At 36.0% G+C, this 214,533-nt stretch carries 201 protein-coding genes, 8 pseudogenes, 8 riboswitches and 2 other annotated features (1 of these 219 running past the window's edge); of the genes and pseudogenes, 58 read left to right on the top strand and 151 right to left on the bottom strand.

Features of this window, described 5'->3' with window-relative positions; genetic code table 11:
- Positions 1 to 131 precede the first annotated feature (131 nt).
- Positions 132 to 536, bottom strand: a complete 405-nt coding sequence (locus tag LZ480_RS09455; RefSeq protein ID WP_241369155.1) for a hypothetical protein — start codon at positions 534 to 536, stop codon at positions 132 to 134.
- A 162-nt stretch (positions 537 to 698) separates the two neighbouring features.
- Between LZ480_RS09455 and LZ480_RS09450 the strand changes: the two are divergent.
- Both LZ480_RS09450 and LZ480_RS09445 read left to right on the top strand, forming a co-directional pair.
- Positions 699 to 911: pseudogene (locus tag LZ480_RS09450) on the top strand (tyrosine-type recombinase/integrase); the annotation flags it as partial.
- Positions 912 to 1,152: 241 nt separating this feature from the next.
- Positions 1,153 to 1,476: a hypothetical protein gene (locus LZ480_RS09445; protein ID WP_241369154.1), complete on the top strand. Its 324-nt coding sequence runs from the start codon at positions 1,153 to 1,155 to the stop codon at positions 1,474 to 1,476.
- A 109-nt stretch (positions 1,477 to 1,585) separates the two neighbouring features.
- Here the strand turns inward: LZ480_RS09445 and LZ480_RS09440 are convergent.
- A pseudogene (locus LZ480_RS09440) lies at positions 1,586 to 2,083 on the bottom strand (cation diffusion facilitator family transporter); the annotation flags it as partial.
- Between the two features lie 16 nt (positions 2,084 to 2,099).
- Here LZ480_RS09440 and LZ480_RS09435 point away from each other — a divergent pair.
- Positions 2,100 to 2,219: a YjcZ family sporulation protein gene (locus tag LZ480_RS09435; protein ID WP_241369153.1), complete on the top strand. Its 120-nt coding sequence runs from the start codon at positions 2,100 to 2,102 to the stop codon at positions 2,217 to 2,219.
- A gap of 630 nt (positions 2,220 to 2,849) precedes the next feature.
- Here the strand turns inward: LZ480_RS09435 and LZ480_RS09430 are convergent.
- Positions 2,850 to 3,941, bottom strand: a complete 1,092-nt coding sequence (locus LZ480_RS09430; RefSeq protein ID WP_332844030.1) for a CotH kinase family protein — start codon at positions 3,939 to 3,941, stop codon at positions 2,850 to 2,852.
- 179 nt (positions 3,942 to 4,120) lie between these two features.
- Between LZ480_RS09430 and LZ480_RS20070 the strand changes: the two genes are divergently transcribed.
- The gene (locus LZ480_RS20070) at positions 4,121 to 4,483 is read left to right on the top strand and encodes a CotG/ExsB N-terminal domain-containing protein (protein WP_408641605.1); all 363 of its coding nucleotides are present in this window, start codon (positions 4,121 to 4,123) and stop codon (positions 4,481 to 4,483) included.
- A 730-nt stretch (positions 4,484 to 5,213) separates the two neighbouring features.
- Here the strand turns inward: LZ480_RS20070 and LZ480_RS09425 are convergent.
- The 7 genes and pseudogenes from LZ480_RS09425 to LZ480_RS09395 form a co-directional block, all read right to left on the bottom strand.
- Entirely contained in the window at positions 5,214 to 5,675 is a 462-nt protein-coding gene (locus LZ480_RS09425) for a putative iron-sulfur cluster-binding metallochaperone (protein WP_241369152.1), read from the bottom strand.
- Between the two features lie 13 nt (positions 5,676 to 5,688).
- Positions 5,689 to 6,090 (bottom strand): Hg(II)-responsive transcriptional regulator, encoded by a 402-nt coding sequence (gene merR / locus LZ480_RS09420; RefSeq protein ID WP_241369151.1) that lies wholly within the window; start codon positions 6,088 to 6,090, stop codon positions 5,689 to 5,691.
- A gap of 149 nt (positions 6,091 to 6,239) precedes the next feature.
- A complete protein-coding gene (locus tag LZ480_RS09415; RefSeq protein ID WP_241369150.1) occupies positions 6,240 to 7,001 on the bottom strand; it encodes a DUF4184 family protein in 762 nt (253 codons plus the stop codon).
- Positions 7,002 to 7,195: 194 nt separating this feature from the next.
- A complete protein-coding gene (locus LZ480_RS09410; protein ID WP_241369149.1) occupies positions 7,196 to 7,633 on the bottom strand; it encodes a DUF4279 domain-containing protein in 438 nt (145 codons plus the stop codon).
- Positions 7,634 to 7,808: 175 nt separating this feature from the next.
- Complete coding sequence (locus tag LZ480_RS09405; protein ID WP_332844029.1) at positions 7,809 to 8,270, bottom strand: DUF2691 family protein; 462 nt, start codon at positions 8,268 to 8,270, stop codon at positions 7,809 to 7,811.
- A gap of 120 nt (positions 8,271 to 8,390) precedes the next feature.
- On the bottom strand, positions 8,391 to 9,266 hold the full coding sequence (locus LZ480_RS09400; RefSeq protein ID WP_241369147.1) for a phosphotransferase family protein: 876 nt from the start codon (positions 9,264 to 9,266) through the stop codon (positions 8,391 to 8,393).
- Positions 9,267 to 9,585: 319 nt separating this feature from the next.
- A pseudogene (locus LZ480_RS09395) lies at positions 9,586 to 9,879 on the bottom strand (IS110 family transposase); the annotation flags it as partial.
- Between LZ480_RS09395 and LZ480_RS09390 the strand changes: the two are divergent.
- Positions 9,849 to 11,077, top strand: a pseudogene (locus LZ480_RS09390) (IS110 family RNA-guided transposase). The pseudogenes LZ480_RS09395 and LZ480_RS09390 sit on opposite strands and share 31 nt — an antisense overlap.
- Before the next feature lie 234 nt (positions 11,078 to 11,311).
- Here the strand turns inward: LZ480_RS09390 and LZ480_RS09385 are convergent.
- From LZ480_RS09385 to LZ480_RS09360, 6 genes are all read right to left on the bottom strand, one after another.
- Positions 11,312 to 12,352, bottom strand: coding sequence for a serine hydrolase domain-containing protein (locus tag LZ480_RS09385; RefSeq protein WP_241369146.1), 1,041 nt, complete (start codon positions 12,350 to 12,352; stop codon positions 11,312 to 11,314).
- Positions 12,353 to 12,730: 378 nt separating this feature from the next.
- The gene (locus LZ480_RS09380) at positions 12,731 to 14,038 is read right to left on the bottom strand and encodes a sensor histidine kinase (protein ID WP_241369145.1); all 1,308 of its coding nucleotides are present in this window, start codon (positions 14,036 to 14,038) and stop codon (positions 12,731 to 12,733) included.
- 460 nt (positions 14,039 to 14,498) lie between these two features.
- On the bottom strand, positions 14,499 to 15,086 hold the full coding sequence (locus tag LZ480_RS09375; RefSeq protein WP_241369144.1) for a DUF3841 domain-containing protein: 588 nt from the start codon (positions 15,084 to 15,086) through the stop codon (positions 14,499 to 14,501).
- A 144-nt stretch (positions 15,087 to 15,230) separates the two neighbouring features.
- The gene (locus LZ480_RS09370) at positions 15,231 to 15,788 is read right to left on the bottom strand and encodes a cupin domain-containing protein (protein ID WP_241369143.1); all 558 of its coding nucleotides are present in this window, start codon (positions 15,786 to 15,788) and stop codon (positions 15,231 to 15,233) included.
- Positions 15,789 to 16,211: 423 nt separating this feature from the next.
- Positions 16,212 to 17,153 carry an oxygen-dependent tRNA uridine(34) hydroxylase TrhO gene (gene trhO / locus LZ480_RS09365; RefSeq protein WP_241369142.1) on the bottom strand — a complete coding sequence of 314 codons (942 nt, stop codon included), beginning with the start codon at positions 17,151 to 17,153 and terminating at the stop codon, positions 16,212 to 16,214.
- Positions 17,154 to 17,399: 246 nt separating this feature from the next.
- Positions 17,400 to 17,903 (bottom strand): DinB family protein, encoded by a 504-nt coding sequence (locus LZ480_RS09360; RefSeq protein ID WP_241369141.1) that lies wholly within the window; start codon positions 17,901 to 17,903, stop codon positions 17,400 to 17,402.
- A 187-nt stretch (positions 17,904 to 18,090) separates the two neighbouring features.
- Between LZ480_RS09360 and LZ480_RS09355 the strand changes: the two genes are divergently transcribed.
- From LZ480_RS09355 to LZ480_RS09345, 4 genes are all read left to right on the top strand, one after another.
- The gene (locus LZ480_RS09355; protein WP_241369140.1) at positions 18,091 to 19,035 is read left to right on the top strand and encodes a helix-turn-helix transcriptional regulator; all 945 of its coding nucleotides are present in this window, start codon (positions 18,091 to 18,093) and stop codon (positions 19,033 to 19,035) included.
- A 367-nt stretch (positions 19,036 to 19,402) separates the two neighbouring features.
- Positions 19,403 to 19,537 carry a DUF5839 family protein gene (locus LZ480_RS19990; protein ID WP_332844028.1) on the top strand — a complete coding sequence of 45 codons (135 nt, stop codon included), beginning with the start codon at positions 19,403 to 19,405 and terminating at the stop codon, positions 19,535 to 19,537.
- 170 nt (positions 19,538 to 19,707) lie between these two features.
- On the top strand, positions 19,708 to 20,616 hold the full coding sequence (locus tag LZ480_RS09350; protein WP_241369139.1) for a copper amine oxidase N-terminal domain-containing protein: 909 nt from the start codon (positions 19,708 to 19,710) through the stop codon (positions 20,614 to 20,616).
- A gap of 246 nt (positions 20,617 to 20,862) precedes the next feature.
- Positions 20,863 to 21,279 (top strand): DUF3888 domain-containing protein, encoded by a 417-nt coding sequence (locus tag LZ480_RS09345; protein ID WP_241369175.1) that lies wholly within the window; start codon positions 20,863 to 20,865, stop codon positions 21,277 to 21,279.
- A gap of 54 nt (positions 21,280 to 21,333) precedes the next feature.
- Here LZ480_RS09345 and LZ480_RS09340 read toward each other — a convergent pair whose 3' ends face one another.
- The 13 genes and pseudogenes from LZ480_RS09340 to LZ480_RS09280 form a co-directional block, all read right to left on the bottom strand.
- A complete protein-coding gene (locus LZ480_RS09340) occupies positions 21,334 to 21,903 on the bottom strand; it encodes a hypothetical protein (RefSeq protein WP_241369138.1) in 570 nt (189 codons plus the stop codon).
- Positions 21,904 to 22,230: 327 nt separating this feature from the next.
- Positions 22,231 to 23,967 carry an ABC transporter ATP-binding protein gene (locus LZ480_RS09335; protein ID WP_241369137.1) on the bottom strand — a complete coding sequence of 579 codons (1,737 nt, stop codon included), beginning with the start codon at positions 23,965 to 23,967 and terminating at the stop codon, positions 22,231 to 22,233.
- Positions 23,964 to 25,727, bottom strand: coding sequence for an ABC transporter ATP-binding protein (locus LZ480_RS09330; protein ID WP_241369136.1), 1,764 nt, complete (start codon positions 25,725 to 25,727; stop codon positions 23,964 to 23,966). Before LZ480_RS09330 ends, LZ480_RS09335 begins: the two co-directional genes overlap by 4 nt.
- Positions 25,728 to 25,841: 114 nt before the next feature.
- Positions 25,842 to 26,291 carry a hypothetical protein gene (locus LZ480_RS09325; RefSeq protein WP_241369135.1) on the bottom strand — a complete coding sequence of 150 codons (450 nt, stop codon included), beginning with the start codon at positions 26,289 to 26,291 and terminating at the stop codon, positions 25,842 to 25,844.
- Positions 26,292 to 26,758: 467 nt separating this feature from the next.
- On the bottom strand, positions 26,759 to 27,199 hold the full coding sequence (locus LZ480_RS09320) for an NUDIX hydrolase (RefSeq protein ID WP_241369134.1): 441 nt from the start codon (positions 27,197 to 27,199) through the stop codon (positions 26,759 to 26,761).
- Positions 27,200 to 27,416: 217 nt separating this feature from the next.
- Entirely contained in the window at positions 27,417 to 28,172 is a 756-nt protein-coding gene (locus LZ480_RS09315; RefSeq protein ID WP_241369133.1) for a class I SAM-dependent methyltransferase, read from the bottom strand.
- Positions 28,173 to 28,635: 463 nt separating this feature from the next.
- Positions 28,636 to 29,268: a type 1 glutamine amidotransferase family protein gene (locus tag LZ480_RS09310; RefSeq protein WP_241369132.1), complete on the bottom strand. Its 633-nt coding sequence runs from the start codon at positions 29,266 to 29,268 to the stop codon at positions 28,636 to 28,638.
- A 75-nt stretch (positions 29,269 to 29,343) separates the two neighbouring features.
- Complete coding sequence (locus LZ480_RS09305; protein ID WP_241369131.1) at positions 29,344 to 30,306, bottom strand: helix-turn-helix transcriptional regulator; 963 nt, start codon at positions 30,304 to 30,306, stop codon at positions 29,344 to 29,346.
- A gap of 63 nt (positions 30,307 to 30,369) precedes the next feature.
- Positions 30,370 to 30,674 (bottom strand): annotated as a pseudogene (locus LZ480_RS09300) (helix-turn-helix domain-containing protein); the annotation flags it as partial.
- A gap of 41 nt (positions 30,675 to 30,715) precedes the next feature.
- Positions 30,716 to 31,129, bottom strand: a complete 414-nt coding sequence (locus LZ480_RS09295; RefSeq protein ID WP_241369130.1) for a GNAT family N-acetyltransferase — start codon at positions 31,127 to 31,129, stop codon at positions 30,716 to 30,718.
- A gap of 22 nt (positions 31,130 to 31,151) precedes the next feature.
- Positions 31,152 to 32,189, bottom strand: a complete 1,038-nt coding sequence (locus tag LZ480_RS09290) for a serine hydrolase domain-containing protein (protein WP_241369129.1) — start codon at positions 32,187 to 32,189, stop codon at positions 31,152 to 31,154.
- Between the two features lie 402 nt (positions 32,190 to 32,591).
- Positions 32,592 to 33,137 (bottom strand): GNAT family N-acetyltransferase, encoded by a 546-nt coding sequence (locus tag LZ480_RS09285; RefSeq protein ID WP_241369128.1) that lies wholly within the window; start codon positions 33,135 to 33,137, stop codon positions 32,592 to 32,594.
- Between the two features lie 335 nt (positions 33,138 to 33,472).
- Positions 33,473 to 33,820, bottom strand: a complete 348-nt coding sequence (locus LZ480_RS09280) for a VOC family protein (protein ID WP_241369174.1) — start codon at positions 33,818 to 33,820, stop codon at positions 33,473 to 33,475.
- 346 nt (positions 33,821 to 34,166) lie between these two features.
- Here LZ480_RS09280 and LZ480_RS09275 point away from each other — a divergent pair, with 346 nt between their 5' ends.
- A complete protein-coding gene (locus LZ480_RS09275; RefSeq protein WP_332844034.1) occupies positions 34,167 to 34,358 on the top strand; it encodes an IS66 family transposase in 192 nt (63 codons plus the stop codon).
- Positions 34,359 to 34,835: 477 nt separating this feature from the next.
- Here LZ480_RS09275 and LZ480_RS09270 read toward each other — a convergent pair whose 3' ends face one another.
- From LZ480_RS09270 to LZ480_RS09260, 3 genes are all read right to left on the bottom strand, one after another.
- Positions 34,836 to 37,067 (bottom strand): S-layer homology domain-containing protein, encoded by a 2,232-nt coding sequence (locus LZ480_RS09270; protein ID WP_241369127.1) that lies wholly within the window; start codon positions 37,065 to 37,067, stop codon positions 34,836 to 34,838.
- A 264-nt stretch (positions 37,068 to 37,331) separates the two neighbouring features.
- Entirely contained in the window at positions 37,332 to 37,916 is a 585-nt protein-coding gene (locus LZ480_RS09265) for a helix-turn-helix domain-containing protein (protein WP_241369126.1), read from the bottom strand.
- A 152-nt stretch (positions 37,917 to 38,068) separates the two neighbouring features.
- Positions 38,069 to 41,155 carry an efflux RND transporter permease subunit gene (locus tag LZ480_RS09260; protein WP_241369125.1) on the bottom strand — a complete coding sequence of 1,029 codons (3,087 nt, stop codon included), beginning with the start codon at positions 41,153 to 41,155 and terminating at the stop codon, positions 38,069 to 38,071.
- A 93-nt stretch (positions 41,156 to 41,248) separates the two neighbouring features.
- Between LZ480_RS09260 and LZ480_RS09255 the strand changes: the two genes are divergently transcribed.
- A complete protein-coding gene (locus LZ480_RS09255; RefSeq protein ID WP_241369124.1) occupies positions 41,249 to 42,079 on the top strand; it encodes a TetR/AcrR family transcriptional regulator in 831 nt (276 codons plus the stop codon).
- 60 nt (positions 42,080 to 42,139) lie between these two features.
- Here the strand turns inward: LZ480_RS09255 and LZ480_RS09250 are convergent, their stop codons facing one another.
- Both LZ480_RS09250 and LZ480_RS09245 read right to left on the bottom strand, forming a co-directional pair.
- Positions 42,140 to 42,874, bottom strand: coding sequence for an alpha/beta fold hydrolase (locus tag LZ480_RS09250; RefSeq protein ID WP_241369123.1), 735 nt, complete (start codon positions 42,872 to 42,874; stop codon positions 42,140 to 42,142).
- A gap of 106 nt (positions 42,875 to 42,980) precedes the next feature.
- Complete coding sequence (locus tag LZ480_RS09245; protein ID WP_241369122.1) at positions 42,981 to 43,853, bottom strand: DMT family transporter; 873 nt, start codon at positions 43,851 to 43,853, stop codon at positions 42,981 to 42,983.
- A gap of 382 nt (positions 43,854 to 44,235) precedes the next feature.
- Here LZ480_RS09245 and LZ480_RS09240 point away from each other — a divergent pair, with 382 nt between their 5' ends.
- Positions 44,236 to 44,598 (top strand): nucleotide excision repair endonuclease, encoded by a 363-nt coding sequence (locus LZ480_RS09240; protein WP_255731371.1) that lies wholly within the window; start codon positions 44,236 to 44,238, stop codon positions 44,596 to 44,598.
- A 50-nt stretch (positions 44,599 to 44,648) separates the two neighbouring features.
- Here the strand turns inward: LZ480_RS09240 and LZ480_RS09235 are convergent, their stop codons facing one another.
- From LZ480_RS09235 to LZ480_RS09200, 8 genes are all read right to left on the bottom strand, one after another.
- On the bottom strand, positions 44,649 to 45,257 hold the full coding sequence (locus tag LZ480_RS09235; RefSeq protein ID WP_241369120.1) for a transcriptional regulator: 609 nt from the start codon (positions 45,255 to 45,257) through the stop codon (positions 44,649 to 44,651).
- Positions 45,258 to 45,332: 75 nt separating this feature from the next.
- Positions 45,333 to 45,893, bottom strand: a complete 561-nt coding sequence (locus LZ480_RS09230) for a 5' nucleotidase, NT5C type (RefSeq protein WP_241369119.1) — start codon at positions 45,891 to 45,893, stop codon at positions 45,333 to 45,335.
- 9 nt (positions 45,894 to 45,902) lie between these two features.
- Positions 45,903 to 46,979, bottom strand: coding sequence for an FAD-dependent monooxygenase (locus tag LZ480_RS09225; protein ID WP_241369118.1), 1,077 nt, complete (start codon positions 46,977 to 46,979; stop codon positions 45,903 to 45,905).
- On the bottom strand, positions 46,972 to 48,084 hold the full coding sequence (gene ribD / locus LZ480_RS09220; protein WP_241369172.1) for a bifunctional diaminohydroxyphosphoribosylaminopyrimidine deaminase/5-amino-6-(5-phosphoribosylamino)uracil reductase RibD: 1,113 nt from the start codon (positions 48,082 to 48,084) through the stop codon (positions 46,972 to 46,974). Before ribD ends, LZ480_RS09225 begins: the two co-directional genes overlap by 8 nt.
- Positions 48,085 to 48,099: 15 nt before the next feature.
- A complete protein-coding gene (locus tag LZ480_RS09215) occupies positions 48,100 to 48,834 on the bottom strand; it encodes a GTP cyclohydrolase II (protein WP_241369117.1) in 735 nt (244 codons plus the stop codon).
- Positions 48,835 to 48,955: 121 nt separating this feature from the next.
- Positions 48,956 to 50,401 carry a sodium/pantothenate symporter gene (gene panF / locus LZ480_RS09210; RefSeq protein ID WP_241369171.1) on the bottom strand — a complete coding sequence of 482 codons (1,446 nt, stop codon included), beginning with the start codon at positions 50,399 to 50,401 and terminating at the stop codon, positions 48,956 to 48,958.
- A complete protein-coding gene (locus tag LZ480_RS09205) occupies positions 50,401 to 50,664 on the bottom strand; it encodes a YhdT family protein (protein WP_241369116.1) in 264 nt (87 codons plus the stop codon). The genes panF and LZ480_RS09205 overlap by 1 nt, the downstream gene beginning before the upstream one ends.
- 331 nt (positions 50,665 to 50,995) lie before the next feature.
- Positions 50,996 to 51,979 (bottom strand): diaminopimelate dehydrogenase, encoded by a 984-nt coding sequence (locus LZ480_RS09200; protein WP_241369115.1) that lies wholly within the window; start codon positions 51,977 to 51,979, stop codon positions 50,996 to 50,998.
- A 255-nt stretch (positions 51,980 to 52,234) separates the two neighbouring features.
- On the opposite strand from LZ480_RS09200, the gene LZ480_RS09195 reads away from it, so the two are divergent.
- Both LZ480_RS09195 and LZ480_RS09190 read left to right on the top strand, forming a co-directional pair.
- On the top strand, positions 52,235 to 52,696 hold the full coding sequence (locus tag LZ480_RS09195; protein WP_241369114.1) for a hypothetical protein: 462 nt from the start codon (positions 52,235 to 52,237) through the stop codon (positions 52,694 to 52,696).
- Positions 52,684 to 52,977, top strand: a complete 294-nt coding sequence (locus LZ480_RS09190; RefSeq protein WP_241369113.1) for a YxcD family protein — start codon at positions 52,684 to 52,686, stop codon at positions 52,975 to 52,977. The genes LZ480_RS09195 and LZ480_RS09190 overlap by 13 nt, the downstream gene beginning before the upstream one ends.
- Positions 52,978 to 53,256: 279 nt before the next feature.
- Here the strand turns inward: LZ480_RS09190 and LZ480_RS09185 are convergent, their stop codons facing one another.
- The 11 genes from LZ480_RS09185 to LZ480_RS09135 form a co-directional block, all read right to left on the bottom strand.
- Positions 53,257 to 53,745 carry a hypothetical protein gene (locus LZ480_RS09185; RefSeq protein WP_241369112.1) on the bottom strand — a complete coding sequence of 163 codons (489 nt, stop codon included), beginning with the start codon at positions 53,743 to 53,745 and terminating at the stop codon, positions 53,257 to 53,259.
- A 321-nt stretch (positions 53,746 to 54,066) separates the two neighbouring features.
- Complete coding sequence (locus LZ480_RS09180; protein WP_241369111.1) at positions 54,067 to 55,314, bottom strand: DUF4153 domain-containing protein; 1,248 nt, start codon at positions 55,312 to 55,314, stop codon at positions 54,067 to 54,069.
- 48 nt (positions 55,315 to 55,362) lie between these two features.
- Positions 55,363 to 55,575: a helix-turn-helix domain-containing protein gene (locus LZ480_RS09175; protein WP_241369110.1), complete on the bottom strand. Its 213-nt coding sequence runs from the start codon at positions 55,573 to 55,575 to the stop codon at positions 55,363 to 55,365.
- A gap of 11 nt (positions 55,576 to 55,586) precedes the next feature.
- Positions 55,587 to 56,078, bottom strand: a complete 492-nt coding sequence (locus tag LZ480_RS09170) for a DUF2975 domain-containing protein (RefSeq protein ID WP_241369109.1) — start codon at positions 56,076 to 56,078, stop codon at positions 55,587 to 55,589.
- Positions 56,079 to 56,261: 183 nt separating this feature from the next.
- Entirely contained in the window at positions 56,262 to 57,413 is a 1,152-nt protein-coding gene (locus LZ480_RS09165) for a sensor histidine kinase (protein WP_241369108.1), read from the bottom strand.
- Entirely contained in the window at positions 57,413 to 58,096 is a 684-nt protein-coding gene (locus LZ480_RS09160; protein ID WP_241369107.1) for a response regulator transcription factor, read from the bottom strand. Before LZ480_RS09160 ends, LZ480_RS09165 begins: the two co-directional genes overlap by 1 nt.
- Positions 58,097 to 58,344: 248 nt before the next feature.
- Positions 58,345 to 60,474, bottom strand: coding sequence for a 5'-nucleotidase C-terminal domain-containing protein (locus tag LZ480_RS09155; RefSeq protein WP_241369106.1), 2,130 nt, complete (start codon positions 60,472 to 60,474; stop codon positions 58,345 to 58,347).
- A 185-nt stretch (positions 60,475 to 60,659) separates the two neighbouring features.
- Entirely contained in the window at positions 60,660 to 63,353 is a 2,694-nt protein-coding gene (acnA, locus tag LZ480_RS09150) for an aconitate hydratase AcnA (protein ID WP_241369105.1), read from the bottom strand.
- A gap of 283 nt (positions 63,354 to 63,636) precedes the next feature.
- Positions 63,637 to 64,473 (bottom strand): DUF2785 domain-containing protein, encoded by an 837-nt coding sequence (locus LZ480_RS09145; protein WP_241369104.1) that lies wholly within the window; start codon positions 64,471 to 64,473, stop codon positions 63,637 to 63,639.
- Between the two features lie 76 nt (positions 64,474 to 64,549).
- Positions 64,550 to 66,043 carry a vWA domain-containing protein gene (locus LZ480_RS09140; RefSeq protein WP_241369103.1) on the bottom strand — a complete coding sequence of 498 codons (1,494 nt, stop codon included), beginning with the start codon at positions 66,041 to 66,043 and terminating at the stop codon, positions 64,550 to 64,552.
- Between the two features lie 49 nt (positions 66,044 to 66,092).
- Complete coding sequence (locus LZ480_RS09135; protein WP_241369102.1) at positions 66,093 to 67,211, bottom strand: AAA family ATPase; 1,119 nt, start codon at positions 67,209 to 67,211, stop codon at positions 66,093 to 66,095.
- Between the two features lie 763 nt (positions 67,212 to 67,974).
- Here LZ480_RS09135 and LZ480_RS09130 point away from each other — a divergent pair.
- Both LZ480_RS09130 and yfkAB read left to right on the top strand, forming a co-directional pair.
- Positions 67,975 to 69,909, top strand: coding sequence for a right-handed parallel beta-helix repeat-containing protein (locus LZ480_RS09130; RefSeq protein ID WP_241369101.1), 1,935 nt, complete (start codon positions 67,975 to 67,977; stop codon positions 69,907 to 69,909).
- A 209-nt stretch (positions 69,910 to 70,118) separates the two neighbouring features.
- Entirely contained in the window at positions 70,119 to 71,249 is a 1,131-nt protein-coding gene (gene yfkAB / locus LZ480_RS09125) for a radical SAM/CxCxxxxC motif protein YfkAB (protein WP_305037319.1), read from the top strand.
- A gap of 222 nt (positions 71,250 to 71,471) precedes the next feature.
- On the opposite strand, the gene LZ480_RS09120 is transcribed toward yfkAB, so the two are convergent.
- Positions 71,472 to 73,301, bottom strand: a complete 1,830-nt coding sequence (locus LZ480_RS09120) for a dynamin family protein (RefSeq protein WP_241369099.1) — start codon at positions 73,299 to 73,301, stop codon at positions 71,472 to 71,474.
- A gap of 240 nt (positions 73,302 to 73,541) precedes the next feature.
- Between LZ480_RS09120 and LZ480_RS09115 the strand changes: the two genes are divergently transcribed.
- Entirely contained in the window at positions 73,542 to 74,975 is a 1,434-nt protein-coding gene (locus LZ480_RS09115) for a SulP family inorganic anion transporter (protein ID WP_241369098.1), read from the top strand.
- A 12-nt stretch (positions 74,976 to 74,987) separates the two neighbouring features.
- On the top strand, positions 74,988 to 75,407 hold the full coding sequence (locus LZ480_RS09110) for a universal stress protein (protein ID WP_241369097.1): 420 nt from the start codon (positions 74,988 to 74,990) through the stop codon (positions 75,405 to 75,407).
- Between the two features lie 223 nt (positions 75,408 to 75,630).
- Here LZ480_RS09110 and LZ480_RS09105 read toward each other — a convergent pair whose 3' ends face one another.
- Positions 75,631 to 76,188 carry a DNA-3-methyladenine glycosylase I gene (locus LZ480_RS09105; protein ID WP_241369096.1) on the bottom strand — a complete coding sequence of 186 codons (558 nt, stop codon included), beginning with the start codon at positions 76,186 to 76,188 and terminating at the stop codon, positions 75,631 to 75,633.
- 105 nt (positions 76,189 to 76,293) lie between these two features.
- On the opposite strand from LZ480_RS09105, the gene LZ480_RS09100 reads away from it, so the two are divergent.
- The 6 genes from LZ480_RS09100 to LZ480_RS09075 all read left to right on the top strand — a co-directional run bounded on the left by LZ480_RS09100 (position 76,294) and on the right by LZ480_RS09075 (position 80,328).
- Positions 76,294 to 76,854 (top strand): TetR/AcrR family transcriptional regulator, encoded by a 561-nt coding sequence (locus LZ480_RS09100; RefSeq protein WP_241369095.1) that lies wholly within the window; start codon positions 76,294 to 76,296, stop codon positions 76,852 to 76,854.
- Between the two features lie 11 nt (positions 76,855 to 76,865).
- Complete coding sequence (locus LZ480_RS09095) at positions 76,866 to 77,201, top strand: DMT family transporter (protein ID WP_241369094.1); 336 nt, start codon at positions 76,866 to 76,868, stop codon at positions 77,199 to 77,201.
- Positions 77,201 to 77,515 (top strand): DMT family transporter, encoded by a 315-nt coding sequence (locus LZ480_RS09090; protein WP_241369093.1) that lies wholly within the window; start codon positions 77,201 to 77,203, stop codon positions 77,513 to 77,515. Before LZ480_RS09095 ends, LZ480_RS09090 begins: the two co-directional genes overlap by 1 nt.
- A gap of 78 nt (positions 77,516 to 77,593) precedes the next feature.
- Entirely contained in the window at positions 77,594 to 78,553 is a 960-nt protein-coding gene (locus LZ480_RS09085) for a TDT family transporter (protein WP_241369170.1), read from the top strand.
- A 154-nt stretch (positions 78,554 to 78,707) separates the two neighbouring features.
- Positions 78,708 to 79,280 carry a YdcF family protein gene (locus tag LZ480_RS09080; RefSeq protein ID WP_241369092.1) on the top strand — a complete coding sequence of 191 codons (573 nt, stop codon included), beginning with the start codon at positions 78,708 to 78,710 and terminating at the stop codon, positions 79,278 to 79,280.
- Between the two features lie 52 nt (positions 79,281 to 79,332).
- Complete coding sequence (locus LZ480_RS09075) at positions 79,333 to 80,328, top strand: LLM class flavin-dependent oxidoreductase (RefSeq protein ID WP_241369169.1); 996 nt, start codon at positions 79,333 to 79,335, stop codon at positions 80,326 to 80,328.
- A gap of 41 nt (positions 80,329 to 80,369) precedes the next feature.
- Here LZ480_RS09075 and LZ480_RS09070 read toward each other — a convergent pair whose 3' ends face one another.
- Complete coding sequence (locus LZ480_RS09070; RefSeq protein WP_241369091.1) at positions 80,370 to 81,959, bottom strand: 2-isopropylmalate synthase; 1,590 nt, start codon at positions 81,957 to 81,959, stop codon at positions 80,370 to 80,372.
- Between the two features lie 172 nt (positions 81,960 to 82,131).
- Positions 82,132 to 82,344, bottom strand: a binding site (T-box leader).
- 62 nt (positions 82,345 to 82,406) lie between these two features.
- On the bottom strand, positions 82,407 to 83,387 hold the full coding sequence (guaC, locus tag LZ480_RS09065; protein WP_305037322.1) for a GMP reductase: 981 nt from the start codon (positions 83,385 to 83,387) through the stop codon (positions 82,407 to 82,409).
- A 475-nt stretch (positions 83,388 to 83,862) separates the two neighbouring features.
- Between guaC and LZ480_RS09060 the strand changes: the two genes are divergently transcribed.
- Entirely contained in the window at positions 83,863 to 84,663 is an 801-nt protein-coding gene (locus tag LZ480_RS09060) for an SAM-dependent methyltransferase (protein ID WP_241369089.1), read from the top strand.
- 74 nt (positions 84,664 to 84,737) lie between these two features.
- Here the strand turns inward: LZ480_RS09060 and LZ480_RS09055 are convergent, their stop codons facing one another.
- From LZ480_RS09055 to LZ480_RS09040, 4 genes are all read right to left on the bottom strand, one after another.
- Positions 84,738 to 85,448 carry an SIR2 family NAD-dependent protein deacylase gene (locus tag LZ480_RS09055; RefSeq protein ID WP_241369088.1) on the bottom strand — a complete coding sequence of 237 codons (711 nt, stop codon included), beginning with the start codon at positions 85,446 to 85,448 and terminating at the stop codon, positions 84,738 to 84,740.
- Between the two features lie 887 nt (positions 85,449 to 86,335).
- On the bottom strand, positions 86,336 to 86,632 hold the full coding sequence (locus LZ480_RS09050) for a cytosine deaminase (protein WP_241369087.1): 297 nt from the start codon (positions 86,630 to 86,632) through the stop codon (positions 86,336 to 86,338).
- Between the two features lie 198 nt (positions 86,633 to 86,830).
- Positions 86,831 to 87,778, bottom strand: coding sequence for an alpha/beta hydrolase (locus LZ480_RS09045; protein WP_241369086.1), 948 nt, complete (start codon positions 87,776 to 87,778; stop codon positions 86,831 to 86,833).
- A gap of 143 nt (positions 87,779 to 87,921) precedes the next feature.
- The gene (locus LZ480_RS09040; protein WP_241369085.1) at positions 87,922 to 89,076 is read right to left on the bottom strand and encodes a toxic anion resistance protein; all 1,155 of its coding nucleotides are present in this window, start codon (positions 89,074 to 89,076) and stop codon (positions 87,922 to 87,924) included.
- A gap of 282 nt (positions 89,077 to 89,358) precedes the next feature.
- Between LZ480_RS09040 and LZ480_RS09035 the strand changes: the two genes are divergently transcribed.
- Positions 89,359 to 89,511 carry a hypothetical protein gene (locus LZ480_RS09035; RefSeq protein ID WP_241369084.1) on the top strand — a complete coding sequence of 51 codons (153 nt, stop codon included), beginning with the start codon at positions 89,359 to 89,361 and terminating at the stop codon, positions 89,509 to 89,511.
- Positions 89,512 to 90,587: 1,076 nt separating this feature from the next.
- Here the strand turns inward: LZ480_RS09035 and LZ480_RS09030 are convergent.
- Positions 90,588 to 90,836 carry a hypothetical protein gene (locus LZ480_RS09030; protein ID WP_241369083.1) on the bottom strand — a complete coding sequence of 83 codons (249 nt, stop codon included), beginning with the start codon at positions 90,834 to 90,836 and terminating at the stop codon, positions 90,588 to 90,590.
- Between the two features lie 20 nt (positions 90,837 to 90,856).
- Positions 90,857 to 90,922, bottom strand: a pseudogene (locus tag LZ480_RS20065) (CotG/ExsB N-terminal domain-containing protein); the annotation flags it as partial.
- A gap of 234 nt (positions 90,923 to 91,156) precedes the next feature.
- Here LZ480_RS20065 and LZ480_RS09025 point away from each other — a divergent pair.
- A complete protein-coding gene (locus tag LZ480_RS09025; protein ID WP_241369082.1) occupies positions 91,157 to 92,248 on the top strand; it encodes a CotH kinase family protein in 1,092 nt (363 codons plus the stop codon).
- A 526-nt stretch (positions 92,249 to 92,774) separates the two neighbouring features.
- Here the strand turns inward: LZ480_RS09025 and LZ480_RS09020 are convergent.
- The 13 genes from LZ480_RS09020 to LZ480_RS08960 all read right to left on the bottom strand — a co-directional run bounded on the left by LZ480_RS09020 (position 92,775) and on the right by LZ480_RS08960 (position 108,392).
- Entirely contained in the window at positions 92,775 to 93,743 is a 969-nt protein-coding gene (locus tag LZ480_RS09020) for an ABC transporter ATP-binding protein (protein ID WP_241369081.1), read from the bottom strand.
- Positions 93,744 to 94,045: 302 nt separating this feature from the next.
- Entirely contained in the window at positions 94,046 to 95,698 is a 1,653-nt protein-coding gene (locus LZ480_RS09015; RefSeq protein WP_241369080.1) for a peptide ABC transporter substrate-binding protein, read from the bottom strand.
- A 78-nt stretch (positions 95,699 to 95,776) separates the two neighbouring features.
- Positions 95,777 to 96,820: an ABC transporter ATP-binding protein gene (locus tag LZ480_RS09010; RefSeq protein ID WP_408641609.1), complete on the bottom strand. Its 1,044-nt coding sequence runs from the start codon at positions 96,818 to 96,820 to the stop codon at positions 95,777 to 95,779.
- Positions 96,821 to 96,829: 9 nt separating this feature from the next.
- Positions 96,830 to 97,759, bottom strand: a complete 930-nt coding sequence (locus LZ480_RS09005; RefSeq protein ID WP_241369078.1) for an ABC transporter permease — start codon at positions 97,757 to 97,759, stop codon at positions 96,830 to 96,832.
- Positions 97,759 to 98,694: an ABC transporter permease gene (locus tag LZ480_RS09000; RefSeq protein ID WP_241369077.1), complete on the bottom strand. Its 936-nt coding sequence runs from the start codon at positions 98,692 to 98,694 to the stop codon at positions 97,759 to 97,761. Before LZ480_RS09000 ends, LZ480_RS09005 begins: the two co-directional genes overlap by 1 nt.
- 478 nt (positions 98,695 to 99,172) lie before the next feature.
- A complete protein-coding gene (argH, locus tag LZ480_RS08995) occupies positions 99,173 to 100,546 on the bottom strand; it encodes an argininosuccinate lyase (RefSeq protein WP_241369076.1) in 1,374 nt (457 codons plus the stop codon).
- An 82-nt stretch (positions 100,547 to 100,628) separates the two neighbouring features.
- Positions 100,629 to 101,846: an argininosuccinate synthase gene (locus tag LZ480_RS08990; RefSeq protein ID WP_241369075.1), complete on the bottom strand. Its 1,218-nt coding sequence runs from the start codon at positions 101,844 to 101,846 to the stop codon at positions 100,629 to 100,631.
- 230 nt (positions 101,847 to 102,076) lie between these two features.
- Entirely contained in the window at positions 102,077 to 102,739 is a 663-nt protein-coding gene (locus LZ480_RS08985; RefSeq protein ID WP_332844033.1) for an ABC transporter ATP-binding protein, read from the bottom strand.
- Position 102,740: 1 nt separating this feature from the next.
- Positions 102,741 to 103,859 (bottom strand): ABC transporter permease, encoded by a 1,119-nt coding sequence (locus LZ480_RS08980; RefSeq protein WP_241369073.1) that lies wholly within the window; start codon positions 103,857 to 103,859, stop codon positions 102,741 to 102,743.
- Entirely contained in the window at positions 103,856 to 105,070 is a 1,215-nt protein-coding gene (locus LZ480_RS08975; protein ID WP_241369072.1) for an ABC transporter permease, read from the bottom strand. The genes LZ480_RS08980 and LZ480_RS08975 overlap by 4 nt, the downstream gene beginning before the upstream one ends.
- Before the next feature lie 18 nt (positions 105,071 to 105,088).
- Positions 105,089 to 106,594 (bottom strand): DUF6583 family protein, encoded by a 1,506-nt coding sequence (locus LZ480_RS08970; RefSeq protein WP_241369071.1) that lies wholly within the window; start codon positions 106,592 to 106,594, stop codon positions 105,089 to 105,091.
- Between the two features lie 394 nt (positions 106,595 to 106,988).
- Positions 106,989 to 107,735 (bottom strand): SDR family NAD(P)-dependent oxidoreductase, encoded by a 747-nt coding sequence (locus LZ480_RS08965; protein ID WP_241369070.1) that lies wholly within the window; start codon positions 107,733 to 107,735, stop codon positions 106,989 to 106,991.
- Positions 107,736 to 107,948: 213 nt separating this feature from the next.
- The gene (locus LZ480_RS08960) at positions 107,949 to 108,392 is read right to left on the bottom strand and encodes an RrF2 family transcriptional regulator (RefSeq protein WP_241369069.1); all 444 of its coding nucleotides are present in this window, start codon (positions 108,390 to 108,392) and stop codon (positions 107,949 to 107,951) included.
- 199 nt (positions 108,393 to 108,591) lie between these two features.
- Between LZ480_RS08960 and hmpA the strand changes: the two genes are divergently transcribed.
- Positions 108,592 to 109,764: an NO-inducible flavohemoprotein gene (hmpA, locus tag LZ480_RS08955; RefSeq protein WP_332844027.1), complete on the top strand. Its 1,173-nt coding sequence runs from the start codon at positions 108,592 to 108,594 to the stop codon at positions 109,762 to 109,764.
- A 159-nt stretch (positions 109,765 to 109,923) separates the two neighbouring features.
- Here hmpA and LZ480_RS08950 read toward each other — a convergent pair whose 3' ends face one another.
- Positions 109,924 to 110,865, bottom strand: a complete 942-nt coding sequence (locus LZ480_RS08950) for an MBL fold metallo-hydrolase (RefSeq protein ID WP_241369067.1) — start codon at positions 110,863 to 110,865, stop codon at positions 109,924 to 109,926.
- 137 nt (positions 110,866 to 111,002) lie between these two features.
- Positions 111,003 to 111,216 (top strand) — a binding site (T-box leader).
- A gap of 51 nt (positions 111,217 to 111,267) precedes the next feature.
- Between LZ480_RS08950 and proC the strand changes: the two genes are divergently transcribed.
- The gene (gene proC / locus LZ480_RS08945) at positions 111,268 to 112,074 is read left to right on the top strand and encodes a pyrroline-5-carboxylate reductase (protein WP_241369066.1); all 807 of its coding nucleotides are present in this window, start codon (positions 111,268 to 111,270) and stop codon (positions 112,072 to 112,074) included.
- Positions 112,075 to 112,283: 209 nt separating this feature from the next.
- On the opposite strand, the gene LZ480_RS08940 is transcribed toward proC, so the two are convergent.
- The 7 genes from LZ480_RS08940 to LZ480_RS08910 all read right to left on the bottom strand — a co-directional run bounded on the left by LZ480_RS08940 (position 112,284) and on the right by LZ480_RS08910 (position 117,354).
- Positions 112,284 to 112,514, bottom strand: a complete 231-nt coding sequence (locus LZ480_RS08940) for an acyl-phosphate glycerol 3-phosphate acyltransferase (protein ID WP_241369065.1) — start codon at positions 112,512 to 112,514, stop codon at positions 112,284 to 112,286.
- Between the two features lie 110 nt (positions 112,515 to 112,624).
- A complete protein-coding gene (rnz, locus tag LZ480_RS08935; protein WP_241369064.1) occupies positions 112,625 to 113,563 on the bottom strand; it encodes a ribonuclease Z in 939 nt (312 codons plus the stop codon).
- A gap of 121 nt (positions 113,564 to 113,684) precedes the next feature.
- The gene (locus LZ480_RS08930; protein ID WP_241369063.1) at positions 113,685 to 114,287 is read right to left on the bottom strand and encodes an alpha/beta hydrolase; all 603 of its coding nucleotides are present in this window, start codon (positions 114,285 to 114,287) and stop codon (positions 113,685 to 113,687) included.
- A gap of 49 nt (positions 114,288 to 114,336) precedes the next feature.
- Positions 114,337 to 115,320 carry a ring-cleaving dioxygenase gene (locus LZ480_RS08925; RefSeq protein ID WP_408641604.1) on the bottom strand — a complete coding sequence of 328 codons (984 nt, stop codon included), beginning with the start codon at positions 115,318 to 115,320 and terminating at the stop codon, positions 114,337 to 114,339.
- A 49-nt stretch (positions 115,321 to 115,369) separates the two neighbouring features.
- Complete coding sequence (locus LZ480_RS08920) at positions 115,370 to 115,804, bottom strand: MarR family winged helix-turn-helix transcriptional regulator (protein WP_241369061.1); 435 nt, start codon at positions 115,802 to 115,804, stop codon at positions 115,370 to 115,372.
- Positions 115,805 to 115,970: 166 nt separating this feature from the next.
- The gene (locus LZ480_RS08915; RefSeq protein ID WP_241369060.1) at positions 115,971 to 116,903 is read right to left on the bottom strand and encodes an RNA methyltransferase; all 933 of its coding nucleotides are present in this window, start codon (positions 116,901 to 116,903) and stop codon (positions 115,971 to 115,973) included.
- Position 116,904: 1 nt separating this feature from the next.
- Positions 116,905 to 117,354 carry a protoporphyrinogen oxidase gene (locus LZ480_RS08910; RefSeq protein ID WP_241369059.1) on the bottom strand — a complete coding sequence of 150 codons (450 nt, stop codon included), beginning with the start codon at positions 117,352 to 117,354 and terminating at the stop codon, positions 116,905 to 116,907.
- Positions 117,355 to 117,597: 243 nt separating this feature from the next.
- Here LZ480_RS08910 and LZ480_RS08905 point away from each other — a divergent pair, with 243 nt between their 5' ends.
- Positions 117,598 to 119,340, top strand: coding sequence for a protoglobin domain-containing protein (locus LZ480_RS08905; protein ID WP_241369058.1), 1,743 nt, complete (start codon positions 117,598 to 117,600; stop codon positions 119,338 to 119,340).
- A gap of 42 nt (positions 119,341 to 119,382) precedes the next feature.
- Here LZ480_RS08905 and LZ480_RS08900 read toward each other — a convergent pair whose 3' ends face one another.
- The 8 genes from LZ480_RS08900 to LZ480_RS08865 all read right to left on the bottom strand — a co-directional run bounded on the left by LZ480_RS08900 (position 119,383) and on the right by LZ480_RS08865 (position 128,454).
- Entirely contained in the window at positions 119,383 to 120,846 is a 1,464-nt protein-coding gene (locus tag LZ480_RS08900; protein WP_241369057.1) for an MFS transporter, read from the bottom strand.
- Positions 120,847 to 120,982: 136 nt separating this feature from the next.
- On the bottom strand, positions 120,983 to 122,218 hold the full coding sequence (locus tag LZ480_RS08895) for a DNA polymerase IV (RefSeq protein WP_241369056.1): 1,236 nt from the start codon (positions 122,216 to 122,218) through the stop codon (positions 120,983 to 120,985).
- Positions 122,219 to 122,383: 165 nt separating this feature from the next.
- Positions 122,384 to 124,054: an FAD-binding protein gene (locus tag LZ480_RS08890; RefSeq protein ID WP_241369055.1), complete on the bottom strand. Its 1,671-nt coding sequence runs from the start codon at positions 124,052 to 124,054 to the stop codon at positions 122,384 to 122,386.
- Positions 124,055 to 124,280: 226 nt separating this feature from the next.
- Positions 124,281 to 125,201 carry a hypothetical protein gene (locus tag LZ480_RS08885; protein WP_241369054.1) on the bottom strand — a complete coding sequence of 307 codons (921 nt, stop codon included), beginning with the start codon at positions 125,199 to 125,201 and terminating at the stop codon, positions 124,281 to 124,283.
- Positions 125,194 to 125,694, bottom strand: coding sequence for an RNA polymerase sigma factor (locus tag LZ480_RS08880; RefSeq protein WP_241369053.1), 501 nt, complete (start codon positions 125,692 to 125,694; stop codon positions 125,194 to 125,196). The genes LZ480_RS08885 and LZ480_RS08880 overlap by 8 nt, the downstream gene beginning before the upstream one ends.
- 166 nt (positions 125,695 to 125,860) lie before the next feature.
- The gene (locus LZ480_RS08875) at positions 125,861 to 126,799 is read right to left on the bottom strand and encodes an ABC transporter permease (RefSeq protein WP_241369052.1); all 939 of its coding nucleotides are present in this window, start codon (positions 126,797 to 126,799) and stop codon (positions 125,861 to 125,863) included.
- Positions 126,786 to 127,691 carry an ABC transporter ATP-binding protein gene (locus LZ480_RS08870; protein WP_241369051.1) on the bottom strand — a complete coding sequence of 302 codons (906 nt, stop codon included), beginning with the start codon at positions 127,689 to 127,691 and terminating at the stop codon, positions 126,786 to 126,788. The genes LZ480_RS08875 and LZ480_RS08870 overlap by 14 nt, the downstream gene beginning before the upstream one ends.
- A 211-nt stretch (positions 127,692 to 127,902) precedes the next feature.
- Positions 127,903 to 128,454: a GNAT family N-acetyltransferase gene (locus LZ480_RS08865; protein WP_241369050.1), complete on the bottom strand. Its 552-nt coding sequence runs from the start codon at positions 128,452 to 128,454 to the stop codon at positions 127,903 to 127,905.
- Positions 128,455 to 128,665: 211 nt separating this feature from the next.
- Between LZ480_RS08865 and LZ480_RS08860 the strand changes: the two genes are divergently transcribed.
- From LZ480_RS08860 to LZ480_RS08850, 3 genes are read left to right on the top strand one after another with little or no spacing between them, the layout of a single operon-like run.
- Positions 128,666 to 129,937 carry a helix-turn-helix domain-containing protein gene (locus LZ480_RS08860; RefSeq protein WP_241369049.1) on the top strand — a complete coding sequence of 424 codons (1,272 nt, stop codon included), beginning with the start codon at positions 128,666 to 128,668 and terminating at the stop codon, positions 129,935 to 129,937.
- Positions 129,938 to 129,946: 9 nt separating this feature from the next.
- On the top strand, positions 129,947 to 131,143 hold the full coding sequence (locus LZ480_RS08855) for an MFS transporter (RefSeq protein ID WP_241369048.1): 1,197 nt from the start codon (positions 129,947 to 129,949) through the stop codon (positions 131,141 to 131,143).
- 5 nt (positions 131,144 to 131,148) lie between these two features.
- Positions 131,149 to 131,322 (top strand): hypothetical protein, encoded by a 174-nt coding sequence (locus LZ480_RS08850; protein ID WP_241369047.1) that lies wholly within the window; start codon positions 131,149 to 131,151, stop codon positions 131,320 to 131,322.
- Between the two features lie 536 nt (positions 131,323 to 131,858).
- Here the strand turns inward: LZ480_RS08850 and LZ480_RS08845 are convergent.
- The 3 genes from LZ480_RS08845 to LZ480_RS08835 form a co-directional block, all read right to left on the bottom strand.
- A complete protein-coding gene (locus LZ480_RS08845; protein WP_241369046.1) occupies positions 131,859 to 133,196 on the bottom strand; it encodes an amino acid permease in 1,338 nt (445 codons plus the stop codon).
- Positions 133,197 to 133,345: 149 nt separating this feature from the next.
- A riboswitch (glycine riboswitch) is annotated at positions 133,346 to 133,422 on the bottom strand.
- 290 nt (positions 133,423 to 133,712) lie between these two features.
- Positions 133,713 to 134,240: a dehydrogenase gene (locus tag LZ480_RS08840; RefSeq protein ID WP_241369045.1), complete on the bottom strand. Its 528-nt coding sequence runs from the start codon at positions 134,238 to 134,240 to the stop codon at positions 133,713 to 133,715.
- A gap of 268 nt (positions 134,241 to 134,508) precedes the next feature.
- Entirely contained in the window at positions 134,509 to 135,264 is a 756-nt protein-coding gene (locus LZ480_RS08835) for a GNAT family N-acetyltransferase (protein ID WP_241369044.1), read from the bottom strand.
- A gap of 369 nt (positions 135,265 to 135,633) precedes the next feature.
- Between LZ480_RS08835 and aspA the strand changes: the two genes are divergently transcribed.
- Complete coding sequence (aspA, locus tag LZ480_RS08830; protein ID WP_241369043.1) at positions 135,634 to 137,049, top strand: aspartate ammonia-lyase; 1,416 nt, start codon at positions 135,634 to 135,636, stop codon at positions 137,047 to 137,049.
- A 49-nt stretch (positions 137,050 to 137,098) separates the two neighbouring features.
- Here the strand turns inward: aspA and LZ480_RS08825 are convergent, their stop codons facing one another.
- The 3 genes from LZ480_RS08825 to LZ480_RS08820 all read right to left on the bottom strand — a co-directional run bounded on the left by LZ480_RS08825 (position 137,099) and on the right by LZ480_RS08820 (position 138,539).
- Positions 137,099 to 137,401: a DNA primase gene (locus tag LZ480_RS08825; RefSeq protein WP_241369042.1), complete on the bottom strand. Its 303-nt coding sequence runs from the start codon at positions 137,399 to 137,401 to the stop codon at positions 137,099 to 137,101.
- Positions 137,398 to 137,523, bottom strand: coding sequence for a hypothetical protein (locus LZ480_RS19880; RefSeq protein ID WP_255731355.1), 126 nt, complete (start codon positions 137,521 to 137,523; stop codon positions 137,398 to 137,400). The genes LZ480_RS08825 and LZ480_RS19880 overlap by 4 nt, the downstream gene beginning before the upstream one ends.
- Positions 137,524 to 137,873: 350 nt before the next feature.
- Positions 137,874 to 138,539, bottom strand: a complete 666-nt coding sequence (locus tag LZ480_RS08820) for a reverse transcriptase-like protein (protein WP_241369041.1) — start codon at positions 138,537 to 138,539, stop codon at positions 137,874 to 137,876.
- A gap of 251 nt (positions 138,540 to 138,790) precedes the next feature.
- Between LZ480_RS08820 and pgeF the strand changes: the two genes are divergently transcribed.
- A complete protein-coding gene (pgeF, locus tag LZ480_RS08815) occupies positions 138,791 to 139,549 on the top strand; it encodes a peptidoglycan editing factor PgeF (protein ID WP_241369040.1) in 759 nt (252 codons plus the stop codon).
- A gap of 58 nt (positions 139,550 to 139,607) precedes the next feature.
- Here the strand turns inward: pgeF and LZ480_RS08810 are convergent, their stop codons facing one another.
- The 3 genes from LZ480_RS08810 to LZ480_RS08800 form a co-directional block, all read right to left on the bottom strand.
- Positions 139,608 to 142,007, bottom strand: a complete 2,400-nt coding sequence (locus LZ480_RS08810; protein ID WP_241369039.1) for a heavy metal translocating P-type ATPase — start codon at positions 142,005 to 142,007, stop codon at positions 139,608 to 139,610.
- Positions 142,008 to 142,140: 133 nt separating this feature from the next.
- Positions 142,141 to 142,347, bottom strand: coding sequence for a copper chaperone CopZ (gene copZ / locus LZ480_RS08805; RefSeq protein ID WP_241369038.1), 207 nt, complete (start codon positions 142,345 to 142,347; stop codon positions 142,141 to 142,143).
- A gap of 13 nt (positions 142,348 to 142,360) precedes the next feature.
- The gene (locus LZ480_RS08800) at positions 142,361 to 142,684 is read right to left on the bottom strand and encodes a metal-sensing transcriptional repressor (RefSeq protein ID WP_241369037.1); all 324 of its coding nucleotides are present in this window, start codon (positions 142,682 to 142,684) and stop codon (positions 142,361 to 142,363) included.
- 57 nt (positions 142,685 to 142,741) lie between these two features.
- Here LZ480_RS08800 and LZ480_RS08795 point away from each other — a divergent pair, with 57 nt between their 5' ends.
- Positions 142,742 to 143,110, top strand: a complete 369-nt coding sequence (locus LZ480_RS08795) for a methyl-accepting chemotaxis protein (RefSeq protein ID WP_241369036.1) — start codon at positions 142,742 to 142,744, stop codon at positions 143,108 to 143,110.
- 55 nt (positions 143,111 to 143,165) lie between these two features.
- Here LZ480_RS08795 and LZ480_RS08790 read toward each other — a convergent pair whose 3' ends face one another.
- Both LZ480_RS08790 and LZ480_RS08785 read right to left on the bottom strand, forming a co-directional pair.
- Positions 143,166 to 143,951: a class I SAM-dependent methyltransferase gene (locus tag LZ480_RS08790; protein WP_241369035.1), complete on the bottom strand. Its 786-nt coding sequence runs from the start codon at positions 143,949 to 143,951 to the stop codon at positions 143,166 to 143,168.
- Complete coding sequence (locus LZ480_RS08785) at positions 143,939 to 144,373, bottom strand: BrxA/BrxB family bacilliredoxin (protein ID WP_241369034.1); 435 nt, start codon at positions 144,371 to 144,373, stop codon at positions 143,939 to 143,941. Before LZ480_RS08785 ends, LZ480_RS08790 begins: the two co-directional genes overlap by 13 nt.
- 435 nt (positions 144,374 to 144,808) lie before the next feature.
- Here LZ480_RS08785 and LZ480_RS08780 point away from each other — a divergent pair, with 435 nt between their 5' ends.
- Complete coding sequence (locus LZ480_RS08780) at positions 144,809 to 145,849, top strand: DUF418 domain-containing protein (protein WP_241369033.1); 1,041 nt, start codon at positions 144,809 to 144,811, stop codon at positions 145,847 to 145,849.
- 171 nt (positions 145,850 to 146,020) lie between these two features.
- Here the strand turns inward: LZ480_RS08780 and LZ480_RS08775 are convergent, their stop codons facing one another.
- Positions 146,021 to 147,847, bottom strand: coding sequence for a DNA ligase D (locus tag LZ480_RS08775; RefSeq protein ID WP_241369032.1), 1,827 nt, complete (start codon positions 147,845 to 147,847; stop codon positions 146,021 to 146,023).
- A gap of 111 nt (positions 147,848 to 147,958) precedes the next feature.
- Between LZ480_RS08775 and ku the strand changes: the two genes are divergently transcribed.
- Positions 147,959 to 148,777 (top strand): non-homologous end joining protein Ku, encoded by an 819-nt coding sequence (ku, locus tag LZ480_RS08770; RefSeq protein WP_241369031.1) that lies wholly within the window; start codon positions 147,959 to 147,961, stop codon positions 148,775 to 148,777.
- Positions 148,778 to 149,001: 224 nt separating this feature from the next.
- The gene (locus LZ480_RS08765) at positions 149,002 to 149,145 is read left to right on the top strand and encodes a YjcZ family sporulation protein (RefSeq protein WP_241369030.1); all 144 of its coding nucleotides are present in this window, start codon (positions 149,002 to 149,004) and stop codon (positions 149,143 to 149,145) included.
- Positions 149,146 to 149,311: 166 nt separating this feature from the next.
- Here the strand turns inward: LZ480_RS08765 and LZ480_RS08760 are convergent, their stop codons facing one another.
- Entirely contained in the window at positions 149,312 to 149,950 is a 639-nt protein-coding gene (locus LZ480_RS08760; RefSeq protein ID WP_241369029.1) for an IucA/IucC family C-terminal-domain containing protein, read from the bottom strand.
- Positions 149,951 to 150,200: 250 nt separating this feature from the next.
- Here LZ480_RS08760 and LZ480_RS08755 point away from each other — a divergent pair, with 250 nt between their 5' ends.
- Complete coding sequence (locus tag LZ480_RS08755; protein ID WP_241369028.1) at positions 150,201 to 151,046, top strand: DegV family protein; 846 nt, start codon at positions 150,201 to 150,203, stop codon at positions 151,044 to 151,046.
- A gap of 84 nt (positions 151,047 to 151,130) precedes the next feature.
- On the opposite strand, the gene LZ480_RS08750 is transcribed toward LZ480_RS08755, so the two are convergent.
- The 7 genes from LZ480_RS08750 to LZ480_RS08720 all read right to left on the bottom strand — a co-directional run bounded on the left by LZ480_RS08750 (position 151,131) and on the right by LZ480_RS08720 (position 161,505).
- The gene (locus tag LZ480_RS08750) at positions 151,131 to 153,056 is read right to left on the bottom strand and encodes an elongation factor G (RefSeq protein ID WP_241369027.1); all 1,926 of its coding nucleotides are present in this window, start codon (positions 153,054 to 153,056) and stop codon (positions 151,131 to 151,133) included.
- Positions 153,057 to 153,202: 146 nt separating this feature from the next.
- Positions 153,203 to 153,829, bottom strand: a complete 627-nt coding sequence (locus tag LZ480_RS08745; RefSeq protein ID WP_241369026.1) for an ABC-2 transporter permease — start codon at positions 153,827 to 153,829, stop codon at positions 153,203 to 153,205.
- Entirely contained in the window at positions 153,826 to 154,686 is an 861-nt protein-coding gene (locus tag LZ480_RS08740) for an ABC transporter ATP-binding protein (RefSeq protein ID WP_241369025.1), read from the bottom strand. Before LZ480_RS08740 ends, LZ480_RS08745 begins: the two co-directional genes overlap by 4 nt.
- The gene (locus tag LZ480_RS08735; protein ID WP_241369024.1) at positions 154,686 to 155,063 is read right to left on the bottom strand and encodes a GntR family transcriptional regulator; all 378 of its coding nucleotides are present in this window, start codon (positions 155,061 to 155,063) and stop codon (positions 154,686 to 154,688) included. Before LZ480_RS08735 ends, LZ480_RS08740 begins: the two co-directional genes overlap by 1 nt.
- A gap of 115 nt (positions 155,064 to 155,178) precedes the next feature.
- A complete protein-coding gene (locus tag LZ480_RS08730) occupies positions 155,179 to 156,084 on the bottom strand; it encodes a cation diffusion facilitator family transporter (RefSeq protein ID WP_241369023.1) in 906 nt (301 codons plus the stop codon).
- 353 nt (positions 156,085 to 156,437) lie between these two features.
- Complete coding sequence (locus tag LZ480_RS08725; RefSeq protein ID WP_241369022.1) at positions 156,438 to 160,640, bottom strand: hypothetical protein; 4,203 nt, start codon at positions 160,638 to 160,640, stop codon at positions 156,438 to 156,440.
- Between the two features lie 154 nt (positions 160,641 to 160,794).
- Positions 160,795 to 161,505 (bottom strand): metallophosphoesterase family protein, encoded by a 711-nt coding sequence (locus LZ480_RS08720; RefSeq protein WP_241369021.1) that lies wholly within the window; start codon positions 161,503 to 161,505, stop codon positions 160,795 to 160,797.
- Positions 161,506 to 161,675: 170 nt separating this feature from the next.
- Here LZ480_RS08720 and LZ480_RS08715 point away from each other — a divergent pair, with 170 nt between their 5' ends.
- From LZ480_RS08715 to LZ480_RS08705, 3 genes are all read left to right on the top strand, one after another.
- Entirely contained in the window at positions 161,676 to 162,239 is a 564-nt protein-coding gene (locus LZ480_RS08715) for a DUF6434 domain-containing protein (RefSeq protein ID WP_241369020.1), read from the top strand.
- A 417-nt stretch (positions 162,240 to 162,656) separates the two neighbouring features.
- Positions 162,657 to 163,202 carry a PadR family transcriptional regulator gene (locus LZ480_RS08710; RefSeq protein ID WP_332844026.1) on the top strand — a complete coding sequence of 182 codons (546 nt, stop codon included), beginning with the start codon at positions 162,657 to 162,659 and terminating at the stop codon, positions 163,200 to 163,202.
- A gap of 78 nt (positions 163,203 to 163,280) precedes the next feature.
- The gene (locus tag LZ480_RS08705; RefSeq protein WP_241369018.1) at positions 163,281 to 164,030 is read left to right on the top strand and encodes a transporter; all 750 of its coding nucleotides are present in this window, start codon (positions 163,281 to 163,283) and stop codon (positions 164,028 to 164,030) included.
- Positions 164,031 to 164,328: 298 nt separating this feature from the next.
- Here LZ480_RS08705 and LZ480_RS08700 read toward each other — a convergent pair whose 3' ends face one another.
- Positions 164,329 to 165,603, bottom strand: coding sequence for a histidine--tRNA ligase (locus tag LZ480_RS08700; protein WP_305037316.1), 1,275 nt, complete (start codon positions 165,601 to 165,603; stop codon positions 164,329 to 164,331).
- Between the two features lie 331 nt (positions 165,604 to 165,934).
- On the opposite strand from LZ480_RS08700, the gene LZ480_RS08695 reads away from it, so the two are divergent.
- Positions 165,935 to 166,333 carry a cobalamin biosynthesis protein CobN gene (locus LZ480_RS08695; protein ID WP_241369017.1) on the top strand — a complete coding sequence of 133 codons (399 nt, stop codon included), beginning with the start codon at positions 165,935 to 165,937 and terminating at the stop codon, positions 166,331 to 166,333.
- A 37-nt stretch (positions 166,334 to 166,370) separates the two neighbouring features.
- Here LZ480_RS08695 and LZ480_RS08690 read toward each other — a convergent pair whose 3' ends face one another.
- Positions 166,371 to 167,123: a class I SAM-dependent methyltransferase gene (locus LZ480_RS08690; RefSeq protein ID WP_241369016.1), complete on the bottom strand. Its 753-nt coding sequence runs from the start codon at positions 167,121 to 167,123 to the stop codon at positions 166,371 to 166,373.
- 30 nt (positions 167,124 to 167,153) lie between these two features.
- Entirely contained in the window at positions 167,154 to 168,041 is an 888-nt protein-coding gene (locus LZ480_RS08685; RefSeq protein ID WP_241369015.1) for an alpha/beta hydrolase, read from the bottom strand.
- 938 nt (positions 168,042 to 168,979) lie between these two features.
- Positions 168,980 to 169,159, top strand: a riboswitch (cobalamin riboswitch).
- Between the two features lie 136 nt (positions 169,160 to 169,295).
- Here LZ480_RS08685 and LZ480_RS08680 point away from each other — a divergent pair.
- The 4 genes from LZ480_RS08680 to nrdF are packed head-to-tail and all read left to right on the top strand — an operon-like array spanning position 169,296 to position 172,925.
- Entirely contained in the window at positions 169,296 to 169,520 is a 225-nt protein-coding gene (locus tag LZ480_RS08680; protein WP_241369014.1) for a glutaredoxin family protein, read from the top strand.
- Positions 169,517 to 169,882, top strand: coding sequence for a class Ib ribonucleoside-diphosphate reductase assembly flavoprotein NrdI (gene nrdI, locus LZ480_RS08675; RefSeq protein ID WP_241369013.1), 366 nt, complete (start codon positions 169,517 to 169,519; stop codon positions 169,880 to 169,882). The genes LZ480_RS08680 and nrdI overlap by 4 nt, the downstream gene beginning before the upstream one ends.
- Positions 169,882 to 171,975, top strand: a complete 2,094-nt coding sequence (gene nrdE / locus LZ480_RS08670) for a class 1b ribonucleoside-diphosphate reductase subunit alpha (protein WP_241369012.1) — start codon at positions 169,882 to 169,884, stop codon at positions 171,973 to 171,975. Before nrdI ends, nrdE begins: the two co-directional genes overlap by 1 nt.
- Positions 171,963 to 172,925: a class 1b ribonucleoside-diphosphate reductase subunit beta gene (gene nrdF / locus LZ480_RS08665; protein ID WP_241369011.1), complete on the top strand. Its 963-nt coding sequence runs from the start codon at positions 171,963 to 171,965 to the stop codon at positions 172,923 to 172,925. The genes nrdE and nrdF overlap by 13 nt, the downstream gene beginning before the upstream one ends.
- A gap of 42 nt (positions 172,926 to 172,967) precedes the next feature.
- On the opposite strand, the gene LZ480_RS08660 is transcribed toward nrdF, so the two are convergent.
- The 5 genes from LZ480_RS08660 to cobI are packed head-to-tail and all read right to left on the bottom strand — an operon-like array spanning position 172,968 to position 177,138.
- Positions 172,968 to 174,164 carry a CbiX/SirB N-terminal domain-containing protein gene (locus LZ480_RS08660; RefSeq protein WP_241369010.1) on the bottom strand — a complete coding sequence of 399 codons (1,197 nt, stop codon included), beginning with the start codon at positions 174,162 to 174,164 and terminating at the stop codon, positions 172,968 to 172,970.
- Complete coding sequence (locus tag LZ480_RS08655; RefSeq protein WP_241369009.1) at positions 174,115 to 175,002, bottom strand: class I SAM-dependent methyltransferase; 888 nt, start codon at positions 175,000 to 175,002, stop codon at positions 174,115 to 174,117. Before LZ480_RS08655 ends, LZ480_RS08660 begins: the two co-directional genes overlap by 50 nt.
- An 18-nt stretch (positions 175,003 to 175,020) precedes the next feature.
- The gene (gene cobA / locus LZ480_RS08650; protein WP_241369008.1) at positions 175,021 to 175,785 is read right to left on the bottom strand and encodes a uroporphyrinogen-III C-methyltransferase; all 765 of its coding nucleotides are present in this window, start codon (positions 175,783 to 175,785) and stop codon (positions 175,021 to 175,023) included.
- A complete protein-coding gene (locus LZ480_RS08645; RefSeq protein ID WP_241369007.1) occupies positions 175,782 to 176,408 on the bottom strand; it encodes a precorrin-2 dehydrogenase/sirohydrochlorin ferrochelatase family protein in 627 nt (208 codons plus the stop codon). The genes cobA and LZ480_RS08645 overlap by 4 nt, the downstream gene beginning before the upstream one ends.
- A gap of 25 nt (positions 176,409 to 176,433) precedes the next feature.
- Positions 176,434 to 177,138: a precorrin-2 C(20)-methyltransferase gene (gene cobI / locus LZ480_RS08640; protein ID WP_241369006.1), complete on the bottom strand. Its 705-nt coding sequence runs from the start codon at positions 177,136 to 177,138 to the stop codon at positions 176,434 to 176,436.
- A gap of 142 nt (positions 177,139 to 177,280) precedes the next feature.
- Positions 177,281 to 177,464, bottom strand: a riboswitch (cobalamin riboswitch).
- Positions 177,465 to 177,682: 218 nt separating this feature from the next.
- A riboswitch (cobalamin riboswitch) is annotated at positions 177,683 to 177,858 on the top strand.
- 123 nt (positions 177,859 to 177,981) lie between these two features.
- Here cobI and LZ480_RS08635 point away from each other — a divergent pair.
- The 7 genes and pseudogenes from LZ480_RS08635 (at position 177,982) to LZ480_RS08605 (ending at position 182,573) form a co-directional block, all read left to right on the top strand.
- Positions 177,982 to 178,725 carry an energy-coupling factor ABC transporter permease gene (locus tag LZ480_RS08635; RefSeq protein WP_241369005.1) on the top strand — a complete coding sequence of 248 codons (744 nt, stop codon included), beginning with the start codon at positions 177,982 to 177,984 and terminating at the stop codon, positions 178,723 to 178,725.
- Between the two features lies 1 nt (position 178,726).
- A complete protein-coding gene (locus tag LZ480_RS08630; protein WP_241369004.1) occupies positions 178,727 to 179,014 on the top strand; it encodes an energy-coupling factor ABC transporter substrate-binding protein in 288 nt (95 codons plus the stop codon).
- Entirely contained in the window at positions 179,001 to 179,777 is a 777-nt protein-coding gene (gene cbiQ, locus LZ480_RS08625) for a cobalt ECF transporter T component CbiQ (protein ID WP_241369003.1), read from the top strand. Before LZ480_RS08630 ends, cbiQ begins: the two co-directional genes overlap by 14 nt.
- Before the next feature lie 13 nt (positions 179,778 to 179,790).
- Positions 179,791 to 180,642, top strand: coding sequence for an energy-coupling factor ABC transporter ATP-binding protein (locus tag LZ480_RS08620; protein ID WP_241369002.1), 852 nt, complete (start codon positions 179,791 to 179,793; stop codon positions 180,640 to 180,642).
- A gap of 14 nt (positions 180,643 to 180,656) precedes the next feature.
- Complete coding sequence (locus tag LZ480_RS19875) at positions 180,657 to 180,788, top strand: hypothetical protein (protein ID WP_255731349.1); 132 nt, start codon at positions 180,657 to 180,659, stop codon at positions 180,786 to 180,788.
- A gap of 343 nt (positions 180,789 to 181,131) precedes the next feature.
- Positions 181,132 to 181,598 (top strand): annotated as a pseudogene (locus tag LZ480_RS08615) (pyruvate carboxylase); the annotation flags it as partial.
- A gap of 164 nt (positions 181,599 to 181,762) precedes the next feature.
- Positions 181,763 to 181,943, top strand: a riboswitch (cobalamin riboswitch).
- 441 nt (positions 181,944 to 182,384) lie between these two features.
- Positions 182,385 to 182,573 carry a hypothetical protein gene (locus tag LZ480_RS08605; protein WP_241369001.1) on the top strand — a complete coding sequence of 63 codons (189 nt, stop codon included), beginning with the start codon at positions 182,385 to 182,387 and terminating at the stop codon, positions 182,571 to 182,573.
- A 278-nt stretch (positions 182,574 to 182,851) separates the two neighbouring features.
- Here the strand turns inward: LZ480_RS08605 and LZ480_RS08600 are convergent, their stop codons facing one another.
- From LZ480_RS08600 to ribE, 25 genes and pseudogenes are all read right to left on the bottom strand, one after another.
- Positions 182,852 to 183,388 carry a histidine phosphatase family protein gene (locus LZ480_RS08600; RefSeq protein WP_241369000.1) on the bottom strand — a complete coding sequence of 179 codons (537 nt, stop codon included), beginning with the start codon at positions 183,386 to 183,388 and terminating at the stop codon, positions 182,852 to 182,854.
- Entirely contained in the window at positions 183,357 to 184,439 is a 1,083-nt protein-coding gene (locus LZ480_RS08595) for a pyridoxal phosphate-dependent aminotransferase (protein WP_241368999.1), read from the bottom strand. Before LZ480_RS08595 ends, LZ480_RS08600 begins: the two co-directional genes overlap by 32 nt.
- Positions 184,414 to 185,367, bottom strand: coding sequence for an adenosylcobinamide-phosphate synthase CbiB (gene cbiB / locus LZ480_RS08590; RefSeq protein ID WP_241368998.1), 954 nt, complete (start codon positions 185,365 to 185,367; stop codon positions 184,414 to 184,416). Before cbiB ends, LZ480_RS08595 begins: the two co-directional genes overlap by 26 nt.
- Before the next feature lie 68 nt (positions 185,368 to 185,435).
- Positions 185,436 to 186,896 carry a cobyric acid synthase gene (locus tag LZ480_RS08585; RefSeq protein WP_241368997.1) on the bottom strand — a complete coding sequence of 487 codons (1,461 nt, stop codon included), beginning with the start codon at positions 186,894 to 186,896 and terminating at the stop codon, positions 185,436 to 185,438.
- An 11-nt stretch (positions 186,897 to 186,907) separates the two neighbouring features.
- Positions 186,908 to 187,447, bottom strand: coding sequence for a cob(I)yrinic acid a,c-diamide adenosyltransferase (locus tag LZ480_RS08580; RefSeq protein WP_241368996.1), 540 nt, complete (start codon positions 187,445 to 187,447; stop codon positions 186,908 to 186,910).
- Between the two features lie 11 nt (positions 187,448 to 187,458).
- Positions 187,459 to 188,013, bottom strand: a complete 555-nt coding sequence (locus LZ480_RS08575; RefSeq protein ID WP_241368995.1) for a nitroreductase family protein — start codon at positions 188,011 to 188,013, stop codon at positions 187,459 to 187,461.
- Entirely contained in the window at positions 188,014 to 189,384 is a 1,371-nt protein-coding gene (locus tag LZ480_RS08570; protein ID WP_241368994.1) for a cobyrinate a,c-diamide synthase, read from the bottom strand.
- Between the two features lie 2 nt (positions 189,385 to 189,386).
- Entirely contained in the window at positions 189,387 to 190,517 is a 1,131-nt protein-coding gene (locus LZ480_RS08565) for a cobalt-precorrin 5A hydrolase (protein ID WP_241368993.1), read from the bottom strand.
- Positions 190,510 to 191,292: a precorrin-4 C(11)-methyltransferase gene (gene cobM / locus LZ480_RS08560; protein ID WP_241368992.1), complete on the bottom strand. Its 783-nt coding sequence runs from the start codon at positions 191,290 to 191,292 to the stop codon at positions 190,510 to 190,512. The genes LZ480_RS08565 and cobM overlap by 8 nt, the downstream gene beginning before the upstream one ends.
- Entirely contained in the window at positions 191,289 to 192,500 is a 1,212-nt protein-coding gene (cbiE, locus tag LZ480_RS08555; RefSeq protein ID WP_241369166.1) for a precorrin-6y C5,15-methyltransferase (decarboxylating) subunit CbiE, read from the bottom strand. The genes cobM and cbiE overlap by 4 nt, the downstream gene beginning before the upstream one ends.
- Positions 192,475 to 193,569 (bottom strand): cobalt-precorrin-5B (C(1))-methyltransferase, encoded by a 1,095-nt coding sequence (locus LZ480_RS08550; protein ID WP_241368991.1) that lies wholly within the window; start codon positions 193,567 to 193,569, stop codon positions 192,475 to 192,477. The genes cbiE and LZ480_RS08550 overlap by 26 nt, the downstream gene beginning before the upstream one ends.
- 16 nt (positions 193,570 to 193,585) lie before the next feature.
- Positions 193,586 to 194,260 carry a precorrin-8X methylmutase gene (locus LZ480_RS08545; protein ID WP_241368990.1) on the bottom strand — a complete coding sequence of 225 codons (675 nt, stop codon included), beginning with the start codon at positions 194,258 to 194,260 and terminating at the stop codon, positions 193,586 to 193,588.
- A complete protein-coding gene (gene cobK / locus LZ480_RS08540) occupies positions 194,241 to 195,020 on the bottom strand; it encodes a precorrin-6A reductase (protein ID WP_241368989.1) in 780 nt (259 codons plus the stop codon). Before cobK ends, LZ480_RS08545 begins: the two co-directional genes overlap by 20 nt.
- Before the next feature lie 8 nt (positions 195,021 to 195,028).
- Positions 195,029 to 196,669, bottom strand: coding sequence for a precorrin-3B C(17)-methyltransferase (cobJ, locus tag LZ480_RS08535; protein ID WP_241368988.1), 1,641 nt, complete (start codon positions 196,667 to 196,669; stop codon positions 195,029 to 195,031).
- 144 nt (positions 196,670 to 196,813) lie between these two features.
- A riboswitch (cobalamin riboswitch) is annotated at positions 196,814 to 196,999 on the bottom strand.
- 154 nt (positions 197,000 to 197,153) lie between these two features.
- On the bottom strand, positions 197,154 to 197,756 hold the full coding sequence (locus LZ480_RS08530) for a hypothetical protein (RefSeq protein ID WP_241368987.1): 603 nt from the start codon (positions 197,754 to 197,756) through the stop codon (positions 197,154 to 197,156).
- A gap of 226 nt (positions 197,757 to 197,982) precedes the next feature.
- Positions 197,983 to 199,698, bottom strand: coding sequence for an FTR1 family iron permease (locus LZ480_RS08525; protein ID WP_241368986.1), 1,716 nt, complete (start codon positions 199,696 to 199,698; stop codon positions 197,983 to 197,985).
- Positions 199,673 to 200,932, bottom strand: a complete 1,260-nt coding sequence (gene efeB, locus LZ480_RS08520) for an iron uptake transporter deferrochelatase/peroxidase subunit (RefSeq protein WP_241368985.1) — start codon at positions 200,930 to 200,932, stop codon at positions 199,673 to 199,675. Before efeB ends, LZ480_RS08525 begins: the two co-directional genes overlap by 26 nt.
- Positions 200,933 to 200,938: 6 nt before the next feature.
- Positions 200,939 to 201,814 (bottom strand): iron uptake system protein EfeO, encoded by an 876-nt coding sequence (gene efeO, locus LZ480_RS08515; protein WP_241368984.1) that lies wholly within the window; start codon positions 201,812 to 201,814, stop codon positions 200,939 to 200,941.
- 272 nt (positions 201,815 to 202,086) lie between these two features.
- The gene (locus LZ480_RS08510; protein ID WP_241368983.1) at positions 202,087 to 202,842 is read right to left on the bottom strand and encodes an ABC transporter permease; all 756 of its coding nucleotides are present in this window, start codon (positions 202,840 to 202,842) and stop codon (positions 202,087 to 202,089) included.
- 220 nt (positions 202,843 to 203,062) lie between these two features.
- Entirely contained in the window at positions 203,063 to 203,497 is a 435-nt protein-coding gene (locus tag LZ480_RS08505) for a GNAT family N-acetyltransferase (protein ID WP_241368982.1), read from the bottom strand.
- 103 nt (positions 203,498 to 203,600) lie between these two features.
- Positions 203,601 to 203,915, bottom strand: coding sequence for an ArsR/SmtB family transcription factor (locus LZ480_RS08500; RefSeq protein WP_241368981.1), 315 nt, complete (start codon positions 203,913 to 203,915; stop codon positions 203,601 to 203,603).
- A 12-nt stretch (positions 203,916 to 203,927) separates the two neighbouring features.
- Entirely contained in the window at positions 203,928 to 204,875 is a 948-nt protein-coding gene (locus tag LZ480_RS08495) for a cation diffusion facilitator family transporter (protein ID WP_241368980.1), read from the bottom strand.
- 127 nt (positions 204,876 to 205,002) lie between these two features.
- Positions 205,003 to 205,470, bottom strand: coding sequence for a 6,7-dimethyl-8-ribityllumazine synthase (ribH, locus tag LZ480_RS08490; RefSeq protein WP_241368979.1), 468 nt, complete (start codon positions 205,468 to 205,470; stop codon positions 205,003 to 205,005).
- A gap of 35 nt (positions 205,471 to 205,505) precedes the next feature.
- A pseudogene (gene ribB / locus LZ480_RS08485) lies at positions 205,506 to 206,090 on the bottom strand (3,4-dihydroxy-2-butanone-4-phosphate synthase); the annotation flags it as partial.
- Between the two features lie 12 nt (positions 206,091 to 206,102).
- Positions 206,103 to 206,735, bottom strand: coding sequence for a riboflavin synthase (gene ribE, locus LZ480_RS08480; RefSeq protein WP_241368978.1), 633 nt, complete (start codon positions 206,733 to 206,735; stop codon positions 206,103 to 206,105).
- Between the two features lie 130 nt (positions 206,736 to 206,865).
- A riboswitch (FMN riboswitch) is annotated at positions 206,866 to 207,000 on the bottom strand.
- A 165-nt stretch (positions 207,001 to 207,165) separates the two neighbouring features.
- A riboswitch (FMN riboswitch) is annotated at positions 207,166 to 207,300 on the bottom strand.
- A gap of 156 nt (positions 207,301 to 207,456) precedes the next feature.
- On the opposite strand from ribE, the gene LZ480_RS08475 reads away from it, so the two are divergent.
- The gene (locus LZ480_RS08475; protein WP_241368977.1) at positions 207,457 to 207,987 is read left to right on the top strand and encodes an NUDIX hydrolase; all 531 of its coding nucleotides are present in this window, start codon (positions 207,457 to 207,459) and stop codon (positions 207,985 to 207,987) included.
- A 30-nt stretch (positions 207,988 to 208,017) separates the two neighbouring features.
- On the opposite strand, the gene LZ480_RS08470 is transcribed toward LZ480_RS08475, so the two are convergent.
- Genes LZ480_RS08470 through LZ480_RS08460 form a run of 3 tightly spaced genes read right to left on the bottom strand, consistent with a single transcriptional unit; the run spans position 208,018 to position 209,710 of the window.
- Positions 208,018 to 208,542: a DUF402 domain-containing protein gene (locus LZ480_RS08470; protein ID WP_241368976.1), complete on the bottom strand. Its 525-nt coding sequence runs from the start codon at positions 208,540 to 208,542 to the stop codon at positions 208,018 to 208,020.
- Positions 208,539 to 209,093 carry a GNAT family N-acetyltransferase gene (locus tag LZ480_RS08465; RefSeq protein ID WP_241368975.1) on the bottom strand — a complete coding sequence of 185 codons (555 nt, stop codon included), beginning with the start codon at positions 209,091 to 209,093 and terminating at the stop codon, positions 208,539 to 208,541. The genes LZ480_RS08470 and LZ480_RS08465 overlap by 4 nt, the downstream gene beginning before the upstream one ends.
- Positions 209,094 to 209,128: 35 nt before the next feature.
- Complete coding sequence (locus tag LZ480_RS08460; RefSeq protein WP_241368974.1) at positions 209,129 to 209,710, bottom strand: O-methyltransferase; 582 nt, start codon at positions 209,708 to 209,710, stop codon at positions 209,129 to 209,131.
- 382 nt (positions 209,711 to 210,092) lie between these two features.
- On the opposite strand from LZ480_RS08460, the gene LZ480_RS08455 reads away from it, so the two are divergent.
- Positions 210,093 to 210,944, top strand: a complete 852-nt coding sequence (locus LZ480_RS08455; RefSeq protein WP_241368973.1) for a pentapeptide repeat-containing protein — start codon at positions 210,093 to 210,095, stop codon at positions 210,942 to 210,944.
- A gap of 224 nt (positions 210,945 to 211,168) precedes the next feature.
- Here the strand turns inward: LZ480_RS08455 and LZ480_RS08450 are convergent, their stop codons facing one another.
- The gene (locus LZ480_RS08450; RefSeq protein ID WP_241368972.1) at positions 211,169 to 211,891 is read right to left on the bottom strand and encodes a nucleotidyltransferase domain-containing protein; all 723 of its coding nucleotides are present in this window, start codon (positions 211,889 to 211,891) and stop codon (positions 211,169 to 211,171) included.
- A gap of 553 nt (positions 211,892 to 212,444) precedes the next feature.
- Between LZ480_RS08450 and LZ480_RS08445 the strand changes: the two genes are divergently transcribed.
- A complete protein-coding gene (locus tag LZ480_RS08445; RefSeq protein ID WP_241368971.1) occupies positions 212,445 to 212,996 on the top strand; it encodes a nucleotidyltransferase family protein in 552 nt (183 codons plus the stop codon).
- Positions 212,997 to 213,550: 554 nt separating this feature from the next.
- Here the strand turns inward: LZ480_RS08445 and LZ480_RS08440 are convergent.
- Both LZ480_RS08440 and LZ480_RS08435 read right to left on the bottom strand, forming a co-directional pair.
- Complete coding sequence (locus LZ480_RS08440; RefSeq protein WP_241368970.1) at positions 213,551 to 214,126, bottom strand: TerD family protein; 576 nt, start codon at positions 214,124 to 214,126, stop codon at positions 213,551 to 213,553.
- Between the two features lie 17 nt (positions 214,127 to 214,143).
- Positions 214,144 to 214,533, bottom strand: partial view of a TerD family protein gene (locus LZ480_RS08435; RefSeq protein WP_241368969.1) — the 3' portion only. Its footprint extends 228 nt past the window's final position; only the last 390 of its 618 coding nucleotides appear in the window; its start codon lies beyond the right edge, outside the window; its stop codon occupies positions 214,144 to 214,146.

The raw sequence follows: 214,533 nt of genomic DNA, 5'->3' as shown, positions 1-214,533 counted from the left end.
ATTTAAGTCCCCGTTATTCAATGATAGGTGTTTTTATTTGTCTCATGTTATTAGGTCAGTGCCCAACTCAATGATCTTCAAGTAAAGCACCCCGTTAGTTGAACAAGAAAAGAGTGCAAATGAAATAAACATTACCAATCTGGTCCATCATCTATGTCTCCCACTTTAAGTTCAAATGCATAAGAATCTAAATTGTTCTTTTCAACTAAATCAAAGAATATTGATTTTACTACTTTTTGTTCAGATTCAGTTGCTTCTTTATTTTCCAAGACATATTTCAGCTGTATATCATCAATGGAATTAGCAATAATTAGTGTTTGAAATGTATATCCCTTCATTAATAATTCATCATTTACTTGTTTTATTATTCCGTTATTCCCAAAGAGAAAATTTTCTAGCTCCATTGATCTTTTTTCATTTTCTGCTTGTATTTCTGGGCTAATTGTAGGTCGTTCTTCAGATAATTCTTCTTTAGACGAGACGTGATTGATAAATAGAAAGAAGGTTACAACAAATAAAATTACAGTGGTCCCCATTACTGTGATTCTACCTTTTTTCAGTTTGTACACTTCCTTTTTATTTAAGTGTATGACTGTAAAAAGGTTCTAAAACATTTGATTTAATATTCAACTAACCTGCTCCATTAGTTCAATAAAGAAAAAAGTGCTGCATATGCATAGTGAAAACATTCCATAGAAAAACAAATAACTTCGCGCTCTTTCAGACATACACATACTTCATTACTAATTGAGGCCAATGTACGCATCAAGGAGATACAATAATGGCTCGGACACTCCGATATTAATACGACAATGGACATATACGCACACATGACAAAGAACATAAAAAAAGAGACTTCCTATAAGTTTAGTAACCTATTGAAAGACCTCTCTATAAATCTCATTGACTAATATCGGCCATTTTCATTGCCCTTAAGTAAATTAGATTTAACAATACATTTTAGTTTCAAAACAACAGATATGGTAATGAATACTTATTTCTAGATGCATAATTGGTGAGTAGCTATATAAGTGGGGATTTGCGGAACAATCCTAAATAGTTCCATATATAGATTTCAAATATAGGTCTTAGTCTAAGCCACTCCATTAATTAAACATAGCCTACACTATAACCTAAGAATGGAGGTAAAAAGTGTTTAATCCGATGCGTTTTAATATAGAACAGCAAAGGTTACCCGGTTTTAGACCCCAATTTTTCCCTCGTTTTGAAAACGAAAGGTTTCCTCGTTTTGGAAACCCAATGTTTCCTCGTTTTGGAAACCCAATGTTTCCCGGTTTCGGAAACCAAATGTTTCCCGGATTTGGAAACCCAATGTTCCCCGGTTTCGGAAACCAAATGTTTCCCGGATTTGGAAACCCAATGTTCCCCGGTTTCGGAAACCAAATGTTTCCCGGATTTGGAAACCCAATGTTCCCCGGTTTCGGAAACCCAATGTTTCCCGGTTTTCCTAGATAAATTGGAACAGGAGGATTCCGAGACGGTTCACGCCGTTCAAGGAATCCTTTTTTTTGTATCTGTTAAAAGTGGATGAAAACTTATGTTATAGTTTCATTATATATATTAATTAATTTGGCTCTACATGAACATGAACATCATAGACACCATAATCTTTCATCATGACTTTTTCACCATGGGTAGCAATATCATGAGCTTCTTTAATACCTAACGTAGAATTAACAAGGATTACAACATCTATTACTTCATTACTACTGTAGTTTCTCCCTCTAATTTCTTTAATCCCCTTAATTCCATCTACTTTTGTGATTACATTCCGATAAAGTTCAATTTTATCTACATCAAATCCATCTGAAAGCTCATGAGAAGCTTCTTTAAAAATATCCCAAGCTGTTTTACAAATTAATAAACCTACAATAATCGCAGTTATAGTATCTAGCCAAGGCATATTTAGTTGAGATCCAAATATACCTATTGCTGTTCCTATACTTACCCAAGCATCCGAAATATTATCTTTTGCAGCCGCCATGACTGCTTTACTATTTATTTGATTCGCCAATTTTTTATTATAACGATAAACAAAATACATAACTATTGCAGGGTATAGAAAGAAGGGGTTTTTTATGGAATATGGCGGAGAATTTCGCGAAGAACGTCGCGAACGAAACCCATTCGCTTTAATCGTAGTACTGTTCATTCTTCTAATTATTGTCGGTGCTAGTTTCATGCATGGATCGTATTAACAAAAACATCTGTTACTAGCTATGATTGTCAATGAATGATAATAGCTAGGCACCTCCATTCTTATTTCTTGGTTTAGGGTCACTATTCGCCGAGTGACCCTATTTTTATTTCTTTACTCATACACATATTTAGTTCACACCTCACTTACTTCACTTTTTTCAGATTTCCATTCAATATAGTGATAAAATTTAAAATTCCGCTTTGGTATATCTGCTTAAAATAATCTTCTATTCCTACTTGTTCAACTAAACTGCTTCGTTAGTTTAATAAGAAAAAAGAGATGCATATGCAACTCAATGATCTTCAAGTAAAGCCCCCCGTTAGTTGAATAAGAACAGAGACGCTTATTAAACAATCGCGCCCGATTGTTGCACATTATGGGTGGATTGAGAAGTATTAATTGAGTACTTTAATTCCTCAAAATACTGATGTAATTCTTGCTTAGTTTTCTTTGATACTAAATCTTCTTTTGTTAAAAATTGAACAATTACATCTGCGACTAAGTTCTCTAAGTTTAATAATTCTATTAACCTTATTTTTGAACTACCGTGGTGTATAATTCTCGAACCCCTTCAAAAGGCAACCCCCTTACCTCATGGAAAGAGGGTTTTGTAAGATGATGCAACAACTTAATCTAATGAATCTAATTTCCTTTTTATATATTTAGCCCGTGCTTCAATAAAATCCAATATATACTCTGGTTCCTTATCAAATAAATGGATATCGTCTTTTTTATAAGGATCTTTTTCAATATAAGGCCTTATTAAATCATGCATACCTTGTATTTTCGGTTTCAAATAGTCTACATTAAATTGGTTGTTTAAAATAACTATTAGCAAATTTTTGTATTGATGTCGAAATGTTTTTACGTCGAGAATTCTTGCGGTAAGCGTATTAAATCCTTCGATTCTTAAATAGTCCTCCTCCATCACTTTCCCGTTTACATCCCTTCCCCATGTTGCATCGTAATCCCACGGGATGATTTCGAATAGCCTAGTTTCGCTATTCTGGTACAATGCATAATTATGAACAAAACCATCAAAATTTTGGGTGAAAACAACGCCTGCTAACCAAATAAGATATTGATCAACGTTGAGATATTTTACAATTTCATTCTCAAATTCATCTTTTGGAATAGTATTAATTTCAATAATCATTTTTTGCAAATGAAATTCATCTTGTTCCGTCCCATATTTTAGTTCATAGCCAACATTAAGTGATTTCTTTACTTCTTTATCAAGGTCACTCATCAATGAAAAGTTAGCATCGCCATCAACCGCATAGAATATTGGTCCTTGCGGTAGTTGTCGATTCTTTAGGAAATGCTCATCCACTGATTCTAATTCCAAATATACCCCCTCATTTTTCCCATTCAATTTCATATTTATAAATTGGGATTTTGGCGATAAGCATCCTATTTCATTGAAAAAATCTAGCGATAGTTTATTTCTTAAGAGAGAAGGATCTTTATATTCTGCGTTGATATGAATTTCTTTGGTATTTCTATAAGTACTGGGTTTATTAAACGAAATGTGATACGACTTCTTTCGAAAACCTCGGATATGTGAGCCACGGTAGGCGATATCAATATCATACTTTCTTTTATTAATCGTTAGCTTGGCAGGGATAGGATCATCACACCATATATCTTTCCGAAGTTCACTTAAATCTAAAGGATGAATAAAAAGCTGATATTCAGGTATTATTCTATCTTTATCCACGCGAAATCTTTCCTTTCATTTTTAAATTATTCGTATAAAACAATATGCGATTGACTCAAACATCTTTAATTCAACTTCATAAATTACTATAAGGGAAAAAAGTGCAGAGGCATGGGTTTATTTCTTTTTGAGAATGGAATCTACCTTTTTTCTCTAAAAAAGATGAAGGAGGGTTGAATATGTCATTTATACAAAATGCAGCAGAAAGGGCCAACAACTTAGGGTTAGGTCACTTTATGCACCAAGATCCTATTAGTAACGAACGTCGCACGAGCAGGGTACGTCGTACTTCGCGAAAACAACGGCGCACGAGCAGGGTACATTGTACTTCGCGAAATCACCGACGCACGAGCAGCGTACGTCGTACTTCGCGAAAACATCGACGCACGAGCAGGATACGTCGTACTTCGCGAAATCACCGACGCACGAGCAGCGTACGTCGTACTTCGCGAAAACATCGACGCACGAGCAGGATACGTCGTACTTCGCGAAATCACCGACGCAAGAGAAGTAACTCCTTTTGGAATAACTTATTATTTTAAAACTTCAGGCGATTTTTAACTATCCGAAGAGTGTGTTATTTCATTCATATTATGTAAAGTTAACTAGTTCTTACTAGTTAACTTTTTTTGTGTTATTCCTATCGAAGTTTAAGGTTGGAAGATCATTGGTAAATATCGGCAAATAGATAAATGTTGGAAGTTAGAAGGAATAGAGAAGTCCCCTAGTCGCTTACTTTACATATCGCCTTGAGAAAAGAGGGATTACTTTTTTACTTAATTCTAATAAACTGTTATTCCACAATCTGGCCCTTTACTTGAAGATAGAGCGCAATTTGAATTCTGGAATTGCGCCCGATTGTTGAAGTTCGTTATTGAACTAAACCACACTTTCTTCTTTGGCTACATCAATACCCACTACTGGGTTCATTTTTTCTCCTCCTCTAACGTATTCACCAGTAACCCCTATTCCTCCAAGTAGTATTATAGCTTCGCTTGTTATACGAGATCTTAGTCCCAACCAGCCTCAAACATATTTCTACAAGTAGGGGGTGAACAGTTTAGTCGACGGGATCAATGTCCCACGCCCCCGTACGTTCTACCCTGGCTACTGCTAGAATAAATCTAAATAAAAAAAGTTCAACCAGAAAGTTCTGGCTGAACTATATAATACGAAAGCACCCGTTAGCCATCCATGAAGCGCAAAAATCACCACTTCACCACAAAGAATAAAAGATTATTATGTTCTTTCATGGGGAGTTAAAGATTCAAATTAACTTTTAATACTTTTTATATACTTTGTAACATTACCCAAACAGCAACTCCCTTGTGGATTGTTTACCTCACAACCACATCGGTTTTCCTTTATATTTTCTCGAATATGTTCAATTGGATTAGGGAAAAGTTCTTGTTTTACATAATTCTCAAGTTTCTCTTTTGTCCAGTCAAAGCAATAGCAAATAGGTGTCGTTACGTAGTCATCTTTTTGATGTAAAGCAACCTTTGTATCAGATGTAAAATACTTCTTATTATCAGTATCAAAATAAACTACATCACACTCTTTGCTTGAACAGAAATAGTGATTTACATTTGCATTTAAAGTTTCTAATGCGGTCGGTTTAAGTAATGACTTTAGTGTAATCAACTTTACGTTTTTTGCTTTATTATTACAAGTTGGACAAATACCATCATTTTCTATTTTTACTTTATTAACCTTACTACTACAACAATCCATCGTTTTCCCACCTTTAATTACGATTCATTAATGTTTCAATAATAGGACATTCATGTAGGGATTTTTCATCAGGACAACATTCTTTTAATTTTATTAGCATGTTTTCAATTCGTTTTAAATCTCTAATTTTGTCTTGTACATCATCAATTTTTTGACTTACAAAGTCATACATATCCCTACATCTTTCATTATCTTTATCAACAACTCCAAGTAATTTATTAATTTCTGCTAAAGAAAATCCTAAGTCTTGCATTCGTTTGATAAAATTTATGCGATTAACAGTATCATCTGAATAAACCCTATATCCTGAATCTGTTCGGGATGGTTCAGAAAGTAAACCTTTCTTTTCGTAGTATCTAATTGTTTCTTTATTTACATTACACTTTTCAGCAAGTTCACTAATTCTATATCTCAAATGAATCCCTCCATATAAATTATAAACCCTGTACTAAGGTACAGGGTAAAGGGTATTTTAAAATTATTTTTATTGAACTAAACTGCCACATTAGTTCCAGAAGAAAAAGCTACCCCTAAAGGCAGCCACTTGTTTTGCTAAAGCACCCATTACTTTAATAAAAGATCTCCTGTCTTTTCTCTATTAAAGTGATTAAAATATAATGAAACAACTAACAAACTAATCAAAGCTGAATCTATTATTCGAACAACAATAATGCCATAAAATTCAATCGAAACTCTATCAATGAAATACCATAAACAAAACAAAAGTGCAGTTAACAATGCTATTTTACCCCAATACTTGAATTTTTGTTTGGGTCTTGTAGTCTCATTACTATTATATCTATTCCTTGCTGTTCGAAAGTACATATATACTATGATCACAGTAATACCAACTATTGTGCTACCGTGCTGAAGAAACTTAAAGATTGGGATATTAAAATCAAAAATATGAACAGTATAAGAAAGGATTGATAAATTTGTCACCATAAATCCTCCAAAATGAGTGAACGAATCCCAGACTATATGAGTTAGCATTCCAAATAATGCAGAATACAAAAATACAAATATTTTAAACAAACTAGGTGAACTTGTTTTTTGATTATATGTATCTTGCAATACAGATGGCAAATGACTAAATAAGGTCCTATGTATACATGTTTGATAAATAAAATAAACGACTACTAAGATAGGAAGATTAAAAGCTATAAATCCAAAGAATGTATGACCAATCTCACCATATGGCTTTCCTCGTAGGAAATACTCAAAATCAGGTGACATGCTACCTAATACCAATGCAAGGAAATTAACATATTCACTATTTCTTGAAAAAGGTAAAACTGCTGCTGGATGAGCAAAAGTCAACGGCATTTTATTTCACTCCTAGAATTTGAGTTCAAAAAACATCTTTTCACATTTTTATTATAGCATAGCCTTACTTCACTACCCTACCCCGTTAGTTGAATAAGAAAAAAGAGCTGCTTAAGCAGCTCAACGGATTTTCACTAAAGCACTCGTTACTTTAAGTACAATACTTCACAAACTAATTACACACTTCATCAAAATCATTCCTCGTCATCCCAGTCCGTTTCGTTATCAATATAAATGTCGATTATAGCACCGATACTATGTGCAAAAGCGATTATGCTTGGATCTAAACGCCTTCCCGGTGTTTGAGCGTTATAAAAATTATAATGGACGAAAAAAATACAAGTCAGTTGATATTTTTCCTTGTATTCATTAATTAATTTGATATGTGGTCTTAACGGAGCAATCAGAGATTCAAATTCACTATCCATATTTATTTCATAATGTAACTTCATTTCTCCAGATTCCAAGCTCCATACTGTTTCAAATCGCTTACTTTGTCTTGTCCCACGAATATAATTATCTCCAATTTTATAGGCTTCTGTTGGATTGATTCCAATTTCAGTTGTAAATGCCTCAATTGGCCATACATCAGCTACTATACTGAATCTTATAAACACACAGTCCCTTTTCAAATATTTCACCTCCTTGTCAACATAAAAAACAAAGACCCTTGTTCAACTAAACTGCTTCGTTAGTTGAACAAGAAAAAAGAGCTGCATTGAAAATCAATGATCTTCCGCTAAAGCCCCCGTTAGTTGAAGTACAATATTTCCGAATATTTACATAATTGAAAAGTGCGATTGGATTTTAAAAAGCTATCAACGTTTTATTTCTATCATTTTCATCTGTAATATACTCTATATTTTCATAACCAGCACTCACTCCCTTAGAAAACAATTGCTGAATTATGTTTTGGTCTTTTGAATAAATCGTTACATATGATGAATCGATTAATAAGAGTACGAATTGACATTCACTTTTAACAAATTCTTGATAAGTCGAAATTTCTTTTACATCTAACTTATTTGGAAATGCCTTTAAATCGACGAATATAAGATAATACTCTTCATTTGAAATTATCTCGTGTAAGGTTTCCCCATTTACTGTACACAGAGATGGAAATAGTGGTTCCCCATTTTCTTTTATATAAGATTCACCACCCCCAATCCGCCAAGTCAATCCATTAATTTCTATATCATTTAAAATTTCAAACAAATATTTCCCATAACCATTTGGAATTTCAAAAGTTATGCCTCTAATTCTAATCACCCCATGAAAAAGTTTTTTTCCTTCTTCAACTAAATTGCTCCGTTAGTTCAATAAGAAAAAAGAGCTGCATATGCAACTCAATGAACTTCAAGTAAAGCCCCCGTTAGTTGAACAAGCAATCTATCTATAATCTTTTATTCCATCTTCAAAAGCCTGTCTATCTTCATTCTCAATCCCGTGCAATGCTTCTTGTAAAGCAAATGTACTTTTATAAAATTTAACTCGTTCAGATATTTCATTACCGTTAGGATATAGGTTAATACAAATATCAAAAAAATCTTCACCATAGCTAGAGAGTATTCCAGCAAAGTCATACGCCGGATCTCCTAAACCCGAACCACCAAAGTCTATTATCCCTGAAATCATACTTTTTTCTGGATTCCACAAAATATTAGCTGCTCCAAAATCTCCGTGTATAAGTGTTATATCTATATTTGAGAATGCCTTCCCTTTTAGGGACTTTTCAAAAAATTGCGATATTTCCTTTTGGGCGTCTTTTCTGATAAAATGAAATAATTTATTTTGAATTTTATCATACAGATTATACATCTCTTCACGAGGGTCACGAACCTTTAGTTTCAAATCTCGACTTGCTTTTTCTCCTGAAATAGAATGGAGTTCTACAAGAAAAGAGACAAGTTGTTTTGCCAACCCTTTAACCAACTCAACACTCTTAACACCTGTTAAACTTTCCTTCCACAAAGGAACACCATCTATTAGTTTATAGCCGGTGAAGACCTTACCTGGTTCTAATTCTTCAAAAGACTGATAAATTGGATTCGGAATAGGAGTGGAGACTATCCCTTTAATGTATTTCAAAATTTCCGTCTCTCTTCTTAATTGAATTATCCCATTTCTATATTTTGGAAATCTAAAGACCAAAGATTTGTTTACAATTAACACATCATTATTCTGTCCAATTTCATTAAGGTAAAAGTCTTCAATGGAAAGATCAGAATAAAAAGATTGAATGTTTTCAATAAAGTTGTTATTCATTTAGTAATACCCCTTTTGTTCTCTTTCTATGGAAAGTGTTAAAATTGACAAACATTCCTATAAAAAATAGTTTTTATAATTTCGACAAAACTTCTTTTATTCCCTTTTTATAAAACCTAATTGAACTAAACTCCCTCTATAAACATTGAGATTTCAACGGTTTCCATCACTTCGTGATTTAAGAAAAATATTTTTCTTCCCTCCGATAAACAGAGTCTTGAATTTATAGATTATATTACCAATTAAAGCGTACGCTTCGCTAAAACTAATGGAAATCATTAGCTTTTTTATCCATTATTTTGATTTACAATGGATCTCTGTCTTCCGCGGTTTTCCCTTGAATGTCCTGTGGCATTGGTGTTCTTTCTAATGCAGTAAGTGCCATTTTTCCGAAAGAAGGAAAGACTTGAGTGAATTCAGGAAAATATCGATCGAGCCAACGAATGATTCGATTTTTAATACTTGCTAGATCTTCCATTAACTTTAATCTAAGAGTAGAACCAATCCGTAGTTCAGCTTCTACTTCTTTTAATATTCGTGGATAGCTAAAGCGTCCATCTTTCAATAACCGTGCGATGACTAATGGATGTGGCAAAAGGTGAAAGTCAGGTACAAGCATTTTTGGATAAAAAGCAACCGTACAAAAAAAGCTTTAAAGTAGCACATACACTCGAAGGGCTGACAATTCTTTTAGAGTTTATTCGAGAAATAGAAGAGGTTTCTGGAGAAAGACCCCCTATTGTTTTGGAATCTACAGGCCACTATCATACACCAGTTGTCCAGTATTTCGAAGACAGAGGATATTTATTAATCATGGTAAATCCACTCATTTCTTATCGAGCAAAGAGTTCAAGTTTACGTAAAGTAAAAACTGATATCATTGATGCTCGTCATCTCTGCGAGATGTTTTATAAACAGGACCTAGAGCCTTATAAACAACGAGGAATCCAGCTCTTAAATTTACGCAACCTTACAAGACAACATGAAAATATTACAGGCATGTATGTACAAACTAAACTACAATTCCAATCCGTTTTAGATCAAGTATTTCCTGAATACTGTGGGGTTTTTGGTGATTTGTATTCTGACGTTTCCTTACTTTTATTACGAGCATTTCCTACTTCAGAAGAAGTATTGGCAAACAGTGAAGAAACAATCGCGAAAAAAATAAAAGAGTTATGTAAAAGTCGCTCTCAACAATGGGCAAACAGTCAATCAGAAAAATTGAAGGCTGCCGCAGTTCGCAACCCATTCCAGAAAACCTTATACAATAGTCTTACCTTAAGCATAGATATGTATATTAAAATGCTTCTTGAATACAAAAAACATCTATCCAATCTTGAAGAAGAGATAGATGCTTTAGCGAAAAGTATTGAAGAATATAAGATTCTCCAATCCATCCCCGGTATCGGCGAAAAAATCGCGGCAACGATTATTTCTGAGATTGGGGAAATTGATCGGTTTAATCACCCTAAAAAACTAGTTGCATTTGCAGGAATTGATCCGAGTGTTTTTGAATCTGGTACATTCAAAGGCACTTTGAATCGGATTACAAAAAGAGGCTCTAGTAGACTACGACACGCCTTATATATGGCCGTTAAATGTGCTATTAATGTGCTATTCGTGATTGTCGCAAGAAGAAAACGACAGATGAACTCATTCCTCGAAATAAGAGGTTACGAGAATTTTATGATAAGAAACGTGAAGAAGGAAAGCCCTTTAAGGTAGCTGTGATAGCATGTGCAAATAAACTTTTACATTGGATTTATGCACTATTAAAAAGCAACTCAGATTTCCGAGATTTAGCCTAGTTAAAAAAATAAACCAAAGAGCCTAAACCTTTCCAAACAAAGAAATTTGAAAGGTTATTTGGCATGCACAAATTTAGTATAACATGAATTATTTTTAGTTTTCATTAATAAATATTGACAAACTATTGGCTGGTTTAGTTGAAGAAGAAAAGAATCACTTATTCAACAATCGCGCCCGATTGTGGAATAACATATGCATTTGAGTAGCTCTGCAACACCTTTCAAACATTTATGTTATTGTATTGTTGATTTTATAGAACATTTATAAACAGTATCTCCAAAAGATTGAATGTCGCTTAGATAATCGTATCCTTCAGATGAACCATAACGGTTGAGCATTCTTACTGCTACTACGTTTTCCTCTGGAATGACGAGCAGAGCTACATTGGTGTAGCCGAGTAATTGATAGGAACCTTTTGGGACTGTATCGCCTATCTGGTTAAAACTATGGTTTGTGTCTTTTACAAACCATAAAAATCCGTTCTTCTGAATAGGAAGTGTTGGGTTAGGAGTTTGAATGGATGTAGCCATTTGAATGATTTCTCTAGGAATAATCTGTTTTCCTTCCCATTTCCCTTCTGTTAAATGAATGTAACCCAATAAAGCAAGCTCTTTTGCAGACACATACATATTCATTCCAGAACCATCTACTACATCCGTCTCAGTCCAAAAAGGGTTATCTGCATCTCGAATAACGTCTGCAATTTTTGAATGAGGCTTACTCATCCTAATCCATTCTGTCGATTGAAAGCCTAGTGGTTCAATAACTTGCGATTTAATAATTTCAGCAACAGACAGTCCCGTTGTTTTTTGGATAATCATTGTCAACAGATCAATACTTGGACCTCTATATGCCCATGATTCACCAGGTTTATATTCACTTACTAGTTTATTAACATCAATAATTTTTAGCCCATGTGTGTGAGTTAATAAGTGACGAATGGTTACCTCTTCATACGCGGACAGATGTGAATCTTCTACAAACTGTTTAACTGGATCATCAATAGAAAAGTAGCCATTGTATATAGCGTAAGCCGCAGCAAAACCGATATAAGCCTTTCTTACAGAGGCAATGTGGAATTGAGTGTCTACTTGAACATCTCGAGCGTGCTTTGCATTAGACTGTTTACCAAAATACGACTCTGTTACGATTTTGTCGTTACGGATAATAAAAATGGCACCACCACTAGCACCTAACTTTTCAGCACTTTCCATTACATGAGTACGTACATCTTCAAATAAGTTTGTGTAATCATTCTCGTTCTTTAATATCAATTTTTTCACCCTCCTTAGAAAATAAAAAATGCCCCCAATATGATTGGAGGCACTGTGCAACATTACTGTTTTTAACCATTAAGGACACCAACACAAGTTATCTCACTTATGTCACCTGTATAACTATTATAATTGTATTTTAATTTAATAATTTTAGCAATAATCAGTTTTTTATCGAAAGCAGCTGAATATACAATTAGCCGGAAAAATTTTTCAACTAGCTGGCTATTCGTCGTGCGTACCGTAACAGTGCGCTATTTTTATATTTCGGGCTTATGGACGACTTGCTCTAGACACCACTTAAAAAACTTATACTTTCTTTTCCACTAAGAAAGGCTATGGCACGTCATTTCAATTTGTACCACAACCTTTTACTATTTACTTAGTAGGGATTTTTACAATCGCTATTGTCTCTTTTTCGTTTATTGTATCAAGTGTAATCGTTCCATTGTATTTATTAATTGTTTCTTTAACAATAAACAAACCTTGTCCTCTAACTCTTCCTTTCTCTACTTTTTTCGTTGAGTAGCCTTGTTTAAAAATTTGATTTATGTCAGGTAGCTTTCGCCCAGCGTTCGTAATCGAGAACGTATAATATAACTCGTCTGCTTTACAGCTAACTGTAATATTACGTTGTTCCTCTGGCAACTCCATTGTCGCTTCTATCGCATTATCAATTATGTTCGATAATATATTGATTAAATCAATCGTTTTTATGTTATCAAATGGATTATCATCAACGGTTATCTGTATATCAATTTGTTGATTTTGACATGTTAATTTTTTTGTTTGCAGTAATATCGCTAATCCCGGGTGATCAAGATTCAATTTAATGGATTCAATTGCCTGTATGTCTTTAGACAAAGAATCGACATACTTTGTCGCTTGATCTACTTCACCTAAATGCAGAAATCCATGTAAAACTTGGATATGATTAATATAATCGTGCCTTAATGATGAGACAGAAGCAATTAACGTTTTAATTTCCTTTTGATATGTATACTCAGTAGTTCCAACTTCTTTTTGATACCACTTTTGTAAAAGGAAGAAAGAAATAATAACAATAATAACAAAAAGTCCACTGAGTACTAATAGAACAATATTACTATTAATAACTGTTTCTTTAATCCCGTCAAGTGTATCCGTACTAATATCAATGCTAAGGTAGCTAATGATTTCCCCTTCTCCATTCATAATAGGAGTCCCAACCGTTATATAATGATGACCATATTTCGTATCTTCTAGTATCTCTGTTACAAATTGCTTTCCTTCCTCATACGCTAATTTCACTTGGGCTTCCGGTACTGTACAAGCTTCACCTATTAGAAAATCATTTGGATTATCCTTGTTTTCAGGATAACCTACAATTAAAACTTTCGATGTAGTAGGATTGTCTATTTCCATAGTATAGACGTATAATACACCTAGTTTTTCTCGGGCATCATTCAAATAATGTCGTATTGTCCAATAATCTTCATCACGATTCCGTTCTTTTAAAAATCGCTCATACGTTTCCAGATCAATCGCCTTTGCAATGGATTTGGCAGCTTCAAGATTTTGGTTAGCAATCGCCTCTTCCACTGTATCTTCAATCTTTGTATAGGAAGTATACATACTTATTCCAATAAAGAATGTGACTAATACGATAGATAACACTATAATTAGCTTTAATTTAAAACTTTTCATATCAAAACAATACTTCCTTCCTATAAAATAAATATTTTGCCGCAAATTAAACAATTAAATTATTTTCCCAAAAATGAAATAGCCCATCCCACCGACTGATGAAATAAGAGCTATTTCATTTAATTTCTTTATTCTTTGTACCAATGAAAAACACTTTAATACCATTTATTCGATATAAAGGAACAAAAAACAGTATAAATGTTCTAAATCCTTTTGTCCAAAAAAACTTTTACATTACCAAATAATGTAATTATTTATTTTTTCCGCAAAGTTAATCAAATTTTTTTAGAATACTGCTAATTAATCTATTTAATTTGACAATAGATAAAGTCAAGGAAAAATCCCCTGGCTTTCACTTATTTATATCCTCAAACATGGTTGGTAACCTTTCATAAATAAAAATCTACAACAATAGCGCCCGATTGTTGATTCTAATTACCTCACCAATATAAAAAAAATGTTATTTAGCTATAAATCGTTCTAGTTTGACAATCTGATCCATTGTAATTTTTGGAGTAACACCTTGCATCCACTCATCATCAAAATTGCCTGCCCATTCTTTAGGACGGCTCGCAAGCCAATCCATATCAAATAACCTCTCCCATGTTTCTTTTATCTCATGTAATAAGTATCCACGTTTATCAAACTCATTAAATTCCATTTCATCAAAGGTAATTGGACCTTTGTTTAATATAGAATGCCACTCTTCAAACGGAGACCAAAGAATGTTCTCTTTCGGGATATCTAATTTTAAAATGACTCCTTTTGTTCCCTTTTTAAAAAGTCCCTGTTCATTGCGATTAACCCGTCGTTCCCATACCCATATTGGCGGTACCTCGCTTTTATAATTAGGAAGCCGCTTTTCCATTTGATCCATCATCCACTTATAGGCTTCTGGGCACATAGCGTATTTAAAATTCCCTGTTAAGTATCCCTGTTCTCGCATTAATTTGTAGGTTGTTAGTTTTTGTACAGTATAAACAATCATAACTTTCTCCCTCGTATGTAGTATTTTTAAATTTAATATACGCAACTCAATAATCTTCAAGTATAGCCCCCGTTATTTCAAATTGTAGCTTTAGAATAAAGTTTGATTAAAAGTATGCTATAAACTCCGATTTTAAAATAAAAGAAACCCAGGAGTTTTCAAAATTCTTGGGTTTGGTTTTTGCGTGAGGGGATAATTTCAAATCTACTGTATAGGTAATTTGAATGTTACATACAAATTACTGTCATAATTCCCCATTCCATGCTGAGTATATTCAATCTTTTGACTTACAAGATCAATTATAAGAGTTTTAGAAAAATCATTTGGAGGCACTGAAGAAAAAATCACTCTATTTGAAGCGAGGTTTTCTGCTTTTGTTAACTTTTCAATCTTTCTAATTTTTTCATTATCTTGGGTTGGCAGTTCACTTTGATTATACAATGATAAATTATTTTCGGGTGTGGCAAAAACTAAAATATGTAAAGGTTTATCGTTGAAATTATGATAACCATGCACATAGTTTGTCCATCCAAAGACAATGTCACTTTTTTTAGCTACTATCTGCTCTTTAAATGAAACATCATAAGTCAGTTCTCCTTCTAAAATTAATGCATGATCTTCTCCATAAGGATGAAAATGTGCTTCAATTCCATTGTCATCATTATTTATTTGAAAATACAGAACACGATGATTTTTACAAGGACTTTCCCAAATCTTTTTAAATTTAGTTTCCGATTTCATTAATTCTTTTAAATCTAACATATATAATCACCTCATTTATAATATTTTAAATTGGTTATTCCTACTTTAAATCATACTAACGGATGAATTATCAATCTTTTTCTAAAATCATTTTCGCCTTTGAAAATTGGTAAAACATATTATTTTTTCTAATCCCTTATTGAACTAATCTGCACCGTTAGTTTAAGTGAAAACCTTCACAATTTACAATTTTCTTTACATTTGATGTTTCACAATCTGGCCATTTCCCCTCTTCACCCTATGATTTAGTCATTTACTTTTCCCTTACAAAAGAAAAAACACCCTATGTAAGCGAGCAGACTAGTCCAATTTTGAAATGGATAGTTTGAACACTTACATAGAGTGGTTTAAGTACCTCTATATAGTTGGTTGAGGTTATAAAAGATATTTAATGTCGTTTTTTATGTTTAGAGCTTTTCATGCTTATGCTTGTAACGCCTTAATTGTTTGAGCTACTTGCTCTTCTGTTAAATTGTGACGCACGATGTAGCGATTGCGTGCATGCTTTGTACATTCGATTGTACAGCCCCCTAAATGCTTTGCTTCATTTTCTTCAGATGCTATGATTTGCTTGTTACATTCAGGGTTTGCACAGTTAATGTAACGTTCACAAGGTTCACCGTCATAGTGATCACGACCGATAATCACACGCTCTACTTGATTGATTGGCACCGTTAAACGCTCATCAAATACGTACATTTGACCGTCCCATAATTGGCCTTTCGCAACAGGGTCTTTTCCGTACGTTGCAACACCGCCATGTAATTGACCGACATCGCCAAAGCCTTCACGTTTCATCCATCCTGAAAACTTCTCACAACGAATCCCACCCGTGCAATATGTTAAAACATTTTTCCCTTCAAATAGCTCGCGGTTTTCACGTACCCATTCCGGTGTATCACGGAAGTTTTCTACATCTGGTCGAATCGCGCCACGAAAATGGCCGACATCGTATTCATACGTGTTACGCACATCTAATACTATTGTATTCTCATCTTGCATTTCAGCAAGGAATTGTTCTGGTGACAGGTAGCGACCTGTTAATTCATGCGGATTTACGTCTTCTTCTAAGCCTAAGTTTACTAACTCAGGACGTGGGCGTACGTGCATTTTTTTGAATGCATGGTCATCTGCCGCATCAATTTTGAAGACAATGCCTTCAAATAATGAGTCTGCTTGCATGTTTGCCATGTATTGCTCTGTTTGCTCAATCGTACCTGAAACAGTACCGTTAATGCCCTCATTAGCTACTAAAATACGACCTTTTAAACCGATTTCTTTACACATTGCTAAGTGCATTGCTGAAAACGCAGCTGGATCTTCAATCTTCGTGTAATGGTAATATAATAAAACTTGATAATTCATTGTTTCCACCTATCATTTCATATATTTGCAGGATATACCTGATAGTTTATCTTACGACCTATTAACCATAAAGGATAATCGTTTAATATGCTATCGGTAATAAGGCTGAAATGAGTATAAATATTGTTTTTAAAGAAATGGTGAAGTGGTTAGCGGACCTAATTTTTATTAAGAAGTGTTATTTCACAATCTGGCCCGATTGCTGAAGAAACCTTATTAGTGAAAAGCTCCATTAGCACAATATTATTAAAGTGGTGGATTTTCCACCCCAAAATGAATCCAATCTTCTTTTGGCGGACCATAAACCCCAAAAGGTTTTATTCCTGCTTGACGCATAAGAATAGTAACTTGTCCACGATGATGAACAATGTGCTTAATTAGTCCCATTAAAATTCGAGCATTCGATTCTTCCCTTCCAAATGCATTTTGCACTTGTTTCAGAGAATCATCTGTCCATTGTTGTTCAATAACTTCGGCTGCATAAGAACTTATTTTCTTAAAGGTTTCAGCGATTTCCTTTGCCGATGTAGGGACGCTCTCACCATTTTCAAAACTATCTATCTTCAACCCGAAATCTGCTAAATATTCTGGGATATTAGTCGTTAAATGCCACGCAATCCTTCCCAAAGTACGACCTTCTGGATAAACTTTTTGATTTAATGAATTATCCGTTAAACCATCCAACACTTTTTGAGTTAGCATTGCTTCCGAATTCCATTCTTTAATAAAATCTAAAATTGTTACATTCATATTTAATTCCTCCATAATCCATTCAATTGATAATTCTAAGACAGCTGCAATAACATTTTTCCAGTTACTCCCGTAGTATTTGCTAGAAATTTCTAATTATAATCATATCCTCCTTATTCTTTATCTATTTGTGATTATATATTATAATGGTGACAACTTATGTCACTGTTATTTTTTGGAGGTATGCATGTCTAAGGCAAAAAGATTAAATGAAATGATAATGATGGTTAATCGAAAGAAAAGATTTACCGTTAGGGAATTAGCTCATGAATTTGGGGTTTCAAAAAGAACCATTTTGAGAGATTTGCAAGAATTAAGTGAGATGGGTGTCCCATTATATTCTGAAGCAGGCCCTCATGGTGGTTATCAAGTCCTAAATGAAAGAATTCTCCCTCCAATTGCTTTTAGTGAAGATGAAGCTATCTCTATTTTTTTTGCGATTCATGCTTTAAGACACTACATTTCCCTTCCTTTCGATACTGAGTATGAATCTATTAAAAAGAAATTTTATTTAAATCTTTCTGGAGATATAAGAGATGCGATTGATAAAATGAAAAATCGAATTGATTTTGTATCTGTTTCCCAACAAGAAAACATCCCGTTTTTAAAGCGATTATTGGAGGCATCAATGGAACAGGAAGTACTTATAATAAAATATGAAAAAAATGGGGAAATAACTAATAGAAGTATTCAGCCAATTGGTATTTATGCAAATGGAGGAAAGTGGTATTGTCCATCTTATAGTTTTTTAAATAAGGATTATCGAGTCTTTAGATGTGATCGTATTAAATCCGTAGAACGTGATGAAAATAGTCGCCCTATAGATTTATCAAATATTTATTTAAAAAATCGTTTTAACCTTATTAATACTAAAGAATATACATACCAATTAAATGTGGAACTAACTAACAAGGGAGTGGAAATGTATAAATCGGAAAAATGGGCAAATATAGAGTTGTCTAAAAGAGATGATGGTACTGGAATTTTGAAAGGTAATATCTCAAAAAGTGATATTTACTTTTTTTGTAATTATATTATTACTTTTGGTGAAGAAGCTTTTATTAAAAGTCCATCTGAATTAATTGAATGTATGAAGGAAAAGTTAAATAATATTTTAAATCAGTATACCTGACTAAAATTTATATTATTACACTCAAATGGAACTTACATTTAAGACTAATATTAATCAAATTGTAGGTTCTGATTTTATTTAACTGAAATGTTTTTGCCTGTCCCAAAATACTTATTAAATCAGGATTATTTTACTTAATTGAATTTAACTCGGTTTATTTAGCCAGATAAATTCGACAAGGTGGGGTCGCAAGTTCGAGACTTGTCGAGACCATTATTTTTGAAAGCTCACAAAATGCTCACGAGATTTTTTCCAGTGCTTTTTCAAAAATATCCGCTAAATCGTTATCTTCATTTGGAACGAGATGAGCATACGTTTCTAACGTGATTTTCGCATTAGCGTGACCTAAACGTTCCTGCCCCGTTAGTTGAATAAAAATCCTAAATATCTACGTGAATTAAACATTCAACCAGGTGATATTGTTACTGTTGGAAAAGTAAAGTCACCTTTTTTAGTAGCAGAATTTTTCCGTGAAGAATTAAAAGACACAGGAAAACGATAAAAAAAATCGTAGCAATTTTTGGTAAAGCACCAGTAAAAAAATTAAGTAAAAATAGATGGTGAGTAGTGTAGGTTTTCTGGTGGGTTTTACTATATATTTCCTGTATTTGATGAAACTTTTACCAATTTAAAGCTACTACTACTGTGAACCACATATTAAGGAGAGATTTTATGAACATGAAAAAATATGCACCTGCAGCAGCAATGACAGCTTTATTATTTGGAAGTGTAGTAGTACCAGTCGCTTCGGCAAATGAAAATCCTACAAAAACAGAACAAAACGTTCCTCAAATTCAAATCGATCCTGTTCACATTTTCAACAATACGCACGGAACAGTTGAGAATATCAAAAATGGTGAAAATATTAAATTTTACACTGTAAAAGATGGTGATCAAACGAACATTTTAGAGATATCAAAAGATACACTAGTGTTCGGTAATACAGGTAAGAAAGCAGAACTTAAAAAGGGGGATAAAATAGTAGCTTATACATTTGCAAACAAGCCGCAAACATTAATTTATCCACCAAAATTCAATCCTGACGTTGTCATTGTCGAAACAGAGGAAGCTGGATTAGTTGAAGTTGATTACTTCTATGAAAACTTAACAAATACTTATGATATTTTAAAATTAAACATAAGTGAAAAAACTGAGCTTCTAAACGCCAAGGGGGAGAAAGTTACAGCTAAAGATTTAGCAGAGAAGCACTTAGTTGTTTTTTATACAACCTCAACAGAAAGTGTCCCTGCTCAAACAACACCTTCAAAGGTGATCATTCTTGATGATACTGAAAATACCATTGCAGCAGAAATTGAAGCCATAATCGCGGCTGATTTTTATGAGGTAGATAGAACAAAGATGGTTCCGTTACGCTTGATTGCTGAAAAACTAGGATATAAAGTTGAGCCGATAAGTAAAGGTGCCATTCTATCAAAAGGAAATTTAACTTACACTATTACACGCGGAGAAAAAATATTTGGTTTTAACAAAGCATTACGTCCACTTCCTGTAGCACCTGTATTGTTAGAAGCAAATAAAACATATGTCCCAGTTGAATTTGTTGAAGAATACTTAAAATAAGATGGGAAGGGGCTATCCCAAAAGTGATATTTCCCCATGAAATATGCATAACACAAAGTGCCGAAACGTTGATTTATAAGTGTTTCGGCACTTTTGATGTAAAAGGGAATTATTATAAGCCCCCTTTTCATCACTATACCAAGTGTATAATGTAAGCCCTCGTTAGTTGAAAAAGCACATACTTTATTCTGATAAGGTAACAATACAATTAATTAGATGAAGTCCTAAAGAGGTGTATTGAAAAAAATGAAAAGGATGTTAATCGTTTTTATACTATCCCTTGTTCTTATTACTCCTATTCAAACAACAATCGTTTCATCAGTTGGACCAACTCAGGACTCTGAAGAGCTTAGATTACAGGATATGCTAATGTTAATGCTTACCCCTTATATCGAAAAAGATTTGACTAACTATTATTATCCGAAGATTTTTAAGGATGTTTCACCACATGTAACTCCGTGGAAAATTGAATTGATTGAAACTAAAAGAAATCATTTCCGAGGCTTTGATTTGCAAATTACTTTTGAAATTGAACCAACTGATGGCGGTCATAATATTTCATTAGGGAAGGATCGAATGACTTATGAAATATCTTCTAGACCTGAGGTTAAATTGATAAATCACACGCACCTAAAGACGTATAAATATCCTCCAGAATTATAAATAGGCTTCACGTTAGTGAAACAAGAAATCCATACTTCTATCATTGTTCATTTCCTATTGTCGTATAAATAAGCTGTTTTCTTCAATAATTTCTTTGCATTTATTAAAACCGGTTATCGTCTTAGAATAAATAGGGAACGACAAATCATAATTCCCTATTATTACTGAATCCAGAGAAGGAAAGAAAAAATCTGCGAAGTATAGTTCAGTTACTGAGAGTTTCGTTAAAAAGACAAGGGCTTCCACATCTCCTATTTTATAAATACCCTTACTGTGGGAAAACAATTTTCGAAAGAGATTCGCCTCCGACCGATTTAAGCAACTTAATTTATATTTGAATGCTTCTTTACTCAATCCTTTTTTATAAATGTGTACATACACTTCACTCTCTTTTAGATGAAAAAGTTGCGTAAAAGTATCCAAGAAATTTGCACCATACTTTAAATTATGATTTTCTCCCAATAACTCAGATGCCTCTTCTTCAGTAAGAATACGATTGAATACGTCCATAATACCGATATGATTGTATAACTCACTTGGCTTTTCAAGAAGGTAAGTGTTAAATCTTTTATATTTTGAATGTAGGATATTGATTTCTTCGTTTGTAGCCAATGTTAATTTCATAATTTACCTCGATTGTTTGCTTGTACTAACATTATTTTATCATCTTGTTTAACTAAACTGCACCGTTAATTCCATAAAGAAAAAAGAGCCGCGTAAGCAACTCAATGAACTTCAAAGAAGCACCCGTTAGTTGGATAAGGATGTTTATTAATTGATTTTTCAATTAAAAAAGACGCGTTTCTGTATAAACGCGTCCGATTGTTAAAGATCATATTTCATTTAAAGCCCATGTTAGTTGAAGTTTAGCAACGATTAAAAATGCAGATTATACCCTAGACTTTCAAAAAAAGACCTAGCTCACGTAAAATTCTAAGGCCTATAATTTTTTTATTGATATATTAAAGAATTATTATCTTTCATTTCATTCATCACTAATTCATAATATAATGATTTATTATTTAATAACTCTGAATGACAACCTTGTTCTACAATTTCCCCCTTATCGATAACAAATATAATGTCTGAATCTTTAATAGTAGAGAGTCGATGAGCAATAATAATTGTAGTTTTATTATCTCTAATTATTGCAAGATTTTTATGAATGATTTTTTCTGTATTTACATCTAATGCCGATGTAGACTCGTCTAAAATTAATACCTCTGGATCTCTAATTAAGGCACGAACTAATGCTAACCTTTGTTTTTCACCGCCTGAAATAGTTATTCCACGCTCCCCTAGTGAACTATCATACTTATCCGGCAATTTCTGGATAAAATTATCAATACACATTGCTTTGGCTAAATTTATTATTTGATTATCAGTAATTCGATTATACCCCAGTAATAAGTTATCTCTTATAGTACCTGGAAATATGTATGGATCTTGAAAAACAATACTAACTTTCGATTTCCATGTATCATTAGAAATATCATTAATATTGATATTATTTGCCATTATACTTCCCTCTTCAACCTCATATAAGCTTTCAAGTAAACTTCCAATAGTTGATTTCCCACTACCACTAAGTCCAACAAAAGCTATTTTCTTACCGATTGGTATATCTATAGAAAAATTTTTTAATATGAATTTTCCCCCTAAATTATAACGAAAAGAGATATTATTAGTTGTTAATGACTCAATTGAGGAAATTGTTTTAGTATTATCTGTTCGCTTTGGTTTTGTACTAAACCAATTGCTAATATTTTCAACTGAAGCCATCTTACCTGAAAATGAAAATACTAAATTGTATACTTTTACAAACGAGTGGAGCAGTTCTAATGTCAGTTGGTAGATCACAACTAATAATCCAATTGACATTCCCCCCTTAAATACAAGGTATCCCCCATAACCAATTACAATTAGCTGTGCAATGGAAGTTATAGATTCTAATGAAAACACCATTTTTATCTTTAACTTCCCTTCCATCATTATACATTTAAAATATTGAATAAAACGGTTTTGATATCTTGCTTTTTCCCAATCCCCACGATTATTTGCGATCACATCACGAGTAGATGTTATGCATTCTTCCAATACAATTAGTAGTGAAGATTTTTTATTTTGAATATCTTTCGAAACTTTTTTTTGCTCATTGGATAACTTTTTTCCAGTTTTAATATAGAAAAGAGATAAAATAAGAATAGAAAAGAAAAGGATAGGAGAAGCCTTTAAAAATAAAACACATATAATAATGGTACTTACTAAGTGCTTTATAATATCCGTAATATCTTCACCTATTAATCTTGCTACAATTGGTATTTCATTTGTAAAAAAATGTACATATCGAGCATTTCTTTCTTTCTGAATTATATTTATTGGCGTACTATATAAAGTTGATAAGCCTTGCTCAACTAATTGATATTTAATACGACCATGAATTTTACTTTGAATATATGGATTAACAACAAATAACACTATGAATATTAAATAGCATAATGCAATTAATAGAACATATTTTAAAATTTCACCAAAATTTGATCCCATAATTATTTGATCAATAATATATTGTTGCAAGGTGATTGAATAAACAAAGCTTATGGATTCAATGATTAATAAAATAATAGAAGTGAAATAGAAGAACTTTTGATTTTTAATATAATTCCAAATCCAATGCATATTCTTCATACGAGCCCAGCTTCTTTCGTTTGTATAATAAATTTCTTATAAAGCCCATTCTTTGCTAGTAACTGCTCATGTGGACCAGATTCTGCAATTATGCCATTATCAAGTACGTATATTCGATCATAATCTCGAATAGTACTTAATCTGTGAGCAATGGTTATTACGGTCTTATCTATTAGAAAACGATCTAAAGATTTTTGTATATGTTTTTCAGTTATATTATCTAAAGCAGAGGTTGGTTCATCCATAATTACTATAGATGGATTCATTAGAAACAGTCTTGCCAAGCCCACTCGTTGTTTGAGTCCACCTGATAATGTATCCCCTTTTTCATCAACTTTCGTATTATATTGATCCGGTAATTCCATAATATAGTCATGTAAATAAGCTGCCTTTGATGCCTCAATTAACTCTTCTTCTGTTGCGCTTGGATTTCCAAATAAAATATTCTCTTTTATAGTAGATCCAAAAATATAAACATCTTGAAAGACAATTCCAATTGATCGTCTAATCGTCTCCAAACTCAGTGAGTTAATAAGATTGCTATCTATGGAAATTTCCCCATTATTACTGTCATAAAAACGTATCATTAACTTTGCAATTGTAGATTTTCCACATCCTGACTCTCCAACAAATGCTATTTTTTCCCCAGACTTAATATTAAAACTTAAATTTTTTAATATAGGATTATTAGGAGTATAACTAAAGGATACATTTTCGAAATTAATATTTCCTTCTACCTTATTTAAATGTATAGCACCTTCCTTTTCAGTAATTGTTGGTTCAAAGTGGGCAAATTCATAAAGTTTACTCGCTTGAAACATGAGCATCTTTTGTTCCGTTAAAAGAGTAATTACTGATGTTAATTTATGCATCGTAGCTAAATATAGTAGTAAAAATGAAACAAACTCACCTGCTGTTATAGTTTCTTCACTTATTAAAAAACATCCAAATATTATAAGAATAATCGCTCCAAAATAATAAGTAAAACGTCGAATCGATCCTCTTAAATATGCATACCAATACCGCTTCGAATATAAATTTGTGTTGTTCTTTACCTCTTTTAATGTTTTATTTAAATCCCATTCAAAGCTATTAAACACATTCAGTTCTTTGAGTAAAGAGACACTTTCATAATACTTTTGTCCTAAATTCACTTGACTATCTGCTAGTTTTTGTCCAATATTAGAAGCCTTCTTTTCAATCCTTGGGCCAAATAAATAGTACAGAGATATACAAGGTATTATTGAAATACTTAAATAAAGACTAATATCTAACATGAGATAAATAGAGATAGTAACAAATAAAACATGTTGTATCATTTCAGGGAAATATCTTCTATATAGCTCTTGTAAAGCTGCAACTTCAGTGTTTACTAACGCAAGTATTGTCCCTGTAGAGTTTTTCTCAAGATAACTGGCACCAAGAACTCGTAATTTTGTTACAATACTCCACTGCAAATCTCTCACACTATTTTCTTGGATGTAACGTTGCAAATATTCTTTTGAAGCTGTAGCGATTAATTTTAGTAGTAATACTAAAAAAATTGCACATAGGCAATAAACAAATAAATTTATATTCTTATTTTTTAAAACATCGTCAATAAAATATCCAAACATTTTGGGAATTATTAGTTCACTTACAGAGATTACTACTCCGCAAATGATTAATAGGAAAACCTTCATTAAATATGGCTTTAAAAAGGAAACAACCCAAATATAAACCTTAAACAAACTTACTTCTATTGAACTTTTATTTATCATTCTATCCCTCTTTTTAATCTAATTTAAATCAATACTCTGCAGTTCATCTTTGATTTGGGAACGTTTATTAAGTTTATTTTATAAATCCTTGTTGCACTAACGCACTCTGTCAGTTTAATCAACCAAAATTCTTTCAGAATGAACTTGTATATCCTCATCATTTAAATTGGTGATATTAATTTTATAAGTACCTGGACTAATGGAACCGTATAGATTGCCGTCAGATTTATTTTTCCCCTTTGAACCTTCCAAAATATTATAAATTCCCGTATCTATAAACGAACCTTTATAATCCAATTTTAAAAGACGATATTCAATTTTTGCTTTTAACCGTTTTGATTCTGAAGTTGTACTTTGTTTAATTTTATCCAATTTCAGCTCATCGACATATTCAGTTATTACAAATTCCTCTGTACTTGCAGAAGTTTCAATATTATTTAAATCCCAAGTTATATTATTGTCTTTGGTTTCATTCTCAGCAGCTATTGAATTTGTTAATCCCATAGATAGTAAAAAAAGAACTAGTATTAACATATAACTAATTATCCCTATATTTTTTCTCATATTTTCGTCTCCTTTCAAGATAGAAATTTAAAATGCATTTTTAGCATTTGGAAATTCATGTATGTTAATTAATTATTACATAATCACATTTACCATTTCTATACAAAAAAACAAAAAGACCCCAAATCGTCCTTTGGTAACATTTCATTGAGATTCTATTTATATGTTCGATCCATTCAGAACAAGTGAATCGAACAGTCCTGTTTAAATATAATTTTTCGCACAGTCTCAAAGCGTTATTCTCTTTAAAAAACAGCGACAAACACTGTTAAATTAGTGTTTGTCGCTGTTGGAAATGTTCCCTAGCTTACATTTGGGAACGTTATTGAGTAATTAGTAAGTACTAATATTTATATTAATACAGTTCATTCTATAGATTATTTTCTAAGTTTCATAAAGATACTGTTATGACTAATTATTATAGCAGGCCATTAAATTAAAGAAATAACTGTTTCAGATTAATCACTTTAAATGTAGCCAACCTTTTCAAGTAACTTTAAAGTTGTATAATTTAGATTAGGAAGTTTGTCTAAAGAGAAATATTTTAATGCGTTGCTTTCTTCATTTTTCTTAATAGTACCAGTTACACTTGTAGTTTTATAAATCGCAGTTGCATTGTAAATTTCATCCCCATGAGGGAACTTATAATATAATTCTTTTCCAGATGCTAATCCAACTAATATCAATTCTTGAGCGATTAATCCTGTTTCTTCAAATAATTCTTTTTGAGCGGTTTCTTCAAAACTATCTCCAATTTCCATTCCGCCACCAGGAAGCCCCCAATCATTTGTATCTGAACGTAATTGTAATAATATTTCATTCTTTTCATTCAAAACAATAATTGCAGACCCTGGTGCAATTATTGGTCTTGTACCAATGTGTTGTCGTAAAGATTTAATATAATTCATTATGTTCCTTCTTTCTTAAAAAATTTACTAAAGTTTAGCATAAGTTATTTTGGTCACATTTCTTAACTTAGCGTTGTAAATCCCCAAAATTTTGAAGGTACCCCTTGTTGCACTAAACTGCCCCGTTAATTCAATAAGAAAAAATGAGGTACATATGCACCTCAATGATCTTCAAGTAAAGCCCTGTTAGTTGAATAAATATATAGGGATAATTTTTTTAATGCTTTTTGGATGCTTTTATTATAAAAGTTGCAGGTACTAATTCTGCTTTTTGAGTTGAGTACCATCTTGAAGGATTATCCGAAGATTCGTCTTCAGGTAGCATAACATCGTCTATGACTTTTTCAATTGTGAAACCAGATTCGATTAAAGTATTAATATATGTACTTAATTTTCTATGATATATTACAACATTATTATGCCACGCTTCGTTGTATTCGGGACCTTCTACATTGTAAGATTTATTGAAGGTAAACGATGACTGTTCATATTTCAAACGGTCGTGAATAGGGTGTTCCCAACTAAAGATAAAAATCCCACCTGGCTTTAAATAGTTATGGATATTTAACAATGTACGTTGTAAATCAACAGTCCACCCTAATGCATAAATAGAATAAGCAATATCGAAGTAATTGCTTGGTAATCCTGGATTTTCCTCCATTGGAGACTCAAATAATGATACTTTGACTTGTTGATTACGCAGCAATTTATTAGCTGTTTCTACTTGTTTTGTTGAAAGGTCTAATCCCCACAGTTCATTTGCTCCATGGTTACCCATATATTGTAACGAGTGCCCACTACCACACCCAATATCTAATACCTTTTGATTTGAAATATTACCAAATAATTTAAGTTGTTCTTCGCTCAAAGAAAAGGGACCATATTCTGGAAGAGCAGTTCTTCCAAAAAAACGTTCTGCTGATTTCTCCCAGCTTTCCTTATTGATGTTCAAAAAATCGGTATTTACGTCCATTAATTCCACTTCCTTTATATACTTTTAACTATTAATTCTACGAAATAGAATATAACTCCTTCTTGAAGTAAACTGCCTCGTTAGTTGAATAAGAAAAAAGAGCTGCATTTGCAACTCAATGATCTTCAAGTAAAGCCCCCGTTAGTTCAAAATGTAGCTTTAGAATAAAGTTTGATTAAACGTATGCTATAAACATCGATTTTAAAAAAGAAAAGAAACCCACGAGTTTTCAAAATTCGTGGGTTTGATTTTTGAGTGAGGGAATAATTCCACATCTATTGTATAGGTAATTTGAACGTTATAAATAACCTGTTTTATACTGAATATATTCTATCTTATGACTTTCAAGATCAATTAGGGGTAGCGTCAGGAAAATGCGGATTTACAACGATAAGGGTATTCCAAATTAAAAAGCCCAACTTCTCTGCAAATCAAAATAGAGAAATTGAGCTTTTTATTTATTTCATTTATTTATTGAATTCATTAACTGGAAGAAGTATTCAGGTTTATGAGTCTTATTTAGATTATACCATGAATGTAATGCATCTGGTGTAAATACATCTATTTTTTTCAGTACCTCCATTGCAAATTCCAGAGGAGCTATTCCTGATGCAGTAACTAAATTCGCATCAGATACCGCAGATCCCAACTCATAGAACTTTTCTCCTTTATAGTTAGGACATACCATTTTAGTATATTCTAAGTTATTACTTGTATGCTTTCTAGTATCCAAGTATCCCATATTCGCGAGGGCATCAGTTGCACCACAAATTGCAGCAACAATAGTGCCAAGCTTTAAAGCTTGGCCAATTCTCTCCAAGATAGGTTGATGAATTTCTTCACTCCAAGTAGTCCCTCCTGGTAAAATTAAAAGATCTTTACTCTCAAGAATACATTCATCAAGGGAAATATCTGGTTTTATGCTCAGTCCTCCCATAGTAGTAATCATTTCTTTATTAGCTCCTACTGTAATTACTTTTAAAGGTGCTAAATCTTTTTTGAAATATCTTCCTGAGTTTAGTTCAGCAATTAAATATCCATATTCCCAGTCTGACATTGTATTAAAAACATAAAGATAAACTTTTTTTGTTTGCATCCAATAACACTCCAATCACAATTGATATAGACTATTATAAAATAACTTCCCTGACAGTTAACGTCAGGGAAGTTATCATACTTGATGAAATTTTATTAGTTCCGACAGAACTTCAATAAGTCTTTTCTTAAGACTTATTGGCTCAATAACTTTAATAGATTTATTGTACGGTAAAAGTAAATAAGGTACATATGTATGTATCATATCTTTTTCAAGAAGAAAAACTGCTTGATTTGAAGTCCGTTCTTGTAAATAATGTCCTAAAAACCAATGTTGGCAAATATCAGCCAATACACTTTTATCCCCATTAATAACCAAAGAAATAATCCCTTCCTTATCTTCTATAGTTGGAAGAAGATTTTTTATAAAAAAGTCACGTGCTGAAAAATTTTCTGGCCGGTTAAACTTATTTTCGGTTAGCGTTAGACTTTCAATTCGGTCTACTCTAAAACTACGGATATCATTCCTAAGATGACAAAATCCAATCACATACCACTTGTTATTCCAATAGATAATTCTGTACGGATCGACCAATCTATAATTTAATTGCTTTTCGCCACTTTTATGGTAAAGAATTTTTACTGAGTACCTGTCAGCTACGGCCTGCTCCAACTCCTTCAAAAAAGGTTCCATAGAGAGTGAACTTAATCGGCTTATTACTTCAAGACTAGTTAAATGTTGGTTTATCTTTGTTTCCTGCTCTTGATTTGAATATTTGCTTAGCTTTGAAATAGCCCTATTTAGTGCTTCGCCACCATAATATCCAGCTTCTTCTGCAAAAACAGCAGCATGATAAAGTGAAGTTTGCTCCTCAAAATCAAAAAAAAGAGGAGCCTCAATAAAAGTATTCAATAAAGTGTATCCACCGTTATGTCCTGGTTCTGAAATTATAGGTACGCCACTTGTTGAAATTGTATCAATATAACGATACACAGTCCTTATATTCATCTCTAACTTTTCTGAAATTTGTTTTGCAGTAATTTTTTCACCTGAACGAAGCATCCATAGAATTGCTAACATATTGTCAATTTTAGGCATATAATTCCACCTCTTTATAAAATTTATTTTCTATTATATATTTCCGATTTTTGGTATAACTCATCAACTGTTCCTTTCCGATAGCTTTCTATATAATGAGGCCCTAGACACATTTGTAATTTCACAAATTTGATTTACAGTCATATCTCCCTCTTTATAAAGCTTTACTGCATATTTAATCCTGCGTGGTTTTTATGATATTTCTTTAAACGGCCTTTAAACTTACCTTCTTTCTTAGCTAGATCAATCCCTTCACGTTGGCGCATACGGATAAGATCTCGTTCTAATTGGTTAACACCAGCCATTACCGTAATTAAAAATTGGCTGTATGGATTATCTTCTGATAAATCCAGCCATGTATCCTTGAGATAATGACTATATTACTTATTAGGTAAAAGGAAAAACGTGTTCAGTCATTAAAAATCCATACATTAAATTCCTCATTTTGTTCTTGTAAATACCATCCTGATTTATCATAATAATCATTAAAATCGGAATCAGTCGGACATAATGAAATGATAGGTAAATCATTTATCGTTTTTAACATCTTTTTTAATAACCCTTGACCGCGATAAATTTCACTAATCGCAAATTGGTATAAAGATATTCTGTTTTGAGTTTTTTTTCGGTAAAACCGAAAAGCCCCTACCACTTGCCCTTCTACTGTTGCCACTATCATTTGATTTCTTCTTATGGCTGCTTTAACTCCAAAAGGACAAAAAAACTCTTCAGAATAGACCGCACTGTTATTGCGTTCTAAATTTTCGTTGAAGAACGATACAACTTCAGATATATGAGTTGGATTTGCCAAGGCTATCTGCATATTTCTCCTCCCTTAACACTTTTTAAGATAAAAGTGATTTGTATATTTCTCCTATAATACCTTCCATTTGATGAACACCTAATTCTGCATTCGTCATTATGACTGCACCTTTTTCTAAATACGGATACGCCACCATCATACATTGAAAACCCACTCCCCAACCAAGTGATGTAATTTCTAGTTCTTTTTCTGAGCCTTCAAGAAACAAACCTAATCCAGTCCAACTTTTACCTCTTTGTGAGGTTATCATTTCTTTTGCTAAACTTTCCGAAATACCAACCTTGCTTTCACCTTTTACAGCATTCATTAACTCAAGAACTAATTCAGCTAAATTCAAAGAAGTTGTCCATAATCCAGAAGCCGCTGGATAAGGATATATAGGAAATTTTCCATCTACTAATTCACCGTTTTTGTTGTGACCACCAGAAAAATTTTGTCTATCTACTTCCAACATTGTTGTATTGAAATAGCTATTTGCCATTCCTAATGGTTCAAATATTTCCTCATTCATAACTTGATGAAATGGTTTTTTCGTAACATCTTCTATAAGTTGTTGAATAATACAAAAACCTGCATCCGAATAATGGAATTCACTTTCTGGTTCACACTTGACGTCAATAGGAGTTTTACAATAAAGGGTTTTCCCCTCTAATAATTCAACCATCGAAGTAACACCCATTTTCGAGATCAGTTCAGGAAAACTACCTTCAGGGTCTTTAATTCCAGATTGATGACTTAGTAAATTCCTCAATGTCACTTTTTTATTTTTAGTAAAATCATTTTCTGGTACTTTCCACGATTTAAGATTTCCATTCACATCATCATCTAAATCAAGAAGTCCATCCTCTACTAGCTTCATTACAAGTATTCCTGTTAAGAACTTACTAATTGAACACGCACTAAAAATAGAATCTTCATTTGCCTTTCTATTGCTTTCCACTTCTAATAAACCGTGATTATCTGTTCCACTAATTTCACCGCCCTCAATCAATGTAATACTTAAACCTTGCACATTGTAATGTTTCATTCGTTCTTGAATGTTAATGTTTTTTAATTTCACAATTATCCCCCTTGTTAGTATTATCAAATAAACTATAACACGAATGTATGTTCTTTTATGTCTATTTGTAAAATAAATATTTCTTCAACTAAAATGCAAACTTATATAAAAAACCGGTAGACAATTTTTAATTTCTAGGTAAAAACAAACCTCGTATCTTGAGCATATTTTTGCTCAAAATTCGAGGTTTTACCTGTTTATCACTACTATTTTCAAATTAAAGATTGATTATTCCGGAAAGCGAATCTTAAACTAACCTACCCGTTAGTTTAAGTGTAACATTTCACAATGGATCACCGAAGCCTAATTGATGTTTTAGACATAAAAATAGACCATCGAAATGATGGTCTTGTTTAACTAAGCTCCCGTTAGTTGAAGTAGGGTGTTTAACATTTGAATAGCTTATTTCCATTCAATTGCCAAGACCCCGTAAATAACGTGGTCTACATAATGGTCATATAACCACTCTGCTTGTCTTATTTCCCCTTCCTTTTTGAAACCGAACCTTTCAGGAAGCGCTCTACTTTTTTTATTTTCAACTGCGATTCTAACTTCAATTCGATTTAGTTTAAGGTCATTAAATCCGTAATCAATTACTGCTTTGAATGCTTTAGACATTATACCTTTCCCTTGAAATTTTTCACCCAACCAATATCCCACAACACCTAATTTGTTAGCCTTATTTATTTCATTAAATCCGATTGTGCCAGCAATTTCCCCATTATATATAATTGCAAATGATTGTGGATATCCCCCATTTTCAACAAGCTCATTACATCTTGATTGAATATTTTGTGCAGTATCTTCTATACTCTTTGTATAATCGAGCCAACCAAGCCACTCTTTTAAATAAGCCTTTGAATTAATCGTTAAATCATAGAACTCTTCTGAATCATCTTTATTAAATAATCTCAAAGAAACTTCATTATCAACCTTATGTACTAACATAATCCACACACCTCTTTCGATTTTCCTATAGTTATTAACTATAGATATCTTAACATTAACAACAATCAGATTATTATTCCAGTAATTTCTAATTGAACTAACCTGCCTCTTTAGTTCAATAATAAAAAAAGAGCTGCATATGCAACTCAAAGATCTTCAAGTAAAGCCCCCGTTAGTTTAAGTACATTCTTTCACAATGCCTTATCCGTTAAGTAAACTACTTCAGCACAATAATTGAAGAACGTACTTTATATTATACAAAAAATTTTGTTCCAAAATCGCAATGTTCTTCAAGTATTGCCATCGTTAGCTTAATAACAAATGTTCACATCCCGTTATTTCTCCCACAGCTCGATCAGTCGACCTTCAGGATCTTTAATCCAAATAAACGTTCCAAATTCACTAATCTCTTTTTCCTTTTCAAGTGGTACACCAATTTGTTCAAGATGCTTAATAGTCTCGTTTAGATCATGTACTTGGAAATTTAACATCACTTGTTGTTCTGTTGGAAAATAGCTGTCATCCTCGGTAAAGAAAGAAAAGATAGTCTCATTTCCTAATTGGGGTTTAATCACAGTCCCATTCCAAATTTCTAAATCAATCTTCAACACTTCACCGTACCATTTTTTTACAACATCAATATTCTTAGTTCTCCAAAATATTCCTCCGAAACCTTTTATCATCGTATCTAACTCCTGTCTGTCTTTAATTTTTTTATTTTTCGATTTAATGTTATGTCCTTTCTTCAACTATACTGCCCGTTAGTTTAAGTGTAACATTTCATAATGGATCACCGAAGCCTTTTTGATGTCTTAGACGTAAAAATAGACCATCGAAATGATGATCTTGTTTAACTAAAGCCCCCAATAGTTGAAGAACAAAAAATTAAAAGAATTCAAATAATCCATTTACAAAATAATCATATACGTTTTCATCAATAATCTTTTCCCCGTAACCTACAAAAAAAATTTCTTAATCTATTTCAATTTCAAAAGCATTGGGTTTTGAGCGTATAGCCAATGATACGTCATACTTTGGGTCTCCATAAGCTCCGAATACACATTAAATCGTGTACTTGAGTTAAAAACTTTTCTGTTCGATGGTCGGATTGATATTGATAATAATCCAGCTGAAAATGCAACTCGTCATAGTGTGAACGGCTTAAAAAACTGGCTTTTCTCTGCTAGTGAAGCTGGTGCTAAAGCAAATGCGATCGGTTAAGTTTTGCTGTTACTGAAACATCAAAAGCTAATGGTAACGACTTCTATCAATACCTAGTGACTTTATTGACAGAGCTGCCGAATTTACCGATCCATCATCAATCCAAGATTCCAAATAATTACATGACTTAGTCGAAAAATATCCAAGCCACATGTGCAAAATAGTCATCTATCCGAAATAAATTTCAGATAGATGGCTATTCGTCTTACTTACCTAAAAGGTGCGTTATTTTTTATATTTGGGGCTTACTATTCGCCACTCGTTTGAAAAGCTTCAATACGAGACTGCCATAAAAGGCGAAGTTCTGATTGTTTCGTAAAAAAACCGCAACTAAATTACTGTCATGATTGTCTCATGTCAGTTGATTTAGTAGAAGGTGTGTTGTATTTGTCACTTACAAATGTAATAATCCCCTTGCCATTTGGATAGCATGGGAATTATTACATTTATTGGGCGCTTTGCTCGCCCATGCACTTATTAATAGTTGTCAATCTGATATTCGTTCATCTTATGGGCTAAACGAATTGTCACTTGTGCTAATTGTGCATACGTTACTTCACTTTTTGGCTTCAGCTGATTATTTTCCGCTTCAAGTAATCCCATTGCATACGCTAATGCAACATAGCCACGTAGTTCCTTATCTACTTGTGCAGCATCACTGTAATTTAACTCATATATATCACTAAGTTGTGCTGGTTTATTTAGCTTCAGTGAACCAATTACCCATTTTGCTAGTTCTTGATTTGAAAGGGATGCAGCCGCATTAAACGTTTTAGTAGACGCGTCAAGCATGCCCATTTTCAATGCACGTGTTACAAATGGATATAAAGCATGATCTGGCGCAATATCCGTAAACGATTGATTCGTCGTTTCAAACTCATTATATCTAGAGTTATAATACATATATGTTACAGATTTCAGTAAAACTTTTAGCGCTTCCTCTTTTGTAACGGGCGCATCTGGATTGAATGTTTTATCTATCTCTAAAATACCTGCATGAATTAAATAATTTAATTCTTCCGCAGCTGTTGGATGCTCGATTGTCGGCTTATCTGAACTAGCCATACCATAAGCATCTAACCATTCCCCTGTTTTTGCATCAATGACAGCATTTGAGCCTTCTTTGAAGACCGGTTGATAGGCTAAGCTATAATGCTGCTCATTTTCCACTTTTGGATGGTTTACATATTGTAACTTCAGCTTTAACTGATTTTTCAACAATTTTGTTGCATCTTGTTGTGTCAAAATATCTGTCGCTGCTGGCCACTCGATATCATCATACGCGTTCACATACAAACTTAATAAATCCCCTGTTTTTGCATCGACACTTACTGAGATTTGGTCTCCTACTACCGTTAAACCATTTACAATACGTGGGAACGTAAGATAATAACTGTCATTATAATTCTCATAAAAGCCCTCATCTACTGGTAATGCATACTGATTTGCATAAGAAGGTACCCATTCTTTTACATATGCAATCGCCTTTTCTAATGCCTGTTGTCGTGTTAATTCTCCTTTTGTATTACTGTCATCCTCTTGTACTTCGATGCTATTTTTAATATCACTATAATTAATAATTTCCCCTGTTACTTTATCAATTGTTAATACAGTGCCTGTCCCACCATTTCTATATTGATACATATATTGAATATTATATACTGCCTTACCAGTCTCGGTTGTTGTCTCTTCAATGGACTCAATCGATAATTTAACACCTTTTTGATCTGTTGCAAGCAACTTCTGCGCCATCGCTTTTGCCTGCTCGGATGTTAAGTTCGGCTGTTTTGCCGCTAATGCTCCCGTCACAATCGGTGTAATCGCTTGATTTGATAACGTTGAGGATAGCCCTTCCGTTGTTAGCCATTCACCCGTTAGAGCATGTACACCTGATGTCACCTGGCTATTCGGTTGATAAACAAGCTTTACTGTGTAATCCCCTGTTGAATAATCCGTTTCAATCTGGTATGACAACTGCGCTTTTAATGCATCTCGTAAACGGCCGGCAATGACTGATTCACTTTGTTTCTTGGACGGATCATCATACGTAAAATTACCTGTGCCATTTTGTGTTGTTTTATAATAAGATGTTACTGTCCCATCCCCTAATACACCTATACTAATAGATTGGTCTGAAATCGTTACACCAGACTTTTTCTTCATATACGTAAACGAGTATTGAACGGGTTGCGTTAAAATAGATGATGAATAATAATTATATTCATTTGGTACAAGCTCATAATCTCCACCTTTGTCGAACCTTTCCATATACTTGTCCGCTACTTTTTGCGCTTCATCTTTTGAATATTTTGCTGGGAACAATACATCCTTTGAAGTTATTGGTTGATAATGAAATTGTTCTAACTCTAACGTTTCTCCAACGAATATAAAGCTTCCATATACATATTGATTATCAATGTTCTTTGAGAAATTAAGTTCATAACGCTCCGTAGTGTCTTTAGGACGTGAGAAGCCTGACCCCATACGAAAATCTTTTTCGGTTACATTTTGAAACTCACTTGGAAATAGCTCTCGAAAACGCTTCATTAAATCATTTTTTGTTACCGTTGTATTCGTTTGTGCGACTTGAATTGGCAATGTCTCCATACGCTCATTTCCAAACGTTGAAGCACTTGCCATTGGTGCTAATAAGCCAACAGATAGCGCGGTTGCAGATAATAATACACTCGCCTTTTTAAAAGTTACCATTCTTTCATCCTCCTACCTCTTTTTCGTAAAACATTTGTTTACACTTCCATTATACATAATTTAGGAATAAAAAGTTTAGCATTTGCTATAATTACCCATAAATTCAAAACGTTCACGCAAGTTTGCAAGAACGTAGACGACTAATTTTCCATTATTAAAAACAATTCAAGTACAATAAAAAGCAGCATCCAATTTTTTTGGACACTGCTTTTTCTAAATCAATAATACCTTGGCGTAATTGTGTTTGGATACCCGCTGAAAAAGTTAAATATACTGATAAAGCAACCCATCTCGCGTATCAAACCACAATAATATCCCGTGTTTTTTCTTCGGAATATTGACCTGCAATGCCCATTCAGGGAATTGTTTGTACAGCTGAATATGATCGCCCGTTGCAAATGCCACAAATGAAACATAATGTTCTTTTGTCATCGGGTGTTCGACAGTAATCGACCATTGCATATCAATTTCTTCCACCGATAATTTTTGTTCATCCGTCGCTTTAACAGCCTCTAGCGCTTCTAATTTTCGCCCACAGCAAGCGACTTCAAAATTTCCTGTTGAAAGTCCGATATTCATACAGCTTGGACAAACATAATAAGTAGATTTTTTCATATTTCCTCCTACAAAGTCATTCGATTGTATTTCACCATCTAGTAGTGTTTCGATATTTACTTCGAGGATGGTTGATAAATGGGCTAGTAATGTAATATCTGGGCAACCTTGACCACGTTCCCATTTCGAAATTGTTCGGTCGGATAAATATAACGCATCTGCTAATTCCTTTTGCGTCAATCCTTTTTGCTTTCGCAATGTCATAATAAGTTGCCCAATCTTTTCCTTATTCATCAACATCCCTCCATATACTTACTTTATATCTAAATCACTTGTGCTACAACAAACGCTCCGTAGAGTTTCACCACTTATTCGCTTCCATTCTTAATTTTAGTGCTAAAAAAGCCTGTACGGAAGCTTTCTCCATACAGGCTTCAAATATTTTATTAATTCTCTTCCATATCTTTACGATTTTTCTTCATCAGTTTTGAAAGAACTTCATAAACGATAGGAACAACGACTAATGTTAATAATGTAGATGATAATAAACCACCGATTACCGTAATTGCTAAGTCTTTTGAAATCAGACCGCCACCGCCGCCACCAAATGCCATTGGTAACATCGCACCAATTGTCGCAATTGCTGTCATTAAGATTGGACGTAAACGTGTTGCTCCAGCTTCTAAAATGGCTTCACGCATGTTCATACCATCACGTTCCATATGGATAATGCGGTCTACTAATACGATGGCGTTTGTTACAACGATACCAATTAACATCAGTAAGCCCATCATTACAGACACCGAAATCGTTTGATCCGTTGCCCATAATCCTACCCAAGAACCAATTACCGCGAATGGTAATGAGAATAGAATTGCAAACGGCGCTAAACCTTCACCGAATGTTACAACTAAGATGAAGTATACAATCGCAATTGCAGCGAGCATTGCTACACCTAATTGAGTGAATGTTTCAGCCATATCTGCTGCAACACCACCGACCCCAGTTGTTACACCCTTAGGTAAGTCTAAGTCTTCAATTTTTTCATCTGCACTAGATGTAGCTTTTGAAATATCTTTGTCTGTTATTGTTGCAGACACCGTTGCAAAGTATTCACCTTTTTGACGAGAAAGTGAATTTAATGTTGTACCTTCTTCAACTTCTACTAAGTCACCAATTGTCATTGTTTGACCTGTCATCGTTTGAATTGGTGTTTTTAGTAACTCATCGATGTTCGCCGAAGCTGATTTAGCTTCACGCTGAACGATTACATCAATATCATTACCATCCGATTCAACTGTAGTTAATACTTCTTTTGAATTATTTGTTTGTAATGCCATTAAAATTTGAGCTGTTGTTAGACCATATTGTAATACGTTCTCTTGCTCTACTTTTAACACATGCTCTACATATGGATTTGACGCGTTCGATTTAATATCTTCTAAACCTTCGATATCGACTAATACGCCTTCAACTTGTTTCACCGCATCATTTAGCTTATCTAAATCTTCACTATACAATGTGTAGCTTACTTCGTTTGAAGACATACCCATTGCGAAGTTTTGCGTTTTCCATTCGCCAGTTTGACCAATGTTAAAAATATACTCTTCTACTTCTTTTTTCGCAGCAGGGAAATCCTCCATGTCTGGATCAAAGATTAAGTACATTAATCCACCACCAGCTGCGCCACCTGTCATCATAGCCGATGCATCTGTTGTTGTTTCCGTGTTTACAGATAATTGTAAAATATCAACATCATCACGTTTCATTAATTCTTTTTCAACAACTTCAATATTCGCTAACGTATCGTCGATTAACTCACCAGTTGCTGGTGTGTAAGTTAAATACATGACCTTCTCTTCTTGAGATCCCATGAAGCTGAAGCCGATTAATGGCGTTAACGCTAAAGAACCAACTAACATGACAATCGCAATGATTGAAGTAATCCATTTATGATTTAAACATTTTTCTAGGAAGTTACGATATGTTGTAGCTAGTTTTCCAACTTCTTTGTGCTGACTTTCTGATTTTTCACCGTAGATTTTTTTACGGAATAATGTATGAGAAAGTGCTGGTACAATTGTGATCGCTACGATTAATGAAGCGATTAATGCAAATGACATTGTTAATGCGAATGGAATAAATAATTCGCCCACCATACCACCAACAAACATTAACGGTGCGAATACGGCAATTGTTACTAATGTTGAAGATAAAATTGGCTTGAACATTTCAATCGTTGCTTCACGAATTAATGCACGGCCTTTTAATTTTTCATCTTTTAAATGCATACGACGGTAAATGTTTTCAACCACTACGATTGAGTCATCGATGACACGACCTATCGCTACCGTAATCGCACCTAGCGTCATAATATTTAATGTAATATCCATCCAATGCAGTAACAGTAATGCCATGAATACTGATACTGGAATAGAAATAATAGAAATAATAGTAGATTTGAAGTCACGTAGGAATAATAGGATAATTAATACCGCGATTAATCCACCGAATACCGCTTTTTCAATCATCGTAAATACTGAATCTTCTATTGGCTTTCCTTGGTCTAACGAAATATCAATTTTTAATCCTGAAATTAAATCTTGCTCTTCCTCGATTAACTTTTTCACAGCGTTTACAACTGTTACCGTGTTGGCATCTTGACCTTTAACCACTTGAATTGAAATTGCATCTTTACCATTTGTACGAGACACCGACTGAACTTTACCTACTTTTTCAATCGTTGCGATATCCCCAAGTTTTACAAATGGTACTGGGTTTGTTTCAGATGGCGTCACAGGGATTAACATTTCTTTTAAGTCTTCCTCTGTTTTAAACTTACCATCTATCGCTACCGCTTGCTCACCATCTTCAAATTCATATAAACCTAATGAAACCGCTAAATCACTTGCTTGAATCATTTGCTTCACTGAATCTTCAGTCAAGCCCAATGCTTTCATTTTTTCTTCATCATATGTGAACGCAACTTGTTCAATATGTTGACCTGTTACAGTCGCAGAAGCAACACCATCAATTTTGTTTAACTTCGGTAAAATTATGTCCTCTACTGTTGAAGTTAACTCTGTGATGTCTTCCTCTGAACTACTAACAGATAACGCAATGACTGGCATCATATTCATACTGATTGCCATAATTGAAGGTTCTTGTGCGCTTTCAGGAATCGTAACATTATCTAATGCCGATTCTAGTTGGCGTTTCTTTTCATCCATATCCACGCCATATTCATATTCCACTTGAATTTGTGAAACATTTGAACTTGATGTAGAATACACCGCTTTTACATCTTCTAAACTTTCAACTGCCTTTTCATAAGGAATTGAAAGCTCATTCATAACCTGTTCTGGTGTCGCACCAGGATACACACCCATTACAATTAAGTACGGAATTGAAATATCTGGAATTGACTCCATTTTCATTCGAGAAGCCGAATAAATACCAGAGAAAACAATGATGATTGTTAACAACCATACTGCTAGCTTATTTTTTAATACGAAATTAACTAAGCCCTTCACGGTTTCACCTTACCTTTCTTGACTATATGTAACCACCATTCTATAATAATGACTAGCCGGTCACATGTCAAACGAAAGGGGCGGTAAATTATTATGACAAGAAAGCAACTAATACTTGATGCAGCTATTACCCTATTTTCAGAAAAAGGAATCGAGGCGACATCAGTACAACAAATAACAGAGCATTGCGGTATTTCAAAAGGGGCCTTTTATTTATCTTTCAAATCGAAAGAAGAACTCGTTTATTCAATTATTGAACATTTTTTGAACAATATTATCAAAGGAGTTGACCAAGCAGTCAATTCTGAAATAGACCCGTCCCAAAAGCTACATTTATATTTTAAGCAAACGTTTAAAATACTCTCACAATATACAGGATTTGCACAAATTCTCATGAAAGAAAAAATCAAAACTATTAGTGAAGAATTAATCGAACGTATTCAGTATTTCGTAAATTTATCAAATGAAAACTTGGCAAAATTGCTTATAGAAATTTACGGTGAAGAAATTCGAGAAAAACTTTATGATCTTATAGTTGTAATTAATGGAATGGTTCAAGCTTATTTACAAATTGTTTTTGATGGAAAATTAGTAATGAATCAGGTTGATTTTTCAAAACTTGCTGACACATTAGTAGAAAAAACAACAATCATTGCAACCCAAAGCCAATTAATTTTTTTACAACAAAGTGATTTTACAAGCAATAATGAAATTCCTTTGTCTATAAATCAGCTAACCGAAGAACTCCAACGGCTACAGGAAGTGACAGTAAATCAACTTGAGCAAGAATCTGTCACACTATTAATAGAGGAATTACAAGCTTCAAACCCAAGGGTAGCTATAATTTATGGCTTAATACACAATCTTCAAAATAATAACCAATTCAATTGGATAACGCTGATGATTCGCAAATATTTCTCATAAACTTTACCTAGTCAAATTAAAAAACCGGAATGCCGATTTATTATAGGCATTCCGGTTTTTTTATTGTTTTAAAAACTTTGTCACTTCACGTATCACTGTTTGCGCATCCTCAAGCATGCCCAAGTGTCCTGTATTCGTATACACCTTTGTTACATTTGGATTCGAGGTTTCAATAGGTGTAACAGCTTTGTCTTGCTCACCTTCAATCACCAGAATCGGTGTTGTTGTTGCATCGACTAAATCTTGTTGATTCGAACGAGATTTCATTGCGCCTAAAGCTGCAACCAGTCCCTCCACTTTCGCTTCATGAGCTACTTCTTTCGCATATAAAATGTCTTCTGTTTTTGCATCAGGAGCCAAAAAATTATGAATAATGCCTTCAACAAATGCACCAACACCATTTTGCAAAATTTCGTGTTGTTGTTTTGTACGCTTTTCAAGCGCTTCTGGAGTATCCGGTGCGTCCGATGAATATAATAAGACGACTTTTTCAATATTCGTAAATTGTTTTTCTAATACAGCCAATGTGATATACCCACCCATGGAATGCCCAATCCAATAGGCATTTTCAACTTGTTCATGATTTAATACATCTAAAACATCTTCGGCATAACGATACATCGTATAATCTCCTTCTGGAGCGTCACTTTTTCCGTGCCCAGGTAAGTCGATGGCAATAACATCAAATTGTTTTGTTAATGGTTCAAATATTTTGTCAAAAATTGAAATACCACCTAAAAAACCATGAATTAATACAACTACTTTTCCTGAGCCTTCGCGTTTGTAATGTAACATTTATTTATACCTCCCCACATGTAGTCAACTTATCTTTTACCTAAAACACCTAACAATAAACAAAAAACTGTACTATAAATTTTACAAATCATAATACAGCATGGATTTAACTAAATATTTTCTTTCGTTTGAATGATGGCTTCACTTCAGCAAATAAAATCGCGAAGAAAATTAAAATACAGCCAAAAATCATACGTCCAGTTAATAATTCATTTAATAATAATACAGAAAACATCGTGCCAAATAATGCTTCTGTCGATAAAATAATGGCCGATTTTGTGGGATTTGCATACTGCATACCTAAGTTTTGACACACATAAGCAACACCTGTACAAAATACCGCTAAATAAACAATAATTCCAATTCCTTCTGTTGTATAAGTTGTAGGGTAATCCTGTAAAACAATTACACCAATTACACTACAAACCGTAGCAGAATAAAATTGTACAATCGTCAACGCAAGCGCGTCTTCTGATTTAACGAATACATTTGTATAAAAAATATCAAATGCAAACGCAATTGCACATAAAATCGATAAGAAGTCTCCGATATTAATTGTTAGAGAATCTTGTAATGATAAGAAACCAATTCCGACAATCGCAACACCTGCAGCGATAAATTCAAATCGATCAATTCGACGTTTATAAATTATGTAAGCAATTATTGGTACAATGATAACATTAATAGCCGTTAAGAACGCATTTTTTGAAGCTGTAGTATATTCTAGCCCCCATGTTTGAAGCGTAAATGCTAAAAATAAAATAGCGCCTAATAGGCTACCCTTCCATAGCACCGTTTTATTGATTAATTTAAGCTTCTTATAAAAAACTAAACTTAGAATTACCGAGGCTAAAAAGAAACGCCCAGCCATTAGTTGGAATACTGACCAATGCTCCAGTCCCTTAGCCATCCCAACAAAGCCACTACCCCACATAATTGCTGTAATGAGCATCAACAGCTCACCTTTATATTTTTGCATTTTCATTCCTTCTCTCTTTCATTCACAATAAATTTACAATAATCAAAATTCACAAAAAAAGAAAGTAGAAATGTAAAAATACAGCACACTTTGCGATAAGTTCTCGTAATTCGTTTGACTTTGCATTTTGAATTTGGCATTTTATTTACTGTAAAGTGTGTTGAATAATGTTTTTTGTAGGATTTGAGCGAAGTAATTTATTATATTATTCATTAATAGTGTCGGATAATATGTCTAATAGATTGAAAAAAGTACCCGCCCTTTTTCCAATTATGAACTAAAATTAGTATTTCTCACTATAATCATAGCTATTTTAATGAGAATCATGTAAAATGAACCTTTACCATAATGTAGGGACGTGAATGTATTGATTAAAATTGAAATGCCAAAACCAGATTTAGTAATTCGCCAACGAGAGCAAGTAATTAAGCCAGGCGAAGTTGAAATTAAACCATATTTCGGATTTATTGATTTCCACAAAATTACACGCGATAATGGCGGCCTTTTCTTCTTCTATAACGAGAAAAACGAGTTATTATTCGTAGGGAAAGCGCGTAAAATCCGTCAACGTATTAAAAAACACTTTGAAGACAATGTATCGCCAGTGAAAAATCACCGTAATGAGATTCACAAAATTGAAGTGTATGAAATTGAAGATGCAGTAGAACGTGAAATTTACGAAACTTACGCAATCAATGAATTCAAATCAAAATTAAACGTCGACAAAGTATTTTTCGAACGTTAATTGACGATAAAAGCATGGATACCGGACTTCCCGTAACCATGCTTTTTTTGCTATTGATTAAGTTTAAAATCAAGCATTTCATTAATTTTACGGATATCTGTTAAAATACCACCCTTTTGAGCAGCAATGCCTACGTACCACTTATCAATCAAGTCTTGCATACCTTCTTCAATTGTATCGCCTTGAGCAACTAAATGTACCATTAGATCTACAGCTTTCGTACGATCCTCATAGAATTTCGCACGAGCTGGGAAGTCTTTACCAACATTTTGCTTGAAAATGTGACCCAATTTAATGATACCAAAGTTCATCATTTGTTCACCGTAAAGCGTCGAACCAACAATTGCTAAACGTTCGTTAAAATCAGGTTCATCTTTAATGTAATCTTGCATTAATAAGGACACCTCACCCGCGAAGCTTTTTAATTTGTCGCGTTGGCCGTCCATTAAACTTTTTGTTTCTTCAAAGATTTTAACCATCATTTCCGAATGTTCAAACATACCTTTTACTTTTTTCAGTTTTTCATCTGTCGCATTGTTAATTTTCACTTGAATTGTTTCATATACATAAAGTCGTTGTAGGTATGATGCCAATAATATAATTCCGTTATATTGAATGCTCGCTTCGTATTTTTGCGGATCACCGATGTTAATGTTCATGTTTTTCCTCCAGCAGTTGATTCTATATAATTAACAATACCATATAATTCGGCTGTTGAAAGAAAAAAATTCAAACTATTTTAATAATGCGTGAAATTCATGCCAATTTGTTAAACGGATATAATCAACTTCTTGATTGTATGACTGATTTTTTACGATAATTTTCGTAGTTGTATTCGCCAATGTGTTTAACACAGCTGGCTTATCATCGACGTAGACATCCAATTCTAAACTTTTAATAATATCTATTTTTTCGTGATCTTGCATCCCACAATAAAATCGTTCATCTGCTACAGGAAATCCTTGCGCTTTCACCCATTCACGTGTTTGCTGACAATATTCTTTCGGACGTGACGTAACGTAGTAAATTTCATGTCCTGCATCTGCTAAAGCGTTTAACACTTCTTTCGCATCTTGATAACTTGGACAATCCGTAAAATAGATTTCCTGCATGGAATCTTTCCACATTTGACTTCCTTCTTCACTTGTCATACCAAATGCCCCATGAATTTCGACGGTAGGAATTTGATCGAAAACATCCTCATCAACAGCCATCTTTAATTTTTTATTATATAAATGAAATGCATATCGACGTAAATCAATCAGTGTATCATCAATGTCAAAACCAAATTTCATAGCTCTCACCTAACTTAAAACAACAAAAGCCTCACTAAACTTTTGTTCCTTTTCTATTTGTGTTGCTTGTATTCTTTCAATCTCATGCTTACGCTTTGTTGCACAGCTCACAAAATCAAACTGTTCATTTTGCAGCAACACTTCAGCTAAAAGATGCGCATCCATTAGCGCACTATTTAAACCATAGGCTCCTGTTGGCGTCATTGTATGCACTGCGTCACCAATTAACACGACGCCATTTTTCCCCCACTGCTCTGCCATACTACTAAATACGTCAAGGGGCACGAAATCTTGCCATGATTGGATATGTTCTTTTACGGATGCCGCTAATTGCGGAAATGCCGAACAAAGCTTTTCTATAAACGGCGTGAACGGTTCCTTACGCAATGTTGAGAAACTTCCCTTTTCGATATTCCAACCAATTTGTACAAATCCTTCTGCCTGTGTAAATAACGAAATTTGCATTCCATTTACAAGTGCCATTTTTATCGAAGGGCTCCAATTTGCAGGTGCTGGAATTCGTGCCCACAATAAATCATAGCCATGGCTACGAACAGTCGTATCTATATTTGCTAACTTTCGAATGCTCGAATAACGTCCATCTGCACCGATAATCAGTTGTGATTCGATTAATAATTCTTTACCATTTTGTACGGCACGCACCGCAGTATATTGCCCTTGCTCATTTTGAATAAGTTCTTTTACTGTTGTATTAAGTACATAATCAAATAAGGGGTAATGTTTTGCTTGTTCTAAAATGGCTTGTAGCAAATGAGCTTGGGGCACATGAATACCTAAATGACCAACTTTTTCATCCGGCAATATTGTTTTAATACATTCACCTTGATGCCAATATTCTAACGTCTCCATTTTAAGTAGCCCAAGCTGTTCGATACGTTCATAAATGCCATGCTGCTTTAATACGCTCTCGCCCTCTTCATTAAGATGCTCGCCACGAAAAGTTTTCGCAAAATTATTTGTTCGTTCTACTAATAGTACCGAGACGTTTTGCTTTGCGAGTAAATTTGCTAGTAAGGCACCGCCTGGCCCACCTCCAACAATACATACATCTACCTTTTTATGCATTTTCGTTCACCTGTTTTGGATATGCAATAATGCGTAAATCAGGACCAATTTGTGTCACTTCTTCAAATTGTAATTGTGCTGCTAAATCAATTGAATCGACATCCTCACCAGTAAACGGTGGAATCGAACGCGCACCACCTAAAACTTTTGGCGCTACATATACGATATATTGATCAATCAAGCCACTACGTAAAAATGAAGCATTGACCGCGCCACCACCTTCTACTAGTAAATGCGTAATGCCGAATGAATATAACGCTTTTAATACCGCGTCCAAATCTAGCCCATTTTCCGTTTTAGAAACTTGCAGGATCACTACGCCTTGTTTTTCAAGTGCAACCTTTTTTTCATTTGATGCATCAAATGACGTTACAATAACCGTTCGTGCTTCTGTTGTCATAGCAATTTGTGCTTCTAACGGCGTTTGCAAAGCACTGTCTAGTACAACACGAACAGGATTGCGACCATTCCGATTCTTTAGACGTGTCGTTAATTGTGGATTGTCTTTTAACACCGTATTAACCCCTACTAAAATGCCGTCTACTTCGTGGCGTAATTCATGCACATCGGCACGAGCTGCTTCTGACGTAATCCACTGAGAATGTCCGTTATGTGCCGCAATTTTACCGTCTAACGTCATCGCAAATTTAGATACAACAAACGGACGCTCCGTTACCATATTGTGTATGAAACGTTCGTTTACTTTTCTTGCTTGCTGTTCTAATAAGCCTACTTCCACTTCAATGCCCGCATCTCGTAATAACTGAATACCACGTCCTGCTACTGACGGGTTTGGGTCTTGCATAGCAACTATAACACGCGCAACTTTAGATTCTTTTACTAGATTTGCACAAGGGGGTGTTTTACCAAAATGTGAGCACGGTTCAAGTGTTACATAAAGCGTTGCCCCTTCTGCCTGCTCGCCCGCCATTTTAAAAGCATGAACTTCAGCATGAGGCTCACCAGCTTTACGGTGTAGCCCTGTTCCGATAATAACCCCATCTTTTACAAGCACCGCGCCAACGAGTGGATTCGGATTGGTATTTCCTTTTGCGCTTGCTGCTAAATCAAGCGCTAATTGCATATAATCACGATCTGTTTTCATCATTATAGTAACTCCTTACACCATTAACTTTTCAACTTTACCTAAATGGCCAGATTTTTCAACTTTCGTTTGTAAATAATGAGCATTCGTTTCCGTTAAGCCACCCCAAAGTGGAATATGTCCATTTGCTGAAAGACCATGCGCTTGCAAGGCTGCAAGTTTTTTCGGGTTGTTAGTAATTAGAGTTACAGGTTTAGAACGTAAGCTTTCTAAAATTTTCAATGCATCCTCGTATGAGCGTGTATCATCTTCAAAGCCTAATGCATGATTGGCTTGTACAGTATCGAAGTTATCTTCTTGCAATAGATACGCTAATGATTTTGAAAATAAACCAATGCCTCGCCCTTCATGATCTGCTAAATAGAAAATTGCGCCACAACCATGACTGGCAATCATTTTCATCGATTCATGTAATTGATAGCCGCAGTCACAGCGCTGCGAACCAAAAATATCACCCGTATGACAAATACTGTGCATACGAATTAAAGCATTATCACTATTTTCAAAATCTCCATATACTAACACTGATGACTGTTGACCAAATGCTAGATTCATTGATGATAGTTCATCAATCAATTGTTCCTTTGTTTTATCGTTATTAACAGTTAACCATGAATACCAATTGAACGTTGCTTCAAAATCACCTTGTTTAATAGGAAGCTTTACAGGGCCAACTAACGCTAGATTGTGTGAATCGTTTTGCACGACAAAGTGAATTTTATCCTTTAAAATATCAATAGTATTTTTCATTTAATCACCATTATCCTATAATAAGTTACTTTATGTAACCTAGTTTAATATAATAAGTACCAAACGTCAAATAAAGGGACTGCAAATTTTCCACTTTGCAGTCCCTTTATCATATCTTCAACTAAAAATGATAATCCTCAATTTTTTTCACCTTATTTGCAATTAAGCTAACGACAACGAAGGCAATGAGTGAAGCCAATATTGGAATCGTTACTGAGTGCATGCCAAATAAGTTCGTTTGGAATTCCGAAATATAAATATATAAACCTATACCAACAATCATTGAACTAATTGCACCGTATTTGTTCGCTTTTTTCCAGTATAATCCGAAGACAACACTCCATAAAAATGCTGATTCTAAACCACCAAACGCGAATAAATTGAGCATAATTAGTAGTTCCGGTGGATTCACTGCAAATAATACAACCGTAATACCAATAATTGTTGTTACCCAAAAGCTACGTGTTTTAATTTGCTTGTCCGTTGCTTTTGGATTGATATAATTTAAATAAATATCTTTTACAACAGTTGAACTTACTAAAATCAGTAATGCATTAACCGTTGACATAATAGCCGCCATTGGAGCAGCTAACACAACTCCTGCTAACACCGGTGGTAATACTTCAAGTGTTAATAGCGGCATTACTTTATCGCCAATTTCAATACCTGGCATTACCGGACGGGCAAATACACCAATTAAATGCATACCGAACATAATGGTACCAATCCCGATAGTACCAATTATAATTGCACGGTGTAAGCTTTTTGAATCTTTATAGCTCATCGCACGAACGGCAATTTGCGGTAAACCAATCACCCCTAGACCGATTAAAATCCAAAATGTAGATACATATAATGGCGTTAAGCTTTGATCTGCTCCAAAAGGCGAAACTAAATTTGGATTTTCTGTTACTAAACTTTGCATAATATTATCTACACCGCCACCAGCAATTACTGTGGCAACGAGTAAGATAACCGTACCAATAATCATAATTGACCCTTGCAGTGCGTCCGTTAATGCAACTGCACGGAATCCACCAATAACAACATAAATTAATACGGATGCCGCAAAAATAAGAAGTGCTGTCGTATAGGAAAGGCCAGTTAATGACTCAATTAATCGAGCACCACCAACCCATTGCGCCATCATCGACGCAAATAAGAAAATAATAATACTAATTGCTGACAAAATGATAATCGTATGGCTGTCATAGCGCTTCTTTAAAAAGTCGATTAACGTAATCGCCTCAATGCGACGCGCAACAATCGCAAACTTTTTCCCAAGTACCATTAATACAAAATAACCTGCTGGAAGTTGTGCCATCGCAAGTAACACCCAGCCAAGCCCTGTGTTATAGGCAACCCCCGGGCCACCGATGAAGCTTGATGCACTACCATATGTCGCCATCATCGTCATCGCTAAGAGGAAGCCACCCATTTCACGTCCACCTAAAAAGTATTCTTGTAAAAACGAATTCGAATTAACAACCTGACGATTTGCCCAGATACCAATCCCAAAAATGATTACTAAAAATACAAATAGTGGCACAATTACTGCCCAATGAATCATCGCTTTTCTTCCTCCTCATCTAATGGAATGTCTTTGAAGAAAAGCTTCATTGCTAGCCAAATGCAAATGATCATAAAAATAGTTCCTGCTATACAGCTATAGAAAAACCATGCCGGGAATCCGAATACATATTTATATTCAGTCGGGTCACCCGAACCTAGTCCATAAGCAAATCCATACCAAATCGCAAAGTTCATTATCACTAATACAACACCAATAAGTGCTTCTTTATGAGCGATTTTAAAACGCTTATCTTGCATACTAACCGTCCCTTCTTCTTACTTAATATCAATATAATTAAATATCTTTTTCTATCATACGTGCCCATGTTAAGAAAGAAAAGACTTTCTAGATATTTTTGATCAAAAAAGGGAGTGTCCGAGAAGTATTTCTGGGACATTCCCTTTGCGCCGAGGATGGAGGCTAGCACGAAGCTAGTCATGAATGCGTTGTCACAGGATGTGACGCTTTTAGCATTCGATCTTTCCTTCTGACCACCGCAGAAGCACCGCCTCAAGCGGATTATTATTACACGAGGTATGCACTGTCCAAAAAGTTATAACTTTTTGGACAGCCCGTAACTTTTATATCTTATAGCAATTCTTTTCGTAAATCCGCTGCTGACTTTGCTGATAGTAAGCCAAACGGAATATCAAATACCGTCTTCGCTCCTTTGTCCCCTTTTTGTGCTAAATTATGCGCTGCACGTGCATACGCAACTAACACACTTGAAGTAAACATTGGATTAGACTCTAATTTTAATGAGAATTCTAAAATTTGCTTATCATTTTCGCCTGACTCGCCTGAACGAATGACAAAGCCACCATGCGGCATGCCTTGGTGATTCGTTACAAATTCATCTTCTGTAATGAAGTTGACAGTTGTATCATAATCAGCAAAATAGTTAGGCATGTCTTTGATTTCTTTTTCGATTGCTGCTGCGTTTGCGCCTTGTTCTATCACAACATAGCATTCACGAGCATGCTTTTCACGCGTTGAAAGTTCTGGATTATCACCGTTACGTACACGGTCAACTGCCGCTTTAATCGGTAAAGTATACTGCACAGCTTTTTTCACGCCTTCTATACGACGAACTGCATCTGAGTGACCTTGGCTTAAACCATCTCCCCAGAATGTATATGTATTGCCTACAGGAAGAACCGCTTCACCTAATAAACGATTTAATGAAAATAATCCTGGATCCCAGCCAACTGAAATAATTGACACCGTATTTGCTTTTTGTGCGACCTCATCTACTGCATCAAAGAACGCAGGGATCTTGGCATGCGTATCAAAGCTATCAATTGTATTAAACCACTGTGCAAAATGTGGTACTTGCTCTGGTAAATCCGTTGCCGAACCACCACATAAAATCATAACATCAATTTGTTCTTTATAGTTTAGTGCATCATCCACTAAATAAACCGGTACATTTGCTGTTTTAATTGTTACTGAAGCTGGATTACGACGTGTAAAGACAGCAACCAATTCCATGTCATCATTTTGACTAATTGCCGCTTCCACTCCACGACCTAAATTACCGTAGCCAACAATCCCAATACGAATTTTACTCATTTTTCGTTCCTCCAAGAATTCAATTTCCGCTTTTCTTTATTACAAAATGATGTAAATTCTGAATTGCGTTTAAATTTACTAATCATCATACAATTTCGTAAAGCCTTTCTCAACATATTTTTGTGATTTTACAAGCATTTGTCATGAAAGAAGCAATGCTAGCACGAAAGGAATAGCAGAGTTTTTATTTTCTATTGGTGTCCCTATTTGCTATACTAAAAGAGTATAAGACATAAAGATTATTGGAGGAAAAACATGAAGAAATTTTCAGCAGTATTGTTAGCATTTACACTTGTATTCTCAAGTGTTGGATCTACTCTTCTATTCGCTGACGATGCACAAACAGTTGAAGCGAAATCGTACAAATCAGGAAAGAAAGGCTTCAACAGTAATAACAACAATACTAACATCCAAAAAAATAACGATGGTGCAACAAGCCCAACAACAGCAAAACAAAATAACAACACAACAAAGCAAAAAGATACAAAAGCGGCTTCTTCAAACAAAGGTGGCTTAATGAAAGGCTTAATGCTTGGTGGTTTAGCTGGTCTTTTATTCGGTAGCCTATTTAGCGGTATGGGTATGCTTGGTAGTATTTTAGGCTTACTTGTTAACGTAGCTGCAATAGCTGCGATCATCTTCTTCTTAGTGAAAATTTACCAGCTTATTAAACGTAAAAAAGATCAAAAAGAGGTAACGGATACGTGGAAAAACTAAGGTTACTAGAACAAGATTTAATCAATGCGATTTGCTTATTCCATGCAAAATTTAAAAACGTAGCTCCGGAGGAAATCGAAGTAGAGTTGATGTATGATGATGTTGCGGGCTATTCAGCAGAAGCATTTTACAACGGACAATTAGATGTTTATAATACGGTAAATTTCATTACTGCGTTACGTCTTTATATCGACGAACAACTAGGGCGTGATTCAATGGCCGCGCGTATCGTATTAGATATCGATGATGAAGAAGGTATGATTGCAAACGTTGAATTTTAACTTCGATTAGCTTATTATTTCTGAGAAAACTCAAAAAATCTATACCATTTCAAATTTGATTATTATAAAATCGAACAAATAAGCCCGAGCATATTTTTAATTATGCTCGGGCTGTTTTACACTATCTTTAATCCTAATTTCTTTGTCAACAATTAATTTGCAACCCATTTCGAACTTATAAAGTTCTTATTACGAACGACAAATCTAGACAATCAGTTATTTCCACTTGAAATCTCGTTAATGCTTACGTTGTAAACAATGCTCTTTTTCAAAGCTGCACTATTTTGTTGACATTGACTCCGTTGTTTCCGCAGCTTTTGTCACTTTTCCTTCTTTTTCAAGTTGTTCGATTAGTTTTTCTACCGTCATGCCTTTTTCTTTCGCCATTTCTTCTAAGTTGATTGGTTCACTTGATTGAACCATTTCTGTTGATCCATTTGTCGTAGCTGATTCAATTTCCTCTTCAGTTTTCGTAGCTTCTGTTGACGGAATCACTTTCATCATCTTACCTTCTTTTTCAAGCTGTTCAAATAATTCTTCTACTGTAATGCCTTTTTCTTTTGCCATCTGTGCGTAGTCCGTGTATTCGCCTTTTTTAATTGCTTCATCTTTACTCATTGTTACAGTTGAACTTGTAACTGCTTGCTCTGTACCTGTTACTTTCGTTTTTGCTGCGCCCCACATATCTGAGTTGCTCGCTGCATAAGCTGATCCAGCAACCACGCTTAACCCTAGAATCACCGATGTAATTGTTAATTTTTTCTTCACAATAAATTCCTCCTAAAATGTTTTACCTTCACCCAATGCAATTAAGTAGCCTCTCCATTGGATGTCTCCATTGTATAACAAGCCATGTTAAATCCATGTTAAGGTAATTTTGGAGGCCAATTTCTTTAAGCAAGTTGGATCATTTGCTATATGCAAATTACAAAATGGATATTATCAGAAAAATACAGCTACAACATTTTTTAGTTTAGGAATGAAATTAAGCCAAAATTATGCAACTATGTATTAAAAGGTGCATAATTTCGGCTCTAAAGGTTTCGTTAGTTATAGAAGGTAGCTTATTGAAACATTAACAAAGCCTTTCTAATTAAAGATTATAGGAAAAGTAAATATTACGATAGCTGCCCATAGTCCATAGATCGGCAAATATTTCGTAACTGCATCTTGGATAGTTGAAGGTCCCGATTTGTTTTGTAGAAAACGTAAATAGGAGAGCATAATCCAAATTAGATTTGTCCAGATTAGTATGTTTACTCCTAAAACAGCAAGTCTATTAGGTGTAATCCCATAAGAAGAAAGTCTGAACACGATGGCTGACAATGCCACACTATCAATGATAAGTGCAAGAACAATTAATGCAAAATTTATATAATCTGAAATGTTCTTTTTCTCATCAGAGTCTTTCTCGGTAATGGAAAATATGGTAACGGCCAATACACCCAAGAGTATTCCATTAAAGGCTAAAAGAAAGTCGCGGTCCAAGAATGGATTTTTTCCAACCCAAATAACTGTAATAATATAGACCAACAGCGTGAGCAAGACAAGAGGACTAAAAATTTTAGCTAAATATGGTGTAATATTTCTAGCAAGTTTAAGATTCATTGATACTAGGTATGCGGCCACAATAGAAAGAGCGGCAGCACCAAATAGAACGATATTACTAAAATAGAACTCTTCTATATTCAAGTCAACAAAGCTAAATAACTGCAGCGTTAATGCAGCAAGGACCATTCCGCTAACAGCCATGCTGGCGTAGAGAATACAATATTCCAAATTAAATTTAATATAAGCTAATCTTGTACTACTATTTGTATATTCATTACCTGTAAATGCAAGCCCTAACAATACCCAAAAGAATACGGGAAGATGTAAGTATGCAAGGAAAGTACTGTCTTTATAATTTAATGGCAGCAAATTAATATAAAACCCGGTAATTAGTAATAACGCTGCAATGAAAAAAATAACACTTTTTTTCGGAGTATTTTTATGTACAAAATAAGCAGCAATAAAAGGAATTATTCCGAAAAACATGTTAATTGGAGCAATTGTTTCCTGTTCGACAAAATGGAAAATGATCCTAGTGCACATTCCGGCCAGAATGGCTAAAATGCCCATGAATATGAAGCCTTTTTGAAGAAAGAAAGATCTCCCTGTATTTGCAGACTCCTTGAAATTCAATCTTTCATACCAAACACTAAGTACCTGAGAATTAGGATTTTGTTCCCATGCATGTGAAAATGACTTTTTAAATACTTTTGGATCATTTCTATACATTCTTTCCAACTCTTGAGGATTATCAATATTTTCAATAATCAATTTGTTGATTTCCATAGTTTTACCTCCCCCAATAATTGTTAAATTAAGTTTCTTCCACATTGTTTAACTGTCGTCGTCTTTGTATTCTAATATATCTCCAGGCTGGCATTCTAAAGCCTTACAAATGGCCTCTAAAGTGGAAAATCGAATCGCTTTTGCCTTTCCATTTTTCAAAATAGAAAGGTTCGCCATTGTTATACCAACCTTTTCCGTAAGTTCTGTTACACTCATTTTCCGTTTTGCTAACATCACATCAATATTGATTATTATCGTCATTGTTATTCACCTCAGACCGTTAAATCATTTTCTGTTTTTATAGCTATAGCATCTTTTAATAGCTTTTGAAGAACAGCAGCAAAAACTGCAATAGCCATCGATGCACCAACAATGACCAGTCCGATTAATAAAAGACCCGGTGCGTCATCCCACTCCGCTATGATATAGACCAATGGTAAACCTACCATATACAAGCCAGTAATTGTAATGGCACAGTTTTTGATTTTCTTTAGAGCTCGCACAGATAATTCCGAGAAAGCTTGGTTCTTGTCGATATAACTTAAAATTCCTAATGTCTGATACAACGCAAAATAAAACGGAATTGTCGATACATACATAATAGATAAAATGCCAAAAACTACATATGCCAGTTCTGATCCCTTTTTCGCTTCTTCAAATGCTACCATCGCTATCTGTGGCAACAAAAAGATACATAAAGCAAGTATAGGAATACCAATGAAAATTACTGCTACCTTTAAAAATAATGTTGAACCTCTTTTCATATAATAAACACCTCTTTTATCTATTTACAATTTGATTTTAGCAAATTAATTATCGATTATCAATAAAATTATATCGTATTTTTTTGTTTTTTTATTGTTATACATTTATCAATCCAAAAATAAAAAGCATTCCTCATTAAAAAGAAATGCCCTAAATTTAAAATATTCAGAGTGCTTAATAGTTCAATAAAAAATTTTGCTAAATATAAGTTCGAAACTTGTACCACCATTGTCATTATCCGTTACGACAATCATTCCTTTGTGCTTCATTACGATGCTATGCACAATGGATAGCCCTAATCCTACACCACCCGTTTCACGAGAGCGTGATGTATCAACACGGTAAAACGGCTCGAATACTACTTTTTTCAACTCATTTGGAATCCCAATACCCGTGTCATTGATTGTGACTATTATTTGCTTGTCATTTGATTTCACATGAATCATTACTTTACCACCGTCAACATTGTATTTAATTCCGTTTTCGACTATGTTATAAAATGCGCGATATAGTAAGTTTGGATTTCCGTAAATAACGCTTTCATCGCAATCCAAAAATAATTGAACCTCTTTTTCTTCTGCAATGTGAGAAAGCTCGGACACAATATCTTGTAAAACATCTTTTAGGCAATTCTTTTCATATTCAAAATCATCATTCATATTTGTCATCTCTAAAAGCGCAATGACCAACTCGGATAACCGTTTAATTTGTTTTTCAAAAACGGCAATGAGAGCACCATATTCATCAGTTGTATGAACGTTTTTCTTATTAAATACATCAACCTTTGTTTTTAATACAGCAAGTGGTGTTCGGAGTTCATGAGCTGCATTTGCCGTGAAACGACTTTGCATTAAAAAAGCTGCGTTTAACTTATCGGTCATTTCATTAAAAGACTGCGTTAGCTCAGCGATTTCGTCATTCGTTGGTGGAATGTCCATCGTTTCCGCTAAATTATGGACGGTTCTATTTTTTATTTGACGATTTAATAAATCCAGTGGTTTTAACACTTTACCGGATACGTAATATGTTAAAACACCTCCACAAACAATGATTAATAGTAAGTAAATGACGCTTTCAAGCTGAAATTCTGTTCTAGCTTGCTGTGCCTCAACAGATGGTGTAGTCATCATTGCAAAATTGGACGATGTTTGGATATTCTTATTTTCGTTACTTTCATAAGTATCTTGTGATGGTATCATTGCAACAGTATCAATTTTTGTTGCCATTATGCCAGCAGAATAATTTAATATAATTGTAAGCCCCACACAACAAATCGTTAATAATATTATCATTATCGCGGTAAGCCGGAGTCGAATAGGCATTTGTTTCAACATTAAGTATCACCATCATTTTTCGTAATAAAATAGCCTACACCGACTTTGGTGAGTATCGGGTCATTTTTTAATAACGCTTTTAGTTTTTTTCTTAATGTAGCGATATGAACGCGAATTACACCACTAAAACTATCGGCATTTTGATCCCAGACATGGGCTACTAATTCTTCTTGGCTTAGCACTCTTTCTTGATGAAGCAGGAAGTATTCCAACAATGCAAATTCTTTTTTAGTTAAGAGCAATTCATGTTCCCCTATAAATACGGAGCGTTTTGTTAAATCCATATTGATTTCCCCGCAAGACAATATGCTATTTTCCTGCACAAATTTCCGCCGTAATAAATTTCGTATTCTTGCTTCCAATTCTTCAAAGTCAAATGGTTTCGTTAAATAATCATTTGCCCCCATATCTAAGCCAAGCACTTTGTCATTTACACGACTCCTTGCACTTAAGATTAACACCTTTATTTCTTTATTTTCTTCTCTTATTTTTTCTAAAACTTTTAATCCGTCTAGTTGTGGAAGATTTAAGTCCAGAATTATTAAGTCATAATTTTCAACAAAAGCCAGTTCATAAGCCTCTTCTCCATTACTGCATGTATCCACTGCATAGCCTTCCATGCGAAGTCCTTCAGCGATTGCTTCCTGTAAATCTAACTCATCTTCAGCAACAAGAATCCTCATATTAAAAATCACCCCATTATCATTAGTTTAACTCAGACGATGTTAAATTGATGTTAAGAAACTAGAAGAAAATCTTTTTCCTAAATAAGTTTTGATGAACGGAATGCAACATTCGATTTATTTCTATCACCTATTTGTTTCATAAAGTTTAATACATCCAGCTTGAAATTTCACTGTATGTAGCCATAGAAAAAACCCAAAAGTTGGTTTTCACTCTAACTTTTGGGGTTTAGTACTTTGTTTCTCTATTATTTGGTAGCTGCTACGTCAACAATACGGCCTTGTAGCTCATATGGAATTTCTTTTAACGATAAAAACTGCTCTTTTAAGTTTTCCCAATCAGATAAACCTAAATCAGTAACACGACCTGCTGCATAAGCCTTTTTCAAATCAGCAAAACCGTCTCCACCTTTAGCAGTAAATGCGTTTGTTGCAATCGTATACGTTTGGTTATCTTGAATATCTACATAGCTATTAGTAGATTCATCAAAGTATTTCAATGAAACTACGCGTGAACCAACCTCTTTCGTAGAGTCATACTCAAATTTAGCTCCTGAAATGTGTAGGAAGCCACCGCTTTCTTTTGGTGTGTCTTTTACAGCATGCTCAAATGTCGCTCTTAACTCAGCACCTGTTACATCTGCTAATGCTAATGTGTTCCCGAATGGCAATACAGTAATCACTTCACCTGTTGTAATTGGACCTTCATCAATAGCTACACGAATTCCACCACCATTTTGCAATGCCATAACAACCTTTTTGGCTGTAGATTTTTTCGCCTTCGCTAACATACCGTCTGTGATAATATTACCTAGTGCGGTTTCACTATTACGAACACTCACTGTGCTTGTTTCAGAGCTACGTGGATTTGCTAATGCTTGTGTTAATGTAACACCAATCTCAGCGTTTTGTGTTGCATCTACTTTTTCTTTATACGGTGCAAGTAATTTCACACCCGCTGGATCTTCAGCTAGATCACCAACTTTAATTAACTGGCCTTTATGTTTCACAACAACGCCATTTTCATCAAATGCCACGTTTAACGTTCCTAAGTAATCCGAATATTGGTAGGCTTGAACGATTAATGTTGCATCCTTTTTCTCACCAACTGTATTTGTATCTACTACGACAGGCTTATCTAATTGTGTATGTGTGTGACCACCAACGATAATATCAATACCAGGTACTGATTTCGCTAACATTTGGTCATTATCATAAGCAACATTATCATCAAAGCCGATGTGAGTTAGCGCAATAATTTTGTTTACACCTTTATCTTCGAATGCTTTAACCGCTTTGTTTGCTTCTTCAATGTAATTTTCGAATGCAATACTACCTGGTGAAGCGATATCTTTCGTTTCAGCAGTAGTTAAACCGAAAATACCAACTTTTTCGCCGTTAATTTCTTTAACCATACCTGCATAAATTTTGCCGTTTTCTGGCTCACTTGATACTAAATCTGAGAACAAACCAGTAAATAAGGTATCTTTCGAGAAATCGGTATTTGCTGAAATGAATGGGAAATTCGCCGCTTTCACGAAATCTGCTAATGCTTTATGTCCCTCTGGAGAAGAGCCTAAATCAAATTCATGATTTCCGAATACCATCGCATCAAATTTCATGGCATTTAAAAACGGGATATCTGCTTGTCCTTCAAATTCATTGAAATATAATGTACCACTAAATGCGTCTCCGCCATGTAATAATAACGCATCTGGATTTTTTGTACGCTGCTCTTTTACCGCTGTCATTAATTTAGGGAAAACATCTACACGGCCATGTGTATCGTTTACATGCATCACTGATAATTTATAATATTTACTATCTTCTTCAACAATTTTTAATGCCGTTGTTAAAATACTAGCTAACTCACCGCGTGTAATATTTTTCTTTTCATCGTAGGTAACACTTGCAAGCTCAAATAATACCTCTGTGTCGATAGGATATGTAGTGCTAACTCTTTCAATAACTAATTTGATATGTCCATGAGTTAAGTTAGCTCCAGGGCGGAATGTTCCATCTTCATAGCCATTAATTACACCTAATGAAGTAAGTGCTACAATCGCTCCAAAATATGGGCTTGTCTGCTCAACATCTTTGAATTTCAGTTTATCTACATTTTCAGTAGTTAATTGGAAAGCACCTGCAATCATTTTTGCTGCTTGTCCACGTGTAACGGCTGCATCTGGTTTAAATGTACCATCACCAAAGCCATTGACAACACCAAGTGCTGCTAAAGCTGAAATTGCTTCCCCATATGGATGACTTGCTGGAACGTCATTAAACAATGTTTGCTCTGCTGAAACCCCTGTTACTCCGACTAAAACTGCAGTAGTAGCCGTCAATGCTGTTGCCGAATACATTTTTCGCTTTTTCATTTTATATACCTCCAGATAGGAAAATTATACTTACATTCTGTATATTATCTGAATATTAGTGATTTCGCTAGTTTATTTAGCAAATTTTAACATCGATTTAAAGAAAAGAAATAAATTGTAGAAATGCAAAAAGACAAAGCCAACCGAAATTGACTTTGTCTTGTAAAAGCTATTTAGCTAATGAATTATTGTGCAGCTTTCGCACGTAATACCATTTGTAAGATACCACCGTGACGGTAGTAGTCTACTTCTACTTCTGAGTCAAAACGAGCTAATGCTTTGAACTCAGTTACTTTACCTTCTGGAGAAGTTGCAGTAACTGTTAGGATATCACGTGGTTTAACATCATCAGTTAAGTTAACAGAGATTGTTTCGTCACCTTTTAATCCTAAAGTATCAGCTGATTCGCCAGCCATGTATTGTAATGGTAATACGCCCATCATTACTAAGTTAGAACGGTGAATACGCTCATAAGATTGTGCAATTACAGTTTTAACGCCTAATAAGAATGTACCTTTAGCAGCCCAGTCACGAGATGAACCCATACCGTAGTCGTTACCAGCTAATACTACTAAGCCAGTGCCTGCTTCTTGGTACTTCATGCATGCATCGTAAATGTACTCAACTTCACCTGTTGGCCAGTAAGTAGTGAAACCACCTTCTGTACCTGGAGCGATTTGGTTACGGATACGGATGTTAGCGAATGTACCACGCATCATAACTTCGTGGTTACCACGACGAGAACCGTAAGAGTTGAAGTCACGGATAGCTACGCCGTTTTCGATTAAGTACTTACCAGCTGGTGTATCTTTACCGATTGCCCCTGCAGGAGAGATATGGTCAGTAGTGATAGAGTCACCGAACTTAGCCATTACACGCATACCTTCTAAAGTTTGGATCGCACCTGGCTCTTTTGATAAACCAGTGAAGAATGGTGGGTTTTGGATGTAAGTTGATTTGTCATCGAAAGTATATAAGTTTTCAGTTGAAGTTTCGATTGCATTCCAAGCTTCGTTTGCTGTGAATACTGTTTCGTATTCTTTTTGGAATAATTCACGAGTTACAACTTTGTTTAATACTTCGTTAACTTCTTCAGTTGATGGCCAGATATCAGCGAAGAATACTTCTTTGCCTTCTGGAGTTACAGCGATAGCGTCTTTTTGTAAGTCGATATCTACAGTACCAGCTAATGCGTAAGCAACAACTAATGGTGGTGAAGCTAAGAAGTTAGCTTTTACTAATGGGTGTACACGGCCTTCGAAGTTACGGTTACCAGATAATACTGAAGTTACGAATAAATCGTTTGATTTGATCGCTTCTTCGATTTCTGGTAATAACGGACCTGAGTTACCGATACATGTTGTACAACCGTAACCAACAGTGTTGAATCCGATTGCGTCGAAGTATTCTTGTAAACCAGAATCTTCTAAGTAACCAGTTACTACTTTAGAACCTGGTGCTAAAGAAGTTTTAACCCATTTCGCAGGTTTAATACCTAACTCAACAGCTTTTTTAGCAACTAAACCAGCAGCTAATAAAACGTATGGGTTAGAAGTATTTGTACAAGAAGTGATTGCAGCGATTGCTACAGCACCAGCTGGAATTTCAACAGCACCTTCTGCAAAGTTAGCAGTAGAAGTTTTGTCATATTCAGCTTCAGTTAAACCAAAACCTTGAGTACCTTGAGGAGCTACTACAGAAGAACGGTAAACTGATTTCATTTCAGTTAAAGGAATTAAATCTTGTGGACGTTTTGGACCAGAAAGGTTCGCTTCGATATCCGCAAGGTTGATTTCTAATACGTCAGTGTATACTGGCTCTAATGTTGGATCGAACCACATACCGTTAGCTTTTAAGTAAGCTTCAACAACAGCGATGTGCTCTTCATCACGACCAGTTAAACGCATGTAGTTTACTGATTCTTCGTCAATTGCGAAGAAACCACAAGTAGCACCGTATTCTGGAGCCATGTTTGAAATTGTAGCACGGTCAGCTAATGGTAAACCTGGTACACCAGGACCGAAGAACTCTACAAATTTGTTTACTACGCCGCGTTGACGTAATACTTGAGTTACTTTTAATGCTAAGTCAGTAGCTGTAGTACCGTTTGGTAATTCGCCTACTAATTTAACACCGATAACATCAGGAATTGGGAAGTAAGATGGTTGACCTAACATACCAGCTTCAGCTTCGATACCACCTACACCCCAACCTAGAACACCGATACCGTTGATCATAGTTGTGTGAGAGTCCGTACCTACTACTGAATCAGGGAATGCTACTAAACCTTCTTCTGTTTCGTTAACGTGAACGATTGGAGCTAAGTACTCTAAGTTAACTTGGTGTACGATACCAGTTGCTGGTGGTACAGCGCGGAAGTTATCATAAGCAGTTTGAGCCCATTTTAAGAAGTTATAACGCTCAGCGTTACGCTCGAACTCTAAGTCCATGTTAGCTTGTAATGCAGCTGCATTACCGTATTTGTCAACTTGTACTGAGTGGTCGATTACTAGGTCAACTGGAATAGCAGGGTTGATCTTAGCTGGGTCTCCACCCATTTCTTTCATTGCAGAACGTAATGAAGCTAAGTCAACTACTACTGGTACACCAGTGAAGTCTTGTAATACAACGCGAGAAGGCTTGAATGGAACTTCAGCTTCTTTGTTGTGTGAACCGAATTTTGCTAATTCGTTTACATGCTCTTCTTTAATTACATAGTTGTCATATTGACGTAATACCGATTCTAATAATACTTTGATTGAGTAAGGTAGGCGTGATACGTTTGCGATACCAGCTTCTTCAATAGCAGCTAAACGGTAGTAGCCATAAGACTTACCATTTACTTCAAATGAAGCGCGGCTGTTGTGTAAGTTTGCCATTGTGTGTTCCCCCTAGTTTTTCATTAATTGAAAAGTTTGTAATGCTCTTTTCTCCAACACTTATAATAACTTAACTCTATACATAAGTAAATTGCATTATTATTATCCTTTACGATAAGTTTTATTTATGACCTATCGGAAATACACATTTATTCTACAATATTATTTAGAAATTATGCGCATTTATTTGGATTTTCATTTACCAGATTTGACAATTAGTATTTCACAAAAATAATTATCAGCTTGAATCTCACCTAACAAACTGATGTAAGCGTAAATTAATCTAATTTAATTTAATCCAGCGTTGAATAAAGATGGATACAATCCCACGTAATTTGTCATTTCGATTCGCAAATTTTAAATAGAAGTAAAGTGTTTTTGCAATGTTTAATTGGTTAGTACGTGCTTTAAACCAAATCGCATCATAACCTTGCTCATACGCAACCATTTGCAAGCGATCAAACAATTGTTCAATCCACTCAATGAATAGCTCCTCATCTATACCTTTTGATAATAACGCTTCAATAATATTGCAGAAACGTTCTTCTTCATCATCTTGGAATACATATCCTTTCCAAATGTTCGTGCGAATTGCTTGTAATATTTGCGCAGTATGACGAATTTGAAATTTTGGATGCTGAATGATAGCGCACAATAATTCACTACAGTTTGCAATACTATGTGCCCAGCCATGCTCCGCACTAACAAAACTGCGCAAATCTTGCTCTTTTGCCAAAAGTGAAATCGCATTGTGTGTTATCAATTCAAATTGTTCATCTGTTAAATACTGTAATTGACGGTCAGCATTCACAATTGCAGCTAAAAATAACGCTGCATAAGAACGCAAAAATACACTGTTCGTTTGCTTTTCTCCAATATTAAAAACTAACCCCTTAATAGAGGAAAGTTCGTCAACAAAGTCATGAATCGTTGTTTTAGATAATACATTTTCTGATAATAATTGAATAAATAAACGATAATTCAATTGATCACGTAAATTAGCTTGATCATGTCCTACGTTTTGTAATACATGCTTCATAACTAATGGATGTTTTTCAATATACTGTTTACGTGCTTCCATCGATAGCTCAAAAATTTGATAATATTCTTCTGCGTACAAAAAAACCCCCCCTATATCTTTCACCTATTCCATTGTAAGAGACAATAGGCTGTTTGACTAGAAAGAATCCATTTCACTATAAAACGAATACATCTCCTGCATCGAATAATTCATTTACTTCAATGACACGATCCGAAAATTTATTGACCACATTGACATCAACCGTATTAAATAAATTTGTTAAAATGACAGCTGTGCATTCAAATTGTTTTTTCTTTTTAGTCGCATTAAATTCGTCAATAAAGCGTGTCGATAAAAAACTCGAGCCATCTGTAACGAATAATATATCCGCATCATTAAACTCGCTTTGCAATAAAATGTTAAGTGACTCTTGTAATGGCTGCTCATAATTTGTTCCACCTCCTAAAAAACTATTACTAAATGTAAGTAAGTCTTGTGTAGTTGCTTGTCCTTTACGAAAAACTTGAATTTCCCCAACAGTACTAGCAAATGGAATAATAGCAATATCACGTTTTTGTTTTTTAGCAATTGTAAGAAGCGCAATACAAAATGCCTTACTATGCTCTTTAATCGAAGTCATGGAGCTACTTTCATCCATGCAAATAATAATTGGTCCTTTTCCTTTACGATCCTTGCCTTTTGTTTCAAAAACAAGCGTTTGTGACTCACTAAAACGACGTAAAAAATCCTTCTTACTATGGTCCATGACGTAATTCGCTAACTCTGTTGGTAAAAGTCTCGAAACTTCTTGTCCAATAGAAATATTTTTACGTTCCATCGTATGCTTGTGTTTTGTTTTTTGTTTTTTCAACGCAATATGCTTAAAACGACCTACTAAATCCGCTACCCTTTGTAATTCCTTATGTGCGCTAATCTTTTCTGCTAGTGCAAATTGGTCAATTAACGGTACATGAGCAATTTTTTTATCATCCATCGTCCCTACCGTTACAATGGCCTTTTTTGTATTATGGATTTTTTTCTTATTTTGTTGAATGATTTTACCGAGGGACTGTTCACTGATGTGCTTTATTTGTTTCTTTAATTGCTGCTGTGAAGTAGTAATTTCATGATTGGCATTTTTTAAGCGCTCTTCATAAATGTACTTTTGGCGTTTGTATGCTTCCTTCATCAGATCAGTCGTAGATTCCTGTATTTTTTGATCTAGTTCTCCGATCCGCTTTTTAGCATATTCTTTGATACGCTCTGCCAATTTTTGTTTTTGCTCATTTTGCTTCATTTGTTGAGAATCTTTAATCGCTTTAATTAATTGGTCGGCCATACTAATCGCGGTCAGCACACTAAGTAGCTCATCTCCTTTTGTTAGCTGATGCCATTGAATGTATTCATCATTTTTCAACAAATTAAAAATGAAATCATATTGCATTTCATTAATTTGCCATGCTGTTTCCTGAAGTATTGGTCCTTTGTTGAAAAATGCATACCACGTATCCCCGATGATATTTGTGAAGCCAGTGAGTATTTTTTCTCCTTCCATACAGCTATCGCGCAAAAGCTTGGCCATTTTTAATAGCTCATTAAAGCGCGCTTTTTGCAAATTGCTTATATTAAAAATTGATTGGTTATACAAAACAGAACTATTTTTCTCCAACCTATCCCCACCTAATATGAAATGCATATTGCCTTAGTGTTACAAACTGTTAAAAACCGATGACATCCGACGTCATTTGTAATAAGCGCTTGTGAATATCCGTCTTTAAATGTTGTAACTCTGGACGATTTGGTATTTGTCGGTTCATATTTTCTACTTCAATGTATAACGTTTTACCTTGCATTAATAAATGGCTAAGCTGTGTACGAGCATGGGGCGTTTTAAGAAGCATCGTATTTTGAGCTGTCATTAAAATTGTTTCAAATTCTGTCGTAGTTCGATGAATAAACGCATCGACTGTATCAAATGCCGTTTCGTTAATAATTTCTTGCGTCGCATTTTTTTGATCAATGGTTTCCCATAAAATATTGGCCATAATAAATAAATCTGCGTGTATTACTTCTGAGCGACCTGATAAATATGCTTTTGCGCGTAAAATTGAAAGCGATTGCTTGAAACGACGATCAGATGGACGAATTCCTACATCTTGAAGTGCCTGACGAATTTTCGCGATTGCTTGATAAATCGTATCGGATATTGTGATGTTAGCAACACGGGTTTGATGTTCACACAGTTCTTGCATTGTCATTTTCGGAATATGACTAGGATTTTGGTCTTTTAACATCGCAATGAATGTATCTTGTTCACGAATATAGTTCACTTCATAGCGCAGTAAAAATCGGTCAAATAATGCTTCTAGACCTTCCCCCTCTTCAATATATTCATTAGAAGAACCGACAATTGTCATCAGCGGCGCAGGAATGGGTACGCCGTTATTATAGTAGATGCGCTCATTAATTAATGTTAATAATGAGTTTAAAATTGCTGAATTGGCTTTGAAAATTTCATCGATAAAGGCAAAATGTGCTTCCGGTAGCATGTTCGAGACATTACGTTTATATACTCCTTGCTCTAAATCTTTTAATGACAATACCCCAAATAATTCTTCTGGTGTACTAAATGGTGTCAACAAATGCTGAAAGTAGCGACTCTCCTCAACAATCTCTCCAAGCATTGATGACAGCACACTTTTCCCTGTTCCAGCAGGTCCAATAAATAATAGATGTTGTTTAGAAAGTAGTGCGGTAAGTAACGCTTCAATCTCTTCTTCACGGTCATAAAAACGTTCATTTAATTTTTGTTGAATATTTTGTAATTGCTTAGACAATAGTGCACTCTCCTTTCAATCAACTTCTTATTAGAATTCGCAAATAGTTACTTATAATGAGCATTTAACAATACAAAATTTAGAATCAAGTGCATTTATCTAATAAAATCCGTTCTGCTACGTTACGGGGGACGCTTTTCTGGGGGCGTGGCTACAACTAACTCATTTGTGCCTCTTACGGTGGCGCAAATGAGTGGATTTTCCGCGCACGCTTGATCCCCTAGAAGTCGCCCTCTTCACTTCGCGCCACTCTACTATCAAGTTAAAATTCGTTTATACTATAAAGGTTTTAATAAAACGTGCTGTATTAAGCTTTGTTTATTAAAATAAAGTCTACATTAATCTAAGAATGGTTTTGTTTTTGACGCAATCTAAAGTAGCTAATTTTTACAAAGCAACTACTATCTTTAATGCCGCATGCAAGGCCCGCCAAATTAAAATTCACGTAACCCGTGGCCATAATTCTGTCATGCGACTGTCGTTTCGCTTTCGTCGCAGAAGTTAAAACCAATCTAGACGGCGATTGGTTTTAGCTTTGCCGTAGCCTGCCAAAAATAAGGAACACTGCACTTCATTCATACTTTTACTCCCCCTACTTGTGAGTATACCTCCAATCAAATAATCCGAATCATTAGGTAGCCCACTTTACATATCTAAAGTATTACTATTCACAATAATGTTTTGTTAGTTTTTTTAATATTATTGATTAACTTTGGTATTTTCCACAACCCTATAACATATAGCATGTTTAAGGGGGGGTAATATGCCGATAATTAAAGTGTCTACCTCTGTTTTTTCTATGATTAAAACAGTCGAACGCGCCGTACAAAAAGCAAATTATGGCGATGAAATTTTAGTGGCAGCCGGTAAATATAAGGAATCCATAACAATACAGAAAGATGTCACGATTACCGCAAAGGTAGCAGAGCATGTATTAATTGAAGGTATTGTGATTGTTCCCAAAACAAAACATTTAACGTTAGAAAATATCACCCTTCATCCCACTACACAAATCTATGTCGAAGGCTCCATTACATTAACAAATTGCGTGCTAAATGGCTCACTGTCAAATGTATTGCTTTCATTAAACGGTGGTAAAGCTCATGCAGAAAAATGCAATTTTATCGGGGCGATAGATGTGGCAGTTGTATTGCTTAATAAAAGTTATGCCACATTGGACAATTGCTATTTCGAAAGCAACGAAAAGACACATTTATTAATCGATAATTCTTCAATTGAATTAAAAAATTGTGAATTATTAAAAGCAAACCATGCCATTTGGTTAAAAAATGCTTCCGATGCACAACTAGATAATGTCAAAATGCATCATCATACTGGCACACAACTGATTATCCAAGCCGCCTCTACCCTTCATATGCAAGGCTGTGGAATTGAACATGGTGAAGGTAATGGTATATATGCATCAGAGCAATCAAAAATTCTAATTAATAATACCGTTATGCAGCATCACGCCTTACCACAGCTATGGATTCAAAATAGTGAGCTACAATTATCAAATAGTATAATCCAATACGGCAACGAATCTGGTGTCATGTTGCGTGAAGGTGCAGAAGCAACCATTACAAATACATCTTTTTCCTTTCATAAAATTGCAAACGTTCAGCTAACATTGGCCTCTCTATTAAATATGACTAGTTGCCAAATTTATAGCTGTCAAGGTGTGGGCATGCAATTAAAAGATAAATCGATTGCTAACTTTAGCGAAACCATATTTGCAGATAATGAATTATCACAATTATTTTTATCGGAGCAATCGATTTGTACATTGAAAGACACAACAATCAAGGACGGCAAACAAGTGGGAATATTTGTAGAAAAAAGTTCTTCTTGCTCAGTAGTTACGAGCACCATTAACAATCAAGAAAATACCGCCATAATCGTGATTGATGCTGAAATTTTCATTTTGGATTCAATAATTCAGCAAAATAAAGGGAATGGCATTTTATCAGTCAAAGGTGCTAATACTACAATTGAAGGATGCAATTTTAGCAACAACGAAATGCCCCATATTGCGGGTAAGGAGCATGCCAATGTGTCGATTTCACACAGTGAATTATTCGGTGGTAAGGGGATTTTTATGGTGGATAGATGTCAATTGGATGTCTCTGAAACGACCATTAAAGATGGTACAGGCGTACAGGTTGAAATTGTCGGACAAACAAAAGCGTGTATTTTTAAATCACGTATAAGTGGTGGTGATAGTAACGGCATCAAAGTAATGAAGGATGCAACGATGCATATTATCGAAAGCCAAATAACGACACATAAATTGCCACAAATCATCGTTAATGATAGCTCGGTTATTTTCAAAAATAGTGAATTATTGCAAGGAGAACGGAACGGCTTTATTATCGAAAATCACGCAGAAGCATTTATTCAAGATTCTTTTATATCAAATCACATGTACCCGCAAATATGGATTGATTTGGATTCGGCTGTCGAGCTATCGGCTACACAGCTAACAGAAGGTCATGAATCAGATATTTATGTACAAAACAACTCAACACTTCATGCAAATAATTGTATTATTCAAAATGATAAGTATAACTTTAACGTACAAGCGGTCAATCATTCGAAAATCGACTTAGTTCATACGACGGTTGAAAACTCCATTGGTAATAAATTTTACAGTGAAAACAATAGCCAAATTACACATACATTAGATGAATTAAATTAATTGGAATCTTTTAATACCACAATTGAAAATATTATAAAAACCTACAACATTTCTTTCTGTTTCAATGTTGTAGGTTTTTTAGTTTGCGACTTCATTTAACTTCTCATCCATACACTATGACAAAATTTCTATTAAAATATGTGTTATACATTTGCTTTCATTGTAATTTATGAGACAATAAATCGTTAGAAAGGAAGTAATTGATTAAAATGACGACGTTAAAAGAAATTACACCAAGTTACGATCCATGGGAAGCTTACTTAGATATTGAAAAGCATGGGGGCTTAACATTATCCAATATCGAATTTACTACCACAACATTATGTAATATGCGCTGCGCTCACTGTGCTGTCGGCTATACATTACAAACAAAAGACCCCGACGCATTACCAATCGAATTAATTTTACAGAGATTAGATGAAATACCACACTTAAAAACAATCTCAATAACTGGGGGTGAACCGATGATGAGTCGCAAATCGGTTCGTGAATATGTATTGCCCTTATTAAAATATGCCCATGAACGAGGCGTTCGAACGCAAATGAACTCGAATTTAACAATCGACGGTGAACGCTACCTTGAAATCGCACCTTATTTAGATGTACTCCATATTTCTCATAACTGGGGCACGATTGAAGAATTTGTCGAAACAGGATTTGCAATGATGGAACGAAAACCAACATTTGACCAACGTGCCGCGCTTTTCCAACGCATGATTGACAACTCGCGTATGCTTGCGGAAAACGGTGTCATGGTATCAGCCGAAACAATGTTAAATAAAAAAACATTGCCCTACTTAGAGCATATTCACCACCAAATTGTCAATGAAATGAAATGCGCTCGTCATGAGGTACACCCAATGTACCCTTCAGATTTTGCTAGTGCGCTAACATCTCTTTCATTAGAAGAAACACGTAACGCGATTAACCATTTACTTGACATTCGTGATGAAAATACATGGATGCTTTTCGGTACTTTACCGTTCTATCCTTGCATTCCTTCTGAAAAAGACCAGCAATTATTATCACGCTTACGTGAAGAGAAAAAAGTAACAATGCGTAATGATCCAGATGGCCGTTCACGCTTGAATGTTAATATCTTTACTGGTGATGTCATTGTAACGGATTTCGGCGATACACCTGCGTTAGGAAATATAAAAACCGATTCATTACCTGATGTTTTTAACAAATGGATGGACACAGACTTAGCAAAAAGCTTAAACTGTCATTGCTCTGCTGTAAAATGCCTTGGTCCAAATGTATTAGTAAAAAATATGTACTATGAAGACCAACAATTTGTTAGCGATTCAGTAAAAGAAGTTCAAATTGTATCAAAATAACTGTCTTTCCAATCCATAAAAATAAATGAAGAGCGGAACAAGGGCTAATTTGCACCTGTTCCGCTCTTTTTTTCACGCATTAAAGGACAGTAAGACGCCCACTTCAAACTGGCTAGTGTCAGGAGACAGTTAAGCAGGCGATCCACTGTTCCTAAAGCCCGATTGGCGAAAGCTAATACTCGGTGAGGGATGAGGAAAACCCCCATCGAGCAAAGTTTCACTTTATTGTTCAATCACGTTTGGTAATTCAGGAATTTCAGAGAGAATATCTGCTTCCGTTAAGCTAAGCCCGATTAATTTGAATTTCGCATCAAAATCCATTTGTGTCAATAGATCATCTGTATCGGCAATATTTAAACGTTTATACAGCGCCTGATGTGTCAGATCAGTCGCACAAATACATTCAATCGTATTACGAATATGCGTTTTTTCTTGTTCAGAAATTGGCAACTGTTGCTCAATTAAATATGGAAAAATTGCATCCATTAAAAAACTTTGCGCTTCTATAATACAATTAAACTCCGTTAATTTATCAGCATAGGATTTTAAATATGTACGTTCACGTTTACGCTGAATATTTAAGTCGCTTACTTGCACTTGAATAATTGAAAGACGTTTCTTTGCAAGCTCATTTAAACGATTTTGAATTACATATAAATTTTTACGTACGAATTCCTCATAATTACCGATAAGCTCTAACTTTTCAGTAAGCTGTGATTGGATTTTGTTTAATGAGTTGATTCGTTCTAAAAAAATTCCTTGTGCTTCTTCTTGTGGAATTGGGAAAGCTAAGTTTTGATGTGTTTGCTTTTTATATTGTTTTTCTAAGCGTGCATATTCCATCGTATAATCCACATGCAGCTTGCGATAATCGCGGACATTCTTTTGATATAATACAGCGATTTCTTCATATTTCTCTACTAATGGATCACGTAAATACAAATCACTTGCTAATTTTTGTAGCAATTGATAGAGAGTTTGGACGCCTTTAAATACGTTACTAACACTTGCGTATTCTTCTTCATACGCTGAAATCAATGCAAGGTCTCGTTGTTTACGTGTAAATTCTAAGTCAAAATCTGAGCTATATTGCTCCACATTCGCAAAAGCCGAAACATATGGTTCACGGAACGGAATTAATTCTACCTCTTTACGAAAACGCTCTAACCAATTAATAAATAGCTCTACAACATGGCGTGTTTTCTTTTGTTGATTGTTCGCTAAGTTTTGAATTAATTGCGTAAGCTGTGTAATCCGTGAATCAATTAATAATTGGGAGTTATTCGTTTTACGGCTTTGTAAGGCATTTAACGCCGAAACAGCAACACTATGACCTATATATTCACCGTACACATTATTCTCTTTTTCAATAAAACTTTCTACTTTATTATCTAATTGATCAATCCCATTAATTACTAGATTTGCAGTAATACCTAATGTATTTAGCTTTTTAATAAAATTCACTTCATCTTCTGTTGCTGAAGAACCAGCACGCAGCACGAAAAACACTTCATCCACACGTTGTAATAAACTTTGCGAGAAATATGCGGTATTATTTGCTCCTACTTCAAGTCCAATTGAGTCTATAATTGTCACATCTTTCAATAAATCATGTTTAATATAGATTTCTAGGTAATCAATATGCTCGCGAATAATTTCAGCACATTCGTTTGTAGAAACCGTTAATAAATTTAACTTCGAGATATCAAAAGTTGCAACCATCCCATCTAAAAATATTGCTTTAATACATTCCTGCTCACCATATTTGATAAAAGTATTCACATGAGTTGGTTCGTTTTTACTATCTTCTAATAAACTTCTACCTAATAGACTATTGATTAGTGTTGTTTTACCTACGCGCTCTTTTCCTAAAAACAACATTATTGATTGGCTACTAGCATCTTCAATAATACGGTTTAGTCTATTTGTCATATCTTTTACATATGTATTTTGCGACAAAATTACATGGAGCGGCTTTAAGCGTTCGATAAATTGTTGTAATGTCGTTTGATTATCAATTGAGTTTTGTAGTGTAAATAATTGTTCTGTCATCCGCTTAAACTCCTTTATTTAAATAATAATTTAATTATACGCATAGATAATTTTCCTTGAATATTATTTTTTGGAAAAATTAATCAAATTGATTCGTGGTACTCAATTATTTTTGTAATAATTAGGAGTTTACTCACATTTTTAATAATCATGATTATAATTTTATGTTTAAAATTTTCACTATAAGATTATTTGACAGCCATGTTACCATTAGGAAAGATTTATTTAAGGAGACTTTTTATGGACACATTTCGCGAGCAATGGTTTAGAAATATACGTGCCGATATACTAGCTGGTTTAGTTGTCGCACTTGCACTTATTCCCGAAGCCATTGCTTTTTCTATTCTAGCTGGTGTTGATCCAATGGTAGGACTTTATGCGTCGTTTGTTATTGCGGTGACGGTAAGTTTTGTTGGTGGGCGTCCAGCTATGATTTCTGCTGCTACTGGGGCAATGGCGATTGTTATTGTAACATTAGTAAAGGATTACGGGCTGCACTATTTATTAGCAGCTACGATTTTAACTGGTATTATTCAAATTATATTCGGAATGCTGAAAATCGCCCGTCTTATGAAGTTCATTCCAAATGCGGTCATGATAGGCTTTGTGAACTCTTTAGCCATTTTAGTTTTCATCGCACAGATGCCACACTTTATTGGTGGTGACTTGTACACCTGGGTGTTTTTATTGACAACAATCGCATTAATCTATGGAATTCCATATCTTATTAAAGGGATTCCTGCCCCACTTATCGCGGTTGTAATTTTATCGGTTGTTGCATTCTATTCAGGTGTAACATTAAATACAGTTGGTGACATGGGTTCGATTTCGCAGTCATTACCGTCATTTTTCGTTCCAAATATTCCATTTACATTTGATACATTGATGATTATTTTACCGTATTCATTGGCTTTGGCCATTGTTGGATTGGTTGAATCGCTTTTAACTGCAGCAATTTTGGATGACATGACATCAAGTGAAAGTGATAAAAATAAGGAAGCACGTGGTCAAGGGATTGCCAATGTGATTAATGGTTTCTTCGGTGGTATGGCAGGGTGTGCGATGATTGGTCAATCGATTATCAACGTTAAAAGTGGCGCACGTGGTCGTTTATCGACATTTGTTGCGGGTGCATTTTTGATGTTTTTAATTTTAGTACTAGGAGACTATGTCGTACAAATCCCGATGCCAGTGTTAGCTGGTGTCATGGTTGTTGTATGTATCACACAGTTTGATTGGCAATCGTTTAAATATGCAGTAACCGCACCGAAAAAGGATGTCTTTGTCATGCTACTCACAATTGCCGTTGTCCTATATACACATAACTTAGCATTAGGTGTTGTTGCCGGTATCATTGTTAGTGCGCTATTCTTTGTCAATGAAATCTCACGTGTGAATATCTCGCACAATGGTTCAATCTACTATGTAAGTGGTCAATTGTTCTTTGCCTCTACGGAAAGCTTTATTAACTATTTTAAAACGCAAATGATTACAGATTCTCACATTATGATTGATTTTACGAATTGTAAAGTATGGGATGATTCTGCGATTGGTGCATTAATGAAGGTAAAAGAGCAACTGAAAGAGAAAGGGATTACTATAAACTACCAGAAAATTGACGAAACTGGTAAGCAATTAGTAAAGAAATTAACTGGTACAACATTGTTTGATTAGGGGGAAACATACATGTATCAACATATTTTACTTGCGGCTGACGGCTCTGAAAATTCTATACGCGCTGCGAAAGAGGCTTTAAAAATTGCAAAAGTAAGCCCAAATTGCAAAGTGACGATTATATTTGTCATTGATTTGGAAAAGGTAAAAACGGAAGTTCTCTATGCAAGTTCAATCGAGAGTTTATATATGGCACGCCGTCAAAAGCTCATACCCATTGAACAATTATTTAAAGCAGAACACATTCATGTTCATTTAGAGATGATTCATGGTATTCCTGGCCCAGAAATTATTAAATTTGCAAACGGTCAAAACGTTGATTTAGTAATTATCGGCAGCCGAGGTTTAAATGGCTTACAAGAGATGGTTTTAGGCAGTGTTTCACATAAGGTAATAAAGCGTGTCAACTGCCCTGCGATGATTGTGAAATAAGAAAAAGTGCGGCCTACTTATTCAGTAGCCGCATTTTTATGTTCATTTACAAATTCAGGTTTTCGTTGTTCGAGCAATTGTGATGATTACTCTATAACAGCAAGTACGTATGTAAGTTTATTAAATTAAATATCGGTAAAATCCCCTTTGGTGCCTTGTTTTTATATAGAATTACCCTATACCGATTTATTTCTGTGACAACCAAATAAATATAGACAAATAATTACTTTTGATAACAGTGACAATTTTTCGTATGATCATTTACCATTCCTACAGCTTGCATGAAAGCATAACAAATTGTACTACCTACAAATTTAAATCCATCCTTTTTCAATTGTTTACTCATACGGTCACTAATCTCAGTTGTTGCTGGTACATCTTCAATTCGCGCCCAATGATTAATGATAGGCTTCCCATCAACAAACGACCAAATATAGTTCGCAAACGAGCCATGCTTTTGTTGCATATTAATATAGCTTTTGGCGTTTGTAACAACGCTCGCTATTTTTAAACGATTACGAATGATGCGTTCATCTTCTTTTAATGCTGCAAGCTTTGCATCATCATAGTGCAAAATTTTTTCAACATCGAACCCATCAAAAGCAGCACGATATCCCTCTCGACGTTTTAAAATGGTTAGCCAATTGAGCCCTGCCTGTGCACCTTCTAAGCAAAGCATTTCAAATAATTTTTGATCATCATAAACAGGTACACCCCATTCTTCATCATGATATTTCACATATACTGGTTCATCTAATTTCACCCAAGCACAACGTTCCATATTTCCACCTAATTTCTACTGTTTTTCTCACTGTAATGCAAAAATATTGCATGTGCAAATTTCTTGTGCTATATTTCCCTTACGAACGTTAGGAAGGTGAAACAAATGACAAAAGCAAAACTGATGCATGCAGCATTTCATAACTTTGGTAAGCATGGCTATAACGGCGGTTCCCTAGCACAAATTGCAGACGAGATTGGCATAAAAAAACAATCGATCTACACATACTTCAAAAGCAAAGATGATTTGTATCTAGCCATTTTTGAGGAAGCACTTCAATTTGAACTCGCATTTATGAAATCCTATATGACGAATAATGTACAACAACCTATTGAACAAAAATTATTGCCATTGTTACAGCAAGTAGAACTGCGCATGGAGCAATATGTCGAGACAAAATTTTTTATTCGCACATTGTATTTAACTCCACAGCATTTAGAACAAACATTAAATAAACAAGCGTACTATTATTTAGACTACTTGGAACAATTATTTAAAGATTATTTCAGTACACAGCATATTAAGGTTAGCGCGCAAGACGCAGCAATTAGCTTTTTAGCATTGTTAGATAGTCTATATGTTGAAATGCTATATGGCGGAAATGAACGATTCCTAAAACGTTTGCAAGCGAGCTGGAAAATCTTTTATAAAGGAATAACAAATTAAGGAGAAAAATCATGACAAAGTATTGGCTTTTAGTATTTTTAGCAGGACTAATCGAAATTGGCTGGGCGATGGGACTTAAATATGCACATACCATTCCATTATGGATTGGTGTTATTGCACTTATCGTATTATCCTTTTACATTTTAATTATCGCAACAAACAAACTACCTGTATCAACGGTTTATGCCGTTTTCACAGGAATCGGGACAGCTGGAACGGTAATTGTCGAAACCTTATTATTTAACGAGCCATTTAGCATGACAAAAATTAGCTTTATCGTCTTATTATTAGTCGGAGTTATTGGTTTAAAAATGCTCTCAAGTGAGAAAGAAACGGGGGATGCATAATGGCTTGGGTATATTTAATTTTAGCAGGACTTTTTGAAGTTGGTGGCGTAATCGGCATGAATAAAGTAGCACAACGTAAAAATCTATCATCGTTTGCCATCTTATTTGGTGCCTTTGCATGTAGTTTTACATTTTTAGCATTAGCGATGAAAACACTACCTATGGGTGTATCCTATGCTGTCTGGACAGGTATCGGGACAGTTGGTGGAACACTTGTAGGAATGTTCATCTATAATGAATCAAAAGACTGGAAACGTGTTTTATTTATTTCTTTTATCATAATTGCGGTTGTTGGATTGAAGATAACGCAGTAAAATAAGGTATAAACACCTCGCGCAAAAACTGCTAAGTTGTTTTTGCGCGATTTTTAGATGGAGGAATAATTGATTAATATGAAGTACTTATTCGAAGCAATCCCAATTCCATTAAGTGGAGTCATGCTTGCATTTTTCTCACTCGGGAATTTATTGCATGGTTTAGAGATTACAATTGCGGCACATATTAGTTACTTTGTTGGTATGGTGCTATTTTTATTATTACTAGGAAAGTTAATATTTGCTACAAATTCCGTTGTTGCAGAAATGCAAAACCCTATTATTGCTTCGGTATCCCCTACATTTACTATGGGAACGTTAGTACTAAGTAGTGGCTTACATTATTACGGTATTAGTAGCTCGATTAGCCATACGCTATGGATTTTAGCAGCAGTAACTCAAATATTTATTATTTGCTACTTCTTTTTTACGTTTATCTGGAAAAAGAATATTACGATTGCGAATGTCTTTCCAAGCTGGCTCGTTTTATTTGTCGGAACTGCTGTAATGCCTCTAACTGCGAGAGACCTTTCTGGCAACTTTACTCAAGGGATTGTAATTTTTGCTTTTTGTGCGTTTGTAATTGTCGCACCAATTGTCATTTTACGTGGCTTTATTCGCAAAGATTTACCAGAGCCAACCATTCCAATGCTAGCGATTTTATCAGCGCCGGCATCACTTATTTTGGCTGCTTATTTCGAGCAATTTAATACTTCTATAACGATGATTGCTGTATTATATGTAGTTGCTCAGCTATTATATTTCTTAGTATTATCGAAGCTCCCTTCAATGTTGATGCTTCCGTTTTATCCAAGTTATGCGGCTATGACTTTCCCTCTTGTCATTTCAGCAACTGCGACAAATATGATGCTTCACTATGTTAATTTACAGGGCATTTTTAAAAGTATAATGACAAGTTATTTTTACGTACAGCTTTTACTTGCTGTATGCATTGTTGGTTATGTACTCATCCGATATCTAAATTATTTAAGTATACAAGTACAAGCAAAACATCATCAAGCAGTGTCAGAAAAATAAATGATGCATCAAAATAGCACTAATTATTTCCGAATGTGAATACCTTGAAATAATTACAATTACTAATTCACCGAAATAAATAACTGCAAAAATCCTTTCGAATGCGAAACATTCCCCCTTTCATCTACGTATAGTACATAAAGGGGGTTTTTCAATGAATAAATGGCTCATTGTTGGATTCGCTGTTCTAACTATACCTGCGATTGTATACATATGGCTCGGGAACGAAATGGATAAAGCTGCAAAAGAAAAAGCAAATGGTACAAATGATTATGTCATTATTCTTGGTGCCAAGGTAAAGCCAGGTGGCGTACCATCATTATCATTAAAATACCGCTTAGATGTTGCGACCGACTATTTACAACAATATCCGCATGTAACCGCAATTGTTTCAGGAGGGCAAGGTATTGATGAAGATCAAACTGAGGCTTCTGTTATGTATGATTATTTAGTGCGGGCAGGTATTGATGCTGAGCGTATTCTAATTGAAGACAAATCTACATCTACTTATGAAAATATCAAATTTTCTAAACAATTATTACCTGAAAACACTACTAAGATTACAATTGTTTCTAATGACTTTCACTTAAAACGCGCAAATATTCTTGCGAAGAAACTCGGTTTAGATTCAGATGTCATTGCAGCACCTACACCAAAAGTTGTTGAGCTAAAATCACGTATTCGAGAACGAGCAGCACTATTAAAAACTTATTTTTTAGGCCAATAATTTTACAAATTGAAGTCGTTTCGTTAATGTTTCTAGTAACGAGGTGAAAATGATGAAAATTAGTATTTTAGATCAAGTGCCTATTTCAAAAGGAATGACTTCTACAGAGGCACTCTCAAATAGTGTAAAAATTGCACAGCTTGGCGATGAATTGGGTTATGAACGTATGTGGTTTGCAGAACATCATAATACAACGACACTTGCGAGCTCGGCACCAGAAGTAACTGCGGCATACATTGCAGCTAAAACAGAACGTATTCGTGTAGGGACAGGCGGAATTATGATGATGCATTATTCGCCCTTTAAAGTTGCGGAAGTGTTTAAAACATTATCTGCACTTGCACCAGGTAGGGTTGATTTTGGTGCGGGGCGTGCTCCTGGTGGAGATATGCCAGCTATGACTGCTTTAGCAAGTGGGCGCCGTCCAGATTTGACAGAACAATACGAAAAGCTTGACGTTATTTTACGTCTTATGAATGAACAGCGTACAGGTGAAGCCGTTTATGATAATGTTGTAGCCACTCCTTTTAAAGTACAATTACCGGAGGCATGGTTACTTGGCTCTAGTGGTCAAAGTGCACGTCAAGCCGGTGCTGCAGGGCTTGGCTACTCGTTTGCACAATTTTTTAACGGGCAAATGTCAAAATCAATTTTTGATGATTATCGTAGTAGCTTTCAACCTTCTTACTATATGGAAAAGCCAAAAATAATTACAACCTATGCTGTCAGCGTAGCAGCAACAGCCGATGAAGCAGAATATTACTCCATGCCTATGCAAATTAGTCGTTTAAATTTAATGCGTGGAAAATTATTAAATGTTATGTCACCTGAAGAAGCAAACGACTATCCTTTAACTGAAATGGATAAAATGTTGCTAGAGCAAAATCGACATTTAATGCTTATCGGTTCAGCAGAGGATGTGGCTGCGAAAATTTTAGAAGAGCAAGCGGAATACGGCTTCGATGAGGCGATGATTAATAGTAATCTTTATTCGATTGAACAACGTATAAACAGCTACACATTACTTGCAAAACAGCTAATAAAATAACTGAAAAAGCGTGCCCCGTTTTCAAAAGGGACACGCTTTTTTTATATATTCGCAGTTTCTGTTAGCGGTTGTGGTGTAATTTGTGCAACAATAATGCTGTTAATTGCATTTATATAAGCAAATGCAGAAGCTTTTAAAATATCAGTATCTGCTGCTTTTGCAATGTATTTTTCACCGTTGTATTCAACAATAATTTTAACTTTACCAAGTGCCTCTTGACCACGTGAAACCGAGCTAATATTATACTCTACTAATTTCACATTGATGTCAGTAACATTTGCAATAGCAGAATACAGGGCATCAATAGGGCCTGAACCGACAGCACTTGCTTTAAATATTTCTTCACCTTTACGAATTTTTACACTCGCATTTGGGAATGTTGAATTTGCGATAATTTGTAAATCCTCTAAATCATAAAATTGGTCTTTATACGATTCTTTGTTCGGGTTGTTTTTGTCTGATTTTTCGTAGTAGTTTTCAACAATTACATATAAATCATGATCGTATACTTCTTTTTTCGAATCCGCTAGTTTTAAGAAGTTTTCGAAAATCCCTTCAAATTCTTCATCCGCAAATTCATTAAAGCCTAGTTTTGCTAATGCATTTTTCACTGCATGACGCCCAGAACGTGCTGTTAACACTAATTCCATGTCGTCTAACCCAACATCTTCGGGGTGCACAATTTCATATGCATCACGTGATTTTAATAAGCCATCTTGGTGAATACCAGATGAATGTGCGAAGGCATTGTCACCTGTGATTGCTTTATTGACCTGTACATCAAGCCCCATAAAGCTTGAAACTAAGCGAGATGTATTGATAATTTCCTTCGTATTTATATCCGTGAATACACTATAAACATCGCCGCGCGTTTTAATCGCCATAACAACTTCTTCAAGTGCCGCATTTCCTGCGCGTTCGCCAATACCATTCATGGTAACTTCGATTTTGTCCGCTCCATTTTTCACAGCAGCAAGGGTATTTGCTGTCGCCATTCCTAAGTCGTTGTGACAATGTACAGAAAGCAATACCGAATCATCTAAATTTTTCATACGGTAATTTAATTTCGCAATCATTTCACCCCATTGCTCTGGCTCTGCGTATCCTACCGTATCTGGCACGTTAATCATTGTCGCTCCAGCCTTCATAACCGCCTCGATTGTTTTCCACAAATATTCAAAATCCGAGCGAGATGCATCTTCAGTAGAATATTGTACTTGTGGTAATAGGGTTTTCGCATATTTCACTGCGTCTATACCAATCTGTAAAATTTGATCTTTTGACTTACTAAATTTCTTTTCAACATGAATATCAGAAGTTCCTAGTACCATATGAATCATTGGATTTTGTGCGTGCTTGACAGCATTATAAACTGAATCAATATCATTTTTCACAGCGCGTGCTAGTGCAGTAATCATAATATCTGATGAATTACCCACCTTTTGTGCGACGGCCTTTACTGCATCAAAATCACCTTGTGACGAAGCAGGGAATCCAGCTTCAATAATGTCAACACCTAGTTTTTTGAGTTGTTGAGCGATTTCCACCTTTTCGTATAAGTTCAACTTGGCTCCAGGCACCTGCTCGCCATCACGTAATGTTGTATCAAAAACCCAAATTTTTCGACTCATTGTAAACTCCCCTTTTCTTCTAAATTATTTTGACCATGGAAGTCCGATAGTGGGCCCGACTAGAAAGTATGCGCTCCACCGACTTTAGACGGCGGGACCCAATGATGCGAGGAGCTATCGCTTTAGCCTAGACATCACAATAAAAAACCTCGCCTCTAAACGGATTTCTCCGAATAGAGACGAGGTTGAACTCGCGGTACCACTCTAATTGAACGCCTAAACGCTCCACTTAAAGCCCTTTTAACGGCAGGCTCCCGACTTCCCTACTATCATTTCAGGTCGTATGCTCCTGGACGAGTTCAATAGCTGTATCCACCAGTTTGCACCAACCACTGGCTCTCTAAAGGTATACATACCATTTACTACTTCCATTCAACGCTTCCATGTACTCTTGAAATGAAGTGTACTTGATAAAGCTATAAAAAGTCAACTATTTTTCTGAAAATTTCAAATTTTATCGCCATTAAAGATTGAATTCTTCACGACAACGTAATCCACCGTGCGGATTGAAGCTAATGTTTTACCACCTGCATATGAAATCGAAGACTGTAAATCTTGTTCCATCTCGGTTAATGTATCGAAAATTGAACCTTTAGAATCGACATACATTTTTTTACCTTCTACGTTTTTACGCTCACCTTTTTGGAACTCTGACGCTGATCCGAAGTATTCTTTTACTTGTTTGCCATCAACTTCTACCTTTTTCCCTGGTGATTCTTCGTGACCAGCAAATAATGAACCAATCATAACCATTGAAGCACCGAAGCGAACTGATTTTGCGATATCCCCATTTGTACGAATACCACCATCCGCAATAATTGGTTTCGTTGCAGCCTTAGCACACCAGCGAAGTGCCGCTAATTGCCAGCCGCCTGTACCAAAACCTGTTTTAATTTTTGTAATACATACTTTACCAGGGCCGATTCCCACTTTTGTTGCATCTGCGCCAGCATTTTCTAATTCGCGTACTGCTTCAGGTGTACCAACATTTCCAGCAATTACAAACGTATTTGGTAAATACTTTTTAATATGACCAATCATATTAATTACTTGGTTTGAATGACCATGCGCAATATCAATTGTAATAAATTCAGGAACAAGTTGCTCATTTGCTAACTGTTCAACAAAATCATATTCTTCGTCTTTTACACCAACAGAAATTGATGCGATTAACCCTTTTTGCTGCATATCACGTACAAATTGTGCACGTGTGTGCGGGTTAAAACGGTGCATAATATAGAAATAGCCTTGAGAAGCTAATTGTTCAGCTAAATTTTCATCTAAAATTGTTTGCATATTTGCTGGGACAACCGGTAATTTAAATGTATGGTTGCCTAATTTCACTGTAGCATCACATTCTGTACGGCTTTTCACAATACATTTCGCCGGAATTAATTGAATATCCTCATAATCAAAAACTGTATCCATCATTTTACAACACTCCTAAACACGAACATTAATTTATTTATTCTTTCATTCGCCACTAGCTACTTTACAAGATGGTGAAAGCGTTGTCAACAGTAAAACCGAATTTTACAGATAATTTTTATATTAATGTTCGCCTTTTGCGATATACCTAGGAAACACAACAGCTCAGTAATATGTTTTAATCTGCCGTTCTCCTAATCTTTACTGCAATATATCTAATTGAGTAACTTTTATTAATATTATCCTCCTTACTTATCTATTATTTCTACTCCTCACTTTTATATTTTAACCCGTTTTCAGAAGTCCATTCTCACTATCCATTATTTGCAAAAATTTCAGAAAAATGATTAACTGATACTATCTAAAGATAGGAGTCGATGAATTGATGGTAGTTATATATGAGGTATATGAAAACCGTTATTGAGTATATTTTTAAGCTCAATAACAATTAATAGGATTATTGGAGCTGAAAAAATTGAATCACTTATTAGCATGTATGAAAATTATTGGAGATGACTCCATTCAACGCACACAGTTAACACATCGAATTGCATTAGTCGAAGAATTCAACATCGAAAAAGGAATGCGAGTATTAGAAATTGGCTGTGGTCAGGGAGATACAACAGTTGCTTTAGCAGATGCCGTTGGTCAAACAGGTAAAGTGGTGGCAATTGATATTGCTGCACCGCACTACGGGGCACCGATTACACTAGGAGAAGCTTCGGATACAATCAAGCAATCCCCCCTCGGTTCTCGTATTGACTTTCACTACGAAACGGACTTTTTAGCATTTAATACAGCAGAAATGTTCGATGTAATTGTTCTATCACACTGCTCTTGGTATTTTGCGAGGCCACAGCAACTGCATTCCTACTTTATGAAAATGAAATCAATGACAAATCGCGTTTGTTTTGCTGAATGGGATGTTGATTATACAGAAATTAGTCAACGCTCACACTTTTGTGCTGTAAATATTCTTGCCCTTTATAGTGCATTTTGCGGTGGGGACGGCAACATTCAAAACGTTTTCCATAAAGCACAAATTGAAGAAATGCTAGGTCAAGCAGGTTTTGTAATCCAACAATCAAATACTATTGATGCGACGTACTTACAAGACGGAGAGTGGGAAATTGACTACGCAAATGAATTGTACAATCAGTTGCATCAAGCACCAATCGCGATTCAAACATTAGCAACAAGCTATTACCATTTAATGAATCGGGATGAAGCGAACCGTCAATCATTAAATAGCTTTATGTTAATCGCTACCCAATAAATATAAAAATTTATATATTCCCACCTGTCAAATAATAAGGGAGCAGTCCATTTAGAACTGCTCCCTTCCTTGTGTTATCTACTAAGTAATACGTCAATTTGCGCTAAAACTTCCCCCGCAGTACCTTGTATTATTGCATCAAAGCCTTGTGTCTGTGATTCCACCTCTAAATTAATATATACAAGCTTTCCTTTAGCCATCATCGGTAATTGATTAACCGGGTATACTTCAAGACTCGTCCCAATCACAAGTATAACATCTGCCTGTTGAATTTCATTTAATGCTTGGTTCCATGCTTCTTGTGGCAATGACTCACCAAACAAGACAACGTTCGGACGTAAATGATGCATGCAATACGTGCATACAGCGTTATTCATAAAATGTTCTTTACTGTGTGGTTTCTCACATTTTTCACAGCGAATGGTCAAAATATTCCCGTGAAGCTCTGCTACCTGCTTATTACCCGCTAATTGATGTAGCCGATCGACATTTTGTGTTGCAACAAACCCAACTAGCCCTTGCTGCTCCCATTCAGCTAAAATTTCATGGCCTTTATGCGGCTTAACCTGTTCAAGTGCCTTAATTCTTAGCTGATAAAATTCACGAAAGAGCTCATAATTTTGTGTTAGGCTTTCAACAGATGCGACAGTTCGTGGATCAACTGATTTCCACCAGCCTGCCTTCGAACGAAAGTCTGGTATACCAGATTCTGTTGACATACCTGCACCAGTTAAAATGACAGTAGAAGCTGAATGTTTAAGCCATGAAGCTACTGTTTGAATCATATTCAATCCCCCCAAAATTTACGATTTTTTTGTAACACAGCTAACGACCACCTTGTGCCAACTATTCATTTACAACTTCTAATAAAGTGTTCGCAAGCAAGGCAAATCATTCTATTATTTAGTCCTACAAAAATATGCACATGTTCTTCGTGAATTTCATTACCTATTAGCTCGACACTCTACTTAATATGAATCTGCCATGACTAAGAGTTTTATAACTTCCATTATATCGTGTTCATGAAATGTAAAATAATCAAATGCTCTCAAAAAACGCTCCCTTTTACAAATACAAACATTAAATTTAAAATAAAAGTGCCAAAGTAATTAAACTTAGGCACTTGTTTGACTAGATATTTTACTACCTGTAATTGATAGATTCACTCCAAAATTGAGCATCAAGAAAATGCCAACATAACTCTACCTAAACATCGTTGATCCTAACCAAATCACCATAGATGGAAAGGTTCAAAACTCCTAAGGTTATTCATCTTCACAAGTGTTATGTATTTTATACTTGTTAAAAATAAAGGCTTCAGTACCAACAATTAGAATGCCTATTATTAGTATAACACCATGCTTCGATAGTAACCTCGCGGGATACAATGTATAAAAAGCATAAATAAACCTTGAAAATAGACTCAAAATTAGTGACTTTTTTCTTACAATAAATACGACCAATAAATCACTATAAACATGGATGCTAAAAATTGAAGGAACGTACGCTCACCTCATGAAGTACTAAAGCAATTCCTCATAAATCCGGTTGCACCCCAAAGCATAATGACAACAGGAATCATGATGAAGACTTTTCCCCACTTCTAGTGCCCCTTCTTCCTTTTTTCTTACTAACTGCATACTAGTACGCAACAAGTAGGAATCACTTACAGTTATTTAACAAGCTCAATCCAACCACTTTCATTAATTGTGACACGGGGTGTGTTGCATTTTGGCGGATCGTAAGAATAAATGATTTTGTCATAATCATCTTTTACAACATAGAGATTCATATATTGGATTTCATTGATTAATTTGCGAATTTGATTTTTATCTTGCTCGCCACTGCGATTATTTAACAACAGGAGCAGTTCATTTTTTATATTTAAAACATCTTTTTCATCTGCACGACGGATTACACTTTTTGGTAAATTTAAAAATTCATCAATTTTCATTAAGTTTAATTCCATGTCTTATTCTCCTTTAACGGCGATTTTCTATCGTATGTTCTTTACCCAATTTCACCATTTTACCCCCTTATTAGACATGACAAATAAAAAAATTAAGCAGCCCTTAAAATCAAGAGCTGCTCCAAAATAAAATTTTGAAATAATTGGTGTATTGCCAAAAATAAAGCCGTGACTATGGCTATAATAAAAGCAAAACGACTAATTGTTTGCACGTGTTTTTTCCGATAATTGTTTTAAAAAGGCGTCAATTAGCTCAATTGTTTGATGTATTTCAAGCTCGAACACTTCATTATGTGTAAAGTAACTATGAACAAGACCTTCCATAACAATGGATTTTGTTTGAACGCCTGCTTTTTGTAATTTCTTATCAAATTCAAGCGCTTCGTCACGTAATACATCATTTTCTGCCGCAAAAATAATTGTAGGTGGAAAATGTGTAAAATTGGTCAATTGAAGCGGGCTAACGAGTGGGTTGTTAGCATCAATTTGTGAACTAATATAAGAGTCACCAAACCACTGCATAACATCACGATCTAAGCCAAAGCCTTTTTTAAATAATGAATAAGATTTCGTATTATAACTCAAGTCTGTAACCGGATAGAGTAAAATTTGTGACGTGATTGGTAATTGTTTCTGTGCAGCCAATTGACTTACTGCTACAGCTAAATTACCTCCCGCACTGTCACCAGCTACAGAAATTCTTTTCGCATTACCATCAAAACTTGACGCATGTTCATTCACCCATAAAAAACTATCGAACGCATCAAATACAGGAATAGGGAATTTAAATTCTGGTGCTAATCTATATTCGACTGATACAACAATTTGATTGGTTTGTTGCGCTAAATACGAGCAACTTTCATGGCAAGTATTTAAATCATTTAACACCCAACCCCCACCATGATAATAAACAATGATATCAAATGGTCCATGTCCATTCGGTATATAAATTCGGATATTAATTTTATGTCCGTCTCGCATCGTAATCGCTTGTTGCTTTATCGTTACAAATTTCGCTGCAGGACGATTAAGTTTAGGTGCTTTCGCGCGCATTTCTCTTGCTTCTTGTGCCGACATTGTTACTAATGATGGTAGTTCATTTACTTTTATTAAATAATTCTTAGTATGTTCATGTAAATTCGGCATAACGTTCACAACCTTTCACCTATAATCCCTATATGCTTACTATGTTATAATGATAAACGATTGAAAAGCTAAATGCAAATCATTTTACAAGTCCTTTAACATTAAAAACCGCTACATGAAAATTGCTCATGTAGCGGTTTTTATTACATTTTTTTTAATTTTTCATATTCTAATTGCAGTTGTTCAATTCGTTTACGACCTTCTTCTCGATTACGAACGGTTTCTGCCTGAATTTGTTTTGTTTCTTCAATCCCCGCCATAATCGTTTTCCATGTTGTTTCGATAGTTTCAACTTTGATACTTGGGCTACCTGCTTGTCGTGCAATATTGACTGAATTTTGTCGTACGTTCTCAGCATTACGTACAAGCATTTCATTTGTACGGCGATCTAATTCAGCCATGGAATCTGACACAAGTTTTTGACGCTGCATTGTGACAGCATGAATTAAGCCTTGTTTGAAAATAGGTATTGTTGTAACAAATGCAGAATTAATTTTACCAATTAAATGGTTGTTACCTTGTTGCATTAAACGAATTTGCGGAGCAGATTGGAATGATACCTGCTGTGCCATTTCTAAATCGTAGCCGCGCTGTTCTAGTAATTCGATTCCACGAGAAATCGTTTCAAGCTCCATAATGGCTTCATGATCACCCATTTCTGCTTTTGAGTTTAATGCAGGTAGTTGTTGACGTAAATTTCCTACTTTTAAATCAATTGCTGCGATATGTTCACTTAAAGAATGGAAATAATTTAAGTTTTCATCATACATTTGCTCAAGTTGAACCGTATTATGTTTCATTTCTACTTCATATTTTTGAATTTCTGTGTAAACCGCATCTACTTCTTTATTCATTGAATCGTATTTAGATAAAATACGCTCCAACTGTTCTTTACTTTTTGAGAATAATTTCTTTAAGAATCCCTTTTTCTGTTCTTCTTGGAAATCTTGAGGATCGAAACGGTCCATAATTTTATTTAAATTATTTAAAAGCGTAGTTGATTTTTCAAGGTTACTTTGTTTAATAGTTGCAAGCATACGGTCAGAAAACGTAGAAATTCCCTGCGCCGTTTCCTTTCCAAACTCTAAAACTGCAATTTGATTTTTGACATCAATTTTTTGTGCGAGTGTTTGTACTTGTGGTTGGATCTTTAACTGCTCATGACGCTGACGTATTTGTGAAAGTTCTTGTTCAGATACAAGTGGTTTCGCTTGCTGTTGAATAATATCAGTTGCTTGTGTTTGTTGTGGTTGTTGATGACGTTTATCTAAGTCTTCGAATAATGGATTTTCTGACATATCTATTTCCCCCGATCATTGTACTAATCATTTTTACGAATAAACAGCAAAAAAGTTTCATGATACTCATTATTATACGTAATTTTTCGCGTTTTTTCGAATAAATCATAAGATTAATGTACAAAAGGAACAAGAATTGTAAATCCATGAAAACAGTTGTATTATTAAAATATTATTCAGAATACTGGCCACTCTACAATTACCGGTTCAATTACTGTTCAAGATGGCAACAAAATTATTGGGGTACTTGGTGTAAACATATTATTAGATAATTTAACGTCAATGGTATCTAGGATTGAATTAGGCTATGAAGTGACGCCTGTTATTATTGACAATGAGGGCGTAGCAATCGTCCACCCTACCTTTGCAGGAGGAAATATTCAAGATCAAGATGCTATTTCAAAACTATTACAAACTTCTAAAAATCCAATTTAGAAATCTGTTCAGCAATTTCAGGAAAATTTCCTTTTATATATTTTGCAGATTTTCCAATGGAATTATATATTTCTCGGGCAAATACTTGTTGCTCATTATTCCTTTTAACAGACTGCTCACATATTAAACACTTCCTATAGTAGCCGGTAATTTAATATATGAATTATATGATTTAATGTTATGGACAGATTGTAAACAATCTCTTAGAATTTCTTGGATAATAAAATCAAAAGGTCTGTCACACTACCTGAAAAACCAGATGAGGATTTGGCTTTTAGTTAGACCTAGGCACTCAATATTGCGCTGGGCTTTTTTTATTCCAAAAATGTAACCTAATCAAAAGTAACTTACAAAAAAACCTCTCTTTTCTTGAACTGCACCCTATTGTTAGACACTATCTAACAATAGCAAGTGCAGTTTTTCTATGGTTAAATTTACTTCCGAATATAAATTATATGCTGTTGAGCTTTACATAAGTGGCAATTGGAGAGTAGTTGTATAGGTGGTGATTTGTGAAACAATCCCAAGATCGTTCCATTCAAAGATCTTAAATATGGGTCTTAGTCTAAGCCTCTTCATTAATTAAACATATTCTTTACTATAATGCCCTAAGAAGGGAGGTAAAAAGTGTTAAATCCTGTGCATTAGTAGGTCATTAAATGTTTCCCAGTTTTATACCCCGATTTTTTCATCGTTTTGAAAACCAAATGTTTCCCAGTCTCCCTATATACCAAGGAATATGAGGATAACGGTTCACGCCGTTCAAGAAATTTCTTGTTTAAACGAGAAAAGTGGATAGACTACAGTGCTTTAAACAATTCTAAGTTGTTATGTAATATACAACAATTACATTCATCCAGAAGAAAATACATAAAAGAAAAAATCAGACGGAATCCCCAGCTGCCCTTCACTTTTCTTTCAAACCTTGGACTTAGATAGGAATAACACAGAACAAAGTTAACTAGTAGGAACTAGTTAACTTTGTTTACAAACTCACTCAGTAGTCCATTGAATAACATACTCTTCTGATAGCCAAAAATCGCCTAAAGCTTTTAAAAAATTAGTCATTACAACAGTTACGTCTCTTGCGTTTTTGGTTTCGCGAAGTTCGACGTACTCTGCTCGTACGGCGTTTGTTTCGTGAAGTTCGACGTTTTCTGCTCGTGCAGCGTTTGTTTCGTGAAGTTCGACGTTCCCTGCTCGTGCAGCGTTTGTTTCGTGAAGTTCGACGTTCCCTGCTCGTGCAGCGTTTGTTTCGTGAAGTTCGACGTTCCCTGCTCGTGCAGCGTTTGTTTCGCGAAGTTCGACGTCTCTTGCGCGTGCATCGTTCGTTACTAATAGGATCCTGGTGCATGAAGTGACCTAACCCTGAGTTGTTAGCCATTTCCACTGCATTCTGTATAAGTGACATATTCAATCCTCCTTTCATATTTATCAGAGAAAGAAGGTAGATTTCTTTTTAAAAAGAATCAAACCCATGCACCTGCACTTTTCTTTCCCTTATCGTAATATATGAGGATGTGCTAACGATGAAAGTGATAGTCGCATAGTTTTGGAAAGAAAAATTTCAACACTATATCTTTGTGTGGAATCTTACATTTTTTGTTTTACACGAATAATTTAAAAATGAAAGGAAAGAATTCACGTGGATAACAGAAGAATAATACCTGAATATCAACTTTTTATTCATCCTATAGATTTAAGTGAACTTCGGAAAGATATATGGTGTGACGACCCTATCCCAGCCAAGCTAACGATTAACAAAAGAAAATATGACATTGATATCGCCTATCGAGGCTCCCATATCCGGGATTTCCGAAAAAAGTCGTATCATATTTCGTTTAATAAGCCAAGTACGTATAGAAATGCCAAAGAAATTCATATCAACGCAGAATATAAAGATCCTTCTCTATTAAGAAATAAACTATCGCTCGATTTTTTCAATGAAATAGGGTGTTTATCTCCAAAGTCCCAATTTGTAAATATGAAATTGAATGGGAAAAATGAAGGGCTATATTTGGAATTAGAATCAGTAGATGAGTATTTCCTTAAGAAACGACAACTACCGCAAGGACCAATATTCTATGCGGTTGATGGCGATGCTAACTTTTCATTGATGAGTGACCTTGATAAAGAAGTAAAGAAATCACTTAATGTTGGCTATGAACTAAAATATGGGACGGAACAAGATGAATTTCATTTGCAAAAAATGATTATTGAAATTAATACTATTCCAAAAGATGAATTTGAGAATGAAATTGTAAAATATCTCAACGTTGATCAATATCTTATTTGGTTAGCAGGCGTTGTTTTCACCCAAAATTTTGATGGTTTTGTTCATAATTACGCATTGTACCAGAATAGCGAAACTAGGCTATTCGAAATCATCCCGTGGGATTACGATGCAACATGGGGAAGGGATGTAAACGGGAAAGTGATGGAGGAAGACTATTTAAGAATCGAAGGATTTAATACGCTTACCGCAAGAATTCTCGACGTAAAAACATTTCGACATCAATACAAAAACTTGCTAATAGTTATTTTAAACAACCAATTTAATGTAGACTATTTGAAACCGAAAATACAAGGTATGCATGATTTAATAAGGCCTTATATTCAAAAAGATCCTTATAAAAAAGACGATATCCATTTGTTTGATAAGGAACCCGAGTATATATTGAATTTTATTGAAGCGCGGTCGAAATATATATATAGAAAATTAGATTCATTAGATTGAGTTGTTGCATCATCTTACAAAACTCTCTTTCCATGTGGTAAGGGGAGTGTTTTTATTTTATCAATTTATTGTCTATTATATTTCTTGTTTGCAATCAAACACTTTTATAACTGATAAAGTGACAATATTAATAATAATTAATGCTGGAGTATTTAACTTTATTTGTTATGTATCCTTTAAACAAACTGAAAAAAATTAAAACCTTCGCAGCTACATGCGAAGAAGTTAGCGCTTCTAGTGACGAGCAGCTAATATCTATTCAATTAGTAGCAGAAGAATGCGAACAATTAAACTTACTGAGCAACGACTTAGCTAGTACCGTGAAAAAGTTCACGATATAATCAAAAAATGCCCTTTTTTCGAAAAAGGGCATTTTTCCAGTCTACTATTGGGGGAGAGACTTAACACCCATACAATTTGCATGAGTCTACATATAAACTACCCAATAATAGCTTAATTAAACAATAAATTATCACTGCAATTCTTTATTTCGCATTGGAAATAAAATAAACCATACCATTACATTTTAATTAGTTGCATATAAATGACATGCTACAAAATGGCCTTCTTCATATTGTGTCCATATCGGTACCTTTTGTGAACAGTGTGGCATCGCTTTTGGACAACGTGAATGAAATACACAACCTGTTGGTGGATTAATTGGGCTTGGAATTTCACCTTCTAAAATAATTCGCTGTCGAGACTCTTCAATATCCGGATCTGGAATTGGAATCGCAGACAACAATGCTGCTGTATATGGATGCAATGGATTATCGTATAAATTTTCACTCGTTGTGAGCTCCACCATATTTCCTAAATACATAACCGCAATTCGACTTGAAATGTATTTGACCATTGATAAATCATGCGCAATAAATAAATACGTTAATCCTTTTTCCTTTTGCAGTTTTTGTAGCAACATCACAACGGAAGCTTGCACAGATACATCTAGTGCAGAAATCGGTTCATCAGCAATAATAAAATCAGGATCTAGTGCAAGTGCACGGGCAATTCCAATACGCTGACGCTGACCACCTGAAAATTCATGTGGATAACGGTTCGCATGATCACGATTCAAACCAACACTTTCTAATAATTCAACAACTCGATTACGTAACTCAGCTTTGTCTGTAACGAGTCCGTGAATCTGGATAGGCTCTGCAATAATTTCAAAAACGGTAGATCGTGGGTTTAATGATGCATAAGGATCTTGAAATATCATTTGCATACTACGAATTAAGGCATTTTTCTCCTCACCCTTTGCAGCATGCACATTTTTTCCATTGAACATAACTTCGCCTTCAGTTGCATTATACAAACCCATAATTGTTCGCCCAGCTGTTGACTTTCCACAACCTGATTCGCCAACAAGTCCAAATGTTTCTCCTTTGAAAATATCAAATGAAATGCCATCAACCGCTTTTAACGTTTTGCCTTTTCCTAAATCAAAATGGCGCTTTAAATTTCTAACCGATAATAGCTTCCCTTGTTGCATAGCTTTGCCCCCCTGATGTCGCAATTGCTTTCTATTTTAAATTTTTATTTGAACCAAGGATGATTTAACTTCTGTAAAAATGGTAATGCGTTCTCTAATTGTCTAACTCAATATGTACCTGATAGAGAAATAATGCCAATTGTATCCCCTTTTTGTAAACGACTCGGTTTTATTCTCATTGCCATTATCCCCTTCCCCTATTTTCACACATGAACGAATGTTACCTCATTCACTCATGTCTAAAGACAGGTAATTGAAAAGGAATTGCGAAGCCAATAATGACCTCGCAATCTCTAAAATAATTACTCTTTTGTTGCATATTTTAATTCAATTGAACCTACAACTGGGCGAACAATGTTTTTCACATTCGATTTTTGTAATGCTGAACCATTGTAGTAGTATAGTGGCACTAATGGCGCTTCTTCAATTAGAATTTTTTCTGCATCTAATAAGTAATTCCAACGTGTTTGTGCATCTACTTCAGCACGTGCTTTTTTAATCAGCTCATCATACGCAGCATTTTTCCAACCTGTACGGTTCATTGCATCATTGTCAGAAGTAAAGTTTTCTAATGCATTGATTGGATCAGCATAATCGTGACCGAATGTAGAACGAGAGAATTGTAATTTTAACGCTACTTGGTCTTCACGGAATACTGCCCACTCAGAGTTTTGGACTGTTACTTCTACACCTAAAACTTGTTTTAATTGGCTTTGGATTGTTTCAGCAACTGATTTTAATTCATCGCTTGTATTGTATGAAAGCTCTACAGCAGGTAAAGTGTCCCAACCTTCTTCTGCCATACCTTCCGCTAATAATTGCTTCGCCTTTTCAGCATCAAAGCTAATTAATGAACCCTGCGTTTCGCGGAAATCCTTTCCATCTGGACCTTTAAATCCATAAGAAACGAAACCGTTTGCTACCTTGTTTCCTGTTTTAACAACATAATCGACTATTTCTTGTGCATTAATTGCATAAGAGAATGCTTGACGAACTTTTTGGTTTGTAAATGGCTCTTTTGTAATGTTGAAGCGATAGAACTGCGTACCTGCTGAATCGTAAATAATTGCTTCTGGATCATTTAATAATGTATCTGCTAGAGTTGATGGGATAGCAGTAATATCTAGCTCACCCGTTTGGTACATTTGGTAAGATGTATTCGAATCATTTACCATTGCCCACTCGATGCGGTCTAATTGAACCGTATCTTTATCCCAATAAGTATCATTTTTCTCAAACGTCATTTTTTCTTCATGGTTCCATATTGTAATTTTAAATGGACCATTTCCTACAAATGTATCTGCATTTGTAAACCATGTTGGTGTAACTGTTGCTACTTTTTCATTAACAGGGAAGAAAGTTGGTAGTGTAATCATTGATAAGAACCCATCAAATGGATTAATTAATTTTACCTCAAATGTTTTTTCGTCGATTGCTTTTATTGCTACGTCTGCTGCATCACCAGAGCCATCATTGTAAGCTTGTGCACCTTCAATATAGCTTGTTGCTAAAAAAGCTGAATATGAAGCTGTTTCTGGATTTAACATGTGTAACCAGCCATAAACAAAGTCACCTGCAGTTACAGGATCTCCATTTGTCCATTTAGCATCACGTAATGTAAATGTGTATGTTAAACCATCGTTAGAAATATCGATTGTTTCTGCCATTGCTTCTTTTGGCTCAAGATTCGCATCTAAGCGAACTAAACCTTCCATTAAGTTGTTTAGTGGGTCCCAAGAAACCGAGTCAAACCCGATAGATGGATCAAATGACGTTGGCTCATTGTCGTTGTTTAAATATAGAACTTTTTCTCCATCAGTGTTTGAATCAGATTCAACGCCTTCTGATTGCTTCTTTTCTGATGAATCAGAACTTCCTGCATCTTCACTTGCAGTACATGCAGCAAGTACGATGGCTACTAATGACATTAGTAATAACAAAAGCCATTTTTTCATAGAAATCCCCCTTTAATTTAAATTTTTCTTCACTAAATGTGCGAAGATTTATATGTGAAGCATTTTTATGCTATTCACCTAATCTTGTGCTGCACGTGAATCCTTTAACCAGCAGCTTACCTGATGGACATCGGTCAAGGCCGTCACACCTGGCTGGACATGATTACAGACAATCATTGCATATGGGCAACGTGCGGCAAATGCACATCCCGCTGGTGGTGCAAACAAATCTGGGGGTGTCCCCTCAATTGGCTGTAATTCCTCTTCTTTTAAATCTAGGCGTGGGACAGAATTCAGTAGTCCCTTTGTATATGGATGTTGAGGATTATAGAAAATATCTCTCTTTGTTCCAATTTCAATCACTTTTCCGGCATACATCACTGCAATTCTGTCTGCAATTTTCGCTACAACCCCTAAATCATGCGTAATCAAAATAATCGAAACACCTGTGCGCTGTTGAATTTCCTCAAATAGCTCTAAAATTTGCGCCTGGATCGTTACGTCGAGTGCAGTCGTTGGCTCATCTGCGATTAATAATTCTGGTTCACAAATAAGCGCAATTGCAATAACGATTCGTTGACGCATCCCTCCAGAAAATTGGTGAGGATATTGCTTTAAGCGTTCTTCTGGATTCGAAAGACCAACTAACGAAAGCATTTCAATCGCTTTTTTCTTTGCTTCAGCCGAGCTTAATTTTTTATGTGTTTTCAAGCCCTCTGTTAGCTGCTCTCCAATTGTTAATGTTGGATTGAGCGCGGTCATAGGATCTTGGAAAATCATAGAAATATCTTTCCCTTGAATTTCACGATATTGCTTCTTTGACATGCGTGCCAAATCTTTATTTTTAAACAGTATGTTCCTTGCAGTAACAGTTCCAGGAGGGTTTGGAATAAGACCCAAAATGGCATTCGATGTAACACTTTTCCCACAGCCTGATTCCCCTACAATTGCAAGTGTTTCACCCTTATATAAATTAAAGGAAGCACCGCGCACAGCCTGTACTGTACCGCCATAAGTTTTAAACACAACCTTTAAATCTTCCACTTGTAACACGACTTCTTTATTGTCACGCTGTGCATTTGGATGAACGATAGTTTGTGTCGAGCTGTTATTTGTTGTCATCATGAATGCTTACCTCCTTAACTTCGGATCAAGTGCATCTTGTAATCCATCACCTAATGTATTAAATGCAAACATTGTCATTGAAATAAATACTGCTGGGAAGAATAAACGCCACCAATGACCTGTTGATATAACAGAAAGTGCGTCATTCGCCATTACCCCCCATGAAGCGTATGGAGCAGCAATTCCTAGTCCTAAAAAACTTAAAAATGCTTCAGCAAAAATCGCACTTGGAACTGTTAACGTCATTTGAACAATAATCGGACCCATTGTATTCGGTAATAAATTTTTACGAATAATGCGCATCGTACCTGCACCAAATGATTTCGATGCCGTAACAAATTCATAGTTTTTCAACTGTAATACTTGTCCTCGAACGATACGTGCCATCCCAATCCAACCCGTTACCGTTAATGCAATAATAATTGTCGTCATTCCTGGTCCCATTACAACCATTAATAAAATAACAACGATTAAGTTCGGTAATCCGTATAAAATTTCTACAATACGCATCATGACAGTGTCTGTACGGCCACCTTTATAGCCGGCAACCCCTCCATAAATAACACCGATTAAAAAGTCAATTGTTGCAGCAGCAATCCCGACGAATAATGAAATTCGTGCACCATACCAAGTTCTCGTAAATACATCACGTCCAAGTTCATCGGTACCGAACCAGTGAGTTGCACTTGGTGGTAAGTTTTGATTTGGTAAATTGATTTCTGTTACCGAGTGCGGTGACACAATCGGTACTAAAATTGCGAAAAATGATAGTAATACTAAAAATATTAAACTGAATAATGCTAAATAGTTTTTACGTAATCTGCGCCAAGCATCTGCCCAATACGACAACGTAGGACGTACTACTTGCTCTTTACTTTGCTCATCTTTTGCAGCAGGAGCAAACCACTCTTGTGGAATTTCTTTTGTTTGAACCATTATGCATCCCCCTCCTTTTTATGTAGCTTAATTCGAGGGTCTAAGAAGCCGTATATAATATCCACTAGGAAAAGCATAAATACTAAGAATGCACTATAGAATACTGTTGTCCCCATAATTAGCGGATAATCACGGTTATTAATACTTTCAACGAAGTATTTCCCCATCCCCGGAATACCGAAAATTCGCTCAATTACAAATGTACCTGTTAAAATACTCGCTAACATTGAACCTAAAATAGTAACAACTGGCATTAACGCATTTCGTAGTGCATGTCTTACTACCACGCGCCAAGGCTTTAATCCTTTTGCACGTGCCATTTTTATATAATCTTGTGTCAGTACTTCAAGCATACTCGCACGCGTTAAACGAGCAATAATTGCCATTGGACCCGTTGCAAGCGCCAAAGTTGGTAACACCATGTGCTTCAAACTTGACCATGTAGCCGCTGGGAACCAACCTAAATTTACGGCGAATATCTGAATGAGTACCGTTGCTAAAATGAAGTTCGGTAATGATATCCCAATTACGGCAATCGTCATCGCAATATAATCAATGACCCCATTATGCCGTAACGCTGCAATCGTCCCCAATAAAATGCCAGAAATAAGAGCAACTAATATCGTCACCATCCCAAGCTCAAATGATATCGGGAATCCCCGTTCTAGAAGCCCATTTACCGTTTCGCTTGGCTTTTTAATAGACGGTCCAAAGTCAAACGTAATAATACGTTCTAAATATGTAAAATACTGAACATAAATTGGCTTATCTAAATTATAGTAGCTTTCTAAGTTAGCTTGAATGGTTGGGTTCGTCGTTCGATCCGAATCAAACGGTGAACCTGGAATTTGAAACATTAAAAAGAACGTCAATGAGGCGATAATTAAAATCGTCACAATCATCATTAAAAAGCGTTTCACAATATAACCAATCATAGAGCCAGTCCCCCTTTCGTTTCTTCTAAGTTTGTTACATGTGCTGTATGCTGAGTACATTTAAGTTAAATGTAAATTTGTGTTCTTTAAATCTTAAATAATTTACTGTGCTACATGTTTTCTAAATTCATGCACAAAGTAACTTAGTTTTGTTAATCGTGTTATTATTCTATGATGTCAGCTACATAACTAATCCCTTTTTTAGAAACTTACTGTACAAGTTTTCCAATTTACCTTTTACTACATTTACAATAATCACAGAATAATTAGAATTTTCTAAATATTATACATTTCAATTCAACTTATCACAATACCATATAATTGAAAAGGTGAAATTTAATAAAGATGATTTTTTTGTAAATTTTTTTAAATTGTTAATTCTCACTCACTTTTTTTCAATACTAATTCAAAAAAACGATTTCTAGAAAAAATCCTAGAAATCGTTATATAAATCTATTATTCAATTTTTGTGCTATCTTTAAACAAGCAAGCTTTTCGCTTTTTCAATTTGAATTTTCACTTGCCCAAAACCTGTCCCACCTAAAGAGTTACGGCGACTAACAGCAGCTTCTGGCGCTAATACTGCGTAAATATCTTCTTCAATTAAGCTTGATTCTTTTTGCATTGCTTCTAATGGTAAATCTAATAAGTAAATACCTTGTTGAATACATGTAAAGACTAACTTCCCTGTTACTTCATGTGCTTCACGGAATGGCATGCCTTTCGTTGCAAGGTAATCGGCTAATTCCGTTGCATTTGAGAAGTCTGAATGTACCGCACTATGAAGACGAGGTTTGTTGACTGTCATAGTACGCACCATACCTTCAAAGATTTTAAGTGAGCCAAGTACCGTTTCCATCGTATCAAACATGCCTTCCTTATCTTCTTGCATGTCCTTGTTATACGTTAGTGGCGTACCTTTAAGAACCGTTAATAGGCCGACTAAATTACCAAATGCTCTACCCGCTTTTCCACGAATCAGCTCAGCCATATCCGGGTTTTTCTTTTGAGGCATGATTGATGAACCTGTTGAGAAGGTATCATCAAGTTCGATAAATTTAAATTCATCAGTAGACCAAATAATTATTTCTTCTGCAAATCGTGATAAGTGTGTCATTAGGAGCGCTGAATTCGATAAAAATTCCACGATAAAGTCACGATCACTTACCGCGTCCATTGAATTCGCATAGACATCGGCAAACCCTAGAAGCTCAGCAGATTTTAAACGGTCAATCGGGAAAGTTGTCCCCGCCATTGCCCCAGCACCTAATGGTAAAATATCAATACGCTTCATCGATTCATTGAAACGCTCTTTATCACGCTGTAATTGCCAGAAGTACACCATTAAATGATGCGCTAAAGAGATTGGCTGCGCACGCTGTAAATGTGTATAGCCTGGTGCAATAGTATCAATATGTTGCTCAGCTTGATTGATGATGGTATTTTGGAAGTTCTCAATTAATCCCATTACTTCAGGCACACGTTTCTTTAAGAATAAGTGCATATCCGTCGCTACTTGATCGTTACGTGAACGCCCCGTATGCAATTTCCCACCAACAGGACCGATTAAATCAATTAACATTTTTTCTAAGTTTAAGTGAATGTCTTCATTTGCTACTGTAAATTTTAATTCGCCTGCTTCTGCTTTTAGCTTTAGCTGTACTAAGCCTTCTAAAATCTTTGATACGTCTTCTGTAGGTAAAATGTTTTGCGCGCCAAGCATTGTTACGTGCGCTACTGAGCCTTCGATATCTTCTAATACTAATTGTTGGTCAAAGCCAATAGATGCGCCGAATTCATCGACCCAGGCCTCTGCTGACTTTTGGAAACGTCCGCCCCATAATTTTGCCATGTTGTTCTCTCCTAACAGCTCTTATATTGTCTTTGGTTAAAAGAAGAAGCGACTCGGGCTCCGAATCGCTCTCACTTATTAATTATTTTATTTCAGATGGTAATTTTGTGTTTTTTGCTACTTCTGAAGCAACGACTGTTGGCATGCCCCATAATTCGATGAAGCCTACAGCTGAAGCATGGTTGAATTTATCGTGTTTTGAGTAAGTTGCTAATTCTTCAGAGTATAAAGAGTTTGCAGATTTACGTCCCTCAACGATAGCGTGACCTTTATAAAGTTTCACACGAACTGTACCATTTACATACTTTTGCGTTTCTTTTAAGAACGCTTCTAACGCTGTACGAATTGGGTTGAACCAAAGACCGTTATAAATGATTTCAGATAATTTGTGCTCGATAATTGGCTTGAAATGTGCAAGCTCTTTAACTAATGTAATATCTTCTAATTCTTTGTGCGCTGTTAATAACACTTTTGCACCTGGAATTTCATATACTTCACGAGATTTAATACCTACTAAACGATTTTCAACGTGGTCAATACGGCCAACCCCGTGTGCGCCAGCTACTTTATTTAATTCCTCGATTAAATCAGCTAACTTCATTTCTTGACCATTTATTGATACTGGTTTACCTTCTACGAATTCAATTTCTACGATTTCTGCTGTATCCGGTGCGTTTTCGACCGAAACCGTTAAACCATAAGCCTCTTCTGGTGGTGCTACCCAAGGATCTTCCATTACACCCGCTTCGTTTGCACGACCCCATAAGTTTTGGTCGATTGAGAATGGAGAGTCGATTGTAGCAGGAATTGGAACACCATGTTTTGCAGCGTATTCGATTTCTTCGTCACGGCTCCAGCCCCACTCACGTACAGGAGCTAAAACTTCTAAATCTGGGTTTAATGCTTTAATTGAAACTTCGAAACGTACTTGGTCATTCCCTTTACCTGTACAGCCGTGAGCTACCGCGTCTGCATTTGTTTCTGTCGCGATTTCTACTAATTTTTTTGAAATTAATGGACGAGATAATGCAGATACTAACGGGTACTTTTGCTCATACCAAGTGTGACCTTGTAGAGAGATAAGCGCGTACTCTTCAGCAAACTCATCCTTTGCATCGATCATGTATGATTCAACAGCACCTACTTGAAGTGCTTTGTTTTTAATGAACTCTAAATCTTTTCCTTCACCCACGTCAAGACATACCGCGATTACGTCCCATCCTTGCTCTTTTAACCACGGAATTGCTACTGATGTATCTAAACCACCTGAATATGCTAATACGACTTTTTTATTTGCCATGGTAATTCCCTCCACCTATATGTATTTTTATACATTTATATAATTGTTTATACACGAATGGTAACATGGAATAAAAATAAACGCAACTGTATTTATATTAAATTTTAGACTTTTCCGCCATGTCTGAAAACGACTGTTTTATGCTGCTTTAGAATACTCGTTTAAATCATTTTTTTCTAAAAATTGTACATTTATACTGGATTTCATCTACCTTAATCGATGGACTAATTTTATATTTTTTCAAGTGAAATTCCTTTCCTCTGCAAGTAGTCATCGTAAAATGAGTCATCGCCCATCATATACACCCGGTCACAATAGGTCGTAATTTCCTCCATATCATGAGACGTATAAAGAATCATTTTTTGATGTTCCTTTGCCTGCTGCATAAGGAAGCGCACAATTTCTGTTTTGGATTTTAAATCTATACCTACTGTCGGCTCGTCTAAAATAAGGAGCTGTGGATCATCAATGAGGCTTAAAGCAATATTGAGTTTGCGTTTCATACCGCCTGATAACGCACTTACTTGCTTATCCCACTCATGCAATTGCATATTTTCACAAATGGCTCGACATTGCTCATCGGATAATTTGTTCCAACTTAGCTTTGCAAAAAACAACATATTTTCTCGAACCGTCATATGTTCCCACAATGCGACCTCTTGTGGAACATAACCGATTTGACGACGAACGGCCTTTAAATTATCTTTATAGGAAAGTCCATTTAGTTTTAAATCGCCGGAATTTACGCTCATCGCTGTTGCAACAATTTGCAAAAAGGTTGATTTTCCTGCCCCATTTTGCCCGACAAGCCCTACCATTTCACCGCGCGCAATATACATCGAAACATTTTGCAAAATTTCATGGCTACGATACTTCTTATTAATATTTTTCACTTCAAGCAAAACGTCTCGACTCCTTTCTATACACATAAATGCATACAAGCACTATGAAAATACTCCAAATGAGTGAAACATCCCATTGTAATAATGCATACACGGGGCTCATTTCGCTCAACAATGGCCATTTCACAACAAGTTGCTCTATTGGGATGAATGCCCCACCAAGAAATGTGAGCAGTAACGTAATGATTGGTGTGATGAAATGATAACTCAACGTATGTTTCATATGGACTGCGACAAATAACGCCAGTGCAACACAACTCAATCGAAAAATGACAATCGCTAAAAATTCAAACCATACAAATTTTGTTTCAAGTAATTGATATGTTAAAAAATCAATCCCGAGCATAAATAATAAATAAAAACCTAATGTATTGAAAAAATAAGTAGTGTACGAGATTTTAGTTTGCAACCAGCGCACGACGACTGGATGATTGGATTCTTTAATGATCCAATCCAATAAATAAAAAGTTGAAATGAGTGCAAAAAATGCCCATATGCCCCACGGACTCAATAAAACGTCTTTTTTTGTAGGGGTAGAAGATTCATTGTAAAAGGAAAAATCAACAGTTAATAATTCATAACGTTCCTCACGTTGCTCCCCTTCAGCCACAATTTGATCGAACGACCAGTGAATATCACTTTCATATTTGTTGAGTAATTTCTTCACTTCATGAGCCGCTTTTGCTTGTGTTGCTTTACGCTGTGCAAGGGAACTAATATTTTCTTTTACCGCAAAATAAAAATACGATCGGTTCGTTGAATACGCTTCGATTAAATGGTGTCGTTTATTATTTCGCAATTGTTTTTCAAAATGACGTTTTACAATAAATACACTATCAATCTGATTTTTCTCTAATGCATATAGCGCTTTTTGCTTACTCATTAATTGAATGTTTAAAAAATCGATTTGCTGAAGTTCTTGAATAAATGCTTTAGATAGTTCACTGTTGTCTTCATCCACAATGGCAACAGGAACTTGCCCATCCTCGACAACATCAGTCATCCATTGAATGAGGACAGTCGTTAAAACAAGTGGCATAACAAGCCAAATGAATGTAGAAAATGCCTGCTTTTTTATTAGCAACATTCGTGTAAAAAGTAATGTTCTCAACGGGCTAACCTCCCCTTCACGTATACGAGACTACTATATAGTGAGAGTGCCAAGAAGAGCCAAAACCCACTCTTTGTATATGAAGCATAATTACGCTCTTCAAAAATAAGCTCAGTCAACCATTTCCAATTGTCATACGTATAAAAATACGGGAATAGTTGCTGCATGCCATATGGGAAATAAATCGTCGGAAAAACCGCACCACTCACTGCAAGAAGTAAAACGCATAAAAATAACGAAATGAATAGCTTCACTTTATCTGAATATAAAACAATATCGAAAATGGCACATAAGACAATCGTATGCAAGATAAGTAAGCCAATAAATAAAGAAATTCTAAAGTAATCAAGTGCATAATAATTTACTTCCAATTGTGAAAGCCCAATAACAAAAAGGACAATCGAAAGGGTAAGTACCGTCATAAATGTCGTGATAATCCGCGCAACATGCTCCTGCCAAATTGCAACACCGGCCAATTTCAAGCGAACTTGTAAGCTTTTCGATGTTTGCTTCGATAAAAATACAAATAGCAAAATCGACCAAATGATGGTTAAACAAAATAAAATAGCGAATGAATAATAATGCAACGGATTTTCAAATGGGAGCAACACCCACTCATGCTCACGTAAAACTTTACTTTTCCCCATTGTATAAAATGTAAAATCCATTAAGAGCTCTAATTTTAAACTTTCCAATTCTTCCGGTGAAATTGATGTCTCTTTCGCATAATGATACACCGTCAAAATATTCGCCTGCGCAGATGAAATATAACGGGTAATCGTTTCAACAAGTTCATTAACGACCATGCTTTGCGTTTTTTCTTGTGGGTTACCGAGCACGTGGAGCTTTACTGAAGCCCCTTCATATAAATCCTGGGCAAAATTACTCGGGAAAATAATCGCGGCTGTACTTTCATTTTGCTTCAACCGCGCTTCTGCTTCTTCCATTGAAAGGAGCTCTGCCTGTACATATGTATTTTCTTTCAAAACTGTCACAATTAGTTGTGCCAATAGTTGACTCTCACTTGAAAAATCTTCATTGACAATGGCAATCGACATTTTTTGTTGTTCATTCTGTGAAAATATCGATGTCAAAGCCATAAAGGACAGTCCGATTATCATCATTGGAAACAAGAAAAGAAGAAGTAGTTTCCACCACTTCTTCTTCATTTGTGTCAAGTATTGATGTGTGAAAAATACAAGGTTTTTCATCGTCATCACCTGATTTCATTAGTAGAAAAGATTTTCAAATTCCATGAACTTATCCGTTAACCACTCTTCGGATTGTTCATATAATGTTTCATTAAAATATTTATCGAACGCATTTTGGTCCATTTCACCAATATTTACTACGCTGTCTCCCGCATCAAAGCTTACTTCTTTAATCACTTTTGCCGTTTGATTTACATTTAAGTCGAATAGCTCGCTCTCATCAAGCGCAATCGCAAACTGATGATCCGCTTTCATTTGATCCTTTTCATGCGTCGCTTCACCTGACCAATCCATCGCAAAGCTTGAATAGTCATCTTCAAATGAAATAGTTCTTGTAAACGTACGTGTATCACCTTTTAATGTTTCATCCCCTTTGTATTCTAGGTATGACGCATCACCGTCCATTTTCACAGTAATTGTATCTAACGCTTTTTGGCCTTTCCAAATAAGGTCACCTGTAATAATTACTTTATCTGTTTTATCGCCAATTTCATATTCAAAAATTTGTTTTGTATCTTCAATTGATTGTTTACCATCAATAACAATCGTTTCTTCTCCAATTGTCATTTCAAAATGACGTTGAACAATTAAATCTTTTTGATGCCAAATAACAGAAGTTAACCCTTTTGGAATGCTTGAATCTTTAATTCCTTGGATCATTTCTTCAATAACTGTATCCATTTCTTTTGAGAAATTAATATCTAATGTTGACATGGCCATTCCTGAGCTTTGTTCATATAATGATTTTATCAGACCTTCTAATTTGTCATCCTTTTTCGCTTTTTCAAGTACTTTAACGAAAAGATCTTTCACTTCTTGCTCCGTTAATTTCATTGTAACCTTTTCACCTGTTAGATTTTTCTCACCAATTTTTACTTCTTCCTTTTCTCCTACTGTAAAGGCTTCTTCAGGAAGTTCCTCATAAAAATACTTTAAATATTCCTTTTCCAAATACTCGGACATTTCATCCGAATATAATGAGTTTTTGCCTGTCATTTGATCAAGCCCTAATGTTTCGCTACCTTCATAATTTGGATCTGTCATACGCATTACGTTTCCAAAATCTTTGTCATTTAATTGAATTGTATCTTGTAAAAATGGTAATGATACTAATAATTTCTCAGACGTTAAGTACATAATAAAATCGTTAAATTCAACATCCATTACGTTGGCATCCATTTTAGCCATGATTTCGCCTTTTTTCATATCCGATTGCGTCGTAATTTTTAACGAAGAGTTTTCAACAGTATCCAGTATTTGTGGATCTAAAAAACTTAACATTTCTTCCCCTGGACTTGCTGAAAAATCCATCACGTATTCTGTCACATCATTTTTAGACTTATCATACCATTCAAATTCATTTGCATATTTGTCTTGGAAAAGTTCAATTGATTTTTCCATTGTTTTTGTTTCTGCAAGGAAATATTGTTGCTTCGCCGATTTGTTAAAGATGAAAAAGGCTGTTGCTCCCCCACCAATTGTAAGAAATGCCACAATAATTCCAATAATAACGCTTTTTTTCATTACAACATGTACCTTCTCTCATTAAATTTACTTGTTTTTCTATTTTCTAGAACACCACGATAATAATCAGTGGTACCCAAAAATGACTTGAGACCTGCACAATAGTGGGCTCTCATACGTTGCTAGACGGCACGGCGGTGTTTTCCTAAGCTTCCCTATACAGCCGAGGTTTGCCATTACCAAATTATGGACACACTTTGTATTCATCCCCACTTGTAGAAGTGAAAACCTCTGCTGAAGTAATTAAAACATCGAGTGTCAGATCACGAGATTTACAATGGCAAAAATTCGATGGAGCTCATGTTTCATTCATAAGTAATTAACCGAATCTTATATACTATGTATTCTATTAATGATTTGATAATAATAAATAATCTATTTGTTGAATTACCTATTATTTTTTATTAAAAAAACTACGTCCAAAAAACTCCACCATTTTTGGTGCTACCACATACAATTTACTCGTAATTCCTAATATGCGCGGTAAATTTATCTCCCGCGGCCTCGATTCTATTGCTTCAACGACTTCACTTGCCACTTTACTTGGCTGAATTAAAAAATTGCTAATAGCCTTGCGATAAGCATTCGTCTCATCCGCTTTTTGTAGGAATGGGGTATCAATTGGTCCAGGATAAATTCCTGTAACTGCAATCTTATATTCAGCAAGCTCCATGCGTAAACCGTTAACGAACCCAGTAATCGCATGCTTACTTGCTGCATAGACACTCGCTTTTTTTGTTGCCACTTTACCTGCTTGTGAGCTAACAAAAATAAAGTGTCCACTTTTTCTTTCGATCATTTGAGGTGCTAAACGTTTGGCTAAAAAAATTGGTGCTTTTACATTGAGATCTAGCATTTGATCCACTTCTTCATCTAGCAAATCAAAAGCATTCGAAAAATAGCCTAAGCCTGCATTTAAAATCGCAACATCAATAGCTGGTAGTAATGATACCACACGGTCAATATCCATTGAATTACACAGGTCTGCTTGGATTGTTACCACCCCTAAATGCTCTAGTGATTTTAAAACATTTGGATTTCGTCCTGTTGCATATACGGTATGACCTTGTGCAATCAATTGCTTCGTCATTTCAAGTCCGATTCCACTTGTTGCCCCTGTAATAAAGATTGTTTTGCTCAACTTTTCACCTCCGATTAACGTTTACTATTTTATCGGACTTCAATTTAGTTTAACAGAGTAAATTTCCGTTTAATTACAGCAATCGTCCTCGAAATTATCAGATAGTCACAAAATGTGCAATAACATTCCAATATAATGTACCTATATACATTTTTAATAGGAAGAATTCCGTTATTTTTTTGAAAAAAAAACTAGTAAATTATTATTCATTTACTAGTTTTTCTTTATTCCAAATAATTCAGTTAAACCGTCTTTCGAAACTAATACGTCATCTAAAGTATACGAATCTAAAACAGCCAAATATGCTTTTAATGCTTGATGAAGTGCAAATTTCAATTGACACTCAGGAGAAATTTTACATAAATTACTTTCTGGATTGAAACATTCTACTATATGAAAATCTTCCTCGGTTTTACGCACAACCTCACCAATATTAATATTTTTAGGATTGATGGCCAAACGAATACCGCCGCCGCGCCCTCGAATTGTTTCAATATATCCGTGTTGCCCTAAATCATACGTAACTTTCATTAAATGGTTTTTGGAAATTTGATAGGCATCTGCTATTTCTTGAATCGTCGCTAGATGGTCTTGACCACGCACGCCTAAATACATGAGCGTACGTAAAGAATAGTCTGTATATACAGTTAAGCGCACGTTTCTCACCAACTTTCTACATATTAGTATAACACTTTCTCACAATAGGTCGAGAATTCCAACTTATTTTTAAAGATGTATTTTATATATATGTTTGTGACAAATTTGTTAAAGATGTATTTTCTATATTGCTTTAGAGATTCAGCAGCAGTATATTGAAATCACAAAGAACGAACAATAAGTTCTTGTAAATAGAAGGGTGGAATTCCTTATGTTAACGAAACAAACAATCGACACAATCAAAGCAACTGTACCAGTATTAGAAGTACACGGATTAGCGATTACTAAAACATTTTACAAAAACCTATTTAATGACAACCCACAATTATTAAACATTTTTAATCACACAAACCAAAAGAAAGACCGTCAACAAACAGCTTTAGCAAACACAGTATACGCAGCTGCAGTTCATATTGAAAACTTAGAAGCAATCGTACCAGCAGTTGTACAAATTGCGCATAAGCACGTAAGTTTAGGTATTTTACCAGAGCATTACCCAATCGTAGGAAAATATTTATTAGCTGCGATTAAAGAAGTATTAGGTGACGCAGCAACAGACGAAATAATTGAAGCTTGGGGTCAAGCATACGGCGTAATTGCGGATGTATTCATTTCAGTAGAAGAAGATCTATACAAAGCTTCTGAAAATAATGGTGGCTGGCGCTTATTTAAAGACTTCGAAATTGCTGAAATTGTAGAAGAAAGCGATGTTGTTAAATCATTCTACTTGAAACCAGCTGACGGTTCAAAATTACCTGCATTCTCTGCAGGTCAATACATTTCCATCCGCGTTCAAGTTCCTGGACAAGAGTATTTAATGAACCGTCAATATACAGTTACAGAAGGTACTGAAGAATATTTCCGTATTTCTGTTAAACGTGAAAACGATGAAAATCCAAATGGAGTAGTTTCTAATTTCTTGCACGATTCGAACGTTGGCACACAAGTACAATTAAGTGCTCCAGCTGGTGTATTCACATTATCGGACAATAATAATCCTGTATTATTTATCGCTGGTGGTGTAGGTGTTACACCATTACAAAGTATGCTACAATCAATCGATGATCGCAAAGCTTCATTCCTTCAATGTGCACGTAGTAAGAATGTTGCAGCATTCACAGAAACAATCGAAGAAAAAGTTGACGCATTAGGTGGTATTTACACAGCAGTTTTTAGTGAGACAGAAGGCTATGTTACAAAAGAGCAAATTGCATCATTACTTGAAGACGGTACTGAAGTTTATGTATGTGGTCCAATCGCCTTCATGGAAGCAGTTATTTCAAACTTAGTTGAATTAAATGTTCCTTCAGAAAATATTCATTACGAATTCTTCGGCGCTGCCATGGCATTACAAATTCAAACAACTAGATAATATGTAGGGCTGTCCAAAAAGTCATAACTTTTTGGACAGTGCCAACCTCGTGTAGTAATAATCCGCTATAGGCGGTGCTTCTGCGGTGGTCAGAATAAATTCTCACCATCCTCGGCGCAAAGGGAGTGTCCAAGAAATACTTCTCGGACACTCCCTTCTTTATGCCTTTTTATAATAATAAATACCATCGCGCATCTCAATTTCAGCTAGGCCTTCATCTATTAAGTAGTCCATTTGACCTATTGTTTCTGAAAGTGTCAGCCCTAACTGTTGTTGATAAATCCGTTCAAAGAGCTGCGTTGTTGCCTCAAAATTTGTTTTTGGCTGTTCAATCATGTCTCGTACCTTTAGCGCTCGTTGCTTTTGCTTTTCTAAGCGCTCGTCAATTAATTGAACGATATTCGTCACTTCTCCGCCATGCCCAGTATACATTTTTGTAACTTCTAAATCTCGCAACCTCTTTAATGAAGAATTATATTGAAGTAATGATTTTGGTCGCTCCATCGTGAGTTCAACTGGAGGCTCAACTAATGGATTCGATGATGTGCGTTCTAATAACAGATCGCCACCAATACATTCGCGCGTTTTTTCGTCGATAAAAATTAAATGACTTTGCGCATGTCCGGGAGTTTCATAGACTTTTAAGCCAGGGTGCCCAGGTACTTCATCCCCTTCTTTTAAAAATTGCGTTAGCGGTGTTGTCCCAAATAGCTCTACTTCACCCTTCACTTTTAAAATACGTGGAATATATTTTTCTGGAACCCCTTGTTCAATTAAATGCTTAGTGTAAAAGCGGTCGTAATACGCTAAAAATTCATCTGTTTTGCGCATCCAATGATCAACATAGCGATGCCCTAAAATTTCTGTACCAACAAAGGCATCTACCCAACCTGCATGATCGGGGTGATGATGCGTTAATACGACTTGCTCAACATCTTTCAACTCATAACCTGCACCGCGTAAACCCCATTTAATCGCTTCATATGCTTCCTCGGTTTTTGGTCCTGCGTCAAATAACGTCAATGTATCCCCTTTTACTAAAAATGCGTTTACATCTCCAACCGCATATGGAGTTGGAATAACTATTTTGTGTACTTCCATTACTGAATCCCCCTTATACTGCTCGTATATGTACAAATGAATGAATATTCATTTATTTTACACCTTTTTTTTATATTCGTCACGTCTTTACTTGACAGTTTTTCATTACAAAACTATAATTTTTGATAATTATAAATTTATATGCAATGAGAAAGCTAAGTACATTATTTTATGGTTATAGAGAGTGTCGTCTTTGCTGAAATCGGCATAACCCGCTAAAATAATCGAACCTCCTTTTGAGCTGTTATGACAACATAACCGTCCCCCTTCGCGATAAGAAGGTTAAAGCAGCACACAATATGTGTGAATTTAGGTGGTACCGCGGAAACTTGTAGCGTTTTCGTCCTTTTATATAGGACGAGAGCGCTTTTTATTTTGGAAAAATGATGTGGAGGAAGTACTATGCAAAAAATTATCTTTATTGGTGCGGGTTCAATTGCGGAAGCACTTATACATGGATGGGTCGAGAATAATGTCATTCAACCTGAGTCTGTCTATATATCTAATCGTTCCAATCAACAGCGATTACAACAATTATCATCAAAATACGGCGTTCAACAATTAGAAGGCTATGAACAATTAACAGGGGCAGACTTAATTATCTTAGCGGTGAAGCCAAAAGATGCACGTCTTGCAATGGATGCCATTAAGCCATTTATTGAACCTCACGTTTCTATTCTATCTGTTTTAGCTGGCATTAGTATTGCTACAATAGAAGATCATCTAGGAGAGCGTCCGATTGCTCGTGTCATGCCTAATACATCTGCAACTATAGGTATGTCAGCCTCTGGAATTGCGTTTAATAAATTAATCAATGATGTACAACATGCACAATATATTCAAATGCTCGAAGCGGTTGGCATTGTTATTGAAGTTGAAGAAGATAAATTACATGCAGTTACCGCACTTTCAGGCAGTGGTCCTGCTTATTTATACTATTTGGTTGAAGCATTTGAACGTGTAGGTACTGAATTTGGTTTATCTAAAGAAATTGTCCGGGAATTAATGATACAGACGATTGCGGGCTCTGCAGAAATGCTAAAATCCGTAAATGAAGAACCTGAGGTATTGCGCAAAAAAGTAACAAGTCCAGGAGGTACGACCGAAGCGGGAATAAAAGCGTTAGATGCGATGGCATTTAATGATGCAATTGCCAACTGTATTCGCAGTGCCGAAAATCGCTCCCGTGAATTGGCACGTGGAGAATAGAAAAGAGAGTGTCCGAGAAGTAATTCTGGGACACTCATTTTGCGCCGAGGATGGAGTCCAGCACGAAGCTGGTCATGAATTTGCGTTGTCACACGATGTGACGATTTTAGCATCCGTTCCTATTCTGACACGAAAAGCAGCCTCAAGCGGATTATTAATACATGAGGAATGCACTGCGTAAAAATCTTTAACTTTTTGCAAACCCCCTTTTATAAAGAACCATTACGAATACGTTTTACAATACTATATGTAGTATAAATTGCAATTGGACCAAGCAATGCAGCAAATATTACCCACATTGTTAATCCGCCTGTTTCCTTTAAAAATTCTAAATTTGTACGAATATAAATAACTACGCCAAATAGTAAAATATAGCTCATCACATTTGGAAAAATCACAAGTAGTCGTAATAGCTTTGGTGTAATTGTTGGTTGTTGCATAATTCATCCCCCTTTTGCTCATTATAACGTAATTTTATGCGATATTACTATAATTTTCTAAATATAAAAAAGAGGTACTTCGCTATTGAAGCACCTCTATCCTTTATCTGTTATAGTTCATGTAATTGATGTTGGCGCCATTCATATTGCGTTTGATCGTTGGCGATAAATGTATTTGGGAACTGCTCTTGTGCTTCCTTTAAAAACGGAATTAAATCGCTTTTTAAGAAGCGCGCACTAATATGATTTAATATTAAATATTTGGCATTTGCCAACTGCGCTACTTTTGCAGCCTCTGTATTCGTTGCATGACCATACTGTGCCGCAAGTTCAATGGTTGAATGGTCAAATGTTGCTTCATGAATAACGATGTCCGCTTTTTCTGCTAATGTAATCGCATTGCTACAAAACTTCGTATCGCCTAAAATTGTCACGGTAAAGCCTTCCTTTAGTTCACTCGTAACCTCTTTACTAAGGACTATTGAGCCGTCATCTAAAGTTATATCATAGCCGACCTTTAGTTTTCCTAGTAACGGACCTTTTGGCACACCTAGCTGAATAGCTTTGTCGATTAACAGTTCACCTGGCAGTGCTTTTTGTTCTATACGATATCCAAAGCATTCAATAACATGCTCAAGCGGCATCGCACGAACGATAAATTGTGAATCTTCAAAAACGATTCCTTCTTCAACTTCAACAAACGCTATCGAATAAGTAACATGTGTATTTGATAACTTCAAAGTTTGCTCAACCCATTGCTGCAACCCTTTTGGCCCATAAATGGTTAGTAATTCTTCTCCCCCTAAAAAAGAGCGTGAACTTAAAAATCCAGGTAAGCCAAAAATATGATCTCCATGTAAGTGCGTAATAAAAATTTTGTCAATTTTCCGTGGTTTTATCGTAGTGTGTAAAATTTGGTGTTGTGTTGCCTCACCACAATCAAACAGCCAAATTGAGCCACATTCTTCTAATAATTTTACTGCTAGTGCACTTGTATTGCGGTCTTTTGACGGCATCCCTGCGCCAGTACCTAAAAATTGTAATTGCATTGTCGTCCTCCAATCACGAGAATACGTATTGTGCCTCATGAATGAAGCGATTATTGCTTTTTATTATAAGTGCGAATACTAAAAAAAGCTAATACGAATTAACAGTATTAGCTCTTTAATATTATGCAAAAGACTGTTCATACCAGGCTTTTGCTTTTTGTACTTCACTCATTGTTAATTGGTGACCATTGGATTCCCACTCCAGCGTTACATCAGCCCCTGCATTTGCAAGCATTGTTTGTAAATCCGTTGCCTCATGCTGAGGACAAATCGGATCATTCACCCCTGCAGCGATAAATACCTTCGAATGTTGAGTTGGGATTATCACATTTCGATTAGGAACCATTGGATGATGCAAAATCACGCCTGTTAACGCATCTTCAAATTCAAATAACAAGTTTGCGGCAATATTCGCCCCATTTGAATAGCCAATGGCAATGACATTCTTTCGTTCAAATTCATAATTTGTAGCAGCTTCATCTAAAAATTCATATAGCTCTTTTGTACGCGCAGCTAAATCTTCCATATCAAATACACCTTCTGCAATACGACGGAAAAATCTTGGCATACCATGCTCTAATACATTTCCGCGGACACTTAATACAGAAGCTTCTTGGTCAATAATTTCAGCTAATGCAAGTAAGCTATTTTCGTCACCGCCAGTACCATGTAACAATAAGAATACTGGTTTTTGCTTGTTACCCTGTTTAAAAATGTGATGCACCTATAACCGCTCCTATTCAAAATAAATTTTTTTACATTCACACTACGAATTATTCGTATTCTTTTTCAATTGTTTTTGTTGATCGTACTGTATCAATTGGTCGAACAACACTTTCGATATAGTCACGTTTTGATTCTAGGAACGGTGGTAATGATAAAATTTCACCGACTGTTTCGTATGGCTCGTCTCCCATAAATCCAGGACCGTCTGTAGCCCATTCAAATAAAATGCCTGGTGCAACGCGTGCATATAACGATTCAAAGAAGAATCGATCTACATAACCTGATGTACCGAAGCCAAAGCTTTCCATACGGTCAATCCATTCATGTAATACTGCTGTATCTTCTACACGGAATGCCGCATGGTGTACTGTACCAAAACCTTGACGACCTGGCGCTAATTTTGTATTTTCTTCGACGATAACCGATGCACCATTCCCACCTTCGCCTACTTCGAATAAATGTAAATCGCCTTCTACTGCTACTTCACGCATAACCATTACTTTTTCAAGAACCTCTTTAAAATAATCGAAGCGAGAAATACGAATTTGAACTGGTCCTAAGCCTGTAATCGCAAATTCTAGTGGAATCGGTCCTTTTTGCCAAGGTGTTCCAGATGCAATACCTTTATTGTTTTCATCAGAAATAAACATATATTGTTGATCATCAAAATCTACAAATGATAACGTTTGCTTTCCAAATTGCGTTTGAATTCCTTCATGTTCTACATTTAATCGGTCAAAGCGTTTTACCCAATATTCAAGTGAAGCATCTGTTGGAACTCGAAATGCCGTTTTATATATTTCATCTGTTCCATGTACCCCCTTCGAAATTCCTGGGAAATCAAAGAATGTCATGTCTGTCCCAGCAGAGCCTTTATCGTCTGCAAAGAATAGATGATATGTTTGAATGTCATCTTGGTTTACTGTTTTTTTCACAAGACGCATTCCTAATACATATGTGAAAAACTCATAATTTTTTTCTGCACTGCTTGTAATTGCTGTTACGTGGTGAATACCTTTAATATGGTTCATTTTTGTTTCCTCCATTTTTCTCGATTTCGAGATATTTTATTAAAATTTTTTAAATGTTACTTGCATGATGTCCAATACGTTTTAAAAGTATGATTAGTGTTTCCATTTCTTCGTTTGAAAGCACTTCGAATATTTCTGAAATTTTTTGTTCATGTGTTGGAAATATTTCTGCTATTTGTTGTTCACCTAAATCTGTCAATTCCGCATAGGTTACTCGTCGGTCATTTGCACATGATTTTCGATGTACAAAGCCTTTTTGTTCGAGCTTATCTACGACATACGTAATACTGCTGCTAGCGATTAAAACCTTTTTACCGATAATTTGAATAGGTTGCTCACCTTTATGATAAAGAAACTCCAAAACTGCAAATTCTGTTAAATTTAAATTGCTAGCTAAAGCATGTTTTTTAGTCACTTCTTGACTTGCATTTGCAGCACGGTTCAAAACTGTAAATGCCTTTAACTGCAAATCATACTGGCTCATCACTGCCCCTCCTTTCAAATTAACTTCGATTTCATTTATCTTTAATTCGAGATAAATATATCATGGATTTAACATCATGTCAACCTATGTAAGATCAAATAGCGCTCGATTTATTGAAAAAAAAAGCACTTCATCCCATATTAAATTAGAATGAAGTGTTCTATAGTTATTCACAAATTAAAACTTGGCGTTCAAATGTACCCTTTTTTAATATCGCCTGATCGGTAATCGTTAAATTAGCACGAGTAATTTTGTCGTCCATCGCTTCAATTGTTACGATAATGACACGCTTTGCTATACGTCGTGCATTCGTAATAATGCTTTGCTGTAAATCTTCTGTTATATGCGTAAATAAATTATATGGCATATCAATAATGGCCACATCATAGCCTTCACTTGCTTCTTCAATTGGTCCAACTTCCACTCTTGGCTCAAATCCAAAGTGTCGTAAATTAATGCGTGATCCCCAAACAACACGCTTATTAATGTCTCGCCCCTCTATAGGAATTCCCATGCTCATTGCTTCGACTAACACAGTACCAATACCACAGCATGGATCAATCACTTTTAACCCTTGTGGAAATGGAGCCGCAATATTTACAATTGCTCGTGCATCTCGTGTACTTAGTGCGGTTGAATACATTTCAGGCTTTTGCATATGGTGCAGCCACACTGCTTCGCCATGCACCAACTCACCTAAATAATAGACATCCTTATAAAGCACTAATCCAATTAATACATCTGGGTTATCTAAATCAGGCTCAGCATTAATTGCGTAGCCAATTTTTTTCATCATATCGTTACGAACTGTACGCGTAAGCTTTGGTAAAATTGCATCTTTACTATTATTTAAAGCATGAATTTTAAATGATTTGTCACCAAGCTGTATTTGTTTTGCAAAGTCAACCAACTGTTCAAATGTTGTCCCTTGTGCCCAAATGTCTAAACGCTCTCGCATAAACGGACTGCGACTTGGTTCTATTTTTTGCTCGCTAATTAAAACATTGTCTTCCACGTCGAAGTTAAAAAACGTGCGCATTTCTAAACGTGAAATCTCAAATTCGTCCTTTTGCCAAGCAAAGCTATACAAATATTGCATATTATACGTCAACTGTCGTTAATAATTGCGCAACAAAATGATACAGGAATTCACATACTTCCTCAATTGACATCGAATCATTAAATCCTTCAATGCAATCTACGGCTATATTTAATTCCCAAAGTCCTTCTTGACCCGAGAATGCCGCGCTGCTACTACCTAACACTGATTTCACATTCGCTTTTAAATATTTTCGGATTGCCTCGCCATGTTTCTTTTGCAGCTTTAATCCAAATAATGCGGTATAAAGATTAAATGCGTCATCAAATTCTAATGCAACTGCATCGATACGAATATCGATAAACTGAGTGCATTCGACATAAATAAACTCACCTTGATTTTCCTTTAAATATGAAATTGGCGTTGCCGCAAATGCTAATCCTTCTGCAGTAATTGTATCTTCAGTTTCTTTACTGCATCGTTCCAATACTTCTAAATGTAACTTCACCATGATTATAAGTCCTTTCAGTTTGTTCAACGTTTCTAAATTTTCACCTTGTTTAGTATACACGACAATTCATTTCATTGCATTACAAACACAGGCGATAATTAACGTATATGAATTTGTCTTTTCAATGATAATTTTGTCGTTTTGCCACAAATAATAAGTAGTGTTCACTAATTCCAGTAGCTTACAAAGATGATTTAACTTATAATATTTTACATATTATTCAAATGGAGCGTGAAGTTTTACATGTCCAACAAAATGAATTACTCCGATTATTTTACAACTGCAGATAATTCCGATATTCAATCGAATGAACGCTTCAAAGAAAAACTCGACTTTTTAGCTTTAACTCGTGAACGCCGGGAATCTGTTGGTATTTTAAAAGAAATTTACATAGAAAATCGCGATTATATTTTAACGAGTTTTTATGATCGTTTGTTACAGACAGAAAGTTTTCGCACAATTATTTTTGCAAATTCTACCGTTGAACGATTAAAAGTAACGTTTGATAAGCATTTTATGAGCTTATTTAATGATGAGCTCGATATAGATTATGTATTTAAACGTCGCCAAATTGCATATACCCATGCACGAATAGGTGTATTACCTAACTGGATGATTTCTGCTTACACATTAATCAACCAATTAATTCGCCCTGCGATTGTAAAAAAACTCTATAAAAATCAAGCGAAAATGATTGATGTATTGCTTGCCTATGAAAGCTTAGTGACGATTGACCAACAAATCATAGTAGAAACTTATATCGAAATTCAAGCAAACTCAGTTGTCACTGGACTTGGTGACATTATTTCATATAATACTAAACTTGAATCAATAAAAGAGCTTGTTCATTTCCAACGTAATCAAAGTTACGAAATTCTAGAAACTGAACGTGCTATGCAGCAACTTGATATCAGTATCGAACAAATTGCATCCACTGTTAGTGATATTAACGAACAAACTGGTACGCAAATCTCGAAAATGTCAGAGCATCTATCAAAATTGCAGCAAGTATCCGAAATTTTAACGACCGCTGACAAAGGACAAGTAGCCATTCAACTTGAAATCGAGCAGCTTGTAAAACGTGTTCATAATGTAACTCGTCTAGCTGATACTATTAAAGCATTTGCTGAACAAACGAATCTATTAGCGCTTAGTGCGTCGATTGAAGCGGCACGAGCTGGTGAGGCCGGTCAAGGATTCTCAATTGTTGCTTCTGATGTACGCCGCCTTTCAGATGATATTAAACAATCGATTACAATCATTACCTCTGATATTCAGCAGCTTTTAAAAATCACTTTAACTATCCGTTCACTTACGACAAGTTTATCTGAGGATTTACATAAAGGTGTAGGTAACACCGTACACATTTTCGAAACGCTTCGCCAATTAAATGACTCCTTCCACATACAGGGTGAACGTTTAAACGAAATTGTAAAAAATACAAAGTCACAATCAGTAGCGGCAAACACAATTACTGAAAGCAACAAAAACGTTACGAAAAATATGGAGTTCAGCCAAACGATTGTACACGAAACCGGCTTAGCGATTTACCAACTAAGTAAAATGATTGACCATTTTCGTACGAATACAATTGCCAAAAATGCGATCATTAGTCAAGAAGATATTATAGAGTTGGCAATTACGGATCATTTATTATGGCGCTGGCGTATTTATAACTTAATGCTCGGATTTGAAAAAATGACTGCCGATCAAGTAGATTCACCAAAGCAATCACGTCTCGGTGATTGGTACTATGGAAAAGGGAAGAGTTTACTTGGGCATGAACCTTCTTATCGTGAATTAGAACAGCCATTCATTCATATTCATGAGCTTGCGAAAAAAGCCGTACAAGCCTTTCATGATAGCGATGAATCATGCGCTCAACAATATTTAGAAGAGATTACAAATAATTCACAAATCGTAATTGAAAAACTACGTGAATTACAACGCATTTTAATCAGCAAGAAACCAAATGTCATAAAATAAAGCGAAAAGAGGGCTACCAAATCATTGGGTGCCCTCTTTCGTTTATGTACGTGCTTTTAAAAACGGTACTTTGGATGCTATTAATGTAACCAATACAAACAAACTAAAGATAAATAACACTGCTCCGGTAAAAAGAAAACCTGGCTTACCAACTAAATTGAGCGTCCCTAATATGGCAGATCCAGCAACCACACCTATTGAGAAGAATGCATAAAAATAACCATATGCTTTTCCGCGCGTTTTTTCAGTTGTAGCCTCAATTAAAACAGCATTAATCGATGGAAATAAAAATGCAAAGCCTACCCCATACATTGCTAACGTCCCATATAACCACAATATGTCATCAGCGAATCCGATGCCAATTTGTGCAATCCCTAAAAGCACTACACCTATTAACAATGTGATTTGTGCATTGACAAAATCAAAAATTCGATTTGTTGGCAAAATGAATATTAACACAGCTACAATACCAAAAACACTTAATAATGTGCCGGACATTCGTGAACTATATCCTAAATTTTGAATATGAATGGGCAGTAAATATGCCAGAACACCTTGCGAAAACATTAAGAAAAATGCCCCACCATAAGCTTTCATAATACCTAAATTCCATTTCATCTTTTCATTAACTCGTTTCTTTACACGCATTGGCAACGAAATTTTACGTAAAAGCAAGAACAAACCTATTAATAAAATGATGCCATAAACTGCCACAAAGCTTAACACATTCGGAACTGAAATTTTACTTGCTAAAATGCCGCCTGTAGCCGGACCAATAATTGCGGCGATGCCTACAAATGCCCCTGTAACAGCACTACCACTTCCTTGCTCATCTGCACGTCGAATATTGGCAAGTAAAGTAAACGCAGCTGGTGTAATAAAGCCACTACTAAAGCCGTGAATACAACGGACAAATATCAATATTTCAGGACTATCAACAAATTGGTAGCAAAAAAGGGAAATTGATGATGTAAATAAGCCAAAAACTAAAATACGAAACGCCCCAATTTTATCCGTAAATACACCTGAAAAAATATTGCCAAACGTATTCATAAACGAATACATCCCAACAACTATACCTGCTATAAATGTTGTCGCACCAACAGATAACGCATATGTACTCATAATCGGCAATTGAACAAATAAATCAAAAAACGAAAAGAATATTATCGCATAAACTAACCAGTGTGTAGGAAATGGTTTGACACGCATTGTTTTTTCCATTTTTCTTAGTTTAACATCTAAAACAAAATTACCAAATGGAATAAAGGCAACTAAAACGGAAAGTAACGACCAACTGACTCCCCACTGAATACGCAGTTGTACAATTGCAATTGCCAAAACATACAACAAGAATATGCCACCATGAACACTTCCGTTCACTGTAACAAATAACGGTAAATCAGCAAAATATTTTAAAGGCATTGAAATAAATAATAATGTAATAAGTGAGAGTCCATCAAGTACACCTATTATGCGTAAAATTCGTAGCGGATGAATCTTCATTTTCTCCTCCTGATACGTTTAGATCCTTTCTATTATAGCATGCTGTTTTGCCAGTTCTCCACTCAAATGATAGCAATTCTCACAAAGATCGATCTTCTATTACAAAAAGAGCACAAAATGCAAAATTGCACGGTGCTCATTTTTGATGATGATCTTCTAAAAAATCTTTACTAAAGCTTGTATTTGAGGCATAGCTTTTCTTTTTAACACGAACACCGCGCTGAATTACCCCTTTACCAAACTTCTTCTCCATATTATCTACTAATGTCACAATTGGCTCATCTTTAATATGTTGTTCAAAATTAAATAAATTGAGCTGCTTTGTTAAATCCGCCTGATCCACAACATTAGAAACTGTAATCCCTATTAAACGCACCGGCGTTTCGTCCCAGTGCTCTAAAAATAGTCTCCATGCGATTTCAAAAATTTCATCCGCGTGCTGTATAGCCGTTTTTAACGATTTACTACGAGTTTGGTTTTGCCATTCAAAATTTCGAATTTGAATGCTTACAGTAGTACCTGCTAAATATTTTACTTTCAAACGTTCCGCAACACTTCGACTAAGTTTTTCAAATGTTTCTTTTAAAATATAATATTCCGTTTCATCACGGGGTAATGTTGTGGAGTTTCCAACACTTTTTGTATCAAAAATCGCATTAGGATCTACTTCACGCCCATCTTCTCCATTTGCACGTTTATGAAGCCGTACACCGTTTTTTCCAAATTCTTTTTGTAATACTCTTTCCTGTGCATTTGCCAAGTCACCAATTGTATAAATACCGAGCGCTTGTAATTTTTTTGAAGTGCTTTCCCCAACCCCATGCATTTCTACTACTGGGAGCGGCCATAAAAGTTCAGTAATTTGACGCTTTCTAAGTACTGTAATTCCTCTTGGTTTTTTCATATTTGATGCTGTTTTTGCTAAAAATTTATTCGGTGCAATTCCAATTGAACACGGTAAATCTAGCTCATGTAATATTCGTTGTTGAATTTCCTCTGCAAGTTGCATTGGGTGCTTTGTTTTCGCGCTTTCTGTTAAGTCTAAGTAACCTTCATCAATTGAAACTGGTTCTACCAAATGTGTGTAGCTACGTAAAATCGCAAACATTGCCGCACTCGCCACTCGGTATTTCGCGAAATCTGGTGGTATTAGAATAATGTCTGGACATTTTCGTTTCGCTTCCCCTACATTCATCGTCGTATATATGCCTTTAGCACGTGCTTCATACGAACTCGTAACAATAATGCCTCGCCTCTCTTTTGCATTGCCAGCTACTGCTACGGGTTTTCCTTTCAGCGACGGGTCATGTGCTTGCTCCACTGATGCATAAAAGCTATTCATATCAATATGAAAAATAACTCGTCCTGCCACCTTACCACCTCCGTTAGCTCTATTTTAATACGAACGTTGCCAACATTCAAAATAAACTATTGGTGGTAAGATGAGAGTCAATTGTAAGCTAAGCTTCGTGCTAGCCATCATCCCAGACAAAAAGGACTTGTCCAGAAATCACTTTCCAGACAAGCCTATAATTGATTATTTTTTCACCAGTGCAGCTTGTGGCACTGCTAAATAATTATGAATATGATTTGCCGAAATATACCCAAATACTGTCGTTGGTCCTAATGTCGAGCCTGGTCCAGCATATACACGCCCCATAACTGAAGCTGAACAGTTACCTGTAGCATATAGACCTTCTACTAATTGACCATTTTTCAATGCTTGCCCATGTTCATTTGTCACGATTCCACCCTTTGTACCTAAATCACCTGGGAAAATCTTGACCGCATAATATGGCGGCTTTTCAAGCTTGCCTAAATTCGGATTTTTGTAATTTGGATCGCCGTAATAGTTATCATACGCTGAATTACCACGTCCAAATTCTTCGTCAATCCCTCTATCAACAAAATCGTTAAAGCGAGCGATTGTCAGTTGAAGCCCTTCCAACTCAATCCCACAAATTTTCGCTAATTCTTCAATTGTTTCTGCCTTTTTAATATAGCCTTTTTCAATCGCCTCTTTCGGTGTCATGCGTGGTAGCATATCGCCGAAAATATATTTATTGCGATGTCTGCTTTCCATAATGAGCCAAGATGGAATTGCTTTCCCAGTTTCCTGTTGACGCTCTAAAATGGCATGCCCGGCATCTGTGTAACTTTGTGATTCATTGAAGTAGCGCTGTCCTGTCTGATCCACAATGATACTATGTGGCATTGAACGTTCATATACTAAAAACTTCCTCGCACCGTTATGGTCAAGCGTTGCAGGGCCCCACCATGCATCATCTAACAAATCTGTATCAAAACCATATTTTTGTGCAATAAGCAAAATATCCCCCGTATTATCTGGGCTTGCAGAAGTCCAGTCTGTTCCAATATTATGATATTTTTTACGTAACTCAGGGTTGCGCTCAAAACCACCACTCGCTAAAATGACGGCCTTCGCCTGAATATAGCTTGTTTCTTCATTGTGTTCAATCTCTACACCTACGACTTGATTATCTTCAAAAATTAAATCTTTTAATGGAGTAGCTAATCGTAATTTAACCCCTTGCTCTAACGCAATTTTTAATAAACCTGCTACTAAGCCTGCACCAATTGAAATCGCACGTTCGCCCTTTAATTTATGCTTAAAGCCCGTTGCAAACATACCAATAACTGTGCCGAAATCTTTTGCATTCGTAAACGCCTTTGGTAACGAGGCAACTTTTCCTGAATATAGCGGAATTGGTGGATCAATTTCGCCTGCCCGAAGTGTCCGTTCTAAAGCACCTATTTTTTTCGCATCAAATATGGCACCTTCTATAGAACGACCAATTTTGCCACCTGGTTGCTCTGGATAATAATCGGGATATAGTGAACCTGCAACCCATTTCATCCCTAAGTCCTCTAGATACTGTACCATTTTATGCCCATTTTGAACGTAAGCAATTTTACGTTCACGTGTTGCCCCTGGTCCATCATGCGTAATCACCGTATCCATATACAATAGTGCCTCTTCTTCACTATCTTGTAAGCCGGCCTTTTTTGATACATGATTATTCGGAATCCATAGCCCACCACCAGAAAGTGCTGATGAACCGCCCCAAGATGTTCCCTTTTCAATTAATAGCGTCTTTAATCCTTTGTTGGCAGCTGTAATCGCAGCAACGATTCCTCCAGCTCCTGAACCCACTACGACAACATCAAATTGTTCATTCCATTCCACCAAAACACCCCGTATTCTCTGGATTTTCATTCTTTTGTTATATTTTACAATAAATCGGCATCTAGTAAACAAATTACAATGAATATATCTATTATCACAATGTATGAAAGCTTGCAAATATTCATTCGAAAAAAAAACCTGCCCACACTTGGTGAACAGGCGTTGTAATATACAAGACAACTATAAAATTACTGTCTGTGATGTATAAAAAGTGAACTATAAGAAGTTAGGTGAATAGGAAAATATAGCAACAGATAACAAATGCGATTACTAGCAGTACCCACGTTGATACTTGATAATTACTTTTACCAAATTGTCGCCAATGATAGAGTACAAATGGCAGGAATAATATGCCTCCCAAAAATAATGCGTTTACTGCGCCAAAATAATAGAGACTAAGCCCCTGTACGATTACGACATAAAAATAAGTTGCAATTCCTAGGACGAATATCTTCCAGGCTTTTATGGTCTCTAGCTTTTCTGTATTGCCCAGTAAATTAAAGTGCAAGCACACAAATAGTGCTACATATAATACAGCTAAAAAAATAACGAACCTAACTAAAGTGATAAAAAAATTTGATTCTTGTGTCATCATTTGTAACAGTTCACTATCAGATGATGTTAGTTCATACACTTGTTTTGTAGTTACATCCATCACAAACTGTTCATGTCGGTCATTAATAATCGTTGTCCAAAATTGCAAATAACGCTTTGTCCCATCGTCATAATGCAATAAAAAATCTCGAAAGGCTGGCGGTAACTGCTGCTCTTCATATAATTGTTTCGACTGACTTATTTGATTTGCCAGTTGAGCTAGCAAATTTAAATCTTTGTTTGCTATTTTAGATTTTGAGGTGTAATACCATTTATCAATATTGACAACTGGCTGTTCCGAATGATTAGAAAAATAATAGGCTTTTTGTAATGACGCTGATGTTGCCGCTTGATTTGAAAGTGGTTCACTCTTTGTTATAAACAGCGTAAATAAAATAAATATAAGTGCTACTGCTGTAAAACTCGTGCCAATCAGCTGCAATTTTAGCATGCGTTGTCGCTGTTTGATCTTTCCTTTAATTTGATTTAGGCTCTTTATTTGTTGCTCTGATGTTCTTATAGGTGCTTGCATATTTTTGAATTGTTCATCCATCTCGTTCACCCCTCATCCGCTTTTGTAACTCCTTCATGCCGCGCTCCGTATTATTGCGTACCTTTGCCTCATTCCAACCTAATATTTCAGCCGTCTCTTTAATGCTCAGCTCTTCAATTTTCCGAAGTACGATCGCAGCACGGTACTCAAATTTCAATTTCGCAATGCCTTCATACAACCATTGAATTTCTTCTTTTGTATGTAATAATTGTTCTGGTGTTAGCGCCAATTGCAAAGGCTGATGCTGTTTTTGAAAGGTAATAAAGCGTATCAATTTTTTCCGTTTCATATCGTCATACACTAAATTTCTTGCAATTGTTCGTAGCCAGGTTAGGGTATTAGATTGTTGACGAAAGGATTGTCTTCCGTTAAATGCACGAATGAATGTTTCTTGCATTAAATCTTCGGCAAGTACTGCATCTAACGTCAGAAAATAAATAAACCGATAAATATTGTCATGATAACGTGCATAATCTTGTTCCAAATCAAACATACTGCGCCTCCTTCCTTAATACTTAGACGACTGAACAATTCATTTTACTCAATCATTGTAAAATATTTTTCCAATAAAAAGGAGCCCTTACAAATTTACATTGTAAGAACTCCTGCTATTTATCCCGCATTAAAGGACCATAAATATCCCTTATCAAAGTATCATTTTATGCTGTGACATCACGTTTCATAAAGTAACCAAATGTAATGGCTAGGAAAAGGATGGCATACACAATATTCACTACGACCGAGTAGCCAAGTGTTAACCCTTCAATCATCGGGCTACTTCCAGGTATATAGTACGATAAATCATTCGCAAACCAAATGTATTTTGCAAAATCATATTGAGACAAAAACATTGTCGCTGTTTGGCCCATTAATAATATGAATAACGATAAACTTACTGCTAATGTACTTGAACCAAATAATGAACCAACCATAAACGCAAAAATCGTTGTCATTAAAATCGAAGCTAGTGAATAGCCAATTGTTGCAAAATATGCGCTTTCCATTGCTTGCTCTACTACTTGGCCGTTAACGATAGATAATGTAATGGCGTTATCATTATTAAATAATAGGAAGCCAAGCACTGCTGTAAACGTACACGCAATCGCTAATAACGTTAGGCCATATAGTAATGAAGCCACCAATTTTGACAACAAGATTTTCCAACGTGCCACTGGACGCGTTAATAACATTTTAATCGTCCCTGTACCAAATTCATTCGAAACAATCCCTGCTGCAATTACCGTTGTAAAAATACTAATCATCATAATCGATATACTTAAAGTAAAATTCAAATGCTCATTTAGGCTCATTGATTGTGCAGATGGTAAATCATTTGCGATACGGTATTCTATTTTTGCAATTTCTTCATTGTAATATGATAGATCTTCATTATTAGCTTTTGCAGCTGATGCCCACTCTTTATTTTCTGCTAAATGAACCTCATTTGCCTTGAGACGTTCAGCTTCAGTACCAGAAGGATCGTCATAATATTTATTAATACCCGTCACCAATGCTAATAACCCTAAGACAATAACAAGCATAATCCAAGCGTTTTTTTGCGACCACATTTTAATCCATTCATTTTTAACGTATTGCATCGATCGCACCTCCACCTGTCATTTCAATAAATTGATCTTCTAAACGTTTTTGTACAGGCTGAATCGAGTATAAATCAATGCCCGCTTCCACTAGTTGACGCACAATTGCTGGCACTTCTTCTTTCGTTAAATCAAGTAAGAAACCTGTATTTTGCTTTGTTAGCTTGTCACCAAACAGCGCAATTGCCTGCTCATGCTGGCCAACTTCTATCAAGTACTGTGTTGCAGCCTGTTGCTCTAGCTCGCGTAAATCAATTAATTCGCCATTTTGAATAACAGCTATTCGGTCAACCATCAGCTCAATTTCTGATAAAAGGTGACTTGATACAACGATCGCCACATTATCCTCAGTAGCAATTCGTCGTAAGTACATACGAAATTCGCGAATACCTGCTGGATCTAGTCCGTTTGTTGGCTCATCTAATATCAAAAATTTCGGACGGTGTAGCATTGCTTGTGCCAAACCAAGTCGTTGACGCATCCCCAGTGAATACGTTTTTACTTTTTCATGAATACGGTTTTCTAAGCCCACTTGAGCAACGACCTCATCAATGCGCTCTTTCGTAACTCCTTTATGCATACGGGCAAAGTGCTGCAAGTTTTTATAGCCCGTCATATACTTATACATTTCAGGATTTTCTACAATTACCCCTACATGACTAATCGCCTCCTCGTACTTCTTAGAAAGCGAATGACCATCGATAATTACTTCCCCTTCAGACGGATGCATCAGACCCGTCATCATTCGAATGGTTGTTGTTTTCCCTGCTCCATTTGGCCCTAAAAATCCGGTAATTTGACCAGGGTAAAACGTTAAATTCAAGTTTTTAATAATATGCTTGCCTTTAATCGTTTTGTTCAAATTTTTAATTTCTACAATTGGTTGTGTCACCTATTCCACCTACTCTTTCTTTCGTAAAACGTATAATAGCTATTACCATTTCCTTCTTACATACGTATTAAAAGGAAAATAGTTTCAAAAAAGCTGAAATTTCCATTTTTCATTCTTTTATTATTACTCATTTCTGTAAATGTTACGAGTAATTCACCGTTTCACAACAAACAAAAAGCCCCGTCAAATTCTTTTTTCGACGAGGCAAAAATTATTTATATTCGCCAATCCATTCATCTGCAAGTAACCCATATACCGCATGATCCACATAATGGTCATACAGCCATTCAGCATTGCGATTTGTTCCTTCAAGCATAAAGCCTAAACGCTCCGCAATGTGACGACTTTTTTTATTGCCCTCTGCAGCACGGATTTCTACTTTTTCCAATTTATATTCATGAAAGGCAATATCAATCATTCCCTTTGCCGCGCGTGTCATAATGCCTTCTCCCTGGAAGTTTTCATCTAAAAAGTATCCGATTTCGCATTTTTTTAACGACCAATTGATTGTGTTAATCGAGATTTTGCCAACAAATTGTCCTTTATAGTAAATTGCTGTATCGAGCCCTTCACGTTTTGCAAAACGTTCTAGATTATACTCCGCAAATTTACGTGAATCTTCTACCGTTTTTGTATTGTCTACCCAGCCAAGCCATTCGCGTAAATAATCACGAGAACGATCTACAAATGCAAAGATTTCCTCTGCATCTTGTTGCGTTACAAGCTTTAATTGAATCTCATTATCGACCTCATAAAAAAACATACATGCTCTCCCCTAATCTAAAAACAAAGAATTCTATAGTATTTTTCTAATCATATAGAGCGATTGTTTTTTATGCAATAGTTTAACATGATTCTTTTGTTCGAATTGTGTAAGTATCGTTCGAATAATGACTTGAGCTTATCTTATTTTCAAGAATTTCACAATTTTTCTAGAGAATATTTTGGTAAAATAATTCCAAGGGGTGAACACAATGGAAACACTTGAGCAACAATGGGGAAAATTAATCAAATATACACGCCAGCAAAAAAAGCTTAAGCAGGATGATGTCGCATTCGGCATTTGTACACCGTCCTATTTAAGCCGTATCGAAAATGGGATTGTCATTGCCGAATATGCTTTGTACGAGCAATTATTCAATCGACTTAGCATTAGTTTAACCGAAACGATGCAACAGGAGCAGCACTTCTTACAGGCATATGAAGTCATTTACGAAAAGCTCTTATCAAACGATTCGCTTTCTGACGAAGAAATCAAACTGCTTCAAGCATACGAGCAAACATTCCAGCTATTTGATCATCAGCTAATTGCTAAGCTCATTTATTGCCGTTATTTACTCTCGATTAAGCAAGATATAATGGCGCGCTCTCTTTTAAACGAGCTAGAACCGTTTATTCCATATAATACTGACCGTATGACATCACTTTATATCGCGATTACAGCATTTGCACACCTGTCCTTTTTGGAATTTCAACAATTAGCCGATCGAGAACATAATAATTTCAATGCCCAACTCTTAATACGGGCAAGTGATTTTGAGCAGGCAAATTATCATTATCATGTTGCGTTTGCTAATCATCGAAGCTATCAATTTCAAAAAGCACTCGATCATATTGAATTGGCGACAAATCATATCAGACATATATTTAAACCACTATTCCAACTAAAGCTTTATTCTATGAAAGGTGTCATTTTCAATGATTTAAATCGCTTTACCGAAGCATTAAACGAATATAACGCTGGATTAAATTTACTTAACCATGTTACATCTATTCAAACACCTATGCAATTTAGCTCAATATATAACAATATTGCGTATTGCTATGAATGCCAAAAGGATTTCGAAAAAGCCTGTAATCATTATGCACTAGCGCAGCACTATGAGCACGATTTACATTCCGTCATTAATTGGATGCGCACATGTTATCAGTTGCAAGATTTTACAGAGCTTAATCAATTATTAAATAAGTACGACAAAGCCCAATTTTCTGTTCCACACCATTTACACCAACGCGCACTCCTTGCCTATGCATGTGAAAAAGAATATTCAATATCCGACCTCAAACAATTAGAGGAACAAGCATTTCCGCATTTTGAACAGCAACAATATTTTGCACTCACTCTATTTTACGCACCTCTTTGGGCAGGATTTTATGAAAAATTACATGCATATAAACAAGCAAGTAATTGCTATCAATTAGCGCTACAGGCCAGTGAAAAAATTCGCGAACGCATGAGCAGATAGAGGTGATGTATGAACTATAAAAAAGAGTATTTTCTATTGTGGATTGGCCAAGGTATTTCAAGACTTGGCAGTTGGATTTATTTAATTGCGTTGAATTTAACAGTCTGGCATATGACCGAATCCCCCACTATGGTTGCGGGTTTGTATATGATTGGCCCAATTGCGCGAATTGTAGCAAGCTTCTTTGTTGGCTCGATTGTAGATCGCTCAAATAAACGTATTATTCTTATATTGAGCGATGTGTTTCGAGCAATAGTTGTATTTATGATACCTTTTGCACCATCTATATGGATAATTTTTAGCTTTGTATTTTTAACAAATATTTCCGCAAGTTTTGCACAACCAAGCAGTACTTTTATGGTTACTAAGTTGGTAACCGAACAGGACCGGCCACGTTTCAATGCGATTAATAGTATTTTAAGTTCAGGTAGTTTTATGATTGGACCTGCACTTAGTGGCATAATTATTGCAATGGCAAATACATCTATCACAATTTGGGTGAACAGTTGTATGTTATTAATTAGTGCCTATTTTATGTACTTGTTACCTAATATCTCGCAGCGTGTTACGGACGGACAAAAAATCATTTCTCCAACCGTTCTACGTAAAGATTTTCAGGTTGTATGGCAGGTGATGTCACAGCATCGATGCTTGTTACAATTTTTCGTGTTGTATAGCTGCGTCTTGATGATTGCCCATGCACTTGATTCACAGGAGATGTCATTTTTAAAAGATTTCCACCATGTTTCCGATGCATCTTATGGTGTCATTGTTGGGGTTACTGGGATTGGCGCTATTGTTGGGGGCATTGCAGCGGCAAGCTTTGTCAGGAAGCTATCAATCTCAACTTATATTGGAGCTGGGCTATTATTGACTTTAGCTTGCTATACGATTTTTTATGGTTCACCCAATTTAATACTTGCGATTATTGCTTTCATCCTACTTGGTTTTTTCATGTCGTTTAGCAATACCGGGTATGCGACTATCTATCAAAATAAGGTTCCAACTGAAATTTTGGGGCGATTTACAAGTGTACTTTCGCTATTTGAGAGCATATTACAAATTATATTAACGCTAATAATCGGATTATGTTCACAATGGTTTTCAATCCAACTGGCGACAAGCATGTTCTCCTTATTAGCATTTACTTTAGCATGTGTGCTATATCGCTTTATAATCGTCAACAAAAATAGAATAGGGGTATGAATACTATGATTCGTTACGAAACAATTTGTTATTGTTGTAAAAAGGTTTTTTTCGTTGAAGAAGGCTCGAACAAATATCGATTATTTAAGCAAAATATGCAAGGAAAATATTCATGTGAGCAATGTGATGCAAAAGTATATCAAGAGGCTCGCGCACAATTATTTAGTAAATTGACCTAAAAAACGGGGTGTGCTTCGTCGAATAACCTTCAGCACACCCCTTTAAAAATAAAAAAACACACGATCTTAATTCTACATATTACCTTGAAGCTTCCTTACCTTTGACGGTGTATAGTTCGCTGCTAAAACACCCGCAAAAATAAAGAGTGCCCCCAAGAATTTCGATAGCCGAAAAATTATTTTTTTACGTATATTTAGTTATCAATTCGAGCGAAAAACTTGACAACTATTTTTCACTTTTGATTTGATCTAAAACAAAATCTACAAATAACATTTTGTTTTTCATTTTGCTTATTCAAATGGAAGGTACGTAATCTAAAAAAGGGGCAGCCCGAAAAGTATATATTTTCGGGCTGCCCCTCGTTCATGTGTAAATTAACTGCTTGAGGGCGGTGCTTCTGCGGTGGTCAGAAGGAAAGAACGAATGCTAAAAGCGTCACGTCCTGTGACAATCCATTTATGACTAGCTTCGTGCTAGCCCCCATCCTCGGCGCAAGGATTTGTCCCAGAAATACTTCTCGGACAAATCCTTCTAACTATTTTTTACGCATAAAATAAATCACGAATAGCATGACAAACCAAACAGGTGTTAATAATAACGCTGTGCGCGTTGATTCAGAAATGGCCATTACTACTAGTAGAAATACGAAAAATGCCAAGACTACATAGTTCACAAACGGCGTTAAAGGCGCTTTAAAAATCGATACCTTATGCAATTCAGGATGACGCTTTTTATACAGTATATGTGAGATTAAAATGATGCTCCATACCCAAATAAAGCAAATCGCGCTAATTGTTGTCACGACATTAAATGCATTTTCAGGCATTAAATAGCTTAAAAATGCACCGATTGAAACGACGACTGAGGATAATATCAATCCATTTTGCGGCACGTGATTTTTATTTAGCTTACCAAATACTTTCGGTGCTTGCTTGTTTTTACCTAAGCTAAATAGCATTCGGCTTGTAGAGAATAACCCACTGTTACCTGCTGATGCAGCAGATGTTAACACAACAAAGTTTATTAAGCCTGCTGCAACAGGAATGCCGACTAATGCAAACACTTGAACGAATGGCGAGCTCGCTGCGCTTAAAGTATCCCATGGATTAATCGTTAATATAACGAATAATGCACCTACGTAGAATAATAAAATACGTACTGGAATTTTGTTAATGGCTGAAGGAATATTTTTTTGTGGATTTGCTGTTTCTGCTGCAGAAACACCCACTAGCTCTACCCCTACAAATGCAAAGACAACCATTTGGAATGCCATTAAGAAGCCAAATGCTCCGTTCGGGAATAACCCACCATGCTCCCAAAGATTCGATACGGCTACCTTGCCTGATTCTGTTTCAAAACCAATAACAAGTAATACAATTCCGATCGCAATTAATGCAACAATCGTAATGATTTTAATTATTGCAAACCAAAACTCTAGTTCACCAAATAATTTTACGGTTAATAAGTTTAGGGCTAATAACACAACTAAACACACAATTGCCGGCACCCATTGAGGTACATCAAACCAATATTGTGTATACATACCTACCGCAATAATATCGGCCATCGCTGTCATGATCCAGCAAAACCAATACGTCCAGCCTGTTACATAACCAGCCCAGTCACCTAAATATTCAGTGGCAAATTCAGTAAATGATGAATAGCCACCTTTTGAAAGTAGTAATTCCCCCAACGCACGCATAACAAAAAACAAGGCAATACCAACGATTAAGTAAGCAAAAATAATGGATGGTCCTGCTAGTGCGATCGCTTTCCCTGACCCTAAAAATAACCCCGTTCCGATCGTTCCACCAATCGCAATCAATTGTACATGGCGATTTTTAAGGTCGCGCTTTAATTCTGGTTGTTCCAAGACGATTTCCTCCAAAAGATATATTTGCATACCACTTTTGTGGCTCAAATAATAGTTATCTTCGCGGTCATCAAGTAATTTTTCTGAAAATTAGAAAAGGGACTAGTATATTGACTAGTCCCTGTTTACGTAAGAATAATAACGTCTCTCATTACTCTTCTGTCCTTTTGCCTGAGATAGTGAACCCTTCGGCGACGCTTCATGCGCTCTCTCCAGAAACTGCTCCCGTCTGTAGTGTTATCCACAGCGATCATTGCTTGATAATATTCAATTGCACAATTCGCTTCCGGCATCTTCCATCCACAGAATTGTTCGCGCCAATACTATTATTGTACAATAACTAATACTAGCAGTAATCTTTCATTATTACAATAACCTCAACTAACACGCGACTAGTGAATTAGCAAATAAATTGATTTTTCAACAAATTCAACTCAAATAAAAGCAATATTACATGCAAAAAAAATGTTACATTGAAAATAATTATTGAGTTTTCAGCGTAACCTTTCAATGTCATTAATTTTTTATATTTACATTTTCTAATCGAATGGCGTACGGATCTTCTAATGTACCTTTTGTCGCATTTGTCTTTTTTAATTTGATAACATATGAATTTGGCATTGCTATATCATTACATGCAATTGATTTTTGTGTACGAATTTCTTCAGGGAAATTTAACTTCACATGAATCGTATCTTCTTTTTGCGTTAACGTATCAAAAACTAATCCGCAGCCATTTGAATATTCTGTCACAAATAATACCTCTTCTGTTGCAAAATCAATGACAGGTGTCTCCTCAAACTGGAATATCTCTGCCCAGCTTAGATATAGCTTTTCATCTTGAATTAATGTCATAGATGTCCCTACTTCATGTGGTATAAATTCCAAGTGCATTAGTAATTCATAATTTAGTTCATTTATTTCTTTAGGCTGTTCAATTGGAGATGATACCTCTTCATCTGTAACAGGTTCTTTCTGTTTTTCTGTACATCCTACTAAAAAAGCTCCCAGCAATATGCTTAATAATAAGAAATAGTTCTTCAATAAAAATCAACTCCTTTTCTAGTAATGAATTAGTAGCCTGAACGGCAAAAAAGTCCCGCCTTCCTAAACTGTTCTTACCTAAACAATTCAAAAAAATGTATCGTTTTATTCGAACTTGAACACCTTATAGCTAACACCATTATTATGCAATGTACTGGTTGAGTGAAAATTATCATCTGTTTCTTATGTAAATTTCATCGGAGAAATTATCCTTTTTGTTTTCACTAAAAAAATGTGCTTGAGAATTAGATTATCTCAAGCACATTTATTAACCTAATGATGTTTTTAATGCACTAAATCGCTTTCCTATATAGGAATAACCTTGTTTTGTGTACATTTCGCGCGGTGTATCGTCCCCATCAGCAACTAAAATAATTATTTTTTCCGAGTAATGTTTCATAACAAATTGCTGAAGTTTTGTACCTATCCCTTTCTTTTGATGGGCTGGCAATACGAACAAATTATCAATTTCTGCTGAATTTGCTGATTCAATAACATCAAGCGAACCTACAACTTTTCCATTATACGCTGCGACAATTTGAGCTGTACGCTTTAGTTCATAGTCCCTTTTTAACATAGCACTTCTAGCTTGAGCGTAACTTTCACCCCATTGTAATGCATCTTTATAATGAATCTCTAAATAGCCCTCTAAAGTTCTAGGAGACACAAATTCAATTGTCACTTCAGGACAAATCGGTTCTCGCGTAAAAACATTCGGCTTTATAGCATACATTTCCAAACTACCAATGCCAAATTGATTCGATAATAAATATTGATGCAATTCAATTGGAATTTCTTCATCTTGTGGAAATACAACCTTTAAAAACTGTCGTCCACTTTGTCGATGTTTGTGTTGTAAGTAGACCAAAGCTGCCTGCAGTTCGGATAACGTAGGATTTGATAAAAATTCGATAAAATTACTATCGTAGCGGTCTTTCACTTCATCAAGCTGATAATGACGATAAAGTTCCGTTTCTCGTTCAAGTTGCGCAAATATATTTATATTTTGAAAAGTTAAAGTCATAAATAATACCTGCTTTCTATTACAAAATTAGTAAAACTACCTTCTATTGTAATATTACCCAAAAAATCTATATAAAGATATTAAATAAAATAAGGGAAAATAATAAGTAATAAAATAGTTTCACAAAAAAACGTATTGCTACGTCATGCAAAAAGGTGTATTTTAAAGATTAAATAGCATATTTTTTGTCTAAAAAAGTAAAAATTCATGATAATAAGAGCATATCTCACCATATTAAAGTGAATTCCGTACTTTACATGAATACGTCAAATAATCTAATAATTCAGCAAGTAGGATTTTGGTGGAATTTGACGTATAATAGGATTGTTTATACAACTATTACACCATTCTCTTGGAGGGTTCGTACAAATGAGTACACGTATTGAAAAAGACTTTTTAGGCACATTAGAAATTCCAAAGGACGTTTATTATGGCGTTCAAACAACTCGTGCATTAGAAAACTTCCCAATTACAAAAATGACAATGCATCCTGAATTAATCCGTGCATTGGCCATTGTAAAGAAAAGTTCAGCTTTAGCTAATGCTGCTATCGGTAAATTAGACGAAAAAATTGCAAATGCTATTGCCCATGCTGCTGATGATATTATTGCAGGTAAACTGCACGATCAATTCGTCGTAGATCCAATTCAAGGTGGCGCTGGTACTTCGATGAACATGAATGCCAACGAAGTAATCGCTAACCGCGCATTAGAAATTATAGGGGAAGAAAAAGGGTCATATTCAATCATTAGTCCTAACAGCCACGTAAACATGGCACAATCGACAAATGACGCTTTCCCATCAGCAATTCACATTGCAACGGTTACAACTTTAGATAATTTAATTATGGCGATGGAAGTCATGCGTGATAGCTTCATCCAAAAATCAGTTGAATTTGACGGTATCGTGAAAATGGGCCGTACACACTTACAAGACGCTGTTCCTATTCGTTTAGGTCAAGAGTTCGGTGCATATGCTGCAGTAGTTGCTCGTGATATTGCACGTGTGAAGAAAGCACAACAAACAATGCTTCAAATCAACATCGGTGCTACAGCAATTGGGACTGGCTTAAATGCTGACCCAGAATACATGAACTTGGCGGTAGAAAATATTGCGAAGTACAGCAACTTCCCATTCGTAAAAGTGGATAACTTAATCGATGGGACGCAAAACACAGATACGTATGCTGAAGTGTCTTCAATGTTAAAAATTTCAATGATGAACATGTCTAAAATTGCTAATGACTTACGCTTAATGGCTTCAGGTCCAAAAGCAGGTTTTGCTGAAATTCGTTTACCAGAACGTCAACCTGGTTCTTCAATTATGCCAGGTAAAGTTAACCCGGTAATGCCTGAAGTAATTAACCAAATTGCATTCCAAGTAATCGGAAATGACGTAACTATTTCTCTAGCTTCGGAAGCAGGTCAATTCGAATTAAACGTAATGGAGCCTGTTCTTGTGTTCAATTTATTACAATCTATTGAAATTATGACTAACGGCTTCACTGTATTTACAAAACTTTGCTTAGATCACATCGAAGCAAACGAAGAGCGTATGCATGACTTTGTTGAGCGATCAATTGGTGTCGTTACTGCATTAGCACCACACTTAGGCTATGAACGTTCAAGTCAAATTGCACGTGAAGCTTTACACAGTGGCAAATCAGTACGTGAATTATGCCTACAATACGAATACTTTACAAAAGAACAATTAGATATTATTTTAAATCCTTTTGAATTAACACAACCAGGTATTGCTGGTGAAAAGAAATTAGCGAAAAACTAATTTCAAATTGAAAAACGCTAGTCCTATTATAGAGGACTAGCGTTTTTCATTATCCAAAAAGCTTATCTTTTGCCAATGTAATAGCACGCTTACTTACTTCTAATCGGTCACCATCTGCATTTAATTTTACAACGCTCGTCGTTTCATCAAATATAGATTTTAACTGTGACTTGGGCTTCACCCCGACCATCATCGTTTGTGATTCTTGTCTTATTTTAGCAGGTTGCTCTTGTGTAGTGCCGACTTGCCCCCCACTACCTACCTTTGGAAATGGAATGCTCGCTTCAGGCTGAGCTTTTCGTCGCGATTGATTATTAAGCCCCGTACTGCCTGCCCCAACTGAACGAATCATTCATGTCCCCCCTTTTGTCGCTGTTCTTTTTTGATTTTATCTGCACGTCGAAACGTCATTTCCGCTTGAACAAACATAAAAATAACTGCTACCACAAGTAATATTACTACCCATTTCCCCAACAGAATTCCTCATTTCTTGCACAATGTTAACTTTACTAAACTGTCTTTTAAAAACAAGTTCACAAAGTGCTATTTTTGATTTAGTACCTATAAATTTCTCAAACCTAGCAAATAATTAGGTTGTTTCGCTTAAAACAACACCAAAAACTGCATAATTTTTTAACCATTATTTCTAAAAAACTATTTATTATCATTTTAGTATGTATCTTTTAACAGACGGGATAAGTAAATATGTAAATCTAATATAACGTTTAATTTTCATTGGCGCCTCTTGATCAGTAGATCGTGGTGGCGGATTTATAAATAGTGGAAATGATTTAGATTAAGAGTGAATTCGCAAATTTGCGAACTCACTTTTTTCGTTTTACTTGTTGCTTTGCAGATATTTCTGTACCAGATAGTGCTTGGTTTGCTAATTGATCTGCCTCGTCATTTTGCTTTCGTTCTACATATTGATAGATGGCGGTTAAACCTAATTTTTGTAGCTTGGCATCGACTTTATCAGCCCAGCTAGCAAGTGCATTATCCGAAACTGCCCATTCCCCGTTCATTTCATTGATAACTACTTGTGAATCACCAAATACTTCAATTGCTTGATGATGAACACCAAGCTCCTCTAATTGCTCGATTGCAAATAGTAGCGCTGCATATTCAGCCTCATTATTCGAAATTAAATAGTGAGCTTGTTGATTGAGACGTAAGCGATAGTGTTGATTGTTTTGCTCGAAATAGATAACAACACCTAGTCCCGCTAATTTTTCCTCTCGATTAAAACCACCGTCAAAATAAAGCTGTACGTTATGCGGCTCGATTTCAAGCTCCTGTAAATACTTTTTCAATTCTTTCATTGTCCATTCGCTATCATGTTCATCCGTTAATGAATATGATTTCATCCGACCTGTTTTTTTCATATCTTCTATTAATAAAAAAGCATGTGCTGCCGGTATCGCTTCACTTCTATACTTAATTTGAAGTTTTGTCTGTGTTTCGTAAATCCACTCAATCGTTAATTTCAACAAACTCACTCCTTTGTTTATAAAAAACTTTTAAGCACATCATCACGATGTATATCCCATTGTTAAATATTCTGGATGATATGGGTGCAGTATCAATAAAAGGATTATTATCGCAATAAAATATGGTAAAAATCCCGAAACAATGATTTGCTAACTTTTCAATATATCCACCCCTATTTCCCATAATTATACCAAACAATAGATGGCTATACAAAAATCCGCCAATACGTTATAGTACAAGTGGTGATAATATGAATGTAAAATTTTATGAAAATAATGAAGAACGCCTGCTCGGTATTACTTTAAAGGATGCCCGTTTACATGAAAATAATAATATGGCTTTACATGTATGCCAGAATGCAGCGCAAATCGTCCACAACCGTGAAGCACTCGCACATTTGCTAAATACTGATGTGAATAATTTTGTTTGTGCCAATCAAACACATAGTGCAAATTTCGTACAGATTACGCAACAGCAAATCGGTAATGGTGCGCTAGATATTTCAACAGCAATTCCCGACACAGACGGACTTTATACTTATGAGCCGAATGTTGTTATTTCAAGCTTTACCGCTGATTGCGTACCCGTATTATTTTATAACGATAAAACTAACTTAATCGGTGCCATTCATTCGGGTTGGCAAGGAACAATTAAAGAAATAACACTAAAAATGTTGCAGCATTTGCAAACGCACGAAAATTGTCAGCTTGAAGATGTGCATGTCATAATCGGTCCGGCGATTAGTCAGGTAAAATTTGAAGTTGATGCAGATGTCTATGAAAAATTCAAAGCGCTTGGCTATGCAGATGAATTTATGTACTTCAATGATAATACGGATAAATACCATATTGATAATCAGCTAACTGTGAAAAAACAATGTGAAATTGCCGGCGTCCCAAGTGCCAATATTATGATTGACCCGATGTGTACATTTAACAGTGAAGACGGCTTTTCTTACCGTCAAGATCGTGGTACTGGCCGTCACTTAAGTTTCATTATGCGTAAATAGCTCCTTAATTTGAAAGGGGGACGTCCTAGAATTAATTCTGGAACGTCCCTCCTTTCATCTATAATTTTATTCGTTGTAATCGCAGTGCATTTAATACAACCGATACGGAGCTAAATGCCATCGCTGCTCCGGCAACCCAAGGCGCTAATAACCCGATAGCGGCAATTGGAATACCAATAACATTGTAGGCAAACGCCCAGAACAAATTTTGTTTAATATTCATCATGGTTTTACGGCTCATTAAAATCGCATCTGCTATACTGTTTAAATCTCCGCGAATTAATGTAATATCTGCAGCTTCCATCGCTACATCTGTTCCTGTTCCGACAGCCATTCCGATATCAGCCACCGCTAAAGCCGGTGCATCATTAATCCCATCTCCAACCATCGCTACCTTTTTCCCTTGCTGCTGCAATTTTTCAATTTGCTGGGCTTTCTGCTCTGGTAATACTTCGGCAATTACTTCATCAATTCCCACTTCCGTTGCAATTTTTTGTGCAGTACGTTCATTATCTCCTGTCAGCATCACAACTTTTATACCAAGCTCATGTAATCTTGCTACTGCCTCTTTCGATGTTGCCTTTACTGTATCAGCAACCGCTACAATTCCAGCGAGATGTTCGTTAATGGCAATAAGCATGGCTGTTTTCCCATCACGCTCAAAGCTTACTAATTGCTGCTCCACTATGTCTAATATGGTAACATTCCGTGAATTCATAAACTTTCTCGTTCCTACGAGTACATGTTTACCCGAAACCTTAGCCTCTATCCCAAACCCTGGAATTGCTTGAAAATCCGTTGCCTGTTCAATTGTAATGCCCCGTTCTTTCACACCCTGCACAATTGCTTCAGCTAATGGATGCTCCGATGCATTTTCAGCAGCTGCTACTTTTTCGAGTATATCGGATTCACTAAAGTTATCAAAGACGACAACATCTGTTAGCACAGGTTGCCCATTTGTGACAGTTCCTGTTTTGTCAACAACAACCGTTTCAATAAAGCCCGTTTGTTCTAAATGTTCGCCGCCTTTAAATAATATACCAAACTGCGCAGCTCGACCTGATCCTGCCATAATCGATGTAGGCGTTGCTAAGCCAAGTGCACATGGACATGCAATTACAAGAACTGCAATTGTAGCTTCAAATGCTGCTGTAAAATCTTTACTTACAAACCACCAAATAATGAATGTTAAAACTGCAATCCCTACAACTATCGGGACGAAAATACTTGAAATTTTATCTGCTAAACGTTGAATTGGCGCTTTTGAACCTTGAGCTGCTTCGACAATTTTTATTATTTGAGCAAGCGCTGTTTCATGCCCAACTTTTAGCGCCTTCATTTCAAGTGCACCGTTTTTATTAATCGTTGCACCATATACGAAATCGCCTGCCTTTTTATCAACGGGTAGGCTTTCACCTGTTAGCATCGATTCGTCAACGGCTGAAACACCACTTAGTACTTCCCCATCAACTGGTATTTTTTCACCTGGCTTCATACGTACAATCTCACCAATTTGTACTTGCTCTAACGCAATTTGTTGCTCTATGCCATCACGTACGACAGTTGCCACTTTTGCTTGCATGCCCATTAACTGTTTAATCGCCTGTGACGATTTCCCTTTCGCACGGGCTTCGAATAATTTACCAAGTATAATTAATGTAATTAGCACCGCACTCGTTTCAAAATACAAATGTGGCATATGATTCGAACCTGCGTGCAAAAGTGTTTGATAAATACTATAGAAGTATGCGGCACTCGTCCCCATCACAACGAGTACATCCATATTAGCCGAGCCACTGCGTAGTGATTTATAAGCCCCTACGTAAAACTGCCATCCAATAATGAATTGCACTGGTGTTGCTAATACAAGCTGTACCCAAGGATTCATTAAAAAGTCAGGTACATATAAAAAACTAGTCCATGAAAAGTGTCCTACCATCGTCCATAGCAGTGGTATTGATAAAATCGCTGCGACAATAAACTTCCATTGCTGTTTTTTTATCGCTAGTTCACGATGGTCGACTGGATCACCTTCTACTACTTTTTCTGCACCATAACCGATTTTTTCAATTCGATTCATAATATCCAATATCGATAATTGAGATGGATTAAATTCAATTGTTGCTTTTTCAAGTGCTAAGTTGACATTTGCAGTTGAAATTCCGTCCACTTTACTAAGCACTTTTTCGATACGAGCCGAACACGCCGCACATGTCATTCCTGTAATATTTAGCTCTGCTTTTTCCTTTACTACATCATAGCCAAGCGCTTGAATTTTTTGCTCAATTTGTTCAGGTTTAAGCGTTTCATTATTATAGGAAATCGTTGCTTTTTCAAGTGCTAAATTTACATTGGCATCTTCCACACCGTCCATACGTTTCAAACCTTTTTCAATACGTGCTGAACACGCTGCACAGGTCATTCCTGTAACCTGCATTGTTATTTCTTTTTTTGTCATCTCACTTCACCTCTCATATACCTACGTGGGGTATAAAAATATTTAAAAAGATAGGCTCCCTTTTCACAGAATGGATAGAGAACCTTCGCAAAATTTAACTTCCTTCACTGGGAGTTTAAATACCCATAAAAAGTTACACGACGTCGTAGCCTTGCTCGTCGATTGTTTCTTTAATTTGATCTACTGTAACTGAAGATTCATCAAAGGCAACAGTTACTTTAGCATCTGCTAAATCAACTTTTACTTCTTGAACACCTGCTAAAGCACCAACACTTGTTTCTACAGCTTTCACACAGTGACCGCATGACATACCCTGTACATTTAATGTTACATTTTCCATCTTAAATCGCTCCTTATTTTTTCATTAGTTTTTGAATTGTGACAATAAGTTCGTCGAGCACTTCATCGTCACCTTCATTTAATCGATCGACAACACAACCTTTTAAATGACCTTCAAGCAAAATTTTTGCCACACTATTTAAAGCGGATTGCGTAGCGGATAATTGTGTAATAATATCATCACAATAAACATCCTTTTCAATCATGCCCTTAATACCACGAATTTGGCCTTCTACTCGGTTGAGCCTTGTCGTTAAATCTTTTTTTATCTTCTCAGGATGATGACTCTTGCGACAGCTAACTTCATGCGTTTCTTGTACATCATCATTACTTTGCATGTAAATCAATCCTCCTAACTTATGATTACTTTAACATACCTTATAGGGGTATGTAAAGTGGCGAGTTTTTCATCAGCACAAAGCAACCTAAATAGCCAAGTTAATGATTCAACAAAAATATTAGAAATGATTATTAACGTTGCAAAAAGCACACGCATTTCAGTCATTAATGCAGGAATTGAGGCGGCGCGCTCAAGCGAACATGACAAAGGCTTTGCAGTTGTCGCAAAGGAAATTACTAAGCTTGCTGATCAAAGTGGCGATGCGGTAAATGAAATCCGTCAGCTATTAGATGCAATGAAAGAGAAAGTAGTAGAAGTATCTGACTCTGTACAAAAAACGTTAGAAGTCTCAGAATCACAATCTTCGACAATCCATGCCATTTCGAATTCGATACGTGAATTAACAAGTTGCAGAACAAATTGATATTTTAGCTTCGAAAATATAAAAATAACCATGATGTCCGAATTGGACATCATGGTTACTTTTGTATAATACCGTAGTGAAATTTTGACGTTAAGCGGATATCTCGTTTAAAACCGTAAAGCTCAAACCATTCTGATTGATAATGTGCTTTTAATACTACACGCTTTTTTGCCACTCGTATTGCTTCATCTACCCAAGCTGCTGATAATGCAATATGACTGCCTGCATGACGAAGTGCCTCAAAGTTTGAAGATTCTTCAATTACTTGCTCAAACATCGGATCCATATAGACAACATCATAGCTATTGGAAGGTTGCTGCCGTAAAAATTCTAAAGCATCTGCGTGAATTACTTCAATATTGCGCATGCATGCAGTTAATGGCAACTCGGTAGTATCATACGTTTGCATGCCGTTCTTCACGATAAAGGCGACGTTTCGATCTGCTTCCAGCCCGGTAACTTTCCCCTGCACTCCTACTACAAAAGCAGCGAGTAAGCAATCAGAACCAATGCCAAGCGTGCAATCTAAAAACGAATCACCTTGCTGTAAATCGCATGCAGTAAGTAATGGCTCCTGTTCACCGCGTGCCACACGCTTTAATCGAAAGGCTGATGAATTCGGATGAAAAAAGAAAGGCGCATCAGCACCTTTCGCATAATATTCATAACGGTTCTTGCCCGCTACAATGACATTCGCATCATAGTTATCTGCAAGGTTTTTCACGGAACGTTTTTGACGTGGAACAATTTCAGCTTCTAGTTCGTTACGCGCAAAATCGGCAAGCTGTAGCGACGCATCATCTGGTCGCCCTGCCGTTGTGACGATGGTTAATCGGCACATACTTGCTTTAATACATCTGCTAAATGATCACGAATTTGCTCCATTGGGAAGCCTTCGATTTGTTCACGTGGAATAAAGTACGCTAATTGACCATCTTTTAAGATTGCCATCGATGGTGAGCTTGCTGGCACTTCATCGAAATAACCACGCATTGCAGCTGTTGCATCTGGGTCTTGACCTGCAAACACCGTTATTAATTGATCTGGCTTCACTTCTGCCACTGCTTCACGCGCTGCTGGACGTGCTAAACCTGCCGCACAGCCACAAACAGAGTTAATAACAACAAGTGAAGTCCCCTTCGTTTCTGCCATAAATTCATGCACGCTATCTGCAGTCGTTAATTGTGTAAAACCCGCATTTTCAAGCTCTGCACGCATAGGCTCGGTTACCTGACGCATGTATTCATCGTAAGCGTTTGTCATTTTCATTACCTCTTTCGAATTAAATATCTTCACAAATGTAATTATAGCAAGGTTTTTTCGACTTGTACAAAGATTGGATTTTCGTATAGTTTCGGTTCTATTCGGAATTTATGTTACTTTTGTGTTACCATTTTACGTAAAAAAAAAATGGTATTTAATTTAAACGCATTCGTAGCGTTTTTGAAAAAGTTTGTTGAGGGATATCAGACCAGCAACTAGAAAGTTGTATGAACTTATTTAAGAATTTTTAAGAGGTAAAAATAAAACAAGCCCTCCAAGGGGATTAAAAACTAATATTAGTGAAAAAAGTCATTAAATAATGAGACATACCTATAAATTTAAGGTTCCTGTAAGCTTTTCAAAAAGTTACTGTAAGAATGAGAGGCTAAGATAGCCATAGAGCAATAAATTGTTAAAGATAAGGAGATTGTAAGAATGAATTCGTTAGTTACACAAAAAGAAAGAATCGTTTCCTTAGATATTATTCGTGGGATAGCGTTATTTGGCATTTTGTTTATAAATGTAGCAGCCTTCAAGGTATTACTAGAGGCACCGCCTGAATATAGCGGAATCAACGCTATTATTGAAACGCTCATTGATATTTTTATAGAGAAGAAATTCTTTTCGATTTTTTCATTCCTCTTTGGTGTAGGTTTTTATATTTTTACTTCACGTGCAGAAGCACGTGGCGATAAGCCAAGATGGCGTTTTGCAAGACGTTTACTAGCTTTATTATTAATTGGTATCGTCCATATATTTGTTTTTTGGGGCTCAATCCTTTCTATCTATGCAGTTATAGGTTTTTTCCTCATTCCATTCTATAATGCAAAGATTTCAACGATTAGTAAATGGCTATTTGCTATTATTACTGTTCATGTACTTTGCATTCTCGGACAATTATTTATGCCAAATCAAGGAGCCTTTTCAACTGTTTTTGAAATATTAGGAAATGATGTAGTTACTATTTTCATCATGTTTTTAACAGGTTTTTTAGTAGCAAAAGCTGATTGGATTTGTCATATTAGTGAATACCCAAAACAACTAAAGTGGATTCAATTTGTGACATTCCCCATTTTTGTAGGGATCTCTCTTTGGATTTGGTTTGCCCCAAAAGGAGATTATCAAAATCTACAATTAATTATGGGTTTAGGTGTAATTCCGACAACGTATTTTTATTTAACTTGTCTATTTGTTATGTTGGAGAATAAAAGCATCGCGAAGTTTCTTAAGCCAATTGGACGAGTTGGTCAAATGGCATTCACAAATTATTTGGCGCAAAGCTTTATTGGCCTAGCTATTATTTCTTTAATGGGGCTTGATGTTGTTTCGCCTTCTTATGTGGTTATCATTGCAATCTTAATTTTTGCCATTCAAATAATCTTTAGTGTTATCTGGTTCAAATTCTTTAAAATGGGACCTTTTGAAAAGCTATGGCGCTTTATGACCTATGGAAGAAAAGCAGTACCAAAGCAATAAACAATTACGTGCGAAACTCCCTGTGGTGAATGATTCCAATCCGCAAGGGAGTTTTTCGATAAAGGATTTTCTTGTTGAAGTAACGAGGGCTTTAGTGCACCGTTGTAATTCCGTATTTTTCTGACGAGATCCCTACAGGCCACTGCATTATTTTAAAGGAGGTAATTTTTATTATTTCCCTTTTAGCTGATCAAGAATTGATTTAAAGTCCTGTAATTCCCCAATAACTCGGAAGTTTCTAAATGGATTACCTACAACTCTTATTCGTTCCAACACAGTGTGTATAGTAAACTTGTCTGGTCTTAAGAAATCATTCACCTCATTCCAATATAATGGTGTAGCTATTAGCCCTTTTTCATTTCCCCTTGCTGAATAAGGTGCAATAATCGTTTTCCCTTCACGGTGTTGTACATAATCCAAATATAATTTATTGTTCCGATTCTTTTTCAATCGTTCTGTGGTAAACCATTGAGGATACTGCTCTACTAAAAACTTGCACACAAATTCCGTAAAAACACTTGTCTCATCATATGAAAAGGTGTTAAAAGGTAATGGAATATAAATTTGCATTCCCTTCCCACCTGATGTTTTAATGAATGATTTTAAATTGAACTGGTCAAAAATAGCCTTCATTTTTAATGCTGCATCTATTGCTAAATGAAATTCATAAACAGAAGGTGGATCTAAGTCAAAAACAATTTCAGTAGGCTTTTCTGTATGAATCGGTTGAAATGGAATGTGTAATTCAATTGCGAGCTGATTTCCTAGCCACATAAGTGTTTCGATGTTATTACAAATAACAAAGTTCGTATCATCAATTATTTGAGTTGAAACAAAGTCAGGTGTAATTTCTGGGGAGTTTTTCTGATAAAAATTTTCACCTGGTACCCCATGGGGATAACGAATAACAGTTAATAATCGCTCTTTTAAAAAAGGCATCATATATGGAGCAATGGTTTGCAAATACAACAAGTACTGATTTTTATCGATACCATTGACTGGCCATACGGGTTTTTCAGGATGTGTTATAGATACCGATTCCGGTATTGGCTGAAGTTGTCGTTGCAATTGTTGCCAATTACATTGATCCGGATTTATATCAAATCTAAATGCATTAAACCTTGGCTCTCTTAATTTACTGCCATCAAAATCAATGCATGCAATATCGACACAAATTGATGGTTCAATTGACCATGTTCCATTGATTTTATTGCCATTAGCTTCAAAGAAAGTAACAAGTGTTTTCATCTCTTCTTCCTGCAACCCTTGTTTAAATGTGACAACCTCAATCAAACTATCCCCTTGGTAAATACCACCACTAAAATAACCGTTTCCTGTATCATACTTGAACACAATTACCGAAATAAATCGCCAATTTTTTATCTTCAACCAACTTTTTGACCTAGTATCACTTAGCCATTTACTCGTCGCTTTCTTAGCTATGACTCCTTCGCCATTGTAAACTTTAATCTTTGACCATAATTCATCGCTATCCTCAAATACATCAATTGCTTGAATTCTTTTTGTCTCTTCATAGCTAACTGAAACAGGAAGTTCTAAACCACTAAGAACTTTTGCAAGCATCTGTTTACGAGTCGTTAACTGACGATTCGATTGATCTTCCCCTCTATATTTTAAAATGTCGAATACTATATAGTGACAAGGGAATATTTTTGCGTGTTCTAAAATGACTTCCTTATTACGCATACGTCCTCTTTGTTGGACAATTGTAAAATTACTTTGAAAATCATTTGCTAAGTAGACCAATTCCCCATCTAAAAATAAAGGTAGATAAGCTTTAATCGATTCATACATTTCACTACAAAAATCAATAATTTCAGGAAACATTTTATTCAACACATTACCGTTTCTACTTTTTAGGATTGGTGCTTTTTCTAACCACTCTAACGTACATCGAAAGCCGTCGTATTTGGTTTCATAAATCCATTCATCACCCACTGGGATTTCGTCGGTATCAGTTAACAGCATAGGTTTCATTTGAGTAAACCTCTTTTTATTTTAGTTTTTGATTAATAACTATTACTAATACATAAAAACTTAATAAAACTTAATAATAAGAAGATTAAATAATAAAAAAGTGGGTGTACTATGCATACAGTTTGGAAAGGTAGTATTAGTTTTGGTCTAGTAAATATTCCTGTTAAACTTCACACAGCAACAGAAAATAAAGATATTAAGTTAAGACAGCTTCATAAAGAGTGCAATACACCAATTAGTTATAAAAAAGTATGCGAAGGTTGTCAAAAAGAAGTGAATGAAGAAGATATAGTTAAGGCCTATGAGTATTCAAAAAATAAATTTGTGGTATTAGACGCAGAGGAGTTAGAAAACTTACGCAAAGAAAACGAGGACAAAGTTGTAGAAATTATTGATTTTGTTAAATTAGAAGAGATTGATCCCATTTACTTTGAAAAGACTTACTTTTTGTCACCCGATACAACAGGCACGAAAGCATATGCATTATTGCGTAAAACTCTAGAAGACTCAGGAAAAATCGGCGTAGCAAAAATTGTTATTCGTTCTAAAGAACAATTAGCTGTGGTTCGTGTTTATAAGGATGCCTTGGTAATGGAGACCATTCATTTTCCGGATGAAGTTAGAAGTGTTAGTGATGTTCCTAATATACCAAGTGTAGATGTAGTCGTACAAAAAGAACTTGATACAGCTCTAATGTTAGTAGAACAATTAACAACAGTCTTTGATCCAACTAAATACACCGATGAATATAGAACAGCATTAATGGAACTAATAGAAGATAAAAAAGCTAATGGTACAGTTAATGTAACCGATAAGAAACCATTACCTGATAATGTGACCGATCTTATGTCTGCTCTTCAAGCTTCGTTAGAGAAAACTAAGAAACCACCTACAAGAAAGCGCACAACCAAAACTAAGAAAAACGCCTAGAATTATTTCCATCAAAACAAAAAAGCCCATCACTACTGCAGTTTGAACTGCTCCCTGTCAAGTAGACAGTAGAAATAATAAAAATGCTTTAAGCGGCTTGAGCCCTGTATTCTAGTGGGCTCAAGCCGTTCAATATTATTGGTAACTCCCAACCCCGAAAATGTTCTTTCGCCCTACCATCTCTTACTTTTTTGAATAGGATAACGAGGAAGGAGGTGATTTTCATGGGATATGGAGGATACCAAGGCAATAATAATTATTATGGAGACGGCGGTTATGGCAATAGTGGCGGATCTGGTTCAACATTCGTTCTTATCGTTGTCCTATTCATTCTTCTAATTATTGTTGGTGCAACTTTCGCTTATTAATGCCCTAAAAAATTTGTTGCTAGCCGTGATAGATAGTCATTTATATGTTGTCGCTTGATTATTTGGTTTAGGGTCACTTCCTCTTGAGTGACCCCTTTTACAGTTACTTACATTAAAAAATTTCAGGGATTGTTATTAGAAGGTGGGTTTTATCCCAGACATACCGTTATTTTTTTAATGGACAAACTAAACAATAGCGAACGTCTTCATCCTTTTTAGTCAATTGATAATAACGACAGCATGTTTTACGAACTTTTTCTTCGTATGGGTGAACGATATATGCAGCAAAGGGATTGTTTTGATTTTGAAACCAATTGGGTTGTTTTTCTTGAAGTGCTTCCACTTGTAGTTGAATGTCGTATTCAGCATAATGCCCTACACTTCTTTTCAAAACTCTATTTAACCGAACCGCTACATTTTCCCACAGAATTTTACTAGGCATTTTAAATTCTTGCGATAAAAATTGACAAATTGGATTTAAATGATCCAGAAACAATACTTTTCGCCAATCTTCTTCCAATTGCATATTACTTTTTTGTACATTTATCGTAAAGGTGTTTATATCAAATTTTGCATCCTTTAACCAATTGTGCGTTCCCTTTTGAAACCCATAATAATCAAGGGCTGCTGCAGCTGTTATTACTGCATATCGTTTGAAAAATAAAGATGCACTAATTGCCATTGAATTCGTTTCTAAATACTCTGCATATTGTGTAACGATTTCTGTAAGGGTTTCGGGATCTACTAATTTTTCAATCGGGAGTCCCTTTTGTCCCAAATTTACGCCATACATCGTTAAATTCATGTAATAATGCGCCCCTTCTCTTTCGGTATACACAAAGGTGTATCACTTAAGGCTATTTAAGCAATTAAAATAGCTAATTTCCTCTTGATTCTGTCAGGGTTTGAACCCCCACCGAATATTGAATTACAAATTTGGCATTCGATTTTACCTTTTATCTTTTTGCTAATAAAATATTGTCTTACTTATCGCTTACACAGTTAAAATATTCCATGCTACAATTAAGAGTAATATAAATTAGAGGTGATCTTTCATGATAAAAATAACTGCAGATAGTACGTGCGACTTATCTCCAGAACTACTTGCAAAATATGATATTTCATTAGCATCACTACATGTGCTAATCAATGAAGAGGATTATTTAGATGGTGTCAATATTACACCAAAAGACATTTTTCATTATGTAAGTGTTGAGAATAAATCATGCTCGACTGCTGCTATTAATACATATGAGTACGAGCAGTTTTTCAAACCCTATACAAAGCAATATGAGGCAATCATTCACATTAGTTTAGGGAGTGAGTTCTCTTCCTGCCATCAAAACGCTTGCCTAGCCGCGCAAAGCTTTGAAAATATTATCGTCATCGATTCACAAAATTTATCGACAGGTAGCGGCTTACTCGTTTTGGAAGCAGCTGAACTTGCCGCGCAAGGTTACACAGCGAAGGAAATCGAAGCGCGAATTTTAGCGCAAGTTCCTGAAATCGAGGCGAGCTTTGTCATCGATAAAATGGATTACTTAAAGCGTGGTGGGCGCTGTTCAAGTGTCGAGGCGTTTGGTGCAACATTATTAAAAATTAAACCGTCCATCGAGGTTACTCACGGTAAAATGGAAGTCGGTAAGAAATATCGCGGTCAATTTGCAAGCAGTCTTGAAAAATACGTAAAAGATCGTCTTGAAAACCGTACAGACATTGATTTATCACGCATTTTCATTACACATCCTGATTGCCCTGATGAACTCGTTGAGCAAGTAAAAACGATGATACAACGTCAAATGCAATTTGATGAAATTCTAATAACAAATGCTGGTTGCACCGTTTCTACGCATTGCGGTCCGAGTACATTAGGAATATTATTTAAACGCACAATTAAATAATTTTGATGTGTGAGCTTGAAATAGCTGCAAACATCCAATAAATACGAAAACGAACGTGCTTCATTGGGCACGTTCGTTTTTATATCACTCTATATCGCAGTGCATTGCATCCTTAGATTCATACCATGGAACACTATAACCCTTCCCCTTCGCACAAAAGATACTGGAAGATGTATAAGTAGGGTCTGCGTCCTTATTATAAGCAATTTGCTCAATGATAACTTCTGCATTATGGCAAACATCGTACCCATCAAATTGCAGTGTCAAGGCCCCTTTACCGTTTGTAAACGTCGCAAATTGCGTACTGTAATCTATGAATGTCGCTACGGGTGCGCGACCATAAATTGTTACACTTTGCTCGGTTAATATAGGCGCTTCAAATGTACCGCTCGCTTGCTGAATATCACTCATTATACGACCAATATGCTCGTTGCTCGCCTTCATTTTAAAACGGTAATACGGCTCTAATAGAATGTTGTCAACTTGTTCGAGCCCTTGTCTTAGCCCACGTAATGTTGCCTCACGAAAATCCCCACCAGCTGTATGCTTATTGTGTGCTCTCCCTGTAAGAAGCGTTACATGAATATCAGTTATTGGAAAGCCCGTTAATAACCCATGATGATCACGTTCGAATACATGCTGCTCTATTAAACGTTGATGTCCTACAGTTAGATCATCAGCATGACAAGCATTTGAAAACGTAACCCCCTTTCCACGTGGATTTGGTTCTAGCTTTATATGCACCTCCGCATAATGCTTTAAAGGCTCAAAATGACCGTAACCAATTGCTGAATCTTTAATTGTTTCTTTATATAAAATTTGTGGCTTTCCGAATGTCACATCAATTGAAAAACGTTCTTTTAATACTTCAATTAATACCTCAAGCTGAATAACACCCATCACATGCACCAATATTTCTTGAAACTGCTCATTCCACAAGACGCGAAGGCTCGGTTCCTCTGCCTCTAGCTCACGGAAAATACGTGTTAATTCCTTTACGTGTAATGGTCCATCATAGTTTACCTTTGCCTGCAAGGTTGGTAGCATAGCAAAAGCTGCTTCATGTTCATTTCCTAAAACATCGCCAATGACCGGCGTAGATAAACCCTTCACTGCAAAAATATCACCAGCTTCAATTTGCTGTACGGATGTATAGTTTGTGCCATTGTAAAGACGGATTTCTGTTATTTTTTCAGTTGACTCACCAAACGTAAGTTCATCGCGTACCTTTAAAATGCCTGCAGTTGATTTCATAAACGTTAGACGCTGCTGCTGATCGTGGCGAATTTTAAATACCGTCGCTTCAAAGGTGTCGTTGTTATCAAAATGTGTCGTTGTCAGCTTATCTACAGCATTAAAAAATTCGAGTATACCTTCATCCTTTAATGCTGAGCCAGGCATGCAAACAATCGCTTTTCTCTGTTGTACGAGTTCACGTAAAACCGATAAACTTTGATCATGAGTTAATTCATCGTTAAAAAATAATTCCATTAACGCTTCATCACGCTCTGCTAGCCACTCTATTACTGTAGAATCTATACCATTTGTAAACAGGATCGCATCGGGTGAAAGTTCCTGGCGAATCGCCTTCATGACTTTTTCAACATCCGCCCCTTCACGATCGACTTTGTTAATAAATATAAAAGTTGGGATCTTATGCTGCTGAAGTAACTGCCACACGGTTTCTGTATGCCCCTGAATGCCTTCAACTGCGCTTACAATAATAATTGCCGCATCCATCACATGAATCGCTCGCTCCATTTCTGGTGCAAAATCGACGTGACCGGGTGTATCGATTAAATTAAATGTATGTCCTTTATATTGAAATCGCCCCTGCTCAGCAAAGATGGTAATGCCGCGCGCTCGTTCAATCGCATGATTATCTAAATGGGCATCCTGATGATCGACTCGCCCACGTTTTTTGATCGCCTGTGTATGATAAAGTAATTGCTCACAAAATGTTGTTTTTCCAGCATCTACATGTGCTAACACGCCTATTGTTTTATACAAAAAAATCACCGCTTTCTTGCCATTTCAAGTCAGTATAGCATAATTTCAAACAACGAAAAAAGAGCGCCTATAATGCGACGCTCGACTCGTTAAAAGTAAAATCATTAATTTTAGCAGGAGTAAATTAAAATAAAAGCCTTCAAAAATTAAAAATCTTTTTTATCATAGATGTTATGAGAAATATAGTAAGAAATCGTAAAAATAATGAGCGCAATAACTGGAACAATATAGGTAACCTTTTGCCAATCTATGTTACTTGGAATAGTAACACCTAAGTTAGATAATAGTAGCAACGCGATTATCGGCATTGAGCTAATGGCCAGTAGCATTATTCGGCTTTTCTCTACCCCGAATTTATAAATTAGGGGTAGCATAACTGCTAGTAAAATTAAACCAACAGAAGCGACCATACTGTTTGAGGCAAATAACCCAACAACTTCTACAGAGCTTTCTTTAATAAAAGTAACAGTGACTGTTATGATAAGTGATATTACTAAGCCCATTACAATAAATAATAATGCAACAACGTATTTACTTTGAACCATTTGCTTCCGTGTAACAGGTAATGTGTGACCAAACACATCCCATTTTGCTTGCTGATCATAAGTAAATGAAGATATAGGAATCATCGCAAATAAAATAATGAGCATCCCAGCCACAAAACTAACGTCATCCATTGAAAAACTCAAAATACTATAAAATACAACAAACACGATGATTGTTTTTAAATAGCTTTGTAAATTTAATAAGTCTTTCAATACTAAACTCATCATTTCTTGTCACCTCTTACATAATACAGCATAATATCGTCAATCGTTGGTGCATCAATAACTAGATCTGGATACATATGCTGTACTGCCTGTTTGTTATTTACTAATGCCTGCACTGCAAATTGCCCCTTTTCATACCCAATTATATGTGTTTGATCCAATGAATCAAATTGCTGCTCGCTACATTTTACGACACCGTATTTGTAAATTAAATCATCCTTCATATCGTTTAAAATCACTTCACCGTTATGGATAAACGTAATATAGTCCGCAATTTTTTCTAAGTCGGTCGTAATATGGGATGACAATAAAATGGCACGCTCCTCATCTATTATAAAATCTTGGAAAATATTCAAAATTTCATTGCGAACAACTGGGTCTAGCCCACTTGTTGGTTCATCTAAAATAAGCAACTTTGCATCATACGACAATGCAATTGCAATAGACAACTTCATACGCATACCTTTAGAAAATTCTTTCAGTTTTTTTGTTGCGGGTACATTGAATTGCCGTAAATAACGGTTAAAAGTTACATCATTCCACTTTTTATACAAACCTTTCAAAACTTTCGCCATTTGCCTTGGTGAAAGCTCTTCATGAAAGAAGCTCCCTTCCATCACGATCGCGATTTGCTGCATCACCTCTTTATTCGTTGTGTGAAATGGTAGACCAAATAGCGTAATTTCCCCACCATCTTTCTGAATTGCACCAATAATTGCTTTAATAGTCGTCGTTTTGCCCGCGCCATTTTCACCTATTAGTCCCACAATACTTCCTTTTGGGATTGTTAAATTAACTTTTTTTAATGAAAATGAATTGTAATGCTTGGATAAATTTTTCACTTCCAAAATTGTGTCCATTAGTCTTCTCCTTTATAAATTATCATCAGCATCTCACTTAATTCTTCGAACGATATATCGCTCATTTTGGCGATGTCCACTGACTTTTGTAATAGTTGTTCTATGTTTTTTAGCTGCTCTTCACGAATAAAATCCATATTGCGTGAAGCAACAAAGCTGCCTTTTCCTTGAACGACTTCGATAAAACCATCACGTTCAAGATCTGCATATGCTCTTTTTGTCGTAATCACACTTACCTTTAACTCTTTAGCTATGACACGAATCGAGGGTAATAGTTCACCTTCCTTCAGCTGACCGTTCATAATTTGCGCTTTTATTTGCGAGGAAATTTGCTCATAAATTGGTTTATCACTCGCATTACTAATAATAATATTCATAACACACCTCATGTTTATAGTGTATATACTGTGTATACACACTATAATTTATATACAAAAAATTGTCAATAAAAAAAGATATGCTCGAACGAAATGTTCGAAGCATATCTTTACTTTAGAAATGATAGTCATCTTCACAAATAATCATTTCTTTCGGATCATATGGCTCAATATGCACAAGTGTCATGGCATGTGGATTAAGCTGTTGCACTGCTTTTTCAATTTGCTCGGTAATAGTGTGTGAATCGCGAACATTTAAATTCGGATTCACACAAACAGTAATGTCCACTAAAATCAAACTTCCATGCTGCCGTCCGCGTACCTCTACCACTTCACGAACACGCGGAATTATTGTTACACGTTCTTCAATTGAGGAAATAAGCTCTGTATCAAAGCCATCTGTTAATGAAAACACCGCCTCTTTGAAAATTTCAATGGCCGTTTTAATAATGATTAAACCAATAACAAATGCTGTTATAGTATCAATTATTGCGAAACCAAAAATCGCTGCCGTAATCCCAATAGCTGTTCCGATACTAACTAGTGCATCCGAACGATTATCATATGCGGCCGCTTTAACCGCGCTACTATTAATTTTTTTCGCTAATGCGAAATTGTATTTATATACTGCAAACATCACAATCGCACTGAAAATCGCAATGACAATCGTTAATACACTTGGCTCCTGATGAATCGGATGCTTAATATTTTCAACAGCCGTCTTTAATACTTCGATTCCCACATAAACCATAATGAAAGATGCTATTAGTGAAGCAATCGTTTCCGCACGAAAATGTCCATAACGATGGTCGTCATCAGGTGGACGCTGAGAAATTTTTAATCCTATTAATACCGCAATCGAGGCAATAATATCCGTCGTATTGTTTAAACCATCTGCTTTTAATGCTTCAGAATCGCCTAGATAGCCGACAATTAATTTAAGTAAGCTTAAAAAAATATAGGCGATAATCGATATGTACGCACCTTTTTCACCCGCACGTAAATTTGTATACTGCTCCAAAATGTTTCCCCCTCGAAAAACTTCTTTAAACACGAAAGAGGCTACCCCTTGTCAAAAAAATTTGACGAGGAGTAACCTCTTTTATATGTAGTTTTTATTAGTATACCAAAAAATCGCGCGAATAACGACTACATCTTATTGGTATTGTTGCATTGCTTGACGCATGCACGCCATATTAGCAATTGTACCGCCATCACTTAGCATAAATGAGGATTCTACATAATCGCATTTGAAATTTGTGAATACCAAAGCGTTAATTCTTATTTAGCAAATTTTTAGTTAGACAAAATTTTTATAACTACAATTTTTCACTTCCCTCATTAGGACCTTACAATGTACAGAATGGTTCTATTTTAACGTTGTTTTTGGATCCAGTGTGGAATTTCATACACGGAATTTGCTTGTTTAAAGCAGTGCTTGAGCGTCCAATTATTTGGTAGTGTAATCTTTTGATGACGAAGTAATAACCCCAGAACGAGGTAACCTTCCATATCTTCCTCCATTGCTAAGTCTGTCCACCATTTCTCAACACTATCTAACTTATCTAGTTTCGCAAAAATGGCATCCACTTCACGCCATGAATGATCATCGGTATTTAACGAAAGTAAATAGAGCGCGTAATTCACACGTGCAAGGGGCCTTTCTGAATTTTTTACCATATCTAGTAATTGATTAAAGTCGAATTGCCCTTCGATAGAAGCATTGTCATGACGAATCAAGTAAAATAAGTCACTCGCCGATTCAATAATCCCTTCCTTTAAAAGCTTGACATAATTTTCAATAGACTTTTCAATATTATGCTCGTTTTTATAATAATGAAAAGCTAATAAATAATAGGCTTCATACCCTTTGCCTGTCTCCATAAATTTATCGAGAAGAAGCAACCCTTTGTCGAAATCTTTCGAAAAATTACCCATCGTTAATAATGACGTAGCATATGACAGATAAGCTTGCCTATAATCTAATGCGCATGCTTGTTCAAATAAACGAATGGCCATATCGATATCTTGTGGCATATATTTTCCCTCTTCTAAGAATTCAGCGAGAACCACCATTGCTTCTGGCACACCTTTTTCAATTTCACGCCAAAGAAGTGATTGTACATCTTCAGCTGTTTCATCAAAATTTTTTTCTTGTAATGATTGTAAACATCTTATACCAATTGCTTTTTCAAATCGATCTTCTATTAATTCCTCAAATAGCTTCTTTGATTCCACTTCCCTTTTCGTTATTTTATCGCCTTTGGCTAATTCGATGGCTAAATTAATTTTTGCGACATTGCAGCCCTTTTCCATACCTTGTCGTAAAATTTTCTCCCCTTCAATCCGTTTTCTTGAAGAGCCATTACCATTTAAATAAGCCGTTCCAAGCGAACTATAAGCATTTACAAACTCATTTTTTACCGCCATTTGCAAGTAGTTGATACCTAAATTATAATTACGTTTAAAGCCTATACCGTCTATTAGTGCATTTCCAAGTATCAAAGACGCTTCATTTGAGCCTTCTTCAATTGCCATTTGTAACCACTTCAGGGCTTCATCATTGTCTTGTGGAAATCCCTCTAATTGATATAGATATGCTCTACCTAATGATAGCATAGCTGAAGTCGAACGCATTTTCACGGCCTCTAAAAGCCATTGCTTTCCTTGTTCAAAGTCTAGCTTTACATGTTTACCTTCTAGATAGTATTCAGCTAAAAGCAAACACGACTCTTCATGCTCCAATTCAACCGCTTTTTCAAGCCATTCAATTCCTTCATCTATATGTTGCAGTAAATGCTCACCTTCGATTAATTGCATGCCTAAATAGTGCATTGATTGCACAAATTCTTTTTCAGCTGCCCGTCTTAACCATTGCTCGCCTTCTTGTACGTTCTTCGTTAGTCTCTTACCATCTGTGAGATTTCGTCCTAGGATAAACATCGCTGTAATATTTTCTCGTTCTTTAGCTAACATTCTCAATAATCGATAAGCTTTTTCAGGATTCGCTTCTGGCTGATCCATCTTCATTAAAAAATGAACCAATCTGAGGATACCCCTTTCATACCCCTCTTCCACAAGTTCCTCCAGTAATTCATAGCCCTCATCTTTATTAACACCTAATCCTTTTCCATCAATTAAGCGACTACCTAACATCATCTTCCCAGGTTGATATCCTTGTTCAATTGCTTGACGCAGGTATTGCTCACCTTCTTGTCGTAGCTGTTCTTCATTTTTATAATCAATCAAAAAATTCCCTAAAAAACACAATATTTCGGGTTCAGCATTATTAGCAGACTTGCGAAGCCACTCTTCAGCTTCCCTCTTTTCCTGTTCTTTGCTACTTTTCCCCATTAATATTAATTTTGCATAATTCACAACGGCCTTAGGTTTACCTAGTGATGCTAACTCTCGCATGCAATACTTAAAACCTTGGGGAATCTTTTTAACGGATGTAATCATGTGAAAAGCTAATTCTTCCACCTTCTTAAGCTCTTCGTCTTGAATCAACTCATCAATGATTTTTTTGACAATCTCAATTTCTTTTCGAGACCCCTCGCTCATCCAATAATTCACAAAGTCAGCAACTAGTTTCGACTCTATGTCTTCATCGTCTTTCATCCACTCAGTATAGTCCTCTAAATGTCTTTTTAAATCGCGTTTGCCAATTCCTTTTCTAACATAATCCGCATATGCCTTAATCCCTAGCTTAATATTTTTCTTGGCTGTTTCGAGACCTTGGATCTGATACGAAACTGGCTTTAATAAATCAATAATTTTATCTAAATTAAGCCGTTCGTCAAATTTCCCTTCTAAATAGCCTTGTATATCATCTAAACTAATTGCTGAAATCGGCTCGAAAATCGCGAGTAAATGTAGAACTTCTTTTAAATATTCACCGCGTGCATCCTCATACGCACACAGCCATTCATCCTTTTGACGGTCAAAATATTTCCCAAGCTCATCTTCCACATCGACTTGTGTAAAATCGCCGTTAACGTCCTTTAGTTTACGGGCAATTGCCGCAATCTGTAAGGACCAACCTTTACTATTACGAAAAACCTGATCATTGAACTTTTTCTCCTCTTTTCCAACGAAATCGTCAATACCTGTAAAAAGAGGAATTTCATTGCGTTCGATATAGCCGACTTGATCTGGATAAACCAATGCGCTACTATAATTTGTTAGCCATTTTTCAATTCCAAGATTCGGACGGACCGTCAATAATGCGGAAACGCCTGGTGGTAATTGACGTGGTAAAAATTCTAAATTATCGAGCAAGGTGGTGATTTCATCTAGTGCATCAATTATTATGACGACCGGACCGTATTGCTGTGTAAGCTTTCGGAGTACGCGACTGAAGATGCCTTTATGTATTTCGAGCTCACTCCTAACATTTGTAGGATGGTTCATCACATTTGTATTCAACGGTAAAGACACAACATTCTCTTGAGTTGATGGATTAGATAAATTTAATAAATTCTTCGTAGGCGAAAATAGTTGCTTGGAATAATCCCCAAAGTGTTCTCCCGAAATCGCCCTATTCATTTGCGATGAACTATTAAAAAAGCTCATTTTTTCTAACTCTTGCAATGCAGGCGTATGATTCGGTAAATCTTCTGGCTCGAGTAACATCGTATTCGCTTGTACAATAAGTGAGCGTAAAATACGAACAGGGTCAGATTCCCACTTTCCAAAATGAATAAGTTGTCCAGGCAACCACGGTGCAGCCTGCTTGATATTGACGTCTGACTCAATCAAACTATCTTGCTTCGCAAGTAATTGCTCAGATACCTTTGCACAAAGCGCTGTCTTCCCAATACCTTCAATCCCTGTGAGTATATAATAGCCACCACTTTCTCGTAATTCTTCTGTTAGCTTATCAACGATTTTCTCCACTAAATCCTGTCTTGCTTTAAATCCTTTGATTTCTTCCCTACGCGATACACGAATCGAAGCGATTAAATCCTCTGCTTCTGCATCAATTTGACGACATAACAACCCCTTCAAATTGGCTTTAATCACGTCATAATTTAGATACAGCGGGACTAAAATAATTGTCATAGCACAGCGCAAATAGTTCAATCGCAGTTCGCTAGATGAAAGTGCTGTATTATGTGTTTCGTAATTTCTTGAATTTATTGCAATCCACATATACTTTTTCCCAACATCTTCGAAGGTATCAGCCGTCTCCGCTTCTACCTCTTGTTGGTTTAATAGTCCTAACTGTGTAACGGTAGGCTTTAAAGTGAAGTAATGTTTCTCTTGATTGAGCTTCTCCCACTTTTCCTTATCGCTAAAATAAAGCACGGGTTTAATCCATTTCTCAACATTTAGCAGAACCTGTGAGGCTTGGTCCGCATCATTTTGATCGGCAAATGCCCTTTCTATATTTTTTAACAAAGATGAGATATTAGTAAAATAAGGATGTTTTTGACAAGAAATAGTAAGTCGGTCAGCTAAAGTAACAAGCTTCTCTAAATCATCAATCATGCCACAATATGTACTTTTCGATAAATCATTTTTTAACAGATCTTCGATTTCATTTGTATAATTAGAGAAAAACAGTTGAGACATTTATACCACTCCATTTTTTTGATTTAAAACAATTGTACCACTTTAAAATTTTAAAAATATATAATAACATTGCCGATTCGCATTTTTTTTGTTAGAAAAATACAAATCTAGTTAAAAACTAGCGCTATGCACATTCAACGCATAACGCTAGTTTTTAACTCTGAACTTTATAAAGTTCTAGTAATTCCCCTTGTTGATTCAACAATACTGCGTTTAACTGCCCACTCATATAGCAGCCACCATCAATGGCAATATAGCGCTTGTCATCACTAAGCCATACATCATTTGATTCATGGATGTACGTTAAGGGTGTATGACCAAACACATTGATGTACGATGTTTTATTTGTTATTTCATAATGCTTACGAATCCATATAAAATCACGCTCTGTTGTTTCTTCAAGTGTAGCAAACTCAGAATTAAAGCCAGCATGTGTGAAAAGTACATTACCAATAGTTTTGTATACGGGAGCTAATTTCAAAAACTCTAGCTGATATTTGTAATGCTGCTTTATTTCATTGGCTTGTAAGATATATGGTTTTTCCCTTATGTAGGTAGGTAAATGAACAAGTAGATTTTGCATCGTTTCTTTACCACCATTCATATAATAATGCTCCTGCTTTTCCATTGGATTGTTTAAAAAATTCAGCAGCATATCTTCATGGTTGCCCTTAACAAAAACCACGTTATCACCGTATGATTGCTTAAGTTCAATTACTTTTTCAATTACCTGTAAGGATTGCGGCCCACGATCGATTAAATCTCCTAAAATCACTAGTATATCTTCTGGATTCCAATACGTTAATAGTTCTTCAAAGTGCTTGTAATGTCCGTGAATATCACTAACTACGAATAGGTTGCTCATTTTGTCTCAACTGCCGTTTCTGTAAGTTTTTAACTCCATTACTTATATAATACCACTTAAAATACTGCAAGGAAGCTAACTATAAAAAGTTAATTCATTTTAATGCTATTGCACAACAACGAACTAACGTTCTATAATAGAAATGGAAAAAATTTAAAAAGGAGACAACTATGCGACCAATATTAAACAAAGATGTACAAATACATGATTTTCTTAATTATTATTGGCTAAAAGAGGAACTGCAGCAATTTTGCCGGGCACACGGACTTAGTGCAACCGGTTCTAAGGCGGATATCACAAACCGAATTAAACTATTTTTAGAAACGGGTGAAGTTGTAAAGCCAGAACGTAGCCGATTTACAAAACAAAGTGTTGAAAAACATAATTTAACATTGGAAACGGTAATCAAAAAAGGACATACATGTAGCCAACCTGTACGTCACTTTTTTAAACAGCATATTCCTAACTTTCATTTTTCCACATATATTCAAAACTATTTTAAAGAGAATATCGGTAAAACATATCAAGATGTCATTAATGCTTGGCACAAAGAACAGCATCGCCTTAAAGATCCCACTTATACTAAAAAAATCGCTCCTCAATTTGAATATAATCAATTTATTCGTGATTATTTTGCTGATCCAGCGAACAAAGGTAAAACAAGAAACGATGCTATCGCTGCTTGGAACATAATCAAATCGCAACCGGGAGACAACAAATACAAATTGAGATAAAGTATTTCAATTCTAAAAATGACTATATGATAATACTCAATAACTCAAAAAGCGCTATTAATCAAGCCCTTGCATCTATTGAGATTTTTTACAATACTTTTGAAAAGATAGGCGGATTTGGCTATGAATATTTTATCCCTATAGAAAAGGTTGATTTCGGGAAGTATTATAAATTTGAAGCGCTTCTTTTTACGTCCGTGGAAATAGCCCCCTTTAAAATGTCTTCTATTATGACTACATCAGCATTCGCCACTTCAACTACGTCAACTATTTACTTGCAAAATTTGATGTACTTTCCGATCTACTACTTGATTCCAAAGAGACTCTTCTAATTGAATTTACCTATCTCACATAATTATTATTGACATAGATAATTTAATCAAAGTAAAATACTCAATGTAAAGTATTTTTTGGAAGGTGATTTTTTTGACTCAACTCCTTGTATTAGGAGCATTAAATATGCGGCCAATGTCTGGTTATGATATACAAAACATGCTGCAAGAGAACGAAGCAGAAAGATGGTCGGGAGTACTCGTAGGATCTATTTATCACGCTTTAAAAAAACTTGAGCAGAATAATTTTATAGAAATAGATCGAATTGAACATAGTGGTAATCGCCAAAAGTCTATCTATAGAATTACTGAGCTAGGAAAAGAACATTTAAAAGACTTAGTATACAATTCAATTATCTCTTCAGATGTCCCCTACCCCCTATCCTTTTACGCAGGTTTATCATTTATTGAGCAATTAGACGTTGAGAGAGCAATTGAAGCATTAAGACATCAATTAACAATGCTTGAACGTGAACTTGTTATAGTCGAAAGTGGGATATCAATAAAAGAAAAACATTTATCAAATGGGCTTTCACCATTAATGTCAATTGTATCTAATAATATGGTGAATATTATTAAACAACAAATTAACTTCGTGAAAGATTTATTAACAAATTATAATTGCAATTAGTTTTGTTCCTCTATTAGGAGGAACAAAAAAATACATCAATACTCAATGTTGAGTATTGATTTTAAGGAGCGATCAATTATGAAGATAGATCATTTAGTAATGAATGTAACTCCTCATTACCAGCAAGAAAGTAGTGAAGTTCAAAATATAAGAAAAGCTGGTCTCCCTTATAACGTAAAGAAAGGTAAGGGAACAAAAGGATTTAGGGCAACTAACATTTGGATTGGGCAAGAGTATTTTGAATTGATAACAATAAGTAATAGTGACGGGGGCGGTTGGAAAAAAGAATGGGTCCATGCTTATAATACCGGACAACGGGGGCTAATTTGCCTAATGCTAGATGTAAATAATTTAGATGAAGTTGTTCAACGTTTACAAACTAAAGAAATTTCGATTTCCGATCCTGAAAAAATAAAAATTGAATTTTTCTTTAAATTGTTTTCAAAAACAATGCCTTGGCAAAATAGCTATTTGAATTTTTTTGAAAATGTCCCCCTTCAAATTGGATTTCAACAACTGGATAGTGAAAAAATCCGAAAAGGGTTTGAAAAATATATGGTCCCTAATTCTAGTGAGAATAATATATCTGGCATCACACAAATCCATATTTTCGGTAACTTTACACCTTCTGATTTTAAAATGCTAAGCATCGTTTTTGAAGAAACTATACTTACTGAAAATCAATTAACGGTACTTCTTGAAAACTGCCAAAAACTTATTTTTGAAACAAGTAAAGATTATTCAGTGCAAGTAACATTAAAAAGTGAAAATAACTTCTTTAATATGGGGACATGTATAATCGAAAACACATCAATCAACTCTGAATAACACTTTATATTTTTACCGTTATGGAAACGTTCACCACAAAAAGACTGCCTATTAATAGGGCAGTCTTTTCAAAAATTTTTGAAAAGAATGAAGTTAATTAGCCACGCATTTCGATTATATTGTCTAAAATAGGGTATATATATCCAGTTAGTAGCAAGAACAAACGTAATGATTCGTGCGAGTTACATTAATGCATCCACTTATTTACCTATAGTCATTTTTAAATATCTATTCATCTCATCCCGGTTCTATTAAATTTTTCGAAAATAAATAAAGAACCATATGTCAGTTCATTCAATTAAAAATTAAATTCCACCTCTTCTACTCGACCACTTACCATATCCTTAATTGCGATTTTATTTGCCGCAACTTCATTTTCTCCTAGTACAATAACCTTCCCAACATTTTCGCGATTCGCCTTATCCATTGCCTTCGATAATTTTTTCCCTGATAGCTCTACTTCAACACGTTGACCAGTTTTTCTTAAAGCAGTTGCTAGTTGCAAAGCTTGTTTTAATGTGTTCATCGGAATAATAAAGACATCAATTTCGCGTGGATTTTGTTCGATTTGGTTTGCTAATTCAAACGCTGTATAAATAACATCTAAGCCAAATGAAATGCCCACTGTAGCAAATGACGCATCTTTGCCAATCAGTCCACCAATAGCATTATCATAACGTCCACCACTGCCAATGCTCGATTTAATAGCACCATCTTTTAAGAAAATTTCATAAATCGTTCCTGTATAAATTTCTAAGCCTCGCGCTAAAAACGGATTAAACAGGCATGATCTTTCAATTTTCAGTGCTTGTAAAAAATCCATAAGTTCACGAACTTCTGTTACCCCTTGTGCAATAAAATCATTTTGCAAACTGTAATTTTCAAAATATGAAAGCGTAGGATTAGCATCTAAAAAAGACTCAATTTTTTTCAGTGCTGCAGGTGTAAGTGCTAATTCAGTCAACTCTTTAACTAGAGTAGCTCGGTCAATTTTCTCCTTTTTATCTAATATTAAAATGACACGATTCATCGCCGTTTCAGGCACTTCAAACATTTGCAGTAAGCCGAACAAAAGCTTGCGGTTATTATACTGGATTTGAACCGACACCTGTAATTTTTCAAATGCATCGACTGCCATCATCATGAGCTCTGCTTCAGCTGCTTGTGACGCTACACCAACAATGTCTACATCACATTGCGTAAATTCTCGGAAACGCCCTGCTTTAATTGGTCCATCTCGGAAAACTTTACCGATTTCATAGCGCTTAAATGGCATTGCCAAATTTGGGTTCATCGCAACTACTTTGGCAAATGGAATGGTTAAATCATAGCGCAAAGCTATGTCACGTTCGCCGCGATCCGTTAGTGTATACATTTCCTGTAAAATTTCTGCACCACCCGCATATTTTGATGCCATTAGCTCCGTATAGTTAAGCATTGGTGTTTCTAATGGTTTACAGCCATATAAGATAAATGTATCTTCTAGTGTACGGCGAATTTTACGGCGCACAACCTCCTGCTCAGGTAAAAAATCTTGTGTTCCTCTTACATTTTGATAATCCATTTTCTTCATTTTCGTTCGCTCCCTTCGATTTTTGGCAAATAAAAAAATCGTATCTATATAAAGCTCCAAGTGGCTTTATGTATACGATTTCACGACGAAAAGTCTTCCTATTCGATATTAAAAAATTTAATAAAGATAGCAAGACTTTTATTTATGATGATGTTTAATAGTAAATAATTGCGACAAGTTCAATTGCATACAACATTCTCCTTTCAATTAACTACAGACTATACAGCAAAAAAATTATTGATGCAACGAAAATTACAAAAAATTCACAATTTATCGAAACGTTATTAATCGTTTATCCGTATAATTATTATCGACTAAGGGGGCGACGATTATGTTACTTGCATTTTATAGTGGACTCATCGTATTTGTACTACTGTTTTTAATTGTGCTATTTGTTTGGATTAAAACCTTACAATTAAAGAATCAAAATAAGGCGCCTATTATAATGCTTGGAGTGCTAATGGTATTTACACTTGTTGTTGCTAGTATTTATACCACGGACTTTTTTTATTTACAAACAGAGCAAACGAAGTCAACTGCCGGTGATTGTACGCTCGAGTTTGTTAGTGGTGGCGGCAATAGCATTGATACAACAGAAGTGATGATCGCTAACAAAACATACTCTATTAAATCTGAGCACTTCAAAGATATTGCTAATGGAAATTATTATTGCGAAATCACTTATTTGCCGGTAACGAAAATTGTGACAGAAATTTCGATTCAAAAATAAGCCATGCGTAGGAATCATTCGCTACGCATGGCTTTATTTATAATTTTCCAATATAAGCGACACTATTATTTGGGACTTCAAGTACCCCATTTACGACAAATTGATTATATAAATTTGTTAACTCTTGCAAATAATCCTCAAATAGTTCGTCCCCTTGTTTCAATGAATACGATGCGGATAAACTGCGTGCAATAAAGTCATCCTTTGAATAATATAGATGATTTGAAAAGCTTTTTACAAAGAAATCACCATCAAAAAACGCTGAAATTTGCTCGTCGTTTCTTTTAATACCTCCGCTAAATCCTGTAAAGTTCGAACAATACTTTTGAAATATCCGATACGTCTCTTGATTAACTGGTGACGCTTCATCACGCATATTCCAAATTAATATAACTAGACCATTTGGTTTTAGAATGCGCGTACATTCTTGTTTAAATTTTTCTATATCAAACCAATGAAATGCTTGTGCAACAGTAATAGCATCTACTGAATGATCCGCTAATGATGTAGCTTCATCTGTTCCATTCAGTATTATCAAGGTGTCAAAATACTGAAACCGTTCAGTCAATACAGCGCGCATGTCGTTGTTTGGTTCTACGGCAAATACCGTATTGCCCATTTGCAAAATTTGCTCTGTGAATTTACCAGTACCTGCCCCGATATCAGCAACTATAGAATGTGGTGTTAAATAACCATTTTTATATAGATCATCTATTAATTCAGGTGCATACGAGGGACGACCTTGATTATAATGTTGTGCTTTTCCAGTAAACTTATCTATATACTTCATAGTATTGTATTTCCTCCTACTTACTTAACATTATGTTTGAATAATCTTTAACAGTTCTTTAAATGCTTTTTTTGCCTCTGGTACCGGAAATACTGGGAATACGTGATTCATTTTACTATATTCAAAATATTGGAGTGGCACGTGTTCTTGTTGCGCTTTTTCACGTAGCATATGTGCATCCACCAATAAAAGCTCCCCTGTTCCAACGAAAAGTGTGAGTTTCCCAATATCTTGTATATCCCCATTTAATGGGCTGACCTTGTAATTTTTTATTCCAACATCCTTTGCCCACAATCGACCCAGCTCTTGTGCCCCTTGAATCCCTAACATCGGATCTATCTTTTCAAGTTGTTTATAGCGAGGGTCCACTCCTGTCACATCTAACCACGGCGAATTCAGGATAATATGCTCAGGCTGCCGCTTGTTTAACAACTTTACATCTTGTGCAAAACCTAGTGCTAATCCACCTCCTGCTGAATCTCCCATAAAAATAAATGGGGCATCATAATGTTCTAACAGTCGCTCATATAAAGCATAAATCGCCTCATAGCATTCAAGTACTGTATGTCGAGGAAGCTTTGGATAAATCGGTACTACAATTGTATAATCTGTAGCTTTGGCAAGTTTTATTAAATAACGCCAATGAAAGCTTAGTGGATCATTAATATAAGCGCCTCCATGAAAATAATAAATCACCTTTTTCGGTTTGCGCTGTTCGTTAATTGTATAATATCGCATTCCGCTGATTTCATTTTTCAAAATGTCTTTCTTCACTCGAAAAGACTCATCTAATTGGTATGGTAACTCGTTATATTTACTTGCTATAAAATCATCCAATAATTTGGGATTTTGAAACTTTTTTTTCGATCCGCGCATAATTAAATACCATTTAAACGCTACACTTTGCCAGCTACGCATTGTCGACACCTCATTCGAGTTTATTTGTAGTGCATTTCTCCAAAATTACTTGTCTTTCAACATATGCATCTCGTGCGCTTTGTATAATTCATGTAGGTGTAGCTTTTTTTGTTCAATAATTAATTACGCTTGCTGTAGTGTCACCTGTTTTCACTTTTTAACGAACAACACTATAATTCCAGCGAGTATACAAGTGCCTATCGAAAGAAAAACAAGCCACTCTGCTTGCAACTATGTACTCTTCATTCAATTTGCTATAATTATACAATAAATACAAATTTCAGGAGTAACGGAGGTGAATTCATTTGTTTGTTAATTCTGTTTTTTGGATGAGCCTACTGATCAATCTCACCATTATTTCGCTTTTGACGTTTGGCTTAAAAAAGTATTATCGAAACAAGCCAAAAGTTGACAAAGGGTTTAAATTTTCTTATTTCGGCTTATCTTATCGTCGAAATTTTTTTGCGCACGATTTATTCGATACCGTTTTTTCTATTGCTTATTGTATTTATGTATTTTTTATTAGGGTTGAGTCCCCTATTTATCGGTTACGTTATTTTTGTTGTGTTTCTTTTCATCGTGCAGGGTAGCTACAATTATGCGAAATGGCAGGAAGAAAAAAAATCAGTATAGCATCGGCACATCGTTTGAATGGTAGCCTTTTTCAATTTGATTGATTCAACTAACATTCTGCTTTTTCTAGAATCAGTGTCAATTGAAAATTAGAAGAATGAATATCAAGAACGAATCGTTTTAGGAAAAATCCTCGTTAAATAATAAATCTATGCTAAAATAACAAATAGCTATCATAACGCAAATAGAAATTCTCACAATAGAACTGCACTTTTGCGTGCATTTATAAAGAGTCAGTTGTCCGACTTTAAAGTCTAGCTTTACTTTTAACATACGAACACTTATACTCATATTCATAACTAGATATTGTGTTAATTTATCGAGGTACTACTAAATGTAGTTTAATAGGGAAGTTTGGTGCAAAACCAACGCTGTCCCCGCAACTGTAAATGCTGACTGAAGACGTAAACCACTGTGTCAATTCACGGGAAGGTGTCGGAGGAATGACGCAAAGCCAGGAGACCTGCCACGCTAAATTCACGTACATTTCTTCGGGGAATAGGAAATGGAGACGAAAACTCTATTTTTGTTTCCATTTCAAGCTATCCTTTAATCGGATAGCTTTTTTCTTTGCCCAAATGTTTTAGCACAATAAATTTATCATTAGTGAGGGATACCTTTATGAAACTGTATACAAAAACAATTTGTCCAAAATGCCTATGGGTAAAATCAGAACTTGAAGCAGCCAATTTACAAGTAGAAGTGATTAATATTGATCATGACGAAAATGCGAAGCAAACAGTAGTGGATGCAGGCTTTTTAGCAGTACCTGTGTTAGAGGTAAATGGCGAATGGTTTGCGGAGCCTAGCTCAATTATGGACCGTATTGCCGAGCTTAGCGCATGATTGTTTATGCTTCACGCACTGGGAATGTTCAAAGCATTGTCGGAAAGCTTGGTTTACCTGCAATCGCAATTGAACAAGCGATATCCATAACAAAGCCTTTTTTACTGTTCACCTATACGGATGGGCTAGGCTCGGTTCCTCTAGTCGTGGAAAATTATATGCAGCAGAACCACACGCTTTGTAAAGGAATCATTGTCAGTGGCAATAGAAATTTTGGTCATTCGATGTTTGGCCGTGCCGGTGATTTACTAGCGAACTATTACCAGCTTCCATTAATCGCAAAGCTAGATTTACGTGGAACAACTGCTGAGTATGAGCAAATAAAGCAATTTTATAACTCAATTTGGAATGAGGCTAGATGATGAAACAATATTTAACTCTTAACAACGATATTCTCAACCGCTACCGTGCGACAGGCGAAATCGATTTACAAAAAGATAAGGATGCGACACGCCGTTACTTTTTAGAGGAAATCAATGTGCGTCTTCGCTATTTTATTGATATCGAAGAAAAAGTACGCTATTTAGTGGAAGAAGGCTACTACGAAAAGGAATTTATTGAACGTTATTCTATGGATTTCATTAAGCGCATGTACAAAAAGGCGTATGCTTATAAATTCCGCTTTCCATCATTTATGAGTGCGTCTAAATTTTATGATAGCTATGCGATGAAAAGCAGAGATGGCAAAGAAATATTAGAAAAATACGAGGATCGAATTGTTATTATTGCTCTATACCTTGCACAAGGTGATGAAGCATTAGCAGAAAGTGCAATAGAAGCAATTATGACTGCCTATCAGCCTGCTACCCCTACTGCACTAAACAGCGGAAAAAAAGCGCGTGGAGAACTGGTTTCATGCTTTAAATTAACGATGGATGATACGATGAACTCCATTGCTGAAAATATAGGCTATTGTTTAGAGTTATCTCGATTAGGTGGCGGTGTAGGTGTTAATTTAACCGACCTTCGTCCACTAGGTGACCCGATTAAAGGCATTTTAAACCGTGCAAGTGGTGTTATGCCAGTTGCAAAGCTGTTAGAAAACTCGTTTAGCTATTCCAATCAGCTTGGTCAACGTAACGGCTCTGGGGTTGTCTATTTGAATATTTTCCATGGTGATATTGAAAGCTTTGTTTCATCGAAAAAGCCAAATGCCGATGACAAAATTCGTTTAGCTACTCTATCTACCGGCATTATCATACCAGATATTTTCTTTGAACTTATGCGCCGTGATAAAGACATCGTTTTGTTTAGTTCATATGATATTTACAAAGAATATGGGAAACGCATGTCGGAAATTTCGATGACCGAGATGTATTACGAGCTTTTGGATAATCCAAATATCCGCAAGCTAAAACGCATCAATGCACGTAAATTATATACCGAAGTGAAAAAAGCACAATTTGAATCAGGATACCCGTTTGAAATAATGGATGATAATGTAAATAACACTCACCCATTGAAAAATATCGGTCGCGTAAAAATGTCGAATTTATGCACTGAAATTCTTCAGTATCAGCAAACTAGCGTGATTACCGATCAAAATCAGCCAAATGAATATGGTCTAGATGTGTCATGTAACCTAGGCTCTATTGATATTCATGAAGCGACAAAGGTACAAAGCTTTGAACAACTAGTACAAACTGCGATGCGCTTATTAACTAACGTATCTACGATGACCGACATCATTAATGTTCCTTCCGTATCAAAAGCTAATAAGGTGATGCACTCGGTTGGACTAGGTGTTATGAACTTACATGGTCATTTAGTAAGTAGTGGCATTCGTTATGGCTCAAAGGAATCAATCGCCTTTATTGACGCCTTTATGGAAGCATTGAATTATTTTTCAATAAAAGCTTCTATGGAATTAGCAAAAGAGAAAAAAGAAACGTTTTATCGTTATGAGGATAGTGATTATGCGTCAGGTACTTTCTTTGAAAAGTATATTACAAAAGAAATAACGGAGCTTGACCAAATCGTTCAACACGCATTAGGTTCAACGCCAATCATTACTAACGAAATGTGGCAGCAGTTAAAAGTAGATGTTCAAACATACGGGCTTTTCCATAGCTACCGTTTAGCGATCGCGCCTACGGGATCCATTTCCTACATCCGTTCATGTACAGCGTCAATTTCACCCGTAACAGAGCGCGTGGAGGTTCGTGACTACGCAGACAGCAGAACAATTTATCCGATGCCGTTTTTAACGAATGATAACAAGGATCTTTATACAGAAGCCTATGACGTCAATCCTTACGAGCTTATTGATTTATACGCAGCCGCTCAGCAGCATGTCGATCAAGGTATCTCGATGACATTATATGTAACCGATCAATGGAATACTGAACAGCTCGCAAAAGTTTATATTTATGCATGGATGAAGGGTATTAAATCGGTATATTATGTTCGTCAACGTCTACTGACAATTGAGGAGTGTGTCGCATGTCAAATTTAACTTACAAAGCAGTCAACTGGAACAAACCCACAAGTGAGCTTGCACGTATTTTCTGGGATCAGCAATGGAAACAAATTTGGTTCCCGGAAGAAATTGCTGTCAGTAAGGATGTAAAGCAATGGAAGGAATTCGAGCATCAGGATACGTATAAAAAAGTCTTCGGTGGTCTTACACTTCTCGATACAGTACAAACGAATATCGGAATGAACGAAATCGCCAAATTCACCCCTGATTTACAGGAAAAGGCCGTTCTAACTGTATTTGGCGCATTTGAAGCGATTCATGCAAAATCGTATTCATATATTTTTACAACACTTTGTACGAATACCGAAATCGATGAAATTTTTGAATGGGTTCAAAAAAATGAATTCCTTCAATATAAAGCGAATCGCATTGGCGACGTTTATAAAGCAATACAAGAAGATGACCCTGAAAGCCTATGGAAAGCAATGTATGCCTCTGTCATGCTAGAAAGCTTCCTATTTTATTCAGGCTTCTTCTACCCGCTTTACTTAGGTGGACAAGGAACACTACGTAACTCTGCAGAAGTGATTTCACTTATATTACGCGACGAGAGCATTCACGGAGTTGCAGTAGGCTTTTTTGCACAAAACATTTTCAAAGCGTTTTCTGAAGACAAAAAACAAGAATTAACGCTATGGGGCTATGAATTTTTACTCGATTTATATCAAAATGAAATGAAATATACAGAAGACCTTTACGCCGAAACAGGTCTATCCCCAGAAGTGAAAAAATACGTGCGCTACAATGCCAACAAAGCGCTGATGAACCTAGGATTTGAAACCATGTTCCCAGAAGAAGAAGTGAATCCCGTTGTTATGAACGGAATTACGAATACTGGCTCAACGTATGATTTCTTCAGTCAAAAAGGCGCTACATATGCAGTTGCAAAAGTAGCACCGATTACCGATGACACATTTAAATTTTAAAAAGAAGCTACTGTTCACAATTGTGGACAGTAGCTTCTTCCATTAATGATGGTGATGATGTTCATAACCATGCTCTTCTGCATATTTTCTAAAGTTTTCTAAATCTTGCATTCCTGTAGATGTGCCATCAAGCGCTTGCTGCATACGCTCTAAAAGTACGATTTTTAACTTTGGATGATAGCCAAAATAACCAGCAAGTTCAATTGTTATATCAGGGTATTGTGAAGTAAACTGCGTAGCCATTTTATGCATTCGCTCCATTAAAATCCCCGTAAATAGGAAGTATGGCAGCATAATAATCTTTTTCGCGCCTAATTTGACACAACGTTCAATCCCTTGTTCAACGGTTGGCGTTGTCACCCCCATAAAGGCACTTTCAACAATTGGTACATTATGCTTTTCCCATAACAAACGTGAAATTTTATAAAAATCACCGTTAGCGTACGGATCACTTCCACCTCGTGCAATTAATAAAATTGCAGTATCATCATGCTTTTCATCTGGATTGAACCCAATTTCCATTAAGCGAGACGTTAAAATTTCAAAGATTTCTTCATGAATACCGATGGTTTGTCCATAAGTAAAGCGAATATCTGGAAAATGCTCTTTCGCATGCTCAATTTCGGCTGGAATATGCATTTTCGAATGCCCTGCATGCAATAAAATAATTGGAATGACATGCACTTCATCTGCCCCTTGTTCGATACAATGATGAATGCCATCTTCAATATTTGGTGATGCAAACTCTAAAAAGCACGTTTCGACGAGTAGTGATGCATCAATCATCGGTCTCATTTGCTGTATAAATTGACGTACTTCTTCGTTGCCTGCTTCTAATCTACTACCATGTCCTACGAATAAAATTGCTTTTTTCACAGTACCCTTCTCTTTTCTATATTTTTCGATACCTTTAATGCGATTGTCTGGTCGTTTTCGTTCACCGTCTTGCATTGTATAAATAACCGCTTGTTCTTCAACATTTTCATGAACAATGGCACGCGCTGTTTGTTCAGCCTGAACGGAATACCAAGTACCTTTTGGATAATCGATTACTACACATTTATCCTTACAGCGACCGTTACAGCGTGTTCGTGATGTATGAATATTCTCATCCAATCTGGATTTACGAATTTCATCGCGAATTTGCTGGGTTACTTCTTCTGCTCCCGCACCCATGCAAGTTGCGCCATTACAAATAAGCAGATGACGCTGCATGTTTGTTAAGTTCCAAGTTGTCATCATATCCTCCTAGTTTTACTGGCTCCCAGCTAATAATGGCCGCATAAAATGTATGGCGGTACTCAATTTTACCTTGAATTTCTTTAATAAATGGCACTAGTGATGCCTTCACATGCGCTATATCAAATTGAGAATCTAATATCTTTTTACTCTGAGCAGCATATAAAGCTTCCTCATTTTCGTAGCGATATGTTCGCTCCAGCTTTAACATTTCACAATCTGCGTAAATACCAAGCTGATACAGCATATTCACGATTTGAATATAATCACGACGTGGGTATTTAATTTTGTAACCATATTTTTGATGAAGCACTTCATAATGCGGTTGAATCGGCCCTGTTGTAAGACCAATAATCGCACGCTTTTTCGCGAGCGCATTCATTTTTAATAGCGTTTCGTTCATTTCATACATGCGATAATAGCAATTGACGCCTACAACAATATCATGTGGCTCAAGTATTGCATCTTCCCATTTTGCATGCACTAACTGAACACCTTCATCGTCTACGAAATACTGTTTCAAATAGTGGAGCACACTTTCTGAACCATCTACTAAAGTTAATTTTTCAACGTCTTCTTGCAGTGAAAACGTATAATTTCCCCAACCTGGTCCAATCTCGATACAGCTTGCCTTAGCTGGGATATGGCGCTTCATTTTTTCATAAATTTGTTTGGCATGGGCATCGGTTTGCTTATACGTTTTCTTTTGCATCGATTGCGCCCAAAATGCTTCTTCTAATTTATCATTGATCATTCGTTCAGGCATCATGCCATGCCAATCATGCATGCCCTCTTTCCATTGCTTTTCAAAATTTATCGTTAAAGGGGATTCTTTCATACAGTGAATCTCCTTTCATTAAGAAATCGTTAGCTTTTCTTTAAACCAAGCAATTTGGTCATGAAGCTGAACTACATCTCCAACTAAGATCATAGCTGGATTTTTAATTTGTTCCGCTACAATTTGTTCACTAATCGTAGCAAGCTGACCCGTAATTGTACGTTGACGCTCGGTTGTACCCCACTCGATTACAGCAACAGGCGTATGTGCTGCTTTCCCATGTGTAATCAATTTTTGTGCTATAAATTCAATATTACCCACACTCATATAAAAAGCGATTGTATCAATTTGTGCTAATGCACCCCAACGTAAAAAATCTTGTCCTTTATCCTCACGACCATGACCCGTGACAATCGCAAAGCTATTCGAAAAGTCACGATGTGTTACCGGAATACCTGCATAGGCAGGTGCTGCAATGCCCGCTGAGATACCAGGTACAATTTCAAAGGACACATCATGTTCCTTTAAAAAAAGGGCTTCCTCCGCTCCACGGCCAAATACGAAAGGATCGCCACCTTTTAAGCGAACTACTTGTTTTTTGTTTTTTGCATGATTAACCAATACTTCATTAATTTCTTGTTGAATCATTCCATGCTTTCCGGGTTCTTTACCGCAATAGATTAACTGCGCCTCTTTTTTTGCATGCTGTAAAATTAGCGGATTCACCAATCGATCATATAAAATCACATCTGCTAACTGGAGGCATTCCAACGCTCGAATTGTTAATAATTTGGGATCACCCGGACCAGCACCAACTATGTAAACAAAGCCACTCACATTCATTCACCTTCTAATAATTGTTGTATATAATTTTCACATTGCTCAAAATCTTGTTGTTGAATCCACTGTAAAACTTGCGGTTCTAAAAGTGCGGCTACAGCTCGTCGTTTTTGCTCGCCTTCAAATTTCTCCAAAATGGCCTGTCTACCATTCTTTAAAAATGACGTATATGCCTCATAACTATCATCAAACTGTTCACTTAATTGTTGTTTTACTTGTCGTGTAAATGCTGGACTTGCCCCAGAGGTGGAAACGGTTAATACAAAATCACCTCGACGTACAACGGCTGGGTTCATAAAATCCATACGCCCATTGTTATCTACCCTCATGAACAATTGCCAGTGCTGTGTTGCTTGCTCGATTTGATCATTGACCGTTTCCTCGTTAGTTGCAGCAAAAATTAATATCGCATCATCTAAATCTACCGGCTCAAACGTTTTATTGCGCCACTGAATTTTTCGAAGTTGTGAGTAATGCTGTAACGTTGCCGTAAGCATTGGACTGACAACGATAATATTAGCCTTCGTCACAAGTAGTGCCTCTACTTTTTGTGTTGCAACATGTCCACCACCAACAACGACTACTTTTTTATAATCGAGATTCAGCATAATTGGAAAATAACTCATCTTGTGTCCTCCAACGTTATCTTTCTTATTTACGAACAATCATGCACGATAAATAGTTCAACTCTGTACCACGTAAATTTTCAACATCCCATATCACTTCTTCATCCGAAGTCACTTTCGTAACGACATGTGTGTTTTTTAATAAGTTCATTTCCTCCAACAAATCAAGCATTTGATCTAGTACTTTTGCGATTTTAATAAATACAATACCATCATGAGTTTCTAATACATTCCGCATTTCTTCTTTATTATCTGTTGCTGGAATCATCGCCACATGATCATCCCCATCAGCTAACGGAATATGAAGGCGATTAGCTGTTCCATTAAACGAAGAAATGCCTGCAACCGATTGCATTGGCACGTCTGGATGTTGTTCTTTCATTAATTTCATCAAATGAATATACGTACTAAATAACATGGGGTCTCCTTCAGTTACAAAGGCTACATCCTTACCTTCCTGTAAATGGGAGTATATTTGCTCGACGGATTTTTTCCACTCTTGCTGTAACGTTTCTTGGTCCTTCGTCATTGGAAAAACGAGACCAAGCATTGTTTTTTTTTGTGGATCCACATATAAATCAATTATTTTTTGAGCATATGATTTACTGCCGCGCATTTTTTTCGGATATGCAATTACTGGGCATTCCTTTAATTTACGAAAAGCTTTTATAGTAATTAATTCCGGATCTCCAGGACCAACGCCCACACCATATAATGTTCCAACTGTCATTGTCTTTTTCCCCTTTTAAAAGAATCGTACAAACACAAAAAAGCCTATTTCCGGCAAGTGCTAGAAATAGGCATGGACATCCTAAAAAAGTATAAGGAAATACAAGTAATGTATTTGTCGCCGTCCTTCTCCCACCGAAAAGTCGTGTTTCAATAATAAAGCAGGTTTCCTGGCTCAAGCGTCATTTTACTATCACATCTTCCCATCATTTTGACAGTGATTAGTTGTGATTTCATCAGCTATTACAGTAGCGGGGGCTGCATTAGATTTTTACTAATTTCCCTTTTACCTCTTAAAAAAAGAGCACTTTATTACTTGTACTATGAAATTAACGTAACTCTATCATGTTACCACACTTTTGACAATATAAATTTACGAACAATTTATACAATTCAGAAGAAAAAACAGAATATAATAGAAAGCTATGCTCATAAGTGACAGATAATTTTACATTATTTTCAGAAAATGACCTTGCATTTTTGAAGTATTAAAAAAATTAATGATGACAAATGAAATAACGAATGATACTATTTCCTCACATGGTGAAAATTGAATGATTTTTGGTGCTTTTACAAGCTTAATAGGGAAACCGGTGTAAGTCCGGTACTGTCCCGCAACTGTAACTTGGAGTATTACATATCACGTCACTGCATTTTTTGTGGGAAGACATGTAATACGTCGAAAAGAAGTCAGGAGACCTGCCAAAAATAAAGTTATTCAAACCTACGAGGATAGGTGCGTGAAACAAGCAAAATCGCTTGCTTTTTTGTGATGCACTTTTACTCTCAAAAGTGTATTTTTTTATGCACTTTTTTCATCAAATAAGAAAAAAGGAGTAAAAACATGAAGCAATACTTACCAAAACTTGCTTACTTCGGTATCGTTTTATTATTTATGCCAAAGCAGGCATATGCCATGCACATTATGGAAGGATTTTTACCAATTGGTTGGGCAATTTTCTGGTTTGCACTATGCTTACCATTCCTTGTTAAAGGACTAAAAGTGATCCGCCTCGTCGTGAAAGAAAATCCAGAAAGTAAATTATTACTTGCCCTATCAGGGGCCTTTACATTCGTCTTATCTGCATTAAAAATCCCATCAGTAACCGGGAGCTGTTCTCACCCTACTGGCGTTGGCTTAGGTTCAATTTTATTTGGACCTTTTGTTATGAGCGTTTTAGGATCAATCGTCCTATTATTCCAATCGCTATTACTTGCACATGGTGGCATAACGACTTTAGGCGCTAATATTTTCTCGATGGCAATCGTTGGTCCATTTATTGCCGTAGGTGTTTATAAGCTCGCAACAAAATGGGACCTTTCATTTAGCGTCGCAGTATTTTTCGCGGCCATGCTTGGTGATTTAGGCACATATGTTATGACATCTGTTCAATTAGCATTAGCGTTCCCTTCAGAAGTTGGTGGCATTTTAGGTTCATTCCAAAAATTTGCAAGCATCTTTGCGTTAACACAAATTCCATTAGCTATTAGTGAAGGATTATTAACCGTAATGATTATGAACTTTTTACAAAAATATAATATGAAAGAATTAATTCAACTACGTATTTTAAAGGCTAAGGAGAGCTAACATGTTTAAGAAGAATCTACTATTACTATTAGGCGTCGTGATCTTAGCGATTTTACCAATATTATTTTTACAGGATGCAGAATTTGGGGGTGCTGATGGTGAGGCTGAAGAAGCGATTACAGAAATCGCTGCAGACTATGAGCCTTGGTTTAGCGCTATTTGGGAGCCTCCAAGTGGTGAAATCGAAAGCTTATTATTCGTTTTACAAGGTGTTATTGGTGCACTAATTATCGGCTATTTCATCGGTTATATGCGCGGAAAGCATACAAAAGATCATGCTGAACATTGATTTTCTAGCGAGCCATAATGCGATTCACAAGGTTGCCGCTAGTCAAAAAATAACGTTTAGTGTCATTTCATTATCACTTGTAACATTATTACGAAATAATATTTTATCGGTTTGGACACTACTCTTCATGAGTAGTGTCATTATCTTTTATGCCAAAATTCCTTGGAAAACATATGTAACATTACTTATCGCGCCAATTGGTTTTGTTTTTGCAGGTATGATTGCGATCGTGTTGTCCATTTCATTTGCACAACCTATACCAATTTCCGCATTATGGCATAGCACACTTCTTGGCATGCAGCTGTTTATATTGCCGAATGATTTACTTCGTGCTATCACGATATTTTTTACCTCGATTAGCGCAACAAGTTGCTTGTATTTTTTAATTTTAACAACACCGATGTATGAAATTAGCCCAGTACTTGCTAGATTAAAAGTACCAACGATTATCATTGAATTAATTGAGTTAATGTATCGTTTTATATTTTTACTTTTACAAACAGTTGCGCAGCTTTATACTGCGCAGGATGCTCGGCTAGGCTATCGAACATATCGAATAAGCTTTCAATCTTTAAGCTTTCTCATTAGCGCTCTGTTTCGTTCGATATTTTTCCGTCATCAGGCGATGACCTATGCGATGACGGCACGAAATATTGAACAATTTATTATTCCACAGCAATTTTTGAGCGAAAAAGCATGGGATCAAAAACTGACTATTATTGCAGGTGGATTTTTGATCGTTACATTTGTATTAATCGTTTAAGGAGATTTTAGTTATGACAGAAAGCTATTTTACGTTTGAGCATGTATCATTTCAATATAGTGATGGTACACAGGCATTACATGATTTATCATTAACGATTCCAATGGGAAAAAAAGTAGCGATATTAGGTGAAAATGGTTCAGGTAAATCAACATTTTTCAAATTGCTCATGGGGCTAGAAAAACCTAGTAGTGGTAAAATTCAATTTTTAAACGAACCGTTACATTATTCTAAAAAACAATTAATTAAGTTACGGGAGCATGTAGGCTTTATCTTTCAAGAAGCAGACAATCAATTATTTGCCTCTACCGTTAAGCATGATATTTTATATGGTCCGATTAATTTAAAATGGCCACATGAAAAAATTGAACAACATGTTGATACCGCCATACAATTAACTGAATTAGAGGACTTAACCGAAAGACCGATTCATTTTTTAAGTGGTGGACAAAAAAAACGTGTGACCATTGCAGGTGTTTATGCAATGGATCCAAAACTTTATATTTTAGATGAACCGACGAGCAGTTTAGATTACTATTTTTCAAATCAGCTTACAGCATATCTGGATGAATTAGATACAGAAAATCGAACATTTTTATACTCGACACATCAGGTCAATTTAATATATGGGTGGGCCGATCATTTTATTGTCTTTCATAAAGGACAATTATTGTATTCAGGTCAAAAGGATGCACTTTTCTCGAATGATGCACTACTAAAAAAAGCGCATATCGAAAAACCGTGGCTCGTAAAATGCTATGAATCAATGTTACGTGAAGGGCTCATTCATCCCCAGCAGCAACTTCCCCGTTCGATGGATGAATTAATGCAACTGATGAAATGTCACACATTTACTCCCCTTTAGTTTGGAGGCAGACTATGAAAAACGACTTATTACAACCTATTGAAGCACAAGAACTCGTTTTATCAATTGAAGAAAATGTTTATGAGGATTACGAAACATGCTTTATTCAATATGTAACAGCATCACTAATAATTGAACTAAACTGATAATAATAACAATAAAAAAGCATCCCTTCAATTTGAAGAGATGCTTTTTCATTACACTTGTTGAACATTTTGCATAAAACGTGGATGTGCCCACAACTCACGCCATTTCATGAATGATGCAATTACTCATTAGTAAGTTGCTTTTTTGTTTACAACAAATGATAACGCTTACAATTCCGTAGTACTCTTATAAAGAAAAGGTGAAACACATCATGTCAAGCATTCAAATAGTTGCCAATCGTGGCTTAAAGAAGCAAGTCATAATGCCAACACATATGGCTATCCGATTATGATAAAAGCCGCACTTGGTGGTCATTCGTCTTATTGAAAGTGCTAATCATAGGGCTACTTAGGGCAGCCACATGGTGGATTCCCTAAAGAATTGCAACATATTATATTAAAAAATCGTCAATCTATAATGGTACGACCAGGTGAACTATTACCAGAAGTAGATTTATCACTAATTCAGCAAATGCTAGAGTATAAAAATCCGCAACGGAAATTTACGAAAATAGATTGTATAGCTTATCCGCTGTATGACAAAGTATTTGTAGAGTATGTTCAAACAAATGAGCAATTTGGAAACATTTCTGTGTTAGATACCCCTTCTTTTATTTACGGCTTAAAACTTGGTGAAGAAATTGAAGTTGAAATTGAGAGAGGGAAAACGCTCATTATTAAATTAATTTCAATTGGTGAAGCACAGCATAAAGGTCTGTTCAAGCTCCTAAAGATGGCATCATTAAAGACATATATGTACAAGCGGGCTCAGCCCTATCAACTGGCGATTTATTAATCAAATTCGAATAGATGAAACTTACCCGAAAAGGAACACAGCTTAGTTTGTGTTCCTTTTTCCATCGTTTTTGTTGAACTAGAACTATTCAATACTAAATCTTCTCAAAATTTGAATTTTTATTGACGAAACGATATTTATTGTTTACACTAATTATAGTTTACTAATATAACTTTATATGAATCGTGTAAGTTATGGTGCTTATGAGAATAAGCTTAAAAGGGAAGAACGGTGTGATTCCGTCGCTGTCCCGCAACTGTATAATCTGAGTTTTTTACAAATGCCACTGGGTTAAACCTGGGAAGGTGTAAAAAATGTTGATGATAAGCCAGGAGACCTGCCAGAACCTAGTACACACCAATGCTCACGTGGAAATGAGTGGTGAAAATTATCGTACGTCAAACGAATTTAAATGCCTTGTTTATCAAGCTTATTTGAATTGACATTTACCGACCATCTTCCATCTTTTTGCGAAGATGGTCTTTTTTAGTGCTTGTCGGATGTCGATTTGTCTTAACTCTCCCCTATAAAGTTAACAAATCGGCATCTTGGAATTACTAAGATTTTCCCAAACAAGTAGTAGCTTCGTGCTAAAGCTCCTACTGCGTAATGGTTAGTCATTCATGAAACACATTTCTTACATTGCCGAACATAGATTTTCGTGTTTTACAGATGATTAACCATTATTGCAAAATAATAAGGTTATTAAACTGGATAATTTTTTATTACAACTCATTCCCTGTTAGTGTAATCAGTTTCTAAATAGCTTGAAAATTACGTTTACCTAGGAGGAAAATAAAATGATTGAAACTTACATTGCTCTTTTAAAAGAGCAAATTATGCAAAATACATTAGGTAACACGGCAAAAACCTTAAACGAAATTGCCGAATCATTAAAACTGCAAAATACGGATCACAGTCAAGAAATTTCAGAGGCTTTGCAACTTGTAAGCTTTGAACTTTCAGGTGAACCATTATTAGAAAAATAAACTGTACACTATTTGTGTGTAATGGTGACATTCATTTTGAACCGAGCTGTTTTTTTTGATGGAAACGAGATTATATTCTGAAAATCAAGATTATCTTGAAAAAAACCGAGATTATTTCATAAACTGGTCGCTTTTATCTACATTAGCACTCCAACTCAAAACGAGCCCCTAAATAAGAGGCTCGTTTTCATGTCATATTTGAGTTTCTCCCTATTTAAAAAAATAGAAATCCTGCTATCCCTTTATTACGTCTAAAATACTGATAAAGAAGCTCATTGTTATTGATTTATCCAATCATATGCCTCGTAAGCAGCACTCGTCAGCATATATCCCCATAAATTCTCAATCGAATCATTACGTAACGCGCAAAATAAACAGGCTAACGCTACCCCATGTGAGACCACTGCAATGTTCTCATAGGTTGAGGCAAGCAGCTGCTCATGAACATGCAGCATACGTTTTGTAACTGTCGAAAAGGATTCCTGTGATTGTGCCCTAAAATACTGCGGTGTTTCCTGATAGCATTGATAGTGCGAATCGTGTTGTAATTGTTCAATCCATTGCCCCTGCCAGTTTCCTAGATAAATTTCACGAAGCTCGGCTCTTTGATGGATTGTATCATTAGGAAACATATAGTTCGCTGTAGCAACCGCACGTTGTAGATCACTACAATAAACAACATCAGGTTTCCACATAATTTGCTTCGCTAGTAAAACCCCATGCTGGGTTAACGGCGAATCAAGCCACCCCTGTAATCTCCCTTGTTTATTCCACTCGGTTTCACTATGGCGATAATAACGAATTGTTTTTGACATAATCATCAATCTCTTTCTTAGCTTGCTCCCACATATTTTCTGTTTTTACTGCTATACGGAACCACTCCCCATGTAAGCCCTCATAGTTTTTTGTATGACGCAGCACTATACCGCGCACTAATAAATAACTAAAAAAGTGCTGTGTATTAAAAGTTGCTGGTAATTTAAAGAGCAAATAATTAGCTGCACTATTTGTATATATACAGTCTATAGAATGAAAATAATGCTTCATCTTTTTTAGTAAGTTCGCACTGTAATCCCTAGATTCCACAATAAATTTTTGTTGCTCTAGACAAATACAACCTAGATCAATTGCTATATTACTTACACTCCAATGCGGTAAATGGGGGCGTAATTTTTCAACTTTTTGTCCTAGCATATAGCCTAAACGAACTCCTGCCATTGCAAACATTTTCGTCATCGAACGTATAACGATGATATTTACATATTGCTTAATTAGTGTAATTACGGACTGTGCTTCATCTGTCCAATCGATAAATGCTTCATCAACGATAAATATGCACTGTCGATGCCGCTTGACTAATGCTTCAATCCACTCACGATCAAGCAACACACCTGTTGGATTATTCGGATTACAAATATAACAGGCCTGCGCATTTTGTAATCGGTTATGTAAATCATTCATATCAAATTTATAGCATTCCAAGTCATTTGCCACGATTGATTGAATCTGACAATTATGCTGCTGCAATGTTCGCTTATACTCTGAAAATGATGGCTCTAAAACAACCACATTTTGTCCCTTAAAATACTGTGCGAGCACCATTAACCCCTCCGCTGCACCATTTGTCACAAGCACTTGCTGAGACTGTACGACATGTGATTTTGCAACAAGTGAACGAAATGGTTCTGCTTGCTCATGTGGATAAGCCGATACCTTTTCGATCAGCTTAGGCCATGCTTGTATGATTGCAGCTGGTATTCCTAAAGCATTGACGTTTTCACTCAAATCAATTACTTGCTGTGGCATTGTTATTCTCATCGCTTCATATAACGTGCTTGCATTAGCTCCATGTGCTGGCAATTGCATAGAAAATCCCTCCCAATAGTAAACATCCGTATGTACAACGCCGCATTTGTTTAAGCGCTTCTAAAATATGTTGCTTGCCCATGACAAACAACGGCTCGCCCATATACGCTCGAAATGATTCTAGTTGTCCGTAACGATTATAGCCACCTAAACGAATCCCAAGCTGGTAGGCCGTTGCAGCTTCTAAATATCCACTGTTCGGACTTGGATGCTTTTTCGCATCAACAAGCCATCGCTTAAAGCGCTCACAAAACCTTTTTGACGAATAATTTTTCGTTATAAAAAGTAGCATAAAACCTGATATACGACTCGGCAAAAAATTGGCAACATCATCTAATTTCGCGGCAAAATAACCAAAATCCTCATATCGCTCATTTTTATAGCCAATCATCGAATCCAGTGTATTAATCGCTTTATAGCACCATGCTCCCGTAGAACCAAATAATAATGCATAAAACAAAGGTGCCGTAATGCCATCACTCGTATTTTCCGATACCGTTTCAATAACACCTCGCACAATTTCAGGCTCATCTAAATGCGCTGTATCGCGTCCAACAATCCAGCTTAAATAGTGGCGGGCATCCTGTATGTCACCGCGCTGCAAGGCATCATACACAAGCATTGCTGCCTCCCATAACGACTTTTGTGCAAGCGCAAGACTAATAAAAGCAACCTCTACAAAAAGCCAGAGCGCGATATGAATTTTCATCGCTAACACCACAACGGAAAACACAGCGACTGTTATAGTCACTACTACGATTACAACAGTCAATAATCCTTTTACCTTACGAAATTTTGTATGATTCCACTTTCGCTCAAAAAATGAAATCATGTTGCCAATATAAACGACCGGATGCTTCCATTTCTTTGGATCCCCTAGCATTTGATCGCTGATAATGGCTAACAGACAAGCTAAAAATAACAACATAACCTCACCTCGTAAAACTTCAAATACCGGTATACAAAATGCGTACACCGGTTCGATTTAATCATTCATTAAGCTAATAATTCATATATTTTTTCCATATTTAAATGTTTGCGTACATGCGTATCTAACATTTCATATGCCTGTTCTCGTCGTTCAAAGTCTGATAATACTGCCTCTGAAATCGGCTCAAGCCCTTTGTTCTCACGAATTTCATTAAAATAGCTGCGCGTAAATTCTCGATTTTGGAAAATACCGTGCACATATGTACCAATCACTTTTTCTGTGTATACACCATCTGTGCGCCCATCCTCAAATTCGATAAATGGCTGTACCGCTGACAGCATTTCGCTACGCCCTAAATGGATTTCATAGCCACTAACCTTATGGCCTGTACACGTAATGCCATGTACTTGAATTGTTTGCTTTTCATCTATAAATGTCGTTTCAATAGGTAAAAGGCCGAGTGCGACATATGTCCCACCACTGCCCTCAATCGCCTGCTCATCACGTAATGTTTCACCAAGCATTTGATAGCCACCACAAATTCCAACGATGCGAATATTCGTGTGCTGAAGCTGCAAAATCCCTTGCATAAGCCCGGTTTGCTGTAACCATAAAAAATCTTCTACGGTATTTTTTGTACCGGGGATAATCAAAACATCTGGCTTTTTCAAGTCTTTTAATGAAGAAACAAAACGCACACCAACCCCCGGCTCTTCGAATAATGGATCTAAGTCAGTAAAATTGGAAATACGAGGCAAATGAATAACCGCTACATCAATAGCAAATTCACTTGCTAATGGCTTTTTCAAGCGCAAGCTCGACAAAGCCATTGAATCTTCAGCTTCGATTTGCACATCAATATATGGAATCACCCCAAGTACCGGAATACCTGTATAGTCCTCTAGCCAATCAATACCGCTCGTTAATAATTCCTTCATGCCACGGAATTTATTTATAATAATTCCTTTTACTCGCGCTCGCTCAGATTCATCTAACAACATGAGTGTACCAACAAGTGACGCAAAAACACCACCGCGCTCGATATCTGCGACTAAAATAACGGCTGCATCTGTTTCATGAGCCATACGCATATTAGCAATATCGCGGCTCTTCAAATTTATTTCTGCAGGGCTCCCAGCACCTTCTAATACAAGCACATCATAATCTTTCGACAAACGCTCTAACGATGAGCGCACCTCTGGCATCACTTGTTCCACAAAATTTTCACGATAGCTCATCGCATCCATATTGGCAAAATGCTTGCCGTGTAAAACAACCTCTGACACCATGTCCCCTTTTGGTTTGAGCAATATAGGGTTCATATCCGTTGTCGCCTCAATTTTAGCTGCCTCTGCTTGTACACCTTGTGCGCGGCCAATTTCACCGCCATCTTTTGTAATATATGAATTGAGCGCCATGTTCTGTGATTTAAATGGAGCGACACGGTAGCCATCATTCGCAAAAATGCGACAAAGTGCGGTACAAAGCACACTTTTTCCAACATCTGAAGCGGTACCTTGAATCATTATTGCACGCACTAGAATTCAAGTCCCTTCATTGCTGTGACGTCCTGTTCTTTGTAGTAATGTTTTGTAGGCTCAATCGTTGACACAAGATCAGCCATTTCAAGTAATGTAGGATGTGCTGAGCGTCCGGTAACAACTACATGCATTTTCGTTGGTCGATTTTGAATTGCCTCTAGCACTTCTTCTAGCGGTAACACATCGTCAATTGGAAACTTTGTAATCGCAAGTGCATTATTCAATTCATCTAATACAAGCACATCTGTTGTTTCGTCCTGCAACTCGTTTATGACAATCGCCCATGCATTTTTTAATGCTTCACGGTGTTCTTCTGGTGTTTTTGTCCACGTAAACCCAATACCTAGCTGTACCGTTTCGACACCTAATTTTCTTAAGGCGATTTGCTCGCCATATGTACGGTCAGGAGATTTAATAAACTGAAAATATTTCACGTTCATGCCACGACCAATTGCGCGGAGTGTCACGCCTAACGAAGCTGTTGTTTTGCCTTTTCCATCCCCTGTATAAACAAGTAACATCCCTTTTCGTGCCATCGTAATGCCCCCTATAGCCAAGTTGTTTTTTCTGAAAATGTTGTACGTTTTTTCTCAGTTGTAATTGGCTCTTCTGGATAACCAATACAAAGTGTCCCGATTAAACGTTCACTTTCTGTTGCCCCAATAAATTTGTGCAGCGCTGTGTCATGCACTAACCCAACACCGCGCGTACGCCAAACCATGCCTAAATCTAAACTTTCTGCCATAAGCCACATTGACATGATGGCACTGCTCACAGCAAATGTATTGTCGATTGTTGCCCCTTCATCGCCCTCAACAATGGCAGATGTGACAACAATAATGAGCGGTGTATTTGTCACTGCCTTCATCGAACTTTCTACTAAATTTGGTTTTGTTGGGAAACGCTCCTGTAAATAATCTAAGGCCACTTGTTCAAAACGTTTTAAGCTATCCCCTTGTAGCACATAAAAATGCCAAGGCTCACGCATACGGTCGTTCGGTGCATACGTTGCAGCCTCTAACAAGCTTTCAATTTTCTCACGCTCTACCGGCTGTGGTAAAAAATTGCGAATCGCGCGTCGTTTTTTTAATGTCTCTAACATTTATTCAACCTCATTTCTAATTGATTTTTCACAGGCAGTTAGCCAATTTTTCACAAGCTGTGGATTTGATGCGAAATGGAAATGTGTATAGCCTGCCACTAAGTTTTCCTGTAAATAACCTTCCTGCTGTGCGCGGAATCGCCCTTTACTAAAATACGCTGGTGACTCATGCGTGCCTTCATATACTGAATAATGAAATTCATGCCCCTTAGCCTGTTCATGCTGTGAAATAAGGAAATTACCCGCAACACCAGTAATTTCACGATAACCAAGTGCCGCTAATTTCGTTTGCATTTTAACACTACCTGGAATCATACCGACCATCGGAAAACTTTGGCCATCGCGATTTTGAATGCTTTCAGTTAAATACATAAAGCCTCCGCACTCCGCTAATGTCGGTACACCACGCTTAATCGTTTCTTTAACAGAATATAGCGTCTCTTTGTTTGTCGCAAGTTCACTAGCAAATTCTTCTGGGAAGCCACCACCAATATACAAACCTTGCGCAACTTTTGGTACAACTTCATTAGCAAGTGGTGAGAAGAAATGAAGTACCGCGCCATTTGCTCTCAGTAATTCAAAATTTTCTTCATAATAAAAGTTGAAGGCTGCATCTTTTGCGACGGCGATATGCACCGGCTTTACATTTTCTGCCGCTTCAAAAATCGTTGAACTTTGTTGTAATACTTCCGCTTTCGTGACCTCTAACAGTAAATCTAAATTGATATTCTCCTCAATTGCTGCTGCTAATTCATCGAAGTAGCCATCCAATTCACCACGCTCAATGGCTGGCACTAGCCCTAAATGCCGACTCGGTAACGTAGGCACAGCACCTTTAGGCAAATAGCCGAGCACCGGTACATTACACTCTTGTTCAATCGCAGCTTTTACGATTTCGTAATGACTTTTACTGCCTAACTGATTAGCAATAATACCGACAATATTGGCGTTTTCATCTAGCAATTGAAAACCTTTAACAATTGCCGCAACTGAGCGTGCCATACTTGCCGCATTGACAATTAAAATAACCGGGCTTTTTGTAATTTCACTAATATGTGCGGCTGAGCCTTCATTTGATAACGGTGATTTTCCATCATAAAAGCCCATCACTCCTTCAATAATTGCCACATTAACATCCGCACTATTTTTTGCGACAATCGATTGTACAACCTCTTCAGTCATCATAAAACTATCAATATTACGAGAAATGCGCTTTGTTACGGCTGTATGATAGGTCGGATCAATATAATCTGGCCCACATTTAAAGCCTTGAACAGTTAAACCACGATTCAATAATGCACGCATGATTCCAATTGTGAATGTCGTTTTTCCAACGCCACTTCCTGTTCCTGCAAGTACAAAACGATTCATATTCATGCCTCCTCAAAAGCTAAACGGGCAACTGAAATTGTGACATTGCCGCTTTTCTTTTTTTCTAGTACCCATGAATTCGCGTTTGAATAACGCAACGCGGCTGGCTCACTTACACCATAAGCACCAGTATATTTAAATACCGTTTCAGATGGATTCGACAACGGCATTTCATTTAATTCTTGCGGGCTATACGTTACAAATTGCCAATGATTTTTGGCAGTTACGTCTATAAAGCCCTGTTCATCCTTTTTCAAATCAATTGTTGCAAAAGCTTTCACGCTTTTTTTGCTTAGCTTTAATTCGGCTAATGTTGCATCAATGCACGCTTCGATTTCCTCAGCGGACGTGCCACGGTTACAGCCCATCCCAAGAACAAGAGATTTCGGGCGATAAATGACCCCGTTTTCTAATAGCACTTGTTCATGCTGTTCGATTAATCGATCTGTAATAAGTAAGGTAGCATGAGGCTGTGCGGCAATAGCAGCCGCTGTTGTTTCATAAATTTTTAGTGTGTCTGGCATTACCGTATCATGCATCCACCAATCGCGCTCTCCTGTTTCTTGTACAATCGCAACATGCTCCTCATTTACGACTGAAGCACTAACCGGAGTTAATTTTTCCTCACTGTCCCATATCCAGCCGAAGCGCGCACCGAATAAATCAACTGGAATCGTTTTTTGAACATCAGATGCCGTTGTAATAATCGGTGCTGCATGAATGGCTTGCGCAAATTCATGCGTTAATGCATTTGCACCGCCAATATGACCTGACAATACACTGATGACAAATTGGCCTTTATCATCAACGACTAGAACAGCTGGGTCGGTTTTTTTATCTTCTAAAATCGGTGCAATCATTCGAACCACTGCTCCTAATGAAATAATTAAAATCATCGCCTTATATTGCTTAAATAATGCGGGGAGTAGTAAACGCACCGTGCCATCAAATAATTGAATATTCTTTTGCTCTTCATCGCCATATTCGAATTTCTTCATGTAATAGACGTCTACATATGGAAACCTTTCGGCATAAGCACGTGCATTGGCAACACCGTGCTTTGTAATCGCTACAAGTGCATAAGGCTTTGACACATTAATTTCTGGAATTTCACCTTCTATTAAATTAATCATCAACCTTCACACCTTTTCGAAAACCATGTGTAAACGTCGCATCATATAATTTAGAACGGTAATCCTTTTCATGAATTGCTGGATCTAGTGCCCAACCAGCTAAAATCATCGCATGCTTGCGAATCCCATTGACGCGCATCGCTTCATCTAACTCACTAATCGTTGTGCGCACAATTTTTTGGTCAGGCCAAGATGCGCGTTGCACAACAGCAACTGGTGTATTTTCTGCCCAGCCAGCTGCGATTAATTCTTTCGTAATCTTTTTCGTTAATGTCGCACTTAAAAACATTGCAATCGTACAATGATGACTCGCTAAATCACGTAGCTGCTCTCGCTCAGGCACCGGCGTACGACCTTCTGCACGTGTTAATATGAGTGTTTGTGTTAAATCAGGAATCGTTAGCTCTGCCCCAACTGCTGCAGCTGATGCAAAAACCGAACTCACTCCCGGTACAACCTCATAACCAATATCATGTTCTTTTAATAATGCTACTTGCTCCATTGTGGCACCGTACATAGCCGGATCACCTGTATGTAGGCGCACAACCATTTTCCCTGCATGCACGCGCTCTGCAATACAATCAACCATTTCCTGTAAATGCATGCCGGCTGTACGAATTATTTCTGCTGTTTCAGAAGCTTTTGCGACAAGCTCTTCATTTACTAATGAATCGGTATACATGACTACATCCGCCTGCTGTAATAGCTTTAAGCCCTTTACCGTTATTAAATCTGGGTCTCCTGGTCCTGCTCCAACTATCCAAATTTTCTTCATGCATTTTCACCATCATTTTCAATTATTTTTTGTGCAGTTAAAATAAAAATCGGCGTTAACGGCTGTAAACGCGTAATATTTAAAATCGGCTTGCTGCGAGAAATCGATGCTTGAATAAAATTCACTTCGCAATTAAGTGCTTTTAAAATCTTCAGCGCATCGGCAAAATTTTCAATCGTCGCTAAATTAATCACAATTCGACCATTCGGCTTTAAGCGACGTACACAAACTTCAAGCAGCTGCTCCATATTACCACCTGTACCGCCGATAAAAATCGCATCTGGTTCCGGAAATTCGTCTAATCGTGCAGGTGCTTTCCCTAAGACAGCCGTTAGATCAGCTCGGTGTAAACGCTGATTTTGTAAACAGTTTTCTAAATCGAGCTCGTTTTTTTCGATGGCATAGACTTGACCTTCACGTGCTTGCTTGGCCATCTCAATTGCAACCGAGCCCGTGCAGGTGCCAATATCCCACGCCACACTATTTTCTTGTAGTCCCAGCGCATGTAATGAAAGCACACGAATTTCTTTTTTTGTTACTAGACCTTTTTCAGGTTTACGCTGTATAAACAAATCATCATCAATACCCATAGTATCGCGTTGTTTAGGCACTCGCTGCTTTAAAATAACGACGTTTAACGGGCTGAAATCGGTGTTTTCCATTTCATCTAATGTAAAATGACGACAGCGCTCATTTTCACCTTCTAAATTTTCTGCAACAAATGCGTCGTATTCCGTCATGCCAAATGCTTTTAAATACGTCGCAATGGCATTTGGTGAATTCGTTTCATCTGTTAAAATCGCGACTTTTTTTCGACCATCAATTTTTTGTGCTAAGCCTTTCATTGGTCGCCCGTGCACACTCGTTACATATGCATCTTGCCAACTATCCTGCATTTTTGCGAAAGCTAATTGTACTGAGCTTGTATGCGGATATATTTCAAGTGATAGCTTTTTTGACAAAACACTACCTAAACCGAAAAATAGTGGATCACCTGACACTAAAATGACCACGTTGCGCATTTCTTGCTGTAATGTTTCAATTAATGGCTTTAAGCCGCCTTTAATCGCCTTTTTTTCACATTGTACATGCGGAAAAAAGGCTAAATGGCGTTCTCCACCAACGAGTACATCACATTGTTCTATCCATTCTCTATATTGAGGGAGTAGGCTATTTGCGCCATTATCCCCGATACCAATCATCTTCATCCAATTTGTCAATATGCTCAGCCTTTCCTAACAAGTCTCCATTCATTGCATAAAGTGTTGTCGATACACTTAATTTTCCTTTAGTATGTTCCAGTGAATAGTAGCAGCAATTTCTACATAGCGCTTCAAAAAATGCTACATTTTGCTGCATTATTTCACCAACCTGTGAAGCAGTATTAGCGTGAACGATTTCTTCAACTTGTTCCTTTGTTGCACCTGATTTTTTTGCCACTGCCGCTAAAAATTCAAGGCTAACCGGTGCACTTTTCGAATGCACCATCATGACACCCTGTGCAACCTTCGAAAATTTCCCCATCATGCCTACGAGCGAGACATTCGGAATTTCTTTACGGGCAATATGTTTTAGTGTAAAGCCTACAAAATCTCCCATCTCAATAAATGCTTCTTCCGGCAAATTAGGGTATTGCTTCATGGCGTATTTTTCACTGCGACCACCCGTTGTAATGACTAAATGATCGCAACCTGCCTCTTTTGCAACACTAATCGCCTGCACAATACTCGCCATATAAGCCGAGCTGGAAAACGGGACGACCGTGCCACGCGTGCCTAAAATCGAAATGCCACCTAGAATTCCAAGGCGCGCATTTAATGTTTTCTTCGCTATTTCTTCCCCGTCTGGTACAGATATAATAACTTCAACACCTTGCTCAAGCTGAAATTGCTCGATGGCTTCCTCTACTACACCAAGAATCATTTTTCGTGGTACGGGATTAATTGCCGCTTCGCCAACAGCTACGGGTAATCCGGCTTTTGTCACACGGCCAACGCCAACACCACCGTCTAAATGAACTCCACGTTGCTCTACAAAACGCACCGTACTTTGAATGCGCGCTTTATGTGTTGCGTCTGGGTCATCCCCCGCATCTTTAATCGTTTCACACATTACCTCATTGTCTGTTACTACAAAGGATGCCACTTCAAAAGTGGCATCCTGTCCAACGGGTAAATGAATCGTTACTACTTTTGGTACTTCTCCTGTCACAAGAGCATGCAAGGCTGCTTTTGTCATCGCTGTTGCACAAGCTCCTGTTGTGTAGCCATGCCGCATTTGTGAAGGATCCTTTTTATTTCGATTGCTTTTTTCGTTCATCTGCCATAAGTGAGATGGCATTTAAAGCTGCAACGGTAACGGTACTGCCACCTTTTCGTCCTACGTTTGTAATGAAAGGAATGCCTTCTAATATCGCAAGTTCTGCCTTTGATTCAGCAGCGGATACGAATCCTACAGGCATTCCGATAATTAAGTCCGGCTTTGCTAATCCTTCTTTAATTAAACGAATTAATTCAAGTAATGCAGTTGGTGCATTACCAATCGCGTAAATACCGCCTTCATGTAGCTGAGTTGCTTTTTGCATTGAAATAATGGCACGCGTTGTCCCTAATTTTTTTGCCTCGATCGATACGTCTTCATCTGCAATATAACAGTGTAAATCCCCACCATGTTTTTGGAATCGTTTACGACCTGAGCCACTTTCAATCATTTGTACATCCGCTACGACGTGACGTCCTGCTAAAATCGATTGAATGCCAGCTTCAATCGCATCATCTGTAAAGATCATGCTTCGTCCTAATTCAAAGTCAGCCGATGCGTGAATAACGCGACGAACAACTAACCATTCTTCATCGGTAAATGTATGCTCGCCCATTTCCTCTGCGATAATTGAAAAGCTGTAATCATAAATTTTGTCAGGATCAACCGTTAACGGTACGAATTCTGTATTAAAGTTCATGTTTGCCATTTTGAATGCCTCCTAATTTTTCGTGTACTTCTTGAAACGTTGTACATTGATTTTCATATTGGATTTTTGGTCGTTTTATTAAAATGACTGGAATACCTAGTTCGATGGCGGCCTCCATCTTTTCATCGACCGAACCTACTTTACCGCTTTCCTTAGTAATCACGAGCGTTGTTTCATATTGCTTATAGAGCGCGGTGTTTAGTTCCTTAGAAAACGGGCCCTGAATTGCGATAATGTCACGTTGTTTTACACCAAGATTATCGCATTTCTCCATATTTTCCTTATTTGGTAGCATGCGGCAAACCACACGGATTTTTTCTTTATCGAGAAGCTTTTCCGTAAAGGTAGCTAACGTTTTGCTGCCAGTTGTCAGCATTATTGTTCCTTCGTGTGTCGTTGCCATTGCAGCTGCCTCTTCATATGTTTCCACTTTTGTAATCAGTGGATCGGCAAAATCCTGTGTTGGTCGTTCATATCGAATGTATGGTAGACCATGTTGCTTTGCTGTTGCCATTGCAGTTTTTGATGCTTCCTCTGCATACGGATGGCTTGCATCAATGATTATTTGAATGTTTTCTTGTTCGATCATTGTACTCATTTCCTGCTGCGATAACCGACCGACACGATAGCTGATTTGCTTCTGTTGTAAGCTTGTTGCCGCGGAATCCGTTACAACGGTAGCGATTAACTCATGACCAGCTTGCTTAAGCTCAACTGCAAGCTGCCTTGCATCACTTGTTCCTGCTAAAAATAAAATCATGTTGCCTCCTAGTCCCCGCAAGGTGCTTCTTCGACTTTAATTTTGCACGTCATATCAACATGCTCGAAGTTCAAGATCTTTTTTACTCGCTTAAAGTATTTAAAGAAACGTTCGTTCGGATGCGCATTTTCTTGATAATCCGCAATGATGTCTGTTAATAATGGAATTAATTGCTCTGGTGCTAGCCCTTCTACTACTGGTTGAGCTGCATGCGCTGTACGTCCAACTGGCTTCGACCCAATGAATAAATCGAATTTCTTTTTACGATATACAATACCGATATCATCGAACACTGCGCGGTAGCAAGCCATGCCACAGCCATTAATACCGACGTGTAATTCTTTTGGCATTTTAATTCCACCTAGCGTTTCCATAATTTTTTCCGCATACGGAATAGACTCTGCCTTTTCGCCGTAGCAAAAATCACACGCTTTAACGATTACTACATCCCCAACTGGCTGAACAATTAGCCCAGTTTGTTCTACGATTGCCACAAGTTGCTGAGGGTTATTGCTCGGTACTTTAATTACTAAACGATGATCGGGTGTATATTCCATAGTACCTCGTTCACCGACAACTTCTGCTAATGTGATCATTTGCTGTGGCGTAATCATTTTGTTTGCTACCCCAGGCGATACAGCAAATTCAAAAATCGATTCTTGCTGTTGCTGTACTAAAAATGGATTCGCTTCTTTGTGCTCTTGTTGAACAAGTGACAATGCTTCGTTTGCAAGCTCTAAACTACTTACATCAGCTTTCGATACTTTGTTTTCGACCGCAACAATTTTTTCATAGCCAGACTTAGCTTCACCTGTTTCTTGATCTAATGCCCATGGTTCTGCTTCTTTTTTCAAGCGTTGATGTGGCTTTAGTATTTGTTTTTCTTCTCCTAGCGTGTATTTTCGCTGATAGCCACGTGGGGTAATAATTTTATTATCATAGAAAAATGTTGATGAATTCCCGACTACAACTGTCGTTAACATGCCGATATCATGCTCCAGCATTTCCGAAAGTGTAGTTAATATAATGTCCTGAGTGTCACGGTATGCTGCTTTTACAAGACCAACTGGTGTACCCGGCGAACGATATTTTAGTAAAATACGCTGTGCCTCAACGATTTGACGTGTACGACGACCTGATTTCGGATTGTAAAAAGCAATCACAAAATCCGCCATCGCCGCTGCTTCAATACGCTTTTCAATCACTGTCCATGGTGTTAAATGGTCACTTAAACTAATCGTGCAAGAATCATGCATAACTGGTGCACCGAGTAAGCTCGCACAGGAGTTAATGGCTGAAATACCAGGCACAACTTCGACTTCAATACCGGTTGCTTCCGTCCACCCTTTTTCGATCAATACTTCGTAGACTAACCCTGCCATTCCGTAAACACCCGAATCTCCACTTGAGATGACCGAAACAATATGGCCAGCCTCAGCCTGCTTCACGGCTTCTTGTGCACGTGACACTTCCTCGGTCATTCCTGTACTAACGATCGTTTTAGCTGTTACTAAATGTTCAATTAACTCTACATACGTTTTATAACCCATAATGTGATCACTTTGCTGAAGTGCATCTACCGCGCGCTTCGTAATATGCTCTCTATCTCCAGGACCGAAGCCAACAACAAAGATTTTTCCCTTTTGCATCCAAACACCCTCCGTATTAAAAATGAAAAAATGCCCGTACCTACTATTTGAAAAGTAAGTACGGGCATGTGAAGTCATATACGTATCATGTATAAAAAGACACAAAAACAAAATTGTTTCGCCTATACTTCTCCCTCCGAAAAGTAGGTATCGTTTAAATAAGCAGGTTTCCTGGCTCAAGCGTCATTTTACTCTCACATCTTCCCATCAATTTGACAGTGATTATTGTGATTTCATCGGCAATTACAGTAGCGGGGGCTGCATTAGCATTTCACTAATTTCCCTTTTACCTCACATAACATTGTGAGCACTTATTTAAATTGCAAATTATTAAATTATTATAAAAATAACATACAATTTCCAAAATGGATATGATTTTTTTATTTTTCAATCACAAAACATTGTAAAAAATGATATTTTTCATGCATTTCCAAATAAAAAAGCCCGCTTAACACGCATTTCACGCCTTTAAGCAAGCTTTCTCTTATAAATTCAACATATACTGTGTTAATGCTGATTTTGCATCTAACTGATCGACTAGCGAATCAACATTATTCGCTGATTTAGAAGCAATATAGTTTTCAATAACACTAATATTTTGCTTCATTTGATCAATACGGTACTGGGCCGCGGCTGTTGGATTTTCACCCATTCGTTCTACATAGCTTTCATATGAAGATTGCAGTTTTGCCTTTGCAGCATTCATATTATTTAAAACTTGCGATTGAAAGCCACTCGTTAAACTATCTGTATAATTATCTGTTGCTGATGTAGCTTTGTTCAATTTCATTAAGCTAGAATCGGTTGTCCCTGAAGATTGCAAGTTTGATAATAACTGCGATGCGATAGTTGAAGTAGAATCAGTTGACGTAAAGCCGCTCAGTAATGCATTCGTTCCTCCATTTGAATACAAATCAAGCAATGAAGACATACTCGAAGTGTCACCCGTACTGTTTGTACCTAATGCGTTCAAAAAATAGGTTTCGAAGCTCGTACTTGAAGTATTCGCTGAAGTCGCTGAGTTTGTACCATATGTAGAGCCTAGTAAACTGGTGAGTGAGTTTAGTGATGAAACATCCATTGACATTTTGATCACCTCCTTATTTTCCATTATATCGTTCCTAGATGAAATGAAAATAAAATCAACTAAATATTTCCTTAGTAAAAGTTTCAATTAATACGCTATTTCGAAAGATTAATATGAATTATTAGTTAGATTACTATATATTAGGTCCTCGGTTATGAGTTTTATCAAAAAAGAGCATGTGAAGCAATCGCTTGCTGTACATGCCCTTTACTATTATTAAAAAATATTATTTACGTTTTTTATAAAGTATCGTACCAATGACTAGAACAAGTAATACAGCTTGACCTAGTACGGTTTCAAGTGTTGGATAAAAACCAATTTTACTTATTACCGGGAAACCGTCAATTACTGATGTTGAAATTTTACCTGTCAGCTGCAATGTATGGATACTTACGCCAATAATTTTAAATGCGAGTACATAAATTAACACCGTTGCAACGGCGAAGAATTTATGTACGGGAATTTTTCCACTTACTTTAAATAACACAATCGCAAAGACAATTAAAATTACCAATGCCACAAAAATGCCTAATACGAATTGCGATAGCTCCATTTTCGGTGCAATCCCTGCATAAAATAGCAGCGTTTCTGCTCCTTCACGGAATACCGATAAAAAGCTAATAAATGCCATTGCAAACACGGATTGCTTTGAAATCGCATGGTTCATTTGTTTTGCAATATAGGCATTCCAACTAGCGACACTAGATTTATTATGCAACCAAATCCCAACACCTATCATCATCGCGGCCGCAATTAACCCAATATAGCCTTCTAGCAATTCGCGGTTTGTATTGACAGTTGCAGAATTAAATAGCGTCAACATTAAAATTGCCGTAACAGCCGACACCAATATCCCTGAACCAGCCCCTACATAAATCCACTTGCGCATATGAGGTTGACCGGATTTTTCTAAAAAGGCAACAAGTGCCATGATGATTAGTAGCGCCTCTAATCCTTCACGTAATAAAATAAGCGCGGAATCCCAAAAAGAATAATCGTTATTCTCTTGTACAAGCTGAATTTCCGTTTTAAATTGCTCTAACTGCTTCGTTACTTTATTCGTATCAGGTGTAGCCTTCATCAATTCACTTACTAATAGTGGCATTTTACTTTCAATTTTAGTGTACAGTGAGCCATTGCGCGTTGAAATTTCCATTTCGACACTTGGCCAAATCGTAATAAACTCAGTAATTTGACCTGCAGCTTCATCAAATTGTTGCTTTTCGATGAAGTCACTCGCTTCATCAATGTAATCAATTAAAGATTGCAGTGAATAATCGCCTTCTACGAGTTCAGCGGTTTCTTTTCCTGCGATAAAATCAGTAATCGTTTGCTTTAAGGAATCGTATTGCGATTGAATCGTTGCCATATCTGGATTTTCAGAGGCAAGTGTAATGCGTAAAAAAGCCATTTGTGTTTCAATTTGACCATACATCGCGACACTTTGCTCACGGATTGGACGTTCATTTTTATTCCACTTCACATTAAACTCTGTATAGGCTTCGTTAATTTGTGTGAGATCCTTGGAGGCAAGTGCCAGTTCGAATTGTTGCATCACCGGCGTAAATTTTTGTTCAAATTCTTTGCGTTGCGCCGCTTCATCGACTGGATTTTCTAGCTTTTCAAGTGCGCGTAATTCATTAGAAAGCGTTGAAATTGCCTGCAAACGCTGTTCTTTTGTTGCACTACTCATTGCCGCATCAAAAGCCGCTGTAACTTTTTGTTGTTGCTCGGTTTCTTTTGTTTCAACAAGTGCCCAATCCGATGCAAATTGCTCTAACGCCTTCTGAGCCTTGGTATCATTGTCCTGTTTTGTATTAATGAGCGCATCACTAATCGAAATGTAAAGTGAACTATACGACTGCTGGGCAAAGACGTTTTGGAACGAAAATGTCAGTAATAAACACAGGACGAAACTACAGCGAATTAAATAATGCTTCACCTAAATAACTCCCCTTTTCTACACCAGGAAAGCATGCAAATACCGCACTACCTCGATGAGTAATATATTCGTTCATTTTATCTAAACGTCCTAAGCTGTTTTGTACAGCAATAAATTGCGCTGGGTCTTGCTGAAACGAAATAAATAATAAGCCGGCATCATGTGTACCTGTTTTTGAGAGTACACCCGACGCATAAGAAAACGAGCGTCTTAGCATTTTTGCTCCTGATTTAACCGCTAAATGGACATGCGATGTTTCAGGGATAATATACTTGCCTTCTAAATCCTTTTCCTCGATATCAAAATCAGCAAATTCATCGGTCTTACCAATCGGCGCGCCACTTTCACGATGACGACCAAATGTTGCTTCCTGATCTTTTAATGACGTACGATCCCATGTTTCTAAATGCATTTGAATCGGGCGTGCCACTAAATAAGTTCCATTTTTTAACCAGCCATCCTGTACCCAGACAATTTCATTCATCGCTTTTTTGTCCGTTACAAGCGGATTTCCTGTACCATCTTTAAAAGCAAATAAATTCCTTGGTGTTCCTTCGTTTGCGGGAAATGAATTAAAGCCCGCCTGTGACCAATGAATTTCCACCAAGCCTGATGCTGCACGCACCAAATTACGCACGGCGTGAAACGCTACTTGTGGATCATCTGCACAAGCTTGTATACATAAATCTCCACCCGTTAAATTTTCTTGTAGCTGGTCTTTCGGAAAATGCGGTAAATCTTTCAGTGCTTTTGGTTGTAACTGCTTCATATTTAATTTTGAAAACAGCGATGGCCCAACTCCCACTGTAATCGTTAAATTGCTTGCATCAAGACCCGATGCTTCACCGGTATCACCTGTCGGCACACGAACATTTGTTGCATGATCTACCATCAGTTCGCCATTCATTAAGCGAACCATTAGTGGTGTCCATTTTTGTAAGAGCGCTTGTAACTCTGCCTTCGAAGTGAATAACACATTTAACGATGCAAAATAAATATGCTTTTGAACAGGCGTAGCAATTCCTGATTGATGTGTTCCATAAAAATTCACTTTGTTTTCAGTTGTACTATCATCTGCAACTACTTCAAAAACATCCTGCCCCATCGCTTTCATAACGCCACCAAGGCCGGTTGCGCCGATTGCAACACCGGCGACACCAGCCCCTGTAAGCTTTAACATGTCACGACGAGAGATTTTTTTGTTATACCATTTTTCATCGTGCTTTGACGTCATATACTATCACTCCACAACGATGCCCATTTGACTTAACGGCTCACCTAATTGGTTCACTGCTGCTGCTAACGCTTTTGTGTCGGCATCTGTTAAGTCTAAATACGAAACATAGCCTCCATCTGCTGTTGCATAATTTGCTAATAAGTCATCTACGGCTTTAAATTTTTCATCTAATGTTGTCACTAAAGTTGCATCTTTTGCTTCTAATTTTGGACGTAAAATTTCAAAGATTTTTTCTGCACCTTCAATATTTGCCTTGAAGTCATATAGGTCTGTATGTGAATAAATTTCTTCTTCACCTGAAATTTTAGAAGTTGATACTTCGTTTAATAAATCAACTGCACCAGTAATCATTAAATCTGGTATTACTTCTACAGTTTGTACTAATGCATGTAATTCTTTTGTATCTGCTAATAATTGATCTGCAACTGCTTCATAACCTGCTGTTGTATTTTCTTCCCATAGCGCGTACTCAAGTTTATGATAGCCTGACCATTCTTCTTTGCCTTTACCTTCTTCTTCGATGTCAGCCAAACGACCATCAATGCGTGGATCTAAGTCACCAAAGCTTTCTGCAATTGGTTCAGAGCGTTCGAAATACATACGTGCTGGTGCATAAGCCGCTTTTGCGCCTTCAATATCACCCGCTTTAAATAATTCAACAAATTTTTCAGTTTCAATTAAAAACTGATCCATTTGCTCTAATGCAAATTGTTGATAGCTTTGTAATTCAGGTGTTAAATCAGGTGCTACTTCCGTTGATTCAACATTTTCTGATTGGGCTGTTTTTGCTGGCTCTTCTTTTGAGGCCTCATCATTACCACACCCCGCTAATAATAATCCACCAACCATTAAGGCTGAATAAAACTTTGCTTTTTTCATAACTCATTTCCTGCTTTCATTTTAGAGTATAAAAGTGACGTTCAATAGGTAATTGATGAATAAGGCACCTTTTATACGAGAATGATAATCATTATAGTCATTAATTGCAATACTAATTTAGAAATAAAGCAAAAATAAACAGAAATTAGTTTCTCTATACTTCAAGGAGATTTTTCGTACTTAATGTATCTTTTCTATTTGTACCTTTTCACATCTTTCATGGTCGAAAACAAAAAAACATGCCTGTATTTGAGGCATGTTAGAGCAGTTTATCATTCATTCCATACAAGCTTTTGCATGCGGTTATTGAAAAATGTTGGGTAAATTAAAAAACCTAAAATAATACTACTCAGTGCCGCGCAGGTTAACAAACCAAAAATGATTAATATTTGGAATTGCACCGCTTGGACAGGGTTCGCGCCACCAATAATTTGTCCGCTCATCATCCCCGGTAATTGTACAAGTCCAATCGTTTTTTGTGCTTCGATTGTGGGAATAGTGCTCGTTTTAATTGATTCCACTAATTGCTTATGTAACGCCTGCTTCGGTGTACCTCCAAGTGATAAAATTAGCTCAATTTGGTCCTCACTGGCAGCCGTTTCTACTTTAAAACGATTTAAAAAAAGAATTGTAATGACCATCGCATTCCCTATAAGCATCCCACTAATCGGAATAATATATTGTGGTGTTGCTGGAACGATCTTGAAGCCAAGTAAAATACCCTGCGTAAATACTTCAACCGTTGTTAACGTTAAGGCAATTTTCCAGGTAATTCCCTTAATGCCCTTGCCTTTTTTACGTGCATTTAACGTCGCTACCGTCAGCATAAAGACAATCATTAAACTTATAAAAAGGAAACTTTCCGCTTCAAAAATAAATTGAAGCACATAGCCAATCGCAAATAGCTGCACAACCGATCGCACAGTTGCAATGATAATATCCCTTTCTAAATGTAGGTTCAACGTTTTTGAAAGAATGAACGGAACAAACACGAATAGTAATGTTAACGATAAACTAAGTAAACTCATGTTCACTCTCCTTTGCGTATTAGAGGATAGGAAAGTATATATTTCAAGGAAACCCACAAAGATGCGACATCATTTATAACTATACAACTTTTCTATCTTATTCACCACGCCAATCAACTATTAGTGAAAAGCAATTAACAATTGATTTCTCATCAATTGTATACATACACTTAGACAACTACTCGTAAATTTAAATCTCTAAATTTGAGAATATACTTTACTATTTATCCAAAAATAACGTCATTCCCGGTGCCTCTATATCGCCTACTATAAAGCCTAGCTTTTCGTCAAACGGCTTCTTGCCTGGTGCACAAAAGAGTTGAACCGATTTTATGCCTTGTTGCTGACAAAGTTGTACTAAAGCTGTCATTACCTTTTTCCCTACCCCATTCGCTTGATAACTTGGTTGAATCATCACATCGCAAATAAATGTTTGGTAGATCCCATCTGAAACAATTCGCCCAAAGCCAATTAATTGCTGGTCATCATAAGCCGCAATTGAATACCAGCTATTGCATATTCCCTCATACAATTGATCAGGTGTAAAAAAGCCATTCGCATTCCAACCGGTCGGTGCATGTAACGCTAAATACTGTTGTTTTGCAGGTATATCACCACTGATAATAATGTACTGAACTGTTGTTTTCTGTTCCATTTACCCGCCCTTTTTTGTATTGTTATACATACAAAGAAATAAATATACCTACCAGGAAATAAAATAAGAACAATGTGGATTTCTCCGCATTGTTCTCGTAGATTTAGTGTTTTGCATGATCAATCGCCTGATGGAGTAAATTCATAACATGCTCATCATCGCTAGAATAATACATCGTTGTTCCTTCACGTCGGAACTTAACGAGCCGTAAGTTTTTTAAAAAACGTAATTGATGTGACACCGTTGATTGACTTAAATTCAAGCTTTCTGCTATATCATTAACTGCATATTCCTCACAGCATAATAAATTTAAAATGCGAATACGTGTTGGATCTCCTAGCGCTTTGAATAGTTGCGACACGACAAATAATGTTTCTTCATCTAGTTCGTGACGTACATTTTCAATTTGTTCGTTCATATTTGTTCCCCTTTAATGATGATGGTGGTGATGGCCGCTTATTTCTGCTTTTACCGTACAATAAATAGAATCGTAATGATTGTGCGCACTACCTTCAATTTGAATGGTCGCATGCTGAATATTGGCATGAAGTAGTTCATGTTCTATCTGAGCTAAAATCGCGCTACTCTGTTTTACCGTCAGTTCATCATCTAATACAATATGGCAAGTTAATGCATGAAAGCCACTTGTCACTGTCCATATGTGAACATCATGCACACCGCGTACTTGTTCATGTCCATTCAGAATGTTAACTACTTGATCACTGTCCACCCCAGTTGGTGTTCCTTCCATTAATACATGGAGTGAATTTTTCGTTACAGAATAACCACCACGAAGTACGAGCACCGCTACTATGACACTTGCTAATGGATCTGCCCAACCAAAGCCGAAAAACATCATTAAGAGTGCTGCAATAATCGCTCCAACAGACCCAAGCATATCGCTAATGACATGTAAAAAGGCACCGCGCATATTTAGATTTTCTTCTGTGTCGCCCCCTTTAAGCATAATCCAAGCAACTAAAATGTTTACGAGTAATCCGATGACACTAATAATAAGCATACCTGTCGTCGCAACTTCAGGTGGATTTTGAAAGCGATCAATCGCTTCATAAAAAATGTATAACGCAATTGCAATAAGCGTGACACCATTTAACGTAGCAGCAAGAATTTCAATTCGTTTATAGCCATACGTTTTTGACATCGTCACCGCTTTTTCAGACACTATAAAGGCTAAAAGTGCAATGGCAAGTGATACCGCATCACTTAGCATATGCCCTGCGTCCGATAGCAACGCCAAGCTATTCGTTAGAAAGCCGCCAATTGCTTCAACAATCATAAAGCTAAAAATTATAACAAATGAAATCAGTAAAATCTTTTTATTAGCCCCGTGTGAATGATTGTGTTGATGTTCAGCCATAAAACCAACCCTTTCTTTATATGAGCATATATTCATATATTAATATTAATACATTTTAAATTTTTTGTCAATTTAGAAGATGATTGAAAAAAGGATGAGCAATATTACTACTCATCCCTAAAAAGAATTATTTAAACATTTGGTTTAAATTGGCCATTTCAATTGCTGAAATCGCACTGTCGTACCCTTTGTTACCTGCTTTTGTACCAGCTCGTTCTATAGCTTGTTCTATATTTTCTGTCGTCACAATACCGAAAATGATTGGTACTCCTGTATCTAAAGACACTTTTGCAATACCTTTTGCGGCTTCATTGCACACATAATCATAATGCGTTGTTGCCCCTCGAATGACCGTTCCTAAACATATTACTGCATCATATTGTTTTGTTTCTGCCATTTTTTTCGCTATAAATGGTGCCTCGAATGCACCTGGTACCCAAGCAATATCTATATTTTCTTCGTTTACATCATGACGCTTTAATCCATCTAATGCACCCGATAAAAGTTTATCATTTATAAATTCATTAAATCGACCTACAACGATACCAATTTTAAGTTTTGTTCCAACTAATTGTGCTTCAAAAATTTTACCCATTATGCTGCTCCTTTTTAAACAAGTGATAGTTTTACGTAGTGTGTTAATTGTTCGATTGAAATTAGTTTCATATCCCATTTCGTTGCCAATTGTTCTAGTTGTGGCAGCCTTGCCATTGTGCCATCTTCGTTTAAAATTTCACAAATAACTGCCACTTCAGCACTCTTACAAAGTTTTGCTAAGTCAACGGCAGCCTCTGTATGACCACGTCGCACAACAACCCCACCTTCTTTTGCAATTAGCGGAAAAATATGACCTGGTCTTTTAAAATCCTCGGCCGCATTCTTTACATCTAATAACGCATGGATTGTGTCCGAACGTTCAAAGGCACTAATGCCAGTCGTCGTTGTTTTGTAATCAATACTTACTGTAAAAGCTGTACCATGATGATCGGTATTCGCTTCAACCATTGGTGTGAGTGAATATTTGTCGGCAATTTTTGTACTAATCGGCGTACAAATTAACCCCCGACCATGCGTTGCCATGAAATTAACATTTTCAGGTGTCGCATGCTCGCCTAACATAATAAAATCTCCCTCATTTTCACGATTTTCATCATCGACAACAATGATAATATCGCCCTTTTTAAGCGCATGGATTGCTTCTTCTACTGTATGCATTTGTCCCTCTCCTTAAAATCCATTTCTTTTTAGGAAATCGCGTGTCACATTGGATGATTTAGCTTGCACATGCTGTTTCACATATTTACCAAGCAAATCCGTTTCCACATTGACTTGCTCCCCGACCTTTTTCATTCCTAGGACGGATTGATGACTTGTATGAGGGATGAGTGATACAGTTAGCATATTTTTTTGAAGTGCAAAAATCGTTAAACTTGTGCCATCAAGTGTAATTGAGCCTTTCACAATACAGTTTTCAAGTAGCACATCTGCTACTGAAAGCTCTACATAAATCGCATTTGAGATTGTTTTTTTACTTCTGATCGTTGCAATACCATCGACATGGCCGCTGACAAAATGCCCGCCATATCGGCCGTTAGCATGCATCGCTCGCTCTAAATTTACAGGCATACCTTTTTGTAATGACGTTAAATTTGTTGCATAAAACGTTTCTGGCATAACATCTGCATAAAAATGGTCGCTTGAAAACTGCGTAACGGTTAAGCACACACCATTCACTGCAATGCTATCTCCTAACTGTACATCACTTAACACCTTAGTTGCCTTAATCTCAAGCTGCATCGCATCGGTACCCATTTCTATTTTTCCGATGGTTCCGATTTCTTCAATGATTCCTGTAAACAACCTACTCACCTCATATCAATTATCTTGAACATAAAAAACCCCGTACGAAATGCGTCGGAGTTTGATGAGAGGTAAAATTGGCATCGTCAAATAAGACTTCTGATTGTATTTTTTCAAAAATCTCGCACAATGCTTCCTTCTCCCATCCAGACTATACTGTCGGCTTTGGATTTACACCAAATCCTGCACACACAAAGGTGGCTCGCGGGCTTAGAGTTACCTCATCACCGCCGATTGGGAATTTCACCCGACCCCGAAGGAAATGTATTAAAATTGTGAAATAAAAAAATCCCTATACTCAGGGTACAGGGATTGAATACATAGCCAAATAAGCCTCATTTTTTACGTTAAAAATGATGCGTAAATTTTACCCACCCTAAAATTGGTGTGGCAAAAAAACTTTTTGAAAGTAGATTTTCAAAAAGTGCTACGATTCCTTCTCCCATCCAGACTATACTGTCGGCTTTGGATTTACACCAAATCCTGCACACACAAAGGTGGCTCGCGGGCTTAGAGTTACCTCATCACCGCCGATTGGGAATTTCACCCGACCCCGAAGGAATTTATTTAATTTCGTAAGTTATTGTAACATATCTTTTGAAAAAGAAAAGATATTATTAATAATTTTGACCTTTTTATTTTCAGATTGTTCGTAAAATAGGACATTATTTATAGTATAATAGCACTTCTATTACAAAATTTTACACAAGGAGAAATTTCGATGGAAAATTGGGATGTATACGATCAACACCGCAACAAAACAGGTAAAATCATTACACGAGGTAGTGAAATGGCGCACGATGAATATCATGTCGTTGTGCACGTATGTATCTTTAACAAACAAGGTGAGATGCTAATTCAACAGCGCCAACCATTTAAAGTGGGCTGGCCAAACTATTGGGACGTTTCATGTGGTGGGAGCGCGATTACTGGAGACACGAGCCAACAAGCTGCCGCGCGTGAGCTATTTGAGGAACTTGGAATTTGGTACAATTTCGAAGCGATACGCCCACAGCTGACAATTAATTTTGAACGTGGCTTTGATGATTATTATTTAATTGAGCATGAAGTAAATTTAAAAGAACTTGTCCTTCAGCCAGAGGAAGTACAAGCTGTGAAATGGGCATCAAAGGATGAAATACTACAAATGATGCAGGAAGAAACATTCATTCCGTTTTATGAACATTTTATTCATTTGCTGTTTGATATGCGCCATCAATATGGAACTTTAACAAAAAGCTCGTTCAAGTAATTGCTGAACGAGTTTTTATTTTGAGTTCTGTTATAGTTTTAGAAATTTTTCATCAAGAAGCAATTGATAGGATTGCTCCAAAAATCCATCAAACGGGAATTCTTTATTCTTTATTTTCTTAAGTAATCGTTCTTTCGCTTGTATAGCTTGCTCAATGATAGCTTGTGGGTAATTAAAATGTTTCAAGTTATGTTCAAATTCATCTTCATCGATGACTTCCCACGTCCCCGATCGATTTACTATATCGATATCTAAATCAACAAAGTTCACCCTATCATCTTCAAATGTCGGTGGCATACAAATATTGCAGTAATATTGCACCTCACCACTTTTTTCAATATCAATACAAACTGTATACCATTCATTTTTCGGGAAAAACTCAAATGAATAATTCTCATATTGAAATTCTTTGCCTTTCGTATGATGGATTAATTTTCTTCCCGGAATACTATAAGCAGTTACATATTTGTCATTATGCTCAATGATTGCTGATGTCCATTCATAGTGCAGTTTCCCACCGTATTTAAATACTTTTACGACTAGGGGGTTTCTCATTTTATTTCACCTATTTTCGAAGTATTTTTGGGAAAAGTATCGTTTAGTTTTGGTAGAGTAATAATATTGTTTTTCCAATCATCATAAATAGCTGCAAACAACATCGAATCTGAAATTGTTCCATCTTCGTTTTCCCAAGCGTTTCGTAAATAGCCTTCCTTGACAAAATTGCCCTTTATGAAGCACTTTTGCATTGCAATATTATCTGCTCTTGTATAAGCTTCAATTCGAATTTTCTCGAGTTCACCAAACAAATAATCTTGAAGCCACTGTAATACTTTTACACCAATTCCCATACCTCGCACGTTTTCGATAAGACGAATATCGAATAGTGGAATTGAATCATCAATATCATCTATTACAAGTATCCCAACTTTTTGTTGCTCAGAAATAATCCAAAATGTCTCTCTTCCATCGCTATAATAGCCTTTTTCTGCTGCATTTCGAATCGATTGTCTCTCAAGCCTAGTATTCGCATGATATGGCCAATCATTCGAACACAGTAGCTCTACTAATTCATCAATTTCCGACTCAAATTTTTGAATATTCATTTTCATTCACCTCAATTTATTTCATCCGAGGATAATTACTTTATCTTTGTTGCTAGTATTGCAGATGAAGTTGGAGTTAGGTAAATTTCTGATGTTATCAATCCACTATGATTTAGCCAATATTCCCTAACTTTATCGGGTTTCCCCTTCCATTCATCTGGAAATTGCTCTTCAGGAGTAAAATCATCCATAAATAACATTCCTCCGATATTTAAAGTATTGAATAATAGTTCTCCTTCAATCGTTTTTGCAGCAGCCACATCGGCAAAAATAAATTGAAAAGGACCTTTTGCAATAACCTCTTTCCAATCCCCACATATTAATTCTGCTTGGTTATGTCTAATATGATTGGCAGTAGCATCAATTTTTTCTTTTGAATTATCTACCGTTATAAATTTTACTGTTGGAGCAATAGAAGAAAGTATCCATGAACTCCCTACACCAAAACCAGTTCCAACCTCAAGAATTTCTCCATGTGTTATTTGTCCAACGAGAACTGATAATAGTCTTCCAGCTTCATCTGAACAGGAATTTTCAAAATCATTTCTTTTAGCTAACAACTTGCTAGCCTGAACTAATTCTGGAATATATTTATTCGAACGATACAAAGTAGACATTAGATTAACCACCTTCCCGAACTTTGATATATTAACTTTATTATGATTATTTAGAGGATAATTTAGTTCAATAAGAGCTACTACCCTCTTTTTTAATACATATTAGAATTATAAACTACACCCTAAAAATTTGGTATAATATGTATAAATTATAATCCCATGATTTAAGGCGGAGGATATTATGAGAGTATAGAATAACCCTTAGAATCATGTTGATCACGATAAACAGAAATTGGCCATATGCAGAGGTATATTAAAAATTTAAGTTTATTATGGTTAGAACGGTGCTCTCCTTCCATGTTTGATCAACAAACGTCTGGATACTTTTAGTCTTGTTTATTAAATTCAAAAGTTCTTTAATTAAAGGATAGAAGGTAGAAAAATGGAAAAGAAAACAGCCAAAAATATTAGAGAAAGTTTAACTTCCGATTGTTCGCAGTGCTTTGGACTTTGCTGCACAGCACTAAATATTGTAGCATCAAGTGATTTTTCGATGAACAAACCAGCAGGTACTCCTTGTATGAATTTGCGGTCTGATTACAGTTGCCAAATTCATAGTCAGTTGAGAGAGAAAGGATTCAAAGGCTGTACAGTATTTGATTGTTTGGGTGCTGGACAAGTCGTTTCTCAAGTTACTTTTAACGGTCAGAGTTGGCGAGAAAATCCCAATATTAGGAAAAGAATGTTTCAAGTGTTTCCCATCATGGAGCAAATACATGAAATGATAGCGTATGTGGCAGAGGTTCTGTCTTACGATATAACCGATGATTTAGCTGATAAATTGAGAAAAAAGTTAAAGGAATTGCAGAAATTAACGAAGTTGGACGCAGATTATTTATTATCCCTTGATTTGGTAATGTATCGATTTTCTATTAATGAGCTGCTTACTGAAGCAAGTGATTTTGTAAGGAGAAATTCAATCGAAAAAATGCAAAGTCTACGAAATTTTAATGAGTATAACCATGCAAGAGCTGATTGGATGGGGAAGAAGTTAAAGGGAAAGGATTTAAGAGCAACTGATTTTAGGGGTGCCTATTTGATTGCGGCAGATATGAGAAATACGGATTTAAGGGCAGTCAATTTTATTGGTGCGGATTTGAGGGATGTTAATTTCAGTGGCGCTGATCTATCCACTAGTATGTTTTTGACTCAAATGCAAATTAATTCGGCTAAAGGAGATGTAAAGACAATATTACCCTCCCATATACATCGACCATCTCATTGGATTCACTAATTTTGTTGATTTGCGTAGTGAAAAAGAATTTTTGAAGTTAGTTTTACTATCAGTTTTTTTCAAGGAACAAGTGTGGAAAAAGTAGTAAAGAGTGATATATTTCTAAGTTGACTAATACTTATCACTCTTCACTTTGTATGACTTATTACGATTTAGATCTTGATAATTTAAGAATTTTCACTCTTAATTAAAAGGCCACAAAAATTTGAGTGTATGCATAGCTACTACTTTGCTTTCCCCATCGAAAAGCCCTCAAACAACCTTCCTCCAAACGGTTCTAATACATTATCAACAAATGTAATAATTTGTGTTTTGTCTTTCGTTTCATAATAAAAATTAAATGCTTCAAAAAATTGAAGTGCTAGCTGTTCATCATGTGCTTTCAATAAACGAAACACCCATTTAGAAGTCCCCACCCATTTATTGTTTGTTCTTAATATAAACTCACTAATAAGCTCTGCTAACATATTCACAATAAAAAGTTCTTCATGTATCGTTGTACAACCAATAAAATCATCTAATACATCCTTAATAAAATAGCGCTTTGCATCAATTGTTTGTAATGACCAATGTTGTGGACCGTTTTCTAAAATTTGCTGTGCTTCCTTTTTTATTTGCTCTACAATCCCATCATCCTTTACGACAATTCCTTCTACGAGCATCTTTTGTAATGATGGTCTTGCCCTTTCATAATCCATCGTAAAATAATTTTTATATGATGTTAAATTATGTACAAACACTTCAATTGGCCATTCAAACTCGATAAATGATTCACGATAAGGTTTTTTCACTTCATTATCAAAAATAACAATATCTAAATCAGATGTTGTGGTAGCTTCACCACGAACGACGCTCCCTGCAAGTAATGCTGCTTGGCAGTTTGGAAAATACTTTTCTACAAATTGGCGAGCTGCATTAAGTGGCTCTAATCTTTTGTTATTATGCATAACTTTACTCCTCTCATCTACAAGCATAACCCCGTTCTAGATTGAGGACGGGGTCACGATTATTCAATCTTATTTATCCAAAAGCAAAAGAATGTAACTACCTGCACAAAGATATAAAGCAATTTGAGTTATAATATAAATTGAAAATTCAAATGGAGTTAACTTTCTTTCTCTCTTAGTTTTCTTAAATTGTCTATAATAAAAGACTGCACATATGAGTAGGATTACTGCTGATATTTGATAGGTGTTTTCTAACAGGTCGACCAAAGAAATCATCTCCTCATAATATGTATATAATTCATATTAGCTCATTAGTATCTACTTCAACAAAAAAACACTTTCTCCTTTGTGAAATTTATGCTTCATCATTGTGTAGAAATTGCTACAAGAAGATAAATTGTATCTTTTAAGTACTGCGAACAAATGATGGAAACGTAAATTGTCCCTTATAGCTATGTTTATCTTAATAAATCACCTTATTATTCAATATATATCACTTTAATATTTATACAAGAGTGAATTTTCTAACTATATTTTTACGGGGGCTAAATTAATGAATTTTGAATCAGAATTAATTAAACTTTTGGAATCGGATAAATCCCTTTTCTCCATTTTGAAAGCAGTAGAAACATTAAATCTAAATGATTGCTGGATAGCTGCTGGCATAATTCGAAATAAAGTTTGGGATTCGTTACATAGTATGCAAAGTGAAACAAACGATATTGATGTCATTTATTTCGATGAAATTGATACTTCAATTCAAGCCGAAAAAATATTGGAAGCTGAGTTGAATACAATCATGCCTAATCTACCATGGTCCGTAAAAAATCAGGCTCGAATGCATACGAAAAATAATTTACCACCCTATCGTTGTTCATTCGATGGAGTTGCTAATTTTCCTGAAACACCCACAGCAATTGCTGCTCGGATTAAACAGAATAAAATCGAAATAATGGCACCCTACGGATTACAAGATTTATATACTTATCAAGTTAGACCAACTCCCAATTTCACAAAGAATTCACCTCTGCATAATATCTATTTAAATAGAGTTCAAGAAAAAAACTGGGGGCACAAATGGGATAAGTTGCAAATCATTACTTAATTTCATTCCACTGCTCCTCATCATAGGCTGGGATGTCTTCACTTCTTATTAAAATGTAGATTCATAATCGGATCAGAAATGGAATTATCCGGTAATTCGAACGCATTTTCCAAAAATCGCACGCAAATGCCCTAATTTCGCACATAAACCTCAAAATTCGCGCGTATCTTGCGTGTTTTCGCACATAAAACCTGGAAAATCGCACGTATCAATGCATTCTGATAATGCGATAGTCCCCCAAGGCATGTATCAAAGCCGACACGGAAAATCAAGCCCATGTTTCGGAGGTAGTGCAAACCCCTATGCAATAAAAGGTAAGCTCCCACATGTATTAAGCATTGAAGTCGCTCTTAAAATATAACGACATCTTAACTGCCAACCTTTTTGCGGATACGGTGATATTTCCCGAACAAAAAAATCGACCACAAAGTTTTTCATTCCTTTGTGGTCGATTGCTGTTATAAGTTCAATATCCCGACATTTTCCATCGATGTGCTTGGCCAAAAATAACGGATGGTGCAGCCAAGAAATATTCCCTATTTTTTTTTATACACTTACCCAACTTGTAAGCCAAAATCATTACATAATGCCGCTAAGCCACCTTGATATCCAGATCCGATTGCGGCAAATTTCCACTCACCGTTGTGGCGGTATAATTCGCCAACGACAAGTGCTGTTTCGATTGAGAAATCTTCTCCTAAATCATAGCGGATTAATTCTGACGATTCATTGAATACACGAATAAATGCATTTGAAACCATGCCGAAGTTTTGACCGCGGCCTTCACCATCATGAATAGTAACTGCAAATGTGATTTTTTCGATGTTTGCTGGCACCATCTGTAAATCAACATAAACAACCTCATCATCACCTGTTCCAGCGCCTGTTAAATTGTCACCAGAATGGACAACCGAGCCATTAGCACCAGTTGAATTATTGTAAAAGACAAAGCCTTCTGCGCCTGTTACCTTACCATTTCCTTCTAATAGGAAAATTGAAGCATCCAGATCGAAATCCTTTCCGCCATCATATTTATTCGTATCCCAGCCTAAACCAACATTTACCTTTGTTAATCCTGGGTTTGACTTTGTTAAATCTACTTTTTGACCTTTTGCTAATGAAACAACCATATTCAATTCCTCCTCAATTATGCTTGATATTTTTGAATGACTTCACCTAATGAATTATCCTTTGTGCCTGTACCAATTGCAGCGAATTTCCAGTCATTTTCATGTCGGTAAATTTCGCCCGTAATTAATGTTGTTTGATCTGAATAATTTTCAGTCAAATTATATTTTAATAATTGTTCATTCGTTGACACATCCACTAAACGAATAAATGCATTGTGAATCATACCAAAATGCTGCTGACGTTGTGCGGCTTGATAAATATTAACAACGAAAATTAAACGATTATACTCTGCTGGAATAGACTTTAACTCGATTACAACTTGTTCGTCGTCCCCTTCACCAGCACCTGTTAAGTTATCGCCCGAATGGGTAACTGCTCCATTTGCCCCACTTAAATTTCCAAAATA

Source organism: Solibacillus palustris, assembly GCF_022549215.1.
GTDB lineage: Bacteria > Bacillota > Bacilli > Bacillales_A > Planococcaceae > Solibacillus > Solibacillus daqui.
This window is presented reverse-complemented; position numbering and strand designations above follow the sequence as displayed.

Bases quoted from the DNA above. Each gene is read 5' to 3' on its own strand.
- LZ480_RS09455 (WP_241369155.1), bottom strand. From the start codon at position 536: ATGGGGACCACTGTAATTTTATTTGTTGTAACCTTCTTTCTATTTATC.
- LZ480_RS09435 (WP_241369153.1), top strand. From the start codon at position 2,100: ATGGAATATGGCGGAGAATTTCGCGAAGAACGTCGCGAACGAAACCCA.
- LZ480_RS20070 (WP_408641605.1), top strand. From the start codon at position 4,121: ATGTCATTTATACAAAATGCAGCAGAAAGGGCCAACAACTTAGGGTTA.
- LZ480_RS09425 (WP_241369152.1), bottom strand. From the start codon at position 5,675: ATGGATTGTTGTAGTAGTAAGGTTAATAAAGTAAAAATAGAAAATGAT.
- LZ480_RS09415 (WP_241369150.1), bottom strand. From the start codon at position 7,001: ATGCCGTTGACTTTTGCTCATCCAGCAGCAGTTTTACCTTTTTCAAGA.
- LZ480_RS09400 (WP_241369147.1), bottom strand. From the start codon at position 9,266: ATGAATAACAACTTTATTGAAAACATTCAATCTTTTTATTCTGATCTT.
- LZ480_RS09380 (WP_241369145.1), bottom strand. From the start codon at position 14,038: ATGAAAAGTTTTAAATTAAAGCTAATTATAGTGTTATCTATCGTATTA.
- LZ480_RS09370 (WP_241369143.1), bottom strand. From the start codon at position 15,788: ATGTTAGATTTAAAAGAATTAATGAAATCGGAAACTAAATTTAAAAAG.
- trhO (WP_241369142.1), bottom strand. From the start codon at position 17,153: ATGAATTATCAAGTTTTATTATATTACCATTACACGAAGATTGAAGAT.
- LZ480_RS09360 (WP_241369141.1), bottom strand. From the start codon at position 17,903: ATGAATGTAACAATTTTAGATTTTATTAAAGAATGGAATTCGGAAGCA.
- LZ480_RS09355 (WP_241369140.1), top strand. From the start codon at position 18,091: ATGTCTAAGGCAAAAAGATTAAATGAAATGATAATGATGGTTAATCGA.
- LZ480_RS09350 (WP_241369139.1), top strand. From the start codon at position 19,708: ATGAACATGAAAAAATATGCACCTGCAGCAGCAATGACAGCTTTATTA.
- LZ480_RS09345 (WP_241369175.1), top strand. From the start codon at position 20,863: ATGAAAAGGATGTTAATCGTTTTTATACTATCCCTTGTTCTTATTACT.
- LZ480_RS09340 (WP_241369138.1), bottom strand. From the start codon at position 21,903: ATGAAATTAACATTGGCTACAAACGAAGAAATCAATATCCTACATTCA.
- LZ480_RS09335 (WP_241369137.1), bottom strand. From the start codon at position 23,967: ATGAAGAATATGCATTGGATTTGGAATTATATTAAAAATCAAAAGTTC.
- LZ480_RS09330 (WP_241369136.1), bottom strand. From the start codon at position 25,727: ATGATAAATAAAAGTTCAATAGAAGTAAGTTTGTTTAAGGTTTATATT.
- LZ480_RS09325 (WP_241369135.1), bottom strand. From the start codon at position 26,291: ATGAGAAAAAATATAGGGATAATTAGTTATATGTTAATACTAGTTCTT.
- LZ480_RS09320 (WP_241369134.1), bottom strand. From the start codon at position 27,199: ATGAATTATATTAAATCTTTACGACAACACATTGGTACAAGACCAATA.
- LZ480_RS09315 (WP_241369133.1), bottom strand. From the start codon at position 28,172: ATGGACGTAAATACCGATTTTTTGAACATCAATAAGGAAAGCTGGGAG.
- LZ480_RS09310 (WP_241369132.1), bottom strand. From the start codon at position 29,268: ATGCAAACAAAAAAAGTTTATCTTTATGTTTTTAATACAATGTCAGAC.
- LZ480_RS09305 (WP_241369131.1), bottom strand. From the start codon at position 30,306: ATGCCTAAAATTGACAATATGTTAGCAATTCTATGGATGCTTCGTTCA.
- LZ480_RS09295 (WP_241369130.1), bottom strand. From the start codon at position 31,129: ATGCAGATAGCCTTGGCAAATCCAACTCATATATCTGAAGTTGTATCG.
- LZ480_RS09285 (WP_241369128.1), bottom strand. From the start codon at position 33,137: ATGTTAGTACATAAGGTTGATAATGAAGTTTCTTTGAGATTATTTAAT.
- LZ480_RS09280 (WP_241369174.1), bottom strand. From the start codon at position 33,820: ATGATAAAAGGTTTCGGAGGAATATTTTGGAGAACTAAGAATATTGAT.
- LZ480_RS09270 (WP_241369127.1), bottom strand. From the start codon at position 37,067: ATGGTAACTTTTAAAAAGGCGAGTGTATTATTATCTGCAACCGCGCTA.
- LZ480_RS09265 (WP_241369126.1), bottom strand. From the start codon at position 37,916: ATGAATAAGGAAAAGATTGGGCAACTTATTATGACATTGCGAAAGCAA.
- LZ480_RS09255 (WP_241369124.1), top strand. From the start codon at position 41,249: ATGACAAGAAAGCAACTAATACTTGATGCAGCTATTACCCTATTTTCA.
- LZ480_RS09250 (WP_241369123.1), bottom strand. From the start codon at position 42,874: ATGTTACATTACAAACGCGAAGGCTCAGGAAAAGTAGTTGTATTAATT.
- LZ480_RS09245 (WP_241369122.1), bottom strand. From the start codon at position 43,853: ATGCAAAAATATAAAGGTGAGCTGTTGATGCTCATTACAGCAATTATG.
- LZ480_RS09240 (WP_255731371.1), top strand. From the start codon at position 44,236: ATGCCAAAACCAGATTTAGTAATTCGCCAACGAGAGCAAGTAATTAAG.
- LZ480_RS09235 (WP_241369120.1), bottom strand. From the start codon at position 45,257: ATGAACATTAACATCGGTGATCCGCAAAAATACGAAGCGAGCATTCAA.
- LZ480_RS09230 (WP_241369119.1), bottom strand. From the start codon at position 45,893: ATGAAATTTGGTTTTGACATTGATGATACACTGATTGATTTACGTCGA.
- LZ480_RS09225 (WP_241369118.1), bottom strand. From the start codon at position 46,979: ATGCATAAAAAGGTAGATGTATGTATTGTTGGAGGTGGGCCAGGCGGT.
- ribD (WP_241369172.1), bottom strand. From the start codon at position 48,084: ATGAAAACAGATCGTGATTATATGCAATTAGCGCTTGATTTAGCAGCA.
- LZ480_RS09215 (WP_241369117.1), bottom strand. From the start codon at position 48,834: ATGAAAAATACTATTGATATTTTAAAGGATAAAATTCACTTTGTCGTG.
- LZ480_RS09205 (WP_241369116.1), bottom strand. From the start codon at position 50,664: ATGCAAGATAAGCGTTTTAAAATCGCTCATAAAGAAGCACTTATTGGT.
- LZ480_RS09200 (WP_241369115.1), bottom strand. From the start codon at position 51,979: ATGAGTAAAATTCGTATTGGGATTGTTGGCTACGGTAATTTAGGTCGT.
- LZ480_RS09195 (WP_241369114.1), top strand. From the start codon at position 52,235: ATGAAGAAATTTTCAGCAGTATTGTTAGCATTTACACTTGTATTCTCA.
- LZ480_RS09180 (WP_241369111.1), bottom strand. From the start codon at position 55,314: ATGGAAATCAACAAATTGATTATTGAAAATATTGATAATCCTCAAGAG.
- LZ480_RS09175 (WP_241369110.1), bottom strand. From the start codon at position 55,575: ATGACGATAATAATCAATATTGATGTGATGTTAGCAAAACGGAAAATG.
- LZ480_RS09170 (WP_241369109.1), bottom strand. From the start codon at position 56,078: ATGAAAAGAGGTTCAACATTATTTTTAAAGGTAGCAGTAATTTTCATT.
- LZ480_RS09165 (WP_241369108.1), bottom strand. From the start codon at position 57,413: ATGTTGAAACAAATGCCTATTCGACTCCGGCTTACCGCGATAATGATA.
- LZ480_RS09160 (WP_241369107.1), bottom strand. From the start codon at position 58,096: ATGAGGATTCTTGTTGCTGAAGATGAGTTAGATTTACAGGAAGCAATC.
- LZ480_RS09155 (WP_241369106.1), bottom strand. From the start codon at position 60,474: ATGAAAAAGCGAAAAATGTATTCGGCAACAGCATTGACGGCTACTACT.
- acnA (WP_241369105.1), bottom strand. From the start codon at position 63,353: ATGGCAAACTTACACAACAGCCGCGCTTCATTTGAAGTAAATGGTAAG.
- LZ480_RS09130 (WP_241369101.1), top strand. From the start codon at position 67,975: ATGCCGATAATTAAAGTGTCTACCTCTGTTTTTTCTATGATTAAAACA.
- yfkAB (WP_305037319.1), top strand. From the start codon at position 70,119: ATGACGACGTTAAAAGAAATTACACCAAGTTACGATCCATGGGAAGCT.
- LZ480_RS09120 (WP_241369099.1), bottom strand. From the start codon at position 73,301: ATGACAGAACAATTATTTACACTACAAAACTCAATTGATAATCAAACG.
- LZ480_RS09115 (WP_241369098.1), top strand. From the start codon at position 73,542: ATGGACACATTTCGCGAGCAATGGTTTAGAAATATACGTGCCGATATA.
- LZ480_RS09110 (WP_241369097.1), top strand. From the start codon at position 74,988: ATGTATCAACATATTTTACTTGCGGCTGACGGCTCTGAAAATTCTATA.
- LZ480_RS09105 (WP_241369096.1), bottom strand. From the start codon at position 76,188: ATGGAACGTTGTGCTTGGGTGAAATTAGATGAACCAGTATATGTGAAA.
- LZ480_RS09100 (WP_241369095.1), top strand. From the start codon at position 76,294: ATGACAAAAGCAAAACTGATGCATGCAGCATTTCATAACTTTGGTAAG.
- LZ480_RS09095 (WP_241369094.1), top strand. From the start codon at position 76,866: ATGACAAAGTATTGGCTTTTAGTATTTTTAGCAGGACTAATCGAAATT.
- LZ480_RS09090 (WP_241369093.1), top strand. From the start codon at position 77,201: ATGGCTTGGGTATATTTAATTTTAGCAGGACTTTTTGAAGTTGGTGGC.
- LZ480_RS09085 (WP_241369170.1), top strand. From the start codon at position 77,594: ATGAAGTACTTATTCGAAGCAATCCCAATTCCATTAAGTGGAGTCATG.
- LZ480_RS09080 (WP_241369092.1), top strand. From the start codon at position 78,708: ATGAATAAATGGCTCATTGTTGGATTCGCTGTTCTAACTATACCTGCG.
- LZ480_RS09075 (WP_241369169.1), top strand. From the start codon at position 79,333: ATGAAAATTAGTATTTTAGATCAAGTGCCTATTTCAAAAGGAATGACT.
- LZ480_RS09070 (WP_241369091.1), bottom strand. From the start codon at position 81,959: ATGAGTCGAAAAATTTGGGTTTTTGATACAACATTACGTGATGGCGAG.
- guaC (WP_305037322.1), bottom strand. From the start codon at position 83,387: ATGGATACAGTTTTTGATTATGAGGATATTCAATTAATTCCGGCGAAA.
- LZ480_RS09055 (WP_241369088.1), bottom strand. From the start codon at position 85,448: ATGATTCAAACAGTAGCTTCATGGCTTAAACATTCAGCTTCTACTGTC.
- LZ480_RS09050 (WP_241369087.1), bottom strand. From the start codon at position 86,632: ATGGAATTAAACTTAATGAAAATTGATGAATTTTTAAATTTACCAAAA.
- LZ480_RS09045 (WP_241369086.1), bottom strand. From the start codon at position 87,778: ATGCCGAATTTACATGAACATACTAAGAATTATTTAATAAAAGTAAAT.
- LZ480_RS09040 (WP_241369085.1), bottom strand. From the start codon at position 89,076: ATGTCAGAAAATCCATTATTCGAAGACTTAGATAAACGTCATCAACAA.
- LZ480_RS09035 (WP_241369084.1), top strand. From the start codon at position 89,359: ATGGTATCTAGGATTGAATTAGGCTATGAAGTGACGCCTGTTATTATT.
- LZ480_RS09030 (WP_241369083.1), bottom strand. From the start codon at position 90,836: ATGCACGCGCAAGAGACGTCGAACTTCGCGAAACAAACGCTGCACGAG.
- LZ480_RS09020 (WP_241369081.1), bottom strand. From the start codon at position 93,743: ATGCAACAAGGGAAGCTATTATCGGTTAGAAATTTAAAGCGCCATTTT.
- LZ480_RS09015 (WP_241369080.1), bottom strand. From the start codon at position 95,698: ATGAAAAAATGGCTTTTGTTATTACTAATGTCATTAGTAGCCATCGTA.
- LZ480_RS09010 (WP_408641609.1), bottom strand. From the start codon at position 96,820: ATGACAACAAATAACAGCTCGACACAAACTATCGTTCATCCAAATGCA.
- LZ480_RS09005 (WP_241369078.1), bottom strand. From the start codon at position 97,759: ATGGTTCAAACAAAAGAAATTCCACAAGAGTGGTTTGCTCCTGCTGCA.
- LZ480_RS09000 (WP_241369077.1), bottom strand. From the start codon at position 98,694: ATGATTGGTTATATTGTGAAACGCTTTTTAATGATGATTGTGACGATT.
- argH (WP_241369076.1), bottom strand. From the start codon at position 100,546: ATGGCAAAATTATGGGGCGGACGTTTCCAAAAGTCAGCAGAGGCCTGG.
- LZ480_RS08990 (WP_241369075.1), bottom strand. From the start codon at position 101,846: ATGGCAAATAAAAAAGTCGTATTAGCATATTCAGGTGGTTTAGATACA.
- LZ480_RS08975 (WP_241369072.1), bottom strand. From the start codon at position 105,070: ATGAAAAACCTTGTATTTTTCACACATCAATACTTGACACAAATGAAG.
- LZ480_RS08970 (WP_241369071.1), bottom strand. From the start codon at position 106,594: ATGAAAAAAAGCGTTATTATTGGAATTATTGTGGCATTTCTTACAATT.
- LZ480_RS08950 (WP_241369067.1), bottom strand. From the start codon at position 110,865: ATGGAAGTACACAAAATAGTTATTCCAACTCCATATGCGGTTGGAGAT.
- proC (WP_241369066.1), top strand. From the start codon at position 111,268: ATGCAAAAAATTATCTTTATTGGTGCGGGTTCAATTGCGGAAGCACTT.
- LZ480_RS08940 (WP_241369065.1), bottom strand. From the start codon at position 112,514: ATGCAACAACCAACAATTACACCAAAGCTATTACGACTACTTGTGATT.
- rnz (WP_241369064.1), bottom strand. From the start codon at position 113,563: ATGCAATTACAATTTTTAGGTACTGGCGCAGGGATGCCGTCAAAAGAC.
- LZ480_RS08925 (WP_408641604.1), bottom strand. From the start codon at position 115,320: ATGAACCATATTAAAGGTATTCACCACGTAACAGCAATTACAAGCAGT.
- LZ480_RS08920 (WP_241369061.1), bottom strand. From the start codon at position 115,804: ATGAGCCAGTATGATTTGCAGTTAAAGGCATTTACAGTTTTGAACCGT.
- LZ480_RS08915 (WP_241369060.1), bottom strand. From the start codon at position 116,903: ATGCAATATTTGTATAGCTTTGCTTGGCAAAAGGACGAATTTGAGATT.
- LZ480_RS08910 (WP_241369059.1), bottom strand. From the start codon at position 117,354: ATGGTGAAGTTACATTTAGAAGTATTGGAACGATGCAGTAAAGAAACT.
- LZ480_RS08905 (WP_241369058.1), top strand. From the start codon at position 117,598: ATGTCCAACAAAATGAATTACTCCGATTATTTTACAACTGCAGATAAT.
- LZ480_RS08900 (WP_241369057.1), bottom strand. From the start codon at position 120,846: ATGAAGATTCATCCGCTACGAATTTTACGCATAATAGGTGTACTTGAT.
- LZ480_RS08885 (WP_241369054.1), bottom strand. From the start codon at position 125,201: ATGGATGAACAATTCAAAAATATGCAAGCACCTATAAGAACATCAGAG.
- LZ480_RS08880 (WP_241369053.1), bottom strand. From the start codon at position 125,694: ATGTTTGATTTGGAACAAGATTATGCACGTTATCATGACAATATTTAT.
- LZ480_RS08875 (WP_241369052.1), bottom strand. From the start codon at position 126,799: ATGCAATACGTTAAAAATGAATGGATTAAAATGTGGTCGCAAAAAAAC.
- LZ480_RS08865 (WP_241369050.1), bottom strand. From the start codon at position 128,454: ATGTTTTTTTATGAGGTCGATAATGAGATTCAATTAAAGCTTGTAACG.
- LZ480_RS08860 (WP_241369049.1), top strand. From the start codon at position 128,666: ATGGAAACACTTGAGCAACAATGGGGAAAATTAATCAAATATACACGC.
- LZ480_RS08855 (WP_241369048.1), top strand. From the start codon at position 129,947: ATGAACTATAAAAAAGAGTATTTTCTATTGTGGATTGGCCAAGGTATT.
- LZ480_RS08850 (WP_241369047.1), top strand. From the start codon at position 131,149: ATGATTCGTTACGAAACAATTTGTTATTGTTGTAAAAAGGTTTTTTTC.
- LZ480_RS08835 (WP_241369044.1), bottom strand. From the start codon at position 135,264: ATGACTTTAACTTTTCAAAATATAAATATATTTGCGCAACTTGAACGA.
- aspA (WP_241369043.1), top strand. From the start codon at position 135,634: ATGAGTACACGTATTGAAAAAGACTTTTTAGGCACATTAGAAATTCCA.
- LZ480_RS08825 (WP_241369042.1), bottom strand. From the start codon at position 137,401: ATGATTCGTTCAGTTGGGGCAGGCAGTACGGGGCTTAATAATCAATCG.
- pgeF (WP_241369040.1), top strand. From the start codon at position 138,791: ATGAATGTAAAATTTTATGAAAATAATGAAGAACGCCTGCTCGGTATT.
- LZ480_RS08810 (WP_241369039.1), bottom strand. From the start codon at position 142,007: ATGACAAAAAAAGAAATAACAATGCAGGTTACAGGAATGACCTGTGCA.
- copZ (WP_241369038.1), bottom strand. From the start codon at position 142,347: ATGGAAAATGTAACATTAAATGTACAGGGTATGTCATGCGGTCACTGT.
- LZ480_RS08800 (WP_241369037.1), bottom strand. From the start codon at position 142,684: ATGCAAAGTAATGATGATGTACAAGAAACGCATGAAGTTAGCTGTCGC.
- LZ480_RS08790 (WP_241369035.1), bottom strand. From the start codon at position 143,951: ATGTGCCGATTAACCATCGTCACAACGGCAGGGCGACCAGATGATGCG.
- LZ480_RS08785 (WP_241369034.1), bottom strand. From the start codon at position 144,373: ATGACAAACGCTTACGATGAATACATGCGTCAGGTAACCGAGCCTATG.
- LZ480_RS08780 (WP_241369033.1), top strand. From the start codon at position 144,809: ATGAATTCGTTAGTTACACAAAAAGAAAGAATCGTTTCCTTAGATATT.
- LZ480_RS08775 (WP_241369032.1), bottom strand. From the start codon at position 147,847: ATGAAACCTATGCTGTTAACTGATACCGACGAAATCCCAGTGGGTGAT.
- ku (WP_241369031.1), top strand. From the start codon at position 147,959: ATGCATACAGTTTGGAAAGGTAGTATTAGTTTTGGTCTAGTAAATATT.
- LZ480_RS08765 (WP_241369030.1), top strand. From the start codon at position 149,002: ATGGGATATGGAGGATACCAAGGCAATAATAATTATTATGGAGACGGC.
- LZ480_RS08760 (WP_241369029.1), bottom strand. From the start codon at position 149,950: ATGAATTTAACGATGTATGGCGTAAATTTGGGACAAAAGGGACTCCCG.
- LZ480_RS08755 (WP_241369028.1), top strand. From the start codon at position 150,201: ATGATAAAAATAACTGCAGATAGTACGTGCGACTTATCTCCAGAACTA.
- LZ480_RS08745 (WP_241369026.1), bottom strand. From the start codon at position 153,829: ATGATGAGTTTAGTATTGAAAGACTTATTAAATTTACAAAGCTATTTA.
- LZ480_RS08740 (WP_241369025.1), bottom strand. From the start codon at position 154,686: ATGGACACAATTTTGGAAGTGAAAAATTTATCCAAGCATTACAATTCA.
- LZ480_RS08735 (WP_241369024.1), bottom strand. From the start codon at position 155,063: ATGAATATTATTATTAGTAATGCGAGTGATAAACCAATTTATGAGCAA.
- LZ480_RS08725 (WP_241369022.1), bottom strand. From the start codon at position 160,640: ATGTCTCAACTGTTTTTCTCTAATTATACAAATGAAATCGAAGATCTG.
- LZ480_RS08720 (WP_241369021.1), bottom strand. From the start codon at position 161,505: ATGAGCAACCTATTCGTAGTTAGTGATATTCACGGACATTACAAGCAC.
- LZ480_RS08715 (WP_241369020.1), top strand. From the start codon at position 161,676: ATGCGACCAATATTAAACAAAGATGTACAAATACATGATTTTCTTAAT.
- LZ480_RS08705 (WP_241369018.1), top strand. From the start codon at position 163,281: ATGAAGATAGATCATTTAGTAATGAATGTAACTCCTCATTACCAGCAA.
- LZ480_RS08700 (WP_305037316.1), bottom strand. From the start codon at position 165,603: ATGAAGAAAATGGATTATCAAAATGTAAGAGGAACACAAGATTTTTTA.
- LZ480_RS08695 (WP_241369017.1), top strand. From the start codon at position 165,935: ATGTTACTTGCATTTTATAGTGGACTCATCGTATTTGTACTACTGTTT.
- LZ480_RS08690 (WP_241369016.1), bottom strand. From the start codon at position 167,123: ATGAAGTATATAGATAAGTTTACTGGAAAAGCACAACATTATAATCAA.
- LZ480_RS08685 (WP_241369015.1), bottom strand. From the start codon at position 168,041: ATGCGTAGCTGGCAAAGTGTAGCGTTTAAATGGTATTTAATTATGCGC.
- LZ480_RS08680 (WP_241369014.1), top strand. From the start codon at position 169,296: ATGAAACTGTATACAAAAACAATTTGTCCAAAATGCCTATGGGTAAAA.
- nrdI (WP_241369013.1), top strand. From the start codon at position 169,517: ATGATTGTTTATGCTTCACGCACTGGGAATGTTCAAAGCATTGTCGGA.
- nrdE (WP_241369012.1), top strand. From the start codon at position 169,882: ATGAAACAATATTTAACTCTTAACAACGATATTCTCAACCGCTACCGT.
- nrdF (WP_241369011.1), top strand. From the start codon at position 171,963: ATGTCAAATTTAACTTACAAAGCAGTCAACTGGAACAAACCCACAAGT.
- LZ480_RS08660 (WP_241369010.1), bottom strand. From the start codon at position 174,164: ATGACAACTTGGAACTTAACAAACATGCAGCGTCATCTGCTTATTTGT.
- LZ480_RS08655 (WP_241369009.1), bottom strand. From the start codon at position 175,002: ATGAAAGAATCCCCTTTAACGATAAATTTTGAAAAGCAATGGAAAGAG.
- cobA (WP_241369008.1), bottom strand. From the start codon at position 175,785: ATGAATGTGAGTGGCTTTGTTTACATAGTTGGTGCTGGTCCGGGTGAT.
- LZ480_RS08645 (WP_241369007.1), bottom strand. From the start codon at position 176,408: ATGAGTTATTTTCCAATTATGCTGAATCTCGATTATAAAAAAGTAGTC.
- cobI (WP_241369006.1), bottom strand. From the start codon at position 177,138: ATGACAGTTGGAACATTATATGGTGTGGGCGTTGGTCCTGGAGATCCG.
- LZ480_RS08635 (WP_241369005.1), top strand. From the start codon at position 177,982: ATGAAGCAATACTTACCAAAACTTGCTTACTTCGGTATCGTTTTATTA.
- LZ480_RS08630 (WP_241369004.1), top strand. From the start codon at position 178,727: ATGTTTAAGAAGAATCTACTATTACTATTAGGCGTCGTGATCTTAGCG.
- cbiQ (WP_241369003.1), top strand. From the start codon at position 179,001: ATGCTGAACATTGATTTTCTAGCGAGCCATAATGCGATTCACAAGGTT.
- LZ480_RS08620 (WP_241369002.1), top strand. From the start codon at position 179,791: ATGACAGAAAGCTATTTTACGTTTGAGCATGTATCATTTCAATATAGT.
- LZ480_RS19875 (WP_255731349.1), top strand. From the start codon at position 180,657: ATGAAAAACGACTTATTACAACCTATTGAAGCACAAGAACTCGTTTTA.
- LZ480_RS08605 (WP_241369001.1), top strand. From the start codon at position 182,385: ATGATTGAAACTTACATTGCTCTTTTAAAAGAGCAAATTATGCAAAAT.
- LZ480_RS08600 (WP_241369000.1), bottom strand. From the start codon at position 183,388: ATGTCAAAAACAATTCGTTATTATCGCCATAGTGAAACCGAGTGGAAT.
- LZ480_RS08595 (WP_241368999.1), bottom strand. From the start codon at position 184,439: ATGCAATTGCCAGCACATGGAGCTAATGCAAGCACGTTATATGAAGCG.
- cbiB (WP_241368998.1), bottom strand. From the start codon at position 185,367: ATGTTGTTATTTTTAGCTTGTCTGTTAGCCATTATCAGCGATCAAATG.
- LZ480_RS08585 (WP_241368997.1), bottom strand. From the start codon at position 186,896: ATGATTCAAGGTACCGCTTCAGATGTTGGAAAAAGTGTGCTTTGTACC.
- LZ480_RS08580 (WP_241368996.1), bottom strand. From the start codon at position 187,447: ATGGCACGAAAAGGGATGTTACTTGTTTATACAGGGGATGGAAAAGGC.
- LZ480_RS08575 (WP_241368995.1), bottom strand. From the start codon at position 188,013: ATGTTAGAGACATTAAAAAAACGACGCGCGATTCGCAATTTTTTACCA.
- LZ480_RS08570 (WP_241368994.1), bottom strand. From the start codon at position 189,384: ATGAATCGTTTTGTACTTGCAGGAACAGGAAGTGGCGTTGGAAAAACG.
- LZ480_RS08565 (WP_241368993.1), bottom strand. From the start codon at position 190,517: ATGATTAATTTAATAGAAGGTGAAATTCCAGAAATTAATGTGTCAAAG.
- cobM (WP_241368992.1), bottom strand. From the start codon at position 191,292: ATGAAGAAAATTTGGATAGTTGGAGCAGGACCAGGAGACCCAGATTTA.
- cbiE (WP_241369166.1), bottom strand. From the start codon at position 192,500: ATGAAGATGATTGGTATCGGGGATAATGGCGCAAATAGCCTACTCCCT.
- LZ480_RS08550 (WP_241368991.1), bottom strand. From the start codon at position 193,569: ATGCGGCATGGCTACACAACAGGAGCTTGTGCAACAGCGATGACAAAA.
- LZ480_RS08545 (WP_241368990.1), bottom strand. From the start codon at position 194,260: ATGGCAAACATGAACTTTAATACAGAATTCGTACCGTTAACGGTTGAT.
- cobK (WP_241368989.1), bottom strand. From the start codon at position 195,020: ATGATTTTATTTTTAGCAGGAACAAGTGATGCAAGGCAGCTTGCAGTT.
- cobJ (WP_241368988.1), bottom strand. From the start codon at position 196,669: ATGCAAAAGGGAAAAATCTTTGTTGTTGGCTTCGGTCCTGGAGATAGA.
- LZ480_RS08530 (WP_241368987.1), bottom strand. From the start codon at position 197,756: ATGTCAATGGATGTTTCATCACTAAACTCACTCACCAGTTTACTAGGC.
- efeB (WP_241368985.1), bottom strand. From the start codon at position 200,932: ATGACGTCAAAGCACGATGAAAAATGGTATAACAAAAAAATCTCTCGT.
- efeO (WP_241368984.1), bottom strand. From the start codon at position 201,814: ATGAAAAAAGCAAAGTTTTATTCAGCCTTAATGGTTGGTGGATTATTA.
- LZ480_RS08510 (WP_241368983.1), bottom strand. From the start codon at position 202,842: ATGAGTTTACTTAGTTTATCGTTAACATTACTATTCGTGTTTGTTCCG.
- LZ480_RS08505 (WP_241368982.1), bottom strand. From the start codon at position 203,497: ATGGAACAGAAAACAACAGTTCAGTACATTATTATCAGTGGTGATATA.
- LZ480_RS08500 (WP_241368981.1), bottom strand. From the start codon at position 203,915: ATGAACGAACAAATTGAAAATGTACGTCACGAACTAGATGAAGAAACA.
- LZ480_RS08495 (WP_241368980.1), bottom strand. From the start codon at position 204,875: ATGGCTGAACATCAACACAATCATTCACACGGGGCTAATAAAAAGATT.
- ribH (WP_241368979.1), bottom strand. From the start codon at position 205,470: ATGGGTAAAATTTTTGAAGCACAATTAGTTGGAACAAAACTTAAAATT.
- LZ480_RS08475 (WP_241368977.1), top strand. From the start codon at position 207,457: ATGGAAAATTGGGATGTATACGATCAACACCGCAACAAAACAGGTAAA.
- LZ480_RS08470 (WP_241368976.1), bottom strand. From the start codon at position 208,542: ATGAGAAACCCCCTAGTCGTAAAAGTATTTAAATACGGTGGGAAACTG.
- LZ480_RS08465 (WP_241368975.1), bottom strand. From the start codon at position 209,093: ATGAATATTCAAAAATTTGAGTCGGAAATTGATGAATTAGTAGAGCTA.
- LZ480_RS08460 (WP_241368974.1), bottom strand. From the start codon at position 209,710: ATGTCTACTTTGTATCGTTCGAATAAATATATTCCAGAATTAGTTCAG.
- LZ480_RS08455 (WP_241368973.1), top strand. From the start codon at position 210,093: ATGGAAAAGAAAACAGCCAAAAATATTAGAGAAAGTTTAACTTCCGAT.
- LZ480_RS08450 (WP_241368972.1), bottom strand. From the start codon at position 211,891: ATGCATAATAACAAAAGATTAGAGCCACTTAATGCAGCTCGCCAATTT.
- LZ480_RS08445 (WP_241368971.1), top strand. From the start codon at position 212,445: ATGAATTTTGAATCAGAATTAATTAAACTTTTGGAATCGGATAAATCC.
- LZ480_RS08440 (WP_241368970.1), bottom strand. From the start codon at position 214,126: ATGGTTGTTTCATTAGCAAAAGGTCAAAAAGTAGATTTAACAAAGTCA.